The 230,686-nt window shown below is 38.6% G+C and carries 194 protein-coding genes, 3 tRNA genes and 1 rRNA gene (1 of these 198 cut by a window edge); 104 read left to right on the top strand and 94 right to left on the bottom strand.

Going from position 1 to position 230,686, the window contains the following annotated elements:
• The 5 genes from AC07VK_RS09165 to AC07VK_RS09145 form a co-directional block, all read right to left on the bottom strand.
• Nucleotides 1-124 carry the 5' portion of a F0F1 ATP synthase subunit B gene (locus AC07VK_RS09165; protein ID WP_029279570.1) on the bottom strand. Its footprint begins 371 nt before the window's first position, so the window shows 124 of its 495 coding nt (coding positions 1-124); its start codon is at nt 122-124; its stop codon lies beyond the left edge, outside the window.
• An 88-nt stretch (nt 125-212) separates the two neighbouring features.
• Nucleotides 213-425, bottom strand: coding sequence for an ATP synthase F0 subunit C (atpE, locus tag AC07VK_RS09160; protein WP_025144011.1), 213 nt, complete (start codon nt 423-425; stop codon nt 213-215).
• Nucleotides 426-467: 42 nt separating this feature from the next.
• A complete protein-coding gene (gene atpB / locus AC07VK_RS09155) occupies nt 468-1,598 on the bottom strand; it encodes a F0F1 ATP synthase subunit A (RefSeq protein ID WP_492959999.1) in 1,131 nt (376 codons plus the stop codon).
• A gap of 14 nt (nt 1,599-1,612) precedes the next feature.
• A complete protein-coding gene (locus AC07VK_RS09150) occupies nt 1,613-2,002 on the bottom strand; it encodes a hypothetical protein (protein WP_440826701.1) in 390 nt (129 codons plus the stop codon).
• A 188-nt stretch (nt 2,003-2,190) separates the two neighbouring features.
• Nucleotides 2,191-2,415, bottom strand: a complete 225-nt coding sequence (locus tag AC07VK_RS09145) for an AtpZ/AtpI family protein (RefSeq protein ID WP_492955340.1) — start codon at nt 2,413-2,415, stop codon at nt 2,191-2,193.
• A 110-nt stretch (nt 2,416-2,525) separates the two neighbouring features.
• Between AC07VK_RS09145 and porW the strand changes: the two genes are divergently transcribed.
• The 5 genes from porW (at nt 2,526) to AC07VK_RS09120 (ending at nt 11,553) form a co-directional block, all read left to right on the top strand.
• Nucleotides 2,526-5,291, top strand: coding sequence for a type IX secretion system periplasmic lipoprotein PorW/SprE (porW, locus tag AC07VK_RS09140; RefSeq protein WP_492959997.1), 2,766 nt, complete (start codon nt 2,526-2,528; stop codon nt 5,289-5,291).
• A gap of 106 nt (nt 5,292-5,397) precedes the next feature.
• Nucleotides 5,398-7,617, top strand: coding sequence for a transglycosylase domain-containing protein (locus tag AC07VK_RS09135; RefSeq protein WP_492959995.1), 2,220 nt, complete (start codon nt 5,398-5,400; stop codon nt 7,615-7,617).
• A 195-nt stretch (nt 7,618-7,812) separates the two neighbouring features.
• The gene (uvrC, locus tag AC07VK_RS09130) at nt 7,813-9,615 is read left to right on the top strand and encodes an excinuclease ABC subunit UvrC (protein ID WP_492959993.1); all 1,803 of its coding nucleotides are present in this window, start codon (nt 7,813-7,815) and stop codon (nt 9,613-9,615) included.
• Between the two features lie 133 nt (nt 9,616-9,748).
• A complete protein-coding gene (locus tag AC07VK_RS09125; RefSeq protein ID WP_492959991.1) occupies nt 9,749-10,147 on the top strand; it encodes a nuclease A inhibitor family protein in 399 nt (132 codons plus the stop codon).
• Nucleotides 10,148-10,185: 38 nt separating this feature from the next.
• Entirely contained in the window at nt 10,186-11,553 is a 1,368-nt protein-coding gene (locus tag AC07VK_RS09120) for a DNA/RNA non-specific endonuclease (RefSeq protein ID WP_492955335.1), read from the top strand.
• 198 nt (nt 11,554-11,751) lie between these two features.
• Here AC07VK_RS09120 and porN read toward each other — a convergent pair whose 3' ends face one another.
• The 6 genes from porN to AC07VK_RS09090 all read right to left on the bottom strand — a co-directional run bounded on the left by porN (nt 11,752) and on the right by AC07VK_RS09090 (nt 18,406).
• The gene (gene porN, locus AC07VK_RS09115) at nt 11,752-12,666 is read right to left on the bottom strand and encodes a type IX secretion system ring subunit PorN/GldN (RefSeq protein WP_492955334.1); all 915 of its coding nucleotides are present in this window, start codon (nt 12,664-12,666) and stop codon (nt 11,752-11,754) included.
• Between the two features lie 7 nt (nt 12,667-12,673).
• The gene (porM, locus tag AC07VK_RS09110; protein WP_492955333.1) at nt 12,674-14,206 is read right to left on the bottom strand and encodes a type IX secretion system motor protein PorM/GldM; all 1,533 of its coding nucleotides are present in this window, start codon (nt 14,204-14,206) and stop codon (nt 12,674-12,676) included.
• A gap of 42 nt (nt 14,207-14,248) precedes the next feature.
• Entirely contained in the window at nt 14,249-15,052 is an 804-nt protein-coding gene (gene porL, locus AC07VK_RS09105; protein ID WP_492955332.1) for a type IX secretion system motor protein PorL/GldL, read from the bottom strand.
• Between the two features lie 40 nt (nt 15,053-15,092).
• A complete protein-coding gene (porK, locus tag AC07VK_RS09100) occupies nt 15,093-16,418 on the bottom strand; it encodes a T9SS ring complex lipoprotein PorK/GldK (RefSeq protein ID WP_492959989.1) in 1,326 nt (441 codons plus the stop codon).
• Nucleotides 16,419-16,643: 225 nt separating this feature from the next.
• On the bottom strand, nt 16,644-17,414 hold the full coding sequence (locus tag AC07VK_RS09095) for a uroporphyrinogen-III synthase (protein ID WP_029274186.1): 771 nt from the start codon (nt 17,412-17,414) through the stop codon (nt 16,644-16,646).
• A gap of 14 nt (nt 17,415-17,428) precedes the next feature.
• Nucleotides 17,429-18,406 carry a DUF4271 domain-containing protein gene (locus tag AC07VK_RS09090; protein ID WP_492959987.1) on the bottom strand — a complete coding sequence of 326 codons (978 nt, stop codon included), beginning with the start codon at nt 18,404-18,406 and terminating at the stop codon, nt 17,429-17,431.
• Nucleotides 18,407-18,523: 117 nt separating this feature from the next.
• Here AC07VK_RS09090 and AC07VK_RS09085 point away from each other — a divergent pair, with 117 nt between their 5' ends.
• The 8 genes from AC07VK_RS09085 to AC07VK_RS09050 all read left to right on the top strand — a co-directional run bounded on the left by AC07VK_RS09085 (nt 18,524) and on the right by AC07VK_RS09050 (nt 25,604).
• Nucleotides 18,524-18,751 carry a hypothetical protein gene (locus AC07VK_RS09085; protein WP_492955329.1) on the top strand — a complete coding sequence of 76 codons (228 nt, stop codon included), beginning with the start codon at nt 18,524-18,526 and terminating at the stop codon, nt 18,749-18,751.
• A 155-nt stretch (nt 18,752-18,906) separates the two neighbouring features.
• The gene (gene hemW, locus AC07VK_RS09080) at nt 18,907-20,040 is read left to right on the top strand and encodes a radical SAM family heme chaperone HemW (RefSeq protein ID WP_492955328.1); all 1,134 of its coding nucleotides are present in this window, start codon (nt 18,907-18,909) and stop codon (nt 20,038-20,040) included.
• Between the two features lie 98 nt (nt 20,041-20,138).
• Entirely contained in the window at nt 20,139-20,921 is a 783-nt protein-coding gene (locus AC07VK_RS09075; RefSeq protein WP_492959985.1) for an SDR family oxidoreductase, read from the top strand.
• A 315-nt stretch (nt 20,922-21,236) separates the two neighbouring features.
• Nucleotides 21,237-21,788 (top strand): fasciclin domain-containing protein, encoded by a 552-nt coding sequence (locus AC07VK_RS09070; protein WP_492959983.1) that lies wholly within the window; start codon nt 21,237-21,239, stop codon nt 21,786-21,788.
• A gap of 331 nt (nt 21,789-22,119) precedes the next feature.
• Nucleotides 22,120-23,001, top strand: a complete 882-nt coding sequence (locus AC07VK_RS09065; RefSeq protein ID WP_492955325.1) for a cupin-like domain-containing protein — start codon at nt 22,120-22,122, stop codon at nt 22,999-23,001.
• Nucleotides 23,002-23,093: 92 nt separating this feature from the next.
• Nucleotides 23,094-23,879 carry a DUF3050 domain-containing protein gene (locus AC07VK_RS09060; protein ID WP_492955324.1) on the top strand — a complete coding sequence of 262 codons (786 nt, stop codon included), beginning with the start codon at nt 23,094-23,096 and terminating at the stop codon, nt 23,877-23,879.
• A 127-nt stretch (nt 23,880-24,006) separates the two neighbouring features.
• Nucleotides 24,007-24,885, top strand: coding sequence for a cupin-like domain-containing protein (locus tag AC07VK_RS09055; protein WP_029274179.1), 879 nt, complete (start codon nt 24,007-24,009; stop codon nt 24,883-24,885).
• A 104-nt stretch (nt 24,886-24,989) separates the two neighbouring features.
• Nucleotides 24,990-25,604 carry a sugar O-acetyltransferase gene (locus AC07VK_RS09050; protein WP_492955323.1) on the top strand — a complete coding sequence of 205 codons (615 nt, stop codon included), beginning with the start codon at nt 24,990-24,992 and terminating at the stop codon, nt 25,602-25,604.
• Nucleotides 25,605-25,793: 189 nt separating this feature from the next.
• Here the strand turns inward: AC07VK_RS09050 and AC07VK_RS09045 are convergent, their stop codons facing one another.
• Nucleotides 25,794-26,219, bottom strand: a complete 426-nt coding sequence (locus AC07VK_RS09045) for a YybH family protein (RefSeq protein WP_492955322.1) — start codon at nt 26,217-26,219, stop codon at nt 25,794-25,796.
• 93 nt (nt 26,220-26,312) lie between these two features.
• On the opposite strand from AC07VK_RS09045, the gene AC07VK_RS09040 reads away from it, so the two are divergent.
• From AC07VK_RS09040 to AC07VK_RS09020, 5 genes are all read left to right on the top strand, one after another.
• Nucleotides 26,313-27,194, top strand: a complete 882-nt coding sequence (locus AC07VK_RS09040; protein WP_492959981.1) for a carbohydrate kinase family protein — start codon at nt 26,313-26,315, stop codon at nt 27,192-27,194.
• Between the two features lie 355 nt (nt 27,195-27,549).
• Nucleotides 27,550-28,647: a vWA domain-containing protein gene (locus AC07VK_RS09035; protein ID WP_131030386.1), complete on the top strand. Its 1,098-nt coding sequence runs from the start codon at nt 27,550-27,552 to the stop codon at nt 28,645-28,647.
• A gap of 155 nt (nt 28,648-28,802) precedes the next feature.
• A complete protein-coding gene (locus AC07VK_RS09030) occupies nt 28,803-30,290 on the top strand; it encodes a magnesium chelatase (protein ID WP_492955320.1) in 1,488 nt (495 codons plus the stop codon).
• 5 nt (nt 30,291-30,295) lie between these two features.
• On the top strand, nt 30,296-31,057 hold the full coding sequence (locus tag AC07VK_RS09025) for an AAA family ATPase (RefSeq protein WP_492959980.1): 762 nt from the start codon (nt 30,296-30,298) through the stop codon (nt 31,055-31,057).
• A gap of 59 nt (nt 31,058-31,116) precedes the next feature.
• The gene (locus AC07VK_RS09020) at nt 31,117-32,367 is read left to right on the top strand and encodes a metallophosphoesterase (protein ID WP_492959979.1); all 1,251 of its coding nucleotides are present in this window, start codon (nt 31,117-31,119) and stop codon (nt 32,365-32,367) included.
• A 142-nt stretch (nt 32,368-32,509) separates the two neighbouring features.
• Here AC07VK_RS09020 and AC07VK_RS09015 read toward each other — a convergent pair whose 3' ends face one another.
• From AC07VK_RS09015 to AC07VK_RS09005, 3 genes are all read right to left on the bottom strand, one after another.
• The gene (locus AC07VK_RS09015; RefSeq protein ID WP_492955317.1) at nt 32,510-33,199 is read right to left on the bottom strand and encodes a response regulator transcription factor; all 690 of its coding nucleotides are present in this window, start codon (nt 33,197-33,199) and stop codon (nt 32,510-32,512) included.
• A 94-nt stretch (nt 33,200-33,293) separates the two neighbouring features.
• Complete coding sequence (locus AC07VK_RS09010) at nt 33,294-34,967, bottom strand: sensor histidine kinase (protein ID WP_492959977.1); 1,674 nt, start codon at nt 34,965-34,967, stop codon at nt 33,294-33,296.
• A 3-nt stretch (nt 34,968-34,970) separates the two neighbouring features.
• A complete protein-coding gene (locus AC07VK_RS09005) occupies nt 34,971-36,854 on the bottom strand; it encodes a S9 family peptidase (protein WP_492959975.1) in 1,884 nt (627 codons plus the stop codon).
• A 228-nt stretch (nt 36,855-37,082) separates the two neighbouring features.
• Here AC07VK_RS09005 and AC07VK_RS09000 point away from each other — a divergent pair, with 228 nt between their 5' ends.
• Complete coding sequence (locus tag AC07VK_RS09000) at nt 37,083-38,906, top strand: tetratricopeptide repeat protein (protein ID WP_492959973.1); 1,824 nt, start codon at nt 37,083-37,085, stop codon at nt 38,904-38,906.
• Nucleotides 38,907-39,010: 104 nt separating this feature from the next.
• Here AC07VK_RS09000 and AC07VK_RS08995 read toward each other — a convergent pair whose 3' ends face one another.
• Nucleotides 39,011-39,568 carry a GNAT family N-acetyltransferase gene (locus tag AC07VK_RS08995; RefSeq protein WP_492959971.1) on the bottom strand — a complete coding sequence of 186 codons (558 nt, stop codon included), beginning with the start codon at nt 39,566-39,568 and terminating at the stop codon, nt 39,011-39,013.
• A 390-nt stretch (nt 39,569-39,958) separates the two neighbouring features.
• On the opposite strand from AC07VK_RS08995, the gene AC07VK_RS08990 reads away from it, so the two are divergent.
• Nucleotides 39,959-40,270: a DUF4286 family protein gene (locus AC07VK_RS08990; protein ID WP_492959969.1), complete on the top strand. Its 312-nt coding sequence runs from the start codon at nt 39,959-39,961 to the stop codon at nt 40,268-40,270.
• A gap of 42 nt (nt 40,271-40,312) precedes the next feature.
• Here the strand turns inward: AC07VK_RS08990 and AC07VK_RS08985 are convergent, their stop codons facing one another.
• From AC07VK_RS08985 to dtd, 3 genes are read right to left on the bottom strand one after another with little or no spacing between them, the layout of a single operon-like run.
• Nucleotides 40,313-40,642: a nucleotide pyrophosphohydrolase gene (locus AC07VK_RS08985; RefSeq protein ID WP_492959967.1), complete on the bottom strand. Its 330-nt coding sequence runs from the start codon at nt 40,640-40,642 to the stop codon at nt 40,313-40,315.
• The gene (locus AC07VK_RS08980) at nt 40,632-42,182 is read right to left on the bottom strand and encodes a glycosyltransferase family 39 protein (RefSeq protein WP_492959965.1); all 1,551 of its coding nucleotides are present in this window, start codon (nt 42,180-42,182) and stop codon (nt 40,632-40,634) included. Before AC07VK_RS08980 ends, AC07VK_RS08985 begins: the two co-directional genes overlap by 11 nt.
• A 60-nt stretch (nt 42,183-42,242) precedes the next feature.
• Nucleotides 42,243-42,695, bottom strand: a complete 453-nt coding sequence (gene dtd / locus AC07VK_RS08975; RefSeq protein ID WP_492959963.1) for a D-aminoacyl-tRNA deacylase — start codon at nt 42,693-42,695, stop codon at nt 42,243-42,245.
• 30 nt (nt 42,696-42,725) lie between these two features.
• Here dtd and AC07VK_RS08970 point away from each other — a divergent pair, with 30 nt between their 5' ends.
• Complete coding sequence (locus AC07VK_RS08970) at nt 42,726-43,751, top strand: hypothetical protein (protein ID WP_492959961.1); 1,026 nt, start codon at nt 42,726-42,728, stop codon at nt 43,749-43,751.
• Nucleotides 43,717-46,170, top strand: a complete 2,454-nt coding sequence (locus tag AC07VK_RS08965; RefSeq protein WP_492959959.1) for a hypothetical protein — start codon at nt 43,717-43,719, stop codon at nt 46,168-46,170. The genes AC07VK_RS08970 and AC07VK_RS08965 overlap by 35 nt, the downstream gene beginning before the upstream one ends.
• Nucleotides 46,171-46,304: 134 nt before the next feature.
• Here the strand turns inward: AC07VK_RS08965 and AC07VK_RS08960 are convergent, their stop codons facing one another.
• A complete protein-coding gene (locus AC07VK_RS08960; RefSeq protein WP_492955305.1) occupies nt 46,305-47,351 on the bottom strand; it encodes a 3-oxoacyl-ACP synthase III family protein in 1,047 nt (348 codons plus the stop codon).
• Between the two features lie 124 nt (nt 47,352-47,475).
• On the opposite strand from AC07VK_RS08960, the gene AC07VK_RS08955 reads away from it, so the two are divergent.
• Nucleotides 47,476-47,757 (top strand): ATP-dependent Clp protease adaptor ClpS, encoded by a 282-nt coding sequence (locus tag AC07VK_RS08955; RefSeq protein WP_029274160.1) that lies wholly within the window; start codon nt 47,476-47,478, stop codon nt 47,755-47,757.
• A gap of 167 nt (nt 47,758-47,924) precedes the next feature.
• Here the strand turns inward: AC07VK_RS08955 and AC07VK_RS08950 are convergent, their stop codons facing one another.
• The gene (locus tag AC07VK_RS08950; protein ID WP_492959957.1) at nt 47,925-48,524 is read right to left on the bottom strand and encodes a thioredoxin family protein; all 600 of its coding nucleotides are present in this window, start codon (nt 48,522-48,524) and stop codon (nt 47,925-47,927) included.
• A 396-nt stretch (nt 48,525-48,920) separates the two neighbouring features.
• The gene (gene rsmA, locus AC07VK_RS08945; protein ID WP_492959955.1) at nt 48,921-49,706 is read right to left on the bottom strand and encodes a 16S rRNA (adenine(1518)-N(6)/adenine(1519)-N(6))-dimethyltransferase RsmA; all 786 of its coding nucleotides are present in this window, start codon (nt 49,704-49,706) and stop codon (nt 48,921-48,923) included.
• A gap of 154 nt (nt 49,707-49,860) precedes the next feature.
• Between rsmA and pdxA the strand changes: the two genes are divergently transcribed.
• From pdxA to ade, 19 genes are all read left to right on the top strand, one after another.
• The gene (pdxA, locus tag AC07VK_RS08940; RefSeq protein WP_477607905.1) at nt 49,861-50,940 is read left to right on the top strand and encodes a 4-hydroxythreonine-4-phosphate dehydrogenase PdxA; all 1,080 of its coding nucleotides are present in this window, start codon (nt 49,861-49,863) and stop codon (nt 50,938-50,940) included.
• A gap of 311 nt (nt 50,941-51,251) precedes the next feature.
• The gene (locus tag AC07VK_RS08935) at nt 51,252-52,433 is read left to right on the top strand and encodes an MFS transporter (RefSeq protein ID WP_492959953.1); all 1,182 of its coding nucleotides are present in this window, start codon (nt 51,252-51,254) and stop codon (nt 52,431-52,433) included.
• A 172-nt stretch (nt 52,434-52,605) separates the two neighbouring features.
• Nucleotides 52,606-53,061 (top strand): hypothetical protein, encoded by a 456-nt coding sequence (locus AC07VK_RS08930; RefSeq protein ID WP_492959951.1) that lies wholly within the window; start codon nt 52,606-52,608, stop codon nt 53,059-53,061.
• Between the two features lie 12 nt (nt 53,062-53,073).
• A complete protein-coding gene (locus AC07VK_RS08925; RefSeq protein WP_492959949.1) occupies nt 53,074-53,919 on the top strand; it encodes a sulfurtransferase in 846 nt (281 codons plus the stop codon).
• A 244-nt stretch (nt 53,920-54,163) separates the two neighbouring features.
• The gene (locus AC07VK_RS08920) at nt 54,164-54,694 is read left to right on the top strand and encodes a YceD family protein (RefSeq protein WP_492959947.1); all 531 of its coding nucleotides are present in this window, start codon (nt 54,164-54,166) and stop codon (nt 54,692-54,694) included.
• A gap of 15 nt (nt 54,695-54,709) precedes the next feature.
• Complete coding sequence (rpmF, locus tag AC07VK_RS08915; RefSeq protein WP_025143959.1) at nt 54,710-54,901, top strand: 50S ribosomal protein L32; 192 nt, start codon at nt 54,710-54,712, stop codon at nt 54,899-54,901.
• Nucleotides 54,902-55,002: 101 nt separating this feature from the next.
• Nucleotides 55,003-55,941, top strand: a complete 939-nt coding sequence (plsX, locus tag AC07VK_RS08910) for a phosphate acyltransferase PlsX (RefSeq protein ID WP_492955299.1) — start codon at nt 55,003-55,005, stop codon at nt 55,939-55,941.
• Between the two features lie 18 nt (nt 55,942-55,959).
• Complete coding sequence (locus tag AC07VK_RS08905) at nt 55,960-56,958, top strand: beta-ketoacyl-ACP synthase III (RefSeq protein ID WP_492959946.1); 999 nt, start codon at nt 55,960-55,962, stop codon at nt 56,956-56,958.
• 117 nt (nt 56,959-57,075) lie between these two features.
• On the top strand, nt 57,076-57,552 hold the full coding sequence (gene accB / locus AC07VK_RS08900; protein ID WP_492959944.1) for an acetyl-CoA carboxylase biotin carboxyl carrier protein: 477 nt from the start codon (nt 57,076-57,078) through the stop codon (nt 57,550-57,552).
• A gap of 97 nt (nt 57,553-57,649) precedes the next feature.
• Nucleotides 57,650-58,990 carry an acetyl-CoA carboxylase biotin carboxylase subunit gene (accC, locus tag AC07VK_RS08895; protein WP_057931790.1) on the top strand — a complete coding sequence of 447 codons (1,341 nt, stop codon included), beginning with the start codon at nt 57,650-57,652 and terminating at the stop codon, nt 58,988-58,990.
• A 171-nt stretch (nt 58,991-59,161) separates the two neighbouring features.
• A complete protein-coding gene (locus AC07VK_RS08890) occupies nt 59,162-60,358 on the top strand; it encodes an LVIVD repeat-containing protein (RefSeq protein ID WP_492959942.1) in 1,197 nt (398 codons plus the stop codon).
• A gap of 120 nt (nt 60,359-60,478) precedes the next feature.
• Nucleotides 60,479-61,360, top strand: coding sequence for a twin-arginine translocase subunit TatC (gene tatC / locus AC07VK_RS08885; protein ID WP_492955296.1), 882 nt, complete (start codon nt 60,479-60,481; stop codon nt 61,358-61,360).
• Between the two features lie 45 nt (nt 61,361-61,405).
• The gene (gene rpiB / locus AC07VK_RS08880) at nt 61,406-61,843 is read left to right on the top strand and encodes a ribose 5-phosphate isomerase B (protein WP_492955295.1); all 438 of its coding nucleotides are present in this window, start codon (nt 61,406-61,408) and stop codon (nt 61,841-61,843) included.
• A gap of 27 nt (nt 61,844-61,870) precedes the next feature.
• Nucleotides 61,871-63,505: a M28 family peptidase gene (locus AC07VK_RS08875; protein WP_492959940.1), complete on the top strand. Its 1,635-nt coding sequence runs from the start codon at nt 61,871-61,873 to the stop codon at nt 63,503-63,505.
• Nucleotides 63,506-63,610: 105 nt separating this feature from the next.
• Nucleotides 63,611-63,820, top strand: coding sequence for a type II toxin-antitoxin system VapB family antitoxin (vapB, locus tag AC07VK_RS08870; RefSeq protein WP_492959938.1), 210 nt, complete (start codon nt 63,611-63,613; stop codon nt 63,818-63,820).
• Nucleotides 63,820-64,206 (top strand): type II toxin-antitoxin system VapC family toxin, encoded by a 387-nt coding sequence (locus AC07VK_RS08865; RefSeq protein WP_492959936.1) that lies wholly within the window; start codon nt 63,820-63,822, stop codon nt 64,204-64,206. The genes vapB and AC07VK_RS08865 overlap by 1 nt, the downstream gene beginning before the upstream one ends.
• Nucleotides 64,207-64,348: 142 nt before the next feature.
• Entirely contained in the window at nt 64,349-65,734 is a 1,386-nt protein-coding gene (locus AC07VK_RS08860) for a LutB/LldF family L-lactate oxidation iron-sulfur protein (RefSeq protein WP_492959935.1), read from the top strand.
• 30 nt (nt 65,735-65,764) lie between these two features.
• Nucleotides 65,765-67,741: an alpha-ketoacid dehydrogenase subunit alpha/beta gene (locus AC07VK_RS08855; RefSeq protein WP_492959933.1), complete on the top strand. Its 1,977-nt coding sequence runs from the start codon at nt 65,765-65,767 to the stop codon at nt 67,739-67,741.
• Nucleotides 67,742-67,899: 158 nt separating this feature from the next.
• Complete coding sequence (ade, locus tag AC07VK_RS08850) at nt 67,900-69,537, top strand: adenine deaminase (RefSeq protein WP_492959931.1); 1,638 nt, start codon at nt 67,900-67,902, stop codon at nt 69,535-69,537.
• 132 nt (nt 69,538-69,669) lie between these two features.
• Here ade and AC07VK_RS08845 read toward each other — a convergent pair whose 3' ends face one another.
• The 3 genes from AC07VK_RS08845 to AC07VK_RS08835 all read right to left on the bottom strand — a co-directional run bounded on the left by AC07VK_RS08845 (nt 69,670) and on the right by AC07VK_RS08835 (nt 73,038).
• Nucleotides 69,670-70,278, bottom strand: coding sequence for a SprT-like domain-containing protein (locus tag AC07VK_RS08845; RefSeq protein WP_492959929.1), 609 nt, complete (start codon nt 70,276-70,278; stop codon nt 69,670-69,672).
• A 47-nt stretch (nt 70,279-70,325) separates the two neighbouring features.
• Nucleotides 70,326-70,703, bottom strand: a complete 378-nt coding sequence (locus AC07VK_RS08840) for a GxxExxY protein (RefSeq protein ID WP_492959927.1) — start codon at nt 70,701-70,703, stop codon at nt 70,326-70,328.
• Nucleotides 70,704-70,770: 67 nt separating this feature from the next.
• The gene (locus tag AC07VK_RS08835) at nt 70,771-73,038 is read right to left on the bottom strand and encodes a helix-turn-helix domain-containing protein (RefSeq protein WP_492959925.1); all 2,268 of its coding nucleotides are present in this window, start codon (nt 73,036-73,038) and stop codon (nt 70,771-70,773) included.
• An 885-nt stretch (nt 73,039-73,923) separates the two neighbouring features.
• On the opposite strand from AC07VK_RS08835, the gene AC07VK_RS08830 reads away from it, so the two are divergent.
• Nucleotides 73,924-75,507 carry a peptide chain release factor 3 gene (locus AC07VK_RS08830; RefSeq protein ID WP_492959923.1) on the top strand — a complete coding sequence of 528 codons (1,584 nt, stop codon included), beginning with the start codon at nt 73,924-73,926 and terminating at the stop codon, nt 75,505-75,507.
• 82 nt (nt 75,508-75,589) lie between these two features.
• On the opposite strand, the gene AC07VK_RS08825 is transcribed toward AC07VK_RS08830, so the two are convergent.
• Nucleotides 75,590-77,110, bottom strand: a complete 1,521-nt coding sequence (locus tag AC07VK_RS08825) for a glycoside hydrolase family 32 protein (RefSeq protein WP_492959921.1) — start codon at nt 77,108-77,110, stop codon at nt 75,590-75,592.
• Nucleotides 77,111-77,157: 47 nt separating this feature from the next.
• Nucleotides 77,158-78,210: a helix-turn-helix transcriptional regulator gene (locus AC07VK_RS08820; protein ID WP_492959919.1), complete on the bottom strand. Its 1,053-nt coding sequence runs from the start codon at nt 78,208-78,210 to the stop codon at nt 77,158-77,160.
• Nucleotides 78,211-79,237: 1,027 nt separating this feature from the next.
• Between AC07VK_RS08820 and AC07VK_RS08815 the strand changes: the two genes are divergently transcribed.
• On the top strand, nt 79,238-80,335 hold the full coding sequence (locus AC07VK_RS08815) for a slipin family protein (protein ID WP_492955283.1): 1,098 nt from the start codon (nt 79,238-79,240) through the stop codon (nt 80,333-80,335).
• A 62-nt stretch (nt 80,336-80,397) separates the two neighbouring features.
• Nucleotides 80,398-81,822 (top strand): RtcB family protein, encoded by a 1,425-nt coding sequence (locus AC07VK_RS08810; RefSeq protein ID WP_492959917.1) that lies wholly within the window; start codon nt 80,398-80,400, stop codon nt 81,820-81,822.
• A 101-nt stretch (nt 81,823-81,923) separates the two neighbouring features.
• Here AC07VK_RS08810 and AC07VK_RS08805 read toward each other — a convergent pair whose 3' ends face one another.
• The 4 genes from AC07VK_RS08805 to argH form a co-directional block, all read right to left on the bottom strand.
• Entirely contained in the window at nt 81,924-82,214 is a 291-nt protein-coding gene (locus tag AC07VK_RS08805) for a type II toxin-antitoxin system RelE/ParE family toxin (RefSeq protein WP_492955281.1), read from the bottom strand.
• Entirely contained in the window at nt 82,214-82,420 is a 207-nt protein-coding gene (locus AC07VK_RS08800; RefSeq protein WP_057931803.1) for a DUF2683 family protein, read from the bottom strand. Before AC07VK_RS08800 ends, AC07VK_RS08805 begins: the two co-directional genes overlap by 1 nt.
• Nucleotides 82,421-82,564: 144 nt before the next feature.
• Nucleotides 82,565-83,818: a pyridoxal phosphate-dependent aminotransferase gene (locus AC07VK_RS08795; RefSeq protein ID WP_492959914.1), complete on the bottom strand. Its 1,254-nt coding sequence runs from the start codon at nt 83,816-83,818 to the stop codon at nt 82,565-82,567.
• A 28-nt stretch (nt 83,819-83,846) separates the two neighbouring features.
• Nucleotides 83,847-85,178, bottom strand: coding sequence for an argininosuccinate lyase (argH, locus tag AC07VK_RS08790; RefSeq protein ID WP_492959913.1), 1,332 nt, complete (start codon nt 85,176-85,178; stop codon nt 83,847-83,849).
• A 189-nt stretch (nt 85,179-85,367) separates the two neighbouring features.
• Here argH and AC07VK_RS08785 point away from each other — a divergent pair, with 189 nt between their 5' ends.
• Entirely contained in the window at nt 85,368-88,211 is a 2,844-nt protein-coding gene (locus AC07VK_RS08785; protein WP_492959911.1) for an alpha/beta hydrolase family protein, read from the top strand.
• Between the two features lie 45 nt (nt 88,212-88,256).
• Here the strand turns inward: AC07VK_RS08785 and AC07VK_RS08780 are convergent, their stop codons facing one another.
• The 9 genes from AC07VK_RS08780 to AC07VK_RS08740 form a co-directional block, all read right to left on the bottom strand.
• The gene (locus tag AC07VK_RS08780) at nt 88,257-89,327 is read right to left on the bottom strand and encodes a M20 family metallo-hydrolase (protein ID WP_492959909.1); all 1,071 of its coding nucleotides are present in this window, start codon (nt 89,325-89,327) and stop codon (nt 88,257-88,259) included.
• 112 nt (nt 89,328-89,439) lie between these two features.
• Nucleotides 89,440-90,252 (bottom strand): pyrroline-5-carboxylate reductase, encoded by an 813-nt coding sequence (proC, locus tag AC07VK_RS08775; RefSeq protein ID WP_492959907.1) that lies wholly within the window; start codon nt 90,250-90,252, stop codon nt 89,440-89,442.
• Nucleotides 90,253-90,420: 168 nt separating this feature from the next.
• Nucleotides 90,421-91,251 (bottom strand): acetylglutamate kinase, encoded by an 831-nt coding sequence (argB, locus tag AC07VK_RS08770; RefSeq protein WP_492955274.1) that lies wholly within the window; start codon nt 91,249-91,251, stop codon nt 90,421-90,423.
• A gap of 99 nt (nt 91,252-91,350) precedes the next feature.
• The gene (locus tag AC07VK_RS08765; RefSeq protein ID WP_492959905.1) at nt 91,351-92,322 is read right to left on the bottom strand and encodes a Rossmann-fold NAD(P)-binding domain-containing protein; all 972 of its coding nucleotides are present in this window, start codon (nt 92,320-92,322) and stop codon (nt 91,351-91,353) included.
• 47 nt (nt 92,323-92,369) lie between these two features.
• Entirely contained in the window at nt 92,370-93,500 is a 1,131-nt protein-coding gene (locus AC07VK_RS08760) for an aspartate aminotransferase family protein (protein WP_492959903.1), read from the bottom strand.
• A gap of 52 nt (nt 93,501-93,552) precedes the next feature.
• Nucleotides 93,553-93,921, bottom strand: coding sequence for a four helix bundle protein (locus tag AC07VK_RS08755; protein ID WP_492955271.1), 369 nt, complete (start codon nt 93,919-93,921; stop codon nt 93,553-93,555).
• A gap of 60 nt (nt 93,922-93,981) precedes the next feature.
• Nucleotides 93,982-94,962, bottom strand: a complete 981-nt coding sequence (gene argC, locus AC07VK_RS08750) for an N-acetyl-gamma-glutamyl-phosphate reductase (RefSeq protein ID WP_492959901.1) — start codon at nt 94,960-94,962, stop codon at nt 93,982-93,984.
• An 83-nt stretch (nt 94,963-95,045) separates the two neighbouring features.
• Nucleotides 95,046-96,233 carry an argininosuccinate synthase gene (gene argG, locus AC07VK_RS08745; RefSeq protein ID WP_492959899.1) on the bottom strand — a complete coding sequence of 396 codons (1,188 nt, stop codon included), beginning with the start codon at nt 96,231-96,233 and terminating at the stop codon, nt 95,046-95,048.
• 1 nt (nt 96,234) lies between these two features.
• Nucleotides 96,235-96,933, bottom strand: coding sequence for an N-acetyltransferase (locus tag AC07VK_RS08740; RefSeq protein ID WP_057931816.1), 699 nt, complete (start codon nt 96,931-96,933; stop codon nt 96,235-96,237).
• A 580-nt stretch (nt 96,934-97,513) separates the two neighbouring features.
• On the opposite strand from AC07VK_RS08740, the gene AC07VK_RS08735 reads away from it, so the two are divergent.
• Entirely contained in the window at nt 97,514-98,215 is a 702-nt protein-coding gene (locus AC07VK_RS08735) for a DUF4397 domain-containing protein (RefSeq protein WP_492955267.1), read from the top strand.
• A gap of 60 nt (nt 98,216-98,275) precedes the next feature.
• Here the strand turns inward: AC07VK_RS08735 and AC07VK_RS08730 are convergent, their stop codons facing one another.
• On the bottom strand, nt 98,276-98,746 hold the full coding sequence (locus tag AC07VK_RS08730) for a hypothetical protein (RefSeq protein ID WP_492955266.1): 471 nt from the start codon (nt 98,744-98,746) through the stop codon (nt 98,276-98,278).
• On the bottom strand, nt 98,746-99,966 hold the full coding sequence (locus AC07VK_RS08725) for a DUF4221 family protein (protein ID WP_492959897.1): 1,221 nt from the start codon (nt 99,964-99,966) through the stop codon (nt 98,746-98,748). Before AC07VK_RS08725 ends, AC07VK_RS08730 begins: the two co-directional genes overlap by 1 nt.
• A gap of 1,046 nt (nt 99,967-101,012) precedes the next feature.
• Here AC07VK_RS08725 and AC07VK_RS08720 point away from each other — a divergent pair.
• The 8 genes from AC07VK_RS08720 (at nt 101,013) to AC07VK_RS08685 (ending at nt 114,887) form a co-directional block, all read left to right on the top strand.
• Nucleotides 101,013-103,451, top strand: a complete 2,439-nt coding sequence (locus AC07VK_RS08720; RefSeq protein WP_492959895.1) for a TonB-dependent receptor domain-containing protein — start codon at nt 101,013-101,015, stop codon at nt 103,449-103,451.
• A gap of 26 nt (nt 103,452-103,477) precedes the next feature.
• Nucleotides 103,478-105,895: a TonB-dependent siderophore receptor gene (locus tag AC07VK_RS08715; protein ID WP_492959893.1), complete on the top strand. Its 2,418-nt coding sequence runs from the start codon at nt 103,478-103,480 to the stop codon at nt 105,893-105,895.
• Between the two features lie 66 nt (nt 105,896-105,961).
• Complete coding sequence (locus tag AC07VK_RS08710) at nt 105,962-106,672, top strand: DUF4198 domain-containing protein (protein WP_492959891.1); 711 nt, start codon at nt 105,962-105,964, stop codon at nt 106,670-106,672.
• 78 nt (nt 106,673-106,750) lie between these two features.
• Nucleotides 106,751-107,956, top strand: a complete 1,206-nt coding sequence (locus AC07VK_RS08705) for a PepSY-associated TM helix domain-containing protein (protein WP_492959889.1) — start codon at nt 106,751-106,753, stop codon at nt 107,954-107,956.
• A 23-nt stretch (nt 107,957-107,979) separates the two neighbouring features.
• A complete protein-coding gene (locus AC07VK_RS08700) occupies nt 107,980-108,918 on the top strand; it encodes a DUF6607 family protein (RefSeq protein ID WP_492959887.1) in 939 nt (312 codons plus the stop codon).
• A gap of 530 nt (nt 108,919-109,448) precedes the next feature.
• The gene (locus AC07VK_RS08695) at nt 109,449-110,588 is read left to right on the top strand and encodes a M28 family metallopeptidase (RefSeq protein WP_492959885.1); all 1,140 of its coding nucleotides are present in this window, start codon (nt 109,449-109,451) and stop codon (nt 110,586-110,588) included.
• Nucleotides 110,589-110,767: 179 nt separating this feature from the next.
• Nucleotides 110,768-111,844 carry a DUF5694 domain-containing protein gene (locus AC07VK_RS08690; RefSeq protein ID WP_492959883.1) on the top strand — a complete coding sequence of 359 codons (1,077 nt, stop codon included), beginning with the start codon at nt 110,768-110,770 and terminating at the stop codon, nt 111,842-111,844.
• Nucleotides 111,845-112,112: 268 nt separating this feature from the next.
• Nucleotides 112,113-114,887 (top strand): outer membrane beta-barrel protein, encoded by a 2,775-nt coding sequence (locus AC07VK_RS08685; RefSeq protein WP_492959881.1) that lies wholly within the window; start codon nt 112,113-112,115, stop codon nt 114,885-114,887.
• Nucleotides 114,888-115,018: 131 nt separating this feature from the next.
• Here the strand turns inward: AC07VK_RS08685 and AC07VK_RS08680 are convergent, their stop codons facing one another.
• The 4 genes from AC07VK_RS08680 to AC07VK_RS08665 form a co-directional block, all read right to left on the bottom strand.
• Complete coding sequence (locus AC07VK_RS08680) at nt 115,019-116,023, bottom strand: LLM class flavin-dependent oxidoreductase (protein ID WP_492959879.1); 1,005 nt, start codon at nt 116,021-116,023, stop codon at nt 115,019-115,021.
• Nucleotides 116,024-116,096: 73 nt separating this feature from the next.
• On the bottom strand, nt 116,097-116,780 hold the full coding sequence (locus AC07VK_RS08675; RefSeq protein ID WP_492959877.1) for a class I SAM-dependent methyltransferase: 684 nt from the start codon (nt 116,778-116,780) through the stop codon (nt 116,097-116,099).
• 276 nt (nt 116,781-117,056) lie between these two features.
• Nucleotides 117,057-118,457 (bottom strand): MBL fold metallo-hydrolase RNA specificity domain-containing protein, encoded by a 1,401-nt coding sequence (locus AC07VK_RS08670; RefSeq protein ID WP_494939796.1) that lies wholly within the window; start codon nt 118,455-118,457, stop codon nt 117,057-117,059.
• A gap of 62 nt (nt 118,458-118,519) precedes the next feature.
• Entirely contained in the window at nt 118,520-118,747 is a 228-nt protein-coding gene (locus AC07VK_RS08665) for a YtxH domain-containing protein (protein ID WP_131032139.1), read from the bottom strand.
• Nucleotides 118,748-118,825: 78 nt separating this feature from the next.
• Here AC07VK_RS08665 and AC07VK_RS08660 point away from each other — a divergent pair, with 78 nt between their 5' ends.
• Nucleotides 118,826-119,449, top strand: a complete 624-nt coding sequence (locus AC07VK_RS08660) for an HAD family hydrolase (protein WP_492963760.1) — start codon at nt 118,826-118,828, stop codon at nt 119,447-119,449.
• 508 nt (nt 119,450-119,957) lie between these two features.
• On the opposite strand, the gene AC07VK_RS08655 is transcribed toward AC07VK_RS08660, so the two are convergent.
• Entirely contained in the window at nt 119,958-121,643 is a 1,686-nt protein-coding gene (locus tag AC07VK_RS08655) for a DUF6600 domain-containing protein (protein ID WP_492963758.1), read from the bottom strand.
• A 279-nt stretch (nt 121,644-121,922) separates the two neighbouring features.
• Here AC07VK_RS08655 and AC07VK_RS08650 point away from each other — a divergent pair, with 279 nt between their 5' ends.
• Nucleotides 121,923-122,624 (top strand): SAM-dependent methyltransferase, encoded by a 702-nt coding sequence (locus AC07VK_RS08650; protein ID WP_492955251.1) that lies wholly within the window; start codon nt 121,923-121,925, stop codon nt 122,622-122,624.
• A gap of 172 nt (nt 122,625-122,796) precedes the next feature.
• Entirely contained in the window at nt 122,797-122,976 is a 180-nt protein-coding gene (locus AC07VK_RS08645; protein ID WP_057931837.1) for a hypothetical protein, read from the top strand.
• Between the two features lie 91 nt (nt 122,977-123,067).
• On the opposite strand, the gene AC07VK_RS08640 is transcribed toward AC07VK_RS08645, so the two are convergent.
• Together AC07VK_RS08640 and AC07VK_RS08635 are read right to left on the bottom strand one after the other, a co-directional pair.
• Nucleotides 123,068-123,592, bottom strand: a complete 525-nt coding sequence (locus AC07VK_RS08640) for a DinB family protein (protein ID WP_492963756.1) — start codon at nt 123,590-123,592, stop codon at nt 123,068-123,070.
• 137 nt (nt 123,593-123,729) lie between these two features.
• Nucleotides 123,730-124,047: a hypothetical protein gene (locus AC07VK_RS08635; protein WP_492955249.1), complete on the bottom strand. Its 318-nt coding sequence runs from the start codon at nt 124,045-124,047 to the stop codon at nt 123,730-123,732.
• A gap of 308 nt (nt 124,048-124,355) precedes the next feature.
• Here AC07VK_RS08635 and AC07VK_RS08630 point away from each other — a divergent pair, with 308 nt between their 5' ends.
• A complete protein-coding gene (locus AC07VK_RS08630; protein ID WP_492963754.1) occupies nt 124,356-125,114 on the top strand; it encodes a M57 family metalloprotease in 759 nt (252 codons plus the stop codon).
• Between the two features lie 89 nt (nt 125,115-125,203).
• On the opposite strand, the gene AC07VK_RS08625 is transcribed toward AC07VK_RS08630, so the two are convergent.
• Nucleotides 125,204-125,875, bottom strand: coding sequence for a Rossmann-fold NAD(P)-binding domain-containing protein (locus AC07VK_RS08625; protein WP_492963752.1), 672 nt, complete (start codon nt 125,873-125,875; stop codon nt 125,204-125,206).
• A 139-nt stretch (nt 125,876-126,014) separates the two neighbouring features.
• Between AC07VK_RS08625 and treF the strand changes: the two genes are divergently transcribed.
• Complete coding sequence (gene treF / locus AC07VK_RS08620) at nt 126,015-127,592, top strand: alpha,alpha-trehalase TreF (RefSeq protein ID WP_492963750.1); 1,578 nt, start codon at nt 126,015-126,017, stop codon at nt 127,590-127,592.
• A gap of 120 nt (nt 127,593-127,712) precedes the next feature.
• On the opposite strand, the gene AC07VK_RS08615 is transcribed toward treF, so the two are convergent.
• The 4 genes from AC07VK_RS08615 to ppsA all read right to left on the bottom strand — a co-directional run bounded on the left by AC07VK_RS08615 (nt 127,713) and on the right by ppsA (nt 138,225).
• Nucleotides 127,713-129,221: a RagB/SusD family nutrient uptake outer membrane protein gene (locus AC07VK_RS08615; protein ID WP_492963748.1), complete on the bottom strand. Its 1,509-nt coding sequence runs from the start codon at nt 129,219-129,221 to the stop codon at nt 127,713-127,715.
• 18 nt (nt 129,222-129,239) lie between these two features.
• On the bottom strand, nt 129,240-132,266 hold the full coding sequence (locus tag AC07VK_RS08610) for a SusC/RagA family TonB-linked outer membrane protein (protein WP_492963746.1): 3,027 nt from the start codon (nt 132,264-132,266) through the stop codon (nt 129,240-129,242).
• Between the two features lie 872 nt (nt 132,267-133,138).
• Nucleotides 133,139-135,274 (bottom strand): S9 family peptidase, encoded by a 2,136-nt coding sequence (locus AC07VK_RS08605; protein ID WP_492963744.1) that lies wholly within the window; start codon nt 135,272-135,274, stop codon nt 133,139-133,141.
• A gap of 335 nt (nt 135,275-135,609) precedes the next feature.
• Entirely contained in the window at nt 135,610-138,225 is a 2,616-nt protein-coding gene (gene ppsA / locus AC07VK_RS08600) for a phosphoenolpyruvate synthase (RefSeq protein ID WP_492963742.1), read from the bottom strand.
• Between the two features lie 372 nt (nt 138,226-138,597).
• Here ppsA and AC07VK_RS08595 point away from each other — a divergent pair, with 372 nt between their 5' ends.
• Together AC07VK_RS08595 and AC07VK_RS08590 are read left to right on the top strand one after the other, a co-directional pair.
• Nucleotides 138,598-139,401 (top strand): SDR family oxidoreductase, encoded by an 804-nt coding sequence (locus AC07VK_RS08595; RefSeq protein WP_492955241.1) that lies wholly within the window; start codon nt 138,598-138,600, stop codon nt 139,399-139,401.
• A gap of 60 nt (nt 139,402-139,461) precedes the next feature.
• Nucleotides 139,462-140,370 carry a helix-turn-helix domain-containing protein gene (locus tag AC07VK_RS08590; protein WP_492963740.1) on the top strand — a complete coding sequence of 303 codons (909 nt, stop codon included), beginning with the start codon at nt 139,462-139,464 and terminating at the stop codon, nt 140,368-140,370.
• A 19-nt stretch (nt 140,371-140,389) separates the two neighbouring features.
• Here AC07VK_RS08590 and AC07VK_RS08585 read toward each other — a convergent pair.
• The 3 genes from AC07VK_RS08585 to AC07VK_RS08575 all read right to left on the bottom strand — a co-directional run bounded on the left by AC07VK_RS08585 (nt 140,390) and on the right by AC07VK_RS08575 (nt 142,560).
• A tRNA-Ser gene (locus AC07VK_RS08585) sits at nt 140,390-140,474 on the bottom strand.
• Between the two features lie 88 nt (nt 140,475-140,562).
• Nucleotides 140,563-141,993 (bottom strand): pyruvate kinase, encoded by a 1,431-nt coding sequence (pyk, locus tag AC07VK_RS08580; protein WP_057931851.1) that lies wholly within the window; start codon nt 141,991-141,993, stop codon nt 140,563-140,565.
• Between the two features lie 147 nt (nt 141,994-142,140).
• Complete coding sequence (locus AC07VK_RS08575) at nt 142,141-142,560, bottom strand: IPExxxVDY family protein (protein ID WP_029274996.1); 420 nt, start codon at nt 142,558-142,560, stop codon at nt 142,141-142,143.
• Between the two features lie 158 nt (nt 142,561-142,718).
• Between AC07VK_RS08575 and AC07VK_RS08570 the strand changes: the two genes are divergently transcribed.
• From AC07VK_RS08570 to rnc, 3 genes are all read left to right on the top strand, one after another.
• Nucleotides 142,719-142,955 carry an acyl carrier protein gene (locus tag AC07VK_RS08570; protein ID WP_008508386.1) on the top strand — a complete coding sequence of 79 codons (237 nt, stop codon included), beginning with the start codon at nt 142,719-142,721 and terminating at the stop codon, nt 142,953-142,955.
• Between the two features lie 21 nt (nt 142,956-142,976).
• Complete coding sequence (fabF, locus tag AC07VK_RS08565; RefSeq protein WP_029274997.1) at nt 142,977-144,230, top strand: beta-ketoacyl-ACP synthase II; 1,254 nt, start codon at nt 142,977-142,979, stop codon at nt 144,228-144,230.
• Nucleotides 144,231-144,325: 95 nt separating this feature from the next.
• Nucleotides 144,326-145,054, top strand: coding sequence for a ribonuclease III (rnc, locus tag AC07VK_RS08560; protein ID WP_025145353.1), 729 nt, complete (start codon nt 144,326-144,328; stop codon nt 145,052-145,054).
• Nucleotides 145,055-145,225: 171 nt separating this feature from the next.
• Here the strand turns inward: rnc and AC07VK_RS08555 are convergent, their stop codons facing one another.
• Nucleotides 145,226-145,936 carry a hypothetical protein gene (locus AC07VK_RS08555; RefSeq protein ID WP_492955239.1) on the bottom strand — a complete coding sequence of 237 codons (711 nt, stop codon included), beginning with the start codon at nt 145,934-145,936 and terminating at the stop codon, nt 145,226-145,228.
• Between the two features lie 6 nt (nt 145,937-145,942).
• Nucleotides 145,943-146,659 carry a hypothetical protein gene (locus AC07VK_RS08550; protein ID WP_492955238.1) on the bottom strand — a complete coding sequence of 239 codons (717 nt, stop codon included), beginning with the start codon at nt 146,657-146,659 and terminating at the stop codon, nt 145,943-145,945.
• 218 nt (nt 146,660-146,877) lie between these two features.
• Here AC07VK_RS08550 and AC07VK_RS08545 point away from each other — a divergent pair, with 218 nt between their 5' ends.
• From AC07VK_RS08545 to AC07VK_RS08520, 6 genes are all read left to right on the top strand, one after another.
• Nucleotides 146,878-147,606: a lysophospholipid acyltransferase family protein gene (locus AC07VK_RS08545; protein WP_492963737.1), complete on the top strand. Its 729-nt coding sequence runs from the start codon at nt 146,878-146,880 to the stop codon at nt 147,604-147,606.
• 362 nt (nt 147,607-147,968) lie between these two features.
• Nucleotides 147,969-148,832: a YicC/YloC family endoribonuclease gene (locus AC07VK_RS08540; RefSeq protein ID WP_492963764.1), complete on the top strand. Its 864-nt coding sequence runs from the start codon at nt 147,969-147,971 to the stop codon at nt 148,830-148,832.
• A gap of 65 nt (nt 148,833-148,897) precedes the next feature.
• The gene (gmk, locus tag AC07VK_RS08535) at nt 148,898-149,467 is read left to right on the top strand and encodes a guanylate kinase (protein ID WP_276903009.1); all 570 of its coding nucleotides are present in this window, start codon (nt 148,898-148,900) and stop codon (nt 149,465-149,467) included.
• Between the two features lie 131 nt (nt 149,468-149,598).
• Nucleotides 149,599-150,171 carry a nicotinate (nicotinamide) nucleotide adenylyltransferase gene (gene nadD / locus AC07VK_RS08530; protein ID WP_492963735.1) on the top strand — a complete coding sequence of 191 codons (573 nt, stop codon included), beginning with the start codon at nt 149,599-149,601 and terminating at the stop codon, nt 150,169-150,171.
• 140 nt (nt 150,172-150,311) lie between these two features.
• Entirely contained in the window at nt 150,312-152,012 is a 1,701-nt protein-coding gene (locus AC07VK_RS08525; RefSeq protein ID WP_492956012.1) for a glycoside hydrolase family 3 protein, read from the top strand.
• Nucleotides 152,013-152,223: 211 nt separating this feature from the next.
• On the top strand, nt 152,224-152,433 hold the full coding sequence (locus tag AC07VK_RS08520; RefSeq protein WP_492956011.1) for a hypothetical protein: 210 nt from the start codon (nt 152,224-152,226) through the stop codon (nt 152,431-152,433).
• A 97-nt stretch (nt 152,434-152,530) separates the two neighbouring features.
• Here AC07VK_RS08520 and AC07VK_RS08515 read toward each other — a convergent pair whose 3' ends face one another.
• The gene (locus AC07VK_RS08515; RefSeq protein WP_492963733.1) at nt 152,531-153,064 is read right to left on the bottom strand and encodes a thioredoxin family protein; all 534 of its coding nucleotides are present in this window, start codon (nt 153,062-153,064) and stop codon (nt 152,531-152,533) included.
• 206 nt (nt 153,065-153,270) lie between these two features.
• Here AC07VK_RS08515 and AC07VK_RS08510 point away from each other — a divergent pair, with 206 nt between their 5' ends.
• The 11 genes from AC07VK_RS08510 to AC07VK_RS08460 all read left to right on the top strand — a co-directional run bounded on the left by AC07VK_RS08510 (nt 153,271) and on the right by AC07VK_RS08460 (nt 171,087).
• A complete protein-coding gene (locus AC07VK_RS08510) occupies nt 153,271-153,924 on the top strand; it encodes a TatD family hydrolase (protein WP_492956009.1) in 654 nt (217 codons plus the stop codon).
• Between the two features lie 164 nt (nt 153,925-154,088).
• On the top strand, nt 154,089-154,883 hold the full coding sequence (locus AC07VK_RS08505) for a tRNA threonylcarbamoyladenosine dehydratase (protein ID WP_492963731.1): 795 nt from the start codon (nt 154,089-154,091) through the stop codon (nt 154,881-154,883).
• A 97-nt stretch (nt 154,884-154,980) separates the two neighbouring features.
• Nucleotides 154,981-155,496: an endonuclease domain-containing protein gene (locus AC07VK_RS08500; protein ID WP_494939795.1), complete on the top strand. Its 516-nt coding sequence runs from the start codon at nt 154,981-154,983 to the stop codon at nt 155,494-155,496.
• A gap of 77 nt (nt 155,497-155,573) precedes the next feature.
• Nucleotides 155,574-158,792 carry a UvrD-helicase domain-containing protein gene (locus tag AC07VK_RS08495; protein WP_492963727.1) on the top strand — a complete coding sequence of 1,073 codons (3,219 nt, stop codon included), beginning with the start codon at nt 155,574-155,576 and terminating at the stop codon, nt 158,790-158,792.
• 88 nt (nt 158,793-158,880) lie between these two features.
• The gene (locus tag AC07VK_RS08490) at nt 158,881-161,715 is read left to right on the top strand and encodes an outer membrane beta-barrel protein (protein ID WP_492963725.1); all 2,835 of its coding nucleotides are present in this window, start codon (nt 158,881-158,883) and stop codon (nt 161,713-161,715) included.
• A gap of 23 nt (nt 161,716-161,738) precedes the next feature.
• Entirely contained in the window at nt 161,739-164,594 is a 2,856-nt protein-coding gene (locus AC07VK_RS08485; protein ID WP_492963723.1) for a PD-(D/E)XK nuclease family protein, read from the top strand.
• A 221-nt stretch (nt 164,595-164,815) separates the two neighbouring features.
• Nucleotides 164,816-165,373, top strand: coding sequence for a GNAT family N-acetyltransferase (locus AC07VK_RS08480; protein WP_492963721.1), 558 nt, complete (start codon nt 164,816-164,818; stop codon nt 165,371-165,373).
• Between the two features lie 295 nt (nt 165,374-165,668).
• Nucleotides 165,669-166,655: a pyruvate dehydrogenase complex E1 component subunit beta gene (locus AC07VK_RS08475; protein WP_029275017.1), complete on the top strand. Its 987-nt coding sequence runs from the start codon at nt 165,669-165,671 to the stop codon at nt 166,653-166,655.
• A gap of 200 nt (nt 166,656-166,855) precedes the next feature.
• Nucleotides 166,856-167,230 (top strand): iron chaperone, encoded by a 375-nt coding sequence (locus AC07VK_RS08470; RefSeq protein WP_492963719.1) that lies wholly within the window; start codon nt 166,856-166,858, stop codon nt 167,228-167,230.
• 100 nt (nt 167,231-167,330) lie between these two features.
• The gene (locus tag AC07VK_RS08465; protein ID WP_492963717.1) at nt 167,331-168,572 is read left to right on the top strand and encodes a DUF4419 domain-containing protein; all 1,242 of its coding nucleotides are present in this window, start codon (nt 167,331-167,333) and stop codon (nt 168,570-168,572) included.
• Between the two features lie 223 nt (nt 168,573-168,795).
• Nucleotides 168,796-171,087 (top strand): Tex family protein, encoded by a 2,292-nt coding sequence (locus tag AC07VK_RS08460; RefSeq protein WP_492963715.1) that lies wholly within the window; start codon nt 168,796-168,798, stop codon nt 171,085-171,087.
• Between the two features lie 72 nt (nt 171,088-171,159).
• Here AC07VK_RS08460 and AC07VK_RS08455 read toward each other — a convergent pair whose 3' ends face one another.
• Nucleotides 171,160-172,227: a mechanosensitive ion channel family protein gene (locus AC07VK_RS08455; protein ID WP_492963713.1), complete on the bottom strand. Its 1,068-nt coding sequence runs from the start codon at nt 172,225-172,227 to the stop codon at nt 171,160-171,162.
• A gap of 147 nt (nt 172,228-172,374) precedes the next feature.
• Here AC07VK_RS08455 and pnuC point away from each other — a divergent pair, with 147 nt between their 5' ends.
• The 8 genes from pnuC (at nt 172,375) to tsf (ending at nt 178,463) form a co-directional block, all read left to right on the top strand.
• The gene (gene pnuC, locus AC07VK_RS08450; RefSeq protein ID WP_492963711.1) at nt 172,375-173,037 is read left to right on the top strand and encodes a nicotinamide riboside transporter PnuC; all 663 of its coding nucleotides are present in this window, start codon (nt 172,375-172,377) and stop codon (nt 173,035-173,037) included.
• On the top strand, nt 173,034-173,999 hold the full coding sequence (locus AC07VK_RS08445; protein ID WP_492963709.1) for an AAA family ATPase: 966 nt from the start codon (nt 173,034-173,036) through the stop codon (nt 173,997-173,999). Before pnuC ends, AC07VK_RS08445 begins: the two co-directional genes overlap by 4 nt.
• A gap of 43 nt (nt 174,000-174,042) precedes the next feature.
• The gene (locus AC07VK_RS08440; protein ID WP_492963707.1) at nt 174,043-174,582 is read left to right on the top strand and encodes an ORF6N domain-containing protein; all 540 of its coding nucleotides are present in this window, start codon (nt 174,043-174,045) and stop codon (nt 174,580-174,582) included.
• Nucleotides 174,583-174,863: 281 nt separating this feature from the next.
• Entirely contained in the window at nt 174,864-175,415 is a 552-nt protein-coding gene (locus AC07VK_RS08435; protein WP_492963705.1) for a hypothetical protein, read from the top strand.
• A gap of 386 nt (nt 175,416-175,801) precedes the next feature.
• Nucleotides 175,802-176,245: a 50S ribosomal protein L13 gene (gene rplM / locus AC07VK_RS08430; RefSeq protein WP_010602007.1), complete on the top strand. Its 444-nt coding sequence runs from the start codon at nt 175,802-175,804 to the stop codon at nt 176,243-176,245.
• A 3-nt stretch (nt 176,246-176,248) separates the two neighbouring features.
• Nucleotides 176,249-176,635, top strand: a complete 387-nt coding sequence (gene rpsI / locus AC07VK_RS08425) for a 30S ribosomal protein S9 (RefSeq protein ID WP_029279076.1) — start codon at nt 176,249-176,251, stop codon at nt 176,633-176,635.
• A gap of 18 nt (nt 176,636-176,653) precedes the next feature.
• Entirely contained in the window at nt 176,654-177,487 is an 834-nt protein-coding gene (gene rpsB / locus AC07VK_RS08420) for a 30S ribosomal protein S2 (RefSeq protein WP_057931874.1), read from the top strand.
• 130 nt (nt 177,488-177,617) lie between these two features.
• Nucleotides 177,618-178,463, top strand: a complete 846-nt coding sequence (gene tsf / locus AC07VK_RS08415; RefSeq protein WP_492955995.1) for a translation elongation factor Ts — start codon at nt 177,618-177,620, stop codon at nt 178,461-178,463.
• A gap of 221 nt (nt 178,464-178,684) precedes the next feature.
• On the opposite strand, the gene AC07VK_RS08410 is transcribed toward tsf, so the two are convergent.
• Nucleotides 178,685-179,890, bottom strand: coding sequence for a purple acid phosphatase family protein (locus tag AC07VK_RS08410; RefSeq protein ID WP_492963703.1), 1,206 nt, complete (start codon nt 179,888-179,890; stop codon nt 178,685-178,687).
• An 85-nt stretch (nt 179,891-179,975) separates the two neighbouring features.
• Here AC07VK_RS08410 and nagA point away from each other — a divergent pair, with 85 nt between their 5' ends.
• The 3 genes from nagA (at nt 179,976) to frr (ending at nt 182,535) form a co-directional block, all read left to right on the top strand.
• Nucleotides 179,976-181,067, top strand: a complete 1,092-nt coding sequence (gene nagA / locus AC07VK_RS08405) for an N-acetylglucosamine-6-phosphate deacetylase (RefSeq protein WP_492963701.1) — start codon at nt 179,976-179,978, stop codon at nt 181,065-181,067.
• Between the two features lie 160 nt (nt 181,068-181,227).
• Nucleotides 181,228-181,932, top strand: coding sequence for a UMP kinase (pyrH, locus tag AC07VK_RS08400; protein WP_086548079.1), 705 nt, complete (start codon nt 181,228-181,230; stop codon nt 181,930-181,932).
• A gap of 39 nt (nt 181,933-181,971) precedes the next feature.
• Entirely contained in the window at nt 181,972-182,535 is a 564-nt protein-coding gene (gene frr / locus AC07VK_RS08395) for a ribosome recycling factor (protein ID WP_029279059.1), read from the top strand.
• Between the two features lie 58 nt (nt 182,536-182,593).
• On the opposite strand, the gene AC07VK_RS08390 is transcribed toward frr, so the two are convergent.
• Complete coding sequence (locus AC07VK_RS08390; protein WP_492963699.1) at nt 182,594-183,610, bottom strand: LacI family DNA-binding transcriptional regulator; 1,017 nt, start codon at nt 183,608-183,610, stop codon at nt 182,594-182,596.
• 147 nt (nt 183,611-183,757) lie between these two features.
• Nucleotides 183,758-183,902: transfer RNA gene (locus AC07VK_RS08385), tRNA-Asp, on the bottom strand.
• A 346-nt stretch (nt 183,903-184,248) separates the two neighbouring features.
• Between AC07VK_RS08385 and AC07VK_RS08380 the strand changes: the two genes are divergently transcribed.
• Nucleotides 184,249-184,725, top strand: a complete 477-nt coding sequence (locus AC07VK_RS08380) for an Lrp/AsnC ligand binding domain-containing protein (protein WP_025145395.1) — start codon at nt 184,249-184,251, stop codon at nt 184,723-184,725.
• Between the two features lie 679 nt (nt 184,726-185,404).
• Here AC07VK_RS08380 and feoB read toward each other — a convergent pair.
• The 28 genes from feoB to AC07VK_RS08240 form a co-directional block, all read right to left on the bottom strand.
• A complete protein-coding gene (gene feoB / locus AC07VK_RS08375; RefSeq protein WP_492963697.1) occupies nt 185,405-187,513 on the bottom strand; it encodes a ferrous iron transport protein B in 2,109 nt (702 codons plus the stop codon).
• 11 nt (nt 187,514-187,524) lie between these two features.
• On the bottom strand, nt 187,525-187,740 hold the full coding sequence (locus AC07VK_RS08370) for a FeoA family protein (RefSeq protein ID WP_039481214.1): 216 nt from the start codon (nt 187,738-187,740) through the stop codon (nt 187,525-187,527).
• Between the two features lie 97 nt (nt 187,741-187,837).
• A complete protein-coding gene (locus AC07VK_RS08365) occupies nt 187,838-190,609 on the bottom strand; it encodes an outer membrane beta-barrel protein (protein WP_492963695.1) in 2,772 nt (923 codons plus the stop codon).
• A gap of 297 nt (nt 190,610-190,906) precedes the next feature.
• The gene (locus AC07VK_RS08360; protein WP_492955989.1) at nt 190,907-193,723 is read right to left on the bottom strand and encodes an outer membrane beta-barrel family protein; all 2,817 of its coding nucleotides are present in this window, start codon (nt 193,721-193,723) and stop codon (nt 190,907-190,909) included.
• A 155-nt stretch (nt 193,724-193,878) separates the two neighbouring features.
• On the bottom strand, nt 193,879-194,004 hold the full coding sequence (locus tag AC07VK_RS08355; RefSeq protein ID WP_492955988.1) for a hypothetical protein: 126 nt from the start codon (nt 194,002-194,004) through the stop codon (nt 193,879-193,881).
• Complete coding sequence (locus AC07VK_RS08350; protein ID WP_492963693.1) at nt 193,988-194,386, bottom strand: VanZ family protein; 399 nt, start codon at nt 194,384-194,386, stop codon at nt 193,988-193,990. The genes AC07VK_RS08355 and AC07VK_RS08350 overlap by 17 nt, the downstream gene beginning before the upstream one ends.
• Nucleotides 194,387-194,396: 10 nt before the next feature.
• Nucleotides 194,397-194,777: a glycine cleavage system protein GcvH gene (gcvH, locus tag AC07VK_RS08345; RefSeq protein WP_492955986.1), complete on the bottom strand. Its 381-nt coding sequence runs from the start codon at nt 194,775-194,777 to the stop codon at nt 194,397-194,399.
• 134 nt (nt 194,778-194,911) lie between these two features.
• Nucleotides 194,912-195,376 (bottom strand): hypothetical protein, encoded by a 465-nt coding sequence (locus AC07VK_RS08340; RefSeq protein WP_492963691.1) that lies wholly within the window; start codon nt 195,374-195,376, stop codon nt 194,912-194,914.
• Complete coding sequence (locus AC07VK_RS08335) at nt 195,363-195,491, bottom strand: hypothetical protein (RefSeq protein ID WP_492963689.1); 129 nt, start codon at nt 195,489-195,491, stop codon at nt 195,363-195,365. Before AC07VK_RS08335 ends, AC07VK_RS08340 begins: the two co-directional genes overlap by 14 nt.
• Nucleotides 195,492-195,499: 8 nt before the next feature.
• A complete protein-coding gene (locus tag AC07VK_RS08330; protein WP_492955983.1) occupies nt 195,500-195,760 on the bottom strand; it encodes a hypothetical protein in 261 nt (86 codons plus the stop codon).
• A gap of 271 nt (nt 195,761-196,031) precedes the next feature.
• Complete coding sequence (locus AC07VK_RS08325) at nt 196,032-196,580, bottom strand: hypothetical protein (protein ID WP_492963688.1); 549 nt, start codon at nt 196,578-196,580, stop codon at nt 196,032-196,034.
• Nucleotides 196,580-197,008 carry a hypothetical protein gene (locus AC07VK_RS08320; protein ID WP_494939794.1) on the bottom strand — a complete coding sequence of 143 codons (429 nt, stop codon included), beginning with the start codon at nt 197,006-197,008 and terminating at the stop codon, nt 196,580-196,582. The genes AC07VK_RS08325 and AC07VK_RS08320 overlap by 1 nt, the downstream gene beginning before the upstream one ends.
• A 397-nt stretch (nt 197,009-197,405) precedes the next feature.
• Nucleotides 197,406-204,605, bottom strand: a complete 7,200-nt coding sequence (gene sov / locus AC07VK_RS08315) for a T9SS outer membrane translocon Sov/SprA (protein WP_492955980.1) — start codon at nt 204,603-204,605, stop codon at nt 197,406-197,408.
• A gap of 11 nt (nt 204,606-204,616) precedes the next feature.
• Entirely contained in the window at nt 204,617-205,201 is a 585-nt protein-coding gene (gene ruvA / locus AC07VK_RS08310) for a Holliday junction branch migration protein RuvA (RefSeq protein WP_492963686.1), read from the bottom strand.
• 6 nt (nt 205,202-205,207) lie between these two features.
• Entirely contained in the window at nt 205,208-207,523 is a 2,316-nt protein-coding gene (locus AC07VK_RS08305; protein WP_492955979.1) for an NADP-dependent malic enzyme, read from the bottom strand.
• A 191-nt stretch (nt 207,524-207,714) separates the two neighbouring features.
• The gene (locus AC07VK_RS08300) at nt 207,715-209,118 is read right to left on the bottom strand and encodes a lytic transglycosylase domain-containing protein (RefSeq protein WP_492963684.1); all 1,404 of its coding nucleotides are present in this window, start codon (nt 209,116-209,118) and stop codon (nt 207,715-207,717) included.
• Nucleotides 209,119-209,308: 190 nt separating this feature from the next.
• The gene (gene gatA / locus AC07VK_RS08295) at nt 209,309-210,727 is read right to left on the bottom strand and encodes an Asp-tRNA(Asn)/Glu-tRNA(Gln) amidotransferase subunit GatA (protein WP_492963682.1); all 1,419 of its coding nucleotides are present in this window, start codon (nt 210,725-210,727) and stop codon (nt 209,309-209,311) included.
• Nucleotides 210,728-210,745: 18 nt separating this feature from the next.
• Nucleotides 210,746-210,946, bottom strand: a complete 201-nt coding sequence (locus AC07VK_RS08290; protein ID WP_029287719.1) for a Sec-independent protein translocase subunit TatA/TatB — start codon at nt 210,944-210,946, stop codon at nt 210,746-210,748.
• A gap of 10 nt (nt 210,947-210,956) precedes the next feature.
• Nucleotides 210,957-211,316, bottom strand: coding sequence for a Sec-independent protein translocase subunit TatA/TatB (locus AC07VK_RS08285; RefSeq protein WP_492963680.1), 360 nt, complete (start codon nt 211,314-211,316; stop codon nt 210,957-210,959).
• A 47-nt stretch (nt 211,317-211,363) separates the two neighbouring features.
• Nucleotides 211,364-212,659: a murein hydrolase activator EnvC family protein gene (locus tag AC07VK_RS08280; RefSeq protein ID WP_492963678.1), complete on the bottom strand. Its 1,296-nt coding sequence runs from the start codon at nt 212,657-212,659 to the stop codon at nt 211,364-211,366.
• Nucleotides 212,660-212,847: 188 nt separating this feature from the next.
• Nucleotides 212,848-213,639: a lipoprotein insertase outer membrane protein LolB1 gene (gene lolB1, locus AC07VK_RS08275; protein ID WP_492963676.1), complete on the bottom strand. Its 792-nt coding sequence runs from the start codon at nt 213,637-213,639 to the stop codon at nt 212,848-212,850.
• Entirely contained in the window at nt 213,617-215,314 is a 1,698-nt protein-coding gene (locus AC07VK_RS08270; RefSeq protein WP_492963674.1) for a tetratricopeptide repeat protein, read from the bottom strand. Before AC07VK_RS08270 ends, lolB1 begins: the two co-directional genes overlap by 23 nt.
• A gap of 54 nt (nt 215,315-215,368) precedes the next feature.
• On the bottom strand, nt 215,369-215,800 hold the full coding sequence (dut, locus tag AC07VK_RS08265; RefSeq protein ID WP_492955973.1) for a dUTP diphosphatase: 432 nt from the start codon (nt 215,798-215,800) through the stop codon (nt 215,369-215,371).
• A gap of 94 nt (nt 215,801-215,894) precedes the next feature.
• Complete coding sequence (locus AC07VK_RS08260) at nt 215,895-217,385, bottom strand: oligosaccharide flippase family protein (RefSeq protein ID WP_492955972.1); 1,491 nt, start codon at nt 217,383-217,385, stop codon at nt 215,895-215,897.
• A 78-nt stretch (nt 217,386-217,463) separates the two neighbouring features.
• The gene (locus AC07VK_RS08255; RefSeq protein WP_492963672.1) at nt 217,464-217,778 is read right to left on the bottom strand and encodes an acylphosphatase; all 315 of its coding nucleotides are present in this window, start codon (nt 217,776-217,778) and stop codon (nt 217,464-217,466) included.
• A 50-nt stretch (nt 217,779-217,828) separates the two neighbouring features.
• A complete protein-coding gene (locus AC07VK_RS08250; protein WP_492963670.1) occupies nt 217,829-218,785 on the bottom strand; it encodes an NAD(P)H-dependent flavin oxidoreductase in 957 nt (318 codons plus the stop codon).
• Between the two features lie 5 nt (nt 218,786-218,790).
• A complete protein-coding gene (locus tag AC07VK_RS08245) occupies nt 218,791-219,957 on the bottom strand; it encodes an amidohydrolase family protein (protein WP_492963668.1) in 1,167 nt (388 codons plus the stop codon).
• Between the two features lie 122 nt (nt 219,958-220,079).
• A tRNA-Thr gene (locus AC07VK_RS08240) sits at nt 220,080-220,152 on the bottom strand.
• Between the two features lie 355 nt (nt 220,153-220,507).
• Between AC07VK_RS08240 and AC07VK_RS08235 the strand changes: the two genes are divergently transcribed.
• From AC07VK_RS08235 to AC07VK_RS08220, 4 genes are all read left to right on the top strand, one after another.
• Nucleotides 220,508-220,822 (top strand): hypothetical protein, encoded by a 315-nt coding sequence (locus AC07VK_RS08235; RefSeq protein WP_492963666.1) that lies wholly within the window; start codon nt 220,508-220,510, stop codon nt 220,820-220,822.
• Nucleotides 220,823-220,901: 79 nt separating this feature from the next.
• Nucleotides 220,902-221,213 (top strand): hypothetical protein, encoded by a 312-nt coding sequence (locus tag AC07VK_RS08230; RefSeq protein ID WP_057931900.1) that lies wholly within the window; start codon nt 220,902-220,904, stop codon nt 221,211-221,213.
• Between the two features lie 158 nt (nt 221,214-221,371).
• Nucleotides 221,372-221,686, top strand: a complete 315-nt coding sequence (locus AC07VK_RS08225; protein ID WP_057931901.1) for a hypothetical protein — start codon at nt 221,372-221,374, stop codon at nt 221,684-221,686.
• 69 nt (nt 221,687-221,755) lie between these two features.
• Nucleotides 221,756-223,087, top strand: a complete 1,332-nt coding sequence (locus AC07VK_RS08220; RefSeq protein WP_492963664.1) for a sigma-54-dependent transcriptional regulator — start codon at nt 221,756-221,758, stop codon at nt 223,085-223,087.
• Here the strand turns inward: AC07VK_RS08220 and AC07VK_RS08215 are convergent, their stop codons facing one another.
• Nucleotides 223,088-225,565 (bottom strand): hybrid sensor histidine kinase/response regulator, encoded by a 2,478-nt coding sequence (locus tag AC07VK_RS08215; protein WP_492963662.1) that lies wholly within the window; start codon nt 225,563-225,565, stop codon nt 223,088-223,090.
• Nucleotides 225,566-225,705: 140 nt separating this feature from the next.
• Between AC07VK_RS08215 and AC07VK_RS08210 the strand changes: the two genes are divergently transcribed.
• From AC07VK_RS08210 to AC07VK_RS08185, 6 genes are all read left to right on the top strand, one after another.
• Nucleotides 225,706-226,395 (top strand): helix-turn-helix transcriptional regulator, encoded by a 690-nt coding sequence (locus AC07VK_RS08210; RefSeq protein ID WP_492955965.1) that lies wholly within the window; start codon nt 225,706-225,708, stop codon nt 226,393-226,395.
• Nucleotides 226,396-226,467: 72 nt separating this feature from the next.
• The gene (locus AC07VK_RS08205; protein ID WP_492955964.1) at nt 226,468-227,028 is read left to right on the top strand and encodes a DinB family protein; all 561 of its coding nucleotides are present in this window, start codon (nt 226,468-226,470) and stop codon (nt 227,026-227,028) included.
• A 118-nt stretch (nt 227,029-227,146) separates the two neighbouring features.
• Entirely contained in the window at nt 227,147-227,668 is a 522-nt protein-coding gene (locus AC07VK_RS08200) for an NADPH-dependent FMN reductase (protein WP_492963660.1), read from the top strand.
• 27 nt (nt 227,669-227,695) lie between these two features.
• The gene (gene rluF, locus AC07VK_RS08195; protein ID WP_492963658.1) at nt 227,696-228,667 is read left to right on the top strand and encodes a 23S rRNA pseudouridine(2604) synthase RluF; all 972 of its coding nucleotides are present in this window, start codon (nt 227,696-227,698) and stop codon (nt 228,665-228,667) included.
• 90 nt (nt 228,668-228,757) lie between these two features.
• Entirely contained in the window at nt 228,758-229,813 is a 1,056-nt protein-coding gene (gene rlmN, locus AC07VK_RS08190; RefSeq protein WP_029280032.1) for a dual-specificity RNA methyltransferase RlmN, read from the top strand.
• A gap of 380 nt (nt 229,814-230,193) precedes the next feature.
• The gene (locus AC07VK_RS08185) at nt 230,194-230,319 is read left to right on the top strand and encodes a hypothetical protein (protein ID WP_492963656.1); all 126 of its coding nucleotides are present in this window, start codon (nt 230,194-230,196) and stop codon (nt 230,317-230,319) included.
• A gap of 287 nt (nt 230,320-230,606) precedes the next feature.
• Here the strand turns inward: AC07VK_RS08185 and rrf are convergent.
• Nucleotides 230,607-230,686 (bottom strand): 5S ribosomal RNA (rrf, locus tag AC07VK_RS08180); the annotation flags it as partial.

Raw genomic sequence — 230,686 nt, 5'->3', positions numbered from 1 at the left:
GCTCACGTTCGTGAATGGCACCTAAAATAGGTTTCCATGCAAATTTTCTAAGTAATAGCAATAAAAGGATGAATGCTATCGACGTCCAAAAAACCAATCCAATGCTTGGGGTTACTAATTCCATTTTTATCTAATTTTTAAAAACAATCTTTTTAATAAGGCTGGGTAATTAACCAATCGTTAAATACCCAACCTAATTTCTTCAGTGATTATTAACCGTTTAAGCCTAATAATGCAACTACCACACCGAATAAAGCAGCACCCTCAATAAGGGCAGCAGCGATAATCATTGCAGTCTGAATTTTTGATGCAGCTTCTGGTTGACGAGCAATACCTTCCATTGCTTTACCACCTACTTGACCGATACCGATACCTGCACCGATTACTGCTAAACCGGCACCAATTGCCGCGATTGAACCTACCATAACTAATTTAATTTATATTAATTTGTAAAAAATAGTTTTCTGTTAATGATGCTCTTCTACTGCCATACCAATAAACAAGGCAGTTAATAATGTAAAAATAAAGGCCTGTAAAAATGCAACCAGTAATTCCAATACATCCATAAATAAAACGAATGCAACTGAAACCGGGGCTATAGCCAATGTTTCGAAAATAAAAATTAAGGATATTAAACTTAATACGATAATGTGCCCCGCAGTAATGTTTGCGAACAAACGAACCATTAAAGCGAACGGCTTAGAAATAATACCAATTAATTCAACAGGAATCATAATCGGATACAACCAGAAAGGAACATCTGGTTTAAAAATGTGTTTCCAGTAGTATTTATTACCATTAATATTGACGATGATTAAAGTTCCAAGTGCCATTACAAAAGTTAAGGCAATATTGCCCGTAACGTTAGCGCCACCTGGGAAAATCGGAATTAAACCAAATAAGTTGTTGAATAAAATAAAGAAAAAAGTAGTCAACAAATAAGGCATAAACTTAGCATATTTATGACCGATGTTTGGCTTAGCAATATCATCTCTCACGAAAACGATAATTGGCTCCATAAAAGACTGCAAACCTTTTGGTGCTTTACCTACACGTTTACGATAAGAAGCTGCTACAGAAATAAATATTACAAGTATTACAAAAATCGCAACAAACATTGCAGCAACGTTTTTGGTTATAGAAAAATCTAAAACAGATTTACTTGCTTCTTCATCAACCTTTCCATCAGCACCAACTACCTTTATATGATCTTCTTCTAAACGATAATTATTGTATTTACCGTTATAATCATGCTCACCATGATGGAAGTGACCAGAAGAGAAGAACTCTAAACCGTTAGCCGTATATAAAATTACCGGAAGAGGCAACGAAGTATGCCCCCAAAGGTGCCACATATGCGAATCGGCAATGTGTTCCATAATTACCTTAGTTGGCTCGAATTTTTCTTCACCATGTTTAGCAGCGCCATGCTCACCAGAAACCGCTTCGGCAGATCCGGCTACAACACTATCAACAGGAACAACAGCGCTATCAACCTGGGCGAAAGTATCAATTTTGATAGATAAAAACGCGATTAAAAGCGTAAAAACAACAATTAGTCTTTTAACTTTCGACACAAAAACTTGGTTACAATCCATTTATTGGCAGTTTTTTACTTTAAATTTTGGTGGCGCAAGTTACGTAACAAACAGTAAATTTCAAAGGCCGTAAACAATAAATATAAAGAAAAAAAATTAAGCAGAAATACAAGCCCAATTCCCTTCGCTTTTATACTGTAAATCAACACAAAAGCCATACAAAAAATCATCTTCACAGCAATTGATCCCATAATTGCCATCACACCTACTTCAGGATCGCGTTTTACACCGATATCCACAAGCATATAAGCTACATAAGTGATGCCGGCCAAAAAGCCAAACATTACCCAAAAGTTATTTACAAACAATTGTTTATCAGGAAATACGACAGGTAAAACGGCAATTACGCCTATTAAAAGGCCTACAAAAATGAAATAGATACTGGTAAATTTGGCTAGAGTCAATGTATAATTTCTTAGCAGATAAAAACTTTTGCAAAGATAAGGTTTTTAGTATCAAGTAAGTAGTGAGAAAAGAATTATTGTTAGAATGGTTAACTGTTCAAACTGGTTAATCGGTTAACCGAGGTAAATACCCCATGCTAAATTGCTAAATTGGATGGCGTAGTAGCTGAAAACTGCCAACTGAAAACTTACGGCTTAGTGGCCTGCCTAATGGCCTGGTATAACGCAATCCCTACCCCCGCTAAAGCAAAAGCAGCAGTAATTAAATTAGTTTTGCTGTTTCTATGCTCGTCAATCTTATAGCCAATAAAAGTGAGCAGGCCAATGGTAGCAATCATCTGGAAGCCAATGGCAGAATATTTGGCGGCTGCATTTACCTTTTTCTTTGTATTTTCTTCTTTCGGATTTTCCATTTGTTAATGCAATAATTAAATTAACTTTGAATAATTAAAATTTGTTGCCAAATAAAATATTTTTCTACATATATTGTTTATTGTATATCCACCTAAGAGATTTATCATACTTGAAAAATTACGCTAGCAAAAACTTAAATCCCTTCTTCATCTTTTTTAGTGTCCTCCTTATTTATGGCTGTGTCGCAAATAAAGATACAGCAGTAGATCGCAGGTTTCAAAACTTAACGGCAAGATATAACTATATCTACAACTCCAATGTTTTATTAACCGAGTACAATGAGCGCCTATTACAAAGTTATGCCGATAATTATGAGAAAACCCTGCCCGTTTACCTCGATCCAGAGCCACAGGTAAATCTGGTGCTTACACCAGGAATGGCCAATAAACAGCTTGATGAAGTAATTACAAAAGGACAAACCGTTATAAACGATAAAAGTTTTAGTAACTATATTGATGATGCCTATATGCTTTTGGGTAAAGCAAATTATTTAAAAGGCAATTATTTTATCGCATCAGAATATTTCGATTATACGGCAAAAACCTATAATAACGATTTAAAGACATTCGTTATGGCGATGAACTGGAAAGCGCGTAGCCAAATGCAATTAAACAATATGGTGCTTGCCGATAAAATTCTTGATACCATGTTGCGTGCGTCTGATGAGTTAAAAAAAGATCTGGCAGAACCCTTGGCCACTGCCGCTCAGATGCGCATTTATCAGAAACGCAATAAAGAAGCCATCCTGTTTTTAGAATCGGCAATTGCCCTTCCAGTCGAAAAACAGCTGCGTATAAGGTGGCGCTTTATCCTTGCGCAGTTGCAGGAGAAAGAAAAAAATCTTCAGGACGCTTATGCAAACTTCACCAAGGTTGAAAAAAGCAATGCACCGTTTGAGATGTATTTTCATGCCAATTTAAACCGCATTAAACTAAAGGCATTGCTCAGTGGTGTAAAACTCAATAAGGAAGAACAGCTGCTTGCTTTATTAAAAGACGATAAGAATTTCGATTATACCGATCAGATTTATTACCAGGTTGGAGAACTTTTCTCCTCCGAAGGAAACTTTGCAAAAGCTGAAGAAAACTACCACAAATCAGTTGCAAAAAGTACCAGAAACCAAACTCAAAAGGCGTTGTCTTATTTAAGAATTGCCGACTTAAACTTTAAAGAGTTTAACAACTACATTAAAGCAAAACTGTATTACGATAGTACAGTGATGATTTTACCAAAAAACTTTCCTGACTACAATAACATTGTTAAAAAGGCTGATAACCTGAAATATTTAACTGATAGGTATACTATTATTGCCAAGGAAGATACCGCCCAAGCGATAGCTAAACTTCCTACAGGCGAGCGTGAGGCTAAGGTTAAAGCCTATTTAACACCTAAAGTTGAAGTGAGCAATACCGGAGGGGTAATCAGCAATCAATATTTAAATGATCCGGATTTCCCTAATCGATCGTTAAATGCTTCGAATAATACTGCAGGGAATACCTTTTATTTTAACAATAATGCGGCAATAAGCAATGGCTTTGGCGATTTCAAAAAACGGTGGGGCAACAGGCAGCTGGAAGATAACTGGAGACAAAGCATCCGGTCTTCTGCCCAGGAAACCAATCAGGTTTTGGCAGGAGGAAATGTAGCCACCGGAATAACGCCTGCAAATGGAGAAACGAATCAAACATCTGTAGACCAAACCACATTAGAAAAACAGTTTTTGGATGGCTTGCCAACCACTCCGGCACTATTGGCTACCTCCGATCAAAAAATCATTGATGCTTATTTTGAGATTGCCAGCTTCTACCAACAAGAGCTAAACGACAAAGCAGAAGCAAATAAGATTTATCTGGAACTGATTAAAAGATATCCGGACAATAACCACTTGGTTGCCATATATTACAGTTTGCATCTAAATTACAAGGGTATTGATGAAGTAAAATCAGATCAGTACAAACAATTGGTGCTAACTAAATTCCCTGAATCTAATTTTGCCAAGAACATTTTAGATTCCTCCTATTCGGCCAAACAAACAGAGATAGAAAACATTGCCAACAACAACTACAATGTGGCCTTTGATGCCTATGCGAAAAAAGATTATGCAAATGTGGTAAAACAGGCTGATGATAACATTACCGCTTTCCCTAATAATGATTTAGCACCACAATATGCCTATTTAAAAGCAATTGCTATCGGCCGCACGGCTAAAGTTGATGCCCTGCTTACCGAATTTAATTTGATTACCACGCTTTATCCAAACGACAAAATTATTACCCCATTAGTCCGCGATCATTTAAAATATATTGAGGCAAATTTGGAAGAGTTTAAACAACGACCGCTTGCACTTATTGATTTTGATGCCAATGCGCCACGTTTTGTAAGTCAGGCTACGCCAATTGCTGTGCCAACAAAACCTTTAGTAACCGACAATGCCACTGTAAAAACAACAGCGCCTACCACGGTATCTAAACCTGCTGAGGTTAAACCGGTCGATCCTACCAAACCGGCCAGCATTTTTAGTGCAGCTAAATCAGAAGAGTATTATTATGTGATCGACGTTGCCGACGCAACTTTAACTTTAAGTTCATCGCGTTTTGGAATAGGCCAGTTTAACCGTGGCAATTATCCCGATAATGATTTGGAACATAAATTGGTAGAGTTAGATAACGACCAGTTGATTTACATTACGAGTTTTATCGATCTTGAAGACGCCAAAATTTACGAATCAAGCATTACAGGCCAGTTAAAGAACATTATGAAAGTTCCAGCTAACCTATATAAGGGCTTTATCATCAGCAAAGAAAACTTCGAAAAGCTAACAGACCGATCGCGGATTAACGAATATCTGGAGTTTTTAAAAGACACTTATAAGTAAGTGTAGAATATTTTAAGCTTGAGGCTAAAAATCGATTCTATAAAAAATTAATAAATTTGCATCCAAATCTTCTATTCTGGAGATGATTGGAAAATAACAACACAAAATGAATAAGTCCCTTTCTGCACAAGAAACAAAAAGATATAGTTTAGTCATCTGGAAAATTCTGATCGGGGGAATTGCCCTGTTTGCCATTTTCATTTCCATGATCGGGTTGGGCCTTTTTGGTGCGCTGCCCTCTTTCAGGGATATTGAACACCCAAAAAGTAATCAGGCTTCAGAAATTATTGCGGAAGACGGCCGGCCATTAGGCACCTATTTTGTTCAGAATAGGTCGAATGTTACTTATAAAGATATTTCGGAAAACGTAATCAATGGGCTAATTGCCACAGAAGATACCCGCTTTAAAGAACATTCAGGTATAGATTTCAAACGTACCTTCACCATTATCGGTTATAATTTAATCGGCAAAAAGCAGGGTGCAAGTACCATTACACAGCAATTGGCTAAAAATCTTTTCCCAAGAGAATCGAACCTGAATTTTTTCTCCCTCGTGTTAACCAAGTTTAAAGAGTGGATTGTTGCCGTTAAACTAGAGCGTAACTATACCAAGGAGGAAATTATCACAATGTACTTAAATACGGTCGATTTTGGTAACCAGGCTTATGGCATAAAATCGGCAGCAAGGGTTTATTTCAATACTACGCCCGACAAATTAACCTTAACACAGGCAGCAACCTTAGTGGGCATGCAAAAAGGGATTACCATGTATTCTCCCACCCGCCACCCTGAGCGCTCAAGAGACCGCAGAAATACTGTAATGGCCATGATGGTTAAATCAGAGCTCTTAACCCAACAGGAATTTGACGAACAAAAAGAGAAACCCTTAAACCTGCATTTTAATGCAGCAACCGTTAATGATGGTATTGCACCATATTTCCGTTCGGTATTGAAGAATGATATCAAAAACATTTTTCAGGAGCAGTCGATTACTAAACCCGATGGCACACCTTACGACTTAGACCGCGATGGTTTGAAAATTTATACCACATTGAATTATGATATGCAGGTATATGCCGAAGAAGCACAAAAAGAATACATGAAAGTATTACAGGCCCAGTTTATTGCCAGCTGGAAAGGCAGAAACCCGTTTAAGGATAAAGCTTTACAGATTGAACAGGGTATTAAACGCTCTGATCGTTACAAATCGTTAAAACTGGAAGGTAAATCAGAAGATGAAATCAAAGATGATTTCAATACTAAAACAGAAATGACCATTTTTACCTGGAAAGGCAATATTGATACAGTAATGAAACCGATCGACTCCGTTCGCTACTACAAAATGCTGTTGCGTAATGCGATGATGACCATGGACCCAACCAATGGGCATGTGAAAGCGTGGGTTGGAGGGATTAATTACGAACATTTTAAATACGATCAGGTTAAAATGGGAACCAGGCAGGTAGGCTCAACTGCGAAGCCGTTCACCTATGCCGTTGCAATTGAAAATGGTTATTCTCCTTGCTACACTGTACCAAATGTACCAGTAACGATAGATGGCTATGGAGAACCATGGACGCCAAGAAATTCGGGCAAACCACTGCCAGGCAGCATTACTTTACAAAAAGCCCTGGCTTACTCTCAAAATTATGTTACCGCCTATTTAATGAAACAGGTTGGCCCGGTTGCAGTATCAACATTGGCAACCAAAATGGGGATTCCTAATGTTCCGGCATTTCCTTCCATCTGTTTAGGTACTTTCGATTCATCTGTCTATAATATGGTAGGCGCTTATGGCGCTTTTGCAAACAAAGGAACCTATACCAAGCCGATTTATCTATTAAGGATAGAAGATAAAAATGGTGTAGTGTTATTTTCTCAAAAGGAAATACCAAAACCGATCATGAGCGAAGAGGTTGCCTATGTAATGACCAGAATGCTTAAAGGTGTAGTCACTAACGGAACCGGATCGAGGTTGAATTATAAATACAAAGTAAACGCACCTATCGGGGCTAAAACAGGTACTACCCAAAATAATTCAGATGGTTGGTTTATGGCCATTACCCCTCAATTGGTAACAGGTATATGGACTGGCTGTGAGGATAGGGCATTCCACTTTATCAGCACCAACCAGGGTGAAGGTGCCAATACCGCGTTGCCAATTTTTGCTGGTTTTATCAAAAGGGTATATGCCAATCCGGCCTTAAAAATTAGTCATGCTGATTTTGAGGCTCCAAAATCTGGCGTTTCCATCACCTACGATTGCAACCAATACCAGCAACAGGAAGAAGGCGCAACCGAATTGGATGAGAAATTAGGCTTTTAATGCTTTAGGATTTGCGTGAAGGATAGCAGTGGAAATCCTTTTGTTGTCGCCCTGAGCGCAGCCGAAAGGGAACAAAAGATTGGAGCGGATAGCCTGACCCTTTGCGCAGCTTAGGGGCACGCCCAAATTATAAATTACACTAAATCGACGTCCACTTAATCAAAAGTATCCCTTCCGAATCTTATTTTTGTAATAATGAGCAGTTTCGACCATAAAGCAGCATTAACCGCAATTCCGCATAAACCCGGTGTTTACCAATATTGGGATGCCGATGGAAAGCTCATGTATATTGGAAAGGCAAAAGACCTGCGTAACCGTGTGGGTTCTTATTTCAATAGCGACAGGAATCAGTTTAATGGCAAAACAAGGGTACTCGTTTCCAAAATCCGTAAAATTACATTCACCATTGTTGATACAGAGATTGATGCCTGGTTACTCGAAAATAGCTTAATCAAAAAGCATCAGCCAAAATTTAACATCAACCTAAAGGACGACAAAACCTATCCATGGATTATTGTTAAAAACGAGAATTATCCCCGTATTTACTGGACAAGGAAGGTGATTAAAGATGGTTCTACCTATTTCGGTCCTTATGGTTCGATAGGCATGATGCATACTATTTTGGATCTGATTAAAGAAACCTATCCCCTTCGTACCTGTAGTTTGCCTTTAACGGAGAAAAATATAGCTGAAGGGAAATTTAAAGTTTGTTTGGAATATCAAATTGGGAACTGTAAAGGTCCTTGTCAGAATTACCAGACCGAAACAGACTACGATAAAAATATAGGTGAGATTAAAGAGATCCTGAATGGCAAAATCGGAAATGTAATCCGCGAGGTTAAAGGAGTCATTAAATCGGCATCAGAAAACCTGAACTTCGAACTGGCGCATCAATATGCAAGGAGGTTAGAAGTACTGGAGAAATACCAGAGTAAATCTACCGTAGTAAATAGTGCCATTACCAATGTGGATGTTGTGAGTATTGCATCGGATGAACGTTATGCCTTTGTGAATTACCTGAAAGTGATGAACGGAACGATTATCCAAACGCAGACTATCGAGGTTAAAAAACAATTGGATGAGAGTGACGATGAGATTTTAACGCTGGCGATGTTGGAGTTCAGAACAAAATTTAACAGTACATCGAAAGAAATTATTGTTCCTTTTGAGCCGTCGTTAGAAGATGAAAGTTTAAAATTTACAGTACCTAAGCTTGGCGAAAAGAAAAAACTCCTGGAGCTTTCGCAGAAGAATGTATTGTTCTTTAAAAAAGAGAAACTTAATCAATACGAAAAATTAAATCCCGATTTACGCACCGATCGTATTTTAACGACCATGCAAAAAGATCTGCGTTTAACCCAGCTTCCAAAACATATAGAATGTTTTGATAACTCCAACTTTCAGGGCAAATACCCGGTTTCTGCGATTGTTGTTTTTAAAGATGCAAAACCATCGAAAAAAGACTACCGCCATTTTAACGTGAAAACGGTAGAGGGTCCTAACGATTTTGCAACCATGGAAGAAGCCGTTTTCCGTCGTTACAGGAGGATGTTGGATGAAAACCAGTCTTTGCCTCAGCTTATCATCATTGATGGTGGTAAAGGGCAGCTTTCGTCTGCGCTGAAGAGTTTAAAGTTATTGGGTATAGAAAACAAAGTTACCGTAATTGGTATTGCCAAACGTTTGGAAGAACTATTCTACCCTGGTGATTCCTATCCTTTGTATCTGGATAAAAAATCGGAAACCTTAAAAGTGATCCAGCAGCTTCGTGATGAGGCCCACCGCTTTGGAATTACCTTCCACCGCAAGAAACGCGATCAGGGGACACTTAAAACAGAACTGGAGCAGATTGAAGGTATAGGCAAAACTACTGCAGATAAACTGCTAACCCATTTTAAATCGGTTAAAAAAATCAAAGAAGCTACCGAGAAAGAACTGGCAGAAATATTGAATAAAAAGCAGGTAACTACCTTGCTGTCCCACTTTAAAGAAGCGTAAATCTGCGCCGTAAACGCCAACAGACCAGCGTGTAAAAATCTTAACACAATATTAATCTTTTCTTGGTATGCCTTAAATACTTTTTCTATAAATTAGGCCTGTTAATACAAGTAAACATCTATCCCTAATTTACATGAGTAACAACATCATGGTTACAATTACCAAGCTTTTACTTGGTGTATTGTATTTTACCGAATCAGAAAGCCCTTTAAAAGCGGTTGACTGGGGTAAAGTCCCTCCTGCAGAACTATTGCAAAAAATTGCAGTTCAATACCATTCAGCTCCATCCAATTTAAAACTCCTGGATCACGCTGTATTTTTCAACCACCTCGTTTCAAAGGTGGATGCAGCCGATGTACCTATGGTAGAAAATGCCCGTAAAATAACAGCGTTTTATTCTTCATTAAAGCAAAATCTTTCCAACATACAGGTCATCAGAGTAGAGGGTGCCAGCAGAATACCTGTTCTGATTACCGGCTATTTACCAGATGGCAACTGTGTAGTTATTGAAACATTTGCTGTCGAAACCTAAGCAATCAATCCCATCCATTAAATAATCCCAAACTAAACATGAAAGCATTAAAAAAATTAAGCTTACTGGCTGTCCTATGCCTTGGCCTCGCTGCCTGTAAAAAAGAAAACCAATTTCAACCTGAAACCAACTTATTTGAACAAAAATTAAACAGTAAAGCCGCAACTGCCAGCACACAGGCTATTGCTGCAGGTTTTCCTGAAGATTTCGAATCTGGTACCAAAGGAAGTTATGCCACGGCATCAGTAACCTTGGGCAGTGGAAGCTGGAGCCTTAACGATGCCTTAATTGGAAACCTTGCTGCAGATGCAAAAAACGGCAGTCAATCAGTTCGAATACGCAATACCGGTATATTGAGTATGAATTTCGACGTAAACGGAGCTGATGTGGTAAGTATTGCCCATGCCAAATACGGTACCGATGCCAATAGCACCTGGCAGCTTTGGTATTCTACCGATGGTGGCTCGAGCTGGTTACAATCAGGCAGTACCATTACCAGTAGTACCACAACATTATCAACCGTAACCTTCAATACTGCAATTGTTGGGAATGTACGTTTTCAGATCCGTAAAATCAGTGGCGGTACTGCCCGCATCAACATAGACGATTTCAGTATTTCCACTGGCGATATAACCAATCCGCCTACCACACCAGGAGATAACAGTAACCTTTTATTGGGTAACCCAAGCAATGCTGTTGCCAGTACTTCTTATCCAGAAAATTACCTGATGGAACGCACTTATTATACACTTTCTTACAGCAAAACAAGGGCAACACCTAATTGGGTAAGCTGGCACATTGGATCATCTGACCTGGGTTCAACTCCTCGCCAAGACGATTTTAGAGCCGACAATACTTTGCCTTCTGGATGGTACCAGGTATCGAGCAGCAGCTATTCAGGTTCAGGTTTTGATCGTGGCCATAACTGCCCATCAGCAGATAGAACAATCTCTGTAGCCGCAAATTCTTCTACGTTCTTAATGAGCAACATGATGCCTCAGGCACCAAATAATAACCAAGGACCATGGGCCGATCTTGAAAACTACACCCGCTCGCTGGTAACAGCAGGTAACGAAGTATATGTTATTTGCGGTTCTTATGGATCGGGCGGTACAGGAAGCAATGGCGGCATCACTTATACTATCGACAATGGTAAAGTTAATGTACCTTCTAATACCTGGAAAGTTATTGTGGTACTATCCAACGGCAATAACGACTTAAGCCGTATTACTTCATCTACGAGGGTGATTACAGTAAATATGCCAAATACAAATGGTTTGAATACCAATTGGAAAACATACCGTACAACAGTTAATGCAGTAGAATCTGCAACTGGTTACGATATTTTATCAAATGTACCTGCAGCTATCCAAAGTGTAATAGAATCAGCAACAGATAACCTATAAAACATTTTATCTTTAAAGAAAAGCGCGGCAATCCATTAATTTGGGTTGCCACGATTTTTTATTGGCATCATCAAACTGAGCCAGCTTAAGAATTAAAGATTATCTCATCTTCCCTTTCTTCTCAACTCTTTTGTTCGTAATGGGTGGATATGGTATAAACAAAAAGCTCCGATGAAAATCGGAGCTTTTTGTTTATACTTAGTATTCCCAAAGACCTTGTTCGTAATCAAGAACAGATTTTTTAATCCTTTCTGATTCGTATAACCTTTCTCTAGGATCGGTAATAATATCTCTGATCTTATTATCGCCGGGATTTGATTCTTTTACAATATAGCTACTGAATAAGCGGCGGATAAAGAAATCATCAAAGCTCAATGCTGAAGCATCGTTATTGGTATTGATTAAACGTTTCTTCGTTAAAATCTCTCTAGCCTCCGGATAGTACACCCAAAATACCGGTTGCCATTGTTTGGAAACCTCATTGTATTTTAAAGGAGCAATACCTACAATACGCGGTTCGAAAACAGAACGTTTAGTATCGAAAATCCAGTCTTCTTTAATTCTGAATTTCAGGAATAACTCCGGGTTAAAATCATTAACTACAGTGGTAACCGTTCCGGTTTTATTGTTCGAAACCTCTGCTGTTCCTAAAGCCGATTTGGCCGCAGAATCTGCAGACATTGGGTTAAGAAAAGCGTCATCTTCGTTCAATGCACTATCAATTGGTGAATACGCTGTCAGTTCGTCTTTTTTAATTGCGGCAATCAATACATCAATTAATCGAGATTTAGGCGATTTTAAGGCTGAATTAACCGTATCACGTAAGTCAATTTCTCTCCAGATCCGTTTTGCATAAAAAACATCCTCTTCTCTTACATCTGCCAAAGGAACCATTTCAGTACTGTCAATATCCTTACGGGCATAGAAACCATCTTTAGGTGGTACCTTAAGTTTCTTTTTAGCTGTTTTAACAGGGGCTTTCACTGTATCTACCACAGGAGGTGCAGCCACTACTGGCGCAGCTTTCTTCGGCGCTAACTTGGTTGGCTTTTTTTGTGCAAAAGCAAACGTGGTTAACAACACTAAAATAGCAATACTTAAAATCCTTTTCATCTTCTTTTTATTTTACGCTAAACGCTAATGAAGGCAAAATTTTCTGGCGTCCATCTGGCCCTATAGAAACAATATCTTCAAAAAACACCCTTGTACCAGGCGTAATCGAGTTTATTGCACCTTTAACCGCACCTGCAAAACTGCCACCACTACCAGGAATGGTAACTGCATCAGAACGCGGTTTGATAATTGTTAATTTATAACGCTGTATTTTAAATTTAACATCAAAAGGGAAATCATCCAGATCTGCCTCAATTTCAGTTTCGCTTTTTAATTGTACCGAAGCTACATCACCTCCAGAACGGCCACCAACCTTAGCAACCGGAGTTGGGATACCTTTAACCCTGAATTTTTGTGAGCCTAAACTAACCGTTTTACCTGCATTGTTCGCTGATACATTGATTGATACTTCCTGACCAACAAGGCTTCCAGGTACGTTTACATTAAAGTTTCCGTTACCACCAGACATTGAACCACCTGAAATAGATGCACGAACGCTTTCTAGTGGGAAACCTGCTGCCGATACCGTAAATGGATTCGGAATACCTGCATAAATTACATTCAGTTTGGTTGAAGAAACAGATGCAGATGGTTTCGCTACCTGATAAGTTTGTGGTTGCGTTTTATATTCTTTTACCTGACCATCAGTTTGGCGAACACGAACCGTACCAACCCAAGTAAACTGCCCAACGCTACTTGTACCACCGCTATAAGTTCCTTTACCATCTTTAACGGATAATTTACTTCCATTAACGGTAATATCGGGAGTTGATCTCGAATCGCTGGCTGTTAAAAATACTTCAGCAGTATATGGCTGACCTTGGATTACATAGGAAGTAGGTGCTACTGCAACTGCCGCAAACTGATCCAGATTAACCTGTGCTTTGTCCATATTTCCGAACAATTTTTTAACTACTTCTGCTTCAGCATTTTTTGTATCTGTTTGCAGTTTGGTTAAAATTGTCATTGCAGCAGTTAATGGCGTTCCCTCACCAAAGTAAGTTTCCTGCCAGTTTCCTTTCCTTTTTCTTGCAGGATCTTTAGCTTCAAGAGAGAATGAAACATTTGCTCTATCAGCCGGGTCCAACAAAGAGATTAATTTTTCGCGCGTAGCGTTAATTCTCTTTTTTAATTCATCTGCTTTCTTTTGATTGATCATGATATTCTGTGCAATATCCTGATTTGACCTATTTACCAAATCATCAGTTTCCGGATCGATTCCATCACCTGCCTGGGTAAATTCTTTTTTAATGCTTTCAATATAATTATTTAAGTCATCAGCTGCCTTCTGTGCCTGTTTTGCCTTATCGTAAATTGGCTGTGCACGGGCTGGCTCTTCTTTCAACTTCGAATTTTCGAAGGCAGAAAATAACTGATTAATACTTGTATTTACATTGTTTTTAGAAGTATCCAAACTATCGTTGATATTTTTGAATGCATCTAAAATGGTATCTGATACGTTTAAGGCGAGCATAGCCAACAATACCAAATACATGATATTGATCATCCGCTGCCTTGTTGTTTCTTTTCCGCCTGCCATGTTTGATGTAGCTTTTCCTTTAAAAATTAAAAACTAAACAAATTATACACGTGGGCCGTTCATAGCCGATAACATATTGCCATAAATTGCATTAAGCGATGATAGGTTTTTAGCCAACTTATTCACCTCTTCTTTAAACTGTTTCGAATCTTCCATCGATTCGTTAAAGTTCTGCATGGTTAGCGATAAGTTCGAATAGAATTTATTCATCGATTTTAGATGCGCACTAGAATCTTGTAATTCTAATTCATATACGGCATTTAAAGCTGATAAATTTTTAGCCAAATTGTTAACCTGATCATGGTAAGCCTGAGAATCTACCGTGCTCTCACCCATCGCTTTCAAATTAGCAGTGGCCTTATCAAAAGATGCACTTAAATTATCGAAGCCAGCTGAAGCTGTTTTAATTTTGCCTGTAAATTCGTTTGTTGCGGTAGATGCATCTGCAACATTAGAAATTGTTGCTACTTTATCACCAAAAGTACGCAAACCAGAGCCTAAACTTTCAATCAATTCAGGACCAATTTTAGCATCTGATAACATTTTATCCAAAGCTGCTGTGTTCGGTGCTGTTGCCGCAACTGGCCTGGCCGAGGCCGTTGGTAATTCTCCTTTAAAATCTGCTTTTAATTCAGGGTAAACTCTTTCCCAAGCTGGTTCTGGCTCTGGTGGAAAAAATCCTGTTAAAAAGAATAAAAATGCCTCTACACCAAGACCAAGACCGATCATATAGTTACCCATAATTCCACCAATGTGTAGAATTTTAAATAACGCTCCGATAATTACAATACTTGCTCCCCATGAAATCGCTACGTGTAACCAGCCTGGTTGTTTCTTTGCTGCCATAAAATTTTGATGTTTTTCTTTAGTTTTTAGTTTGTTTGGTTTAATGTCTTAAGTCAGTACCACGATAAGATGAAACGCATCTGAAACCAATATATGATCTTTGTGTATCCTGATATTCGTATGTTGCTACTGCATTTTGTAGAAAATAGCCTGTATCTTTCCAAGAACCGCCTTTTACTACTTTACGCTTTTTGTATTTGCTGTCTGTTGCACCAGCATCATAAGTAAAATTCGGGTTCAAATCGTGCAATAATGGGCTTGCGCCTTTATTGTACGCAGTTAATGTCCATTCAGAAACATTACCTGCCATGTTGTACAAACCATAATCATTAGGAAAATACGATCTAACACCTACAGTATAAATACCTCCGTCGCTCGAATAATCGCCACGGCCTGGTTTAAAGTTCGCCTGTAAACATCCTTTTGTATTTCTGATATAAGGACCGCCCCAAGGATATTTTGTTTTGGTGTTGCCGCCTCTTGCCGCATATTCAAATTCTGTTTCGGCCGGTAATCTATAATCTGATCTGGATCCTGCAGGCAATTTTCTTGCTGTAGCTACTCCATCGTACAATCTTGTTCTCCAATGAGAGAATGCTTTTGCCTGCTCCCAGCTTACGCCAACTACAGGATAATCATCATATGAAGGGTGGTTATAATAACCCCGCACCATTGGATCATTTTGTGAATAAGAATAATCTGTTTTCCAAACCATTGTATCAGGATAAATAGCAACATTATAACGATCGATATAATCCTGGCGTTTGCTGTTTGGGTCTTTATGCCCTAGAGCAGCTTTCTCCATATTTAATTCTGCATAAGAATATTCGAATTTACGAACATCCAGTTCTTTTTTTCCTGGAAGTGCATCTAAGCCTGAGTAATACATGCCATCTAACTGACTCACTTGAGCGGCAGCTGCACCCTTACCTTTATTACGCCAAATGTTGGCACCGTTTGGTCCAACTTTCCTCCAGTCGATGTATTTCTCTCCACCAACAGCATTTGCGGCATTTCCTTTGGGTGTAACCATAAATTGTTGAGGGTTGCCCATCATCACAATTGCAATCGAATCGCGTACCCAGTTGGTAAACTGGCGGTATTCTGCGTTTGAAATTTCGGTCTGGTCCATAAAGAACGCGCTAATGGTAACCATTTTACTTGGCCCGTTCTGAGAGAAAGTAATATCTTCATCCGATCCTCCCAGTGGCGTATGCCCTGGCGGCACATAAACCATTCCTAGTGGGATTCTATCGTTTTTGAATTTTCGGTTATAAGCACCAACCAGCTCGCCTTGGCCGCCATGACCACAGCTTGCTAGCATTACAGTTATACCTACAATAGCTAGAAGGTAGATTTTCTTCATATTTTTTATAGTGTGCAAAGCACGATTAGGAGCAATTTTATCAAAAATCACTGAAATTATCAACAAAAGCAAATATTTTACGTTAAATCATCACTTAAAGACAATTAAAGTTAGATTAACACTTCTCCAACAGCCTTATATTTTGTTCAAAAAAAAGCGTAACTTTCTTACTAGCAGTAAAGTTACGCATTTATTATGTTGACTTAAAATAAATTATTTATCGTATTATTTATTAGATATTTTAATGTAATTTTCAATAGCCATTGTCATAGACGGAACGCCTGGGGTTGGCGCAGCGATATCCACTATCAGGTCCATATCGGTACAGGCCTTACTCGTGTTAGTTCCAAAAGCAGCAATCCGGGTATTATTCTGTTTAAAATCGGGGAAATTTTTAAACAACGACTGGATACTTGACGGACTAAAAAACGCAATAACATCGTAGAATACTTCAGCTAAATCAGATAAGTCGCTCACTACTGTTCTAAACAAAACTGCAGGCGTAAAATTATATCCACTTTTTTCCAAGAACTTCATCGTGTCTTCGGTAGCCATATCAGAGCAAGGATATAAAAACTTCTCGTTTGCATGTTTTTTTAGCACTTCTGCTAAATCTGCTGCAGTTTGTTTACCGAAAAAGATTTTACGCTTCCTATACTGAATATACTTCTGCAGATACAATGCAATAGTCTCAGACAGACAAAAATATTTCAGCTCTGCTGGCACTTCATAACGCATTTCTTCGCAGATTCTAAAAAAATGATCTGCTGCATTACGGCTGGTAAAAATTACTGCCGTAAAATCGGCCAGATTAATCTTATCCTTTCTAAAGTCTCTTGCGGGTACACCTTCAACATGAATAAAGGACCTAAAGTCAACTTTTAAGTTGTGTTTTTTGGCCAAATCGTAGTAAGGAGATTTTTCTGTTTCAGGTTTTGGTAAAGTAACCAAAATACTTTTTACTTTGCGGATTCTAGAGTCGTTCTTTTCTTGCATTTTCCTTTTTCCTGCTACAGTCCTATCGTTTTAATTAGTATTAGGATAGGACATATTTCGAGGGCGCAAAAGTACAAAAATAAATGCATTCTAGAAAACTTATTATTAGAAAGTATTGTTATACCTGCCCGCAATAGCTGAAAAGCAAAAATAATACCTAACAGTAAGAATGCCAAGACGATATACACCCCACCGTATTTAAGTGGCGATAAGGCGAAAGCAACTACTAAAGGAATAAATAGTAGGGATGCATTGAAGTAACTGAGGTACAAAATTGAGATGTATTCGCCCACCGGTTTCTGCACATTGAACAGATAACCCAAAAAGCGTAAAAGGACCAGCTTAAGGGCATAAAAGACAATTATAGTAATCGATATACTAAAAAAGAATTTAAACCCATCTTTTGCCTGATACATATCATTCCACTGTGCTACAAGAAAAAAGAACATTCCAAAAACGAAACCAAACTGCACAAAAAGCAACAAAAATGGCCAGGAACTAAACAGGTTATCCTCCTTGTTAATATTATTCAAAATCCTGTTACTGAAAAACGATTGAACGATTGCCGATAGTTGTTTCGAAAAAGCATTTTTGAGAATGGCAAAGATGATGAGCATGCCGAAAATAAATCCCAGCAAACCAACGTTGCCTTTTGGGATTTTTGTGCCCAATTGATAAGGATTTACCTTTTTCTTTAAGTGCTGGTATTTCTTTTGCCAAGCCAGTAGATCGAGTTTAGGAAAAAGATATTCCTTTTCGATGGTATCGAGCAAAGCCCCTTTATTAATTAAACTATCCGGAAGCACCCAGGTATGGCGAACAAGCGAATCGGTCGAAAATTTCTGCCTGGCGAGTGTTGCCGAATCTGGCCGGTATCTTCGATATTGATATTGATTCACAGCTACGCTATCTGTTTGAACAGGAATTTCCTGTGCTGCTACAAAATTAGCAGACCATACAAACGCGAACAAAAAGAAAATAAATTTCGGCATGCAGTAAATCAAAACTTAAGGATGCAAAAGTAGTCGAATAATCATGGTTTACCTAAAGAAAATAAATGGATTAATTAATAACTTTAACAATAATGCTCAAGTCGCACACATTCAACAATGTCCAATTCAAAAAAGAAAACGCCAATATTCGGAATAACAACTGCAATTTCAGAAAAGTTAGATAAAAGGAGATGGAACAAAACCTTTAGAAGGATCGTAAAAATACAGATTATTAAACAGGAAGAGCTTCCACACAAAATTTCAGCTGTTACAAATGTTTTGGATGGAGATAAAGATGGGAAAAGATACTTAAAAAAATACAGTAGCAAAGATATTAGAAAGTAGTGTTATTCATTCAATTAGTAAAGCTATTACTTTACAAAAGCAAGAAATAAGTAAAGCTATTACTTTACTTACCCGATTTCCATTAATGGTTATGTAAACTAATTGCTTATTATTTATAACAATAAAGAAAAATTAACTTCGCTATCTTTGCAGCAATGTCCGGTATCTATATTCATATCCCTTTCTGTAAAAAGGCCTGTCACTATTGCGATTTTCACTTCAGCACTTCCTTAAAATATGCTGATGAAATGGTTGATGCGATCTGTAGGGAGATCAACATGAAAAAAGACCGGATTAGCGGACAGGTTGGAAGCATTTATTTTGGCGGTGGAACACCCTCCATTTTATCGCAGGTATCTTTGCAAAAGATTTTTGATGCCATTAACCACACCTTTTCGGTCGATGCAAATGCTGAAATTACTATCGAAACCAATCCTGATGATTTAACCGCTCAGAAGTTAAAAGAACTAAAACAACTGCCCGTTAACCGCTTTAGTGTGGGCATCCAATCTTTTTATGATGAAGATCTGATCTGGATGAACCGGGCACACCAGGCCCAAGAAGCCGAAGATTGTATCAGAAGAAGTCAGGATGCCGGTTTTGAAAACCTCACCTTAGATTTAATTTATGGTTATCCTTTGCTTACCGATCAAAAATGGCTAAATAATATCCAAAAAGCAGTTGAGCTTGAGGTTCCGCATATTTCGGCCTATGCCCTAACAGTAGAACCCCGGACAGCTTTAGCCTATGCCATTAAAAACAAAAAACAAACTCCCGTAAACGATAATCAAAGTGCCGCTCAGTTTATAATTTTGATGGATAAACTGATAGATGCAGGATTTGAACACTATGAAATTTCGAATTTTGCCAAACCGAACCATTATGCCGTGCATAACACCAATTATTGGAAAGGTGTAGATTATATTGGCATTGGTCCATCGGCGCACGGCTTTAATGGCCAGAACCGTTATATGAACCCAGCCAATAACGCTCTGTATATGGAAACGTTAGGCCATAACAAGCTTCCTGAAATTGTTGAGGAACTGAGTTTAAACGACAGATTTAACGAATACATCATGACTTCGTTAAGAACCATGTGGGGAACTGATTTACAAAAAATAAATACCGATTTCGGGAAAGACTTTTTAGCAGAAACAAAACACAACCTAAAAAATTTCGAGGATAAAGATTGGCTACTGGTTGACGGAGATAAGATTTTTTTAAATCAGAACGGAAAATTATTTGCTGATCATATTGCTTCAGAATTGTTTATAGTAGGAGATGAATGAGTGAATTGAGAAGGATTGATTTAGAGAATGACTGATTTAGCGGGTTAAACAACATTCACTCATTCAAAACTCGGTCATTCAATAATTAATTAAAATGTATGTCGAAAATTGTATGGATTACAGGCGCATCATCAGGTATTGGCGAAGCCTTGGTATATGAATATTTTAAAGCGGGCAACAAGCTGATTATTTCGGGAAGAAACCGTGATGAGCTGTTCAGGGTAAAAGGAAATTGCCAAAACTCCTTTAATGTACATGTTTTACCGTTCGATTTGAGTGAAACAACTACACTGGAAAACAAAGCTGCCGATGCCATCCGTATTTTTGGAAAAATAGATTTACTGATCAACAGCGGTGGTGTAAGCCAGCGGAGTTTAGCGCTCGAAACTAATCTGCAAACAGAACAACACATTATGGATACCAATTTCTGGGGAACAGTGGTACTGAGCAAAGCAGTTTTGCCGCTGATGATCGCCAACGGTGGTGGGCAGATCGTTGTAATTAGTAGTCTTGTTGGGAAATTCGGCACGAAATTCCGCTCTACTTATTCCGCATCAAAACATGCGCTGCATGGTTATTTCGATTCACTCCGATCGGAAGTTTACGATAAAAACATCGATATTACCATCATCTGTCCAGGTTTTATCAAAACAAATGTAACCTATAATGCGCTTACCGCAGATGGTAAGCCCCTAAATAAAATGGGTGATGCACACGAAAATGCCATGACTCCGTCCGAATGTGCCAAACAAATTGTAGTGGCTGTTAGCAACAAAAAAGAAGAAGTTTATATTGGCGGAAAAGAAACCAGAGCCGTATTATTGAAACGCTTTTTCCCTAAGCTTTTTTCTAAAAAAGTAAGAACGGTTAAGGTGAACTAGCACTGCGTTTTGAGGTTGGCGTTAAGCGTGAAACACAAAGTATAAAGGATGCGACTAAAGGAAGAACCCAATTTATCTAAACCCGGTTGAAGCGATATCCTTTTGGCATAATTCTGAGCATAGTCGAAGAACAGCCAAAAGATTAAGCGAAAAACGGGACTAGCCGCCCCGAAGAACCACTACTGTATCTTTACAAGAAAAAAAAATAAAACACTAACAATCAATACATTGCAAATTATTTTTCATTTCTAAAAACCAAGTATCTGTAAGCCATCGTAAATGGAACCAAATAACAGAAACTTAAAATTAGAAATAATGAAAAATTTAATCTTATCCGCATTTGCCGTAATTACAATGGCATTCACTACTCAAGTTTACGCTCAAAAAAATCCAATGGTTGGTGGTGCAGCCATGTATTCTACTAAGGATATTGTAGACAATGCCGTAAATTCAAAAGACCACACTACACTGGTTGCGGCAGTTAAAGCAGCAGGCTTGGTAGAAACTTTAAAAAGCAAAGGTCCTTTTACAGTTTTTGCGCCAACTAACGCTGCATTTGATAAACTTCCTGCGGGAACTGTAGACAATCTTGTTAAACCGGAAAACAAAGCAACCCTAACCACTATTTTAACTTACCATGTTGTTGCAGGGAAAATGGATAGCAAAGCGATTGCAAAAGCAATTAAAGCTGGCGGCGGCAAAGCCGAACTTACAACGGTACAGGGCGGTAAACTTTGGGCCTGGATGGAAGGCAAAAAATTAGTACTAAAAGACGAAAAAGGTGGAAAGAGCACGGTAACCATTGCAGATGTTTATCAGAAAAACGGTGTGATCCATGTAGTTGATACTGTTTTAATGCCGAAATAAATTTTAGATATCCTTATCATCAGTGTAAAACGTTCTGACTTTTGTCAGGGCGTTTTTGCGTTTATAAAAAATCATCTTTTAAAATCCGTCGTTATTTTTTCATCGTAAATATATACACAACACAAGAAGATATTCTTATTAAAAACATACGTCACGTCCCGTGTGATTATAAAACTAACGTCCTTTCTTAAACGCAGGGGCGTTTTTTATTGACCATAAATATACTTTCTGACTTTTTTTGATGAATTGTCAGTTTTTTTTCACGTTTTTGCATTTGTAATGCTTAGTGTTTTTTAACTATTTAATTTTGCTGCATTAATAGTTTTTTAACATGAAATTCAATTTATCTCCGATAGATGTAGTTGAAGACATATCTAAATCAGATTTCGAGCTGAACTACCTTAAACCGCGTAAACCATTGGTAATAAAGAATATGGCTAAAAAATGGCCTGCTTACCAAAAATGGACGATGGAATACATGAAAGAAGTTGTTGGCGATAAAACGGTTCCGCTTTACGACAGTTCTAAAGCCGATCCTGCTAAACCTATAAATGCCTCTGCTGCAGAAATGAAATTTGGCGATTATATCGACCTGATTAAAGAAACACCGACCGATCTGCGCATATTTTTGTTCGATCCGATAAAATTTGCACCAAAGCTACTCGAAGATTATATCGCACCGAAAGATTTAATGGGCGGTTTTTTAGATAGTTACCCGAATATGTTCTTTGGCGGTAAGGGATCGGTAACGTTTTTGCACTATGACATCGATTTAGCACACATTTTCCATACGCACTTTAATGGCCGAAAACATGTAATCTTATTCGATTATAAATGGAAAGAACGTTTGTATCAAATCCCCTATGCTACTTATGCCTTAGAAGATTATGACGTAGAAAATCCTGATTTTGATAAATTCCCGGCTTTAAAAGGTGTTCAGGGCGTTGAAGCCTTTTTAGAACATGGCGATACCTTATTTATGCCAACCGGGTACTGGCACTGGATGAAATACCTGGATGGTTCTTTTTCTATTAGCTTAAGGGCATGGGACAAAAGCTGGGCGGTAAAAGCAAAAAGCTTGTATAACTTAACTTTACAGCGTAAATTTGACGACTTTATGAAAGCAAACTACCGCGAAAAATACATGCAATGGAAAGAACAGCTTGCAGTTAAAAGAGCAAGTAGAGCACTAGAAAAGAATTTACCAAAGTAAAATAATGAAAGAATTATTGAATGATAAGATGAGCGCATTAATCTCGCTCAAAACATTCACTCATTCAAAACTCAATTATTCAATAATCATACATGCATCCTAACATTATAAAAATCCAGGAAAGAATAGCGCCACTTAGGCAGGAAATTATTAACCACAAAGTTTATTCGGCCATTAGTGAAATAGAAGATCTCCGGGTTTTTATGGAGCATCATATTTTTGCAGTTTGGGATTTCATGTCGCTACTTAAAGCCCTACAAATTAACTTAACCTGTACTACTTTACCCTGGTTTCCGGTGGGCGATCCGGTTACCCGGCAGCTGATCAATGAAATTGTGGCCGGTGAAGAATCGGATATAGATGCCAATGGGGCAATTAAAAGTCACTTCGAGCTGTACTTAGATGCAATGGATCAATGCGGTGCCAATACAAAACCCATTAATATCTTTTTACAGGAACTAAAAAACGGAAAAAGTTTTAATGAAGCTTTCGAGAAAGCGGATGTTCCTGCAGCGGCAAAGGATTTTGTAAATGTGACCTTCGAAACCATTAACAGCGGAAAAACACATTTACAGGCCGCAAGTTTTACTTTTGGCCGCGAGGATTTGATTCCAAACATGTTTTTTAGTATGGTAAACGACCTGAACAGTACCCAGGCAGATAAAGTTTCTATTTTTAAATATTATTTAGAGCGCCACATCGAAGTAGATGGCGATCACCACAGCCATTTGGCGCTCTCCATGACAGAGAAACTTTGTGAAAAAGATGAGGCTTTTTGGGCTGAGGCAGAGGAAACCACAAAACAGGCACTACAAAAAAGGATCGACCTGTGGGACGCTGCCTATGCCGAAATTGTTAAAAATAAAGTTGAGGCGTAATTACTAAATTGTTAAGTATTTGCTAATTTAGATTACGTGATTTTAGTCACATTTACCTGTTAACATCAATTTTGTAAAATAAAATTTACACATTTGTTGTTCGGCACAAATAACCGATTTTAAGCGCATGAGTTTCATTTTAAAACCTGTTGATATCGTTGAGAGCATCACTCCCGAAGATTTTAAGAAAAATTATCTGAAAACTAAACGTCCGTTAGTAATCAGGGGCCTAACCAAAGACTGGCCTGCCAGAGAAAAATGGACGACTGAATATTTAAAGGAAATTGGTGGCGAGCTTGAAGTTCCACTTTACGACAACTCTAAAGCAGATCCATCAAAACCAATCAATGCAGCTACGGCGCATATGAAATTTGGCGATTACCTTGACCTGATCAAACGTGAGCCAACTGAACTGCGTATATTCTTTTTTAACCTCTTTAAAAAAGTACCAAGTTTAATCAATGATGTAAAAATCCCTAAAGATTTAATGGGTGGTTTTATCGAAAGTATGCCCGCTATGTTTTTTGGCGGCTCCAACTCGGTAACCTTTTTACATTACGATATCGATTTACCGCATATTTTCCATACACACTTTGGCGGTAGAAAGCACATCGTTCTTTTCGACAACAAATGGAAAGACAGATTGTATTGCCTGCCAAATGCAACTTATGCTTTAGAAGATTATGATGTGGCCAACCCCGATTTCGAAAAATTTCCGGCATTAAATGGCGTAGAAGGTTATGAAGTTTTCTTAGAGCATGGCGATACTTTATTTATGCCAACCGGAATGTGGCACTGGATGAAATACCTGGACGGATCGTTCTCTTTAAGCTTAAGAGCCTGGGATCAATCAATTACACGCAAAGTAGCCAGCGTTTGGAGCTTATTTACCCACGGTGCGATAGACAGTTTAATCAAAATGACTTTCAAAGAAAAATACGCCCACTGGAGAGAGAAAAAAGCAGTTAAAATTGCTGAAAGAGCTTTAGCTAAAGGCAGGCCATAGAAAAAAGTATTGAAAAAGTAAAATACAACGGGGCATCGGTTACGATAGCCCCGTTTTTTATTATAATTGCGTAAACACCGAGAATTAGAAATCAGGCACCAAAGATGGAAAACAATATCCTTAGCGAAAAAGAAAAAATGCTGGCCGGCAAAGCTTATCGGGCTGGCGGCGAAGAACTCTCTAAAGAAAGATTAAAAGCACGTGAAATTGTTTTCGAGTTTAATAACCTCGCGCCAAAATTTATCAAACAACGAAAAGAATTATTAAAAAGGTTATTCGGAAAAACAGAACGGATGTTTTATGTAGAACCTCCATTTAGATGCGATTATGGCTACAACATTGAAATCGGCGATAATTTTTACGCAAATTTTAACCTTGTTATTTTAGATTGCGCCAAGGTACGCATTGGCAATAGCGTTTTCATTGCACCAAATGTGGCTATTTATACTGCAGGCCACCCTATCCATGCACATTTACGCGATCAGGAATATGAGTGGGCTCAGGAAGTGACCATTGGCAACAGTGTTTGGATCGGTGGAAACGTGGTGATTAACCCAGGGGTAAAAATCGGATCCAATGTGGTCATCGGATCAGGCAGTATTGTAACCAGAGATATTCCGGATAATGTTTTTGCAGCAGGAAACCCATGTAGGGTAATCCGCCAGTTAACAGATGCGGATAAGGATTATTATTATAAAGATTTTAAGTTGGGGGAATAAATTAACAAGTCCCCTGCTTTTACTTAATTAAACGGCGTCATCCCGACTGGAAAGCCGCGGAATGGAGAGATCCACCTAGACAGATTTATCGACTTCATTCCCCTCCGCTTGAAGTGACAACCAGGGGGAAGCTTCGTTACCAACACAACTTTAACCCCTCATCCATTTTATACCTCACCTCTTTCACACTTAGCTGCTATGATCAGCAACTACTTTCCATTCGCCCTTAATTTTTCTGATCAGGAGTGTAAAATACCCTTTAAGTTCATCCTTTTCTCGTTTAACATTCCAGCTGCCCAATACAAAAGCCAGATCAGGTTTTAAAAAATCGACTTTTTTAATTCCGAACACTAAAAACCCCATTGCTGCTTTGTCAGGATAGCCCTTTTTATAATTATCCAATGTTTTCTGCCAGCCATAAGTTGGTCCGCTTTTACCTACAAAAAGTAAACTATCCGATTTTTCATAACCCTGCATAAAGGCCTCAACATCGCCTTTGTTCCAATCTGTACGTTGCTTTTCGAGTAAATTAAGTATGGCCTGTTTATCTTTCGGATTTTGAGCAAAAGCGCTAAAGGAAGCTAAAAACAGTGCAATTACAAGTATTCTTTTCATGGTTATTTAAGTTGAAGTAAAAATTAAAGATATGAAACAAATTATTTTGTTCCATGCGTAAAAATTCTTTATTTACACTTCTATAAATCTCCTATGCAAAATAAAGTAATCACAATTGGCGAAATACTCTGGGATGTTTTTCCAGAGGGTAAAAAAGCTGGCGGCTCGAGTATGAACGTTGCGCTTAATTTACACAAACAAAGTATAGACAGCAGTTTTATTAGCGCAATTGGTGATGATGAAAATGGAAAAGAGCTATTCGGTTTTCTGGCCGGCAATCATTTTGCAACTGATTTGATCCAGGTAAACGCCGAATTACCGACCAGTACGGTGGTGGTGCAGTTGGATGAAAACCATCAGGCCACTTATACGATTAAACAACCTGTAGCTTGGGATGACATCAAAATCAGCGACGAAAACATAGCAGCCGTAAAACAGGCAGATGCCTTGGTATATTGTAGTTTAACCTGCAGGGAAGAAAAATCTAAAAAAACCATTCTTAAACTTTTAGAAAATGCTAAGACTAAAATATTCGACATTAACCTTCGTGCGCCTTTTTATACAAAAGAATTAATTGGGGAGCTTTTGGTAAAAGCAGATATTCTAAAAATAAATGAAGATGAAATTTTATGGGTAAAAGAATCTTTTGGCTTAAGTGGTAGTACAGATGAGCAACTTTTAAAACAGCTTTCCAGTCAGTTTAACATTGAAATCATCTGTCTCACACTTGGCGATAAAGGTGCCTGCGTTTTAAAAGAGGGCAAATTATTTAAACACCCTGGCTATAAGGTACAGGTGGCCGATACAGTTGGTGCCGGCGATGCCTTTTTAGCCACATTTATTGCCTGTTACCTACAGGGCTACCCTATGGAAACCACATTGGATAATGCCTGCAAAGTTGGGGCTTTTGTAGCCTCGCAAGCTGGCGCAAATCCGAATTACAATAAAAAGATTTATCATATGGCGTTGGGTTAGCTTTATTTTTTAGGCACGGAAACACAGATTGACACGGAATTTTTATTTCTAAAACGGTGGGTTTTGCGTTAGGGATTGTAAGGGTTCAGTGCCTATTAAGCATCTGTTTTTATTTAATCACGGTATGCTTGCTTGTTTCACAGGTCTTCATCGGTACCGGAGCGAAGCGCAGCCCTGTAAGGCCCGACCCTTGCGCAGCTTGGGGAACGCCCAGATCAGTTTGACAGTTTTCAGTTGGAAATTCAATCTGCTTTGGTCTTTCGACTTTTACCTTTTGCTTGTCTCAAAAATGACACCGCGCTTAAATTAATGCAAAGCGAAACTTTTATCTTCGATAAATCGTTAATACAAGCACATGAGAGGTTTTCGTTTTTCTGATTATAAGCCGGGCGATACGCCAAAGGGTGGGTTTGATGAGTTGCTGAAATTATTTAGCGAACTGCTGAATTATACAGCTGGAGATGCAGCAGAGGCTTTAAGCTGGCTGAACGAGCTCGACAAGCAATATAAACTAACCAATAACGATTATGGTATTGGTAATTTTATCGACGACCTGAAAGACAAAGGTTATCTTACGGAAGACAACCAATCTGGAGAATTTAAAATTACAGCCAAAACCGAACAAACGATCCGCAAATCGGCCCTTGATGAAATTTTCGGCAAACTAAAAAAATCAGGCCGGGGAAACCACAACAGTAACCAATCGGGTGTTGGCGAAGAGAAAAATGCCGATAGACGTGAATATAGTTTTGGGGATAGTTTAGATCAGATTGATATGACGGCCTCTATCCACAATGCGCAGATTAACCATGGCATTGGCGATTTCACCTTAACTGATCGCGATCTGGAAGTAGAGGAAAAGGATTTTAAAACTTTAACTTCTACTGTATTGATGATCGATATTTCGCACTCGATGATCCTATATGGTGAAGACCGGATTACCCCTGCAAAAAAAGTTGCGATGGCTTTGGCCGAATTGATTAAAACGAAATACCCTAAAGATACTTTAGACATTGTGGTTTTCGGAAATGATGCCTGGCCAATTAGCGTGAAAGACCTGCCTTATTTACAGGTTGGTCCTTATCATACCAACACCTATGCGGGATTAGAACTGGCTGCTGATTTACTCCGTCGAAGGAAAACGCATAATAAGCAGATTTTCATGATTACCGATGGAAAACCAACCTGCTTAAAAGAAAATGGCAAATACTATAAAAACAGTATGGGTTTGGACAGGAAGGTAATTAATAAAACCTTAAACATGGCTGCCCAATGTAAACGCCTGAAGATCCCGATTACCACATTTATGATTGCCAAAGACCCTTACCTGCAACAGTTTGTGCGCCAGTTTACCGAAATTAATGGCGGAAGGGCTTTTTATAGCTCATTGAATGGCTTGGGCGAATATATTTTTGAAGATTACATTAAAAACAGACGTAAGACAGTTAAATAAGGTAGAGGGCAAAAAGGTGGAAGGTTTAAGGCAAACCCAAAGCCGGAAACACCTACCTAACGAGTCTAAGAAAACATTTTAAACAGGCGAAGATTTAATGGTTGAATGCTGCGCGCTGCAACCCTAACCCTAAACCTTAAACCGATTTTAAAAAGATGCAAAACACCACATTAGGCGAATTAAAAACCACAGGATATAAATCGAGATCTGTAAAAGAAGAGCTTAGGGAAAATCTGATTAAAGTGCTCCGCGATAAAAAAACTGAATTTGAGGGCATTATCGGCTACGACGAAACGGTGATCCCTGAACTGCAAACAGCCATTTTATCGCGCCACAATATTTTGCTATTAGGTTTACGTGGGCAGGCAAAAACGCGTATTGCCCGTTTGATGGTAAACTTATTGGATGAATATGTACCATATGTTGCCGGAAGTGAGATTTTTGATGATCCGTTGAATCCAATTTCGTGGTATGCGAAAAACGAAATTGCCATAAAGGGCGATGATACCGAAATTGCCTGGTTACACCGCAGTGAAAGATACACTGAAAAACTGGCTACACCAGATGTTACCGTTGCCGATTTAATTGGTGATGTTGACCCTATTAAAGCTGCCACATTGAAATTAACCTATAATGACGAGCGTGTAATCCACTTTGGTTTAATTCCACGTGCACACCGCAGCATATTCGTAATTAATGAACTTCCGGATTTACAGGCACGTATCCAGGTGGCATTATTTAACATGCTACAGGAGAAAGATATCCAGATCCGTGGTTTTAAGCTGCGTTTACCGCTGGATATCCAGTTTGTATTTACCGCAAACCCTGAAGATTATACCAACCGTGGAAGCATTGTTACACCTTTGAAAGACAGGATTGAAAGTCAGATTTTGACGCACTACCCTAAAACCATCGAAATTTCGCGCAAAATTACTTTTCAGGAGGCAAAATTAACCACCGATCAAAAAGCCAATATTGAGGCAGATGGATTGGTAAAGGATTTAATCGAGCAGATTGCTTTTGAGGCACGTAAAAGTGAATATATCGATCAAAAATCTGGTGTTTCGGCCAGATTAACCATTTCAGCATATGAAAATTTAATCAGCACAGCTGAAAGAAGAATGCTGATTGCGGGCGAAAAAAATACTTTCGTACGCTTATCCGACCTTGCAGGAATTGTGCCCGCAATAACCGGTAAAATAGAACTGGTTTACGAAGGCGAACTGGAAGGACCAGCGCATGTAGCGACAACCTTAATCGGCAAAGCGGTTAAAACCTTATTTGCACGTTACTTTCCAGATCCTGAAAAAGCGAAGAAAAGCAAAACGGCAAATCCTTATACTGAAGTAACCGAATGGTTTACCGAAGGCAATAATGTGGATGTTACCGATGTTTTAACCAATGCACAGTATAAAAAAGCACTGATGCTGGTACCGGGTTTAAACAATCTGGTAAAGAAGTTTCATCCTAAATTAAGCGAAAATCAAACTTTATTGTTAATGGAGTTCGTATTACATGGTTTAGCTGAATATTCGCAATTGAGCAAAAATTATTTAAATGGCGGCTTCGGTTTCGCTGATATGTTTGGCAGTTTATTTAATGCCGAATTTGACGAAGAAGAGGATGAAGACGATTTCAGATAAAATTAATGGAGTTTAACGGATATCTTTTATCGCTGAGGTTAAAACAAGAACACTTTCCTAATGGATATCCGTTTAATATCCCATGCTTAAAATCTTTTGAAAAGTTAGACTTCCATCCCAATGTTACATTTTTTACCGGCGAAAACGGGGTTGGAAAATCGACCCTGATTGAAGCCATAGCGGTTTATCTTGGTTTTAACGCAGAAGGTGGCGGTAAGAATTTCAATTTTAAAAGCACGGCAACACATTCTGCATTGCATAACTTCCTCAGTATAACCAAAGGATTTAAACAAATTAAAGACGGTTATTTTTTAAGGGGAGAAAGTTTTTACAATGTTGCCAGCGAGATTGACAAACTTGATGAAGACGACCCGGATATACCTATATCTTCACCTAAGATAATCGCTTCTTATGGAGGCATTTCCTTACATGAACAATCGCATGGGGAATCTTTTTGGTCGCTATTTATGAACCGTTTTAGCGGCCATGGTGTTTATATACTCGATGAGCCCGAATCGGCACTTTCTGCCACGAAACAAATTGCCATGTTATCTAAAATCAATAATCTGGTAGGCAAAAATGCCCAATTCATCATCGCCACACACTCTCCGATCTTATTATCGTACCCTAATGCCTGGATATACGAAATGTCGCAAAGTAAAATAGCTAAGGTTAAATACGAGGAATCGGAAGTTTACAGGGTTTATAAAGCCTTTTTAGATCATCCTCAACGAATATTAGACAATTTATTTACTTCAAATACTTAATTTAGACAGCTCAATAGAACCTCTCTTATTTTTTAATTTAACTGGAATAACCCGATCGTATGGGAAGACTACCTTTCATCATTGCTGCCTGCATATTCATCATTGCTTTTGATATTTATTGTTATAAGGCCATTATCGCTGTTTTTAAAAAATGGAAACCGACTACTAAAAAAATATTTGGTATTGTTTACTGGACTTATAGCGCACTATTGATCATTGGTGTTTTCTGTGGAATTTACCTCAACCTTTTCCTTACGCTAAGGGCCATTATTCTAGTTGCCTTCTTTTTAACAGTTGCCTGTAAACTGGCTATGCTTCCATTTTTGATCTTGGATGATTTACGAAGGTTATTCGTTAAAATTTTCAGAAGGAACAAAAAAAGTGAAGTCTCAACAGCACAAAATACAACAGCAGAACCCATTTCACGCTCTGAGTTTCTGGTTAAAGCCGGATTGGTGGCAGCAGCAGTACCCTTAACTTCATTAAGCTGGGGCATTATTTCAGGCGCATACGATTATCAGGTACGACGGGTAAATTTAATCCTCCCTAACCTGCCCAAAGCTTTTGACGGCATTACCATGGGGCAGATTTCGGACATCCACTCTGGAAGTTTTTACAATAAAACAGCCGTAAAGGGCGGGGTAGAAATGCTATTGGGCGAGAAACCCGATTTTGTTTTTTTTACGGGAGACCTGGTGAATAACCTGACCAACGAGGTAAGAGATTATCAGGATATATTTTCGAAAGTAAAAGCACCTCTAGGTGTATATTCATCATTAGGAAACCACGATTATGGTGATTACTTTTTTGGCAAAGAATCTTCTCCTGCAAAGGTAAAAAACCTGAAAGATATGGTTGATGTGCATAAAGTAATGGGCTACGATTTACTCATGAACGAAAACCGCAGATTAAAGGTAGATGGAGAAGAAATCGGAATTTTAGGTATCGAAAACTGGGGAATGGGCCGTTTTCCTAAATACGGAAAAATGGAGCTTGCGGTTCAAAATACGGATGATTTACCCGTTAAACTTTTGCTGAGTCATGATCCTTCACACTGGCGCGGAGAGGTTTTGAAAAAATACCCGCAAATAGATGCCATGTTCAGCGGACATACCCACGGCATGCAGTTTGGCGTTCGTTTTAAAGCGGCTCAATGGAGCCCCGTGCAATACATTTACAAAGAATGGGCAGGTTTATACCAGGAGCAAAAACAACAGCTTTACGTTAATGTAGGCTATGGCTTTTTAGGTTATCCGGGCAGGGTTGGTATTTTACCTGAGATCACAATATTTACTTTGAAGAGAGCTTAGTAAATAAAACTCGTCATTTCGACTGATTGCAACGAAATGGAGAAATCTATTCTTAGTGATGTCAGATGTTACCATCTGACATCTAAAGAACCGTCAGATGGTAACATCTGACGGCACAATAACATCTGACGACGCAATATAATTATCCCGCGTTAAAGCGATAACCTACCCCCCTAACAGTCTGTAACAATTGTGGATTATCAGGATTCAATTCTATCTTTTTACGTAAGCGCACAATGTGCATATCGAGCGTTCTGGTGTTTACATCGGAGTTGTAACCCCATACCACCAACATCAATTCATCACGGTTAATTACTTTACCAGGGTTGCGCAAGAAATAAAGCAAAATACGGTTTTCCAATATCGTTAACTCAATTTTCTTTCCATCTCTAAACAATGTGTGGATGTTTGGATGATGTTCCATAGTACCAAAACGGTGAATTTCGGCTGTATCTTTATTCACGATAAATTTAACCTTGCTCTCCAACATGGCTACCAAAACATCCATATTAAATGGTTTGGTAATATAATCAGATGCCCCAAAGTTATAAGCGTCAATTTTATCTACATCCTGTGCTTTGGCAGTCATCATAATGATCAGGTTTTCGAAACCTTGCTTACGTGCATTCTCGCAAACTTCGGCGCCCTGTTTACCCGGCATCATCCAATCCAATAAAACAATATCTGGCTGATCGGCAACAATCATTCTTTCTCCAGCTTCGCCATCATTTGCTTCGAGCACAGTATAACCTTCAGCCTTTAAACGGTGGGCCACAAGAAAGCGAAGATTTTCATCATCTTCTACGATTAATATTTTTACTTCTTTTGACATTTGTATGTGTTTTATGTGGTTGTAATGTTGAAACGCTGCAAAGTTCGAATGTTGAACCTAACCTTATCACATTTCAACCTTTAACCTTCCTATTTTAACTATTATAAGGCAGTACAATTTTAAATTCAGTACCGCTTCCTACTTTGCTTTTTACAGAGATTTCTCCCTCCATAAAGTTAACCAGTTCTTTGCAGAATGCCAAACCCAGGCCTACACTGCCCATCTGGTTATATTCATTCTGAATTCTGAAAAACTTCTTAAATATATTGTTTAATTCTGATGCTGCGATACCTATTCCTTTATCGGCGAACCGGAAAACCAGCACCCCTTTGATCAGCTTTGCACTAATGTGTAATTTTTTCTGTTCTGGTTTCGAATATTTGTAGGCATTTTCTGCCAGATTATCGAATAAACTCCCCAATAATACCGGATCGGTAATAAAGGTTTTAAAGCCCACCACCTCATAGGTAATTTTGAAATCGGGATGTTTTAAGGTATGCGATTCGATTGTGCTTTCAATAAAATCTACAATATTAACTTCTTCCTGATTGAGTTTAATCGCCTTATTTTCGATCTGTGTAAAGGCCAGCAATTTGTTCATTAAACCATTCAGTTTGTCGGCTTCTTCATCCAGTATCTTGCCATAGAGCTGCTGCTCCCTCTGGCTTAATGTGGTAGCACTTTTAATATTGTTTCCCGCAATCTTAATCACGCTGACGGGCGTTTTAAACTCATGCGTAAGGTTATTCACAAAATCGTACTGCAGCTTAAACATTTTGCTGTTGATGTTGAGGTTACGGTAAATCAAAAAAGCAACCAATAAAAGCACACCATATACCAATAAAAGCACCAAGGCTATCGGCATAAAGTAAATAAAAATTTCTTTCTTGATGTAAGATCTTGATGAAATGAGGTATAATTTAAAATCAGAAAATGCGCCTGGCAGGGCAATTTCTGTATTGATATTTTCGTCAGAAGTATCAATCGGGTCATAAGTCAATGGTTCAATCCTGATGGTTTGGTACAACAATGGTCTGGTATTGATGATCTTTATTTTATGCGCATCGAGATTAAAAACCAGTACATCTTGTTGATAAACCGGCGCCGGATTTAACTTTCGCCTGATCATATCTTTGTAGGCCCTTAAATCTTCCCGGCGCGGAATATTTAAATAAGTGATTTTATTTTCATTGGAGTTAACGATAGAAAAATTGGTAAACAATTCTTCTTGTGTAGGTACCGATGTCGTATCCAGATCCTCAACAAAAGTAGCCAGTTTAATGGCTATTGCATTAAAATCGCTCCCCACATTAAAAGATCTCGTATCGTCTTCTGAATATAGTTTTACCGAATCGGGCTTAACACCTTTGCCAAACTGAAAAATAGATTTAGGGCCAATACCTAAGTGGTTTGCATTGATCCCATCCTTTACCGGAACATTCTTTACTTCTGTATCATAAAAAGTAACCTTCGAAATGAAAGGATACTTTAACATTACCGTATCTACAAACTTTGCTGCTGTAGAAGAATCTAAAAAGCCACTATAATATGAAATCTCGGGCATTTTATTCTGAAAGAAATCATTATAAGGCTTAATGCTTTGCTCTAGCACATTTACTTTCTCAGATACAAAATCGTTCTCAATCGATTTCTTGCTGTAATTAAACGCTAAAAAAAGCGATAGAATAAAAAGAATGGAAATGAGTACAATGAAGGTTATCCCGAGCGAGAAATTTTTACGATATCCACTTTTTTTATCTAAGGCCATACCCTATTTCTTACCTAGATTTTCCTGTAAAAATTCTTCTAATGCTTTGTACAGAGCCGTTCTGCTCTGTTGACGTACTATAGGGTTTGGACCTTCTTCCTTTTCGATATAGGTAACCTGAACATTCCGTTTTTTCAGCTCTTTGATAAACTGAACACCTTCTGCTACGTTAACACGAGGATCTTTAGGATTCTGTGCGATGAAAACAGGCGATTTAAACCGATCGGCATGGAAAACAGGCGATGCAAACCGCATATAATCGGTATCGGTTACCGGATTGCCAACAATTTCATAGTACATCTGCAAATTCGCTTTTAAAAACGGCGGAATGGTTTTCAGGTAACTAAACAAATTGATTACGCCTGAATTTGACCCACCACATTTATAAAGATCAGGATTTTTATACAAACAATTTAATGCGATATAACCACCAAAACCATTGCCATAAATGGCGATTTTTTTAGGGTTGGCAATTTTTTGCGCGATTAACCATTTTACACCATCATTAACGTCTTCCTGGATTTTATCGCTCCACTGCTTAAAACCAGCGGCATAAAAAGACTTACCATAGCCGGTAGATCCACGATAGTTTACCTGCAAAACAGCATAACCACGGTTAGCCAGGAACTGCACTTCTGCATTATAGCCCCAACTATTTCGCCCTGCAGGGCCATTATGCGGCAGCACCACTACAGGTAAATTAAAAGGCTTTTTATTTTTTGGCAAGGTTAAATAACCATTAATGGTTAAATTATCTGAGCTTTTAAAAGAGATTGGTTTCATGGCACTCATATCGCCCTGTTTAATAGAAGGGCTGATATCAGTTAGTTTTTTAAGTTTATTCTCACCAACGGTATAGAGGTAATAAGAACCCGGATTTTTATCCGTAAATGTTCTTACCACAAAAACCCTATCCATTTTATCTTTATCCATAATTTTCCATTCGGTACCTGGCAAAAGCCGGTCTATTTTCGAATAGGTAATTTTGGTACTGTCATCAAGGTAATATTTTTCCTTTTTCCAGGTTTCGCAGGTTACAAAAAGCATTTTCTTTTGCGGGCGCGAATATTTTGCATCTACAACGTTTAAGGTATCATTTGCAAAAAGCACCTGTTTCTCTTTACCGCTTTTTAAATCGAGTGCTACTAGTGCATTCTTATCCCTGTTTACATTAGAAATGGCATAAAGTACATTTGGTTGATCTTCTGAGAAGGCAACTGGTTGTAAAGTGGTTTCAAAATTATTGGTAATTACCGGAGCAAAGGCCTGGTTTTCGTTTTCGCGGTACATTAAGGTTTCATTCACGCCGTCGCTCGCTACAGCAATTTTTAGTACCCCCCTGTTATCCGTCATCCATTCGGTAATATTACCGGGATTTTTGGCAGCAATATCCATCTTCCCATTCCGAACATTTAAGCGGTAAACATCAAAAACGGTCGAATCGCGCTTGTTGGATGCAACAATAATGTATTTATCGTCAATTAACTGATCTTCTATTACCCTTAACCTACTTTTCTCGTTGGCACTTAGCTGAACCTGCTTGCTTCCATCTTTATTGATTACGAAAATATCCGATTTACGCTCTTTAGATTCATCTTCAGTGTAATAAATCAACTCATTATTACTGGTCCAGAAGTGGAAACTGATATTCTTTCCATTTAAATGGGTTAACTGAACACTGTTTCCGGTAGCAAGATCTTCAACAAAAAGATCAAGTTTTTTATCATGAAGTTTTAAATAAGAAAGGCTTTTCCCATCCGGGGCAATACGATAATAGGCTTTATCCTGCGTTTTAAAAAAATCATCCACAGGAATAGTATCATTGTTAGTGCCCTTACAAGCCCAAATCAATGCAACCATTAACAATAGAAAAATCCTGTTTAGCATAAATAAATCCTTTACGGGATGACAAAAATAAGTATCACAACAACTTAACCGCGATTTACACCAACAATGTTACTTATGCAATCAATAATAAGTCGTGGGTCAATTTAGTATTTATAAAATTTCTACAAAATAAAATACAGGTAACATTTAAAATACGTTTAATATGAATTGACGGTTTAGCTAAAGATGTATTAAAATGTTACATTTAAAACTTATAATTTAGGGTTTATGAACCGCTTGTTTTTCATCGTATTCTTATTTCTATCGCTTGGGGCCAATGCACAAATCTTTCGCTCCAATCAGCAGATTGCGCCTGATGAAAGTAGTCTGGCTATTCAATATTATCAGGATGGAGAATATGAAAAGGCGGTTGTACTACTGGAAAAACTCTATCCCATTCCCAATAATGAAGCCTATTTCGATATTTACTTTAATACACTCGTAAAATTGAAGCGTTATGATGTGGCAGAGAAAGTGGTTAAAAGGGAAATCAAAAAAAATCCGCAGAGCGATATTTATCCAATAGCATTGGGCAAGCTTTATCAGGAGAAAGGCGATACACAAAATTCAAATAAAATTTTCAGCGATGTGATCAGCAAACTTCCCAAGGATGAGTTCAAGATCAGAAATTTGGCCAACAGCTTTTATCGCTTCGAAAATTACGATTATGCGGTACAAACTTTTAAGCAGGGCAGAAAACTACTGGGCAACGACCAAATGTTTACCTTCGAGTTATTAAATATCTACCGTTTTAAAAAGGATAAAGCCATGCTCATGCAGGAATATCTTGATGCACTTGGAACAATGCCGCAGCTTTTACCGCAGGCTGAAGCCGTACTCGCCTCTATTTTTGAAGATAAAAACGACTATCAAACCTTTCAGGCAGCCATTTTAAGAAAAATACAGAAAGAACCAGATGCCGAAATTTATATTCAGTTGCTTACCTGGAATTATATTCAACAACAGGAATTTGACATGGCCCTGCGCCAGTTAATTGCGTACGATAAACGTACTAAGGCTGACGGTGGTACCCTGTTTAATGCCATTTATACCTTTGTTGATAATGGCGCTTACGAAACAGCAATTAAAGCCTACGACTATCTGTTAACTAAAGGAAAGGATAACCAGTACTATCTTCCTTCAAAAATAGAAATGCTGAATACCAAGTATAACCTGCGTACCAATGGGAAATATGCAGTTGCCGACCTTGATCTGCTGGCCAAAGATTATCAGGCTTTATTAGACGAAAACGGCAAGAACAGGAACACACTTTTTGCCATAAAAAAACTGGCAAACCTGCAGGCTTATTATTTAAATCAACCCGGCAGTGCAGAAAAAGAACTGGAAGAAGCGATAAAAATGCCTGGCATTAACGATCAGGACTTAGGCCAGCTAAAACTCGATTTAGGCGATATTTACATTTTAACCAACCAACCCTGGGAAGCTTTTTTAGTGTACGAGCAGGTGAGTAAACAGTTTGAAGGACAACCCGTAGGAAATGAGGCACGTTTCAGGAGCGCCAAACTTTCCTTTTATCAGGGTAATTTCGAATACAGCAATGGTCAGTGTTTGGTTTTAAAGGCGGCAACTTCGCAGCTTATTGCAAACGATGCCTTGAACCTGAGTTTGCTGATTAACGATAACATTCAAACCCCCGCAGACAGTAATGCTTTAAAAATGTATGCTGACGCAGAGATGCTTTTATTTAGAAACCTGCCCGAACGTGCTGTTAAGAAAATGGACAGCATTGCGATAGCCTTTCCGCAAAATAGCTTAACTGATGCGATAATGATGAGTAAAGCAAGGATTTTCATCAAGGCTAACGATTTTCAAAAAGCGGCCGATATTCTGAAAAAAGTAACGGAAGATTTTAAAGATGGTATCTGGACAGATGATGCCCTTTTTACCTTAGGCGATCTTTATGAAAAGAAATTGAACGACATTGCGCAAGCCAAAATTTATTTTCAGAAACTGATTACGGATTACCCGGGGAGTATGTTTAGTGCCGAGGCCAGAAAAAGATTTAGGAATTTACGCGGAGATGGAGTTTGATTGGTTCATTAGCCATTAGTTCATTCGTAATGGTTAATCGGTTAACTGAAAACTGGCAACTGGTTAATTGATGCCAAACGCCTATCGCTAAACGCCAAACCAATCTACCGTTTCCAGTCCCAAATCACAACATTCCATTCTACAGCACTGCCATCGGTATAAGTATGAATAACCTCGAAGCCAATACGTTTATGTGCATTCATCGACCGTAAATTAATGGTTGCAATTTCGGTGATTGCAAAATCGTATTTAGATTTAAAATACTCTTTATAAGCATGATAACATTGATCGAATAAACCTTTTCCTCTATAATTCTGACTAACACAAACCTGTCCTACAACAACATAAGAGAAAGAAGAAACGGGTTTACCCTGGTATTGAATCTGATCGAAACTTTCGTACATTTCAACCAGTCTTGGGATGTCATTTTTAGACTGTTCGGTCATGGCCAACACATAAGCCACAACCAGCTCTCCATCTTTTGCAATAATATTGGGTTCATGCTGATGCATCTTTTCCAGATCATCAAGCGAATGTGAAACCGTAACAAAACCCTGTTCCTTTATTTGTTCGGGGCTTAAATCTTTTTTTAGGTTTTGTTTTTGGAGTTCAAGAACCCCTTCAAGTTCTTTAGTGGTAGATGAATTGACAATGGTAATCATTTCTGAATGGCAGATAATTTAGGCATCTAATGCAATGATAGTTAACGTTAGCAACAAAATGAAGCAAATGCTTGCTAATATTAAGATCCTCGCACCGTGCTGCCGATCAGTTAATGAATAAGAAAAAACTTTCTCACCCGTACTCAGTGTTCTTTTTTTCTTCATTAAATCCCAGCCAATAACCAGTCCTAAAATCCCTCCGAAAATTGCCGTCAGGTAACCAGTATAAATGTAATTGCGGGTCGAGTTATCTATTTTTTGAGAGTCGTTAGTTCGTATCATGCTTAAAAACAATGGGAATTGACAAATTTAAATGATTCATATCACTTTAAAGAATAAAATCCTTTATCATCAATTTTTTAACATTTATATATTATTTACCTTTGTGCCATGTTTTTATATAATGTTACGCTTATCTTAGATGATGCAGCTGCCGAAGAATGGTTACAATGGATGCAAGATGTTCATATCCCTGAAGTGATGGCTACGGGTATGTTTATTTCCAACCGTTTATTAAAGGTTGTAGATTCACCGAACGAAGGGGTAACCTATTGCGCCCAGTATGTTGCCGAAACATTAGATCATTACCATAAATACCAGGATATATTTGCTCCAACCCTACAGGCAAAGTTAAACGAAAGGTATAAAAACCGTTTTGTAGCTTATAGAAGTTTAATGGAGTTTATACCCCCAACGCCCTAAAGGGGGCTTAAGCGCTAAAGATATAAGTCCCCTTCAGGAGATTTAGGGGTTCAGCTTCTCATTATTCTTATGCCTATCGGCGTCGCGGACGCTCTTTTTTTCCAGGTTCTTTTCTAAAGCATCGGTAAGGTTTATGCCTGTTTGATTAGCCAGACAGATTAAAACGAACATCACATCGGCCATTTCATCGGCGAGGTTTACCGCTTCATCGCTTTTTTTAAACGACTGCTCGCCATATTTGCGGGCCATAATACGGGCTACCTCTCCAACTTCTTCCATCAAGATGGCCGTATTGGTGAGTTCGTTAAAATAACGGATGCCTGTAGTTTTAATCCAACGGTCTACGGTTTCCTGTGCTTCGTTAATGGTCATGTTTTTCTTCTTCTATTTCTGAATTGATTCTACTATTAATATCAATATTGGCGTCTTCGAGTAAAAAAACGCTTGCTCCTTTTTCTCTGGCATATGGCGTTCTTACCTCACCAATTTTGGTAATCTTCCCAAAAAACGGCCGTTCTTTTTTACGCTGGGGATCCTCTTCATTTGGCTCCCTTATTAAGATTACATGTTTAATCGGTTTATCAATTTTAAACCAGTACAAGTAATCGGCATTATAGGCAACAGCATTGATATTTTTAAATTTCGAGTAATAATTGATGGCCCCAGCCTCTCCGTAATTATCAGCACGGACCAGCAAAGCTGATTTATCTTTAACCCTGGCATAGGCAATATCGGTTAAGGCAGCCATTTCTTTCCAGCCCTGCATATCGGCAAAATCCTGAGGCAGGTCGTGCTGTAAACCATCTTCCCAACGCAACATGCCAATTTTAGCAAATTTCTCATGTTTGGCTATAATCTGCTCTGGACTTAAAACCGGATAAGCAAATTTCAGGGTAAGTCTAAACAGTGCGATGGGTAAAATGACCATCAATACTTTCAAATATTTTTTCCAGCCATTATTAAATACGAAGCTGAAATAAGTACAGCCAGCAGCGATAATTACAGGATACAAACCTGAAGCATAATATCCTTTTGCCCTAAACCAAGTGAACAAGATAATGGAAATGATAAAGCCGAAAATTATCCAACGGAAAGCCGTAAATGGCTTATAAAACAGCAAGGCAATAATCCCCGCCAAAACAATAAAAATAATATTGAAGTAGTAGAGCAACTGATCTTTCAGAAAATCGACCCTGTTAATTTTATCCAATTGCGTTGCGGCTAATTCTTTCATATGACCAACAACCGGAAAATGATGTGTATACTGCCAGATGAGGTTAGGCAATATCATTAATAAAGCCAGCAATGCAGCTAAATAGAGATGTTTATTCCTGAAAACCTGTCGTTGGTTTGAGATCAGCAAAGCGGGGATTACACCTGCTGCCAAAAACACAATGCTGTATTTATTTAAAAAGCCCAAGCCAAGAGCAATGCCTGTAAAATAGAGGAATCTATTTTCTTTCGTATCAACAAACCTGATGAGAAAGAAATAAACAGCCGTCCAGCTTAAAATATCGAAGGCGTTAGGTTGAAAAAGTAGATCTAAACGTCCGACAGCACAGCAGATCAAAGCAATTGCCGACAAGACTTTCGCGTATAAATTACCTTTTAGGGCACCTACAATTTTCCAGGTAAAAACCAGGGTTGCTGCACCAATGCTGGCTGACACCAGACGAACTGCTGCCTCGCCACTACCCAGTAATTTAATAATCAGCGCAAATATGGAGGTTACCGGCGGTACAGATTGAAAACCCCAGGCCAAATGATTTGCTTGGTCTAAGTGTAAAAACTCATCGCGGTGTAAACTATATGCTGCATTGACCAGGAAGAAAGGTAAAATCAGTTTCAAAATAACGAAGAAAACAAGAACACCTAAATCCACCGGAGTGGCATTTGACTTTTTAAGATTCATATCATTTTCCATACTTGTGCTACTTTCAGGTAATCTGGCCGTTAAACTGCTCCTATACGCTTATTCTTTATCCTTCGTATCAATCAAAATCGTAACTGGTCCATCATTTAAAAGTGCGATTTTCATATCAGCCCCAAAAATTCCGGTTTTTACTCTTTTACCCAATAAAGCAGATAGCTTTTCGATCATTTTCTCGTAAAGAGGAATCGCCACATCTGGTCGCGCTGCCCTTGTAAAACCCGGACGGTTTCCTTTTTTGGTAGATGCAAACAAGGTAAACTGGCTAATCAATAAAATATCTCCACCCACATCGGCAAGTGCTTTATTCATCATCCCGTTTTCATCTCCAAAAACACGCATCCCGATAATTTTCTGTGCCAGCCAGTCCAAATCCGTCAAAGCATCGGCATCTTCTATGCCTAATAAGACTAAAAATCCGTTTTCAATTGCTCCCGTAACCTCACCATCAACCGTGCAACTCGCCTGTGTAACTCTTTGTAAAACTGCTCGCATTTTATACTACTTTTGCTCAATAAAATTGATATGCGCAAGATAAGTATTTTAGTGATTTTTGTATTTCTCTTCTTTGGCTGCAAACAAAAAACAGTTGTTCACCCTACTTTTTATTATTGGAAAACGGATTATCAGAACAAAAAGGAAGAAACCAGTTACCTAGATCAATTTAAATCTAACTCTTTGTACGTGCGTATTATGGATGTAGATTTTAATCCAGATCTGCAGCTGCCTGTACCTGTTTCGCCGATTAAATTTTCAGACCCACTACCTAAACAGATCGATATTATCCCTGTTGTGTTTATCGTTAACGAGGTTTTTAACAAGATTGACACCATGCAAACAGCCGTTATGGCTGATCGCATTGCCAAATTTGTAGCCGCAAAGGTAAAACAGGCAGGAAAGCAAAACTATGCAGAATTACAGATTGATTGTGATTGGACCAAAGGCACCAGAAACAGGTATTTTAAATTTCTCGAACAATTAAAGGGAAATGCGCTTTTAAAAGGAAAAACCGTTTCGGTAACCCTGCGTCTGCATCAGGTTAAAAACATTGTATCAAGCGGCGTACCTCCCGTAGAGAAAGCCATTTTAATGTGTTACAATATGGGTAACCTACGTAAGTATGGCGAACAAAACTCTATATTGGATCAGTACGAAATGGATATCTACTTAAAAGATTTCCTGGAACAATATCCCTTACCACTTGATGTGGCCTTACCCATTTTCGAATGGGCAGTGGTATTCAGAAACGGGCAATATGCGGGTATTTCCAAACGGATAGGCAAAACACAAATCGAAGATAAAAAACTTTTTAAACAGAGAGGAAATTCCATTCTCTATGATCTTTTGGTTGATTATCCTGCAGCCGGGTTAAAAAAAGGAGATGTGGTGAGGTGGGAACAGATTTCTGCTAAAGATTTACTTTCGACCTCTAAATTTTTATCCCGACATTTAAGCCCTAGGACTCGAAACCTTGTTTTTTACCATTTAGACACCGACCTATTAAAACATTTTACCAATGAAGACGTTCAAAAAGTTATCGCTAATTTTTAGTGTATTCCTGATTACTTTTTTCGGCGAAATTGCCGTAAATCTTGCCTGTGGTGGCGAGATAGATCCTTATGATTATTATGTTTCTTACTTTCACAACAATGTTGAAGGAGATGAATATTCGCCTTTTGCCTACAACCAGATGGTTTACCTCAACAGCGAAACGGATATAGAAAGCGAGCCCGATATTAACAGTCGAGAATGGGCGAAATACCTTAATATTAAAAAAGAGGATGTGCTAAAAGTAATGTACAAAACTGATAGCGCAACTGATGCAAAACTCATTAATTTTAATGGTAACGTTTCACAATTACCCGATAGCTTACAACAGAATAGTTTTATCCAGGGGTTAAGCAAACGCAAAGAATCACTAAAGTATTACCAATTTGCCAAAAGCTGCGAACCATTGGCCAATGTAGATTTTAGTCTTTGGGATCCAAAGCCTCGCGATACGACCGCCATGGGTTCAAAAGCCCAAGAAGGCCTAAAATTGACAGAAGCAGAAAAAGATGATTTTCTGAAACTGCGTTACGCTTACCAAGCTGAACGGATGTTCCATTTTGCAGGTTATCATGCCGAGAGTAAATCAACTTACGAGAAATACATTAAAACCAGTAAGGTAAACAGTGCGGTTAAGGGCTGGGCATTGGCATTGTATGCAGGTTCTACCCGCAGGCTGGGCAATCCCGAAGAATCTGCCTTTTTGTTCTCGAAAGTTTTTGCAAGCAACCCTGAACGGAGAGTACAGGCTTATAAAAATTATTATTACACCAGCTCGCCTGTTAATGGGGCGCTAAAATACGCCAAAACCAATAACGAGAAAGCCAATATCTGGGCGATAAACGGGTTTGGTGATGCTGATTCAGGAATAGAAAGCTTGAATAAAGTTTATCAATACGAACCAAAAAGCCAGCTTAACGGCGCGCTGTTGGTGCGCGAAGTAAATAAATTAGAACAAGATCTTATTGAGGCGAATGACATAGCCAAAATTGGTTATAATTATTATTTCTCGGATAACGGCAATTCTAAATATAAAGACAGCCTAAAAAACATCAATTTAAAACACCTGAATGAAATCAGGAACTTTGCAGTAAAACTGGCTACCGAAAAAAAATATCCACAGCCAGAGCTGGGTACATTAACCGCAGCTTATTTATCGTGGATGGAGAACAAAGATTTTCTGGCGACAAATTACCTTGCCATACTAAAGCCAGATAAATTACCAGAAAGATTACGCGACCAATACCGCATTACCGATTTATTGATCAAGGCAAAAAACATCAAAAAAGGCAATCCTTTTAATGAGAACGATTTATTGCCGACCTTAAAATGGCTTGACGAAAAGCGTTTTGCAGAAAACAGCGAACAGCCAAAAGGGCAATATTACTATGATACCGATCGTGCCAGTAAACGCTTTAGCAGAACCACGAGGAATTTCTACCAGCAAATATTGGCGCCAGCTTATTTGAATATGGGCGATACTGCAAAAGCAGCATTGGCAATGGTTAAAGGCGATCTGGAATATAAAACATTAAAGGAGAATTCACTTTTCCAGAACATGAGTTATCAGAGTATTACTTTTTGGCAGAAAAACTTAAGTCCGAAAAGCATGCAGGGCTTAGCTGTTTATAAAACCAGGGCGGCAGGCAATGATGTTACCGCTTTGTTGGCTTCGGCTTTAAACCAGCTTAAAAATGATGATTTTTATGAACTTTTTGGCACAACTTACTTGCGCACACATCAATATGATAAGGCTGTGCAAATGTTTGCAAAGGTTTCGCCAAGTTATAAATACTTCAATCCAGAGAACTGGTATGGAGATGAATCCAACGCAAAACTTTATGCTAATCCTTTCATCGAAACGATAAATGATTATCCTAAAAAATATGTAACGGCTAAAACTTCGGTTACCAAAAAGGCTTTTGCTGCAGAAATGCTCCGCTTACAGAAATTAACCATTAGTGATAAAAAGAATGCCGCACTTTACTATTATAAAATGGCTAACGCCGTTTACCAAACTGGTTATTTTGGTAACAGTTGGTTCCTGATCAGTTACGATTGGTCATCATACGACAATAGTAACCCGGCAAAATATGTATACGATGGCGATTACAAAAAAGCACAGACCGCAAAAGCCTGGTATTTAAAGGCCAGGGCACTAAGTACCAATGCTGATTTTAAAGCAAAATGTACTTTTATGTTGGCAAAATGTTTGCAGAAACAGATCATCATGAATGCGAACCCACTATCATTTTATTATTACGATAAAAAAGATGTGAAATGGAGAAACTTCATCAAGGCAAATTACAACAATCCTTATCTTAAAGAATTAAGGTTTAGCTATGCAAAAACACCTTTTTATGCTGTGGCGGCAGGCGAGTGTAGTTATTTAGGAGATTTTATCAGGCCTAAAACGCAATAGCCCAATCGACTACGCCACTATTAACAGCTTCAAATGAACGGTCGTCATCTCGACCGAAGCAACGCGGAGTGGAGAGATCTTTAGAGATAGATTTCTCGACTTCGTTGCAATCGATCGAAATGACGAACCTATGGTTACCACCTAATCAATGCACTGGCCCAGGTAAAGCCCGATCCGAATGCGGCAAGGCATACCAGATCGCCATCTTTAATTTTTCCCGCTTCCCATGCTTCGCATAAGGCAATGGGAACAGAAGCTGCTGTGGTATTGCCATATTTTTGGATATTATTAAAAACCTGATCATCATTTAAACCCAACAACTGCTGCACATACTGGCTGATACGCAGATTTGCCTGATGTGGCACCAACATATCAATATCTTTCTCTGTTAAATTATTGGCAGCCAAGGCCTCTTTAATTACTTCTGGGAACTTCACTACTGCTTTTTTAAAAACCGATGGTCCATCCATATAAGGTAAAGCGGCACCACTGTCTAAAATTTCCTGTGTCATAAATAGTCCCCCCAACTCTTGTTCCGGATAGGCAGGTTTATCTTTTAACCATTTATTGGCATGAGAACCTGGATAATACATGGCCAGGATTTCGGCATCGGCACCATCGCTATGTAAATGTGTACTTAAAATCCCTTTTCCAGGCTCGTCTGTAGGTTGCAGTACCACAGCGCCAGCGCCATCGCCAAAAATTACAGATACGTTGCGGCTACGGGTCTCGAAATCCATCGCGAACGAATGTTTTTCGCTCCCCACTACCAGCACATTTTTATACATACCTGTTTTTACAAACTGATCGGCCACAGAAAGTGCATAAACAAAGCCCGAACATTGGTTTCGGATATCTAAGGCACCAATTTCACCCATGCCCATTTCGCGTTGCAATAACACGCCACAACCTGGAAAATAATAATCGGGGCTTAATGTGGCAAAAACGATAAAATCGACATCCTTAGCGGTAATCCCAGCCCTGTCGATCGCAATTTTGGCTGCTTCAATACCCATTGTAGTAGTGGTTTCCTCATTTCGATCGGCAAAACGGCGTTCTTTAATGCCGGTACGCTCCTGGATCCATGCATCATTGGTATCCATAAAACGGCTTAAATCATCGTTGGTATATATATTTTTCGGAACGTAGTAACCTATTCCCGCAATTTTAGACTGGTGCATGCTATTATTTATATTTTGGTTAAACAAAGTTAATCATTTATTGCCTAAGCCATTATTATTAACAAAGGAACAAAATCTTGTTACTCGATACTAAATACTTGATACTAATGTTTATTTTTGCACCATGTCTACAGAAACCAAAGAAGAGACCTTTACGCTCGAAGAAATTTTAACTTCCCTAAAAACCGTACATCGCCTTATTTTGTGGAATGATGATATCAATACTTTCGATCATGTGATTTACTGCATGATGAAATATCTCGATTATAACGAATCGCAGGCTGAAAAAATTGCCTGGAAAGTGCATAATGACGGAAAATGTCCAGTTTTGGAAGGATCATTTACCGAGATGGAAGTTTACCGTAAAATTTTACAGCAAGAAGGATTAACTGTTTCTGTTGATTAGCATTACTTGTTTCTAGAACTACCCGCGCAATAACGCCATTTCGAGCGAAGTGCAACGAAGTCGAGAACCGTGTAGTGCTCAGCGAAGCTAAATCTATTTAGGCAGATCTCTCTCCCGAACATTCGGGACTTCGCTACAGTCGAGATGGCGACTATTCTATATAAAGATTAACCCTCCAGCCCTTTCAAAAGTTCTAATAATCCGGCCTGTGTGGTTTGTGTTTTATCTTTAGCATACCAGCCATGAAGTTTTTCTGCCAAAACCGACATTTCAGTATTTTCTTTTCTCCACTCCTTTAAAAGCTCCTGCAAAATTTGTGGTCTTGGGCCCCAGGTTCCTAAAACCTGGTCTGCTGATTCATTTAACACAATTAAAACCGGAATAGCTCTTCCACCATTGGTTAAATGCGCATCAATTAATGGCAAATTTTTATCTCTAAGCACAAATTTCAGATCAATTTTACCTAATGACGCAGTTGCGATTTTATTGAATATCGGAACAATCTGTGCAGCATCGCCACACCAGCCTTCAGTAATCACCAAAAACTTATAATTTTCTTTAAGATGATCAATGGTCGAAATCAACTCATCATTTAAGCTGATCGTCTTATCCACGCGGCTCATCCTTTGCACATTCATTTTAGTATAATGCAAATCGTAGGTTACATCACCGGTTGCCTTTCCCTCTAACAGAAGTTGATCAATCAATGCACGGTAAGTTAAATAGTCAATACCTTGTTCCTCAAAAATTTCGCGATAATTTATCATAAGATTTCCTAAAAATACAGCGCAAAGGAAAGGAGAAATTCAATGAAAATAATCACGGATTTGCAAGAAAATGCAAGCGATTGATTGCACAGATTTTGGGATTACACAAATGTTTCAGCTGGCAAGAAAAGCAATTCTATGATCGTATAAATGCTGATTTTTGTAGTGTCCCATTTTGATTAAACCCGATAGGAGCGAAAAACACGAAGGTGAGGAACGAACCAAGGCTTTGAAGCGGATAGCGGGACCGCTGCAACCCAAAAGTACAGAAACCTGCTTTTCATATTATAAAAATTGCGCTTCAAAAAGATCCTGAAATAAATTACCTTCGGTGAGCTCGCTTAAGGCTCGGTTTACTTCGTAGCTGCGCTACAGGTCAGGATGACGATTGCATCACTAAACCGCCATCAACTTACTCACATGCTGCGTTAGGGCAACAAAATCAGCTACCGTTAGCTGCTCGGCACGTTTCTCAAAATAAATATGATCGTCCATTTTATCCTTAGGCATCACTGCAGAAACAGCATTACGCAAAGTTTTTCTCCGTTGGTTAAAACCCGCTTTAACCACCCGCCAGAATAATTTTTCATCGCAGTCTAAAGTCTCCACTTCATTTCTGGTTAAACGGATTACTGCAGAGTGCACCTTTGGTGGTGGATTAAATGTACCCGGTTTAACCGTAAACAGATATTCAATTTTATAGTAGGCCTGAAGAAACACACTTAAAATCCCGTACTCTTTGTTACCTGCTGGCGCTGCACAACGTTGGGCAACTTCTTTCTGGAACATCCCAACCATTTCTACAACCTTGTTGCGGTTATCTAAAATCTTAAATAAAATCTGTGACGATATATTGTATGGAAAATTACCGATTATGGCAAACTGACCTGGAAAAATGGCATCGAAATCAAGTTTCAAAAAATCGCCATTAATCAACCGATCGCCAAGCTGAGGATATTTTTCATTTAAAAAATGGAAAGATTCGGTATCGATATCGATCAGATAAGTTTCCAAATCTTTGCGCTGCAGCAAAAAATCAGATAGGATTCCCATACCTGGCCCAACCTCTAAAACCTGATTGTATTTATCAGTATTCACCAAAGCCTCTACAATGCGGTTGGCAATGCCTTTATCGGTTAAAAAATGTTGCCCTAAATGTTTTTTCGCTTTTACTAAACTCATACCCCAAACCCCTGAAGGGGCTTTAAAAATTAAAATTCTTTGCAAAGATAGGCTTATTATTTCTTTGCAAATCACTTTGCGTACTTTGCGGTTTCATTTTTTTTAAAGGGTTTAAACGAAAATCAGTAATTTGCGCTAAAATTTTCCAGTAATTATGAGCGATAAACTTAAAATTGGCATTAGTATAGGCGACGTAAACGGCATAGGTTTAGAGGTAATCATTAAAACATTATCTAATCCTGCTATTTTAAATTATTGCACTCCAATTGTTTATGGCCATACTAAGGTTTCATCTTTTCACAGAAAAGCGAATAATTTAGGCGATTTCAGTTTTAATGTAGTTAGCCATGCCAACCAGGCACAACCAAAAAAGGCAAACATGATTAATTGCTGGGAAGAAGATGTAAAAATCGAATTAGGGCAGGTAACGCCAACAGGTGGGAAATATGCACTTTTATCATTAGAGCGTGCAACAGCCGATCTGGTAAACGGCGATATCGATGCACTGGTTACTGCGCCGATCAACAAACATAATATTCAATCAGAAACTTTTGCTTTCCCCGGCCATACCGAATACCTGCAAGAAAAAAGTGGCAGTAAAGATGTGCTGATGTTTTTGATCAGCGAAAATTTACGCGTGGGTGTGGTTACTGGCCACATTCCCGTGAAAGATGTTCCAACCTCGATTACAAAAGAGAAAATTATCAGTAAATTAAAGCTGATTAATGAAAGCCTGAAAAAAGATTTCTGGATTGAAAAACCAAAAATTGCTGTTCTGGGCTTAAATCCACATGCCAGCGACAATGGTTTATTGGGCACTGAAGAGGCTGAAATTATTACACCAGCCATTCAGGAAGCTTACGACAAAGGTATCGTTTGTTTTGGCCCGTATCCTGCCGATGGTTTTTTCGGCAATGGTAGCTACAAACAGTTCGATGCCGTTTTGGCCATGTACCACGATCAGGGCTTAATTCCTTTCAAAACATTAGCTTTCCATAATGGTGTAAACTATACCGCTGGTTTAAACTTCGTTCGTACCTCTCCCGATCATGGAACAGGTTACGACATTGCAGGTAAAGATTTAGCGGATTCGACTTCATTTACCGAAGCTTTATTCTCGGCCATCCATATTGTAAAAAACCGTAGGGAGCAAGAGGAGATGTTGGGCAATCAATTGCGTACAGGCGGTAAAGTGGTTGAAACACAGTTTGATATTAAAGATGATGCTTCTTAAGGTAGAAGGCTGAGGGTAGAAAGGCTGAAGGTTGTAAGAGCAGAAAGACGAAAGCTGAAAAACCAAAGTAATAATCGGTAGCTATGGCACTCTTGCCTCCGACTTCGGACGTCTGACCTCGTACTTCCAGAAACTAAAGTGATCCATTACTTATTTGTAAAGCAATTGCTGTGTTTCATCGGTTCCGAAAGTCCTGCTATGCGTTCCAATCTTTTTGTGATTATCATGCTGAGCTTGTCGAAGCACCATAACAAAAAGTATTTCCACTACTATCAGGTTTATTTTTGGTAAAATTGTGCATCAAATTCAAAATGAGCGGCACTAAAAAACCCAATTACATTCTCCCCACAATTGTTATTGCACAGTTTCTCTGTACATCGTTGTGGTTTGCTGGCAATGCTGTATTACACGATATTGTTAAAAGTTTCCCAACTGAGACAAATCTACTGGCCAACCTCACCAGCATGGTACAGTTTGGTTTCATCAGCGGAACATTAGTTTTCGCTTTTTTTGCCATTTCCGATATTTTTTCACCCTCGAAAGTATTCTTTATCTGTGGAATTGCAGCTGCGTTGTTTAACCTCGGCATCTGTTTAGAACTAGCCGATGTTCATTTACTGCTGCTTTTTCGCTTTTTAACTGGTTTTATGTTGGCTGGAATTTACCCTGTTGGCATGAAAATAGCATCCGATTACTTTAAAGACGGGCTAGGAAAATCATTAGGTTTTTTAGTTGGTGCTTTGGTTTTGGGTACTGCCTTCCCTCATTTATTAAAAACATTTACTGCAAATTTTCCTTGGCAGTATGTAATCTTCGCTACTTCCGGTTTATCTCTAATTGGTGCAATTGCTATTTTATGGTTTGTACCAAATGGCCCATTTAGAACTGCCGGACAAAAATTCGATTTTCGATCTTGTTTTAATGGCTTTAAAAACCCTGATTTTCGATCTGCTGCTTTCGGCTATTTCGGGCACATGTGGGAGCTTTATACTTTCTGGGCTTTTTTACCCGGTATGCTGCTGCTTTACAACACTAAACATGCACATGCAACTTTAAATATCCCGTTATATTCGTTCTTAATTATCGCATCAGGTGGCCTCTCCTGCATGATCGGCGGTTTGCTCTCACAAAAATTCGGTGCGAAACGGATTGCGGCTATTGCGCTGTCCATTTCTGGATCATGTTGCCTGCTCTCCCCAATTTTCCTATTCAGCGGCTCAGTATATCCTTTTCTTATATTTTTATTTTGCTGGGGCTTGTCCGGCACAGCCGATTCACCCTTGTTTTCTTCTTTAATTGCCAAACATGCACCAGAAAGCCAGAGAGGAACTTCGTTAACACTGGTAAACTGTATCGGCTTTGCCATTACGATTATTAGCATTCAGGTGATTAATCTTTTGGCTAAAGAAATGAATTCGCATTATCTTTATATGGTCTTGGCTGTTGGACCGGTTTTGGGATTATGGGCACTAATCAGCAATAAATCGCATTAGGCCTGATTTCCAAAATCTCTTATATTGCAAAAAATTGAATCACAAAATATACTATGGGGCTCGACATTCATCTCATTACCGATAATTCAGAAGAAATATCCCGTTTAAAAAACACAGATAACCATGTAGATTTTTTTAACCAACATAGTTTAAGCAGAACCTTTGCAACCTGATGTCGCGGAGGGATGTGATTGAAAAAGAAACCGAACTCGACCAGATAAGTAGGCTGACAGAAACAGATATTTCAATTTTATATGAAATGGAGCAATACTGGAACGAAATGGAGATTGATTTCCGTTTGTCTTTTGCAGAAACCGAAAACGATAAGAAAAAAGTTCGTGAGCAGATCGCAAATAATAGAAAAAAAATAGATAACAATATAAATAAGGTACTGGAAACGATCGAAACTTTGATCCAAAAGCTTTCAAAGCTAGGCGCACTAAATGATAAATTGGATAGCCATGAGATAGACACCCTTGACAATGATTACTATTTTACTGATTTTAATCTCGATAAAGGTGAAGGCTATATTGGCAATAATTTCGGACAGGACCTTAGAAATTTCAGAAGATTTTTAGAATATGCAAAAGCCAATGGCGCAAATGCAGTATGGTTTGATTACGGATAAATAGAATGAAATATGAAGAATAATATATCACCCATCATAAAACCAGCAGAATTAACCTGGTTAAACCAAGACGAGGAGATCGTAATTATCGATGCCAGCGCTGGTTCGAAAGCCAGATACGATGAACAACATTTGGCAGGCGCACTTTTTGCAGATGTAAATAGCGATTTAGCTAATATTGGCGATTTTGCTATCGGTGGAAGGCATCCCTTGCCAACATTCGACCAGTTTTCTGCCGTTTTACAGGGGCTCGGTATCACAAAAGACAGCCATGTGATTGTTTACGATGATAAAAACGGCGGTAACGCCGCTGCAAGGCTCTGGTGGATGCTAAAAGCAATTGGTCATGAAAAAGTACAGGTAATTGATGGGGGCTTTCAGGCGGCCGTTAAAGCAGGTTTCCCAACAACAGATAAAGTCGAAATCCCAAAATCTGTGGGAAAATACGAAATCACAACATGGAACCTACCGTTATCGGATATCAATGAAGTAGAAAAAGTTGCTAAAACCGACGATTACATTGTGATTGATGTGCGCGATGCCAACCGTTTTGCAGGCCTGACTGAACCGATCGATTTGATTGCAGGGCACATACCTGGCGCGGCAAACATTCCCTATACCGAAAATTTAGATACTGATGGTGCTTTCCTGGCCCCTGAAATATTGAAAGAAAAATATGCTGAAGCTTTAGCTCAGGTTAAACCAGAAAATGTAATTGTACACTGCGGCTCGGGCATTACTGCCTGCCATACGCTATTAGCTATGGATTATGCAGGTCTACCCATCCCTAAGCTATATGTAGGCTCATGGAGCGAGTGGAGCAGGAATAACAAAGAAATGGTATTGGCTGATCAGTAATTTTTGTTGGTCGATATTTGCAATCTCGGCTCAATAGACTGTGGATTTACAATCCACTTAATAAATAAAAATCCTTTATTCTAAGTCGGGATTACAAATCCCGACTAACAAGAAACGTGTAAGGTCTTACAGTATTTCAATTAACATTCTGAAAACCTGTCCGATTAACATCAACAATTTTTAAAAAACATTTTTAATCTAATTATTTTATCCCTACATTTGCAGGCTAAAATTTTACAGTACTTTGAACCCACTAAAACAATTTTCATTACCGTTTACCGGATTAAAATTGGGAACTCATCAGTTTGATTATGAGCTTGATGACCGCTTTTTTAATGCATTTGAGTATTCGTTAATAAAAAGCGGAAATTTAAAAGTAGACCTGGAACTTGAGAAACAAGAGACCATGTTGCTTCTAAAATTCAAAGTTATTGGTACAGTAAATTTAGATTGCGATAAATGTTTATCTGAGTTTTCGTTGCCTATAAATCTTTACGAAAGGCAGATTGTAAAGTTTGCTGAAGATGAACTGGAGAGCGATGATGAAGAAATTATTTCGCTAAGCCGTAAAGATACCGAGATTGATATATCTGGTCCTTTATACGAAATGATTAACGTAGCGGTACCTTATATCAAAAACTGCGAGCAGGCAGATAAAGATTGCGATCAGGAGATGATTGACCGTTTAAATCAATTATCGATCGAAAAGCAGGCTAAAGAAAATGAACAAACAAGCGACCCACGTTGGGAAGCCCTTAATAAGTTAAAAAAATAATTAGATTATACACCAATGGCACATCCAAAACGGAAAATCTCGAAACAGAGAAAAAATAAAAGAAGAACACACTATAAAGCGGTTACTCCTTCTTTAGCAACATGCTCGGCAACAGGTGCTATTCACGTACCTCACCGTGCTTACAACGTTGATGGTAACTTATACTACAACGGCAAACTGGTTATCGAAAATACTCAGATAGGGTAATTTTCTTAAAAAATTGTTTGTGTTTTCAGCGGCTTTAGTCATACCTTAGTCAACTGAAAAATTCAGGATTACACCTGACTTAACACAAACAGATTTTTTCTATGAAAATAGGCCTCGACATAATGGGCGGAGACTATGCTCCCAAAGCAATTGTTTTGGGAGCAATAGCTGCTCATCAATCGCTTAACGCTGGAGAGCATTTAGTTCTTATTGGCGATACCGAACAGATTAAACCCATTCTTGCAGAAGAAGGTTTTAATCCAGATCATTTTGAATACGTTCATACTGATGAAGTAATTGGTATGGGCGAACATCCCACCAAAGCAATCGTTCAGAAACCAAATTCGAGCATAGCAGTTGGTTTTAACCTTTTAAAAGAAGGCAAAATCGATTCTTTCGCTAGTGCTGGTAACTCTGGAGCCATGTTGGTTGGCGCAGTTTTTAGCGTTAAAACCATTCCGGGCATTATCCGCCCTTGTTTATGTACAATTCTTCCAAAAATTAAAGGTGGCACAGGCTTACTGTTAGATGTAGGTGCTAATGCCGACTGTAAACCCGATATTTTACTACAATTTGGTGTTTTAGGCAGTTTATATGCAGAAAATCTTTTGCACATAAATGATCCGAAAGTTGCCCTGATAAATATTGGCGAAGAAGATGAGAAAGGGAATATGCTAAGCATGGCTACTTTCCCGTTAATGAAAGAAACAAAACTCTTCAACTTTGTTGGCAATGTGGAAGGGAGAGATTTATTTAACGATAAGGCCGATGTAATCGTATGCGATGGTTTTACCGGAAATGTGATGCTAAAATTAGCAGAATCGTTTTACGTGCTTACCATCAAAAAGGGGCTTAAAGATGAGTTCTTCGATCGTTTTAATTATGAACAATACGGTGGAAGTCCGGTTCTAGGCGTTAACGCTCCCGTTGTTATCGGACATGGAATTTCTAGTCCGCTAGCTGTTAAAAATATGGTTCTACAGTCCAGAGAAATGATCACTACAGGATTGGTAGAAAAAATTAGAATGGCATTTAAATAATTTATTAAAATTCTTAAAATGAGTAAAATTCACGCTGCTATTACAGCAGTAAATGGTTACGTTCCCGACTATGTGCTTACAAACGCAGAGTTAGAGACCATTGTTGACACTTCGGATGAATGGATTACCAGCAGAACGGGAATTAAAGAACGTAGAATTTTAAAGGGAGAAGGTTTAGGTACTTCCGATATGGCTGTTCATGCTGTAAATGGTTTACTTAAAAAGAGGGGAATTGATGCAAAAGAAATTGAACTGATTATCTTTTGCACCACTACTCCAGATTTTACTTTCCCTGCAACAGCAAACGTTTTAGCTGATAAAATCGGCGCTACAAATGCCTGGGGTTATGATTTACAGGCCGCTTGCTCTGGTTTTATTTTCGGGCTTTCTACTGGCGCATCGTTTATAGAATCAGGAAGACACAAGAAAGTTTTAGTTGTTGGCGGCGATAAAATGTCGTCAATCATCAACTATGAAGACCGTACAACCTGTATCATTTTTGGTGATGGTTGTGGCTGTGCTTTATTAGAGCCAAATGAAGAAGGTTTTGGCATTCAGGATTCTATCTTGAGAACAGATGGTTCTGGAAGAGATTTCCTGGGGATGAAAGCAGGTGGCTCTGTTATGCCGGCATCACACGAAACTGTTGACGCAAGATTACATTTTGCACACCAGGAAGGCCCAACAGTATTTAAATTTGCCGTAACCAATATGGCCGATGTTGCTGCCGAAATTATGGAACGCAACAGCCTAACTGCTGATGATGTTGCATGGTTAGTGCCTCACCAGGCCAACAAACGCATTATCGATGCCACTGCAAACCGCATGGGCGTTACAACCGATAAAGTAATGATTAACATTGAACGTTACGGAAATACAACCAACGGAACAATTCCTTTATGTTTATGGGAATGGGAAAGCAGACTAAAAAAAGGCGATAACATCGTTTTAGCTGCATTTGGTGGTGGTTTTACCTGGGGTTCGGTATACCTTAAATGGGCTTACGATACTAACTAGTCAGAAGTCCTTAGTCCGGAGTCCGATTAATGGCCCTCAGCAATAAAAAAATAAAACAAAAAAAGTATAACTTAGTTAATTCAATAAACACTATTTTTTACATAACTAGCCTAAAAAATGGATATCAAACAAATACAGGAACTGATTAAATTTGTTTCTCGTTCTGGAGTAAATGAAGTTGCTATTGAGCAGGAAAACTTCAAAATCACGATCAAAACAAACCAAGCACCAACAGTTGTGCATGCTACCGTACCACAGGCTCCGCTTGTACAGGCTGCTGCCCCTGTTGCCACAGCTCCTACTGCTCCGGTTGCAGCAACACCTGCTGTACCAGGTGCAGAAGACACTTCAAAATACTTAACCATTAAATCTCCGATGATCGGTACTTTCTACCGTTCAGCTAGCCCAGACAAGCCAATGTTTGTTAATGTTGGCGATGAAATTAGCACTGGTAAAGTAGTTTGTATTATCGAGGCAATGAAACTTTTCAACGAGATTGAAAGCGAAATTTCTGGCCGTATCGTTAAAATCCTGGTTGATAATGCATCGCCAGTAGAATACGATCAACCGTTATTTTTAGTAGAACCTATTTAGAAGCTGATTTCACAGATTAATTTGATTTCACAGATTGATGATGACGCCAAAATAATCGGTGTAATCACAATATCGGTGTAATCCTAAATTAAAAATTATGTTTAAAAAAATACTAATTGCCAACAGGGGTGAAATCGCTTTGCGTATTATCCGTACCTGTAAGGAAATGGGCATCAAAACGGTTGCTGTTTACTCTACCGCAGATCGCGAAAGTTTACACGTACGTTTTGCTGATGAGGCTGTTTGTATTGGGCCCCCTCCTAGTAAAGATTCTTATTTAAATATTCCAAATATTATCTCGGCTGCAGAATTAACTAACGCCGATGCCATACACCCCGGTTATGGTTTCCTATCAGAAAATGCTAAGTTTTCTAACATCTGCCGCGAGTACAACATCAAATTTATTGGTGCTACCCCAGAGCAGATCAATGGCATGGGCGATAAAGCCTCTGCAAAAGAAACCATGAAAATTGCCGGTGTACCAACCATTCCAGGATCAGAAGGTTTACTTACCAGCGTTAAAGAAGGTATTGCAATAGCAAATGAAATGGGCTACCCTGTCATCTTAAAAGCAACTGCCGGTGGTGGTGGCCGTGGTATGCGGGTTGTTTGGAAAGACGAAGATTTCGAAAATGCATGGGATAGTGCCCGTCAGGAATCTGGTGCAGCTTTTGGTAACGATGGTTTGTATTTAGAAAAATATATCGAAGATCCACGTCACATCGAAATCCAGATTATCGGAGATCAGTTTGGCAAAGCCTGTCACTTATCAGAACGCGATTGTTCTATTCAACGCCGTCACCAGAAACTGGTAGAGGAATCTCCCTCTCCTTTTATGACAGATGAACTCCGTGTAAGAATGGGCGAAGCAGCTATTAAAGGTGCAATGGCCGTAAATTATGAAGGTGCCGGTACAATCGAATTCCTGGTTGATAAACACCGTAACTTCTACTTTATGGAAATGAACACCCGTATCCAGGTAGAACATCCGGTTACCGAAGAAGTAATCAACTTCGATTTAATTAAAGAACAGATTAAAGTTGCTGCCGGAATTCCAATTTCGGGTAAAAACTACTTCCCTGATATGCACGCAATCGAGTGCCGTATCAATGCCGAAGACCCAGCAAATAACTTCCGTCCTTCACCAGGAAAAATCACCAACTTCCACTCTCCGGGCGGCCATGGTGTTCGCGTTGATACACACGTTTACGCAGGATATTCAATCCCTTCTAACTATGACTCGATGATTGCCAAATTAATCTGCGTGGCACAAACACGCGAAGAAGCAATCTGTACAATGGAGCGTGCTTTAGGCGAATTTGTAATTGAGGGTGTAAAAACAACCATTCCTTTCCATCTGCAGTTGATGAAAGATCCGAACTTCAGAGCAGGAAATTTCACTACGAAATTTATGGAAACGTTCGAGTTTTCAGAATAATAAAGTATTTCTATACTTAATAATACAAGAAGGCTATTCAAATAATTTGGATAGCCTTTTTTATTGTTTTAGATTTCAGCTAATGTCACATAACTAACTGATAATTAATATTTATCGAACACTGTAGCGTTTAATTAATCTCATACGTTTAATATTAAAAACACTCCAATTATGAAAAAAAATCTAATTAACGTACTACTCCTCCTACTTGTTTGCGCCGTATTTACAGGCTGTAAAAAAGATGAGTATGAAATGATACAGATTGTAAAAATGATTTCTGTTCAGCAAATGAGGGCTTTACCGGTGGGGATGACAAAAGCTATTCCTGCTAAAAAAACCGGAAAAATATACATTTACAACGATTATCTTTTCATTAATGAACCCAATGAAGGTATCCACATCTATAACAATGCCAACCCTAGTGCTCCTGTAAATATAGGTTTTCTGCAAATTCCGGGAAATGTAGATCTAGCGGTTCGCGATAATATCCTTTACGCCGACAATTTTATTGATTTGCTTGCTTTTGATCTCTCCAATATGAGCAATATCAAACAAGTTAAAAGAGTAACCGATGTTTTCAATCAGTTCTATTTGCCAGGTGCACAGAAGTACCTTTACACCTATAAAGATACCCTCGTAAAGAAACAAACTTATAAAACTTACAAAGGAGTAGTTAACGATCTCGCTTATACCAGCAACTCTTCTTCCGGGCAAGGTGGTTCGATGGCCAGATTTACCTTGATGAATGACTATTTATATACTATTGGAATAAATAACTTAAGCCTGTTTGACGTTAAGACTGCATCGAACCCAACTTTTTTAAAGGCTATTACTTTAGGTTGGGGTGTCGAAACCATCTTCCCTTATGAGAATAAATTATTTATCGGTACCAATAGCGGTATGCACATTTTTAGTGCTACCGATCCGGCTAATCCCGTAAAACTATCTACTTACAGCCATATTTTTGCCTGCGACCCTGTTGTTGTACAGGGCAAATACGCTTACGTTACCTTACGCACAGGCAATATGTGCAGGCAAGCAACTAATCAATTGGAAGTTGTAGATATAGAAGATCCCACCAAGCCGAAACAGATTGCAGTTTATCCTATGCAAAACCCACACGGCCTAAGCACCAGTGGTAATAATTTGTTTCTTTGCGAAGGCAATTATGGAATAAAGAGCTTCAATATTACCGATAAAACCAAAATAGGCGACAACATGTTGCAGCATTTAAATAACATCAAAAGCTTTGATGTTATTGCTGGTCCTAAATCCTTAATCGTTACCGGAGAAGATGGTGTATATCAATTTAATTATAGCAACGCCGCAAATTTAAAGCAACTGAGTATAATTAAAGGGCAACGTTAAAAACTACTGTTATAGCTTCTTTCTATTTTTGCAGTCATTTCTCATAATAATATAAACTATTTCTATATTTAACACGTAAATACCATTCTATTCAAATAGAATGGTATTTTTGTTTTCAACATGAGCGACACTAAAAAAACTTCACTAACAAAAGCTATCGGACAAAAGAGCACCACATTAGAGGCAGAAATGTCTTTTTTTGATCACCTGGATGTTCTCCGTAAACATTTAATCAGGGCCGTAATTGCCATTGCCGTTTTTACCGGTATTGCTTTTTACTTTAACGAATTCATTTTAGATAAAATCATATTTGGTCCAAAAAAGCCCGATTTCTGGACTTATAGGATGATGTGCAAACTGGTAGAAAAATTTCCTTCACTTGGTGCAGATATGTGTATCACCAAAATTAATGGAGAGATTATTAACACCGAAATGGCTGGCCAGTTTAACCTTCAGTTAAATGTTTGCGTAATGTGTGGTATTGTAGTTGGTTTCCCGTATTTATTGTGGGAAATCTGGCGTTTCATTAAACCCGCATTACATGAAAATGAGCGTAAATCTGCAAGTGGATTTGTATTCTTCGCCTCTGTACTTTTCATTATCGGTATCTTTTTTGGTTATTTTATAGTTTGTCCGTTATCAGTTAATTTTTTAACAGGTTATACCGTTAGTGCCGAAATCAAAAATACATTCACAGTTGATTCGTATCTATCATCTGTTGCAACTTTAACTTTAGGCACAGGGATTATCTTCGAACTTCCAGTTATTATTTTCGTGCTGTCGAAACTTGGGTTGATGACACCAAAGCTGATGAGATCGAGCAGAAGGTATGCCGCGGTTATTATTTTAATCATTTCAGCTATTGTTACGCCAACACCTGATATTATGACGATGCTAATTGTAGCTACGCCATTGTTCTTGCTTTATGAGCTCAGTATTTTTGTATCAGCTTACATAGAAAAAAAGAAGAAAAAGGCTGAGGCTGCTTTCTACGCTAACTAACAAAAACATTACGAATAGATTTTATAATTCTCTATAAATTTGACAATGTCTGATACAAAAATTAAAATTGCTATTGGAGCGGATCACGCTGGGTTTGAATATAAAGAAATATTAAAAGATTTTTTACAGGATTACGAGGTAAAAGATTTTGGCACTTACTCAGAAAATTCTGTTGATTATCCAGATTTCGCTCATCCGGTAGCTGCTGCTGTAGAAAATGGAGCATTTACTTACGGGATTTTACTTTGTGGGTCGGCAAACGGTGTAGCCATCACCGCGAACAAACATCAGCACATCAGAGCAGGTTTATGCTGGGAGAATGAAGTTGCTTCTTTAGTCCGCAAGCACAATAACGCAAACGTTTTGTGTATACCTGCCAGATTTGTTTCGGAGGAACTGGCTAAAGAGATTACCACAACCTTTTTAACAACTGAATTTGAGGGCGGTCGCCACCAAAACAGGGTTGAAAAGATTTCATGCTAACAAGAAACTTAACTAACTATTATCATAATGAACAAAAAGTTTTTAACCCTTGGTTTGGTATCATTTGTTACCGCAAGTTGCTTTAGCCAGGTAAAGCCCCTTATACCGAATAAGGATGCGATAAAATTCAGCAAGGCCATTAGCCCTGAAAATGCCTACAAACACCTTTCAATACTGGCTTCTGATGAATACGAAGGCCGTGAAACTGGAACAAAAGGTGCCTGGATGGCTGCTGATTATATCCGCGATTATTTTAAATCTTTGGGTTTAAAAGCGCCTGTAAATGGCAGTTATTTCCAAAAAATCGATTTGGTTAACGTTACCTTAAAAGAAAGCCATTTAACGGTTAACGGTCAGCCTAAAGAATATCAGAAAGATTATTTAGTATCTCCTAGTCTAATCAGCGATCAAGGTTTTACTTTTTCAGCTAATGAACTTGTATTTATTGGTTATGGTTTAAAGAAAGACAACTATAACGATTTTACAGGTACCGATATCAAAGGGAAAGTGGTTATCATGTTCAATGGTGGCGATCCAACCGTAAAACCGGGTACAAGAATTGATAGAGCAGCTTATCGTGCTACGCTTGAAGCTAGGGCAAAATATTTTGCAGAAAACAATGTGAAAGCCATTGTACTGATCGACCCCGCGGTTGATAGAATAACCGAAAACACGAAACAAACCCTTAAAAATGGAAGGGTAATGGTGAAAACCAATGCCGCTATCGAAGCGCAAAAGCAAAACGATATTCCACGTATCTCGATATCGGTTGCTTTAGCCAACGAATTGTTAAAGGCATCGAATACTACGGTGGCTGATCTGCAAAAAAAAATAGTAGATAGTCAGGCTCCTGCCTCGCAGGTATTAAACGTACCTTTCTCTGCTAGTGCTGCAAAAACAGAGACACCAGTTAGATGCGAAAACGTTCTGGGTTATTTAGAAGGTTCAGATCCGGTACTTAAAAAAGAAGTGTTAATCTTAACTGGCCATTACGACCACATTGGATTAGAAACAGATCCAAATGCAAAAGATAAAGTGAACAATGGAGCGGATGATGACGGATCGGGAACTACCGGCGTTTTATTAATGGCAAAAGCATTTACAGATGCCAAAAAAGCTGGAAAAGGTTCTAAACGCAGTATCCTTTTCATGACTGTTGTTGGTGAAGAAAAAGGACTTTGGGGTTCTGAATGGTATTCGGAGCATCCGGTTTTCCCTGTCGAAAACACCATTGCTGATTTAAATACCGATATGATTGGCCGTACAGGTGAAGAATATTTAGGCAAAGCAGATTCAGCAAACTACATTTATTCGGTAGGCTCGAAAATGTTGAGCAGCGATTTAGCTAACTTAAGCGAGCAGGTAAATGCAACCTATACCAAAATGAAACTGGATTATAAATATGATGATCCAAAAGATCCTGAGCAGATTTATTACCGTTCAGATCATTATAACTTTGCTAAATTAGGCATTCCGATCATCTTCTATTACGATGGGATGTTACAACAAGACTACCACAAGCCTGGTGATGAAGTAAGCAAAATCAATTTCCCGCTTCTGGCCAAAAGAGCAAAACTAACTTACTTTACCGCATGGGAATTGGCCAACAGAGCAAAACGCCCGGCAGTAGATATGGATGGAAAAGGTAATCCAAAGAAATAATCATTCAAAATATTTAGCCTCGACAAAATGTCGGGGCTTTTTTATGCTTAATGGTGTAGCTTTATATTTCAAGATTAAAATGTTATTTTTGATAAAAGCGAGTTTATGGATCAGTTGCACATTTTAGAAAAAATTAAAATGATCCCTGTTGCCTACCAGCAAGAGGTGGAAGACTTCATTGATTTTATTTTACAAAAAAAAGTAAATAAAAAAAATGAAGAAAAAACACAGCGAAAACTCGGTTTACTAAAAGGAAGAATGAAAATGAGCGATGATTTTAATGCACCAATAGATGATTTCAAAGATTATATGTAGTGAAAAAATATCTGCTTGATACACACGTTTTACTTTGGATGCAAGATGATAATATTGCATTGTCTAAAACAGCAAGAAAAATTTTAGAAGATTCTACTACTCAACTTTATTTAAGCATAGTTAGTTTATGGGAGATTACCATAAAACAATCACTAGGCAAATTACAATTAGAATATTCCTTAGATGAACTCATAGATTCTTGCAATACAAGTAACATCACCATTCTTCCTATAGATTATGGAACGCTGAAAACACTTAAAGTGCTGCCATTTTTACATCGCGATCCTTTCGATAGAATCATCATAGCAACAAGTATAGAACTGGATCTAGATCTTATTTCGAATGATGAAACAACAAAAAAATACATGTCAAAAGTCGTCTGGTAATATTCTTTTAAAAAAGCAACCTTCTTCTTTGTTTAATTTCTAAAAATAAACTCAACAGGGTTTCCTATCTTTGATGTTATAACGAAATAGCTAAAAACTAAAATCAGTTAATATTCGTTACCCTATTACAAAATAACTATTGATGAATATTGCCGAGGAATTTTTAGAGAAATCTGACGAGAAAGCTTTCGATCTACCGCATCGTAAAACCATAAATTATAATATTGGGAAATACAATGCAGCTGTTGAACGGGGCTTATCAAAATTCGAAAATTTAGAGGCATCCAAAAAAAAGGCACACGTAATTAAATGGCGCGTGATGGAAAACCTCGATAAGTTCTTACCAGAGTTCGAATCAAATTTCCAACGTCGTGGCGGTAAGGTAATCTGGGCCAATGATGCCGAAGAAGCCCAACAGGAAATCCTCAATATCATTAAAAGAAACAACGGCAAAACGGTCATCAAATCAAAATCGATGACTACTGAGGAAATCCACTTAAACGATTTTCTGGAAAAGAACAACATCGAATCTTTAGAAAGTGATCTGGGCGAATACATTGTTCAATTACTTGGTCAGGCGCCGTACCATATTGTTACCCCAGCCATGCACCTAAGTGCAACAGATATAGCGCAGTTATTTCACGATAAATTTGGCACACCTATCGATGCCACTCCTCCGCAGCTGGTACAAAAAGCAAGAGAATTACTCCGCGATAAATACCTGAATGCCGATATTGGCATTAGTGGCGGAAATTTTTTAATTGCCGATACCGGAAGTATTGCACTAACAGAAAACGAAGGCAATGCACGTTTAAGTACCACTTTCCCTAAAATTCATATTGCTGTTGTGGGTATTGAAAAAGTAATTCCTTCGATGGCAGATCTTGATCTGTTCTGGCCTCTACTGGCATCGCATGGAACGGGGCAAAACTTAACAGTTTATAATACCATTTTAAGTGGTCCACGCCAGCCTAATGAAACAGATGGGCCAGAGGAAATGTATGTGATTTTGCTGGATAATGGCCGCACCAATTTATTGGCACAAAAAGACCAGCGACAGGGTTTGTACTGCATCCGTTGTGGTGCGTGTTTAAATGCTTGTCCGGTTTATAAAAATATCGGCGGCCATACTTACAATACAACCTATAGCGGCCCAATCGGCTCAGTAATTACGCCTCATTTAAAGGGCATGGAAGAGTTTAAACACTTAAGCTATGCTTCTAGTCTTTGCGGTAAATGTTCAGAAGTGTGCCCTGTAAAAATCGATATCCATAAAATGCTCTTACTTAACCGTAGAGATGCCGCCGCAGGGCATGAAAACGGCAAAAAAGAGGAAATTGGCTGGAGCATGTTCAGCAGAATGATGCAAAAACGCAAATGGATGGATTTCTTTGGTGGAAAGTTTAAAAATTTTATGCTTAAAAGATTTTTCAAAAAAAGCTGGGGCAAATACAGGGAGATGCCTAAGGTTGCTGATAAATCTTTTGCAAAACAATGGGAGGAATTAAAAAAAAATAAGGAGTCATAAATCAGGTCTCATTAGTCAAAATAACCAGATATGCAATTTAAGAGAGGTGATAAAGACGACAAGTTCTTATTGAACTTATACAGAAGATTGCTTTACCCTCGGATGGTTGAAGACAAAATGCTCAAGCTGCTGCGTCAGGGTAGAATTGGCAAATGGTTCTCGGGCATTGGCCAGGAAGCAATAGCTGTTGGTAGCACTTTAGCCATGCAAAGTGATGAGTATATTTTGCCCATGCACCGTAATTTGGGCGTTTTTACCGCTCGAGATATTCCTTTAAAAAAATTAATGGCCCAATGGCAGGGCAAAATTACCGGCTTCACCAAAGGCCGCGACCGCTCTTTCCATTTCGGCACACAAGAATATAAAATAATTGGGATGATATCCCACTTGGGGCCACAAATGGCTTTAGCCGATGGTATTGCGCTGGCGGATATTTTAGCCAATAAACAGCACGCCACATTAGTTTACACCGGAGAAGGGGCAACCAGTGAAGGCGATTTCCACGAAGCCGTAAATGTTGCTGCAGTTTGGAACCTTCCTGTTATTTTTCTGATCGAAAATAATGGATATGGACTTTCCACTCCAAAATCAGAGCAGTTCAGGTGCAAAAACCTGGTTGATAAGGCCATTGGTTACGGCGTTGAGGGCATTCAGATAGATGGGAATAATATTTTAGAAGTTTATGATACCATCAATCAACTGGCTATGGAAATCCGAAAAGATCCAAGACCGGTTTTGGTAGAATGCCTTACTTTCCGCATGCGGGGGCATGAAGAAGCATCAGGCACTAAATACGTTCCGCAAGAATTGTTGGATGAGTGGGGAAAGAAAGATCCTTTGAGTAATTACGAAGCGTATTTAATTGAGCAGGGTATTTTAACCTCAGATTCAATTATCGACATCAAAATCCAGGTTAAGAGAGATATAGAGCTGGAAGTTGAAGAAGCTTTTAATGAAGATGAGCCGATTGCTAATGCCGATCAGGAAGAGGCCGATATGTATTTTCCTTATCAGCAAGATGTTCTCCAACCAAGTCAAACTTCTACAGAAAAAAGATATTTAGATGCAATAACCGATGGATTAGACTTGGCCATGCAAAAATATCCTAACCTGGTTTTAATGGGTCAGGATATTGCCGATTATGGTGGGGCTTTTAAAATTACAGATGGTTTTACTGCTAAATATGGCAAAAGCAGGGTCCGCAATACCCCTATATGCGAATCGGCCATTGTAGGGGCAGGTTTAGGCCTATCCATAAATGGTTATAAAGCTGTTGTGGAAATGCAATTTGCAGATTTTGTAACCGTCGGCTTTAATCAGATCGTGAATAATCTGGCAAAAACACATTACCGTTGGGGCGAAAAAGCCGATGTGGTAGTGCGCATGCCCACGGGAGCCGGAACAGGTGCCGGGCCATTTCACTCACAAAGTAATGAGGCCTGGTTTACCAAAACACCGGGTTTAAAAATTGTTTATCCGGCTTTCCCTGAAGATGCAAAAGGCTTGTTATTGGCGGCCATTGAAGATCCAAACCCAGTACTTTATTTCGAGCATAAATACCTCTACAGAAGTTTAAGCGCCCCTGTTCCAGATGGCTATTATACTACAGAGATCGGTAAAGCAGTTAGGCTTGCCGAAGGAAGTAAATTCGCGATCATTACTTATGGCCTTGGCGTACACTGGGCTTTAGATTACCTGAAGTTATATCCGGAAAGTGGCGCAACCTTAATTGATCTGCGCACATTGCAGCCCTGGGATAAAGAAGCAGTAAGGGCAGCTGTTAAAGCAACCGGAAGGGTTTTAATTTTGCATGAGGATACCTTAACAAACGGTTTTGGTGCCGAACTATCTGCCTGGATTGGAGAGCACTGTTTCTCTGATCTCGATGCACCAGTAATGCGTTGTGCGAGCCTGGATACCGCCATTCCAATGAGCAAAGTATTAGAAGAAGATTTTTTAGCTAAAGCAAGATTGGCAGAAACGATTGATAAATTATTGAAATATTAAGAGCGGTTCAGAACGCAATCGTCATGCTGAATTTATTTCAGCATCTTTAAAGACCCTGAAATAAATTACCTTTGGTGAGCTCGCTTAAGGCTCGGTTTACTTCGTAGCTTTCCGCTGCTACAGGTCAGGGTGACGACATTAAAAAACATAAAGAATACATGAGCAATTTTAAAGTCCAAGGAAATATCATCAACATCACAAAGCGGAATATTTTCTTTGGCGAAGTAGCCGTTGAAGATGGAAAAATAAAATCAATCTCTAAAATTTCTGAACAGAAAGAAGGAGCACATTTTATCTCACCAGGTTTTATAGATAGCCATGTGCATATCGAAAGCAGTATGCTAATTCCGAGTGAATTTGCTCGGTTAGCCGTAGTTCATGGAACCGTTTCCACAATTAGCGATCCACACGAAATTGCCAACGTTTGTGGAATGGAAGGTGTAGAATTTATGATTGATAATGGCAATACCGTCCCTTTTAAATTTAATTTTGGTGCCCCTAGCTGTGTTCCGGCTACCATTTTTGAGACAGCTGGAGCTGAATTGGATCATGATGATGTAAAATCACTTTTAGAACGTCCCGAAATAAAATACCTCAGCGAAATGATGAATTTCCCAGGTGTACTTTATAAAGATGAAGAGGTTTTAAAAAAGATTGCTGCTGCGCACCATTTGGGTAAACCTGTTGATGGACATGCCCCAGGCTTACGTGGCGATGCAGTTCAACAATACATCAATGCCGGAATTTCTACCGACCACGAATGTTTTACTGCCGAAGAAGCATTGGATAAATTACAGCGTGGTATGAAAATCCTCATCCGAGAAGGAAGCGCGGCGAAAAATTTCGAAGCCTTAATCGATCTATTGAACGATTGGCCGGAAATGATGATGTTCTGCAGCGACGATAAACATCCTGATAGTTTAGTCGAAAACCATATTAATCAGCTTTGTGCAAGAGCAGTAAAAAAGGGAGTTGATATTTTTAATGTATTACAGGCAGCCTGCATCAACCCTATTCTTCACTATAAATTAGACGTTGGCTCACTTCAAACCAATGATGATGCAGATTTTATCGTGCTTGAAGATTTAAAAACATTTAAAGTTAAACAGACCTATATCGATGGCTTGTTGCTTGCCGAAAATGGAAAAACAGTGGGCAATTGGGTAAAATATGTCGAAGATCGCGAATCGGTAAACCATTTCGATTGCAGTTTGAAAAAGGAAGCAGATTTTATTTATCCATTCAAAGGACAAAAAGAGATTCCGGTTATCGAAGCATTGGATGGGCAATTGATTACGAATAGAATATCTGCCGAACCGAAAGTTTTAAATCAAAATGTCATTAGTGATCTGGAAAACGATGTTTTGAAAATGGTGGTGGTAAACCGTTATCATGATGCCCCGATTGCCATATCCTTCGTAAAAAACTTCGGTCTAAAAGAAGGCGCCATTGCCTCGAGTGTTGCCCATGATAGTCATAACATTATTGCCCTTGGTGCCGACGATAAAAGTATCTGTGAAGCCGTAAATCTGGTAATTGCAGCCACCGGGGGTGTAGTAGCTTTGGGCAATGAAAAAAAAGAAGTTCTGGCCTTACCGGTAGCAGGCTTGATGAGCAATCATAACGGTTATCAAGTTGCCCAAAGTTATACCTCCATAGATCGATTTGCGAAAGATTTAGGTTCTACTTTGCTTGCTCCATTTATGACGCTTTCTTTTATGGCTTTATTGGTGATACCACACTTAAAATTGAGTGATAAGGGTTTATTTGATGGGGATGAATTTAAGTTTGTATAGATATACTATTAAAAATCGTCATCTCGACTGAAGCGCAGCGAAATGGAGAGATCTATCTCAAGACAGATTTCGCTTCGCAGAGCCTTCGGGTTCTCGGCTTCGTTACACTTCGCTCGAAATGACGATTTTTCGTTATTCCACCACAAAAACCTCTGCCAAAGGATTAAACAGATACAATCGCTTATCATCTAAACAGATACAGCGGTACCGCTTCCTAATGCGTTCGCCTTTGGTAAAACGCCGGCCATCTTTAATTTTAAAGGTGGTATTAATGGGCAATTGCTCTAAATGTAAAGTCTCGGTTTTATTGTTGTCGTATTTTTTTAAGGCACGCGATAAATGCAGATCAGAACAGCTGGATGCCGCTGGATTGGACATATAATTATCAATCGCTTTGTGTATATCGGCAGGAAAGATATTCATATCAAAAAAGGGAATCATCATCCGCTGAAAGTTCTTCTTCCACTCTGTGCCATGCGGTTTCACTTTATTCTTGAAATCGTTCCAGGTGAGCAAATGTGCAAACTCATGTACTGTGGTAACCAGAAAAGCGTAATGATTGAGGTTAAAATTCACCGAAATGCGATGGCCTTTGCCTTGATAAGGATGGCGATAATCGCCCAGTTTTGTAGAGCGGGTTTTAGAAATCTTAAATTCACATTGAAAATAATCAATCCACTTTGCAATTAGCGGTGCCGCTGGTTCGGGCATGTACTGCGCTAAAACTTTAACCTTTTCCATTTAACCGCAAAGTTCGCAAAGTTTTTCGCAAAGAAACAAAAGAAAAGTTATAAGCCATTCACTACACGTTTTAATCCATCCTTTAACCTAATTACGTTAAAATTCATCAAAAGACCTAATTTGTAATTACCTAACTTCATATAAGTTAATGTTTGTGCCAAATGAATCTCATTAAATGCTTCTATACTTTTCAATTCTAAAACCAATTTGCGCTCAACCAAAATATCAATTCGATATCCACAGTCTAGTTTTACCTCTTCGAAAACTAAAGGCATTATCCTTTCCTTTTCAGCAAATAATCCTGCCTTGAGAATTTTATAATATAGACATTCTTTATAAGCGCTTTCCAACAGACCAGGACCTAAAGCACTATGAACTTCTATTGCCAATCCGATTACAATTTTTGATAATTCATTCTCATCCATATCTTTGAATTTGCTCTTGCGCCCTTTGCGTTTTTGTCCTTAGCGATCTTTGCGGTTAAATTTCGATCTATTCCTCTGATGGGAACAACGATGCCAGTACCAGTTTGATCTCGCCAAAAGAATATTCTTTACCCAAAAACTCCCTTATCGTAGCCATCGATTTTGTTTTCTGGCTCTCTACCGCATCACTGATATTTCTGATCTTATTGGCTTTTACCAGTTTGGTTACATCCAATTGTTGTGTAGAAACATAATAAGCCAGATGCCCTTCAATGGTACCGGCAGAAAAGCCACGCTCTTTTGCAATTTCATCAATAGTTTTGCCCTGTTCATAAAGCTCGAAGCTCACTAATTTGGTGTCAATCTTTGGCTCTTTTTTCTTTTTCTCTGCTGCAGATTTTACCTTAAGCGTTTCTCCTTTTAATTGAATGGCTTTTTGGAGCTGATTGTTTCTTTCGACCGTATTCAACAGCGCATCGGTATCCACTTTGCTAAACTCTTTTCCTGCAATGAGTGCTTGCAACAATGCTTTGCTTTTATGCATTTTTTTCAATTGCTCATACACCAAAATTTCGAGTTCTAACAGTTCTGTAACATAGGTTTTAATCTGTTTTTCTTCTTTTATCACTTCGATTTGGGCCAAGAAACGATCTGAAATTTCCTTAACAAGCGGATTAAAATATTTTAGGGCAGCCTCTACCCTTTTCGATACATTAAATAAAGTATGTTCGGTTTGCTGTGCGAACAGGTTTTTGAGCTGATTAACAAATGTATCGGCTGTGGCTGTTATTTTTTGAAAGTCGGTATAAATGGTATCGGTCCAATCTTCGTGCCTTTGCTTGGCCGATTTTTCACTTTTATCAAAAGTCTGACGGTGTTCTTTTAAGTAATAGCGGATCAGGTTCAGATCAAATGCAGCAAGCAGATAACTGCGGATAAAAGTATAACTCTCTATACTGATCTGCTCGTTCAGTACCGCTGACGGTTGTTTCGTTTTAGAAAAGTAATGTACATTCTGATCCTGTTGCAAGCCACTCTCGCGCAGGTGAGAAGTTAAAACCAAACCTTTTAACGAGCGTAAACGTGATAAGGCCACATAGGCCTGGCCAGGTGCAAATGCATCACCTACATCAATAATGGCTTTATCAAAGGTTAAACCTTGACTTTTATGCACGGTGATAGCCCAGGCCAGTTTAATAGGATATTGAATAAACGAACCAGCTACATTTTCCTTAATCTCGTTGGTTGCCTCATCCAGCTTATATTTTACGTTCTCCCAGGTATAGGGTGAAATCTGGATCACCACTTTGTCTTCAGGCAGTTCAATTTCAACTACATCCTTTTCGATATGATGTACCACACCGATCTTACCATTGTAATACCGCTTTTCGGCTGTCATGTCATTTTTAATAAACATTACCTGTGCACCAACCTTTAATTCTAAACTTTTATCATTCGGGTAAGCATATTCATTAAATTCACCCTGAATTTTTGCTTCAAAAAAGTAAGATTTGGTTTTCAATTGGGTTAATCTTTCACGGTTAATGCTATCAGCTTTATTGTTATGCGTGGTCAAAGTGATATAATTTTCATCTGCCGAGGGTTTGAAATCCTGCTTAAAATGCTGTCTTAGTAATGCAGTATCTTCAGCAGTAATTTTGTTGTTCCGTAGGTTGTTGAGCAAATCGATAAAAACAGCATCATCCTGGCGATAAATTTTATCCAGTTCGATATAAACCGGTGGATTATCCTGCAGGGCCAGCGCATCGAAGAAATAAATGCTCTTATAAAACTTAGCCATGATGCGCCACTCGTCATTTTTTACCACTGGAGGTAACTGGTGCAGGTCGCCTATAAACAATAACTGTACCCCGCCGAATGGAAGGTTTCTATTCCTCCGTACATAACGCAAGGCGAAATCTATGGCATCGAGCATATCGGCCCGCAACATACTTACCTCATCGATAACAAGTAATTCCAGTTCCTGCAACATGCGGCGCTTATTGCCCTGCATGTTTAAGTGTTTTACTAAAGTTTTGGGCGTATTGAAGTTAAAATTGATATTTTCATTGATCAAGGCGCCGGCAGCATCAGGAAAAAAAGCCCCAAAAGGAAGTTGAAAAAGCGAATGGATAGTTACCCCAGCTGCATTGATTGCAGCAATACCCGTTGGTGCCACAATTAAGGCTTTTTTATGCGTAAGCTGGATGAGTTTCCGTAGAAAAGTTGTTTTACCTGTTCCCGCTTTTCCGGTCAAGAAAACGTGTTTTGAGGTATAATTAACAAATTTAGCCGCAATTTCTGCGGGCATAGAAGTCTCTTCCAAAGTAGGCATCGGCAGTAAAATTTTGGTCAACAATAAACGGAGGGATGAATAAAGCTAAACATTTTAGCACAAAACTAAACAATGATTGGTGAGAAATTTTAAATTTTATTGGATAATTTCGGTTTAAGCCACTGTTTAGCCGATTAAGTATTTAATTAGTGGAAATAAAACCCTCAATAGAATTACTGCAGAAGCAACCTAAACCTAAGGGACAGGAACGGCAACTCCCGATGTAAAATTCTATCGTGTGGATACAAGTAATTAATATTTTTCTGCCGCTCTATGCCGCGGAGGCATGGTACTTTGGAGCGCCAAAGTACCCAAAGCGCTTTGTCAATCCAGCAATGAGCCTTTTGCTCAATCCCATGCACATCAAAAAAACAGTGGCACTTCGTTTAATCAGTTTTGTTTGTGTTTTCTTTGGTCTGATTGAGCCCTTCGGGGTTTGTGTTCAATATTTTTTTTGAAAAAATTAAATCATAGTTTATGAACACAAAACCACTGCGCTTCAGGTTTGTTAGTGCCAATTTACCTGAACTGCAACTGTTTTTTTGATTTCCCGGCTCTTGGGATTGACGGGCGTTCTTCGGTAAAACCTGTTTACTTTCAAAGCAAGCTAGCGTAACGCCTTAAAAAGATGGTCCACAAAGAAGGAAGAAAGGTCGGGAATTTGGTGTATAGCAGGACTGCAATAACAAAAGAACCACTGTCCTTAGTTTTCCAAATCATTTTCTAAATCTATTCATCCCAACAATAAAACAATATAACAACCTAACTATTAATAATAAAGCTTTTTATTATCTTTGCGGCCTGATGAAACAACAATATTCAAATCTTATCGCTGTTAAATTCCTTTAACAAGGTTTCATCACTCTTTACACCCAAAATTTTATTATGCTTAACCCTGAAATAGAAAAACGTAAAACCTTTGCCATTATTAGTCACCCCGATGCGGGCAAAACCACACTGACAGAAAAATTTCTGCTTTTTGGTGGTGCTATTAATACTGCTGGTGCGGTAAAAAGGAACAAAGCGAACCAAAGTAATACCTCCGATTTTATGGAGATTGAAAAGCAGCGTGGTATCTCGGTTGCGACTTCGGTAATGGGTTTCGAATACAGTGGTAAACGTATCAATATTCTCGATACTCCTGGTCACAAGGATTTCGCAGAAGATACCTACAGAACCTTATCGGCGGTAGATAGTGTGATTTTGGTGGTAGACTGTGTAAAGGGTGTGGAGGAACAGACGGAGAAACTAATGTCGGTTTGCCGTATGCGTAATACACCTGTAATCATTTTCATCAACAAAATGGACCGTGAAGGTAAAGAGGCTTACGATTTACTGGATGAAATTGAAGAAAAATTAAACATCAGCCTTTGCCCGCTTTCATGGCCTATAGGTCAGGGACATACCTTTAAAGGCGTTTACAGCATTTATAACAAACATTTAAATCTATTTAATTCGGATAAAACCAAAGTAACCGATTCGGTTGTGGCGGCAAGTGATTTAAATGACCCATCTTTATTAAATTATCTAAAAGAAAACGAAATCAATACATTGAAAGATGATGTTGAATTGGTTGACGGTATTTATGGTAAAATTGATAAGGATTTATATACAGACGGTTTAGTTGCACCTGTATTTTTTGGTAGTGCGATCAATAATTTCGGGATAAAAGAGCTTTTAGATACGTTTATCGATATCGCCCCAAGTCCTCGTCACCGTGAAGCCGAAGAACGTGACGTATTGGTTGAAGAGAAAAATTTCAGTGGCTTTGTATTTAAAATCCACGCCAACTTAGACCCTAAACACCGCGACAGGATTGCCTTTTTAAGAATTTGTTCAGGTAAATTTGAACGCAATAAATTTTATTATCATACCCGTCAGGATAAGAAGCTAAAATTCTCTAACCCGATGGATTTTATGGCGAACGAAAAAAGTATTGTAGAAGAGGCCTGGCCGGGCGACGTGGTGGGTTTATACGATAGCGGCAACTTTAAAATAGGCGATACTTTGACCGAAGGTGAAAAACTGCAGTTTAAAGGAATTCCTAGTTTCTCTCCATCTATTTTTAAAGAAGTAGAAAATATGGACCCAATGCGCACCAAACAATTGGAAAAAGGTATTGAACAGTTAACGGACGAAGGTGTTGCACAGTTATTCGTAATGCAGCCCGGAAACAGGAAAGTAATCGGTGCAGTTGGTGAACTTCAGTTTGAGGTAATCAACTTTAGGTTAGAGCATGAATACGGCGCAAAATGTCGTTTCCGAACCTTGAGTTATACCCGTTCTAGCTGGGTAACTTCTACCGACAGAAAGAAACTGGATGAATTTGTAAAACGTAAACAACAGCACATCGGTTTCGATAAAGAAGCGAATCCGGTATATCTGGCTGATAGTGAATACATGATCAATTTAACGAAACAGGATTATCCTGATATTGAGTTCCATAAAACCAGCGAGTTTAAGGGTTAATTTTTGAATAACTGAGTGATTGAATGAGAGAATACTGGCTACAGTGCTAATAAATTCATTGATTCAATCACTCAAAATTCAATCATTTTCGTTTATTCATATCCCAAACTTTAAGGCTATTTAAAACCGCTTTTCCTGCCGTAGAAAATACAGCTAAGTCTCTTGCTTTTTCATCAGGAAAAATCATGGTGCTAATTACCTTTTCGCCTCCATTTCCGAAAACTTCAAGCGAAGATTTATCAAACAGCACCTGGAGTTTAATTTTACCATTTACCGGATTTACCCTTGCAGTTTGAATGATGTTCTTATCGTTTTTAATCCCTGTCTCTGAAAGCGTACAATCTACATAAAGTTGTTTTTTAATAGCATCATAGCCAACTTCAACTTCCTTAACAACATTTCCTTTCTCATCTTTTAGTTGTGCAAGTTTAAAACCTACGTTTTTTGCCTCCTTAACAGAAAATTCGGCATCAATCCAATACGAATTTTGGCTGGTTCCCAAGCCCATATACTGATCGATAACAACATTTTGCCTCGTTATAACCTTACTACCCGCATGTTTTTTAATATTACCGGCAATCAAGCCAGCTGGCTGCTGAAACAACCTAATTCCTTCAGGCGTAGTTTTTAAGGATAAATCTCTTGGGATAGACATCTGCCCTTTCCATGGGAATGTTTCCTTACCCCCAGGCTGTAACCATCCCAATAAAATCCGCTGTTTTTTTGGCGCATCGTTCCATGGAATAGCGGCATAAAAAGAATCGCCATCATCAACCAACAAGGTTAATTTTCCATCATTGTCGTTTTTAAAAGTCTTGCCATCAAAATCGCCAACAAAATATTGCATTGTTGGCCCCTTTGGCCCAAATAAAGATATTGCCAAAACCCATTTTGTATTGTTCTGGTTTCCGTCAACAGCTAGGGGAATAATAAACGGGCATTCCCAGCCACTACCTTGATTGCCTTGTTTACCGAAATCACTCAACATGGTCCAATCTTTTAAGTTTTTTGAGCCATAAAACCTTGCCTGATGCTCATCAACCATCGCAACAGTCATAATCCATTGCTGAGATGCCTCATGCCACCAGACATTAGGGTCTCTGAAATCTTTTTTATTTAAATCAATAATAGGATTTTTGGCATAATTGGTAAAGGTTAGCCCACCATCATTGCTATAGGCCATGTACTGCGATTCATTACGCTGTTTAGGTAGATCTGCCGTATAAAAAGCAACAACTGGCGCTTTTCCCTTTCCCAATCCGCTTACATTGTGCTTATCCAGCACGGCCGAACCTGAAAAAATCATGGTAGTGGTATCTTTTGTTATTTTTTCTGGAATGGCAACCGGGAGGTGTTTCCAGTTGACCAGATCCTTACTGGTGGCATGGCCCCAACTCATGTGCCCCCATTTATTTTCGAATGGATTATACTGGTAATAAAGGTGAAATTCGCCATTCAGGTAAATTAATCCGTTTGGATCGTTTAACCAATTGGATGGTGCAGTAAAATGATAATCCGGCCTCCACTGAGGCGTAGGCTGTTGAGCGAAAGTACTTATCGAACAGCACATTAGAAAAGCTAGAATATATTTGGTCTTGAACATAATTAAATTCAAATTACACATAAGAATTCAATTACTAAAACGTTTAACTAGTTTCTTAAGGCCTTTATAAAAATTTTTTCTTCATCAACGCTTTCGTACTGCTTATACGTTTGTGCTAAACGCCTTTTAATTTTTGAGATTAGCAATCGTGGGGAAAGCACTTTAACACACTCTCCAAAGCCTAAAATTTCGCGCTCCAGTTCATAATTCAATACCACATCGATCCTAAAGGTTGTTGTTTTCTCATTCTTACTTAATACCACCTGCGATTGATGCATCGGCTTTGTTACCACGTAAGGGGCATGCTCGTTTGAAAATTCGAGAATCACTTTCTGCGCACGGTCACGTTCGTTTTTAGTTACACCGATCAGATCTTCATAATACCGATCGAAATCTACTCCTTGATAACTTACAAATTCTTCGTTAGGCAATTCCTGAAATTCTACTATCCTATCCAATGCCAAATTTAAGATGCCAGGCCGCTTTTTTGCCTTACAGATCAAAAACCACCTGTTTCTGTATTCCTTTAACAGGTACGGATAATAAATTCCCTGTTGAGATTGTTGCGCCTTGAAAGATTTATATTCTATTAATAAAGATTGTTTGTTTAAAACAGCTTGATACAAGGACGGAATACATTCTAAGCCTTTAACCAGCTTATTACTCTCCAATTGGATATTATTGCCACTCTGTTTGGTCGATTTGTAGAGGTTATTTTCCAAACGGGCAATCATATCACTCATTTCGTCGAAATAATTAAAGGCGTTAAACTGCTTGAGTACACCAACAATTTCCTTCATTTTATCTACATCGGCATTATTGATCGGGGCTTTGGTAATACTGAAAGCTGGGTCTTCATAAGCATAAAAGCGTTTATCCTTTACCACAATCGGCGCATTGTAGCCCAGTTTGTCACTCCGCATCAGTTGGATATCCGCCTGGATGGTACGTTTGCTAACCCCGGTGGTAATTCCTTCCAATTCGTAAAGGGTTGCCGACACCTTTTCGATGATGTCTTCTAATGTCCATTTACGGTAACGGTTCTTCAAACAATCATCAATGGTTTTATACCTGATAAGCGCTAATTTATTTACTGCCATTTTAATCAATTTGGTCTTCAAGCTAAAAAGCTGATGATAAAGCTTATTTAAATATAGCAAAGTGTTCTTCATCTACGCAATACAATTGCGCAATTGAGTGTTAAAAGAATAAATTTAATCGAAAAATAAATTTTATTAATCTAATTATCAGATACTTATTTCTTTTATCACAAAATAAATTTTACTGCGCAAATTGGTCGCGTAGTGGTGGTGGCATCTTTGTAATGTCGCCAGTCGATACAGTTCTTTGAGAAATATTAATAATAACAATCTGATTGATAAGAAACAGTTTACTGTTCTAAATGATACGCGCTCTCGCGTTTATGCTGTTCCAGTTTTAACTGGATCAGCATTCACTAAAATGAAGCCCCTGTTCGGGATACGCCGGACAGGGTTACGTTAGTAAAGGTTATCACAATTAGATTAATATAAAGAAATCCCGAAAGGGATGGCAACACTAAATAAAATCTATCCAATGTTGTGGGTTTCGGAATAGCCCCAAAGTATTCGGGCAAATTGCTTGGAATATACTGATAAGGATTATGATAGACTGTCTAAACACGTTGTGTGTCGTGGGTTCGAATCCCACTTCCGAGCAATCGGAATAATTCAGGGGTAGAATAACAACAAACCATGCAGGTTCGAATCCTGCTTCCAAACATCACTTGGAATAGCTAATTGGTAAGCGTTTAGGACTCAAACTCCAAAACAAAAAGATGAGCAACTTTTCAAATCGCTCTAAAGATCAGCATTGTAAAACCGCACTCAGCTTTAAGATTTATCATAAAATCTCAAAAGCGAATTTGCCTTTTGCTTTGTAAGCAAAACAGATGAACGAAACGGTTTAAAAATCAAATTCAGCAATTAGCGGCTAACAGAATCTTCGGATGCGAAAACTGCTAAAGTTCAATTTCATTCTTAAAAACATCAGGATTCTTTTTACTTCCGCAAGAAACGAATGAATGCGCTTTTGCAATGCTTTGTAAAACAAGAAATTAAATAATTATAAATCTCAACATCAGAAAACATGAAAAGAGTAACCATTAACACCAATTATGTTGGATTGGTGTTCAAAAGAGGAAAATTAAAAAACGTTTTAACCGCAGGAACTTACTGGTTAGGTTTCGGTGAAAACATCACTTTGTACGATATGGCCAAAGAGTATTATTATTCGGTAGCTGAATTGGATATCTTATTGGAAAATACAGATTTTGTGAATTTGATTCACCTGGTAGGTGTTGCTGACAATGAATTGGCTTTGGTTTATCAAAACAAAAACTTTAAAAATGTTTTAACCGCTGGCAGACATGCCATTTGGAAAGGTTTGTCGACATATAACTTTGTTAAGGTAGATATCAGTAACATCAAGATTGATGAAACCATTGACAAAAACTTGTTGGAGAAAGCGCCATTATTGAATTACATCAGGGCTTACAAAGTAGAGTCATTCGAAAAAGCCTTGTTATTTATCGATGGTAAATTTGAAAACGTATTGGAAGCCGGAAACTATGTTTACTGGAAAAACAGTACTACTGTTCAGGTGTTAAAAACCGATATGAGGCAATTGAATATGGAAATTATCGGACAAGAAATCTTAACCAAAGATAAAGCACAATTAAGGGTAAATTTCAGCATTCAATATAAAGTTGATGACATCATAAAAGCCTTATTGGAGAACAAAGAATTTGAAAAACAATTGTACATCACCATGCAGTTAGCATTAAGAGAATGTATTGGTTTAATGACTTTTGACGAATTGATGGAAAGCAAAGAAAAAATTGCCGAAATGGTAATGGCCATCACCTTGGATAAGGTTGAAAACCTGGGTGTAAAATTAACCAACTGCGGTGTTAAAGACATCGTTTTACCAGGGGATGTTAAAGAAATTATGAACCAGGTTTTAGTTGCCGAAAAAAGGGCCCAAGCCAATATCATTACCCGAAGAGAAGAAACGGCCTCAACCAGAAGTTTGTTGAATACCGCCAAATTGATGGAAGACAACGCTATGTTGTATAAGTTAAAAGAGATGGAATACGTAGAGAAAATCGCTGAGAAAATCAACAACATCAGCTTATCGGGCAGTGGACAAATTGTAGATCAATTGAAGCAGATCTTCGTAAAATAAATTAAATTTAGAAACCCCTCGGTTAGGTGAGTGTTACCTGCCGAGGATTAATTAGAAATAAAATGAACAACAACATAACAGGAAAAGACCTGATCGAAATAGGTTATTCCGAAGGAAAAATAGTAGGCCTGGCTTTAGCTATCTTGAATGAAAATTTCGCGGATATTGAAGAAAAAAAATTATTAGCCTTATTTAAAAAAGTAAAAGACTATCCTGAAAGCTTTTTGGATGATGAAGTATTAAGTGTACTGGCAACCACTGTGATTGAGGAAGCCAATCCAAAGTCAGATGGAACCATTGAACTGATCAACAATGCTAAGGATTATTCAATTTTCGGTGCCAATTATATAGAAGATGGTGCCAGAAATCAAATGGATATCGCTATGAAGCTCCCTGTTTCGGTAGCTGGGGCGTTAATGCCGGATGCTCACCAAGGTTATGGTTTGCCTATTGGTGGTGTATTAGCGACCAGAAATGCAATTATCCCTTACGGTGTAGGCGTAGATATCGGTTGCCGAATGGCTTTAAGTATTTTCGATATTCCAGAGAAACATTATTTCGGAAAAGATGCAATGTACAAACGCGAGTTAATTGCTTTTACCAAATTTGGTGCGGGTCAAAATTTTAAAGGTAATGAAAGAGCTGATCATGATGTTTTAGAAAATGACGCATTTAATGCTACTCCTTTTCTTAAAAATTTACACGGAAAGGCTTGGGCACAACTGGGTACTTCAGGTGGTGGAAATCATTTTGTAGAGTGGGGGATTATTGATTTTGCAGAACGCGATGAAATTTTAAATATCGATAAAGGGCGTTATGTGGCCTTGCTTACACACTCAGGATCACGTGGATTGGGCGCAACCATTGCTGGTCATTATACCAAACTGGCGAAAGACATTTGTAAACTCCCTAAAGAGGCTGTAAACCTGGCTTACTTGGATCTAAATTCTGCCGAAGGACAAGAGTATTGGATTGCCATGAATTTAGCCGGAGATTATGCTTCAGCCTGTCATGAGGTGATCCATAAAAGATTAACCAAGGCGATTGGCGCTAAAGTTTTGGCCAAGGTAGAAAACCACCATAATTTCGCATGGAAAGAAATGCTTGATGGAGAAGAAGTGATTGTGCACCGAAAAGGTGCTACACCGGCAGGTAAAGGTGTGATGGGGATTATTCCGGGAAGTATGACCGCCCCAGGATTTTTGGTTAGGGGTAAAGGTGAAATGAGCGCGATCAATTCAGCTTCGCATGGAGCGGGTAGACAAATGAGCCGAACAAAAGCCATTCAATCCATTACCAAATCAGATATGAAAGCGATTTTGAAAGATCACAACGTCACTTTAATTGGTGCAGGTTTGGATGAGGCGCCAATGGCTTATAAAGACATTAACAAAGTGATGGCAGCACAAACCGAACTAGTTGATGTAGTGGCCAAATTTGAGCCTAAAATGGTGAGAATGGCCGATGATGGAAGTAGGGAAGACTAGTTTGATGGTGGGAGTCTGAAATTGAATGTCCATAGTTGCAAATACATCAACCTCGCAGGTTTCAGAAACCTGCGAGGTTTAATATTATTTCAAATAAAAAACTAGAAGAACATTGGTTCCTGTCTATTATCCCAAAAGAAAAGAATTTCTATCCGATCAGACTTAACCTCATAAAATACAGAAGAAAGCTTTTTGATTAATCCTTGTCGGATATTAGGATCAAATTCAGTTTCTTTATAAAGGAATGGAGAATTACTAATTAATTCTAAAGTTTTAATCGTATTCTTTTTAAAATCACTTAATGCTTTAACCCCTAATCTTTCATGTATTTGAGTACAAATGTATTCGAAAGTTATATATGCTGTTTCTGATATGATTACAGGCAAACTCATCAAATAGTTGAGATTTTTTCTTTAAATTCTTCTAAAGAAAAGCTTTTGCCTGCTTTGATATCATCCTGTCCTTTTTTTATCCCAGACACAACATGTGCTGGTAAAGAACTATCCTTTTTTATTTCGTAAGGAACTTCTAAAGCTTTAAGAAATGCCTTTAAAGCTTTTTCTTGCATTTTATCAGGATGTACAAGGTAAGTTTCCATATAAACGTGATTTTAAACTAATATACAAATTTAAAGATTATTAAATAAAACCTTCAAACTTAAATAGTGTCCATCAAAAGATTAAAAACAAAAAACCTCTTCAAAATTAATTGAAGAGGTTTTCTTATTTATTTACTTATAATCTTATTTCAACTTGCTCAAAGCAGTTTTAATCCTAGGTAACATATCTTTAATATCCTGCAGGGTACAAGCACCAACCGAAGCCCTGAACCAAGGCATACTGTCTTCATTTCCAAATGCAGAGAATGGAACCAAAGCTGCTCCGGCTTCTTTAATCAGGTAGAAATTCACATCTGCACTGTCTTTTAAAACTTGACCATCTTCTGTAGTTTTCCCGATATAATCGATTTTAATAGTCAAATAAATCGCGCCCATCGGCTCAACAGCATCAACATTAAAGCCTTCGTTCTTTAATTCGTTAAAACCATTATAAAGTGCATTTAAACTATCCTGGATCTGGCCTTTAAAACTGGTCAAAAAAGTATCTACCTGTGTTTTATCATTAAAATAGTTAGACATAGCCACTTGCTCAGCTTTCGGTGCCCATGCGCCCATATGCCCAACCAATGCTTTCATTCTATTGATGATATCCTCCGGACCAAAACCCCAGCCTACACGTACACCTGTTGCAGCCAAACATTTCGAGCTACCATCAACAAAAATGGTAAAAGGACGCATTGCAGGACGCAAAGAAACTGGGTTTACATGCTCTTTTCCGAAAGTTAAAAGCGAATAAATCTGATCGTACATCATGTACAACGGTTTTTCGTCGGCACTACGTGATGCATTTTCTTCTAAAACAGCATCACAGATTTCAGCTAGTGAATCTGCATCGAACATGGTTCCCGTTGGGTTTAACGGCGAACACAAGGCCAATAAAGTTGCTCCTTTTAAATGCGGTTTTAATTGCGCTGCTGTTGGCATAAAATTATGCGCCGCATCGGTTTCTACGGCAATAGTTTTTGCCGAAGTCAAGTGAGAGTAGTGGTTGTTGTTCCAAGATGGTGCCGGAAAAACCACGGTATCTCCCGGATCAATCAAAGCCAGATAAGTTGCATAAATTAACGGACGTGAACCACCAGAAACTAAAATACTATTGGTGTTGTATTCCAATCCAAATCTATCCTTTAATAATTCCGAAACCGTTTCTCTTAAAGGCAAAACGCCATCAGCAGGCGGATAATTGGTTTGGTTGGCATTGTACGCCTCCACAATTCCGGCCTTTAGTTCGGTCGGGATTGGGTAAATGTTTGCATCAAAATCGCCTATGGTTAAATTAGCGATCGAAGCACCTTTGCGCTTCATTTCGTTAACTTCGTTACCGATTTTTATAATTTCTGAGCCGATTAATGAACTGGCCAATACTGAAACTTTCATATATTATTATTTATTATCGCCTTTATAATTAGCGAATTAAATCTTCTATTGCTTTATTCACTTTTCCGAAACCAAATTGCGACAACACACCCTGCATAGCTGCTGCAATCTGCTCGTTACATAGGTTACCGATGCTTCCTTCGTGTGTATGATGTATTTGGCCAGATGGTGCAAAACTACCATTTTCTATCTGTTCGCCAACAATTTTATACGCCTCTCTAAATGGAACACCTTGTAACGCCAGATCATTCACGACTTCAACGCTAAACAGGTAATCATATTTTTTATCCTTCAAAATATCATCCTTTATCGTGATGTTCTGGAACATAAAAGTAGCGATCTCCAAACATTCGTTTAAAGAAGTGATTGCCGGGAAAAGGTTTTCTTTTAGCAATTGTAAGTCGCGGTGATAACCTGATGGCAAATTGGTAATCATCATGGCAATTTCATTCGGCAAAGCCTGGATTTTATTGCAACGCGAACGGATCAACTCAAAAACATCAGGGTTTTTCTTGTGTGGCATAATGCTCGAACCTGTGGTAAGCTCTGCCGGAAAACTAATGAATCCGAAATTCTGATTGATGAACAAACACACATCCATAGCCATTTTAGCTAAAGTTGCCGCAACGGCGCTCATTGCCTGTGCTAAAATTCTTTCTGTTTTGCCACGCCCCATCTGTGCATAAACCACGTTATAGTTCAAACTTTCAAAACCCAATAAATGGGTTGTTAAAGTTCTGTTTAAAGGGAATGAAGAGCCATAACCAGCAGCTGACCCTAGTGGATTCTTATTGCAGATTTTCCATGCAGCCAACATCAATTCCATATCATCTGCCAAGCTTTCGGCATAAGCACCAAACCATAGGCCAAAAGACGATGGCATGGCAATCTGCAAATGCGTATAACCTGGCATCAATTTATCTTTGTGCGTATTGCTTAGCTTAATTAGCTCATTAAACAAGGTTGAGGTTTGGCCAACCATATCTTCAATACAAGCCCTAAAGAACAGTTTCAAATCAACCAGCACCTGATCGTTACGCGACCGGCCACTATGGATTTTCTTACCTGCTTCGCCAATACGCTGAGTAAGTAACCACTCTACCTGTGAGTGTACATCTTCCACACTCTCTTCAATGGTGAAATTTCCAGCTTCAATTTCAGCGTAAATATTTTTCAATTCTTGTTGAACCGTTTTAAGTTCTTCAGCTGTTAGCAAATTAATGGTTTCTAACATTTGGGTATGCGCCAAAGAACCCAATACATCAAACTTTGCCATTTGCAGATCCAGTTCACGGTCTTTACCAACCGTAAAACGCTCTACAAACTGATTTACATCTATATTTTTTTGCCAGATTTTCATTCTTGTGATTGCTCTATTATATACCTGCACAAAGGCAGTCGAAATACCCGCAAAAGTACAATAAATACATTAGAAATCAGGAATGAGATTGATTTGTAATGCACATTAAAACGCCAATAAACTCAATTTTATATGGCTACTCATAATTCTTGGTTTAAAAGCTTATTTTCGTATAAACTTAAACTTATTATGAAATCCCTAAAACTGTTCTCCACCGTTTTTTTCATGCTTGTTATACACCAGCTACAAGCACAGGAAAAACCAGCATTAGGCTGGAAAGAAGTTTCTAAATGGACCTTTAACAGACCTGCTACTTTATCGCCCAACGGCGAATGGATTGCGCTGGCCAGTGGACCAGTTGAGGGAGATCTAAAGATGACGATCAGAAAAACCAATGATACTTTAAGCCGCAATTACCCAATTGGAGCAATGGCCAATAGCATCTCATTTTCAAACGATTCAAAATTTGCTGCTTTTAAAGTTGCACTTAAGGATAGCGAAGCCAAAGCAGCAAAGAAAACAAACAAACCAGTTTATGATAAACTCTTGCTGGTTTCGTTAAGTGATAATAAACAGACGACTTTCGAAAAGGTAAAAAGTTTTAGCTTTTCTGAAAAATCACCTGAATGGATTGCCATCCAATTTGCTCCGGCAGAAAATGCTTCTAAAGAGAAAGATGCACCAAAAGGTACCGACGTACTGCTTTACAGCCTTATCACCAAAAAAAGTTACAACCTCGGTAATGTTTCAGAGTTTGCATTTAACAAAACAGGAAGCCAGTTTGCTTATGTTATCGATGCAGCAGGGCAAAATGGAAATGGTATTTTTTTACGTGATATGAAAACAGGCATTACCACGGCGCTTGATAATGATAAAGCTGTTTATCAGAAACTGGGCTGGAATGAACAGGGAACTGCATTTGCTTTGCTTAAGGCCAATAAAAACGATAAATATAAAGATGATGTTTACAGTATGCTTGGTTTTAACAAAATCAATGGAGATTTAACAAACAAAGTAATATACAATGGTATTGACGACAAAATATTCCCGGCCAATATGGGCATCAACACCAATGCCGCCCCATTCTGGTCTGACGATCAAAGCGTGTTGTTCCTTGGCGTTAATACATTAACTAAAAAGGAAGATAAGAAAGAAGAAAAAAAGGAGGATAAGAAATCAGACACTTTAGCCAAGGCAAAACCCGAAGTTAAAAAAGATGATATTGAGAAACCTGATATGATTATCTGGAATTGGCAGGATAAGAGACTACAATCGGCCCAACAAACGCAAGAAATGCGCGATAAAAATTTTAGTTATTTAAGTGCTTATCGCATTGCGGATAAAAAATTCATTCAACTTGCAGACAGCAACATGCGCTCAGTTAGTGTAAACCCGAAAAGTTTATATGCGATTGGGTACGATAATTCGAAATATGAGCTGATGGGAAATTTAGATGGGCAAAGTTATGTGGATGTTTATCTGATCAACCTTAAAACCTTTGGCAAGAAATTACTATTTGAGAAAATGTATGCCTCTAATGGTGGAAGACTTGTGGTTGCACCAAATGGAACTTTAGCCAGCTATTATTTAGACGGTGTATTTTATAGCATTAATTTAGAAAGCGGAAAAACGGCTAACCTTACCGGTAAGATTAAATCTTCTTTTGTTGATGAATTAGATGACCATAACGTAATAAAACCAGCCACGCAAAACCTGGGCTGGTCAGCTGATTCTAAATATGCATTGATTAAGGATAATTACGATTTATGGAAAATCTCTGCTGACGGAAACAGTATTACTCCATTATCTGATAATTGGAAAAGCAAAAAAACCGAAGTGGCAACCCGTTTTCGCGTTGACACTGATGAGAAAGGTGTTGATTTAAGCAAAGACCAGTATTTTGCGGTATTTAATACCAAAAACAAGAAAAACGGCATTGGCATTTTACCTGCAGGTAAATCTAAGATCAATATTTTGTTTCTAGATGACAATGCTTACCAAAGTTTTTCAAAAGCCGAACAAGCTAAAGTTTTTACTTATACCAAAAGTAATTTTCAGCAATCGCCAGATTATTATGTAAGTACAACGGGCGATTTAAGTACTGCCAAAAAAGTAACCACAAATACTCCAGATCAGGCCAAATATGCATGGTCTTCGGGTGTAAAACTAATTGACTATGTGAGTGCAAATGGCGATAGCTTGCAGGCGGCCATTTATTTACCTGCCAATTATGTTCCCGGAAAGGCTTATCCTACCATCACATACATTTATGAAAGGTTAACTGATGACCTGAATACTTATACCATGCCTACATTTCCTGGTGGAGGTTTCAACAAAGCGATGTATACCAGCAATGGATACGCAGTTTTAATGCCCGATATTAAATATAAGCTAAATGATCCGGGCATGTCGGCCGTTGCCTGCGTAGTACCTGCAGTAAAGGCAGCCATTGCTACCGGAATTGTTGAAGAAAAAAATGTGGCTATCCATGGTCACTCATGGGGTGGTTATCAAACTTCATTTTTAATTACCCAAACCAATATTTTTAAAGCGGCCGCAGCAGGAGCACCTTTAACCAACATGATCAGCATGTACAGCTTAATTTACTGGAATAGCGGCGGCACAAACCAAGCCATTTTCGAAGCCAGTCAAGGCAGGTTAACCCCTGGTTATTGGGATAATTGGGATGCTTTCGCACGCAACTCTCCAGTGTATCACATCAAAAAAGTACAAACCCCATTATTGCTTTTACACAATGATAAAGATGGGGCTGTAGATTTTACCCAGGGCATTGAATATTACAATGGTTTAAGAAGGTTAAACAAACCTGTTGTGATGATTACCTATCGTGGCGAAAATCACGGAATTGCAAAATTACCAAACCGTAAAGATTATGCTGTACGGATGATGGAATACTTTGACTATATGCTTAAAGGAAAACCCGCTCCTGAATGGTGGAGCAAGGGGGTAAATCGATTAGATATGGAAAAACACTTAGAGGCAAGAGCTTTTGATGGTGGCGAAGAGAATTGATTATTTTGAGAAAGCCTCAGATCTATTAGACCTGAGGCTTTCTTTTTACTTACCGTTTATTACCGGTTTCAGCATGTTTACATATCCCTCAACTCCTTGGGCTACTTCTCTAACATATAAAAACTCATCAGCCATGTGCGAGCGGCCAGAAAAACCCGGACCACATTTTACAGATGGAATATCTAATAATGCCTGATCGGAAGTAGTTGGCGAACCATAAGTAGTTTTTCCAAGGGCAACACCAGCCTGAACAACCGGATGGTTTTTATCAATCGATGATGGTTTTAAGCGGATAGACCGTGGGGTAACATCACAATCAACATTTGCCCTGATAATCTCTAAAACTTCTTCATTCGTGTAAGCATCGGTTACACGAACATCAACCGTAAAAGTACAATTTGCCGGAACCACATTATGTTGCGAACCTGCATTGATAATCGTAACTGTCATTTTTAATGGCCCGAAAACCTCCGATACTTTTTGAAACTGATAGTTTCTAAACCATTCGATATCTTTTAATGCTTTGTAAATGGCATTCTCTCCCTCTTCGCGGGCAGCATGACCGGCTTTACCATGCGATACACAATCTAATACCAACAAACCGCGCTCTGCAATAGCTAAATTCATTTCGGTCGGCTCGCCTACGATCCCAAATTCAAGCGCTCCTAAATCTGGCAGAACAAGCTCTAAACCATTATTACCAGAAATTTCTTCTTCGGCTGTTGCCGCTAAACAGATATTATATTTTAAATCTTCCTGTTGGTAGTAGTATAAAAATGTACCAATTAGTGAAACTAAACAACCACCTGCATCGTTACTGCCCAAGCCAAACAGTTTATCATCTTCAATTGCAGCATCATAAGGATCGCGGGTATAACCAGAATTAGGCTTTACCGTATCATGATGTGAATTTAACAAAAGTGTTGGCTTAGCAGGATCAAAATGTTTGTTGTAAGCCCAAACGTTATTCATTTTACGCTGGGTCTTAACCCCTCTCTCCTCCAAAAACTGCGCAATTAAATTCGCCGTCCGATCTTCTTCTTTACTAAAAGACTGGATACGGATCAACTGTCGCAATAAATCCAGACTTTCTTTTTGTATATTTTCTAATAACATAGTATCAAGTAATTAGTATTAAGTATCAAGACTAAACCCGCCTTTAAACTTTCTACCTTTTATTTTGGCTTTCAGTTTTATGTTTACGATTAAGACTTTATGCTCTATACCGCTAACCCTCTTTAGTATACAGATTTCCTGCTTTTAAAGCCGAAAGTTTGATACCTTTTATCAATGATGAGCTAAAACCGTTATGTTCCATTTCATTTAAACCTGCGATGGTACAACCTTTCGGCGAAGTTACCTTATCTATTTCTGATTCTGGGTGTGTTCCGTGTAATAAAAGCAAATCGGCAGCTCCTTTAGCCGTTTGAACAGCCATTTTTAAAGCTTCATCAGCATGAAAACCAATTTCTACCCCACCTTGACTTGCTGCCCTAATTGCCCTCAAAAAAAATGCAATACCACAGGCACAAAGCGCTGTTGCTGAAGTCATTAAATCTTCATTAATTTTCACAACGGAACCAACCGTTTCGAACATTTTGGTCACCTCTGCAATGTTTGCTGCTGAGGCATTATCACTGGCCATACAGGTCATCGATTGACCAATAGCAATTGCTGTGTTAGGCATTACCCTGATCACCTCCACATCATCGCCTAATTTCTCCCTAACAGCAGCACAGCTCACGCCAGAAATTACCGAAATAACCAAATGTTTGGCCGGAACAATTGAAGTTTGAATTTCATCTAAAACCGTATTTAATTGTTGCGGCAGAACAGCCAAAATCACAACATTAGCATCAACCACAGCCTGTTTATTGTTATTGCTTACATTAAAACCGGCTTCGGCGAAAGATTTTAAATAGTCAGTATTTCTACGGGTAAGCGTAATGTCGCCTGCTTGAGCAAAGTCGGCCTTTACCAAACCTTTCGCTAAAGATAAACCGATATTTCCGCTACCAATTATGGTTATTTTTTTTGTCATGATTATTTTCCCTTTAGTTTGCTTACACAGATTTTATTTCTTTTTCTCCTTCGGTTTGATTGCACCGATTATTTGATTGCACCGATTTTTTTGTGTTTGAAAAGCAAACGATAAGTTTAGGCACCTCGACTAAAAACCTTACACCCTCAACCTACTTACCTTCTACCTTTACTTCAGCATTTTTGTGCCAAAAGTTCCCTCAGCAAGTTCAGCGAGCTCATCGGCTTTGCCGATATAAACCGCAGAAACTCCTTTTTTAATCGCTTCAAAGGCATTGTGCAGTTTAGGGATCATTCCACCTTGCACAGTTCCATCGGCTTTTAAATCTTCAAACTCATCAGCTTTGATTTCTCTTACAACAGAAGCATCATCATTAACGTCCCGAAGTACTCCCTTTTTCTCAAAGCAATATACCAAACGTGTTTCATATAAGTTCGACATCGCTACTGCAACAGAAGAAGCAATGGTATCAGCATTGGTATTTAGAAGCTGAGTGTCACCATCATGTGTAATGGCACATAAAACTGGAACCAATCCGGCTTTCAGCAAATTATCTAAAGTTGTTGAAGACACCGAATTTTCATCCAAATCGCCCACAAAGCCATAATCGATTACGGCTCCAGCCATAGGACCAGCTTCCGGCCCATAGGTTTTGGTACTAACCGGTCGTTTTTTTGCTTTGATCACATTACCATCAGCACCACTTAAACCAATGGCATTACTACCTTTGGCCTGTAGTTGGGCAACCATGTTTTTATTGATCAAACCCGCATAAACCATCGTCACAATCCGCAGCGTTTCGATATCGGTTATTCTTCTCCCCTCAACCATTTTGGCTTCAATGCCCAACGATTCGCCCAGTTCAGTTGCAATTTTACCCCCGCCGTGCACCAGGATTTTATCTCCTGGCAATGCAGTAAAATCCAATAAAAACTGGTGTAGGTTTTCTGAATTATCGATTACGTTTCCGCCGATTTTTATGATAGTGAGTTGTTTCATAATTTATTCTTACCGTGGTTCGTGTCTCCACGAACCACATTAATAGTTTTGTTTCACCAATAATTTCGGTTCGTGAAGACACGAGCCGAGGCATATGATTTACAATTCCTCCAACATTGCTTTTATCACCGCCTGTGCTGCCCATAAACGGTTACCTGCTTCGTGGATAACCAATGAATTTGGTCCATCCAAAATCTCTGATGATAATTCCAGATCACGACGAACTGGCAAACAGTGCATCACTTTCGCATCGTTTGTGAACTTTAACTTCTCATTATTCATCATCCAGCCATCGGGATAAGTTAACACTTTTCCATACTCTTTATAACTGCTCCAGTTCTTCACATACACATAATCAGCACCTGCTAAAGCTTCTTCTAAATTATATTGAATATTGGCATTTGGTGTAAAATCTTCCGAAAGCTCGTAACCTTCAGGCTGAGCGATGGTAAAATCGATCATACCTTCTGCCTGAGCTTTGCACATCCATTCTGCAAAAGAATTCGGCACCGCCTGAGGCAACGCTTTAACATGAGGTGCCCAGGCTAAAACTACTTTGGGTTTACGGCCATCAGGTTTCTTTGTCCAGGTTTCGTGAATGGTAATGATATCGGCAAAGCTTTGTAAAGGGTGACGTGTTGCACTCTCTAAACTCACTACTGGCACAGCACAATATTTCACAAATTTATTGAAGAAATCTTCGCTATAATCTTCCTCGCGGTTATTCAGTTTTGGAAAAGAACGTAAACCTAGGATATCGCAGTATTGTCCCATCACCGCAGCAGCTTCGCGGATATGTTCAACTGTAGAGCCATTCATCACCACGCCATCCTGTGTTTCTAAAGCCCAGCCTTCTTTATCCAGATTCATCACCATTACATTCATACCTAAGTTTAAGGCCGCTTTTTGGGTACTTAACCGGGTACGTAAACTTGGATTCATAAAAACTAAACCTAAGGTTTTGTTCTTACCTAAATCTTGGTGCGCATAAGGATTCGCCTTTAACGCTAGCGCATCATTTACAAACTGTTTGATGCTTGGAACATCGTGTACGGAAGTGAAAAGTTTCATTTTTTAAAGCTTAAAAGGGTGCTTCGACAGGCTCAGCATGACAATATCTATTTTACTAATTCTCTAAAAGCTGCCAAAAACTCGTCAGCATGTGCTTTTGTTAAATTTAAGGCTGGCAATAAACGAATCACGTTCGGTTTTGCCTCTCCAGTAAAAATATGGTGTGTAAACAATAATTCTTTTTTAACATGCGCCAGTTCGGCAGGTAGCTCGATACCGATCATTAATCCACGGCCACGTACTTCTACCACCTGCTCAAATTTCTTCAATTCGCTAATTAAGTAACTTCCCACTTCTTCAGCATTTTTCATCAGGTTTTCCTGTTGCATTACCTCTAAAACAGCTAAAGCCGCAGCGCAAGCTAAATGGTTACCACCGAAAGTTGTACCCAATTCTCCATGCCAAGGTTTAAATTTAGGCGCAATAGAGATCCCTGCCACTGGAAAGCCATTACCCATTCCCTTTGCCATGGTATAAACATCTGCTTCAACCCCAGAATAATCGTGCGAGTAAAACGTTCCTGTACGTCCGTAGCCGCATTGTACGCTATCGGCAATGTAAACCGCATTATATTCATCACAAAGTGAACGGATTTTCTGTAAGAAACTCTTCGAAGCTTCTTTGATGCCGCCAACACCTTGAATGCCCTCAATAATAACGGCCGAAATTTCATTGCCTTGTGCTTTAAAAGTTTCCTCTAACGCAATCTCATTATTTAAAGGTAAAAAAATTACATTTTCGGTCTGGTTAACCGGTGCCACAATTTTAGGATTATCGGTTACGGCAACTGCCAAAGATGTACGTCCGTGAAAAGCACCTGTAAAAGCGATCACCTTTTTTCTTCCGTTGTAAAATGAAGCTAATTTTAAAGCATTTTCATTTGCCTCAGCTCCAGAATTACATAAAAAAAGCTGAAAGTCTTTCTTACCAGAAACGGTTCCCAATAATTCTGCAAGCTGAACCTGCAAAGGGATTTTTACTGAATTTGAATAAAAACCAACTTTATTTAACTGATCGGTTAAACGGTTTACATAATGTGGGTTGGTATGCCCGATTGAAATTACAGCATGGCCGCCATATAAATCTAAATATTGTTGATCATTAGCATCCCAAACATTGCTGCCTGCCGCTTTTGTTATTTCTATATCGTTAAGTGGGTAAACGTCGAATAAGTTCATTTTTTAATAAGGTTTGAAGGTCGAGGGTTGGAAGGTAGAAGGCTGATACTGCCTAACCTTTTCCACCGCCTCTCAAAAATTTAATAAATGCGATTAACATCGCCTTAATTTCATTAACACTTTTATTCACAGCTTCGTAAACTTCTAAACTGATATAAGCTAAATCACGTATGAGAATAAAAGTATATTCTATTTCTTTTGTAGAGCCAAGTGCGTTATCAAGATAATGAACAAAATCCTTATCTGTGTTTTTACCGCTTCCTTCTACAATATTTAAAGGGATAGAATAGGTGGCCCGCCGAATTTGTTGGGTTAAAGCAAATTTTTCTTCAATAGGCATGATAGGTAGGATTTCCTTATAAACTTGTAAAGTAAATAAGTGAGCCTTTTTCCAAACATCTAGTTTTTGATAGTCTCTCATACATTTAAAATTTTAGATCTGAATCCAGACCTTTTTGCCTTCCACCTTCCAGCCTTCCGCCTAAAAGTTGGCTGCTTTTAATTTGAGTCCCACTGTTTCATCCAAGCCGAACATTAAATTCATATTCTGAACCGCTTGTCCGCTGGCACCTTTTAACAGGTTATCAATGATACTGATGATAAATAATTTACCACCGTGTTTTTCTATATGTACCAATGCCTTGTTGGTGTTCACAACCTGTTTTAGATCGATGTTTTTCCGGCTTACATGCGTAAAAGGATGAGTACTGTAGTACGCTTCGTAAATGTTTTGCGCTTCTTCTAAACTTAAATCACTTTCCAGGTACATCGCAGCTAAAATACCTCTGGTAAATGCACCACGCTGTGGGATAAAGCTTAAAGCTTCAGAAAGTGATGGTTGCAACTGTAACAAACTCTCACTAATCTCATTCAAATGCTGGTGCTCAAATGCTTTATAGACAGAAAGGTTATTGTTTCTCCAACTGAAGTGCGACGTGGTAGATAAACCCTGCCCCGCTCCTGTTGATCCCGTAGTTGCATTAATATGAACCTCATTTTTAATCAGCCCTTTAGCAGCCAACGGTAACAAACCCAATTGGATACAAGTTGCAAAACAACCAGGATTAGCAATATTTTTAGCTGCTTTAATTTTATCGCGGTTTAACTCGGGTAATCCGTAAACAAAGTCTTTGGTCGAAAAACTGGCATTTGCATGCAACCTGAAATCTTGCGACAAATCGATGATTTTAATGCTGTCGTTAATTGGATTAGCGGTTAAAAACGTCTTCGCATCCCCATGGCCAACACAAAGAAAAAGCACATCGATATCCTGTGAAATATCGCTTACAAACTTTAAATCTGTATCGCCAATTAAGTCAGTATGTACATCAGAAATTAAGTTTCCGGCATTACTTGTGCTGTTTACAAAAGCAATTTCAACATTTGGGTGGTTAACCAAAATGCGTAACATTTCGCCTCCGGTATAGCCCGCACCACCAATTATTCCTGCTTTAATTTTCATATTTAAAAGGGTTTAGGGTTTGAGGCTTAAGGTTCGGGCGCTTTAACCTTACGCCTTCAACCTTATACCTTAAACCTCCGAGGTTATGCCTCGTTGTTTACTTTATGCCAGATCATTACCTGGTTACCAAATATTTTAGAGAAACCTTTAACGTCTTCTCCGCTCCAGGCGTTATTCATTTCGCCATAGCTACCAAATTTATTGCTCATTAAATCATGGTTAGATTCAATTCCGATAACCTGGAAACGGTACGGCAACAATTCTACAAATACTTTACCGCTCACAAATTTTTGTGTATCGGCTAAAAAAGCCTCAATATTCCGCATAATTGGATCGTGGAACTGACCTTCGTGCAGCCAATTGCCATAGAAAGACGATAGCTGTTCTTTCCAGCTTAACTGCCATTTGGTTAAGGTGTGTTTTTCTAAAGTATGGTGTGCTTTGATAATAATAATGGGGCCAGCAGCCTCAAAACCTACGCGACCTTTAATACCAATGATGGTATCACCAACGTGGATATCTCTACCGATGCCAAAAGGCTGAGCGATTGCCTGTAATTTTTGGATTGCCCTAACAGGTGCTAATTTTTCACCATCAATAGCAACAAGTTCACCTTTTTCGAAGGTTAATTCTATCCTGCGCGATTCGGTTTCTGAAACCTGGGTTGGCCAGGCGCTTTCTGGTAAGGTTTCGTGAGAAGTTAAGGTTTCCTTTCCTCCTACCGAAGTTCCCCATAAACCTTTGTTTATCGAGTATCTTGCTTTTTCTGCACTATATTCTACACCATGTTGTGCTAAATATTCTATTTCCGCTTCGCGGGATAATTTTAAATCTCTAATTGGGGTAATGATTTCAACCTCTGGAATAAGGATATTGAAGATCATATCGAAACGCACCTGATCGTTACCTGCACCGGTACTTCCATGAGCTACATAATCTGCACCAATTTTTTTCACGTAATTGGCAATAGCTGTTGCCTGACTAACACGCTCTGCACTTACGGATAATGGATAAGTAGCATTTTTTAATACGTTACCAAAAACCAGGTACTTAATGCATCCTTCATAGTAACTTTCAGTTTCATCTACAACAGCATGCGATTTTACGCCTAAAGCATATGCTCTTTTCTCAATTTCCTGTAACTCTTCATCAGAAAAACCACCAGTATTTACAATTACCGAGTGAACTTCCAATCCACGGTCTTGTGCCAGGTAAATACAACAAAATGAGGTATCTAAGCCTCCGCTAAATGCTAAAACAACTTTTTTCATGCTATTTAAATAAAAAGGTAAATAAAAATAAAAGGGCTTTTAAGCCATTTTTTGGCTTAGGTTTAACAACTAAACGCTGCTTAATGCGCATAAAGCGCTCGTATAATTTGGGTTTCTTCTGCAGTTCTTCGGCAAATTGCTTGGCTACCTCATGTTTCTTCTCGGCAGGATCGTAAAGCATAGCTGTACACATACAGTTTTTGCGTTCCTTCATTTTTAAAATTTCGAAGTTTACGCAGCTTTGGCAACCTTTCCAAAACTCTTCATCCTGGGTAAGTTCGCTGTAGGTTACAGGCTCATAGCCTAAATCTGAATTGATTTTCATTACGGCCAAGCCTGTTGTTAAACCAAATATTTTTGCCTTTGGGTACAACTTTCTCGATAAACCGAAAATTTCATTTTTGATTGCTTTTGCTAATCCAGCTTTGCGGTACTTAGGACTTACCACTAAACCACTATTGGCCACAAACTGTCCGTGGCTCCAGGTTTCTATATAGCAAAATCCTGCCCAAGAGCCATCTTTATGGAAAGCAATAACCGATTTGCCTTCTTGCATTTTATTAGAAATATATTCCGGCGAACGCTTAGCAATCCCTGTTCCACGAGCTTTTGCCGATTCTGCCATTTCGGTTACTATTTCTTCTGCAAATACACGATGTTCAGGAAGTGCAACCTGCACTATAAATTCGTTAATATCCATTCGTTTTCTAACGAAAAATTATAAGTATTCTTGTTAATTGGGTTTTTAGAGAGGATCAATTCCTCGTTACGTTTAGTGTAGGTACTAAATACGCGGAGTGAAATTTTGCCGGCTTGTGGGATAATAAAATACAGGCTGAAAATGATTAATAAACACACCTTTTCCAGACACATTTTGTGCTGTGGAAACAGAAAGTTTATGTAAAATTTGTTTAATCATTTCTTGCGTATTAAAACGGCTTTAACTCTATTGAGGTGCAAAGGTTTAAATAAAAATCGAGTTACACAATAATATCATCATTTTTTTATGTTAAGCTTTCCATTTTATGGGACTAATCTGACTTAAACAAGTATTGAGGCTATTTATAAATTTAAAAAAATTCGTGTATCGTACATTTAAGCTACAGGTTCTATTGCCAATTTTAACATTGTTAAAAAAATGCGACGAACTTTAACATCTGCTTAACATCATTTAACATCCTGGAATATGGTTTAAACTCAATATTTGTATGTCTGTAGCGAATGCAATCCGGCTATCGTTTTATGGATACTCTTTAAATATTAAATCAAATTTTAACCGTATGAAGAATTTTACTCCATTCCATTTCAAATCGATCCCTTTATTTGTTCTAATTGCTTTTACAGCATTAACTTCATGTAAAAAAACTGAAACTGCCGATCCTACAATATCTTATCTAAGGGTAATTAATGCATCACCTTCTCTGGCTACCTACAATGCTTACTTTAATGGCAGCATGGTTAATTCGGCAGCTTTACCATTTGGAGGCTCTGCTGCTTATCTTTCTTATGCCGCAGGCGCTTACAGTTTAAAATTTACGACGGCCAGTAGCGCAGAGAGCTTGTTAACCAAAACCGTTACTTTAAATGCAAGCACTTATTACTCTGCTTACTTAATTAATAAACCGGCTGCGCTAGATGTTTATACCATTAGTGATGATCTTTCCATTCCATCAACGGATAAAGCTTACATCCGTTTTATCAATTTATCGCCTGATGCACCGGCTTTAGACCTGGCCAAAACCAGCGCAACTACCATGTTGGTTACGAATAAAGCCTATAAAAGTGCGAGTGGTTTTATTGCTGTAGATGCAGGAACTTATACATTGGATGCAAAAGAAACTTCATCGGGAACAGTTAAAGCTACTTCCGCCAGCACCAGTTTTACAGCGGGTTATCACTATGACATTATTTGTGGTGGTTTGGTAACACCTGCAAATGAAACTGAACGCCCTTTAAGTTTACAGGTGATATTGATCAAATAATAGATAAAAATATTTTATGATCGCTTTATATTATTGGGGTTCAATATATAAAGCGATTTTTTATTTGAGCATGAAACTGTATTTTTTTGCCACCGTATCAACGTTATCCAGATACAACCAATCTTTATAAACCAGTTTGGCATTCTTAAATTCAAAAAAAGCATTTCGTTGAAAGTTGACTCCATATTTTTCCAATTCAAATCCTTCATCAACGATGAATTGTATGTTGGAATTTTTTATCGAATCTAAAACCTCAGCATTATTGCTGGGGATTACAACTATTTTTTTATAATCCCTAAATTTATTTTCCTTCTTGTCTCCAAGCTGCTTGAGAAATTTAATAGTCTTTTCTGTACAGGAACCACAGTTTCCTGAAATTACAACTATGAAAAAATTATTTAATTTAAGTAGATCTGTGTTTTGCTTTTCTTTAAAATACATATTAAGATGTTCCTCGTCTCCCGACATCTTGCGCTTGTTGCATGCGGTAATTATTAATAAGACGACTAAAATAAAGCAGTACTTTTTCATTATGGTTTACTTTTTATAACCTTTATAATATCGAATCTCAAATGTGATGGATCCACAAATTTACTTTTTCTATGCGTTGGTGAAATGAATAAGCCCTCTTTTGTAATAAACCATGTATTTGGCGAATATTTATACATGGGCAATTCTATTTCCTTAATTACTTCGAACTTTTCATTAAAAATCATTAACACCAAAGGCTTATCCAAAATGGAATTAAAATATTTACCATTCTCCTGTAATATATTTCTTAAGCTAAACCTATAATAGACATGCCTGTATTTATCATACATTACATTGAAGAACTGGCTGTTTTCTATATTATGGGTTACCCATTTTTTAGGATCTTCACCTTTAATATAAGATACTGAATCAGCCAGATACTTGCCTTTTGAAGGTGTTCCACCATAACTAGTGATGGTTGAATTTCTAGGGTTATACTGATAGATATTAGATTCATAGAGATAGCTATACGTCAGAACGCCCTGTTTTTGATGTTCACTCGTAACAATAGATGTTAAAAAACCTGCGCTCCCCTTAATTTTGTATAGATAATCAGAATAAGAAATTGGAAGAAATGTGAGTTTCCCAGTATTCATATTTAAAGAAACAAAAGCGGGCATTTTTTTATTCCAATTAAAATCGTAATATACCTGATTCAAAACAAGCCTATTATTATAAAGAAACATTTTAAAATCATGACTGTATGAAATAGGTTTCCCAGGCATATTATTTTTAATTGATATGCTGTCCATTGAAATCTCTTGCTTCTTGTGCAGATTCGTATCAATTATAACCAGTTTTTCATTGCCATAATTAAGTATAATAGAATTAAAATTTATTATAGAAATATCCGCTATACTTCTACTTTTATCTAAATCCTTCTTATCCAGGTTTTTGAATGACCAGCTTTTACCAACTAAATTTAATTGTTTAACTAAAGTTCGGTGCGTCAAATCAAAAATATCAATACTTGATAAGGCAGGATTATATCCAATGAGATAATCTACATTATGCTCGCTATATTGTGTATAAGTAAAATATGGGCCACTATACTCTTGTTCAACTGGGATCTGAATTGAATCTGTGTTAACTTCATATTTCCAGGTATCTTTAGCTGATTTCGAACTTATTATGTATTTATCTTGATCAGTGTTTTTACAAGAAATAACACAAGTACAAATAAAACTAAATAGGCAAAAAACAAATAGGTATTTAAACATAAAAACTATTTAGTCTGGTGGAGTTTGGCAATTCACCAAAGGACTACAACTAGGTCCACCGATTGGTGACCCAGAAAAACATCCAAATGCTATACTTCCAAAATTGCATGGAGATGGATGATTTTCCCCAGGACATATTATTGCAGACGGACAAGTAGGACCGCTTTGGAGGCCAGCTTTGCAACCAATTAAACCTGAGCCCGAACAAGGATATTGACGGAGTATAGGTTTTGGTGGAGTGGTACAAGGTTGTTGAGAGATTTCGCACACTATCCCGGATGTAGCACCACAGCCACTAAATCCATCTGGACATGCCTTTACATAATTTCCAGTATCACCACTAGTGATATTATTTGACGAACTTATACTTTGTTCAAGTGACATTGCCTTTGTTACTTTGTAATTCATTTCATCTTCCTTGCTACAGGAGAACAAACAAATAGTTGCAAAAAAGAGCGAGATAATAAATACTGTTTTCATAAGGTCATAGTTTGTGAGTGTTATTTAAATTATAATATGTTCCCAATATCTGTTTTACAGATATTGATTTTTACATTTCCCTCTTTCAACATATTCACTAATACAGCTTTTCAGTTGATTTAGAATTAGTTACCCTTAATTAATACATAAATATATATGCATTTCACATCGTATTCTAATTTTATTTTAACCATAAATCCCCACATTTTAACACAAAAAATACAACTCTTCATATTTAATTCTACATTACAATGCTGTTATCATAGATAAAAAATAATATTAATCATACTTATACTCACATTCTCAGCTCACGAATTGGCATGTACCTGCTTTTAGCAACACTAATTCATTGGTTTACTTCAAACCCAAATTTCAAAAAACCTAGACAATCATATCCAATAGCTCATTAGTAGAAAAATCAAGGTTTGTTAATTGGATTATGTTATCAAACCACATCTTCTTATTATCGAAACATTACTATTTAGAATAATTCAAAATAATTTGGATAATAAGATTTTCTACCGTTATTTTGCAGCAGTTTAGAATTAATCCAAATAAATATTATAATGCTTAAAATCAGACTTTTCTGTATATCATTTTTTTTAACTCTTACCAGCCTACTCTCCTTTGCCCAGCAGTTTTCGACCATTAGCGGCACAGTTACCACTTCAGATGGTAAACCAGCCGCTTATATTTCGGTTGGTTTAAAAGGCAAAGGACTAGGAAATGTGACCAATGAAAAAGGCATTTTCGAAATCCAAAGGGTTAAACCTGGCTCTTATACCTTAAGGGTATCGGCTGTTGGTATCCAAAATATAGAAAAACCGGTAGTGATTGCCGCCGGAGAGCACAAAACTGTTGATTTTGTAATCAACCAAAATTCAAATCAGCTTAATGAAGTAAATATTAACCAGGGCGTAAATAAGTACATCGCAAAGAAAAGTGAATTTATTTCGAAAATGCCGTTAAATAATTTAGAAAACCCTCAGGTATATACCACGATTACGAAAGAAACAATGGCCGATCAGCTTGTGTTTTCGGTTGATGATGCAGCCCGTAATGCAACTGGTGTTCAAAAAATGTGGGAAGCAACCTCCCGTGGTGGCGATGGTGGTGCTTATTATGCATCAAGGGGTTTTATTGTACAGGCAAAATTAAGAAACGGAATTGCTGGAAATGTAACCGGCCGTAATGATGCTGCTAACTTAGAAAATGTAGAGTTTATTAAAGGCCCATCTGCTACCTTATTCGGTAGTACATTAACCTCATATGGTGGCTTAATTAACCGCATAACCAAAAAACCTTTCGAAGGAATAGGAGGTGCGGTAAGCTTTTCGACAGGTAGTTACGATTTTAACCGGGTTAGTACCGATTTCAATTTTCCTGTTGATAAAGATAACCACATTTATGCCCGGTTAAACACTTCTTACAATTACAAAGGTTCTTTCCAGGAGAATGTTTATGATAAAGGTTTCTTTATTGCACCTAGCTTGTCATATAAAGTAAACGATAAATTAGACTTTCTTTTCGATGCCGAAATTGCGAACGGTACAAGTACCTTAAAACCTTTCGTTTTCTTCTATTTTCCCGTAAAAGACCTCGGTTTTGATAGGGCAGATCAATCTGGAATAGCTTACGACAAATCCTTCACTGCTGATGCGATGAAGCAAAAATACAATAGCTCAAACTTCTTCGGGCAGGCCAACTATAAGTTTAACGAAAACTGGTCTTCACACACCAGCTTTTCAAGCAATTATAGTTTCTCTAACGGCCGTGGTACGTATTTGTTCTTAGTCCCGAACAACTATCCTCCATTGGGCAACCCAACGGCTGCACCAGGTGCCGATTTGATATCAAGAGCAGATCAGTCAACTGATAACAGTAAGGTTTTTACTTATGAGGTACAACAAAATTTTAATGGCACTTTTAACTTAGGTTCGGTAAAAAACAGAATGGTTTTAGGCCTTGATTATTTACGCCAAAACTCCGATCAATTGTTTTATTCGATCGACACTTTTGATCTGACCAATAAAGATGGAAGTGGCGCTAACTACAATAATTTTACTGAACACAATCTAGCGGCATTTTATGCAGCACTCCCTAGTGTTCCTAAATATCCGTATAACTTCAAAACCAATACATACAGTGCTTATGTTTCTGATGTGATTAATGTAACAGATAGGTTAATTGCCTTAGCTGCATTAAGAGTAGACCGGTTCGACAATAAAGGTAATTCTGATCGGGCAGGTTCGGCTCCAAAAGGTGCCTACAAACAAACTGTTTTTTCTCCAAAATTCGGTTTGGTATTTCAGCCGATTAAAGATCAGCTATCATTATTTGCCAATTACCAGAACGGCTTTAACAACTTAAACGGTATAGATTATCAAGGTAATGCTTTTAAACCAGAGCAAGCAAACCAAATTGAAGGTGGGGTTAAAACAAACATATTTAATGGCAAGTTAACAGGCGCTGTATCTTACTATTATATTAAAGTTAAAGATATTGTTAGGGGCTATAACGGAGATCCATCAAATCCAAATGCACAAATCCAGGATGGCAATAAAATTAGCAAGGGTATCGAAGCTGAAATTATTGCAAACCCCGTTGACGGTTTAAATATTATTGCAGGTTTTGCATATAATGATAATCATTTAGAAAATGCATCGCCGGATGTAGAAGGCAGAAGAGATGCTTATTCTGCAGCACCCTACTCAGCAAACTTATGGATCAGTTATAAATTCAATGCAGGCTCGCTAAAAGGTTTTGGATTGGGCGCCGGTGGTAACTATGCCAGCGATAATAAAATTGTAAATAGTGTAAGCCAGGGCGTATTTATATTACCTGCTTATGAGGTTTTCAATGCCTCTGTATTTTACGATCATTCAAGATTCAGAATCGGAGTAAAAGCAGACAACTTTACCAACCAAAAATACTGGACAGGTTACAGCACCATGAACCCTCAGGACCTGAGAACCTTTACCGGAAGTGTTACTTATAAATTTTAGTTAAAAACAACAATAAATATTAAAAAATGAATAAAATTAAACCCATTAGTTTAACGTTCTTACTCGCTCTTTTTAGCTTATTCTCATTTGCGCAACAATTTGGAACAATAAAGGGAAAGATTAGCACTTCTAATGGAAAACCAGCGGCCTTTATTTCAATTGGCTTAAAGGGCAAGGGTCAAGGAACTACATCAGATGATAATGGTTTATACACCATAAACCGTGTTAAAGCCGGTACTTATACAATTAAAGCTTCTGCAGTTGGTATCAACGCCTCAGAAAAAAGCATTACAATCGCTGCAGGTGAGACTAAAATTATCGATTTCATATTGAAAGAAAATGATCAGGCGCTTGAGGAAATTACCATAGCAGGAATTAATCAGAAATACAAAGTAAGCTTACCTTCTGCTACACTTAGATTAAACGAACCATTATTAGAGGCACCACAAAACATTCAAATCGTAAGCAATGGAATCCTTAAAGACCAGCAGATCATTAGCATGAGCGATGGGTTGATTAGAAATGTAAGTGGTGCAGTTCGCCTTGAACACTGGGGAGACATGTACACCAATATTTTAATGCGCGGATCGCAAATTCAGGCCATGCGTAATGGTTTCAATGTAGTTTCATCTTACTGGGGACCATTAACCGAAGACATGAGCTTTGTTGACCATATTGAGTTTGTTAAAGGTCCTGCAGGATTTATGCTGGGCAATGGCGATCCAAGCGGGATGTATAACGTGGTGACCAAAAAACCTACTGGTTTAAACCAGGGCGAGGTTTCGTTTACTGCTGGAAGCTTCGATTTATACCGTACAACAATTGATCTTGACCACAAACTAACAGCTGATGGTAAATTCTTATTCAGGTTAAACGCAGCTGCACAAAATAAGGGATCGTTTAGACCATTCGAACAAAATGATCGCTACAGCTTTGCACCCGTGTTAAGTTATCAAATAACGCCCGGCACTAAGCTAACAGCAGAGTATACTTTACAAAATGCAAAAATGACCGAAGTAGGTTCCTATTACATTTTTAATACCACTGGGTATGCCAGCTTACCAAGAGAGTTTACCTTAACACAACCTGGTGTACAGCCTACCCGAATCAACGACCATAGTTTAACATTGAACCTAACCCAACAACTAGGTCAGAATTGGAAATTAACTGCACAAGCAGCTTATTATAAATATTTACAAAATGGCACAAGCTCATGGCCATCGGCAGTATATCCAAATGGCACCATTATTCGTAATGTTGGTATATGGGATGCTGAAAGCAGCATGAAATTAGCGCAGTTATTTGTGAACGGAACGGTTAAAACAGGCGGTATTGTACACCGCATTTTAGCTGGTTTTGATGGTGGTAAGAAAAATTATATGGCCGATTGGGGTCAGTCTCACGATTTAGATCTCGCCAGTTCTCCATTTAATTTATACAACCCTAATTATGGCTTCCCATCAAATGGTTATCCAAACTTTGACCGTGTTACTCCATTAGAACAAAGGGCTATTGCAGCTGGAGGTTTAATGGATCAAAAATACCTAAGCGGTTATGTTCAGGATGAATTAGGGTTTTTCGATAATATTGTTCGTTTAACCCTTGCAGGTCGTTATACTTATGTAAGTCAATCGGCCTGGGGTGGTTCTCCTGATAAAGCAAAACACGTTACCCCAAGGGTTGGCTTAAGTGTATCCGTTGATAAAAACACTTCTGTATATGCTGTTTATGACGAGGCCTTTACACCACAAACCGGTTTTTTCCGTGATGGTTCTACTGCAAAACCAATTACCGGGAATAACAAAGAATTTGGCATAAAGAAAGATTGGTTTGACGGCCGTTGGAATACCACTTTATCTGTATACAGAATTACCAAACAAAACGAACTTACCGCAGATCCACTTAACAAGGCTGGAGAAACTTTCAGTATTGTAATTGGCGAAAAAAGAGCACAAGGCATAGAGTTCGATTTACGCGGTGAATTGGCAAAAGGCTTAAACCTAATTGCAAATTACGCATATACCGATGGTAAAGTAACAAAAGTTGCTGATGGAGTTTCAGGTGTTTTTGTTGGCCAGGTAGTACCAGGTTTTTCAAAACATACCACTAATGCATGGTTAACCTACTCATTACAAAATGGCCCGCTTAAAGGTGCAGGAATTTCCGGAGGCTTTACCTATTTAGCCGACAGGGCAGTAGGCACCTACAGTGGTGAAAATGCTAACGAAAATCTTCCTGACTATTTCAAACTCGATGGAGGTTTATTCTGGTCACATAAAAAAATAAAAGTGACCGCAAATGTATTTAACATTTTGGATAAGTATTTATACAGCGGTGCGTATTACACCAACTATTGGAATGCTCCAACCTACGATCAACCAGCTTACTCATGGCAAGCAGAAGCCCCAAGAAACTACAGAGTAAGCATAGCATATAAATTTTAATTAAATCAATCGCGGGAGGCTGAATCAGATCAGTCTCTCCCGAGTTTAAAACCCAACCCAGAAAACATGAAAACTAAAATCTCATTACTATTTTTCTTCCTAGCCTTTAGCATTTCGAGTGCATTTGCACATGCTTTATGGATAGAAACAGCCTCAACAGGCAAAAAAGGACAAGCACAGGAAGTAAAAGTTTTCTTCGGAGAATACGAAAGCAACGAACCAGATTCTGCCGCAAAATGGTTCAGCAACTTAAAAGAATTTAAGCTGGTTTTAACTGCTCCAAACGGAACAACGAAGGTTTTAGCCACTGCTCCTGATGTACGTTTCTTTAAAGCAAGCTTCACTCCAGATCAAGAAGGCACCTATAGACTTTCTGTAGTGCATGAAGTTGCTGACGTTTATGAAAAAGCTAAAATTGAATATTATGCTTTTGCTGATGTTGCTGTTGGAAATTCAAAAATAAACATTGCTTTCCCAGCAACTGCAGCATTAACCATCAGACCAGATAAACATGCTTTAAAAGTGGGTGAAACCTCGGTTCACCAGGTAATCTACAACAAAGCTCCTTTTGCAAAACAAAAGTTAACTGTTGTAAATGCAGCGCGAAAAGCACAGCCTATTGAAACCGATGCCGATGGTAAATTTACTTTCAAACCAGAACAAAAAGGAAATTATTTTCTTGAAGCATTTACAGAAGATAAAACACCTGGAAAATTAAATGGAAAAGATTACGATAAAGTTTGGCATTTAGTAACCTATACTACTGAAGTTAAATAATCGAAATTTTTATAAAAATTTAAAGCCAATTAGCCTTAAAAAAGGTTAATTGGTTCTTTTATTCATATAGCTTTGCTAATGGCACTAACAAAAACATCAACCAAATCAAAAAATAAGAAATCGCGTTTAAGGCGGATAAGCGACTGGCTGCACCTATGGCTGGGTATCGCATCTGGTTTAATCGTACTGATGTTGGGCGTTACCGGGTGTATTTATGTTTTTCAAAAAGAAATTACCGAACTCATTCACCGCAAGGAGATTTTTGTAGAGGTTCCATCAAATCCTAAAACCCTACCATTAAGTGTGCTACAGGCCAACGCCGAAAAAGCTTTGGGGAATAAAAAGAAAATCACCTTTGTTTCTGCTTATAAAGCACCAGGAAGGGCATGGGAGCTTGGCGTTTATAAACCTGGCAACCCTAATGCATTCTGGTATTTCGATTCTATAGATTATTACGATGTTGTGCTGATTAACCCTTATACCGGAAAAGTAACTTTAGTTTCCGATTATAAATATGAGTTTTTTGGAGTAGTTAAAATGATCCATTGGAGTTTGTTGATCAATCACCCCATTGGCCAGCAGATTATTGGATGGTCTACCTTCATATTTGTATTTCTTCTCATTTCTGGAATGGTGATGTGGTGGCCTAAAAACCTCAAAAAATCAAACTTCGATAAAAGCTTTAAAGTAAAGTGGAAAGCCAAGTTTAAACGCATTAATTACGACATGCACAATGTGTTGGGTTTTTATGTAATGCTGATCTGCCTAATGCTGGCCTTAACCGGCCTGGTTTGGGCATTTCAATGGTTCCAGACCACGGTTTACGTAGTAGCATCGGGAAGTACCGCGCCCCCAAAAGTAGTAGAAGTTAAATCAGATTCAACCAAAACCATTACTGCAGTTCCTTTCGATATTGCTTTTGAGCAAGCCAAAAAAATATTTAAAAATGAAGATCGCATTGCCATGTCGCCTGCCAATGGCGGTTCGGCAACCATTTACGCCACGGGATACCGGGGCAAGGAAACGTATTGGAATTACGACATACTTCAGTTCGATCAGTACTCGGGCAAGTTATTGCATAGAACAAACCAATCAGAAAAAAATGCTGGAGAAACGGTAATTGGCATGAACTACGATATCCACGTAGGGGCGATTTTAGGATTAACCGGAAAAATAATGGCATTTTTTGCCAGTTTAATTGCAGCAAGTTTACCCATAACCGGATTCATCATCTGGTGGGGGAAAGGAAAAAAGAAAAAAAATACCGCAGTGGCGGAAAGCTAAGTACACCCTAATTAATAATAAAAATGAAATTTTTAAACCTAATTTTAGTATTAACTGGTTTGATTACCCTTAATACTAATGCACAAACAAAAGTCGACTCTCCTGAAGAAAAACTAGAAAAGGATAGAAAAGCAATAAAATCGTTGGCTGGTTTTTATGAAGTGAATTTCAACTACGGTGAAGTTACCGCCCCAGATCCAAACTACAAATTCAGTAAGCCTTACGAAAGCCATGGCAACGAATGGGCAGAGATTATTGTTGATGAACCTAAAAGAATTGTAATCCAGCACATGCTGGCCATTAACGATACCACGGTTATTAAACACTGGCGCCAGGATTGGACGTATGAAGACACCAACATTATGCTTTATACCGAAGGTAATGCATGGAAAAAAGGCAATTTAACGCCAGCTGATGTAAAAGGAAAATGGACACAAAAAGTTTATCAGGTTGATGATAGTCCACGTTACCAGGGTTATGGAACATGGAGTCATGTTGGCGGTCACGATTCTTGGTCGAGCGAAACCGATTCTCCACTACCAAGAAGAGAATCTACTGTGCGTAAAGATTACAATGTATTAAACCGTGGCAGCAGAATTACCATCACTAAAAATGGTTGGATGTTTGAGCAGGACAATAAAAAAATAGTACGTTCTGCTGATGGCGATAAACTTTTAGTTGTTGAAAAAGGTTACGAGGAATTTACGAAAATAGATCCTAAAACTTTTGCATATGCACAAAAATGGTGGGCCAGCCAGCAAACTTATTGGGCAGATGTTCGTGGCGTTTGGGCTGATATTATTAGCTCGCAAAATACATTCAAAGTGCAAACTATGGCAAATGGCAAATTGCTTTACGAAACACTTTTTAACCTGGGCGACCAATCTATTAAAGAAAAATGGACAGCAAGCCAGAACAAAGAAAAAATTAAAACTGCTTTACAGCCTTATCTGGTAAAGTAAAACAGTTGTTTTTATAGTGAATGGTTGGTGGTTAATGGGCAATGGCCGGTTAACTGTCAACCATTTTTTGCATAAACCTTACAAGCGATAAGCCATTTAAACTTCAAATTATTAACCGCCAATTGATAAGGGCGTTTCCCAAGCTACGCAAGGGCCAGGCTTTTCAGGGCTGCGCTCCGGCACCGGTGAAAACCGGCACAGAACCCTTACAATCCCTAACGCAGATTTACAATATTAAAAGACCCCACAGGGTTCAAAATACCCTGTGGGGCTTTGATTAGCTTCGTCTTTAGGCTTAAGAACTACAGGCCCAAGTTAAATAAACCTGATAGAACGGAAAGCCCGGAACGAGACACGAGTGAGGACTTGAAGTGATAGCAGGACTTTCGTAACCGAAGCACACCGAACCTTGATTTCCAAAAAAAATATCGCGCCCCTAAGACACCTTAGCACAGTTATTATAGGGTTTAAGATTCCGCCGTTTAAAAAAACACGAGGTTTGATAACAATTTAATTCACTAAATTTCGGGATGAAAAAATTTGGCTTTATTATCTTCCTGTTTTTAGCAATCAACACTTTCGCACAAGATTCTACTTATACCAGAAATATAATAAACACCCTTACATCAAAAGAATTTTGGGGCAGAGGTTATACCAAAGACGGAATGAAAAAATCTGCCGATTACCTTGCTGCAGCGTATCAGAAAATTGGCCTGTTGCCAATGGGTCTATCTTATAAGCAGCCTTTTAATTTCCCTGTAAATACATTCCCAGGAAAAATGATGGTGGCAATAAATGGTCAAAAACTTATCCCCGGTAAAGATTTCATTGTGAGTAACGAAAGCCCTGGTGCTAAACAAAAGGCAATTTTAAACAAGATGGATAGTCTTAATTATCAGGCTTCTCCATCATTAAAAATTTTATTAAAAGATAAATTAACCTGGTCTGTAGCTACAGAAGTTGGCGATATAACAACGATCCAGCTCAATAAAAAGAACTTTACAGCAGTACCAAAAGAAATTAATGTTGATATTGAAAATAAATTCATTCCAGAATTTCAGGCTGCCAATGTTTGCGGTTTAGTTAAAGGCACTAAATTTCCCGATTCCCTTTTAATCATTACCGCGCATTACGATCATTTGGGCGGAATGGGTGCAGAAACCTATTTCCCTGGCGCAAACGATAACGCTGCCGGTGTAGCCACTTTATTGAGTCTTGCCAAATATTATGCCGCCAATCCCCAACCCTATTCTATTGGTTTTATCTGTTTTGCGGGCGAAGAAGCTGGGCTGTTGGGATCGAGATATTTCGTAGAAAACCCTTTAATTCCTTTAAGCAAGATTAAATTCCTAATCAACTTAGATTTGGTTGGAACCGGCGAAGCCGGCATGACGGTGGTTAATGCATCCGTTTATCCTAAAGCATTTGCGCTGCTAAACGCCATCAACAATCAAAATCATTATCTCTCAAAAATGAACTCCAGAGGTAAAGCAGCCAACAGCGATCACTATTTCTTTACCGAAAAAGGTGTTCCGGCATTCTTCATTTATACTCAGGGTGGTCCTTCAGCCTACCACGACGTATTCGATAAACCTGAAACATTGCCGCTTACGGAGTATAAAGATCTGTTTAAACTGATCGTTGGATTTAACCAGAAACTGATGGAATAGTCTCATTTTTAGGATCAAAGCCTTAAATTGCTATTCGAACGCTTAATGCTAGGCACTCAACGTCTCCAGCTTCCTTTTTACCGGTTGGGATAATATAATAAGCCATTGGGATAATTAAATATAGCAGCCAAGTGTGTATGCTCATCTTTGAATCAACAAAAACCAAAACAAGATTCATTATGAAAACTATACAAAAACTCAGCTTAGCATTTTTATTGTTAATCGCAGTTGCGGTTAAATCGAATGCCCAGAACCAAATCGAAATTGTTATAGTAGGCTCCGCCCACGACAATTCTAAATCGACACAAAACTTTCAGGCAATAATTGATAAGCTTAAAAACTTTAAACCCGATATGGTTTTTGGCGAATACCTGCCTCAGGGCGATTACGCTAAACTCGAAGAAAACAACTGGGCCAAAAAAGCATTTAGAAAAGGGCATGATTATATAGAAAAATTAAATCCGGTATCTCCCAAAAATATTGGTGCACAAATTAAAAATGACCAGAAAGCGCTCGCTAAATTTGCCTACTACCATAAAACCAGAATGGATTTAGCCGTTAATTATGCTAAAAACTGGGACAGGGGCAATGCCGATTATCAAATCTTTGTACTCGAAAATTACATGAAACAAAGCTTTGGCAAAGAAGAACAGGTTGAATATGCAAAAATGTTCGGAAATACCGATTCATTAAAGAAAAAAGGGTTCAGCAGACCTGGAAGTGAGTATAGCAAAATCTATTTCCCTCTTATTTACCAATTAAAACAAGATCGGATTTACAACATGGATTGCCAAACCTATGATAAACCATGGAGTGAAGCCTGGGGCAAAACAGATTCTTTATACAAAATTTTAATCAACAAAGCGAAAGCCGATAGCACCTCGCAGGAAGCCGCTACCATTAAAGCCATAGAAAAATATTGGGCTTACAATGAAGCTGAAGCGAAGGTTTTCAATGCGGATCCATATGCGGGAATGAATACCGTGAAATACGGCATGTTGGATGAGGCCTGGAACTTTTATGGTGGCCGTCATTTTTATGGTTATGCAGGTTTTCCGACCGAGACAGTAAAAGAGATGATTGCACAATGGACTTTAAGAAACGAAGGCATGTGCAAAAACATCATCGATCAGGCAAAGGCAAAAAAAGCAAAAAGGGTTGTAGTTGGTGTGGGTGCCTCGCACCGCAAATGGATGGAAGAAATTTTAGCCAAAAACCCGGATGTTAAAATCATCAATTATAACGATTTGCACTAAACTAATAATATTTGCTTTCTCAGCCCCATTGCATTAGCTTGGGGCTTTTTCTTTTTAGCGTTATGTAATTTTTTCGTTTAGTATTTGCAAAAACACCTTAAGGCAATTACTTTTACCTAAAAGATTAGTTGTTTTAATTAAGTGCAACGTTCAGTCAGCCAGTACGTCTATTAGATTTTTAGTCTGTCACATTTTTTATATCGTTCATCACATTTATCTGTACCATAAAAGCATAGCGCCTAATTTTAGCTTGTTATTTAATATATATATGAAGAAACTCTTACTTTCAATCGCCCTTACCTTAGCAATTTTTAATTTATTTGCACAAAAAAACGGAAGCATTACCGGAATTTTAGCCGATAGCGCCAATCACAAGACCACCTTAAATTACTCAACAATCTCAGTATATAAAGTTGGCGATAGTATATTAAGCACTTATAAATTATCGGATGATAAAGGCGTTTTCAAAATCAATGGTTTAACCATAGGTGTAAAATACCGTTTAGTGGTAACCGCGTGGCAATATGGAACTTACCGAAAAGAGGTCGAACTAACTGCGGCCAATCCCGCATTAAATTTGGGCACCCTCTATCTTTCCGTTAAGGCAAATGACTTAAACGAGGTTGTAATTTCGGGAGAAAGGCCACCCGTAGTTGTACGTAAAGATACCATTGAATTTAATGCAGAATCATTTAAAACCCTGCCATCAGCAGTGGTAGAAGATCTGTTAAAAAAGCTTCCTGGCGTTGCCATTGCAGCCGATGGTTCTATACAGGTTAACGGTAAAACAGTTAGTAAAATTTTAGTGGATGGAAAAGAATTTTTTGGTGGCGACCAGCAGATTGCCACCAAAAATTTGCCCGCTAATATCATCGATAAGGTACAGGTGGTTGATGATAAACAGGCCAAAAGACGTGATCCGGATTTAACGGCAGCAGAAATCCCACAGATTATCAATTTAAAATTGAAAAAAGCAATTAAAAAAGGAGCTTTCGGCAAATTATATGCTGGTGGAGGTTTAAAAGACCTGTATCAGGCCGGTGGATTAATGAACTTCTTTAGAGATACCACACAGGTAAGTATTTTGGCTTATGGCAACAACATCAATCAACCAGGCTTTAATCCCAACGATGTACAGCGAATAGGTGGTTTTAACCGAAGTGGCATTAATTCCATGATGATGAATTCTACAGGTTATTTCGAGTTTAATGGCATTAATTTCGGCGGCAGTTATAATGGTGTTCAAACCTCTTCGGGTGGTGGTTTTAATTTTAACACTTTAACCAAAAAAGGAATCAAAATTAATACCCAATATTTCTTTGGCCGATCGGATAATCTTCTGGAGAAACTCACCAATACCAACCAAACATTAGGTACCGACAGGTTGATTACCAATGCCAGCGAAAACACCAATACACTGATATTGAAACATAATATAGGTGGAAAATTAGACTGGCAAATCGATTCTTTAACACAACTCACTATCGAGCCGGCAATTGTACTAAGTTCTAACAATTCGGTAAGCAAGGTCTCTTCTCGTAACAACAATGCGAATAGTCAGCTCATTAATGCCCTCGATAATCTGAATGACCTGAATACTTCAAACAACAAATATCAGTTAAGGGCCGATTTTAGTAAGGATTTTAAAAAGGCTGGAAGAGCTTTCAATATGGGAGCCGATATTTCTGCAACCCCAAATCCCGTTATCAATTACAACAGAAGCACCAGTGTTTTTTACCTCAGCCCGTCCACTTCAGAGATCGATCAGTTGAGAAATAATACCATCGATAACTTCAGGTCTTACCTCTATAGCAACTATACCGAACCAATCAGCAAAAAACTGAATTTTAAAGCAGATGTAAGCGGAAATATCATCAATAACGAAAATGCATTAAGCACTTTTTACCGCAATCCGGCTAACCAGCTATACGATATTGCCATTCCCAATTTATCTCAAACCGTTAAACAGGACGGCTTTAAAACCAACACGAACATCAGTCTTGGGTATAAAGTAACTAAAGATCTCTACCTTCAACCGGGATTGGTACACAACTATATTTCGTTAAACAACCGCTTTACCAATACTGCAAATATTAATCAGCGTTATAATTTTATATGGCCAACATTTCAATTGAAGTACAAAATATTCCGTCTTAACTATTCTGCCCGGTTTGCGGAGCCGAACGTAAGTTACCTTCAACCCGTTGCAGATAATACCAATGCATTTTACATCAGAAACGGCAATCCGAACCTTTTGCCTGCCCGCACACAGAATTTAAGCATGAATATGTACAAATACGACCCTAAAAGCCTCATCAACTATAATTTATACGGTTATGGTAGTTTCACAAAAAATGGCGTGGTTAATACCATTACCATAAATAACGGCGTTCAAACGATTAATCCCGTTAACAAAAATGGTATCTATAATTTTAGTGGAGGGGCTAATATTTCCAAAGATTTCAAAAAAGATAAAACAAGTTTAAAAATAGGTTTAGGTTTCTGGGCCAATTTTGATCATACACCGGTTATTGTAAACAATATCCAAAGTGATGCAAATGTGTTTTATGTAGGTCCTAATGGAAGTATAAGGTTAAACCTCAATGACAATGTAGAAATTAACCAGTCGTATTCGATAAACCTGAATCGCAGTAGGTACGATGATAGCTATTACACCAACATTAGCTACAATACCCACCAAAGTACATCAGAACTGATTATCCGTTATCCCAAAAAACTGGTTTTCGAAACCAGCTATTCTTTAACCATCAATGACCAAAAAATCGCCGGATATAACAATAACATCAAATTCTGGAATGCCGCGCTTACTTACCTATTCATGAAAAACGACAGGGCGCAGTTAAAATTCTCAGTGAATGATATTTTGCAGAGCAATGTACGCAGGAACATCCAGATTACCGGCAACAGTGTTATCGATACGCAGAGTAATAACCTGGGTAGATATGGCATGCTTACCCTTACTTATAATATCCAAAACTTTGGCCAAAAAGTTGGCGGCAGACAGACGTTTTTTAATTTTTAATCCCGTGGTCTGTGTCTCCACAGACCACATTAAAAACTCTTCTTTTCAAACCCTCATAATCGTCTGTGGAGACATAAACCATGGAAATAGATTTCTCCACTACGTTGCACTGCGGTCGAAATGACGATTTATTAAAAAAATATCTCCGCAAGCAACCCGTACGATCTTATACGGTCTTCAAAATGCTCGGTAATGGTAACAGCCATCAGTTCATCTACATCATAATCTGCAGCCAGTTTGGTCAATCGCTCTTTAATTACCGCAGGGGTACCGTAAATCATCCGTGGTTTATTGGCGTTAATCCGTTCCTGCTCCGCAGCACTATAACTGATATCTTTAATATCGTTCCAACCTACAGCAGTTAAGCCTCCACCCTTTTCTAGCTGGAGAAAACGGTAAGCCATTAAAGCCTCCTGTTGTTTTACCTTTTCTTCGTCTTCTGAGCAGAAAACAAAAAGCGCCACGTTTTCGACTGGTTTTGCCAGATCAACCGAAGGTTTAAAATGTTCCCGGTAGTATTGAACAGCCTGTGGTCCTCCATGTGGGTTAATAAAATGTGCAAAAGAAAAGCCCATTCCAAAATGTGCCGAAAATAAAGCACTTTGTCCGCTGCTGCTTAAAAGCCACTGTTGCGGAACGGTCTCAGCAATCGGAATAGCTTTTATTTTTGCCTGGATACCACCATCAGAAGTATCATGCAGGTAATGCTGCAGCTCACGCAGTTGTTCTACAAAATCCTGCTCGCTCCAATTGTTTGAGGGGTTAAGCATCGAAGCCGTAATGCGGTCGGTACCCGGTGCACGCCCCATACCCAGATCGATCCGGTTAGGGTGCATCGCTTCCAGCAAACGAAAACTTTCTGCAACCTTTAACGCACTATGGTTAGGCAGCATAATGCCTCCAGAGCCTATTCTTAAAGTTTTGGTATGATTGGCCAGGTGCGCAATTAAGATTTCGGGTGTTGAACCCGCTAAACTGGTGGTATTGTGATGTTCTGAAACCCAGAAACGGTGGTATCCCAATCTTTCGGCTTCCTGTGCTAGTATAGTGGTTTCTTCAATGGCACGGCGGGCTGTAACACCCTTGCGCACCGGCGATTGATCTAACACACTTAGTTTAATTTTCGTATTGCTCATATTCGTATCTAACAAATTTATGAGCATACTCATTTAAAATAGACGTGCAAAAAGCTTTATGACTTTTAGATTATTACGCCAAAGTCAATTTGACCAAATACTGATCTTCACCATCATCAAAAATCAATTCAGCATCCCATCCTGTTTCATGGGCCATACGCTTAATGGTTTCTTCATCTATATAAATCCAGTTAAACCAATTGCCTTTTTCGCCTTTATATTCGTACTGATAAGATACCTCTCCATAATACTGGTTTTGCGGCTTCGGCATATCTTCGTATAAATAAGCAATATCAGAAGAATCGAAAATCACCTGCCCATCGGGGTTGATGAGGTCTTTTAATTTGATCAGGAAATCCTTAAAACCGGGCAAAGTTCCGGTTAAACCGATACCGTTCATGAGCATGATAATGGTATCGAATTTCTCCTGATAGGTAAAAATATCCTGTATGAATGCTTTTTTTACCCCACGCGCTTTCATAATATCCACAGCTGCTTCCGAAATATCAATAGCAGTTACATCGATATTAAAAGCCTGTAAAAGTAAAGCATGACTGCCTACACCGGCACCAATATCCAATACCTTTCCCCTGCACATGTGTAACGCCTGAAGTTCTAGAACGGGCATATCTTCATCATCACGGAAGAAGAATTCTAAAGGCATTTCTTCCGGCTCTCCATACGAATTGTGCAACCAAAGCGTATCGGCCTCGCCTGTTCTATAAATATCTGTTAACGCTTTACCAAAAACATCCATGCGGGCAAAGATAGGGAAATTGAATACGATGTAAGAGGGAAAATGAAAGACGTATGGAAAGGGAGCCGATGAAACAAAACTTCTTAACTACCTTTGAGGATGTTAAAAGAAAAATCGTCATCTCGACTGAAGCATAGTCCCGAACCTTCGGGAGAGAGATCTATATTTTAGATTTAGCGTCGCTGAGCCTTCGGGTTCTCGGCTACGTTGCACCCGATAGCTATCGGGTCCGCTCGAAATGACGGCACCCTACAAATCCAGACCAGCACCTCAATATTATTCAATCTCAAATACCTGATGATATTCGGGGATAGCCACATGTTTAAAGCCTGCATCTTTCAGTTTGCCGGCAAAATGTTGCTGTACTTCATATTCTCCATGTACCAAAAACAGCTGTTTTACTTTAGCCGGATCCTGACCTGATAAAAATTGCAGTAAATCTTCATAATCGCCATGTGCGCTCATCGATTTTATCGATTGTACTTCTGCCTTAACCTCATATTCATCGCGGAAAATTTCTACTACCTTTTGTCCGGCAATTAACCTACCGCCAAGCGATTTAGGTTCGCAATATCCTACCATCAAAATGGTATTTTTCTGATTTCCGATATTATTCCTGATGTGGTGTTTTACACGACCAGCCTCAGCCATTCCCGATGCCGAAATAATTACACATGGCCTGGGATCGGCATTTAAAGCTTTAGATTCTTCTACACTTTCGATAAAACGCAAGCCTTTAAAACCAAATATATCATGATCTATCTTTAAAGTTTCTTTAACGCCATTATTGTATACTTCAGGATGGTTTTTAAGAATTTCAGTAGCTTTTGAGGATAAAGGACTATCTACATAATAAGGTACATCAGGTAATTTACCTTTTAATTCTAAACCATTTAAGGCATAAAGCAGCTCCTGTGTACGGCCCACAGCAAAAGCTGGGATAATAACTTTCCCCTTTTTAATTTTACAGGTATGGTTAATAATCTCTAAGAGCATGTTTTCGATCGGATCGAGATCTTTGTGTAACGAATCGCCGTAGGTAGATTCCATTAAGATATAATCGGCCTGATCAAACTGCTGCGGGCTTTTTAAAAGCAGATCACCGTAACGCCCAACATCGCCAGAAAAGGTAATCCGTGTAGGTTTTCCTTCTTCTGTAATGGTAAGATGTACCGCAGCACTGCCTAAAATATGCCCTGCATCAGTAAACTTTAACCGAATGCCCGCCTCAATTTCGAAATCTTCTTCATACTCCACTATCTTCATCAGACTAAGCGTTTTGGTCACGTCATCATCGGTGTAAAGTGGCTCTTCCATTTCTTCGCCTTCGCGTAGGTGGCGGTTAGAAAACTCTGCATCCTGCATCTGGATTTTGGCCGAATCCATCATTAAAATGCGGGCCAGGTCCATCGTTGCCGAAGTACAGAAAATCTTACCTTCAAATCCTTCTGCAACCAGTTTGGGCAATAAGCCGCAATGGTCTATATGTGCATGTGATAAAACCAGATAATTAACCTTTTTGGCATCGAAACCAAAAAAGTCGTTTAATTTATCGGTAACACGGCCCATCCCCTGGAATAAGCCACAATCTAATAAAATCTGGGTACTATTTTTTAAGGTAATAAGGTGCTTACTCCCCGTAACCGTACGGGCGGCACCATGAAAAGCAATGTTCATCAAGATGGTGGTTAGAAATATGTAGCATAAAAATGCCGGATATTTCCGGCACTTCCAATTCTTTATGCATTTATTTCTGCTATTTTATCTTTCACCTTATCGGCTACGCCAGTCGCTTTATCTGCTAAACCAGCTAATTTATCTTTTGAAGCGTCTAATAGATCAGCAAAAAAATCTGATACTTTACCTTTTAAATCGCTTGTCGAATCTGAAGATAATGCCAATGCGATTGTTGCACCAAGTGCTGCTCCAGCTAATACGCCTACAATAATTTTTGTTTCCTTTGTCATAACTTTATTCTTTAATAATTAAACATTAATTGGCACTGGTTGTTTTGCTTTTATTCTAACATAAATCATTCCATTTACATGAAGCATATTTTTTTTATCGATTTAGACAATACCATCTATTTTACCAAACCGAATGAAGAACAGTTGATGGGTGAACTTTATCGTTACTTAGAAAGCCTGGATTTAGGAATCAGCGATGAAAAATTTCAGTTGGCCAAAGGGGAAATGTTGAGAACGCCTTTTGTAAAAGTGGCTAAAAAATATGGTTTTAATGAAGAGATAATGCCTGAGGTGATTTCATATCTGCACAGCAGAGAAGTAACCAAGCCCTTAAAGCCAAGCGATGACTATCATTACATTAAAAGCCTTAATGGCCGAAAATTTATTGTAACGGCGGGTTTTCCGAAACAGCAAACCTCAAAAGTGAAGATGCTGGGTATCGCTGATGATTTTGAAGCCGTACATGTTGTGGATGTTTCGACAACCAACAAAAAAGAAGCTTTTAAACTGCTGATTGAAAAATATGGTCTAAAAAAGGATGATATTTTAATTATAGGAGATGATGCAGAATCGGAAATTAAATTCGGACTGGAACTGGGAATAGCTACTTTTTTACTCGATCCCGAAAACCTGCACCCAAATGCCGAAAGCACTTTTAGGGGAACTGATTTAAGTAACCTACATACAGCGGCTGGGCAGTAAACCAATCTTTTTCTTGGGTTGTTGCCTGGCGTAGTTGAAGGGTAAACAGATTCAGATGAAGTGCATTAACCAACACTTACTTTCATCATAAAATAAACCATTAATGTTTTGGAGAGCCGCTTTCTGCAACTATTTCAGTTTCTCCCCGCTTTCCGTTTTACTTATCCCAGTTGGAAAACTGGGATTGCGTGTTCACTCCAATCGGGTCTAGATAGGCCTGATTATGCTACTATTAATGACTGGGCGTTAAATTAATACCTCATCCAGGTGGAGAGCTGCCATTTTTTGCACAAACCTTTGTTTCTAAACCCGGTAGCAGCGGCAGCCTCCTCCCGATTTTACATCGGGATTCATCGGAGCTATAGCGAATAACGGGACTGTTGTTCCCGAAGCAATGCTGAATGTTCATTCCCAAAACAATAGAGTGAACAAAATCCTTACTTTCTTATTTTAAGATTACAAAGTCTTTAAAATAAAAAAGTCCCGATTTTCATCGGGACTTACCAATCTATCCTCTACCACCTCTTGATGGTCTTCCTCCTTCAGAGCCGCTTCTTTCACCACCTCTTTGTTGCTGTTGTTGTGGTGCTTCTGTTCTTCTTTGTTCTTGTCTTTGTTGCATTTGCTGCTGCTGTTGCTGTGCCCTTTGTTGTTGAGCCTGGGCATCACGCTGTGCACGTTCCTGCTGCTGTTGTTGAGCTTGTTGTGCACGTTGCTGTTGCATCTGTTCATTACGCTGTGCTCTTTCTTGTTGCTGAGCCTGAGCCTGCTGCGCTCGTTGTTGCTGCATTTGCTCGTTTCTTTGCTGTTGCATCTGCGCATCGCGTTGAGTCCTTTCCTGTTGCTGGGCCTGGGCTTGTTGCGCACGTTGCTGTTGCATCTGTTCATTACGTTGTTGCTGTACCTGAGCATCACGTTGCGTACGCTGTTGTTGAAACTGCTCGTTACGCTGTGCCCTTTGTTGCTCCATTTGAGCTGCACGTTGTTGTTGATCTGCCTGACCACGCTGCTGTGTTTGCACATCGCGTTGTGTACGTTGCTGATCCTGGCTCATACGGTCTTGCTGTGTACGCTGTTGTCTCATCTGCTCCAAACGTTGCTGATCCTGACCACGGTTTACATTTTCCTGTCCGTTTCTGCCATCTACACCATTGGCATTACCGCGGCTAAAACGGCCATTAGCATCCCTATTATAAACTTCACCTCTGTTATTAGGCTGATTATTATTGTCTCTGCTTATGTTACCGTTGTTCCTATCAGGTTGCCCGGTACGGTTATCTCCTCTCGATCCAAAACGGTTATCGTTATTATTGCTATTACCACCTCTTTGATCGCGGTTGGTATAACCTTCATTCCTTCCGCCTCTGCTAATGCCGGCATTGCCTTGTTCAAATTTTCTTGGCGCTGCACTACGATTATCAGCATTACGCTCTGGTCTAGGTCTGTAGATAGAAACCTCTCTACCACCAACCCTACTCGCACCGGGTCTTGAACTCTGTGCATACCTGTAAACGGTTACATCCCTGTTGGTTGCACGTCTGATATCTTCAACCCTCGGGCCTCCATAATAGGTCCTTCTGTTATAAACATAAGTATTATTGATAATGGTGGTGTTTCGGATATATACATTGTTGCGTCCGTAATCATATCTTGGAAACACATTGATATAGATATTGCGTTGTGGAATAAAGTTCCAGCAAAATTCTGGTACTACGTAACGGCGGCCAAAACTTAGGTTAATACTAATACTTGGTGCCATTGGAGCCCATCCGTAATAACCATCACCACTTCTCCAATCTACCCAGGCTGGTCCCCAATTGGTATCAGGTAACCAGATCCATTGTCTGTAACTGTTAATTACCCAGCGGCCATAGTGGAAAGGTGCCCAGCCCCAATCGTAATTGGAAACCCAGGTATTGCCATATTCAGTCATCGCCCAACGTCCGTTGGTATAATATGGACGAAATTCGCTTTGATCTACATCCGGACGCCAAACGTAGCCATATTGAGGGTCTTGTATCCAAGTGCCATAAGGCGAAAGTTCATCGTAAAAAGTCTGTAAAGAAACATTGCCAGTGCTGTAACCATCGTCCTGGTAATCGTTTTGATAGTCTTGTGCCCTGACAAGGGTTGTGGTTCCGGCAAGGAGCGCAAATAGCCCCAGCACAAGTGCCGTAGATTTCAGTGTTTTCATTTGTGTGTTTTATTTTAATAACCTAATGTGTGTGTATCAATTAGAGAACCAAAAATGTAGAAGGTTTAATATGCATGCATAGTTTCTGCATTTTCCTTCAAATATTGCCTTATGAGGCATATTTAACTAATATTTAACGTTTTAAGCACATTTTAATTGTGCAGAAAATAAGTCAGTTAGAAATAAAATTTGCTACACCTTTGTTCACAAAAGAGATTATATTGTCAGTACCCTCAATTTTAGAACTTAAATTCTATTTATTGTGAGTATTTTTGCAGCATGCAAAAAGGCACTTTATACCTTATTCCCGTACCATTGGCTGAAGAGGTAGCACATAAAACTTTTACCCCTTATTTGGTTGATACCATTAACCAGATTGATACCTACATTGTAGAAAACAGTAAGACAGCCCGTCGCTTTTTAAAAGAGGCTGGTTTAAAGACTCCACAAAAAGATTTGATTGTACACGATTATGGCAAACATAACCGGACAGATTTAGGTCAGTTTTTTGTTGAACTTGCTGCCGGAAAAGACGTAGGCTTAATGAGCGAAGCTGGTTGCCCCGGCATTGCCGATCCTGGAGCAGATATTGTTGCCGAAGCACATAAACGCGGCATTAAAGTGGTGCCCTTGGTAGGCCCAAGTTCAATTTTACTGGCTTTAATGGCCTCAGGTTTTAACGGACAGAGTTTCGCCTTTTGGGGTTATTTACCTATTGATAAAGAGCAACGTACCAAAAGGATTAAAGATTTAGATTTATCGGCAAGCCGTTACAAACAAACACAGATATTCATCGAAACACCTTTCCGCAATAACCAGCTTTTTGAAGAGGTGCTGAAAAGCTGCAAACCCAATACGCAGGTTTGTGTAGCCAGCAATCTTACTGCAGAAAATGAATTTATTAAAACTCAAAGTGTTTATAACTGGCGCAAAGAGGAAATAGATCTTCATAAACAGCCTACTATATTTTTGTTATACTAGGAATTGGTTCATTAGTTCATTGGCCATTGGTTCATAACAGTATTCGTCATTGCCTCGTCGGCTGAAAAGGCTTCTCTAGCAATGACGAACAATTTCAAAAAATCAAAACATATCCGAGAATAGATTGGTTGTTATCATAGCGCTTTGCAATTATTCGCTAAATTTTACAGTTATGAAAAATACAAGCACACCAAAAAACAATCCAACGGTTCAGGGCAGTTCAATAGCTGATCGGGCTAACCATGATGTTAAAACGGACAAAAAAATCCAGGGAATAACCAATGGCGGTGGCCAACGGTCAGATCAAACTTCCAACAAGGACAATCAACGGAAGTACGACAATAAAAAATAATTGAAGTTTTTTTTAATATGCAAAAAAAGGCTTGTCAGAAATCTTTATTGAATGAGATTTTCTGACAAGCCATTGTCTAAAAAATGGCCATCTATTTCGCCATTACATTATAGAAATTATAATCCGTCATAGGGGCCCCTGTTATGCCTAAATTGTGGCAAATGGTAATGATCTGGCCACGGTGATAAGTACTGTGATTGAAAACATGTAGCACATATTCAAAATTCTGAAAGTCGGAAGTAAACCAAGGACTTTGAATCTCCGTTTTCTGATTAAATCTATCTTCACTTATTGCAGTAATATAAACGGCTAAGTTTTCTGACTGTTTCAACAGTGCATTAAAAATATCATTCAAACTTCCATATTCGCGGAATTCGAATTCGGTTTTAGTTAGAATTGAATACCAATACTCCTGTGCCTGTAAGATATGGGCGAGTGTTAACTTTACACTCTTGAAACTCGATAATACTTCCTGCTCCAATAATTCTTCCGGATGATTTTTTAACCAATTTACCAAGGTTAAATTTGCCCAGAAATTATAGTTTGCATAATTTTTCATTAAATAAACAAGGGAAGTTTCTTCCATTGTTTCTGCGAATAATTGTTCCTGTACCATGTCTTTTTTGTTTTAGTCACACAAAGAAAATACAGGCCACTGACAACCCTATGGCAGTGTAAAAATCAACATAAAAATATTTTTAAATGAAGTGTTTTTATCAATTCAGGCCACATTCCCATCATTCATTTTCCATCTTACCTGATCATCCTGTCAGGAGAAAAAGCAATAAAATATTCCGATCCGGTTTGGATACTAACATTAAGATCTGGCACGTTAATTTTAGGTTGTTCTTTAAGCTGCAATAATACGCTTGCTGCAAAATCATGTATCTTTTTTGGGTCTACCTGAACAGAAACCGTAGGAAAGAAATCGTGTTCTATTTCGGCCTTTCCCTGCTCACTTACCTGGCTAAACTTCCACGATTCTTTGACCCGAAAACCATTTTCGTTGTTGGCATTGTTTAAATGGTATAAAAACACTTTCGCCTGTAAGGCTATACTCTCATTTTGCATATTATAAAATTTGGGCTTTTTTGGCCATAATTTGGCAAGGTAAGAAGAATTAACTGGTAGTACTCTTTTTTTGATTGGTAAGCGATATGGAATTAATCTTGTTTTCTTTAGCAACGCTCATTTAACTAAAATATTATCGATAAAACAGACTATTCATGTAAATTTTTAAATACAAATACAGCTTTAAAACGTTACAAACCGTGTTAATTAAGTTTTCGTGTAAAATTATCCTACGGTCAAAAATTAATGTAACAAGTTCCGTTACATTTGTTTATCAGCTCCGAAAGGACTTAACTAACTTAAACTTCATGAAAAATAATCTAAAAAAGATTACCATCGTTGCCATGGTGGCAGTAGTAATTGCAGCCTGTAAAAAAAATCAGGAATCAATCGCTGAGCCTCAAGAAACGGTAAAAAATTCGGACAAAGTTTTGCAGTACATTAAAGACTTGGGCTTCCCCGCAACAAGTATTGTTGATAATGGAAATGAATTTATCGTAGAAGAAGATATTACATTCCCTAAAAACATGGAAATCCCTGCTAATGGCGCTGGGGCTAAAACTGAGCAGTATTATACCGGAAGCATTGTAAACAGCACTAAAAAGCTAAACATTAGAATTTTTGTAGATCCGTCTATGACTTCTATGAGCAGCGAGATCAATAGTGCAATTGCGCAATGGAATGGTGTTCCAAATTCGACCTTACGTTTTAGCGTTGTAACCACAGCACCTTACGACATCCTGATCAAAGATGAAAATTTAGGAAATGGTGTTTGTGGGCAAGGACAGTTCCCTTCGGGAGGAAGTGCGGGTGCTTTGGTTAAAATCAATAAAAATTATATAGCCGGTAATTCGTTTGCACAACGCGCAAGAACAATATGCCATGAATTCGGTCACTGTATTTCTTTCAGACATACCAATTGGGCAGCCCAGGGCGAATCGACTGCTACAAATGTTCCTGGTGTTACCGGAACTGATGCCCTATCACTTATGAATGGTGGCCAATGTGGATCAGGTGCAACGGTATTATCGCAAAAAGATAAAGATGCTATCGCTGTATTATATTAAAATTTGCTAAAAAACAACTAAACAAACCTAAACTGGTCTATAAGGAGCTGATAATTAATAAGCCTGGGAGCTCGTTGCAGCACCCGGGCTTATTCTTTTGATAAGGCAATAATATCTTTTCCTTTTAAAATACGCCGCTCGCCATTATGGCTTAAAGTATTAATCATGGCATTGCCGAGCTCGGCCATGGTGCAAAACCCACCTGGATAAACGGCCCTTCCAATAGGAAATAACCAGTTGATATATTTATAAAATTTATGGGCATATTTTTGTCCTGGCAGCGGTTTAATAAAACCCGGGCGAAAATTAAACACCTGCGCAAAAGGCAATCTCATTAAATCGTTCTCCGTTTTACCCTTTACCTGCGCCCATTTCAACCGTCCATTTTCATTGGTTCCGCCACCGGAAACATAACAAAAAGTCATCGCCTCATTTAGCTTACTTAACGTTTCGGCAACATGCATGGTTAGTGTATAGGTCATTTTATAATAAGTATCGCTATCAACGCCTACCGAAGTAATTCCTAAACAAAAGAAACAGGCATTATAACCCGAGAGCTGATTTTCAATCTGCGAAAAATCAAAAAAATCGGGATGGATGATCTCCTTAAGCTTTGGATGGCTATAACCACATGGCTTGCGGTTAATCACTAAAACAGCATCAATTTCCGGACTGTTTAAGCATTGCATCAATACGCCTTCGCCCACCATTCCAGTAGCACCGGTGATGATTACATTATTCTGATTTCTGGTTTTTCCCATCGGAAGTTTATTTAATAATCAAAACGAAGATAAGTTAATCTTTGTTTGCTAAATAAGCCAGTTGGGTTTCTTTTGGCTTCGTCAAGGTTAAAGAAGGTAAATTTTATGATAAATTAATTATATTTAATAAAACAGCAATATGATGAATCAAAATTTGTTAAGCATTAAAATGATGGTGCTTACCTGCTTATTATTTATCTCTAGCCAGTTAATTGCACAAAACGAATTAAGTCCGAGGCAAACCTATCCCGATTTATTTGAGAAAGTTCAAATGGCAAGAATTTATCCTGATAGTAAATCTTTTGCAGATGCCATCCCAAAAAAGAGTGCTTCAGAAATCATGAAGGCTTATAACACACTAAAAAACAACCAAAATTTTGACTTAACGGCATTCGTAAATGAATATTTTAATATGTCAGAAAGCCATCATGCGACTTACCAATCAGATATTAGTGCGGGTATAGAAAAACACCTGGATACCTTGTGGACGGTGTTAAAAAGAGATCCTGATACGGCTTCCACCTACCAAACATCACTGCTGCCATTACCGAAGCCTTACATTGTTCCCGGTGGCCGGTTCAGGGAAATTTATTATTGGGATTCTTATTTTACAATGCTCGGTCTGCAAAAGGCCGGCAGATCAAAAACCATAAAAGATATGGTTGACAATTTCGCTTACCTCATTAATAAATATGGTTTTATCCCCAATGGAAACCGTACTTATTATTTAACACGTTCGCAGCCCCCGTTTTTTGCTGCTATGGTTCAGTTGCTTACCCAGCATAATAAAAATGTAAAACTTGCAGATTATAAGGACGTTCTGGAAAAAGAATATAATTTTTGGATGAAAGGGGCTAGCCAGTTAAGCAATGGCAAAGCGATAAACCATGTGGTAAAACTTGCTGACGGCACTATTTTAAACCGTTATTATGATGCCGGCGATCAGCCCCGCGAAGAATCGTACAGGGAGGATTTTGAAGCCGCTAAATTAACCAAACAGGTTCCGTCCACGTTTCTTAGAAATGTACGCTCTGCTGCAGAATCGGGTTGGGATTTTAGCAGCAGGTGGTTTGCTGATGGTAAAAGTTACAACCAGATTATTACCACGGATTTGCTTCCGGTTGATTTAAATACTTTATTATACAATCTCGAAACTGCCATTGCCACGGCAAACAACGAGGCCGGCAACAAAACAAAGGCTGCTCTATTTAATAAAAAAGCTAATCTGCGTAAAATAGCTATCCTAAAATACTTCTGGAATAAAAAACAGGGCTTTTTTACTGATTATAATTGGAAAAACCGGTCACTTTCTAACCAGCTTACCCTTGCAGCAGCATTTCCATTGTATTTTAAATTGGCAACATTGGCACAGGCCAAAGCTGTTAAAGAAAAACTGGAAAGGAATTTTCTTAAAACAGGTGGCTTAATTACCACATTAACCACCACAAAAGAGCAATGGGATTCGCCAAATGCATGGGCACCGCTTCAATACATTAGCATTGCGGGATTGCGCAATTATGGATACGATAAACTGGCCGACACCATTAGTATGCGATGGATAAACCTTAATATTTCTGTATTTAAAGGCACCGGCAAATTAATGGAGAAGTATAATGTGGTAGAAACGGACAGTAAAGGTGGAGGCGGTGAATATCCACTTCAGGATGGCTTCGGTTGGACAAACGGAGTACTCTTAAAGCTGATGAAAAATAATTAAGTAGCATTTCTTTTTTCATGTTTTTTTTTAATCGATTTTTATAAAAATAAAGAAGCCGTAACGTTAACAGTATATAATCAGCCTGTTAACCGTTACGGTCCCTGGTGTAGATATTAAATTTTAATAACCCGGATTTTGGATCAGGTTGGGGTTACCAAGTTGATTATCAGGAATAGGGAAAAGCAGGTATTTAGCCTCACTTGCCGGTTTTTCCTGCCATGCAGCAAGAAATTTACCAAAACGGATTAAATCCTGTCTCCTAAAGCTTTCCCAGTATAACTCACGTCCACGTTCGTCCAATAAAATATCCAATGTTAAATTTGGTAAAATTGAAGCGCCCCTAACGGTTCTGATGGAATTTACAATGATTAAGGCAGGAGCTGGTTGCGATGTTCTTAACTGGGCCTCGGCTTTCATCAATAATACATCGGCGTAACGGAAATAAACCCAGTCGTTATCTGGTTTTTTAGACCCTGAGTTGGCATAGTCAATCGGATACTTGATAACACGGATACCTGCCACTTCCAAATGGTTGGGGTCTCTTTCTATAATGCTTACTTCTGGAGTAAAGGCCAATGGGTTACCTTTTCTATCCTTTAGTGCTACACCATTCTGGTTTACCTGTTGACCAACCAAAAACCCTACCCTAACACCTGAAACGTTGGTTTGGCCAGCATAAGTTCCACCTCTTCGTTTATCAGCAGCCTCAAATTTTGCATAAAAGTTTGATAGGGTCGAAAAACCATTATAACCGCTTGGGTCCTGATTATAGTGTGTGGTACATTTCCATTGTCCATCTAAATCACTACCATTTACCCCCCCTAAGTTTTGTGCAGTAAAAATGTTTTCGGTTGAAAGCACATTATTTGTTGGGGCAAAATTATCGAAATAGTTTGGCGTGAGTATATAACCGCCAGCTGCTATTTCATCTGCCAGCGAAATTACCTTGGCCATATCCGCAGCATCGAAAGTTGGCGTACTGCGGTTTAAAAAAGCTCCTTTGTTAAGGTAAAGTTTCATTAAAAGTGTCCTTGCTGCATTTTTATTGGCAACATTTGCTGGCCCGGCAGGCAGATCGGGGATGATCGCCGTTAACTCGCTAATTAGGTAGGTAATTTCATCGGCAGCATTCCGAACACGCGATGGTTTGGTAACACCCTCTCCCGGATCCCTGTATGGCACCTGTCCCCAGCCATCCAAAACCGAAAATTGGGCAAATGCACGTAAAAAGCGTGCCTGTGCAGCCTGCTCCGCATTCGGACTCGCATTTAGAACACTCGTAGCCACATAAGAAATGCTATTTAAATCCCTAAAAACATCCGAAATCCGAGTATGATCCGGTGACCATTTATGTAGGTGCAGTGCCCGCCAGGCACCGTTATCGTCCCAGTCGCCAGCACGTGTAGGCACGATAATCTCATCTGATGTAACCTCCTGCAAAGCAGCCCAGTTCCATGGGGCCTGGTAAGGGCCGATCATTGCGGCATAAGTGGCACCCAATACCCCTGCAACATTATTTGATGATACTGCTCCACTGCCAACCTGTCCATTCAGGTTTTCATCTAGCTTGGTACAGCCAGAAAAACTCAAGGCAACCACAGCAAAAGTGAAAATATATTTATTTTTCATGTTATTATAGTTAAAAGATTAAAGTGAAAAATTAACACCAAAATTGATGGTTCTTGCCGTAGGGTAAGCCGTATAATCTATACCTGCAGATGGAACCCCGCTTACACCTTTATTCACATTCACCTCTGGATCAAAACCAGTATATTTTGTAATTACGAATAGGTTTTGGCCGTTAACATAAACATTAAGCGATTTGATTGATTTACCGATATTGCCAATGTTATAGTTAAGCGTAGCATTGGCCAATTTTAAGTAATCGCCTTTTTCGATATACCTTGATGAAGCAGCGATTGGATTGGCAAGCGACTCCTGTATAGGCGAATCAATTAAAGCGGCTGAAATATTGCGCTGGGCACCCAGGTTAGATATCGCCAATACCGAATTTGCGGTGTTGTTGTAAATATCCTGACCAAATGCACCGTTAAAGTTTGCCGTTAATGAGAACTTCTTATACCTTAAATTTGTGCTTAAACCCAAAATTACTTTTGGATTGGGATTACCTACATAATAAGCAGTAAAACCATCATCGGTATATTTCGAAAATCCATTGGCATCCAAACCATTATATTGGCGTGTAACCATAGCAAAAAGCGGCAGCCCATTTTGGATCACCTCGGTGGTTACACCACTCAAACCCTGCCCGTTTAACGAACCTGTTTTGATAATGCCATTAATATTCTGTACTTTATTGTTGATAAAAGTAGCATTACCTCCTAAAGACCATGTAAAGTCATCCTGATCGATAATCGTACCGTTTAAGGTCAGCTCCAGCCCTTTATTGATAATCTGGCCAGGTAAATTTACCCAGGTAGGTACATTGCCCCCAACTGCCGGAGAAAATGCAATCTGTGGAAATAATAGATCTTTTGTTGTTTTATTGAAATAATCAATCGATCCGGTTAACCTGTTTTTAAACAAACCGAAATCGATACCCACATTGGCCTGTTTGTCTGATTGCCATTTTAAATCGACATTTTCATTGTTGATCGGTGTTAAAATTGGCGAACCGTTCGCATTTCCAAAATCGTAGCGGAGCTGCGCAGAACCTGAAGGAAAATCCTGGTTACCTGTTTTACCATAACCAACGCGTAATTTAAATAGATCCAACCATTGGATATCAGACATGAAACTTTCTTTTCTGATATCCCAGGCAGCTGCAAAAGAAGGAAAATAACCATAACGATTTGATTTACCAAATTTGGTAGAACCATCAGCCCTAAATGTAGCGGTTAAGATATATCTATTATCGTAATTAAAAATTGCCCTAGCAAAATACGACTGTAATTGGGTTGTAGGATTGTTGAAGGTAGAAAATGTACGGTTAGCCGGGGCCGTGGTTTGAAAGGCATCGGTATAGTCGGCGGCTATATCCCCAAAACCAGTTGCTGTATTGGTTGCTCCTTTATTGATAAAGTTAGAATACTCGTACCCTAAAATGGCGTTCAGATTCAACTTACCCACAATTTCCTTGTTAAAATTTAAGGTATTGGTAAACTGTTGCGTAATTAACTCGTTGTTGGAGTAGCTCGCATAACCGCCAAGAAAAGTTCCTGATGGCTGGATGCCTTGCAGGTTTAGGGTACTTCTTGTAGAAGCCCTTCTGATACCCGTGCTATAATTTACACTAGCCAGCATGCGGTACTCTAACCAGGGCGTAATTTTATAATATGGAGAAACACTCCCCAGAATGGTAGTAACTTTCGATTTATCGTTATTTGCTGCCAAGGCAGCCAAAGGATTAATCGTGGTGGAACCATAATCTATAAATAAGCTGCCATCAGGATTATAAAAAGATTGGGTAGGGTTCCATGATAGTGCCTGCGAAATCAAACTTCCCGTAAAACCTGCATCAGTGGTAATGGGTGCTACACTTTCAAGGTATTGATTACTGATAACGTTAACGTCTAAACCTAGCTTTTTGCTTTCTAGGAATTTGAAATTTCCATTAAAACCAGCACTATATTTTTTAAAATCGGTAGTTTTGATAATCCCCTGCTGGTCCTGATAACCGAGTGAAGCGCGGAAGGTATTGCCGTTGGTACCACCGCTTATGCCCACCGAGTAATTTTGGTTATATGCAGTTCTGGTAATCGCATCCAATGCATCAACACTGGTTCCGAAGTTACCAGTGTTAAGATTATATTTCGATAATGCGGCACGGTACTCATCGCCCGTTAAAACATCAACTTTTTTAGCAATATTGCTTATACCTGCCGAGGCGCTTACATCAATTTTGGTCTCACCTGATTTTCCTCTTTTAGTGGTAATTAAAACCACACCATAAGCAGCACGCGAACCATAAATTGCTGTAGCCGATGCATCTTTTAATATCTCCATCGATTCGATATCGGCCGGATTGATAAAGTTTAGCGGGTTACCATCGGGCGCGGTACCGATACCTGCACTGCTTGATGGTCGTGCCGATCGTCCATCAAGTGCCACCCCATCTACGACATAAAGAGGCTGTCCGGTTCCGGTAATGGCTGAGTTACCCCTTATCCGAACGGTAGAGGCACCACCCGGTTGCCCACTGTTATTGATCATTTGTACACCTGCAACTTTACCCTGTATTAACTGATCGGGTGCATTTAGAGGGCCTTTGTTAAAATCTTTGGCCGATACTGTTGTTGCAGCTCCTGTTAAATCATTTTTTCTTACAGATGCATAACCGATAACTACAACGGCCTCTAAATTATTCAGCGAACTTAAGGTAATGTTTAGCAGGGTTTGATTATTGATATTTACAGTTTGTGATTCATAACCCACAAAACTTACTGTAAGCCGGGCTGTTCCAGTTGGAGCAGTAATCTGATATTTACCTTCAGCATCGCTTTGGGTTCTTGTACTAGTACCGGTTAACTGTACAGTTGCGCCCGCTAAAGGCGTTTTATCACTATCGTATATTATACCTTTTACGGTGATTTGGGCAAAAGCCGCTGTGCTCAATAGTAGCATCAGGAGACTTAAGCCTATCAGTTTCTTTAATGAATACAATTTCTGTTTTAGGGATAAAACAGACCGATTGCCTGTTAAAGTAATGTTCATAATTGATTTAATTAATTGGTTAGAAAATAGGTGTAGTTAAGGATTCAGAATTTCCTGTTTTAAGGTGGAGTATGTTTCATAGTTTCTATTTTTATGTTCGTATTAGTCGATTATACCTTTAATATTTGTGCAGTGGGACAATTCAAAATTTACGGGATCGTTCCCGACATTTATGATGTCAATATGATTGAGCATTTTTAACTCATATTTATTCTTATCTACAAGCGAAAGACATTTTGTAGGCGTATTTTGATAATTGTAAAGATCATTTCCTTTATTTTCAAAACTGCTGGCAATAGGCAGCGGCTGGCCGGTAATGAAAGAAAGCAGGAGGGATAAAATGATAAACAGTTTCAATTGTCTCATAATTTTCGGTACAATAAATCGGATCCCTACGAATAGGAACCTGAGCTATTGTGATTTAGTTTAGTATTTGGTTAATGTAATGATTAAGTGTCTGTGCTGAACGATTAAGTTTACACATCTTATCCATTTTATAATATGAAGATAGCTTATAAATTATGTAAAACCATAAAAAGGATAATAATTTATCGGGGCAACTTACTATCGGAGAACTGCTGCGATTTATAAGATATTGACAAAGAGGGTTTGGCCAGGCAGCAATTTAGCATTAATAACACCGACAAAGCCTTAAAAGGCTACAAATTGACTTTTTGGTAGTATGAATTTAAAATTGATTTCCGTTGTCTTTACACATAGATTTGCTTTGAGAAAAGTTATTTGAAGATATATTTAGTCATGGAGACTCGGAAAACATAACAAAAATTGTGGTCAATTTTGATATAAATAGTGAACCCCAAAAGTTTTATACAACTTTTGGGGTTCAATCAAAAAAATACTGTCTTTAAAAATTATCTTGCTGTGGGGCCTTTCATCTGGTAATCTTTAGGTGGTTCTGCTCCTAAAAGATGTTGTACAAAGTAGTCCCAGCGGCGGCGGGTCATATAAGGTGAGTAATCACCATAACCGTGTGCACTATTTGGAAAAATAACCAGATCGAAAGATTTATTTGCTTTTTCCAATGCCTCTACAACTAATAGTGTATTGTAAGGCGGTACATTATCATCCATCATACCATGCACCAGCATCAGTTTTCCTTTCAGGTTTTTAGCATAGTTCTGGTTAGCCTGCGCTTCGTAATCAGAATTTTCTACCAGACCATTGTAACGTTCGCCCCAATCGTCCTCGTAGTTTCTGTTGTCGTGGTTACCTGATTCTGAAATTCCTACTTTAAAGAAATCCGGATAACGGAACATGGCTGCAGCAGTAGCAAAACCTCCACCGGAATGTCCCCAGATACCTACCTTAGCCGTATCAATAGGGTATTTGGCAGAGAGCTGTCTGATGGCTGCAATCTGATCAGGCAAAGTATTCTCAGCCATATTGCCATAACTCATATCATGAAAACTTTTAGAACGGTCTGGATTACTGGTTCCTTCTATTACCACAACGATAAAGCCCAGTTCGGCCAAAGCCTGATTATCGCCACGTGAAGCCGCAAACGACCAACTGCCTACGCTACCTCCCTGAGGACCCGGATAAATATAATCGATAACCGGATATTTCTGCCCTGCATCCATTTTTGTTGGTGTGAAAACCAATCCGTAGATATCGGTTTTACCATCTTTGGCTTTAACAGAAACTGGGGTAGGTGCTTTCCACCCTATAGCAGCTAATCTAGATACATCTGTTTTCTCTAAAGTGTTGATCAGTTTGCCACTGATACTTCTTAAAACCGTAACGGCTGGTACATCTGGTTGCGAATAAGTATCTACAAAATATTCGAATGATGGAGAAAATACCACCTGATGGTTACCTTCTTCAGGGGTTAGCAATGCCAGGTTTTTTCCGTCGAAACCGATTTTGTATAAGTGGCTAAAATAAGGATTGCCTTTTTCGCGGCCGTTAGCCATGAAGTAAAGCGTGCGTGTTTTTTCGTCAACTTTAATTAAACGGGTCACTACGAAATCGCCTTTGGTAATCTGGTTCTTCAATTTTCCGCTAGTCGCATCGTACAAGTACAAGTGACCCCAGTTATCTCTTTCCGAATACCAGATAATTTCTTTTGATGCCGGAAGGTAACGCCAGTTGATGGCTCCCTGACCAGATTCGTACTGTGTTTTTACGGTTTCTTCGAAAACTTCGCGAACAGCACCTGTTGTGGTATTGGCAATGCGGAATTTTTCATTTTTATGGTCGCGGGAGGTAGACAGAAAGGCCACTTCAGTGCCATCTGCTTTCCAATCGATATCATCAAAAGTACCACTGCTCGAAATATCATCGCTTAAGGTAGCACGGTGTTGATCTGCAGGGATATTTAGCGAAACCATCTTTGCGTTTTCTACATCAATTACCACTCTTCTAATAGTGGCAATCTGCTTATCGCCAGGTAAAGGATATTTCCAGGCTTTTAATACCGGCGCGCCCACATTTGTGGTTACCAGGTACATATCTTTCGAATTTCTTTGATCTTGCTGAAAAGTGGCTATCTTTTTCGAATCGGGCGACCAGCGCAAAATTGGCGCATCGCTATGTTTCCATCCTGCATTATCGGTAGCATAACCATAATCTTTAATGCCATCAGTGGTTAATTGTGTTAATTTTCCTGTAGCTACATCTTTAACAAAGAGGTTATAATCTTTAATTAAAATGGCTTTTTTTCCATCGGGAGATAAAATTTCATTCCGGCTGCCCCCACGACGTGATGGCGTTGCACTGCCTTTATAATCGGTAGTTAAAGTTTTTGTTTTCTTTACCGGATCTACCAAAAAAGTCTGTTCAGTGCCATTGGTTTTAGTGGTATACCAGAATTTATCGCCGTCCACCCAGTTAGGTTGCACGCTGGCATGGTCGATATACTTTGCAGTATTATAACCCATAAAACTTTCCGCCCTTTCGTAATCTTTAACGGTTAAGGCCTTCTGCTGCGCATTTGCTGTAATGGCCAAAGTACAAGCCGTTACGGTAAGCCAATATTTATTCATCATGTTAGTTAATCTTGCGCTAAAAATAAGACTGTTTTAGGAAATGATTGGTATTAATCGTGATACAAATTTTGGGTATATGATCTGTTTAACCGTAAAGGGGAAAAGCAAATGCCACCAAGTTAGATTTTTCTTTTTTGCATAAACACCTCGTACTAACATCATCATTCATCTTTTTAAAGATCCTTCACTGCGTTCAGAATGACAAATCGCGAGTTCGGCTGTGAACGCTGGACTTTGGACTAATTGATTGGTTGATCTGCTCCAAACCCTCTACGCTAAACGCCCAGCTCAAGATAAATTGACTCATGACTCCAGGCTAAAGACTTCAGACTTATTTATAAAATCTCCACATACCCATCCGTTCCGTTTAACCGAATGCGCTGCCTGTCTTTGATCAGTTTGGTGGCATTTTCTACGCCAACCACCGCCGGCAGGCCATATTCTCTTGCAATCACCGCACCATGTGTCATTAATCCACCAACTTCTGTAACCAGGCCTTTTATAGAAACGAACAATGGGGTCCAACTCGGGTCGGTAAATGGGGTAACCAGTATATCTCCATCTTCCAGATCAGCATCTTCCATGTTTAGGATTACGCGTGCCCGTCCTTCAATCATTCCTGAAGAAACCGCTAAACCTACAATGGCCTCTGTCGGAAGGTGCTCGCGATTGTACTTACCTGTGATCACTTCGCCATCAGAGGTAATTACCCGTGGCGGTGTAAGTTTCTCGTATTTGCTATACTCTTCTTTTCTTTCAACAATAAGCTGGTAATCAATTTGATGTGTGCGAACCACGTCATGAAGTTCTTCAAAAGTGAGGTAATAGCTATCTTCTTTTTCATGAAAAACACGAGCATTTACAAGTTTTTCGATTTCTTTTAACAAGGCCTGCTTATAAACGAAAAAGCGGTTAACAATGCCGTATTTTGGATATTCACGATAACCGGCAAAACTTCGGAGCAAACTGATCATTTGTTTTGTTTCCAGGGCTTTTTGTTCACTATCTGGTAAATGAGCCAATCTGCTCAGTAGTTCATTTTCCTTTTTTAAAGCTTCCTGTTTCCCTTGCTCAAATTTTCGCTTACCAGCATTGGGCTCAAAGTTTTTGATATTGCTAAGGATTAAGGGAATTAATATCGATGGTTTTTCGCTCCAGCGTGTATTCGTAATATCAATTTCTCCCGCACACCGCATGCCGTATTTTTCGAGATATGCGTAGATTGCATTCCGGGTTTCCTTGCCGCCATCAAATTGAAGCAGGTCATCTAAAAAATTACCCTTCTTTGTCTCCTGTAAATAATTAATTAGCGCTGGATAAGGACGGATTACATCTGCAACATCCAATAATGCCAAGCCCATTTCTGAAGTAATATTGTTGGGCGCCGACTGAGACAGTGCATCTGCCGGATTTTTTTCACCCAACCATTCTCCCATTTTTTCATTGAGCCAGGATGAAGCATTCATCGCGGCGATGATCACCCCCATGTGCTGCGAATCAAATACCATCTTCTTTGATTGCTCGATGTCTTCCAGGATAAAATCAAAAAGATCAGGTCCTGATTTCGTTTGGATATTTTGTTTTAGTGTTTCTACTGATGCCTCATTAGTTTTGATCAGATCAGCAATTATAGCAGGGTTATTTCCTACTTGTGCTAAAATATCGGCAGCTGACATGCCTTTAGTACTTTTGGCCAGCACGGGTACCTTTCCGTCATCTGGTAGTTGTTTTATAAAATCGCCTCTTTCTGTGATGGTGATCAATGCATCTTTGATGAGCGGATCATGTTGTCCCATCGCATCTAATAAATTCGTCCTCCCAGCTGCGGTAGCCAGACTATCTGTTACATCAACAAACAATCTTCCCCCGGCTTTAAACATAGGCCTGGCTGCCCTTAACTGCCATAACGATAACCCTAATGGCTTCATGGCATCAGTCATCATTTGTTGATGGCCAACAGATATATATACATGATTTTCGGCGTCGTTTGTTTCTGGAATGGGGTATAAAGTGGTAATTGGCCTACTCTGCACCATATAAAAGATATCATCAACCAAACACCATTCGATGTCTTGCGGATGGCCAAAATGTGTTTCGATCTTCCTGCCCAATTGCTCAAGCTGTAAAATCTGTCCATCTGTAAGCACTTGCCTATTTTGCTCTTCCGCTGAAAGCGCTTGGGATTTTGTACCGCCATCCTTTAAGGCATAAATGGCCAGTTTCTTAATTGATATTTTTTTATTGATAATCCTGCCACTGCAAACCTGATAATTATCGGCATTTACCAGACCCGAAACCAATGCTTCACCCAGCCCAAAACTGGCATCAATAGATAACATTTTCCGATTCCCGGAAACCGGATCTGCTGTAAATAAGATTCCTGCTGCCTGTGGAAAAATCATTTTCTGCACAATGACAGCTAATTGCACCTTCCGGTGGTCAAAACCGTTCTGGATGCGATAAATTACCGCCCTATCGGTAAACAATGAAGCCCAGCACTTGCTGATATGTTTTAAGATTGCTGTTTTTCCGATAACATTCAGGTAGGTATCTTGCTGACCTGCAAACGATGCTGTTGGCAAATCTTCAGCGGTAGCACTAGACCGCACAGCAAAAGCCTCATATTTGTCAAAACCAGCAAGATACTTTCCGATCTCTTCGGCAATATCTTCCGGAATGGATATGTTTTCAATAAGTGTCCTGATTTTGGCGCTGGTTTTACTAACCGCCTGCAGATCTCCTCTTTTGAGCTGGCTCAACCCATCCAATAAACGATTAAGTACCTTATTGTTTCCTGTTATTTCTTGATAGGCTCCGGTGCTTATGCAAAAGCCCCGTGGCACTTGCATCCCGTCAATTTTGGATAGCTCGCCAAGATTGGCGCCCTTGCCCCCAACTTCTAAAACATCAGACCTGTCGATTTCCTGAAAATCAATTACATATTTACCCATATTTTTCCTGTTTTTATCTGGTAGATATTTAGTTCTTCCTTAGTCGCTCGAAACCAATTTAGCCTTGTTTATCAACACCTTAAGCTCAATTTTAAAGGAAGTAAAAAGCCAAAAATATAAGCTATAAAGTACCCAAACAACGTTTTTTAACTATATTTTTCAAAGCGCAATAATGGTAGAAGTATTGGCGTTATCCTTACAACAAAGCAGCAATAATTAAGGTAAAATTATCTCGGATTTTCTCCCAAGCAAGGTGCTTTAGCTTCCCTCATTAAAAAAAACCGTCATTTAGACTACAAGCAAACTCAATTTGGCTACATCAGCATCTGCGCTTTGCTGCAACTTTGTATTGTTAATTTAAAACAATCAAAAATGCAAAAGACAATTTTTATTACAGGAGCTTCTACAGGTTTGGGAAATGCTGCTGCCAAATTATTTCAGCGCAAAGGTTGGAATGTAATTGCCACCATGCGCAACCCTGAAAAAGATACAGAATTAGGTGCATTAAGCAATGTTACCGTACTTCCTTTGGATGTGACCGACCTTGCTCAGATCCAATCGACTGCAAAAAAAGCAATTGAACAGGGTGTAGATGTCGTATTTAACAATGCTGGTTATGGTTTAATTGGGCCATTAGAAGCACTGAGCGATGAACAGATCGTAAAACAACTTAACACAAATCTGTTGGGTGTAATCCGTGTTACGCAAGCATTCATTCCTTATTTCAGAGCAAAGAAAGAAGGTTTGTTTATCTCTACAACTTCTATCGGCGGATTAATCGCTTTCCCACTAGGCTCAACCTATCATGCTACAAAATGGGCATTGGAAGGCTGGAGCGAAAGCATGGCTTTTGAGCTAAACACTTTTGGTGTAAACATCAAAACCGTATCGCCAGGTGGAATTGCAACAGATTTTTCAGGCCGTTCTTTAGAACTGGCAAGCAACGAAGATTATGATCCGATGGTACAATCAATGATGGCGGGTTTTGGTTCAATGATGGAAACGGCCTCTTCTCCTGAGCAAATTGCTGAAGTTGTGTATGAAGCGGCCACAGATGGCAAAAACAAACTGCGTTATGTAGCTGGTGAAGATGCCAAGGCCTTATATGCACAGCGACTGGCACAGGGTGATGAAGCTTTTAGGGCAGATTTTGCCAAGCTATTTTTAGGTAATTAATTACCGAGGGCAATGCAGACCCAATGATTTGTGTTGCCCTAATATTTGTACTTTTATATTATGGAAAAGAAAACTCCTTTACGCATTTCAACAATCTCTGAAATACACGCGTTGCTTCAGGTTCCCAAACCTGTCCATCCATTGATCAGTTTAGTCGATAATTCGCTGATGGTCACCGACACAGAAATGTTGGATCGCCCGTTTTTTTTCAACTTTTACAAGATTTCCTATAAATATTCAACAACAGGCCGAATGGGCTACGGACAGGGTTATTACGACTTTAACGAGGGTGGTATGATGTTTACTTCACCAAACCAGGTGATTTCTGCAGATAGTGAAGCTAAATATTACGGGGCTACACTTCTGTTCCACCCCGACCTCATCCGGAACTATCCGCTAGGATCGACCATAAAGAAATATGGTTTTTTCTCGTACGAAACCAATGAAGCGTTATTTCTGTCAGACAAGGAGAAGAAAATAATTTTAGGACTATTCGATAATATTAATGATGAGTTAAACACTTCAATTGATGAAATTAGCCAGGATGTGTTGGTGTCATACATCGAAGTGTTGCTCAATTATAGCAACCGCTTTTACAAACGTCAGTTTATTACCCGAAAAGTGGTTAACAATGATGTGCTGACTAAAATAGAACACTTATTGGAGGATTATTTTACTGATGAAAAATCTTTGATTAATGGATTGCCAACCGTTGAATATCTGGCCGCAGAAGCAAACCTTTCGCCACGTTATTTAAGCGATATGCTCAGGGCTTTGACCGGGCAAAATACCCAACAACTTATCCACGAAAAGTTAGTTGAAAAAGCAAAAGAAAAACTTTCGACGACTGAATTGTCAGTGAGTGAAATTGCCTACCAACTGGGTTTTGAGCATCCACAATCATTCAGTAAGTTCTTTAAAACAAAAACGCATTTATCTCCCCTGGAGTTTAGGCATTCTTTTAATTAGAACGGGGATAGATCTAAAGCGGAGAGGGCGGGATTCGAACCCGCGGTACCTTGCAGTACACACGCTTTCCAAGCGTGCTCGATCGACCACTCTGACACCTCTCCGTGCTGGATTGCAAAAGTATATTTTTTATTGATAAAAAAAATGCTCCCGATTAAAATCAGGAGCATTTTATAAATATGATATTAGAAATTAATCTATAACCGTAATTTTTAACATATTGGTTTTACCTTTTGCTTCCATTGGGATAGCGGCAGTATTGATGATGATATCACCTTGTTTAACCAACTTTTTGCTTTTTAAGAATTCGTTCACCTCAATAATGGTGTTATCGGTACTTTCCCATTTATCGTAATAGAAACCTCTTACCCCCCAAAGTAAACTTACTGCATTTAATAATGCCCTGTTGCTGGTAAAAATAAAGGTTAAAGCTTCCGGACGGTGACTTGAGATTTCGAAAGCAGTGTAACCGCTTAAAGTCATTGATACAATACCCACTGCGTTGGTTTGTTTCGCTAAGAAACAAGCTGAATCGCAAATGGCATCGCTTAAGAAAGATGGCGATTTTGGTTTTAAAAATTTATCAGGATTGAAAGGATAGTTGTTCTGCTCAATGTTCTGGATAATTTTTTGCATGGTTTCGATCACGATCAACGGAAATTCTCCAACTGAAGTTTCGCCGCTTAACATCACTGCATCAGCACCATCTAAAACAGAATTCGCCACATCATTCACCTCTGCACGTGTTGGGCGAGGTGTGGTGATCATACTCTCTAACATTTGTGTAGCCACAATTACAGGTTTAGAAGCTGCTCTACATTTAGCAACGATCATTTTTTGTAATAATGGAACTTCTTCCATCGGACACTCAACACCTAAATCGCCACGGGCAACCATAATACCATCTGTTACTGCAATAATCTCGTCGATATTGGCAATGGCTTCTGGTTTTTCGATTTTGGCAATTACACGTGCAGTTTTACCACGTTCTGCTATAATTTTTTTAAGTTCGATAATATCTTCTGCCTTACGCACGAAAGATAAACCAATCCATTCTACATCATTTTCTAAAACAAATTCTAAGTTTTCGCGGTCTTCTGGCGTTAATGAAGGAATAGAAACTTTAGTATTTGGAAGGTTTACACCTTTTCTTGAAGTTAAAATACCACCGTGAACAATCTCGCAAACTACTTCATCCTTTAAGTTGGTAGAAATCACTTTCATTTGAAGCTTTCCATCATCCAAAAGGATAATTTCGCCTGCCTGAACATCCTGAGGGAAGTTTTGGTAGGTGATGTAAATACGTTCTTCGTTACCAATACATTCGTTAGTAGTAATTACGGTAGTTTTACCATTGATGAGGTTAATGCCACCTTCTTTTACTAAACCGATACGGATTTTAGGTCCTTGTAAATCGGCAAGGATACCTACATTATAGTCGTATTTTTTGTTTAAATCGCGGATGGTATCCAAAACCGCTTGGTGATCTGCTTGTGATCCGTGCGAAAAGTTTAAGCGGCAAACATCTAAACCAGCGTTAAACATACTATATAATACATCTGGTTTTGCTGATGCAGGCCCAAGCGTGGCAACAATTTTAGTTCTCGAATGAAAAGGTTTCATTTAATTAATTGATTTTAGCAATGCAGTTTAAAGCATTAATTATTATCTAAAATAATCAAACTGCATCAAATTTTATATATTTTGTTCTTTTGTTCTTTGTTTGTAACCGTCAAATATAGTGTATTTAATACACCAAGTATATAATTTTTATATTACCAAATTCTCACGGCTCTTTAACTTGGCCGGATCTATCTTTGCAGCCACCTGTATATCAGGCAGTTTATTTAAACCGTTGATTAAATAATCCAAATCTTCCTTATCGATAAATTCTTTAATAATAATAAAAAAATCTACCTTGTTCATCTCCGGAATTAGAAAGCCATCGCTGCTTTTATTGCAAATTAAGTAGTATTCTACCTCACCTTGCTCTACAAAAAAGTAATATTTCGAGAAAGACCAGGCTGGTTCGTCGATATTAAAAAATATTTCATGATCTTCTATTTTTTCAAATTGAGTATTTAACCGGGTATTAATTTTGTGGCAAAGCACATAGTCTTTTAGGGGTGCTGTGATCGCAATTAGTATAAAATCAAGGTCTAAGGTAAGTTTTAGGTAAGTCTTATTCAAAGCGAAATAAATTATTTACAGAACGAAATTAAAAAACTAATTCTATATTCGCTGTGTTATTGAGATACCAAAATTACGTATCGAAATAAAAACATTTGAAAATTGTAAGAATTTATTTTTCTTTGCACAGAATTATTTAACCATTAAATTATAAAATTATGTCTGATATTGCTTCAAGAGTTAAGGCTATTATCGTAGAAAAACTAGGTGTTGACGAAAGCGAAGTTACGCCAGAGGCTTCATTCACCAACGATTTAGGTGCAGATTCTTTAGATACCGTAGAGTTGATTATGGAATTTGAAAAAGAATTCAATGTAGCTATTCCTGATGATCAGGCTGAAACCATCGGTACAGTTGGTCAAGCGATTGCTTATTTGGAAAAAAACGTTAAATAGAATTACGCTTTTTCAGTATAAATGGAATTAAAAAGAGTAGTAGTAACAGGGTTGGGTGCGCTCACTCCTATAGGCAATAATGTTCCCGATTTTTGGGAAGGATTGACTAATGGGGTGAGTGGCGCTGCTCCTATTAAGGGTTTTGATACTGAAAAGTTCAAGACCAAATTCGCATGTGAGGTTAAAAATTTTAATCCGGAAGACTTTTTGGAGAAAAAAGAAGCCCGCAAGCTAGATCCGTTTGTACAATATGCTCTTGTGGCAACAGATGAGGCTGTGAAGGATGGTGGTTTTGATTTCGAAAAATTAGATACCAACCGGATCGGTGTAATCTGGGGTGCTGGCATAGGTGGATTGAAAACTTTCCTGGATGAAATTTCGAATTTCGCCAAGGGGGATGGTACGCCAAGATACAATCCATTTTTTATTCCTAAAATGATTATTGATATTGCTCCAGGGCATATCTCGATCAAATACGGCTTACGTGGGCCAAATTTTGCAACTGTTTCGGCATGTGCTTCTTCAACAAACGCAATGATTGATGCATTTAACTATATCCGCTTGGGTATGGCTGATGTAATTATCAGTGGCGGTTCTGAAGCAATCATTAACGAAGCGGGTATGGGTGGTTTTAATGCCATGCATGCATTATCAACACGTAACGAAGATCCGGCAACAGCATCACGTCCTTTTGATAAAGACCGTGACGGTTTCGTAGCCGGTGAAGGTGCTGGGACGATTATTTTAGAAGAACTTGAACATGCAAAAGCAAGAGGTGCAAAAATTTATGCAGAGCTTGTTGGCGGTGGAATGAGTGCCGATGCTAATCACATCACTGCACCACATCCTGAAGGTTTAGGTGCTAGAATGGTAATGACCAATGCACTAAAAGATGCTGGTTTAACAACTGCGGATATAGATTATATCAATGTACACGGTACTTCTACACCTCTGGGTGATATTAGTGAAACCAAAGCCATTGGTACATTATTTGGCGAAGATGCTTATCGTTTAAACATCAGCTCAACCAAATCGATGACTGGCCACCTTTTGGGTGCAGCTGGAGCTATTGAGGCTATTGCAGCAATTCTTTCTGTTAAAAATGATATTGTTCCTCCAACAATTAATCACTTTACAGATGATCCTGCATTTGACCCTAAATTGAATTTTACTTTTAACAAAGCGCAAAAACGTACCGTTAGAGCTGCTCTAAGTAATACATTCGGTTTTGGCGGCCATAACGCTTCTGTTATTTTTAAGAAATACGAAGATTAATTTAAAACTGCCCTGCTATATAATTTTGTATGCTAGTTAAAAATAGATAACTTAGTTAAATATGCTAATTAGCCGTTAATTGTGTTATTTATTTAATGCCGATATTAAAATTATATAAACTTTACCTCTCTCCCGAAAAGGAGTTTGTTAAAAAGCTGAAAAACATTTTAGGCTTTGTTCCAGGCAATGTTACGCTCTATAAAATGGCGTTCAGGCATCGTTCTGTAGCAAAAGTTTTAAAAAATGGAAGCAGGAGCAGTAACGAACGCTTAGAATTTTTAGGTGATGCTGTTTTAGGTTCAGTGATTGCAGAACTGCTGTTTAAGCATTACCCCTACAAAGAAGAAGGTTTTTTAACCGAAATGCGTTCTAAAATTGTAAACCGGGCTAATTTAAATCAACTTGCAAAGAAAATTGGTTTTGATAAGCTTATTCAGTTCGATCAACGTTCCGTGAGCATACAAACCAAGCACAATTCGATGCTGGGCGATGCTTTTGAAGCCATAGTGGGCGCCATTTACATGGATAAGGGCTACAACTTTACCAAAGAATTTTTATTGCGTAGAATTGTAAAACCTCATATCGATATCCACACCTTAGAACTTACAGAAACAAATTTCAAAAGTAAACTGATCGAATGGTGCCAACGCCATGGTAAGGATGTTATGTTCGAACTGGCAGAGAATGGCGAAGGCGAAAGCGCTAAATTATTTACCATTAGTGCTGTAGTAGAAGGCGAAAAAGTGGGTACCGGACGGGATTACAACAAGAAAAATGCTGAAAAATTAGCTGCAGAGAAGGCTTGCGAAGCATTGAGTATATAAGTTCATGGTTCAGTAGTCATTGGTTTATTTGGTTAATTGTATAAACTGGTTAATCGGTTAACTGAAATAGGAAAGCCTCAAAACTTTCGATTTTGGCTAAAGACACGCTCAACCCGAACACTAAACTGACTAAAGACTTCGGACTAAGGACTCTCAACTGAGAACTAAAACCTACTTACCCTTCCCTAATGTATCGGTAAATTTCTTCGACGACTCTTTAATGTATTTAATGTAATCGTAGCTGTTCCAGTGTTGTGCCTTATCAAATTCCGGGCGACAGTTTAACATGTATTTCTCTAGGGTATCACCTCTTAGTTCGGTGTTGTTTTTAATGATACTCTGATTGAAGTATACGTCAATCTGCGATTGTTTGATTTCATTGTCGGCATACCTGCCAAATCTTCGTGCATTTTTAGGATCGGAGCCAATTAAGTTGTATAGCGCATTTAACGGACTGAATATAGCAGACAAAAGCGTTGTTTTCCCACCGTTATATACGCCCTTGTTTTTAAACTCCTGCTTAATTTCGTCTAGATCCTGTTTTTTGGTATTTCCCCTAATGGTAACATCGGCCAGCGTAGTACTTCCTCTAACCAAATAAATTACCAGATCTTTTTCGCTGTTTACCACCACGCGCTGATCGATCAGATCCCTTTTAATTACCAGCAGCGTATCGCCGATTCTGGCTTTTAACTGGAACATACCGATATCATTACTGCCCACGCCTATTCCCGTACGCAGGTTGGTGATTTCTGATAATGCAATTCTGATATTCGAACCTTTTTCGATCACTACACCTTTCACAATAAAATCCTGTGCCTTTGCGAAGATGCTTATTGAGGTAAAAACGAAGAGTATAACGGCAAATTTAAAGTATTTCATGATGTGTTAATTTGTATGTTGCAAAGTATCGGTATATTTCTTAGCCGATTCTTTGATGTATTTCACCGCATCGTAATTGTTCCAATTAATGGTCATACTGCGCGTTGGATAGTAATCTAGCAGAAATTTGTCCAGATCTTTTCCGGTTAAGGAAGTATTATTCGAGACTAGATTTTTATTAAAAAATTTATCTACCTCGATTAAACTTAGCTCCTTTTTATAATAACGGCTAAAATTACGTGCTCTTGCCGGTGTTTTTCCAAAAAGCTCATAAAAAAATGTTATCGGACTCCCACCAAAAGGGTTTAACAAAATTAATGGAGGTTTACCTGCATAAAATGAGCCATTTCGTTTCAGGTCTCTTTTTATACTTTCCATTTCCTGCTTTTTGGTTTGTCCTTTAACCGTAACTTCCTCTAGCATGGTACTTCCCCTGATCAGATAAACAACCAGATCATCATCTGTTTTAACGACTACTTTTTGCTCATTCAAGTTTCTTTTTTGAATCAATAATGTATCACCAGTGCGGGCACTTAACTGAAATAGGCCAATATCGTTACTTGTGGCGCCCATTTTACTACGCATGTTGGTAATTCCTGCTAAAGCAATCCGTACATTCGAGCCTTTTTCAATTACTACACCTTTTAGCACAAAATCCTGCGCTTTTACTTTTAAGCCCTGCATTAAGATAATTGATAGAAGAATAATTTTTAAATGCTTCATCGCGTTAAATGGCAAGTTAAATTATCTGGTAGCGCAAATTGGCTTTCTATTTTAACAGCAGATCGGTTCTGTTGTTTGTTTCCTGCTTTAATTGTTACATCTTGAACAGAAAACTAATTTATCTTTCTTAATGAAGGGAAATACTTTCCCATCTACCAATATTTTTGTAAAATTAACATTTGTTAACCTTGCAAACTGTTAAATAAACGTTAATAAATATGAGAAAACTAATGGGTGGATTTTATTTGCTCTATTCGGCAATTATATTTTTCTTGCTTATGCTTGTCGTTTGCCCATTTATTCTGATCAGCACAGGTATTTTTAAGGAAAAAACAGGAAGAAAAATTTCATTCTATTTTTTAAAATTCTGGGCATGGAGCTTTAGCGTTTTTACTTTTTTATGGTTTACCGCCGGTGGAGAAAAAATTGACACTTCGCGGGCTTATATCTACGTAGGTAATCACAGTTCATTTTTAGATGCTGTTGCCATTGTAATCTGCATTCCACAGGCCTTCAGTCCGCTAGGAAAGATCGAAATGCTTAAAATCCCTGTGTTTGGCTGGATTTACAAACGTTTGGTCGTGATGATTGATCGAAGTAGCAGAGAAAGCCGCGACCATTCTGTAGCTGAACTGAGAAAAGACCTGGCCGATGGACAATCAATTTTGATTTTCCCCGAAGGAACAATGAACAAATCAAACAAGCCTTTAAATCCATTTTATGATGGCGCCTTTCGCTTAGCCATAGAAACCCAAACACCGATTTTACCTTTTGCGATATTAAACAGTAAAGCACATTTACCAAGGACAAATCCACTTTTACTTAACCCCGGGATGATTAGAACAGTATTTGGAGAAGCCATTGAGGCGAAGGGATTGGTTGCCGAAGATATTGAAGAACTGAAGCGAAAAACATTTAATGCCATTTTGAGCTTGTTGGAAAAGTAGCGTAATGTTGCATTTTATTAGAAAATGAAGGCTCTGGTACTTTTGGCTAAACCAGCCCTGCTGTCCGTTTTATCCCGATGGAAGAATCGGGATGCTCACTTCCATCAGGTTTAGGAATAGCGGTTCTGCACCCTGTAGGTAACAGGCTCCTGCCAAAAACTACTCCACGTTGTACATAGACCCGATTGCAGCGAACACGTAGTGTAACGGAGTAAAGCGTAAAGCGGGGCTGCAATCACCGAAGAAATACTGGACGCTGGTTTTCTAAATGTTAAGGTATTTTATACTGGTATGCTACAACCCTTACCTATTATTATTTCTCCTTTCAGCTTAAAACCCTATCTTTGCGCATGATAAAATCCATGACAGGATACGGCTTAGCAACAGCCGATTATGCAAATGCGAAGTATAGTGTCGAAATCAAATCGCTCAACAGTAAATTCCTGGAGCTGAATTTAAAATATCCTAAAGCTTTTTCTGATAAAGAGCTGATTCTGCGCAATATCTGCAGTAAAGACATCGAAAGAGGAAAAGTAAGTTTAAGCATCAATGTAGAGCGTAGCAATGGTGAAGTTACGGGTGCTACCATCAATACAGCGTTATTAAGCCACTACTACAAACAGCTTATTGCCGTTAACAACGAATTAGGTGCTGATAGCAGTAATTTATTGCAAACCGCATTAACCTTTCCTGATGTAATTAGTTACAAGGAAGAAAGTGTGAGTGAGGATGAGTGGAACCAATTATTTCAGATTTTCACCTCGGCTCTGGCCAATTTCAATAAATTCAGAGAAGACGAAGGTGCTGTTTTAAAGGCCGATTTAGAGCTGAGAATTAAAAACATCCTTTCTTATTTTAAATCTGTAGAAGAATTGGAGCCTAAAAGGATTACCGCTATCCGCGATAAATTTACCCAGTTTTTGGATGATGCGGTAGGCAAAGTAAATATCGATCAGAACCGTTTCGAACAGGAATTGATCTATTACATCGATAAAATAGACATTACGGAAGAAAAAACACGTTTAAAAAGCCACTGCGATTATTTCTTGCAAACTTTAGCAAGCAAAGAAGCAAATGGAAAGAAAATGGGCTTCATTTCTCAGGAAATAGGAAGAGAAATTAATACCATGGGCGCCAAAGCAAATGATGCCCAGATGCAACAATTTGTTGTAGGTATGAAAGAAGAATTAGAAAAGATAAAAGAACAATTATTAAACGTATTATAAGGAGAAAGACTAAAGACTAAAGCATAAATCTTTGGTCTTTTAGCTTTTTGCTTTCAGCTTACAAAATGAAACAAGGCAAATTAATCATATTTTCGGCACCATCAGGAGCAGGTAAAACCACTATAGTACATCATTTATTAACAAAATTTCCTGAGCTGAGCTTTTCTATTTCTGCAACCACGCGCGAATTGAGAGGTGCTGAAACACATGAAAATGATTACTATTTTATTAGTAAGGAAGAGTTTTTACACAAAGTTGCCCGCCAGGAGTTTGTGGAATTTGAAGAAGTTTATAACGGAACTTTTTATGGCACATTACGCTCCGAGATCGAGCGGATCTGGAATGATGGTAAACATGTTATTTTCGATATTGACGTAGAAGGCGGTATCCGTTTGAAAAGAAAATATGAAGAGGATGCTTTGGCCATTTTTGTTCAGCCACCATCATTAGATGTTTTAAAAGAACGTTTAAGCGGTCGTGGAACAGATAGTCCGGAAAAATTACAGGAACGTTTTATCAAAGCTGAAAAAGAATTGCTCTATGCAGATAAGTTTGATGTGATTTTAAAAAATTACGATCTGGCTACAGCCTGTGCTGAAGCAGAGCAATTGGTAGGAGACTTCTTGAAGAAATAAATCCGTCATTGCGAACCGAAGCGATAGGAAAAGAGCAAATGGGTGAAGCAATCTGTTTTGCCTAATAGATTGCTTCGGCTCCCTCAACCCAGCCTCGCAATGACGGATCATAAATACTGAAAACCGCAAACATGAAAACTGGTCTTTTCTTCGGTTCATATAACCCCATCCACACAGGGCATTTAATTATTGCCAATTACATGGCTAACCATACTGAGCTTGATGAAGTGTGGTTGGTGGTTTCTCCACATAATCCCTTAAAAGACAAAAGTGGTTTAACCAACATGTACGACCGTTTGGAAATGGCCAAGTTGGCTACCGAAAATGCAGAACACATCCGTGTGAGCGATATCGAATTTGCATTGCCTCAGCCATCTTACACCATCGATACCTTAGCCTATCTTCATGAGAAATACCCTGAAAAGGAATTTGTGTTGATTATGGGTGCAGATAATCTGGTATCATTCAAAAAATGGAAAAACTACGAGGTGCTTTTAAAAAATTATCAGATTTACGTTTACCCACGCCCTGAGGCGAATGTAAGTGAATGGGAAAATCATCCTTCCATCACTTTTACCAAAACCCCTTTAATGGAAATTTCATCAACATTTATCCGCAAAGCCATTAAAGAGAAAAAGAATGTACAGTTTTTTCTGCCCGATAAAGTGATCGATTTTATTGAAGGCAAGGGCATGTATAAATAGCAGAGATCAATATTTCTCACCTTTACAGCATTAAAAAGCAACAGGCTTACAAAACATTGTATTAAATCGATTAATGGATTGGTTTTTGTTTAATTCGCCTTTTGATTACTAATTTAGCGGCAGCAGATACAACAAAACACGTGAAAAAAAACTTATTTATACTCATTGCGCTTTGTGGCGCTGCATTTTCGGCAAGCGCACAACAGAAAACCTATTTAGAATTACTGGCCAATCAACCTAAATGGGTCGATTCGGTTTTTAACAAACTTAACCGTAGAGAACGTATTGCACAGATGTTCTTTGTTCGGGCACACACCAATTTGGGTAAAAAATATACCGATTCTGTTGGCCAGGTAATTAAAAAAGAACAGTTAGGCGGGGTTATCTTTTTTCAAGGAGGCCCCGGCCGGCAGGTTTTAGCCACCAATGCCTATCAAAAATTAAGTAGGGTACCATTAATTGTGGCCAATGATGGCGAATGGGGCCTGGGCATGCGTTTGGATAGTACCATTTCTTATCCTTATCAAATGACTTTGGGAGCCATCCAAAACAAGGAGCTATTGTATAAAATGGGCCTTGAAGTGGCCAAAGATTATAAACGCATGGGGATGCAGATGAATTTAGCCCCCGATGCCGACATCAACAACAATCCCAAAAACCCGGTAATCAACTACCGCTCTTTCGGCGAAAACAAATACAACGTAACCACTAAGGTTGCCGCTTATATGAAAGGCATGCAGGATGGCGGTTTATTAACTACATTGAAACACTTTCCGGGCCATGGCGATACCGATGTAGATTCACACTACGATCTGCCTCAGCTTACTTTCTCTGCTACACGTTTGGATACCTTGGAGATATATCCTTTTAAAGAGCTGATTAAACAAGGTGCATCTGGTGTGATGATTGCCCACATGAACATCCCATCGTTAGATGCTACACCAAACCTACCTTCTACCCTGTCTAAACCGATTGTTACAGGCATTTTAAAACAGAAACTGGGCTTTAAAGGTTTGATTATCTCTGACGCGATGGATATGAAAGGCGTGGTAAAATATTTCAAAGATGGTGAAGCTGATTTAATGGGTATCATTGCCGGAAACGATATTATTGAGCTATCTGAAAACAGCGACAGGGCCATTAAATTGGTGCGTAAAGCCGTAAGGCAGGATCGTGTAAGCATGGCCGAAATAGACCAGAGTGTGCGTAAAATATTGACCGCAAAATACTGGGCAGGCCTGGCCAAACGCGATACGATTGTAACCCAAGGTGTTGTTGCAGGTGTAAACCGCAAGTCGAGCAATGCTTTGGTACAGGAACTTGCCAATGCATCGGTAACACTGTTAAAAGGTAAAGATTATATCAAGCGCCTCATCCCAATCAGAAGAACCGCCATTATCAGCATCGGTGTACCTTCGGTTACCACTTTCCAAAAAGAGGTTTCGAAAGGTTATTATAATTCTGTTTATTATGTACTGGATAAAGATGCCAGTGCTACACAGATTTCGAACATTGCCCGCGAAATCGGCGCTTTTGACCAGGTGATTGTGGGTATCCACGATAGTCGTGCAAGGCCAGCCAATAATATCCCGCTAAATGCAGGCGTAAAGAATTTTATTAAAGAATTATCGGCAAAGAATGCTGTTTTTGCGCTCTTTGCAAATCCATATAATCTGGCTGGTTTATCAGGCTTAGAAAACAGTAAAGGTTTAGTTGTTGCCTATCAAAAAGAAGATTATATGCAGATTTCTGCTGCTGCCGTAATTAATAACAGATTGGTACCAACAGGAAAGTTGCCTGTAGGAGTGGCGCCATTCTATAAATTTGGAGATGGCCTTTAACCCTCCCCTAAAGGGATGGCTTTAATTCGAAAAAGAATTGCATGCCGGATGAGTAAATCATCCGGCATTTTTTATTTATATATTTTAGCTCCGGAAATACAGCGTTTACGGATAATCAATCTATTGCTTTGCGCTTTCAGCTTTAGTCTTTTAGCTTTCCCTAAAACAATTTTACTTTCAAAACGATTATCTAATATAAAACCTTAATATTATGATAGATCCGGAAAACGACAATTATTCAAACGATCCAAACGATGCTTTACGCAGAGAGGATGATGTAGAAAATATCAACGAAATTAATGGTGACGATACCAGCATTGAACATGATAAAGATCTGCTGGAGCAAGCCGATGAAGCATCGAGGGCTTCTTATGAGTTAAACCTTGATGATGAAGTGGAAGAAGATGATCTAGATGATTAAAAAAGAAAGCCGTTCTGATTTTACATCAGAACGGCTTTTTTATTTTTTAAGTTGTACAGTTTTCTCCCTAAACCTTACACCTTTCTACCCTAAACCTCTATTTAGCCTTCGGCTTATAAGTTTCGGGATTAACCGCAGCGGTTGTCCATCCTTTTAAAAAGGAAGTGATTTTCTTTACATCATGCCCAACCCTCTTTTTACCATTAGCGCCAATTTCTTCGGTTTCTAAGTAAGAAGAATTTTCGATGTGAAGTACTTTGCCTTTCCCATCCAGAATTAAAAATACCGGAAAACCAAAACGTTGAGGGTAGCCTAAGCTCGCTAAAACATTTTCGTTTTTATTTTCAGGGCTGTAATTAACCAGAACGGTTTCAAAATTATCGTTAATGTATTTTTTTAGCGTTGCTGTGCTGTCAACCAGATTATGAAAGGCAATACACCAACTGCACCAGTTACCACCAACCTGCAACAAAACATGTTTATTTTCTTTGGCAGCTTTTGCAACCGCTGCAGCAATTTCACCTTTAGCGTCTGCTTGAGGGTTATAGATATGAACACCTTCTTTTTTCGTCTGACTAAACGCCGCGGTCGAAATTAACACAGCAGTTAATAAAATGATTAATTTTTTCATGATTTTCAATGAATAATAATAGCAAATGTAATAAAGTCTAGGGTTACAATGGATTATTCGCGAATTCTTTACAGAGCAGAAACAGTCCATAGTCCATAGTCCATAGTCCATAGTCCATAGAATGGAACTGCATTGATATGGAAGGTTTAGTTTAATCAATATCTTTACTTTATCCACCTTCCATTTTTATCTATCTTTGTTTTCCAATGGATTTTTTAGACATACACACCCATAAAGTTGCTACCCAACCTGGGGTAATCAGCATTCAAAGTTTGTCGTTAACCAGCGATATCTTTTTAGCGATGCCTAAAACCAAGCCAATTTCTGTGGGACTACATCCCTGGTTTGCTAAAATTGATCAGCTCGAACTCCAGATGAAATATCTAAGCGTTGTGGCTAATCAAACAAACGTTAAACAGATTGGGGAGTGTGGTTTAGACCGGCTGAGGGGTGAAAACCTGGAAAATCAGACCATAATCCTAGAAAATCAGATCGAATTGGCAGAAAAAATTAACAAGCCATTGATTTTACATTGTGTTAAATGCTTTTCAGAGTTAATTTCAATTAAAGAGCGATTAAAAGTTAAAGTACCGATGATTATCCATGGTTTTAACAAAAATGAACAGCTTGGCCAACAGCTACTGGATAAAGGTTTCCTTCTTTCCTTTGGAATAACTGCTTTAAAAGAAAATTCGGGTGCAGCTAAACTGATTCAAAGTACCGATCAATTTTTCCTGGAAACTGATGATTCGGATATCTCAATTGAAGAAATTTACCAAGCCGCAGCCATTTTAAAAAAATGTAGCATTGATGAGCTTAAAGCTCGTATTTTTGCTGACTGGAACAACTTAAAAAGTTAACCACGGAGACAGAAACCAGGGGAGAAAATATTTCCGTGTTAATCCGTGTCTCCGTGGCAAAAATATAATAAAAAACTGACCACAGATTAGCACAGATACACACAGGTAAAAGGCCAAAATCTGTGTTCGTCCTTTTCATCTGTGGTTAAATATAAAAAATTAATATGTCTGATGTTAGCTGGCTTTCGCGCTCTGCCCTCCTTGTTGGAAATGATGGAATAGATAAACTCCAATCGAAACATGTTTTAGTAATCGGCTTGGGTGGAGTAGGTTCTTTTGCTGCCGAATTTATCTGCCGTTCAGGCGTTGGCGAAATGACCATTGTTGATGGTGATGTAGTTGACCCAACCAACCGGAACAGGCAGCTGCCTGCTTTGGCAACCAATCATGGTGTGAGCAAAGCCGCAATCATGCAAGAGCGTTTATTAGCCATTAACCCTGAATTAAAACTCCATGTGGTAAACACTTTTCTTACCCCTGAGAAATGCAGGGAAATTTTAGAATCTGGCTTTGATTACATTATGGATTGCATTGATAGTGTAATGCCTAAAATCACTTTGTTAGGAACTGCGTTAGAAAAGAACATTCCTATCGTAAGCTCAATGGGTGCAGGCGGTAAAATGGACCCTACCAGAATAAGAATTACTTTGCTTCCAGACACCTATCAATGTGTTTTTGCCAGTTATGTGCGTAAAAGATTGAACAAACTTGAAAATGCCAGCAAAATAAAGGCTGTTTTTTCAACAGAAGAAATGGATAAAAACTCTATGATCATGACTGATGGAAGTAATTTTAAACGCTCGGCTTACGGCACAGTTTCTTATCTGCCTGCAGCATTTGGCGGTGCCTGCGCCTCGGTTGTAATCCGCGATCTGCTTGGTCTGCCAATCGAAATGGCCGAGCGCCCTGCAAGAATCAGCCATAAAACACTCAATAAACGGAAGAGTAAAAAAGCCTGATCATGATGGATTGTTGATATCATGATTTCGGGAAAATTTTAAATTGTTGTAAGTTAGGGTAAGATTAAACCACCCCGGGAATAACCCATCTTAAAAAATGCAACAGAAAACTAACCCTCATGCCGGCTTAGGCGCCCAGCATTCCCCTCTCGCAGAGGGGTGTCCGAAGGACGGGGTGTTAAAAAACATTTTGCAAAAAGATATCATAATTAACGGAACAACTTTAAAGCTAACACCAATTACAAATTTGCCTTATCAACCCCGGTTAAAAGAAAGGGCAAAAGCACTTCGCCAAGCTGGAAATTTACCAGAAGTATTATTTTGGATGCAAGTAATCAAAAAACGCTTTCATAAAATAGATTTTGATAGGCAGCGCATAATTGGAAATTACAACGTTGATTTCTACGTCAAACAACTTGGCTTAGTAATCGAAATAGATGGCTGTAGTCATGATGATAAGCAGATTTACGATAAACTAAGAGAAGATTATTTAATCTCTTTGGGATTAAAAGTGTATAGGATTACTGTTGATGATGTAATGAAACAAATGGATTTTGTAATCATGGGTTTAGAAGAATATATTATTGCAGAATATGGAACTCAATCAATCTAGATATTTAGTTAAAGAAAATAATTAAACCACCCCGCCCTACGGCACCCCCTCCAAAGGAGGGGAATTAAGAAAACAATATGCCCCAGTCCCTCAAAATTCTTCAGGCCTCCGCAGGTTCCGGTAAAACCTTCAGTCTTACGGCACATTACCTTACACTGCTTTTCAGTGGAGATAACAAGTATCGCGAAATTTTAGCGGTAACCTTTACGAATAAGGCGACCGAAGAAATGAAAACGAGAATCCTGGAAGTATTACTTGGGCTGGCAAAGGGTAATCCATCAAAAAAAATTGAAGATTATAGAAAATTGATCTTGTTAGCCTACCCGGCAATAAGCCCGCAGGAATTACAGTTTAGGGCGGACAAGATCTACCGGAAAATTTTGCACGATTACAGCCGTTTTTCGGTGAGTACGATTGATGGCTTTGTGCAAAAAGTAATCCGTGGTTTTGCTTTCGAGTTAGGGTTAAATGCCGACTATAATTTAGAAATGAATTATGACAAGGTTAAAGATGACCTTGTAAACAAACTGGACGAGGCTTTAGACCATAATAAACAGCTCTTACAATGGATCATCGATCTGGCTATCGAACGCATCAGCGACAATAAAAGCTGGAACTATAAATTCGAACTTTATAACCTCATTGGAGAAATATTTTCTGAACGTTTCCAGATTTTCGAAGATGCAGTAAGTACCCTCGGTTTGGAAAACATCGATGAATTATTTAAAAAATATATCAGTGTTACCAAGGCAGAAATTAAAAATTTTGAAGAAGAGCTGGTTGCATTAGCAACCGAAGCGAATGAAGCCCTGAACGTAATCGGCGTAGAAACCGAGCACCTCAAAGGAAAATCGAGAAGTCCGCTGGCTAAAATTATTTTGGTGGCCAGGGGCGATTTTTCTAAAATAGAGCCACTTTTCAATTTAATCGACGAACCTGATGAGTGGTTTCAAAAAAATGTAAACTTTCCAGAGGCTTATGATACGGTAAATCCGATCCTCCAGAAATTAAAAACGCATTATTTAGCACATTTACCAAATTACAGTCTCGCCATCGCTTTTAATAAAAATCTTTACTATTTGCGGTTGATGCAGGAAATTGCCGTATTATTAAAACAGTACCGGGCAGAAAATGATAACCTGCTCATCAGCGATGCACAAAAACTGATCTCAGGTATTACCGAAGATGCAGGCGATAACCCTTCTTTTATCTGGGAAAAAGTGGGCAACCGCTACCGTAATTTTCTATTCGACGAATTTCAGGATACCTCTACCAGCCAATGGGGAAGTTTTAAATCGCTCTTAACAAATGCGATGGCTACGCCTAGTCAGGATCTGATCGATCACCTGATTGTTGGCGATACCAAACAATCTATTTACCGCTGGCGCAATGGTGATTGGAACATCCTGCATAAACACGCCAAGTTAGATGTTGGTGCAGAAAATGTATTGGAAGAAAGCTTGGAAGAAAATTATAGAAGTGCCGAGAACATCATCACTTTTAACAATTTCCTTTACAAGGCTATCCCTTTAACGCTGCAGAACGAACTGAACGAAAATCTGGAAAGCAAACCTGAAAGCATTGCTAAATGGTGGCAGGAACAGCATTACCAACAGATTATTACCGATATTTATAGTGGCTCAACCCAAAATTTCGCCACTAATACCTTAAAAGGTGGAACCATTAAAATTAAGAAGTTCGGCAAAGATCATGCGCCTAACGAAGCGCGTTTTACTGAAACCGTTTTCAGGGATATTGCTTTAGATGATATTGTTGAAGAAATAAAGCACCTCAAAAACGAACAACAGTATGCACTAAAAGATATTGCCATTTTGGTTCGTTCGAACAGCGAAGCCTTACTGACGGTTAAAAAATTAATGGGGCATAACTTACCGGTTTTATCTGGTGATGCTTTATTGATTTCGAACAACTCGGCGATACAGCTCATCATCAATACCTTGAAAGTGCTCATCGGTCTAGAATCGCAAACAGCATTATATAAAGCCAATTGTATAGCACTATATCACTCTTTACACGAGAAAGAGATCAATGCCAATTATTATTTAAACCTTAACAATAAGCCTTTAAACACACTCACCGAAATTTTACCTCTAGCTTTGTGCGAGAACTGGCAAAGCTGGTTACAACTTCCCCTACCTGAGCTGGTTGAGATATTAATTGAAAGTTATGGGCTAAAAAACCTGACCGCTAATTTACCCTATCTCTTGGCTTTTAGAGATTTAACCGCTTCTGCCGGCAAGCTTGGCGAAAAAGGTATTATTTCCTTTTTAACCTGGTGGGAAGAAGACGGCATCAAAAAATCACTACCCTCTCCGGAGGGAGCTGATGCCATACAGATTATTACCATACATAAAGCTAAAGGCCTTGCTTTTAGGGCTGTTTTTGTTCCTTTTTGTAATTGGGAAATCAAAGGAAAACCGAATGGTACTTTTTGGGTTTCTTCTGAAGAAACGGTTTATAAAGAGTTAAAAGGCATTCCGTTAAAATATAATGAAGCCCTGGCCGATTCGGCAATCGCGAAAGCATATTATGAGGAATTACTTTATAATAATATGGATGCGTTGAATATGCTTTATGTGGCTACCACACGTTCAAAAGATTATTTGTACATCGCTACGATGGCAAAAAAAGAGCTAAAGTTGTCTAATATCGGCGATGTGATCAATTTTACTTTCGATGAGCAGTTTGATGAAAATGGCGTGTACGAAATTGTTGATTATGTAACCCTTGAAAGTAAATCTAAGGATTCTAATTTTATCAATTTAAAAAGTTACCCTACTACAACCCGCCTATCAGCGCTTTATATCCCATCAGAAGACAAACATTTAAAGCATTTGGTCAATATTGAGAAATCAGGAAGAAAAGGTTCCTTGTTACATGATATCCTGGCCAGTGCCAGTACTTCAAAAGAGGTAAATGATTATATAGGCAATCTGGTTTTGCAGGGCATTATTAAGGAAGAAGAAAGACAGAAATTAATCGATTCAGCGCTTGAAGTATTGAACAATCCTGAACTTCAGGCTATTTTAGGTAAAGCCAGTGAAAGTATCGTAGAAAAAAATATTATTGATGCCCACGGTAAGCTTCATCGGCCAGACCGGGTGCTGATCAATGCCGATGAAGTAATTATTCTGGATTATAAATTTACTTTAGAAGAAAGCGACAAACACATCGAACAGGTAAATAGTTACAGAATATTGCTTTCAGAGATGGGCTATCAAAATATCAAAACCTATCTTTTCTACGCAGTTAACGGCAAGTTGAAGTTGGTATAATAGGTAATTATAAAATAAAAAGCTTATGGAAAATCATTAAATCATCCATCTTAAAACTAAAAACCCGTTTTAACAAATTAACATCTCATTGAAAACCTTTCTGCTCTCACTCTCATCAATCATACTGGTTTACTGCAAGCCAGTTAGTGCACAAATCAATTGCAACATCAATGGTATTGTTGCCGATTCTGCGAAAAAAACGATCAGCAATATTACCGTCAGGCTCTATTTTGGTAACGATTCATTAAATACCAGCACTAATGATAAGGGGTATTTTTCTTTTTCAAACATAAAGGTTGAAGAATTCACTCTAAAGGTAAGTGGCATAGGGTTTAAAACGTACCTGGCAAATTATAATATTAAGGCCGATATGAAAGAAATAGATTTGGGCACCATTATTTTGAAAGGTGGAGAAATCGCACTGGCCGATGTTATCATTAAAGCGAAGCCCGTTGCTATAAAATACAAGCAAGATACTGTTGAATACGATGCAAATGCTTTTCATGTACAGGAAGATGACCGGGTTACTGATCTTTTAAAACAGCTGCCAGGTGTAGAGGTAGATGAAGACGAGCATGTTACGGCTATGGGAAAAAGCATGACGAAACTCCGGGTTAACGGGCAGGACTTTTTCACCAATGATGTTAAGGACTTTATCTCAAAACTACCTGCTGGCATTGTGGCAAAAATACAGGTAATAGATGATTTTGGCGATCAGGCAAACTTTACAGGGATAAAAATTGGAGAATCGCAAAAAATGCTAAACATTGTAACCAAGCCCGGCATGGATAATGGTCAATTTGGAGGCCTATCCATTAATGGGGGTACAAATAAACAAATTGGAAGCCATGGCAATGCTAACTTATGGAATGGCTCGAAACAATCGAGCGCAGGCTTAGGTTATAATATTGGAGACAACGGTGCTGGGCTTTCTCAAAGCAGGAATATCGGAATAAGCCACAGCAATAAAATTGGAACTAATGCCCACTTTGGCCTGAATTATAATTACAATGGAAGCAACAACAATTCTAAAACCTTACAAGCGGTAGAAACCGTTAATACTTTAGGGAAATTAAATAGCCAGATAGAAAACACCAATTACGCGGCAAACAATGGACAGGCTTTGGGTTTAAATTTTAATCAAAGAACAAAAAAGATCTATTTATCAAGTTCGGTTAACTTCAGTTATAACAACAATGATTCGCGTACAGGTTCACTAAATTATCAAACGGGTTTTAGCAGGCAGGACTTTAAAAACAATGCCAATAACAATAATAATTCTCCATCATTGCGTGCCGGTGTAAATTTTTCAAGGAAGCTCAAGAAAAATACTTTATCAGGAAATTTTTCCTTATCAACATCATCAAACCGGTCTGATCAAAATATCATAACCAATACTTCATATTATGATGCAAATGGCACTTTAGAAAAAGACTCTTTACTTAACCGAAGTGTGTACAATAGCAACAACAGTAAACAATTTGGCTTTGGGTTAAGTTATGGCCTCATGCTTAAACAAGATTCGTTAGCAACAAAAAGTATTTCTTTCGATTATAATGGTAGCGTGAATATCATACAGAGCGATCTTCAAACTTATGTGCTCAATCCATTATCAATGGCCTCAGTTAAAGTAGACTCCTTAAGTGTATTTACCAATAATTCAACCATCAATCAGTCGCTTAATCTTTCGTACTATCAATCAGGGAAGAAAAACAGGATAACGGGTGGATTAAATATCAGGCCAAATCTGGTCCGGAATAATTACCCGGAGCTTAATAGCAATTTTAGCAACACCTATATCAACTTTTCTCCAATATTTCACTATTCCAGAAGTATAACCCAATCAAAATCAATATCTGTTAATTATAACGGACAAAACAGTAACCCATCCATTTCACAAATGCAACCGGTTAGGAATACTCAAAACTTACAGAACATTGTGATTGGAAATCCTAATCTGAAATCATCTTTTAGCCATTCTATTTCTTCTAATTTTAATTACTTCGGCAAAAAATCGAATTTTTCTTTTCAAAGCGGGCTAGGTTTCAGCACAACCAGTAATGAAGTTGTTAACAATATCATCATCATCCCCGATACTTTGGGCGCATTTAAACAAGAAACCCGTTTTGAAAATGCAAATGGGAACTATAATGCAAACCTTAACTATAACTTAAATATTCCTTTTAAATCACGTAAATATGTAATCAGTTTCAATGGAACTGCAGGCAATTCAAAAAAAACGGCCATAATCAATAATAATAGAACCTTTAATAAAGGCTTTAATTTTTCACAGAATATCTCAGGCTCGTTTACCGTTAGGAAGTTCAACGCAAATATGGGCATGGGCTATTCGACGAGCACGAACAATGATAATAGTTTAGGAGAATTTTCCACTAATGGCCAAACCCCTTATAACTTACTGCTCAACACAGGCCAGTCTTTTTTTAAGACCAAAAATTTTAACAGTCGCTTTTCGACTTCCTTGAGACTAAAAAACTTAAACCTGAACTTTAACGCCAGCTATAATAATAGTAAGAACGATAACAACAACAATACAGCGCTCAATGTAAATACAAGAATACAATCGTTTAACTTTGGAGCATCGGGTAATGCAACAATATTTAAATCATACCATTTTACTATCAATGCAAATAAGAGAATTACAAAAGGGTATAGCCTAACCAACATTAACCCGCTCATGATCAATATTGGAGCCGAAAAATCTTTCTTAAAGAGCAGAGCGTTAAATTGCAACCTTAGCGTTAGCGATCTACTTAACCAAGGGAACAACATTTCCCAGCGGGTACTAGGGAATTCCATAATAGAGAGTAGAACCAATCAGGTTATGCGCGTTATGACTTTTGGATTGAATTATAATTTATCGACTTTTGGAGGTAAATCGTTCAGATTAAGAAAAGAATAAGTAAAAACAAAATATTTAGAAGGATGATCGCATTTTTACAGGAAGTTGCCGAAGATTTAGTGACCAGATTTGGAAATCAGCTGGAAAACTGTGCCATTGTTTTTAACAATAAACGACCATCGGCCTATTTGCAGAAACACTTCGCCGATATCATTGGCAAGCCTTTTTTCAGTCCCTCTTTTTTTACCATACAAGAATTTTTCGCCAGTTCTACCAGTTATAAAATAGCTGATTTTTATCTCCAGTTCTTTACTTTACACCGTATTTATAACCAGCTGCTTGCCGAAGAAAAACTGGAAAGCATTTCGAGCCATAAGTTTTTTCCCTTGGCCAAAATTATCCTAAGTGATTTTAACCAGATTGATGCCGATCTGGTTGATGCAGAAAAATTGTATCGCGATCTGGAAGATATTTCGGTCATCAATAAAGATTTCGATTATTTAAGCCCTGAGCAATATGAGTTCCTAGCCCAGTTCTGGACATCCTATTCTGAAGGAAAACACAAAAAACAACAGGAACTGTTCATCAAGATGTGGCGCAGGATGCCCAAGCTTTACCATAAATTTCACGCAACGCTTAAAGAGCAGGGATATTTAACCAACGGCTCTGTTTATCGCCACCTGGCCGATGACATTACCAATCACCAGCAGTTTATTTCGAATTTTGATAAGGGTAAAATCATTTTTGTAGGTTTTAATGCTTTGAGCAGCGCCGAAGCTAAAATATTTACCCAGCTACAAGAAGCCGACAAAGCATTGTTTTATTTTGATGCTGATACTTATTATTTGGATGATATATCGCAGGAAGCAGGTTTGTTCTTACGCAAAAACATTAACCAACTGGCTTTAAAAAATGTATTTGCCAACCATGAAAGTTTAATGAAATCTGCAGAACATCATGTGAAGGTTTTCAAGGTTCAGGGGCAATCGGCACAGGCCAAAATCCTGAATAATATTTTAGAGGAAGATTATACAGATAATGAGACTGTTGGTAAAACAGTGGTGGTTTTGGCAGATGAGAGCCTGTTGATTCCTACTTTACAGACTATTCCAACCACCTATAACGGAAAAGAAATCGACCTCAACGTAACTATGGGTTTTGCGCTGTCAACCTCAAGTATTTTTGGTTTGGTAGATTTATGGTTGGGCAGTCAGTTGGAGATTTTACAGCGGGATAAAGTAACCTATAAAAATGTAGAAGCATTTTTAACCCATCCCTTAACAGGACTTACCCAAAAAATGCGGGATAAAATTTTAACCGCATTATTGGAAGAAAACCAGGTGGAGATCGACCATAAACGCTTATTACGCCAAAGCGGACTATTTGAAACTTTCTATAAAAAAATCGATGATCCGCAGCATGTTGTAACTAATTTATTGGATGTGCTCGATTATGTGTTAACACGCTTATCGAATGCGAAAACGCTAAAAAAAATAGACGCCGAACTATTTGTAAAAACCATACAGGAATTAAACAGGCTACACGATACTTTTAGCAACCACATCGGTAAAGAGGAAATCCCCTTTGTTATTTATCTTGTTCAAAAATCACTGCAGGCCATTGCGGTACCGCTTTCTGGCGATCCGTTAAACGGGATACAGGTAATGGGATTACTCGAAACCCGGAACTTAAATTTCGACAAAGTGGTGATTTTAGGCTTCAATGAAGGTCTCATTCCAAAATCATCCATCGGTAATAGTTTTATTCCCGATTCTATACGCCGCGTTTACGGCCTTCCGGTTCTTGAAAATCTTGATGCCATTTCCTCCTATATGGTGTACCGTCTATTACAGAGGGCAAAGAATATCAATTTTGTCTATAATAGCTTAACAGACGAGTCTACTTCAGGTGAAGCCAGCAGGATCTTAAAGCAGCTCGAGTACGAAAGCGGTTTCGATTTCACCTATAATGAGCTTAATCTGGAGGTCAAAACCGAGCCTTTTAAAGAAGTAAAGATCGAGAAAACCAATAATGCCTTTATCCAGGAAACACTTCAGAAATACCTCGATAAAAAGAAAGTGCTTTCCCCATCAGCACTTACGCAGTATATCTCCAACCCAATAGATTTCTTTTTCAATTACATTGCTGGTATTAAAGAACCTAAGGAAGTAAGTGCTGTGGTTGAAGCCAATGAAATCGGGTCGATTTTACACAAAGTGATGGAGTATTTTTACGAGGATTTAAGGTCGGCTGAAATTACTGCAGAGCGGATTAAAGAAAAGCGGAAACAGATTCCCACTTTGATACAAAAAGGGTTTAATGCCGTGATGTTTAAAAATCCCGATACGGTGATGGAATATAAGGGCATGCAAAAGGTAATTTTATCAATTGTTGATGCCTATGTAAACATCATTTTAAATCAGGATGAAGCACAAACGCCATTTACGATCATTAGCCTAGAGCAAAAAGTAGAAGCTGAAATCAGTTTCCCGCTTAAAGGAAGCGAAGCCAGCGTTAAAATATTTGGTTTTATAGACCGTGTTGATGTAAAAGATGGGGTAACTAAAATTATTGATTACAAAACCGGAAATGATAAGTTAACCTTTAAAGACGTTCCTGAATTGTTCAATTCTGATGGTAAACATATCAATAAAGCTTTAATCCAAACTTTATTGTACACCTTTGCTTACGAACAATTCTCGGGCAGAACTTTTGTAGAGCCCAACCTATATGTAGTAAAAACCATGAGCGTAGATGGCGTTTGGTTTAAATCAGGCAGGCAAAGTCTATCAGGAGCTTATTTAGAAGAAATTAAGCCTGAATTTCTTGCTGAGTTAAGAAAAAAGCTAACCGAACTTTTTGAAGCACCTTATTTCGTTGCCAGCACTGTTGAGGATAATTACAAATATTCTATTTATAAAACCTTGTTTGGGAAATAGTTTCAACCGCAAAGAAATAAAGTAAATCGCAAAGCGCGCCAAGTGCTTCGTAAAATAACCATAGCGCACACAAAGTAAGCCGCAGCGTACTCGGAGCTGGATTGAAAAACATCAACTTCGTGCCCTCCGTGAAAATCTCCTTGTGCGTTGTGGTAAAACAAAACTTAGTGTTCTTTGCGAAAAACTTTGCGCGCTTTGCGGTTAATCTCTTAAATTTAAAAATGCTAACCTTAAATTTCACAAAATTCCCGGTTCTTGAAACCGAGCGTTTAATTCTTCGAGAACATGATCTTGCCGATGCCGAAACCCTTTTTGCCATGCGCACCAATGAAACGGTAATGAAATACATTGATAGGGAAAGGCCCAAAGATATTTTTGAGATCAAAGATTTTATCTCACGTTTTAGAAATGGTTACGAAAACGGCGATAACCTCGCTTGGGTAATCGCCTTAAAAGAAAATCCTAAACAAATGATCGGATCCGTAGGTTATTGGCGCACTGATTTTGCTAACCACAGGGCTGAAATTGGTTACATGCTCCATCCTGATTATTGGAGAAAAGGAATTATTTCCGAAGCACTGAAAAAATCAATCGCTTTTGGTTTCGAAGAAGTCAATTTGCATACCATCAGTGCCAATATTAACGTAGAAAATGATGCTTCAAGACAGATGCTAATCAAACATGGCTTTGTAAAAGAAGCGCATTTTAAACAAGATTATTATTTCAAAGGTCAGTTTCTTGATAGTGAGATTTATGGTTTATTAAATCCAAATCATTAAGCCTTAAATATTATCCAGTAAAGATGAACCCTACCTTATTTTTTAAGTATGAAGATGGATATTATTCATTTTCAAGAAGATATTTCGGAAAAAGCATAAGCTTTGATACATTAAGCTAATCAAAAACACAATTGCCCAATATTATTTCTTCTTTTAACAGATAAACAAAAAATACAGCCTCAAAAAGCCTGAATAATTAGGCAGATTGCCTATAATTATTACAAAACATACGCATTTTAGCCTTTGGTTTCAAAGCGATTAATAATTATATTTGCCACCGTTATTAAAATTTACAATGAGAGAAATCCAATTTAGAGAAGCACTACGCGAAGCCATGAGCGAAGAAATGCGTAAAGATGACCGCGTTTTTTTATTAGGTGAAGAAGTAGCAGAATATAACGGTGCGTACAAAGTAAGTCAGGGTATGCTTGATGAGTTTGGTGCGAAACGCATTATCGATACCCCGATTGCCGAACTAGGTTTCGCAGGTATTGCAACTGGTGCAGCAACAGCAGGCCTTATTCCAATTGTGGAATTTATGACCTTTAACTTCTCATTAGTAGCTATCGATCAGATTATCAACGGTGCTGCTAAAATTTTATCAATGAGCGGTGGTCAGTTCTCATGCCCTATGGTTTTTCGTGGCCCAACAGGTAACGCAGGTCAATTAGGCGCACAACACTCTCAAAACTTCGAAAACTGGTTTGCAAACACACCAGGATTAAAAGTGGTAGTTCCGGCTACTCCTTACGATGCAAAAGGATTATTAAAGCAATCAATCATAGATCAGGATCCGGTTATTTTCATGGAATCTGAAGTAATGTACGGCGATAAAGGCGATGTTCCTGCAGAAGAATACTATATCGAATTAGGAAAAGCAAATGTAACCAAACAAGGTACCGATGTAACCATCGTAACTTTTGGTAAAATGTTAACCCGCGTTGTAAACCCGGCTGTAGAAGAATTAACTAAAGAAGGAATCAATGTTGAAGTGATCGATTTACGTACTGTACGTCCTATCGATTATGATACCATTATCGCTTCTGTTAAGAAAACAAACCGTTTGGTTGTTGTAGAAGAGGCATGGCCTTTGGCATCTCTTTCTGGAGAGATTGCTTTCATGGTACAAAAACATGCATTCGATTATTTAGATGCACCGGTTTTACGTATCACCTGTGCCGACGTTCCGCTTCCATATTCACCAACTTTAATCGCAGCAAGCTTACCAAACGCTGAGCGTGTTGTTAAAGCGGTAAAAGAAGTAATGTACGTTAAAAAGTAATTACAAATTATAGTCTGAGTTTAGGCGACGACCAAAACATATAAATCCTCCAAAGCAATTTGGGGGATTTTTTTTATTCCCTCTTTCAGGGCAGAGTCCAAATGTGCTTTACATTGTCAACTATTACACAAATGCGATATCCAGATCAGCGAATAGGTTTTTAAGAAATTTTGTAAATTCAGCTTACAAAACCATCGACTATGGAACAGCCAAAACCAGAAAACATTGACCAATACATTGCTAATTTTCCGGCAGCAACACAAAAGTTGCTACAGCAAATCCGCGAAACTATCCACCAGGCCGTACCAGAAGCCAAAGAAGTAATCAGTTATGGGATGCCCGCCTTCAAACGAAACACCGTATTGGTTTATTTTGCAGGCTATGCTAAACACATTGGCTTTTATCCAACTGGCTCAGGAATCGAGGCATTTAAAGAAGAGTTTGCCCAGTACAAATGGAGTAAGGGAGCTGTACAGTTTCCTTTAGATAAACCTTTGCCGCTAGATCTGATTACCAGAATAACCAGGTTTAAAGCAGAAAAAGATTTAGGGAAAGTTAAAAAGAAGAAATCATAGCGCTTCTGGCATTTTCATCCGGGTAGATGAAGTGTGGATTATGGAAAGCAGCTCAAAAAAGCATCAGTCTAGGAAACCATTTTAAAAAAACGTTAGCCTGATGAAAAAAATACTTTTACTCCTACTCCTCTTTATTTCTACCAAATCATTTTGCCAGAAAGCAACAGTTGTAGAAATTGAAACACTTTCGAAACCAGCAAAACTTATTCCTGTTGTTCCTACTTCGGAAATACTCAAAGTGTTGAAAGCAGATGTAGAAAGAAATATTGAAAATCTACCCGACAGTTTGGTTTATTATGGTGAGCACCCTTTCCTAACGGGCATTTTAAATTCATATATAGATCACAGGCCGTTTGTGATCTCTCCCGATATTTTCTGGTTATTGATCAGCCAGGGTTTTGCCCGGCATATCACTCAAAATGCAGAAGAACTTAGCTCGCAGATGGTAAACTTTGAGGGAAGGAAGACTTTAACCGTTGTTTCAGATAAAATCTGGCTTGGTAACCCCAAATCAGATTGGGCTTCAATTTTTCAGCAATTTAACGCGCAGATTAACGATTATACAGGCAAAAAACTGGTGGGTGTTTTGACCTCCGATTTTAGCACTACCACCCCTACCTCGAAAATTGTAAGCCAGGTTACGATTATGGAAACCGTAAAATCTTATTTCGAATTTAAGGTGATTATTATTGGTTGCGGCATCCCAAAAATTACCATCGAAGGCACCACGCAAGACTGGAAAAAATTACTGGAGAAAACAAAATATCTCTCGCAGTATAAATTAGAGTGGTGGACAAATGAACTCATCCCGGTTATCGAAGAAATAATAGCTGCGAAAAAAGGAAAAGTAAATAAAGATTTCTGGATGAATATGGTAAAATACCATACCGAAAAGAAATATGGAACGGTAAATACAATCGACGGCTGGATTGTAAAGTTCTTTCCTTATACCAAAGAAGGAAACAAAACAGGTTTAAGACCAATTACCAGTGTAAACAATCTGGCTTCGGAAATTGTAAAAGTTCCTTTTATTCTGGAAGATGCAGCACACCACACGAAGCACAATATGGAAATTTGGGCAGGGTTTATCGGTTTATCCCAAAATAACAAAGATTTCACTATGAAACCGGAAATGAGCTGGGCTATTGTAAATAAAGACCATGCACCATCCGAAACTTCCGTTTTTGGCAATAAAACCAGCGCTGATGATCTTTCGATGAGTAACATTAGCGAAATTCCAAAAGAGCTGTATGCTTTAAAAAGCATAGGCACATTGCGGATCAAATTCTTAAAAAACATGCTATTCCTGACGAACTGGGTAAAATTCAAATTGGAAGATTAGAACTTACTGGGCAGGTTACCGAGGCTGAAAAGCAAAGACTTGTAAAATTGTTTCCCAACAACTGGCTGATTATAAATGGGAAAATGATCGAACGCCGGTGAATATAACCCTGGCATTTTCCAAAAACTTACTCACAAATTTCGGTGGAAAACTTCATTCTAAAAATCATTAAATCCCGCAAATCCTGATTAGCTTTGCTTCCTTTAATTTTTACCTTTAGGATATGTTAACCCACCATAAAATAATTGCAGCCGAATTAAAAGTTGCAGAAAAACAAGTAACGGCAACCATAAATCTGTTAGATGAAGGTGCAACGGTACCCTTTATATCGCGTTACCGTAAAGAGGCCACAGGCAGTTTAGATGAGGTTGAAGTAGCTGCAATCCGCGATCGGGTTTTGCAGTTGCGCGATTTAGACAAGCGCCGGGAAGCAATTTTGAAATCGATGACCGAGCTTGGCAAGTTAACACCAGAACTGGAAAAAAAGATCAACGAAGCAGAAACCATTTCGCTTTTAGAAGACATTTACCTGCCATTTAAACCTAAGCGTAAAACACGTGCATCGGTAGCAAAAGAGAAAGGCTTAGAGCCTTTGGCCTTGCAGATATTTGAGCAAAATGCTTTTGATTTAGAGGCATCAGCAGATAAATTCATCGATGCTGAGAAAGGTGTAAACTCACTTGACGAAGCTTTAGCAGGCGCAAGAGATATTATTGCCGAAATGATTTCTGAAAATGTGGAAGCGCGGACCAAAATGCGCACTTATTTTCAGGAAAAAGCTGTTTTTAAATCAGAAGTGATCAAAGGAAAAGAAGAAGAAGGCATTAAATATAAAGATTACTTTGAATGGAGTGAGCCGGTTAAAACAGCAGCTTCACATCGCGTTTTGGCTATGCGCCGTGGCGAAAAGGAATTAATTTTAAGATTAGATGCACTTCCACCAGCAGAAGATGCCATTGCCATTTTAGAGAACCAGTTTATTTTAGGCAATAATACCGCTTCAAAACAAGTTCAGCAGGCTTTAGAAGATGGCTATAAACGTTTATTGGAACCAGCTATGGAAACCGAACTTCGTGTATTTACCAAACAAAAAGCGGACGAAGAGGCTATCAGGGTTTTTGCCGAAAATGCACGCCAATTATTATTGGCAGCCCCAATGGGACAAAAAAATGTACTGGCTATCGACCCCGGTTTCCGTACGGGCTGTAAGGTGGTTTGTTTAGATAAACAAGGTCAGTTATTAGAAAACACAGCAATTTATCCCCATACGGGACAAGGGAATGTAAAAAATGCCGAATTTACCCTCCAACAGCTCTGTGAAAAACATAATGTTGAAGCCATTGCCATTGGTAACGGTACCGCAGGGCGAGAGACCGAGGCTTTTGTTCGTGCGTTGAATTTACCGCACATCACAATTGTAATGGTTAACGAAAGTGGCGCTTCGATTTATTCAGCATCAGAAGTGGCCAGAGAAGAGTTCCCTACACAGGATATTACCGTACGGGGAGCAGTTTCAATCGGTCGCCGTTTAATGGATCCATTGGCAGAACTGGTAAAAATCGACCCAAAATCTATCGGCGTTGGTCAGTACCAACACGATGTTGATCAGAATAAATTACAGGCAAGTTTGGATGATACGGTAATAAGTGCGGTAAACGCTGTGGGTGTAGAATTAAACACCGCCTCAAAACAAATTTTAGCCTATGTTTCTGGCTTAGGGCCAACTTTAGCACAGAATATTGTAGACTATAGAAATACGCATGGTGCTTTTAAAAACCGTGAAAGTTTGAAAAAAGTACCTCGTTTGGGCGACAAAGCTTACGAGCAGGCAGCAGGTTTCTTACGCATACGCAATGCGGAAAATGTTCTGGATACAAGCGGCGTTCACCCTGAACGTTATGCTGTAGTAGATAAAATGGCGAAGGATCTGGGTACTACCGTTTCTGCTTTGATGAAAGATACGCAACTGCAAAAACAGATTAAACCACAGCAATACGTAACCGATGAAATCGGATTACCAACATTAACGGATATTTTAAAAGAACTTGCAAAACCCGGCCGCGATCCACGTGAGCAGTTTGAAGCTTTTAGCTTTACCGATGGCGTAAATGAGGTTTCAGATTTAAGGATAGGCATGAAACTGCCTGGAATTGTAACCAACATCACCAATTTCGGCGCCTTTGTTGATATCGGCGTACACCAGGATGGCTTGGTTCACACTAGTCAGCTGGCTAACCGTTTTGTGGCTAACCCAAATGATGTGGTAAAAGTGCATCAAAAGGTAGAAGTTACGGTGATGGAAGTTGATGCAGCACGTAAAAGGATTTCGCTATCGATGAAAACTGAAGTTAGTCCGAAGTCTGAAGTCCGCAGTCGGGAGTCTAAAGAACATAAGCCTAAGCAAGAATACAAACCCAATAACAACAAGCCTAATTCCAAACCCCGTAATGAACCAAAAGATGCTGATGGCGATTTACAGGAAAAATTAGCAAAGCTGAAAGGCATGTTTAAATAATTTAGGGCAATTGTCATACTGAGCCTGTCGAAGTATTTAGGGAGTCTTCGACAGGCTCAGTATGACATGTAATTACTGTTTCTCAAACTCCAATCTCTTCTTCGGTAAACTTTCAGGATAATTTGTTTGAATAAACGAAATCATAGCTTCCCTTACATGGCAACGTAAATCGAAAGCCCTTGAAGAATTAGAAGCACTCATCAGAAATCGGACTTCGATGGCGCCATCTTTTGTACTATCGGTAACCTGTACCACATTTACACGTTTGTCCCAAAGTGGATTAGCATTCAATAACCTGGATAATTCTTGTCGCATCGGTTCAATAGGTATCGTATAATCCAGGTATAAAAAAACCGTTCCAAGCAGATCGGCGGAAACACGGGTCCAGTTTTGAAATGGTTTTTCAATAAAATAGGTAATCGGCAAAATTAACCGCCGCTGATCCCAGATATTAACCACCACATAGGTTAAAGTAATTTCCTCAACCTTACCCCATTCGCCTTCCACAATCAAAACATCGTCAATCCTGATCGGTTGGGTAAAGGCAATCTGAAAACCGGCCAATAAATTGCCGAGCGACTTCTGCGCTGCAAAGCCTATAATAATTCCGCCGATACCAACCCCGGTAAGCAGCCCTGCTCCGATTTTACGCATACTTTCAAAACTCAATAAAATAATAGCAGCAGTAATTAAAACAATAAGCGAAACCATAAACTTTCGAACAAACTGCAACTGCGTTCTGATCTTACGTTCTTTTAGGTTATTTTCTTTGTTAAGATCATATTTCAGGTAGAAATAATCTTCCAAAACGTTAATTGTCCTCACCAAAATAAGTGCAAAAGTAATCGTCAGGGCAATTTCTAATATTTTCGTTATTGGAAGACGATATGTTGGCGCCATCTCCATCAGCGTTAACGAAAAATTAAGGAGCAACAGGGGAATAAAAATAGCTACAGGTCTCCTCAAATGCTTTACTGTCGATTTTATAATGATAAAATCCCACCAACGCGAAAGCAGGATGAAAGTTTTGTGAATGATAAACTTGATTAAAATACCAAGAGATACTGCTATTACCCCTATAATGAGGTTCTTAAAAAACAAAGGGATTGGATAACCGAAAATCTGGTCGATATACTGCATAAACGAAATTTGTGGTTAATAAATACGGCGATTAGCCAATGGATATTCTTATAACAGCTATATTTTTGGATTGTTTGCCAACAGAAAACCAAGAGCCGCAAATAAATTATTTACATTAGCTTTTTGTAGATCTTCAAAAAAGAAAAGATGGATTTTTTCGATGCCAAAAGTATATTTTTCACGGTTCTTGAATATAAAATGAGCTATCTGGAATTCTTCGCGGTAATTACGGGGATTATTTCAGTTATTCTTTCAGCAAAAGCCAGCGTTTGGAGCTGGCCCGCTGGCATTGTTAATGTATTCTTATCGGCCTTTTTATATTACCAAAACCAGCTTTACCCTGATATGTTTTTGATGGCTTTCTTTTTTATAACCAACATTATGGGCTGGTGGCGATGGACAAATCCAAAACCAGAAGAAGAAGACAAAAACAAAGAACTTAAAATTAGTTTTATGCCTGTAAGGCAGTTTTTAACCTTATTGGCTATAGGTATTGTTGGCACATTGCTGATGGGAACCCTGGCCAGTCAGCTACACAACTGGCTGCCACTATTATTTAATTTACCTAGCGCTTATCCTTTTGTCGATTCATTTATTTTTGTAATGAGTGTAATTACCACTTTTTTAATGATCCAGAAAAGAGTAGAATGTTGGATTATCTGGCTGATCATTGATGTAGTAGCTACTTATTTATACTTTTTAAAAGGCATCAAGTTTATGGGGGTAGAGTATTTAATTTTTACCATCATTGCTGCTTTTGCTTTATGGCATTGGATAAAAGAATACAGAAACTATTCAAAAACCGCATGAAAAGGGGATTAGTGATTGGCAAGTTTATGCCTATTCATAATGGGCATATTGCGCTTATTGATTTTGCTGCATCACATTGCGATGAGCTGATTGTATCAATGAGTTTTACTCCTGCAGACAGGATTGATCCGGTTTTACGTTTTGAATGGATCAAGGAAATTTTTAAAGATCAAATCAACATCAAACCGGCCATTATTGCTGATGATTTTGATGATGAAACCCTGCTATTGGATGAAAGGACAAATACCTGGGCGATCAGGATGCGGGAGGTTTATCCAAAAATTGATATTCTTTTTAGCTCCGAGTTTTATGGAGCACCATTTGCATTTAACTTACAAGCCGAACACATCTTATTTGACGAGCCGAGAAAATCCATTCCCGTTTCAGCAACACTAATCAGAAACCATCCGTTTCAATATTGGGAATTTATCCCAAAACAAGTCCGGCCATATTTTGTAAAGAAGATTTGTTTCTACGGACCAGAAAGCACAGGAAAATCGACCATGGCCGAAAAAATGGCTATGCATTATCAAACTACCTTCGTTCCGGAAGTTGCGCGCGAATTAATTACCTCGAACGATATTACTGTTGATGACATTATCAAAATCGGGACAGCACAAACGGAAAGGGTAAAAGAAAAAACCAAAGTTGCGAATAAAATCATTTTTTGTGATACTGATTTAATTACGACAAAAATATACTCGCGATACTATTTAAATGAGATTCCGGATATCCTAAACGACCTTGAAAATGAAATCAGGTACGATTTATATTTTCTATTGGATATTGATGTAGAATGGGTAGCCGATCATCTCCGCGATTTTGGAGATAGGCGCCTGGAAATGTTTAATCTCTTTAAGGATGAGCTTGAAAAACGTGGAATAAACTATATTCAGATCAGTGGAAATTATGCAGAAAGGGAAGAAAAGATCAAAAAAATTATAGATTCAATTTTGGTTTAAAGCATCTATTTTTTGTATCTTCAATTCAAATCCAAAAAATGATATGACAGCGAAACAAGTGCTTCCTATCATCCCTGACAATATTGTATTTAATAAAATTTACGAGCTAAGAGGTCTTAAAGTGATGCTCGATAGCGATTTGGCCGAGCTTTATGGAGTAGAAACCAAGGTTTTAAATCAAAGTATCCGCCGAAACATAGAACGTTTCCCCAAAGATTTCATGTTCCAGCTAACCGGTGAAGAATGGGAATCTTTGAGGTCACAAATTGTGACCTCAAAAGGTAAAAGAGGTGGAAGAACCTATTTACCCAATGTTTTTACCGAACATGGTATACTCATGCTTTCGAGTATATTAAACAGCAAACAAGCTATTCAAGTGAATATCCAGATTGTTAGAATTTTTTCTCGCATCCGTCAATTTATTGTTGATAATGGCGAGCTCAAACTTGAAATCGAAGAGATTAAAAAGACGCTGAATAGTCATGATAAAAACATCGAATTGGTTTTTACCTACTTGGATAGACTCATCGATAAGAAAATTGGACCGAGAAAAAGGATTGGCTATATGCCTGATGATTTGTGATTTTTTAAGAAAATACTATTTTAGACTTTAATCAGATAATATGAAAGGATACATTTCCCCTACTCACAACCTTAAGTGTATTATTTTTTGCGTACTCAAAAACCAATAAAAAGATCTGAAAATGCTGATAACGATTTGCAGGAAAAACTGGCCAAGCTAAAGGGTCTCTAATTAAATAACTTTTCAAAACCTCTAACACTAAATTTATTATTGAATTTTCAATTAACCCCTCACAATAACATCGTAACTAAACAAATACTAAGCCTTGAACTTCAATTAAAATGAAAAAAATCTTTATTATCATCTTCCTAACTTTAGCATTCAGCAAAATAATATATGCTCAAGACGATTACATTATTAAGCTAAATGGCGATACCATAAAAGGAAAAATTCGCGAACAGGCCCTTTTAGGGAAAGAAATCATAAAAATAAGAGCAACAGGTGAAAAATCGTTTGTTAAGATTGATAATAGTGAGATAAGGGAATACTACAAAGAAAAAATTAAATCCACCTTTACAAGGAAAGCTTTACCAAATACTACAGATACTGTTTATTTAAAAATATGGGAAAAAGGTAAGGTAGATTTTTTTAGTTATTACAGGTCTTCGGGTCAGTTTACTCATGTTGACTATTATGTTTCAAAAGGTAACTCTCCATTATTAAGAGTAAAAACTAATGGAGTTTTCACTTCATCAAGAAATGAAAGACAACAAAGTTTATTTGACCTAATTAGCGATAGACCCGATTTAATTGAATCCTTTAAATCTATTAATGATTATAGTTTTCAATCAATACAGAAATTGATCAAGGCTTACAATGATTCTTTTAAATAGAAAACAAAACAGAGGATATTCGTTTACTTTCATAGTAAAACGTTCATGAAGATTTAATATGGTGTACCTTCTTTCATAATCTCACGCTGGGGTACGAAGAATCTGCAACCGATGAAACAGATTCTTTGTACCTCATAACGACAAAATTTATTTAAAAGATTTATCGTAAAGCCCGACTGAAACCAACCAAAGAATTTCTGGCTTTGCTTTTCACAACCTTAAAAAGATACAGCCTATTAGATGCTGAAATAAATTCAGCATGATCGCCAGGTAAAAACGCAAAACTTTTTTCAACCAACTATTTGATAATAAAAGTATTCTATCTATCTTTGCAGTCCCAAATTTAATGGGAATAATAAATTGTTTAATAAATTAAATACAAGCAAGTGAATACGTTAAGTTACAAAACTGTCTCGGCCAATGCGAAAACTGTTAACAAACAGTGGATTGTTGTTGATGCGCAAGGCGAGATTTTGGGGCGCTTGTCATCGAAGATCGCTATGATCATCCGTGGTAAAAACAAGCCTGAGTACACCCCACACGTAGACTGCGGAGATAACGTTATCGTTATTAATGCGGACAAGGTTAAATTGACAGGAAACAAATTCAGCGAAAAGCAATATGTTTCTTATACTGGTTATCCAGGTGGTCAACGTTTTATTTCTCCTAAGGAGTTAATGGCGAAACACCCTCAACGTGTAATCGAGAAAGCGGTACGCGGTATGCTACCGAAAACTAAATTGGGTAAAAAATTATACACCAATCTTTTTGTGTATGCTGGTGAAACTCACCCTCATGCAGCTCAATCTCCAAAAACCATTAAACTTTAAGAAATGTCAGTTACTAACACTTCAGGAAGAAGAAAAACAGCTGTTGCACGTATCTACTTAAAAGATGGTGCTGGCGCAATTACCGTTAACGGTAAAGATCACAAAGTATATTTCCCAACTTTACCATTGCAATATATCGTAAACCAAAGTTTAGAAGTTTCTGAACTTGTAGGTCGTTATGATATCACTGTAAATGTTCAAGGTGGTGGAGTAAAAGGACAAGCAGAAGCTGTTCGTTTAGCTATTGCTAAAGCGATTGTTGAACTAGATGCGGAGAAAAAACCTGCATTACGTGCTAAAGGCCTAATGACGCGTGATATGCGTATGGTTGAGCGTAAAAAACCAGGACGTGCTAAAGCTCGTAAGAAATTCCAATTCAGTAAACGTTAATCACAGGAGGCAAAGACAATGGCAAGAACAACTTATCAAGACTTATTGGATGCAGGTGTACACTTTGGTCACCTTACCCGTAAATGGAATCCAAAAATGGCTCCTTACATTTTCATGGAGCGTAATGGAATTCACATTATAGATTTAAATAAAACTTTAACTAAAACTGAAGAAGCTGCGGCTGCGATTAAACAAATCGTAAAATCAGGACGTAAAGTATTATTTGTTTCAACAAAAAAACAAGCAAAAGGAATCGTAGCTGAACAAGCTAAAAAAGTAAACATGCCTTTCGTAACCGAGCGTTGGTTAGGTGGTATGTTAACTAACTTTGCTACTGTTCGCAAGTCAATCAAAAAGATGTCTAACATCGATAAAATGACTAAAGACGGTACTTATTCGATCTTATCTAAAAAAGAGCGTTTAATGATTCAACGTGAGCGTATTAAATTAGAATCACTTTTAGGTGGTATTGCTGATTTAAACCGTTTACCTGCAGCTTTGTTCTTAATTGATGTTAAGAAAGAGCACATCGCAGTTACTGAAGCGTTAAAATTAAACATCCCTACTTTTGCGATGGTTGATACTAACTCTGATCCTTCTAACATCGATTTCCCTATCCCGGCGAATGATGATGCTACAAAATCGATCTCTTTAATTACTGATGTAATTATCAAAGCTATTGAAGAAGGTTTAGATGAGCGTAAACGCGAAAAAGATGATGAGGCTGAAAAAGAAGCAGTAGCTGCTAAAGCTGCCGCTGATGCTCCAGAAGCAAAAGAGCCAAGACGTAAAAAAGCTGCTGAGGCAGAAGTTGAAGCGTCAGCATCAGAAGAAACTAAAACAGAAGAATAGTAATATTTTTTTAATTGCAGGTTACTGGTTTCAGGTTTTAAGTTGGCTTAACATGAGTTTAACTTGGCGCTTGTAACTTGTAACCTGTAATTGTTATAACAAGATTGTAAAATTTAAAAAAGGAAATAAAATGTCTACAGTACAAATTACTGCCGCTGATGTAAATAAACTACGCCAACAAACTGGTGCTGGTATGATGGATTGCAAAAAAGCTTTAGTAGAAGCTAATGGCGATTTCGAAGCTGCTGTTGATTTATTGCGCAAAAAAGGTCAAAAAGTATCTGCCGCTCGTTCTGGTAATGCTACTTCTGAAGGTCTGGTATCAATCAATGTTTCAGCGGATGGCACAAATGGTAAATTACTTGCTTTAGCTTGCGAAACTGAACCTGTTTCTAAAGTTGAAGATTTCCGTAATCTAGCTCAGGCCGTTTTAGCTGCAGCAGTTGCCAACAATCCTGCTACTGCTGAAGAATTATCAGCGATTACTTTGGAAGATGGACGTACAGTTGCCGAAACCATAACTGAACTAACCGGTAAAATCGGAGAGAAAATCGTTATTCAAGAGTACGCAAATATATCTGGCGAAAAAATCGTTTCTTATATCCACTCTAATGGTAAAATGGGTGTTTTAGTGGTATTTGAAGGCGCTAATGGCGTAGATATTACTGAAGCTGGTAAAGATGTTGCCATGCAAATTGCTGCAATGAACCCAGTTGCTGTTGATAAAGACGGTGTTGATCCTGCTACTATCGAACGTGAAATTGAGATCGCTAAAGACGTTATCCGTCAAGAAGGCAAACCAGAAGAAATGGTTGAGAAAATTGCTGCTGGTAAATTGAATAAATTCTACAAAGACAGTACTTTATTAAACCAGGAGTTTGTTAAAGATAGCGCTATGGATGTGCGTAAATATTTAGATAACACTTCTAAAGGTTTAACAGTATCTGCTTTCAAACGTGTACAATTAGGTGCATAAGCACTTCTAGAATAATAAAAAGCTCCCAAAAAATTTTGGGAGCTTTTTTTATGCGTGGTATTCCTACAATTCCCTTCCTCTCTCCATTCCAATACCATTACGCATTTCAATAGAAGAAGACATCGTCATCTCGACTGAAACGCTCTCTAGATAGATTTCTCGACTCCGTTGCACCCGATAGCTATCGGGGCCGCTCGAAATGACGATCGCTTAAGTTTTACCTATTTCCTCAAAGCAGTATAAGCACCAACTTCCTTACCCGAATCATCGAGCATACTCGCCACAAGTTTATTTCTATCAGCTTTTATCTTGGTAATTGTTCTTGTCCCTGTCCTCGGGCCACCACCAATAATTAAAGGGTAATGGTTTAATGCTTTATCAGGTTGGTGCACCATGTACTTATGAGTATGGCCACTTAAAACCAAGTCTACTTTACCCTGATTTAACAATGGCTCAAATAGCTCAGTGCAATGTTTTGGTCCATGCGCATCGCCGGAAAAGCGTGGTGGAATATGCATCATCACAACTCTAAACGGTGCTTTTTTAAATTCTCTTGAATTTATTTCTGTTTTCAGCCATTCAGCCTGTTGAAATCTATAATCATCAAAATCTACAATACCCGCGTATACTGGATGCGCATCTTCTTTATCTTCACCAGTATCTAAAATTACAAAACGAACAGGCCCTAAGGTAAAAGCTGCGTGGCCAACATGCATATAATACTGCGGAAATTCGCGTGCAAATTTACCTCTTGTTTCGTGATTGCCCCTTACGTAAATAAAAGGGATACGTTTTGCAAAACTATCTACACAAGGCTGGAGCATATGTTCGATAATCTGTTTCTCATCAGTTTGATAATCGAATATATCTCCGTTAAAGAAAATAAAGTCTTGCTTCTTGTCCTGAACCAGCCCTAACAATTGAGGGATTGATTCTGGGCGATCGTGCGTATCATTCATCATTAAGAATGAAACCTCCTCTTTCGCTCGGTCGGCATTCACAAATTCCTCTACAGCACTGCTTACCGTTACACCATAGGTTAATTTGTAGGGCTGGAAGTCTTTAATTTCTTTCGAAACAATTTTATAATAATATTTTGTTCCTGGTTTTAAATTTTTGAGCGTTACAGCATTTAACTTACTATTAGCCTGCATCAAGCCCAACTCGGCCTTTCCATATGCTTTTTGACTTAGCTGGTCAGCCTGCTCCCCAAATTCTACCCAACCTGCAGCATTTTTATTGGTTAACCAAAGAATGGTCATTTCATTATTGAAATTGGTTTGGAGATAAGGACCTACTGCAATTTTAAAACCTTCTTCCTCAGCGGGTACAGCTGCAATCGCCATTGTTGGAGCTACCAAAGCAGCAGCACCTAAAGTGAGTCCGGCCTTTAAAAAACCTCTTCTATTAGACTGATTTTCATTCATTTGGTTATTTTATCTTATTACCCAAATATATACCTACAATATTTAACTTTGACCGTGTAAGATTAAATTTACTCAAACGTTTGATATGCCTAAAGTAATTTCCAATATCTCCTATTTCCAGGGCAACGATTTAAAAAAAAATCAGGACATCATAATTAATGGTGCTCTAATTTCCAATATTAATGAAAGCAGCAACAAAGAAACCAGCCCTTCGCTTGTTATACCAGGTTTTATAGATTTACAGATTTATGGTGCCGGCGATAGGTTATTTTCAGCCGAGCCAAGCACCGAATCATTAAGTATCATGGAAAATGACCTGCTTAAAAAAGGCACTACAGGCTTTTTAGCTTGCATGGCAACAAATTCTCCTGAAGTTTTTGATGAATGTATCAAAGCAGCTAAAGAACACCGTACATCTGCAAAAAACTTTATGGGCTTACATTTAGAAGGACCGTTTTTAAATCCGAAACGCTTAGGTGCCCATGTTCCTGCCTTTGTACGTAAAGCCTCACTGGATGAAATTAAGAAACTGATTGATTTTGGTGATGGTGTAATTAAAATGATGACGATAGCGCCGGAAATCCAGGATGATGAAGTCATCCAACACTTACTAGACCATGGTGTTGTGGTTTCATTAGGGCATAGTAATGCAACTTTTGATGAGGCAACTAGTGCTTATAACAAAGGCATCCAAACCACTACTCACCTTTTTAATGCCATGAGTCCAATCCATCACCGTGAACCGGGTATTCCGACCGCTGTTTTTAGCCACGACAAAGCTATGGCCAGTATTATTGCCGATGGGCAACATGTAGATTTTGCAGTAGTAAAGTTTGCTCAAAAACTATTAAGAGAACGTTTGTTCCTCATCACCGATGCGGTTACTGCTTGTTCAATAGGGCCATATCAGCATGTTCAAAAGGGCAATAAATATGTGATGCCCGATGGTACGCTTTCCGGCTCATCGCTCACCATGTTAGAAGCGGTCAGAAATTGTGCATTACATTGTGATATCAGCTTAAATGATGCAGTTAAAATGGGAACGCTCTACCCTGCCCAATTGATCGGAATAGAAAATCTTACTGCCACGATAGAAACCGGGCATCAGGCAAACTTATTGGTACTTGATGATGATCTGAATTTAAAAGAAGTCATATTTAAAGGCGAAACGATATAAGTCCAAAGACCTGCCAAACACCATAAAAACGATATCACAAAAGGAACAATATTTTATTTATTGTTCCTTTTTCTTTAAATGAGCATTTCTATTTAAATATTTACATCAATTATTAAAAAGCATAGCTTGGTATTAAAAAAATGTTAATATTTTTGAGGTCATGAAATACAAACGCATCCTATTAAAGCTTAGCGGAGAATCGCTAATGGGCGACAAACAATATGGAATTGATAATGAACGCGTTAAACAATACGCAGAAGATATCAAAGCCGTGCACGATAAAGGTTTAGAAATCGCAATCGTAATTGGAGGAGGAAATATTTTTAGAGGTTTAAGCGCCGAAAAAAGTGGGATGGACAGGGCACAGGCCGATTATATGGGCATGTTGGCAACCGTTATCAACTCTATGGCCCTGCAAGATGCGTTAGAAAAAGTGGGTATTAAAACACGTTTACTTACCGCCATTAAAATGGAGCAGATCTGTGAGCCATTTATCCGCAGAAGAGCTGTTCGCCATTTAGAAAAAGGCCGTGTGGTTATTTTTGGTGCAGGAACGGGAAATCCATACTTCACAACCGATTCTGCAGCAGCTTTGCGCGCTATCGAAATCAAAGCTGATGTTGTTTTAAAAGGAACACGTGTTGATGGGATTTATACAGCCGACCCTGAGAAAGATCCATTGGCCACTAAATATGAAGAAATTTCTTTCAGGGAAGTTTACGATAAGGGGCTTAATGTAATGGATATGACCGCATTTACCCTTTGCGAAGAAAACCAAGTGCCGATTATTGTGTTTGATATGAACAAACATGGCAATTTCATGAAAATCGCCAATGGCGAACCTATTGGAACCTTGGTTAAATAAGGAATAAAAATTATTATTTTTGTAGAAATACACACAATTATGAACGACCTCATACAATTACAATTAATGGATGCTCAATCTGCAATGGACAGAGCTATCGATCATTGTGAATCTGAATTAACTAAAATCAGAGCTGGCAAAGCATCAGCTGGAATGTTGGATGGTATTTTCGTGGATTATTATGGCGCCGCTACAGCATTATCACAAGTAGCTAGTATTAATACGCCAGATGCCAGAACAATCGTAATCCAACCTTGGGAAAAATCACTTTTAACTGCAATTGAAAAAGCTATTCAAGTAGCCAATATTGGTATCAATCCACAAAATGATGGTATTGTTATCCGTCTGGTTGTGCCGCCTTTAACAGAAGAACGTAGAAAAGACTTAGTGAAAAAAGTGAAGGAAGAAGCCGAAAGAGGCCGCATTACTGTCCGCAACATCCGTAAAGATGCCAATACCAAAATTCAAAAACTGAAAGGCGAAGGTGTTTCTGATGATGAGATTAAAACAGGTGAAGGCGAAGTGCAAAAGTTAACCGATGCTTATATCATTAAGGTTGACAAACATGCAGAGGCCAAAGAAAAAGATGTAATGACAGTTTAATCTGTGTAAAATATAAACCGAACGGGAATGGATTTAAATCTATTCCCTTTTTTATTGCTTATTTTTTTGCGCTTGAGCCCCTAACGTTTAAGATGGTAGGTAACGATACCTGCGTATTTTCGACAGACTTTCCGGCTTTTTTGAGCTTATTCAATAAAATTTTCATCACGTTTTCTGCAATGGCCTCGAGAGGCTGTGCAATAGCCGTAACCGGAGGCTCGCAAAACTCCAGGATTTCGAAATCATCGAAAGAAACAACTGCCATATCCTTGTGGATCTGAATCCCTAGTTTCCTAAAAGTTCTTAAGCCATCTAAACAAATATAGTTGGCTGCAAAAACTACCGCATCTAGCTGTTTCTCCGCTTTAAAAAACTTGATCATCTCCTCAATTGAGTCGGCAGAATTTACATATTTGATCTTCTTTACAATTGCCGGCAAGTTATATTTTTCTACAGCGCTTTCATAGCCGGCCAAACGGTCTACCATCTGTTGCTGTAAGGTATCGATGGTTACAAAACCTATTTTTTTATAATTATTTTTAATGAGGTGCGCTGTGGCTTCGTAGGTGCTGCTTAGGTTATCGATTATTACATAATCTGTTTTAACATCCTGTACATACCGATCAAATAGTACTACTGGAGCCTCTGTTTGAATCAATTTTTTAACTTCTTCTTCCAAACCCTCAGGCAAGGCCATAATATAGCCATCAACATGCCTGTCTTTAAAAATCTGTAGCAGTTCTATTGCCTTTTCGGTATCGTTCCTGGTACTGCTAAAAAGTATCTTATAACCAAGGCTCGAAGCAATTTCATCAATTCGGCGCGCTATACCTGAGAAAAAAGGTTCAGAAATATCATCAACCAAGAATCCGATAATTTTTGTTTTGCCTGTTCTTAAACTTGTTGCAAGGGTATTGGGCTGATAATTTAATTCAGCAACCAGTTCTAAAACCTTTTTGGTAAGCGATTCGCTAATATTTTTTTCTCTTGCTTTCCCATTAATTACAAACGATACAGTTGTAATGGAAATATTTAATTGTTTAGCGATATCTTTAATCGAAACGCGTTTCTTCATCACAGGCATTTAACGGATAAAATTTGATGGGTAATATAACAATATATCTATAAATATAGGAGGGTTATGAAAAAAACTAGTTTAAAAAGAAAAAGAGCAACCTATCCAGGATTGCTCGATTAACTAACTTATTATTCATAAAAAATGCTGTTGGGGAAGGAGTCGAACCTTCAAGGGGTAGTTAGCTACAGTTCAAAAAATTAATTTGTGGTCAACCCAATAAACTGCGTTTGTCCCATTATTCCCCACCACCGAGACAAGGAGGCGTGTCTGCCAATTTCACCACCCAACAATTTTAGTCATTAGTCCAAAGCCTGCAGTCGTAAGTCTACTAAAGACTATGGACTCTTGACTTAGGACTAAAGCCGCTGTAGGGGAAGGAATCGAACCTTCAAGGAGTGGTTAGTACCGAAACCGGTATATTCCCATTATTCTCCGCCACCGAGACAAGGAGGTGTGTCTGCCTGTTTCACCACCCTACATTATGTTATGCAATTTTGAAAGAACGTTTCCTTTTTGTTAATTGCTTGATACAAATGTAAAGGAACAACCAATACCTTGCAAATATTTTAAACATTTAATTTTATTTTTATAATATTGATAAATATTCGTAAATTCGCTTATCATAATTCAAAAATATGCTTAAAAAAGACAATTCCAATTTAGAAATTGACAACCTCGACATCGATATATTGAAGCAATTGATGCAGGATGCCACTAAACCTTATACAGAAATCGCTAAAGATCTGATTGTTTCGGGCGGAACGATACATGTTAGGATGAAGAAACTGCAGGAAATGGGCATTATCAAGGGCTCCCACTTAATCATTGATCCGCAAAAGGCTGGATATGATATTTGCGCCTTTTTGGGTATTTACCTGGAGAAAGGAATCCAGTACAAAGATGCCGTTGCACAATTGAGCAAAATTAAGGAAGTGGTAGAATTGCATTATACTACCGGTGCCTACAGCATGTTTGCCAAAATTATCTGCAGGGATACCAATCATTTACGCCATGTTTTAAACGAAGAAATACAGGCCGTGAACGGTATTCAGCGTACGGAGACTTTAATCTCGTTAGAAGAGAGCATTAAGCGTCAGATTGAACTGGGGTAAAAGCAGAAAGACTAAAGCGGAAAGACTAAAGCAAAAGGATGTTATTAGAGCACCAAGCTTAAATGGCCTTAATGCCTTATATGGTAAAATGCTTTTAATTACGCTTAATAATTATTGGGAAATGAACGTTTAGTGGGGTTTCGGGAACGGCAGTCCCGTTATCCGCTATAGCTCCGATAAATCCCGATGTAAAATCGGGAGGAGGCTGCCGCTACTACCGGGTTTAGAAACAAAGGTCTGTGCAATAAATAGCAATTTGCTTATCGACCCTTCGACTACGCTCAGGGTGACAAACGCAACAACCTGTTCAAGATAAGGACTCGGAGAAGGGCACATATACTCCTAGACAAAAATAGTACTACCTAACGGGCCACCTAGACCCGATTGGAGTGAACACGCAATCCCGAATTTCATCGGGATAAGTAAAACGGAAAGCGGGAGCAAACCCAGATCATTTGTACAGGCCCTGCTCTTCCAACCTTTAATATTATAATTTGTAGCGAATGCCTTTCGACTACGCTCAGGGTGACAAAACGCTATAATAGGCTGTTGTAAAACTATTATTTTAGCTTAATCGAGATATTAAGTCTGGAGCAAGGTTTCTTGAGATAGATTTAGCGTCGCTGAGCAGTACCTGGTTCTCGGCTGCGTTGTACTCCGCTCGAAATGACGGATCTATTTATTTCAACAACTGATAAGCAACAAGCGCGGCAACATAGGCCATAGCCGTCATGTAAGCCAATTGGATAACCGGCCATTTCCATCCTTTGGTTTCACGGTAAACAATCGCAACTGTACTCATGCACTGCATAGCAAAAGCGTAAAAAAGCATTAACGAAATACCTGTAGCAAAACTGTACACAGGTAAGCCAGTGCGGCTATTCACCGAGGCCGACATACGTTCTCTAATGGTTGCTGTATCTTCGTCACCACCATCAACACTATAAATGGTGGCCATTGTACCCACAAAGGCTTCGCGGGCAGCAAAAGAAGTAATTAAACCGATACCGATCTTCCAATCGTATCCCAGCGGGCGGATGGCAGGCTCGATCCAATGCCCAAGGATACCTACATAAGAGTTTTCCAACTTCTCTGTAGCCACTATGGTTTTGATGTGATCTGTATTTTTTGTGGTATCGGCCAAAGCGGTTTCGTATTTTTTATCGATACTTTCGAAACGGTTTCCTGGCCCGAAAGAGGCCATTACCCAAAGGATGATGGAAATGGCAATGATTACCTTACCCGCTTCAAAAACAAAGGTTTTCGATTTCTCATACATGGTGTAGAATACATTTTTCCACCTTGGCATGCGGTAAACAGGCAGCTCCATGATAAAATATGACCTTTCTTTGGTTTTGATGATGAATTTCATTACCCATGCCACCAATACCGCAGCGATAATACCTACCAGGTACATCACCATCAGCGCCAATCCCTGCAGGTTAAAAATACCTAGAACGGTTTGAGAAGGAATGATTAAGGAAATGATTAAAATATACACCGGAAGCCTCGCCGAACAGCTTACCAATGGGGTAACCATGATCGTAATCATCCTGTCTTTCCAGTTTTCGATATTTCTTGCAGCCATAATAGACGGAACTGCACAGGCCAAACCACCGATCATTGGCACTACCGATTTACCGTTAAGGCCAACCTTGCTCATAATTTTATCCATCATAAAGGTAACACGGGCCATGTAGCCGGTATCTTCTAAAATGGATATAAAGGCAAAAAGGATTGCAATCTGTGGGATAAATACGAATATGCCGCCCAGTCCGGCAACAATACCATCCAATAACAGATCGGTAAGCATACCCCCCGGCAGATATTCGTGACCGATACTCGTTATAAAACCAAAACCAGTCTCAATCCAGTCCATCGGATAGGATGACCAGGCAAATATAGCATTGAAAATAACAAAAAGAATGAGCAGGAAAATGGCAAATCCCCATATTTTATGGGTTAAAATAGCATCCAATTTATCACTAAGAGAAAACTTCTTTTCAGTACCCTTGTCAACAACCACATCAGATAAAATAGTACTGAGGTGTTTGTACCTGGCAATGGTTTCTGCAGCCTGAATTTTTGAAGATTCGAAATGGTGCGACTGCTCTATATTTTCAATTTCTTCTTGTTCCTTTTCGGTAAAGAAAGTTAAATGCTCATGCTGGTGCAAAACCTGCAGCGCGTAATAATCGTTATCAGAATTAAGTTTCGATTTTATGGCATTAATCGCTTCAGGAGCTAGAAAATTCACATCTACATCCTGCAGCTGTGTGGCAATTTTATTGGTATTGGCAATGGCCTGTTTTAGTTTGTCAATCCCAATGTTGTTTCGTGCTGAAATGGGAACCACCTGGACGCCCAGTTTCTCTGCAAGTTTATCCAGATTAATCTCGATCCCCTGTTTAGCCGAAAGATCGATCATATTCAGGGCTAAAATCATAGGAATGCCTAAATCTGCTACTTGCGAATACAAAAGCATATTGCGCTTTAAATTGGAAGCATCGGCAATGAGGACAATAACATCAGGATGGCTATTGTTTTTTTTATCGGCAAGTACTTGAAAAACGATACTTTCGTCAGCACTTTTCGGATATAAGCTATACGTTCCAGGTAAATCAATGATCTCGGCTTCTTTACCATCAGCAAGTTTGGTAAAACCTGTTTTCTTATCTACAGTGATGCCTGGAAAATTTCCGATTTTTTGATTTAACCCTGTTAAACGGTTAAATAAAGTAGATTTACCTGTATTGGGATTACCAACTAACGCAACTTTAATATCCAAACCCAGCTTTTTTATTGAATAATGACAACATCGGCTTCGCTTTTACGCAAGCAAAGCTGATAACCAGCAACACGGATCGCCATTGGATCGCCCAGAGGAGCAAAACGCTCTACCTCTACCACCTCACCAGGCAAGCAGCCCATCTCCATTAACTTTACAGACATATCTAAATCTGTAAAAGCTACAATTGTTCCTTTTTCTCCAACTTTAAGGTGCGACAGTTTCATGTGCTAAATTTGGCGCAAGTTAACCTTTCTTTAGATTTATTCCAAATAAGATAGTGGTGTGTGGGATATAAATTACACAGCTTTACCCTAAAATGATCTAGTTCCGCTGTCTGCCGCCACCAAAGCCGCCACCGCCATTACCACCACGGCCCCTGCCACCTTCTTCACCTCCCCTGATGCGGTTTTTACCACCCATACGGTTTAAGGAATAGGTAAACGAAACCATAAAATAACGCTGCAATACATTATAACTTACATCCTGAATGGTGTTGTTATTGGCCGTACGGCTTACGCCCTGGTTTTCGTTCAGTAAGTCGTTTACCGCCGCTTTAAAGGTTCCCCTGTTTTTGAAAAACTGTTTGCTGATGTAAGAATTTACGAGTGTAAAATGTGTATCAAAACCCTCTCCCCTTCCGGTATTCTGGTTATAATCGGCATCTATTGCCCAGCGGATATTTCCAGGGAATAAATAACTTACACTCACATTCGGACTAAAGGTATAATAACGTGTATTAGAATTAGGCTGAACCGAGTATGTTGCACGGTTAATTGAGCCACTTACGCCTGCTGTTAAATCGAGCTTATCTAAATTAGAGACCAGACGATAGCCATTGGTAACAGACCAGCTATTGGTGATATTTTTTAAGGCGTTGGTAAAGTTTACATCCCTATCATAACTACCACTAACGTTGATATGGAAATTCAGCTTATTCTCGGCCATAATCGGCAAACTTAATGAAGAGGAAACAGACCCTGAGTAAACACCACTTACATTAACCGGAGTAATGGCCAGTTTCCCCTGGTCTTCGCCACTTTGAATCAGGCTGCTGCTATTCGCAATCCGGTTTGACGTTTGGGTAAGGTTTACATTCACGAATAGGGACCTGTTTTTTCCGACAGTAAATGTATTGTAGGCTACACGAAGGGTATTATTGAATTCGGGTTTCAGATCGGGGTTACCAACGGGAATACTTTGCGTGTTGGTATTGTTCCTGATCGGCTGTAACTGCTGAATGGTTGGCTGGTTTGTACTACCCCTATAGTTAAATACCAGGCGTTTGCTATTGCTAAAATTATACCTGAACATAGCCGAAGGTGTATAATTGAAAACGTTCTGCTTGAGTACAAAGCCCCTGCTGATATTGTTATTTGTGCGATCTGTGTTCTGAACCGCCATGCCCACATTCCAGTTGTATTTTTTTGCCATTTTGTTAAAGCTAAAACCCGCCGAGTTGGTTAAAATGGTATTTTCGTAGGCATTGCTAAAGGTTTCATCCAACAGATCATATTGTAAAGTGGCCGGATTGAAATTATAGGTAAAACGATCGGATGTATTGTGGTTATAACCATTCTGATAATTAAACTCCAGGCTCAAGGTTTTATCCAGGGGTTCGGTATATACCAATCTTGTATTCTGACTGATGGACTCACTCTCCTGTTCGTTAAACTGATCGGTTGTTTTTTGAGTAGTGGTCCCGTTTTCTTTTCTGGTTTCAGGGTTGGTATTGTAATTATCAGCATCGTTATTGTTGATGTTGGTACTGAAGTTTAATGAAAGCGTTCTTCCTCTGCGCATAAATTTTTTACGCAATAAAATGTTGTTGCTAATGGATGGTGCAGTATTGTGATTTCTTAATGTCTGCGTTCCAGTAATCATGTACCTGTTAAAATCTCGGGTATAGGTGCTGTTGTTCAAGCTCTCGTTATCGGTATAACTTAAATTTGGCTGTATCCGAAGCGAGGTCAACGAATCAATCTTGGTATCGACCATAAAGTTTAAGCGGTGATTTAACCGATCGGAATTATTGACCTGGTTGTTATTAAAAACTGTAGTCTCATTACCCAATAAATTTTGCCTTACACTGTTCGACAGAATAAGGTTATCAGATTTATTAACGAAATAACTCAGACTAACTTCGGTTTGATCGGCATATTCATCCGAAAAATTAAAACCGCCGGCTTTGGTATCGGTAATTCCGCCCCGGCCACCATTACTGCCGCCATTCCCTCCACCCAAGCCACCGCCAAAGTTTTGTTTGTTTACATTGTTGAACTGCGCAATTATGCTCAATCGCTTATCTTGGTTAAAATGGTTAATGTTCGCATTTACATCGTAACGGTCATTAGAACCATAGCCCCCTGTGCTATTTCCGAAATAACCGTTTTTCTTATCTTTTCTGGTGGTGATGTTAATGATCTTGGTTCTCGAGCCATCATCGATTCCGGTAAACTGTGCCTGATCTGACAGTTCATCAATAATCTGAATTTTATCGATCATATCGGCCGGAAGGTTTTTAGTGGCCAATAAAGGATCGTTTCCAAAAAACTCTTTACCATCTACTTTAACTTTTGTAATGGTTTCGCCCTGGGCTTTTACTGTTCCAGCCTTATCTACCTCTACTCCTGGCAGTTTCTTTAACAGGTCTTCTACTACTGCATTCTCTACCACTTTAAACGAGCTTGCATTAAACTCGAGTGTATCCTTTTTCACCACAATCGGCGGAATTTCTGCTTTAATATCAACCGTTTGAAGGTCTATTGCGCCGCCTTCTAAAACAATATCGCCCAGAATGATATCAAGTTTATCTGTTGAGATGGTAAAATCTTTAGTGGTATTTTTTAAGCCTAAAAATGCGGCATATAACTTGTAAGTACCAGGTTTTAACCCCTTGAAAACAAATTTTCCATCTTCGGTGGTGCTCACTGCACCAACCATACTGGAATCGGTTAAGTTTTTAACCGCTATAGAAGCATAATCAATTGGTTTTTTATCTTTTGATTGGATAACCCTTCCGCTAACTGAACCCGTTTTCTGGGCGTAAACATAAAAAGATGATAAAATAAGTAGGAGCGTAAAAATTTGTTTCATTCGGTTAGTTTGGTTTATAGCATAAAGACTATCGACTTTTATAAAGGTTTATTTTTACTTAGGTAACATTTGAAATACATAAATGTCAACAATACATTTAATCATAAAACTCCGCGGCTATAAAACAGGAAAGTCCCGGTTAAAACCGAGACTTTTCTAAAGTAAAATCGTCATTTCGACTGGAGTGTAATCCCGAACTTTCGGGAGAGAAATCTTTAAGCATTATTTTAGATTTCTCCTCCAAAGGAGCTCCTTTGGAACACTACGGTCGAAATGACGTATAGTGAAGAAGACAGATTACATTCTCATACGACGACCGCCATCGCCTCCCTGAGCAGGCATCTGCATATCTCCGCTCATATTTCTTCCGCCGATACGGGTTAAAGAATAGGTGAATGAGAACATGTAATAACGTTTTAACACGTTATAGTTTAAATCTGTAATGGTATTATTGGTTGCTGTCCTGCTAATGCCCTGGTTTTGGTTAAATGCATCGTTAACAGCAATTTTAAATGTACCTCTGTTTTTAAAGAACTGGCGGCTGATATAAGAATTTACCAAAGTATATTCGGTATTATATCCTTCACCTCTACCTGTATTTTTAATATAATCTAAATCTACCGCTAAACGGATGTTTCCTGGAAATAAATAACTGATATCAAAACTGGGATTTAAGGTATAATAGTTTGTGGTGGAGTTTGGCTGGGCAGAATAAGTTGCCCTGTTGTATGTGCCAGAAATACCGCCAGTAAGATCAAATTTATCAAAGTTGGTTACAAAATTATATTTGTTGGTAACTGACCAGGAATTCGTGATATTTTTTACCAGATCAGCAGTGTTATTATTACCCGAGGTAAAATTCACATTCCTGTTGTAGTTTCCGTTTAACGATGCATTCAGTGTCAATTTACGTTCAGGTAAAATTGGGACCCCCATATTGATACTTGCATTACCCGAATAAACTCCATCAACATTAACGTAGGTCGTTCTGATTTTACCGAAATCCTTATCATTTTGGTCAGTCACCAATTGACTACTGTTACCAATTGCATTAAAAGTTTGACTCAGACTTAAAAAAGCGAAAAACATCCTGCTCTTGGCGAAATCAAAATTATTATAGTTAATATTTAAATTATTGTTAAACTGAGGCTTTAAACCTGGATTACCGACAAAAACACTTTGTGTATTGGTATTATCAGGTATTGGCTGTATCTGGTTGATTGTTGGCTGTTGGGTTGTTCCTCTATAACGGATATTCAATCTTCTGGAGTTGCTGAAATTATACCTGAAATTAGCCGAGGGTGTTAAATTGATAAAATTCTGCGTTCTTACCAAACCCGTTGTTAGGTTGGTATTTTCGCGATTGGTTTGTTGTGCAGCTAAACCAATATTCCAGTTATATTTCTTTTCGTTGGTGGTAAAACTTACACCCGCAGCATTTGTTAACGTTTGATTCTCATAAATATTGGTAAAATCCAGATTAACAAGATCATATTGTCCGCTTGCTGAGTTGAAATCCAATACCTGGCGGCCCTGGTTATCATGGCTATATCCATTTTGATAGTTAAACTCTAAACTTGTTGTTTTAGATAAGGGCTCGGTATATACCAATCTGGAGGTATTGTTAATAGAGTTTGTGTTCACTTTGTTCAACTGATCGATCAAACTAGCCGTTGGCGTACTGTTAATGGTATTCGTTTCAGATATGTAATTATAATTATCGGCATCATTATTATTAATACTGGTGTTAACATTAAGCGATAATGTTCTCCCGCGTCTTTTAAACTTTTTACGGACCAAAAGATTATTGCTGATGTTTGGAGCAGTACTGTTACTGATATAGCGCTGATTTCCGACAGTTGTAGACTGGATCAGATTTCGGGTATAATCGCTCAAGTTTGTAGCATCACTTTCGGTATAGGATACGTTTGGCTGGATCTTAATTGTTGTAGAAGAATCCAGCTTGGTATCGATCATAAAATTAAACCTATGGTTGATCCGGTCCGTATTATTATCCGCATTGTTCGAAACGGTAGTAATCCTGTCTCCCAATAAATTTTGAGTGAAACTTGTCTGCTGGTTTGAAACAGCCGATTTGTTAAAAAAGTAACTTCCCTGAATTTGGGTACCATCTTTATAGGTATCAGCAAAGTTTAAACCAGCTGCATTTGTGGTTGTAATGCCTCCACTACCGGCACCACTGCCGCCACCGCCAAAATTACCCCGGCCACCGCCGCCAAAACCGTTACCAACGCCATTGCCCTGTCCGAAGTTTTGTTTATTTACGTTGTTAAACTGGCCGATAAAACTAAACTGCTGGTCATTATCGAACTTGTTCACATTTAAACTTGCATCATAACGATCTTGTGTACCATATCCAACGGTGCTATTTCCAAAATACCCCTTTTTCATTCCGGCTTTAGTGGTGATATTTAAGATTTTATTCCTCGTACCATCATCAACGCCTGAAAATTGAGATTGCTCAGACATCTCATCAATTACCTGGATCTTATCTACCATATCGGCAGGTAAGTTTTTGGTCGCCAATAAGGGATCTGTTCCAAAAAACTCTTTACCATCTACTTTAACCTTTGTAACGGTTTCGCCCTGCGCTTTAATACTTCCGTCTTTTGCCACCTCTACTCCAGGTAGTTTCTTCAGCATATCTTCTACAACAGCGTTCTCTCTAACCTTGATCGATTTCCCATCAAACTCTATGGTATCGGTTTTTACAACCACCGGAATGCTTGCAGTAACATTAACATCTTTTAAATCTACACCATCATCACTCATGCTAATTTCGCCCGCATTTACTGCTGCTTTAGCCACTTCTATATCTTTAGTAGCTGTTTTTAAACCTAAAAAGGCGGAGTAGATTCTATATTTACCTGGAGCAATACTCTTAAAACTGAAAGATCCGTCAGGATTGGTTTGACCTGAGGCCACAACACTCGAATCTTTTAAGCTTTTAACCGCTATGGTAGCAAAGTCAACCGGCTTTTTATCTTTTGCGTTAATTACTTTACCGCTTATTGAGCCAGTATTTTGAGCCTGGGCAATATATCCACAAAATAGGAGCACAATGAATATTGCCCGCTGAACGTTTCTTTTCATTAAAAAAAATTAGATATTATAATACAAAACTAAGCTATCAGACTAGGGAAAGGCGCAAAGGTTTGTTAAGGTGTGTTAAAAGCTTGGTAACATTTTAAATACAGCCTTTTTAGGAAGGTGATCAGATCTAAAAGGGAGGTCGATCGGAGAGGGGATTATTTTTGTGGCGAAGGATAAGTTTTGTAGTACACTTTTGGGCAGTTACAGTTCTTTTTAAAGATACTGCATCCACTTAAACCTATAGCCACAATTACACAGATGATACTAATTTTTGTTTTCATTGAAATTTAATTTATGGAGCAATACATAACTAAAAACTGCCATAGTTGCGCCTAACATATCGCAGCCAAAATCCCACCATTCTGCAGATCGGTAGGTAAAAACTTTCCATTGTAACAGTTCAATTGCGCCACCAATGATCGCATTGATAAGCAATATTTTAAAAATGGTTAATGTTCTGAAAGCGAAGGTATGCTGATATCTTATTTTCCCGTAGAAGAGTAATACCGATAAGACAAAGAAAAAACCCATATGGGTCATTTTATCAAAGCCTTCGAAAAAAAAGCCATGCCCAGGTGAATCGGGCATCTTAATATTACAAAGCACTAAAACGACAATAGTCCAGAAAATGGCCCATTTTTGTTGTTTCAGTGCTTTGTACAAAATATAATAATTAAGCGCCTACCAATTCCTGGTATGCTGCTGCAGTTAATAAACTTTCTACTTCAGCTAAATCAGCTAAAGATACTTTTACCATCCAGCCTTTTCCGTAAGGATCAGAATTTACCAATTCAGGATTGTCGTTCAGTTCAGCATTAACTTCTAACACCGTACCCGTAACTGGCATATATAAGTCAGACACCGTTTTAACAGCTTCTACAGTACCAAAAACTTCTTCTTTTGCTACTTCGCTGCCTACCGTATTGATATCAACATAAACAATATCACCTAATTCGCGCTGAGCGAAATCAGTAACACCGATAATAGCTTCGTTACCTTCAACTTTAACCCACTCGTGGTCTTTAGTGTATTTTAATTCTGATGGAAAATTCATGGTTTTAAAATTAGTTTTCGCAAAGTTAAATATTATGTTGGAATGTCGAAGTGTTAATCGATCATTCTGTTATCCAAAATTAAATCAATCAAAATTAGTCTACATACTGCCGCTAAAGAATGAAATAAGATTTGTTATGCTCCTTTCAAGCACATAACACAACCATTAGCAAACCAGCTTTCATTATCATTTAGAAAAGAGATACTCACATTAGAATATTCACCCTTGTAACAAATTAAAGTTTCTTTATTAATACCGGCATTTTTATACACCTCATCTAAATTTATAGTGATCTTATTGAGCACATTATAAACCGCTACTAAAACTAAACCTCGAAGATCATCGTTAGGTTCAAGAAACTTAACTAAACCCAGTTCTTGATATACAGATATTTGTTCGATATCCGAATCTTCTGTTTCATCAACATCTATTGGCATCTTTGGTAAATTGTATGTCTTGCATAATCTATGAAATGCGACTTCAGCCTGTTCTTCAATTGATTTGTTTAAACCCTGTATCTCAACTAAAATAGAAGCCAAAGCACTATCACTATCAATCCAGTTTTTTATGGGGTTAATTTCTTTATTACGCTTTGCCATAAATTTTTTCTCTTATACCACCTTGTAACCACTCTACAAGCCTTAAGTTGCTTGGCATAAATTCGATACCTGTTAATTTTTGATCTTCAACCGTTTTCTTGAATTTTTCTAACACACGGTCATTTATATCCCACCCAAAAAAATATATTCATTATTTCCCTGATAATCAGAATCAAATGTAATATCATTAAGATTTAAGTTATCTACATTGTAATTCAAAATCAAAGTCATTATTTCATTGTCAAATTTCTTTTCCCCTACTGGAGTAATTTCAAATTCATTTATACATCGTTCAACAAAACTCATTGAAATATCTGTATTTTTGAAATCCTTTTTTCTTGGCTTTAATTTTTGAATTCTATCAACGAAATTGCTTGCTTTCATATTTTTAAATGTTATTATGATGATGCTTTCATTAATCATTATCTATTTCCGATAATAATGCATCTGATTCGCTTGTCCAGAACGAATTGTATGCAAAACAGGCATTATCTATATTTTCAAAATCATTTTTTAGCTCTTCGAAAAACTGATCTGTAAACTTTAATCTATGATAATCAGTATTTGAATAATCTAATAATGAGGATATAAACTAATGATGTTTAAAGTGAGGTTTTTGACAGAAAGTTGCCATTAAACACATTTTCATTCTTTGTTAAATATAATGATCTGTGAAAAGTATGTCCGAAATTTTTATCTCATATCGGAATAAGGGATCATCGTCTAGAATTGAAAACTCATCAACAACTTCATTTAAAATATCTCTGCTTAACCAAATTGCCCTAATTGCGTTTACTTTACTACATCTATAAATTTCATCGCAGATTTCTGATTCATTGGTGTTAACAAAATGAGGTTTTTCATATTCGTATCTTCCATCAATAAATTTTACACTATGTTGGTAGACCGAAAAATAATTAAAAACACTTAATTGACATATAAATCTTTTTTCTTCACTTATTTGTATAAGGAACCTTATGCATCGATCTTGATTAAAAAAATGTGTAAAGTTTTCAATTTTAATATTTGGGAAGCTATTATTCAGGTTATTTAAAAAAATAGTTGTAGCATTTGGATTTTCTTTCTCAAATTTTTTGATTTGCACATTGATATTTTCAGTAGTAGTGGCAGAACCCTGATCATAAAAAAAATCTCTTCGAAACAGATTTTTAATTATTTGGTAAATTTTTTCTTTTATATTCATTATTGACAATTTATTCCAGTTACCGGTGTATGAGGTGGAGTGCTTCCAGTTAATTTAGCACTAACTCTTGCTCCAGGTACTGCAGTTCCTAATTGTATCTGCATTAGTTTGGCAACAGTTCTGCCCAATGTACCAGATTTTATAAGAATTGTTAACCCTTTTGTTCCATAGCTTTTTTCCAATTGAACCATCGTCGTATTTGCAGCAATTGCTGCCTCCTTTGCAACAATTGAATTAGGCAGATCTCCAGGCACTCCAACTGTTAAATTAAAAATTCCTTTAGCAAATATGCTCCCTGTTGTAACAATATCCCAAATATTCTCCAAATAACTTTCAGGTAATACATTAATTGTTACATCTTTAATGGCTGCTTCTTTCCAGCCTCTAGAGTTTTGACTAGGATCTGGAATAACAACAGTTGAAAACACAAAACTTGATGAACACAATTTATTTTGTGGTTGAATTACTAAGGTTGGATCAACAGCTATATACTCTGGCCCAGTAAGTATTTTCTTAAAGGTTTCATCATATTCATTTGGATTTGTTATTAAATAACCAACTGCCCAACTAACAAATGCCTTGTTCTCTGGCGTTCGCCAATAGGCATTAATTTTTCCGTTCTATCGAAATTCACGAAATTTGGCTTCAAGAATCCTAATGATGTATTGGATAAATCTAGATTGATTTAGCTTAAACAAGAAACCAAGCAATTCGCCTCAGAAAACATCATATGTTCAGGTTCAACAGCGAAAATTTTATCAAGACGCTGAATAGCTCTACTGTAATCAAGTTCAGTTTTTAGGATTCTCCACTATTGCGCGTTTCCTAATTCAATGTAAACCTTAAACTAAACCCGAAATTACTGAATGAAGTATTAAAAGTCTGCGAAGTATAAGGTTTGGTAATATTCGAATCGTAAAACAATTTGATATTAAATTTCTGATTCAACACATAATCTACACTTGGCCTTAATGTAATGTTCTTTGCGCCTGAAGAAACTTCGGCTTCGGTAACATCGGCACGATAAATAACGGTTTTATTATCGCGGATAGCTACATCCAGTTTGAAATCCATGTTGTTATCCATTTTCAGGCTTTTAAACCATCCGAATGGGAAGCGGAATTTATTGGTACGGTAGCCTAATCCTAAAACCATATTATTTTCTGATAGCTGTGCCAGCTGGCTGTTTGATAAACTTAATCCCAATAAACGTGAACGGTTTAATTCGAAAGAAGCGGTCAGGTTATTTTTAAACCTGGTATCAACACCAACTAATGGAGAAAAATATTCTGAAATGGTTACCTGGGCAAACTGGTATTCCGGTAAAAAGTTATTGTTAACATCTCTACTGCTAACTGCACCATTGGTTTCCTGATAGCGCAATAAGGAGTTAAAGCCATTAATATTATAGGCAGAGCGGTAGCCGTGTCTGATATCGACAGACGAAAACTTATCGGCGATAAAAGGAATACGTGTTAAACCGCTATAGGTTAAACTCCAGTTTGGAAGGGGAATTTTAGGGAAGGCATTCATTTTCGTTTTTCCGGCATCTTTGCCCGAATAAGCGGCCATAAAAGCAGAAATAATTACATCCTGACTTTCTTTACCGTAACCATCGGCATAACTGCCGTTTACACCCCCTGAATTTGGATTCTGAGCACCCAATCTTCGAGAGATGATGATCCGATTGGCCATAAACTGATTAAACAGACCCGAAATTACTGTTGAGTTATTTTCCTTGAAAGCCGTACCCAAAGCAATGTACGACACGCTATAATCGCCCGTAGTGATGGCACTTAAGTTTTCGAACGATGATACACTGGCTACATACCTGAAATTGGTAGAAAAGTTTCTTGTTTGCGCCTTATTGGCTTTTAGCGTAATCCGTAAATCTTTAAATGGCTCTACCTGCCCGGTAAGCTGAAAATCTTCTCTGAGTGTGTTTACATACAGTTGGTTCTGCAAGGTATCGGTGGTTAACCATCCGTTGTTTAAGGCCATATCGCGAATATCGCGCTGACTTCCGAAAGCAAAACCCAAGCCTGGTGCACCAGTTGCATTATCGATACCAAAATACTTGGTGGTTGGCAGATAGCCCGGCAAGAAAATACCTTTGGTTTGTACAAAGCTGGCATTAACGTTTTTTACACTCGTTAATAGATTAATAAAAAATGTCTTGGCACCACTTCCTTCCTGATCGTTGCCTGCCTTTCTGATAAAACCAAACTTGTTGTACAAAGTAGTTAGGTTTAGTGTTGGATTTACCTGTACCGTTCTGCTGTTCTGTACCGTATTACCCAAATTAATATTCGGATCGCGTAAAGTAGAAAGCGGCTCGGTCTGCCAGTTAAAGTTGGTCCCATAACGGGTTTTTACGGTAATCCAGTTTAGTCCTGGTATTTTATCAATTGGCAGGTTATAGGTAACGTTTAAATTATGGTTATAATCGGTTGTACGCCCTAAACGTTTTAAGTTTTGCCAAACGGTATCGCGTTTTAAACCGTCAAGCCTTCCATCCGGTTCATCAATGATCGAATAATTGGTGGCATTAAAATCTAACTGTAACGAACGGGTAAGGTTCCAGGCGATACCATAAATCCGGCTCATGGTAAAGTTTTTGTTAAAGGTAGTGCCATAACCACTCTGGTAAACCCCGATGGTATTATTCGGATCGTTATTCCTTAAGGTATTTTCTGAATATAAACGGTCTACATCAATCCTGAAATTAATGGCACTTGGAAAAATACTGAAGTTAAAATCCTTCAGTAAAGCCAGCATGTTCGATTTAATAATCTTTTCAAACGGCGCTATTGTTTTGGCTTCTCTAGAATAACTGTACTGCAGCGATGCCCTATAGGTATTCTGAATACTACTCTGATTAATAAAATCTCGATGATTATATTGGGTGTAAGCATAACTTGCAGCAAAATTTTCAATATCCCATAGGCGGACAGGCTTACTGTTATTGGTGCGTTCTTTTCTAACGTTGGTAAAGTTTATGCCTCTTCTAACGGTATAATCCTGTGCGAAGTTTAAAATCGAATCTTTTTGTTCTTTCGTTGATTGGTTTAATGCATTTTTAAGCTCGATATCCGGTGTTCTAGGATTGTACTGAGGAGTAGAAACCTGTTTAGAGTAACTTACAAACATCGGGATTTTCACACCCGATTTTTGCGGCAGGAACTTACCTAATTCCATGGCAGAAGAAACATCAAGCAATACATTATCTGCACGGTTCCGCTCGCTCACTTTCGAATCGATAGATCCGAAACCGATGGTAGATTTACTTCCGGAAATATTTACATCTGCAAAATCAGCCAATTTTAAGTTCAATCTTCCGGTAGCTGCCCAACCGCCTTTTTCGTCAAATTCAGTTAACCTCAATTCGTTAAACCAAACCAGTGCATTTTTATCAAGGCCATCATCGTTCCGTTCATCACTGGCGGCACGGAGCGGATTTTTAATCCCCACCATGTACACCCTAACCTTGCTCATATCAGGTTGCCCTTTAACTACAATGGTTCTATTTCCGTCGGTATAGGTAAATGGAACATTTGTAGGCCATGGTTGTCCGTTGGCTTGTTTAGCTACGTTACGGGCGAGCTTGGCATTTTGGAAAAGTGTTAAATCAATATCCATTCTATTGGCTTCAGGCCAAATGGCATCAGGATCGCTTGTACCCGGATTGGTCACCTTTAACGGGATTACATATTCATAATAGTTATCCTGGTTATCGGTTCCGATTCTTAAGAATGCGGCAACATCATTATCATTTAAAATTTGGTTATTAACAGCCTCGGCATGAATAAACATTTCCAAATGTTTGTAAGATCTGAAATCGCTGTAGGCTGTTTTAAATGCCGCTCTACCATAGCCATCTCTTAACGATTTTACAATAACCGATAGCGATTGCTCATTTAAACGTGTATCGCCACGATAGTTGCTATAATCGCGCTCGCGAAGAATGCCCGGAGGGGTAACGTATGGAATCGGTGAACGTTTTCCATTTTCTTCGATGTTTACTGTCGAAACTTCAATAGTAGAATTATCAGGGGTAAGTGCAGGCAACGATGGATCGACGATTACCTGTGCAGCTTGGTTGGAAGCATTATATTCTCTCCACTCTCCACGGATTAACTGCAACTTGGCAAAACGCATCACAGCAGTATCAGCGAAATTGGTCATAAACATCCTGAAGAAACGGATCGATTTAAAATCCTGGATACCGCCTACTTTGTCCTGGTACTGACCGATCGGGATTCTGAATTGATACCATGAAACAGCCTGGGTATTTCCATTAGCCAATTTTACCTGCGAGGTAACCTTATCGGTAATAAAGTTCTGCCCAACATTTAAATCTCCCGGGCGGATCGAAACTTTATACTGAAAATACTCATCACTTTGCGTCATGTTATTATCGCGGTTGATGTCTTCCCCATCGGGTAAAGAAGTAGATGCAGAGTTTTCAAGTCCTAGTTCTTCTTGCGACTGTTGCGAAGTTTTAGAGTTTCCTTCAGTCCCGTTATATTTTTCGTAGCGTTTAAGAATCCCCGCATTGATCTGATCTAATGCCGGACCTCTGAAATAAGTATAATTATCTGATGATGGATCGGCATCAAGTGCGGCAGAAGCGGTGGCATTTAACTGCGATTTAATCTGCGTAATTGCCGCTGCAAATTTTACTTTTTCATCAGCATCTGATAGTCCATCCAAACCTACATCCTGTGCTCTACGCGAACTGGCATTGTTATCGAAAGCCTGTACAACGGGTTGCAGTTTTGGTACACGGCCCCAAGCTGTTTCTTCATATTTGCTTGGGTCGTTTGTGGCTGGCAAACCGTTTTCTAACGATTTCCGGCCATCTTTAAGAATATCTTCCGAGATATTTCCCAAGTTAAAATACATGTCGCCACCGGCAGAATTTGGTTTATAGATGAATGGATCCATTACCCAAAACTCAATAAAGCCTACATTTAAGGCTTCAAAATCGTTGGTTTCGATTTTTCTTTGGAAACCTCCCCAGTTATTTTTAGGCTGCAATAATGTCCCATCAGGCCTAAAGTCGGTAGTACGGAAATTATAAGGCCCTCTAACGGTTGGGTAATATGCCACATCGAAAGTGGTAATGTTTAAGGCCTGCCCAGTTGCCGTTTCTTTAAACGGAAAAACCTCTTGCTCAATTACCTCTCTCACATAGTGATTGGAAAGTTCTCCGCGGTTGCCCCTGATATTGGCCGGAGTGGTAGAAGCCGCAGAATTATAAAAAGTTGGGTCGATGTTATAAAATGCAATTCTTGCCCGATTGTAACCATAAGATAAATCGTTGGATTTATCAAATTCTGAGAAAAGCTGTGGCGTACCCGACAGCTGCCAGGCAATGGCACTCTTTAAATCGATTACCGATCTGGATGCTTCGAAATCATCTAAGTAACTTACCCCGTTTTTACTGCCGGCAAAATTCAATGCCCTTGGGTGGCCAGGAATCAATTGCGCAAATTCCCCATAAAACGTTACACTCGAAGGTGCTTTGGTTGAAATGAACGGAAGTTTATCAACCAGTTTTGTTAAAAATCTTGATGGTGAGCTATAGTTGATATCTGCTCCCCAAATGGTATTCGAAATGGGTTCTTCGCCGATGTTTACCTTTTGGGTTAAAGGTTTCTCGGTCAGGTTCATGATGGTACCGCCAAGGTTTAGTTTATTGTTTACACGGTAATCTAACCGGGTTCCAAAAAGTGATCGTTGCTGCAGGCCAAAGGTTTCACTGTTTTCAGTCGTAATCCGAATCGGCTGACCAGATACCAAAAGTGCCTGATTGATGATGCTCACCCGGCCACCCTGATAATCGACAGTAAAATCTATCCCCTCGGTTAATGGCATTGTTCCGGCAAAAACCTTTACCGATCCTTCCGGAACGTTAATGGCATTTAAACTGAATTCAGAAGAAATATCAGATTGGTAATTTACCTTAATGGTATACCTGTTCTGGTTTTGAAACAACTGCTTAGCAATGGTTTGTGTTGAATCGTAAAGCGCAGTAAAAGTATATTTATTGATCAGAGCCTGCTCACTCGGTAAAAACTTCGAAGCTAAATCTTTACCAAATGGCTCAATAACAGGGAAAATAATCCTTCCATTTGCCGGATCGATGGTGATATAACCCGAATTGGTATTGGTAACCAACGAAGTTTGCCCATTGCTGCCTACACCGAACATACTGGCTTGATTGGCATTGCTTGCAGTAGAATAAGCGCCAAAAGCATTATTTGCGGCCACGAAATCGAAAACCCCATCTGGCCTGCGTTCATTTTGCTGGTTCAAACGATCAAATTCGGTTAAGGCAATCCACTGCTTATTCGCAGTATTTTGTCCTTCAGTCATTACCGGGTTATCCACACCGGTTTCATTATCGATACGGTAAATATCAAGTTTAAAATTCTGACTGCTGATCTGGTACCCTCCGATAGAATAAATATTTTTCATCATCAGATCCCATGTTGGCAGTTGGATCTTGGTGGTTTCGTTCTTTAACAATTTGGCATAAAGCACCTTGGGATTAGCCGCATCGAAAGAAACATCGGTAGAAAACTCACCAACCTGATATTCAACACCGTTATAGGTATAGCGGTAGGCAACAGCTAAAACCTCATCGGCATTTAGCGGGTTGTTCAGCGATAAATAACCCAGTTGCGGCTGAAAGGTAAACTCACGCTCGGTTAACTTTCTGGCGTAAACCAGTTTAGCAAAGTTATCGGTATTGCTACTGTTAGCTGGCGTTGTCTGGAAGAAAGAAAGGACGGCATTTGAATTTGTCTGCCTTACAGCACCGCCCTGATAAGCATTTAACTGCGAGATCAGGTTGTTTGACTGTTGTGGGAAACCCGTAGCGGTAGTTCCTGCCGGCAAACCAGAAGTTCCTCCGGTAATTAAATTATTGTTAAAAGGAACATTTTCTCCCAAGTCCATCAAGCCCAATACATCTCTGGAATCAGTAGTATTACCTGCCTTATTGGTAATCCATACCTCAATTTTGGTAATCTGGATCGGAGAGGTGATAATAGGTGCGTTGGCCAGGTTTTTATTGTAGTTATTCCTAAAATATTGTGAGAGGAAATAGTGTTTGTTGGCCTCGTAGCTATCAATATTTACCGTGGTGGTATTTTGTTGCGCGCCATTGGTAATTTTAATTTCCCGTGATTGTGATTTTTGTTGCGTGTAAACACTTGTTACGTTTAAACGCCCGAATTTTAATTGTGTTTTAATACCGAAGAGGGCCTGGGTTCCGGTAATTAAAGAGGTATTTAAAGGCAGGCTTACGTTACCCGCTTCAATTTTCTGGATAATATCATCAGGTCCGCCGGTATAATCGAGCTTAATCTGATTTTCGAAATCAAACTGGGCCTCGGTATTGTAATTGCTTTTGATTTTTAGCTTGGTTCCGATATTACCAACCAGATCCATCTGGATTCTTTGGTTAAAATCGAAATTGGTCTGCACCCGCTGTCTTTCGTTAAAAAGCGGGTTTTCATTTTTATTTACCCGGCCTAAAAAGGTGAGTTCTGCCTCTCCACGGGGCTGAATATCAATGGTTGTTCCACCGAATAATTTTTCGAAAGCTTTGCTGTTTACCTGGATCTGTGGAATAATACCAGTGCTTCTGTAATCACTTACCTCTGCATTTGAAATGCTACGCCAGTTACCGCGTTTTATCTCACTGTTAACCAATCGCTGGTATTCATCAATGGTTAAGTATTGTGTGTTTAAAACAAATTTTTCGCCAATTAATTCCTTTACCACATAACGTTTATTCTTGGCATCGTATTCTACAACACGCTTTAAATTGCTAGGTGCCGGATAAAACGGATTAACTGCCGGACTAAGTCCTAAATGTTCTTTTTCTCGTAAACTAAAATTATTTTTTGGGGTAATAGTATCCGTTTTGCTTGGAACAACTTGAGAGAAGACGTTTTGAGAAGCAATTAAGAAAAGAGGGATGAGAAACAGAAATGTAGATATTCTCTTCAAAGGCAGTAGATCTATAAAGTTTTTAAAGCTTGTTTAATTAGTTGCTCTACCGAAAGTGTCCCCTCTGTCACTTTTAAAATCTGGTCAATAGTTTTTTCGGCGGTTTGTTTGGCGAATCCGAGCATTACCAATGCTGATAACGCTTCATCTTTAACAGTATTGTGTTGAGGCATAGAAATTAATGAATCTGCCCCTTCTTTTTTTAGTTTATCCTGCAGTTCTAAAACCAGGCGTTGTGCGGTTTTAGCTCCTAAGCCCTTAATCCTCTGAATTAGAGGCAAATCTGCTTTAACAATTGCGGTCTGGATTTCTATAGGTGTAATCGATGATAAAATCATTCTACCTGTATTTGGTCCAATTCCCGATACCGATATTAAGTGTAAAAATAAACGGCGTTCGCCTTCATCGGCGAAGCCGTATAATGTATGTGCATCTTCTTTTACATGCAGCCAGGTGTAGAGTTTACACCTTTCTGCATCAGCTAAAGCGCTGTATGTATTTAAAGAAATGTTTATATGATAGCCTATACCTCCGGCTTCAACCACAACATATGCTGGGTTCTTGAATGTCAATTTACCATCAATATAGGCGTACATGTAATTCTACTTTTTAGTTGTTTTTCCAAATATACCTTTTCGTTTGGATGTTGCAATTTCTTCTTTTGCTTGCACATCTACAACAGCAATGGTAACCATATTGACGATTTCGCGTACAGAACTACCTAATTGAACAATATGAACAGGTTTATTGAGTCCTAACAAGATCGGACCAACCGCTTCGGCACCGCCTAACTCTTGTAACAATTTGTATGCAATGTTTCCAGACTCCAGATTTGGGAACACCAAAGTATTCGCCGGAGCATCGGCCAAAGTGCTAAATGGAAAATTATCTTTCAGTAGTTCGTTGTTGATGGCAAAGTTTCCTTGCATCTCTCCATCCACAATTACCTCTGGGTGATTTTTATGCAGGAGGTTAACCGTTTCTCTTACTTTATTTGGTGTTACCCCATCATTTGAACCAAAGTTCGAATATGATAATAAAGCAATACGGGGTTTGATGTTAAACTGCTTAACAGATTTATCAAGCAATAACGTAATATCTACCAGCTCTTCTGCCGTTGGATCTACGTTCACAGTAGTATCGCCAAAGAAAACAGGTCCTTTTTTGGTCATCATCATGTACATACCAGCAACGCGTTTTACACTCGGATCAACACCGATTACGTGTAAAGCAGGTTTAATGGTAGATCCATAATTTTTGGTCAGACCAGAAATCATCGCATCTGCTTCGCCAAACTCAACCATCGATGCACCATAGTAATTACGGTCTCTCAATAATTTAGTCGCATCAGTTAATGAAACCCCTTTACGCTGACGTTTTTGATAAAGCGCCTCGGCATATTGTTTGGTTTTATCAGGATTTTGCATCTGATCGATGATCTCAACACCTTCTAACTCTAAACCGTGCTCATCAATAATCGCCTGTATTTTATCTTTATTTCCTAAAAGGATCGGAATAGCGATGTTCTCATCGTTAACAATCTGTGCGGCCTTTAAAATCTTGTAATTATCGGCTTCAGCAAATACAACTCTTTTTGGATCTGTTTTAGCTTTGGTCGTAATGGCACGCATAATGGCATCATCCAGGCCTAAACGTTTTCTCAGTTCTTCGCTATAGGCATCCCAATCGGTAATAATTTTACGGGCTACGCCACTTTCAATTGCTGCTTTAGCAACTGCGATAGAAACTTCGGTAATTAACCTGAAATCAACAGGTTTTGGGATAATATATTCTTTACCAAATTTAAGGTTACGCGCATTGTAAGCTAAGTTTACAGCCTCTGGAACAGATTTTTTAGCTAATTCTGCAATGGCTTTAACAGCAGCGATTTTCATCGGCTCGTTAATACCTGTTGCACGAACATCAAGCGCCCCACGGAAAATATAAGGGAAACCTAAAACGTTGTTCACCTGGTTCGGATAATCAGAACGGCCGGTAGCCATAATAATATCTTTACGGGTTTTAATCGCCAGTTCGTAGGCAATCTCCGGATTAGGATTAGCCATTGCAAAAACGATAGGGTTTTTGGCCATCGAAGTCAACATTTCTGCTGTAACACAATCTGCTGATGAAAGGCCGATAAATACATCTGAATCTTTCATGGCTTCTGCCAAAGTGTTGATTTTTCTATCGGTAGCAAATTCAGCTTTAATATCATCAAGCACTTCGCGGTCTTTACGGATCACACCAGAACGGTCGCACATCACGATGTTCTCTTTTTTAGCGCCCAAAGAAACGTAAAGTTTGGTACAAGAAATTGCAGCGGCACCAGCACCATTAACTACAATTTTGATCTTATCCATTTTTTTCTTGAAGATTTCGCAAGCATTCAATAATGCCGCAGCTGAAATAATCGCTGTACCATGTTGATCATCATGCATTACCGGAATGTTCATTTCTTCCTTTAAGCGACGCTCAATCTCGAAACATTCCGGAGCTTTGATATCTTCTAAGTTAACACCACCAAATGTTGGCTCTAATGCCTTAACAATTTTCACAAAATCATCAACATTTTTGGTATCCAACTCTAAATCGAATACATCGATATCAGCGAATATCTTGAAAAGTAAACCTTTTCCTTCCATTACAGGTTTACCTGCTTCGGGGCCGATATCGCCTAAGCCTAAAACGGCTGTACCATTACTAATTACCGCAACCAGGTTACCCTTCGCGGTATATTTATAAACATCTTCTTTATTTTCTGCAATCTTCAAACACGGCTCTGCAACGCCAGGGGAATACGCTAAAGTTAAATCTCTCTGCGATGTTGTAGGTTTTGTGGGTACTACTTGTATCTTTCCTGGACGGCCTTGCGAGTGGTAATCAAGCGCATCTTGCTTTCTAGTGGTCTTACTCATTACGTAACTTATTAGTGACGGGGGCAAAGGTACAATTCTTTTTATGAGGCATAAAATAAAAAGCCCTTCAAAAAAGTTAAATAAGACGTTACATTAAGCTGCCGTTACACTAATTGGGTTAAACCAAGCATTGTTGATAGAATTTCAGATTATTTGATCAAAAAATGAATGCCATTGTCAGATTTACCCTGTTATCCTCTACTGATTTTCAGGATCATTCCTACTTGCAAACCGGCCTTTGATAAACGGTTATCTCTTCTGATGCTCTGAACGGTTGCACCGTCAAATTTTTCTGCAATTTCAGACAGGGTATCTCCAGTTTTAACCTTGTAACTTAAAAACGACAATGGCGCTTTTAATGGCATCCAGTTTTTGGCATAAATCTTTAGTTTTTGTCCAGGCACCAGCGTTTTGCTTTTTAAACCGTTCCAAACCCTTAAATCCTGTACCTCTACACCATATTTATCGGCAACAGTTGTTAAGCTCTGTCCTGAGCTAACTTTATGATAAACCACGGAGGATGTAGCTATACTTTTAGTTTTTTTCTTTCTTAAATCTCTTACATCATCGGTACTGGCGGCTACTACTTTCATGTTCACATCCACCTCCTGATTGTTGAGCACATCATAAATACCTGCGTAGTCGATATCCCTTAACTTGGGCATTACAATACGCTTCGGCTCATCATCGGTACCGTTTACAATCTTTTTCTTGTACGACGGGTTTAAGGCCATAATTGCCGCTTCATCAATATTTAACACTTTTGCAAGCGTAGACAGCGACACGAAACGGGTAGTTTGAACGGTATCGGTTTTTAAGAACATGCTCGAGGCTTGTGCGGTAATCTGATGTTTGGCAGAATAATTCATTACATAAACTGCGGCGATAAATGCCGGCACATAATTTCTGGTCTCTTTAGGTAAAAACTGTCTGATTACCCAAAAATCCCTCGATCCTGCTTTATCAATAGCCCGGTTAACATTCCCCTTTCCGCAGTTATAAGCGGCGATGGCCAACAGCCAATCGCCAAGCTCTTCAAAAGCATCTCTAAAATAAGCTGCCGCTGCATAACTGGCCTGGATGGGATCTTTACGTTCGTCCACAAAGTTATCCATCTTTAGGCCATAGGCCTTACCAGTGCCGAACATAAACTGCCAGATACCTGTTGCCCCTACTCTGGAAATGGCATGCGGATTCATCTGTGATTCGACAATGGTTAAATATTTTATTTCCTGCGGAATATTATAATCCTTTAATGCTTTATCAAAAATAGGGAAGTAATAGCTCGATAAACCGATCATTTTCCCGAACATATCTTTACGCTTGGCATAAATATCGATATACTGCTGCACGTACTCGTTGTAAGGAAGAGGTACTGTTTTAGCGATAGAATCGAGCCTGAGTTTATAGATAAAGTTCTGCCCCATGGTTAATGGGTTTTCTGAAACAACCGGTACAGCTACGGTATCGGTATTGATAAAAATGTTGTTGTGAATCTTCGGAAGACTATCCAGTTTGAGCGTTTGTTGCGCGGAAGAGGAAGAAATGTATCCTAAACAAGCACAAATTGAAGCAAAAAGTAATTTTTTAATCATGGGCTATTGGTTCAAATTTTCATTAACCGTGGCCTGTGTCCTCACAAACCTTTATACATATTCCTTCTTCTTTCCATAATTAGGAAAAGAGTAAGAATCTGCGAACCTTCTAGACAACGCCTAGAAAAACAGTTAATAAAATGCCATTGCCATACTTAACTATGCGCCGTAACTCGCAATGACGATAAAACTATGATAAAAATGCCTGAGAAAAAGCCAGAAGCTTATCTTCCTCAAAATGTTTGGCTGTAAACTGTATACTTAACGGCAATCCTGCTGCATTATTGCCTAGTGGTAAAGCAATAGCTGGATTTCCGCTTAAAGAAGGTAATACGGTAAAAATATCGGCCATATACATCACAATTGCATCCTGAACATTATCGCCAATTTTAAAAGCAGCTGTTGGTGCCACAGGAGAAAGAATTAAATCATAATCCTGAAACAAAACATCCATTTTTTCTCTGATCAACCGGCGAACCTGCTGTGCTTTTTGATAGTAAGCATCGTAATATCCCGCACTTAAAACGAAAGTACCTAAAAGGATGCGGCGTTTTACTTCCTCGCCAAAACCTTCGGCGCGGGATAATTTATAAAGCTCATTTAACGATTTCGCCTCCAGGTTACGATGCCCGTAATGAACGCCATCATAACGCGAAAGATTTGAAGAGGCTTCGGCCGTTGTTAAGATATAATAGGCCGGAACCAGATAATCCAACAGATCAAAAGAAACATACTCAACAGTATGTCCATCTGATTTGAGCTGCTCGATTGATTTTAAAATAGCCGATTTGATTTCGGGATCGAGGGCTTCGCTCTCAATAGTTTCTTTTAATACCGCTATTTTTTGTTTTTTACGCTCGTTTAAATGAGCAGGGTAATTGGGCACTGCACTTGAAGAAACAGTAGAATCGTAATCATCAGCGCCGGCTAAAACCTGTAAAAGCAAGGCAGTATCTTCAACTGAAGAGGTAATTGGCCCAACCTGGTCAAAAGAAGAAGCATAGGCAATAACACCATACCTTGATATACGCCCATAAGTAGGTTTAAGCCCAATCTGGCCGCAAAATGCAGCCGGCTGTCTTACCGAACCACCGGTATCAGTACCCAGGGCAGACAAACACATATCAGCCTGAACGGCTACAGCTGAGCCACCTGAAGATCCACCGGGAACAAGGTCGGGATTTGCAGCATTTTTAGCAACCCCATAGTACGAAGTTTCATTAGAGCCGCCCATAGCAAACTCATCACAGTTTAAGCGACCGATAATAACGGCATCTTCCTGTAACAATCGCTGCACAACGGTAGAAGAATATGGAGATACAAAACCTTCGAGCATTTTTGACGATGCAGTAACGATATGGTCTTTATAACAGATATTATCTTTAATACCAATTACCATTCCTGCAAGTTTACCTGCAGTACCTTCTTCTATTTTTTGCTGTATCGCTTTAGCCTGAACTTCGGCCGATAAAAAAAACACCTCATTAAATGCATTGAGGTGTTCATTATTTTCAATTTGCTTAAAATAATAAGCCAATAAATCGGGTAAAGTTAATTGCTTTTGCGCAATGAGTGTTTGAATCTCTTTAAGAGAGCTGTATTTCTTCAAAACTAAAAATTATTGCAATTAAACGGTTTTATCACGGTTAGACGGATCTACCTGTTCCCCATCAACGCCATCTTTACCATCTTTAAATTCTTTAACACCTTTACCTAAACCTCTCATTAGTTCAGGAATTTTTTTACCACCAAATAATAACAATACCACTACCGCAATAATGATAATTTCTGGTGTTCCAAGCATTGCTGCTATTGTTGTATTTAACATAACTTTTTGTTTAAACTTTTTCTTTGTCAGTTATAATTTTTTCGTCAACTGGTGTGCTGGTTTCAGTATGCCCTGCACTGGCCTCTACCTTTTCATCAACAGATGGTTCTTCTGTTGGATGATGGCGCTGACTATGGTTTACCGCTGTTTCTTCTGCTTCTTCTTTATCTAAATCCATTGCATTGATATTTCTATGGATTTCACGCTTAACACCATCAGAGGCATCTTTGAATTCTCTGATCCCCTTCCCTAGTCCTCTTGCAAGTTCAGGTAATTTTTTACCTCCGAACAACAATAGAACCACCACTAAAATGAGCACGATCTCTGATCCACCCATATTTAAAAACTCTAATAACGTGCCTTGATACATCACTAATATAATTTATACAAATATAGACATTTTAACTTGTCTTAAGTTTATTTACTAATCCAGGCTTCGGGATTTAAAGTTCCCTGGCCTCTTCTAATCTGGAATTTTAAAATGGCGTCGTCACCAGTATTTGCCACAATCCCGATAGCCTGTTTGGTTTCAACCAAATTACCTACACTCACACTAACCGATCTTAAGTTTTGGTACACTGTAAAGTACTCACCGTGGTTAATTACTACGGCAGTTCTACCCATAATATTTTGCACCATAACAACCTTACCTGCAAATATACTTCTAACAGTTGCCCCATCAGTTGTGGTGATATCTACTCCATCGTTGGTATAACTTGCCTGGTCGATCTTATGTAAACCAAACCTTTCGGTTATTGTTCCTGTTGCTACCGGCCAAGGTAATCTTCCTCTGTTATTTTCAAAACCTGCCGATAATCTGGCTGCCTCAGGTGTTGCAGTAAGCAACTCTCCTGTCGATTTTGCTTTAGCAGTTGGTGTAGCTGGTGCAGTAGGTGCAGGTCTATTTTCCGCCTTGGCTTTTGCAGCCGCAATCCGTGCTTCTTCAGCCGCTTTTCTTCTTGCCTCTTCCGCGGCCTTCCTTCTCGCTTCTTCAATTGCCCGCTGTATTGCAGCACTAATGGCCCTGTCTATCTGGGCCTGTTGTTTTTTACGGCTGGTAATATCCTGTTTAAACTGTTTTTCGTCCTTGCTCAGTTTGTTTAATTCTACTGATTGTTTACTTTTATCTTTACTTAAACGCTCACGCTCTCTTTCCTGTTCCTTCAACAGATCACTTTTTTCCCTGAGTGTTTTATCCAGGACTTTGATTTTGCCATTCAGGTCTTGCTGTGTATTTTCAATGTATCCGGCCTGTTTTTTACGGTATTGACTAAACTGCTGTAAATACTTTATTCTTTTATATGCCTGGTTAAAATCTTTCGCCGCAAAAATGAACATCATTTTATCGTACGAATTTCTGTTGCGCTGTGCAAAACGGATCATTCCCGCATACTCTTTTTTAAGATCGCCCAACTGACCTTGTAACGTATGTACGGTATTTGTGTTCTGAGAGATTTGGTTATCCAGATTTTTTATTTCAGAGTTGATTGTGCCGATTTTATCCTGGCGCAACCTAATCTGGGCATTTATCGTATTAATCTGCTGTATAGTAAGCTTTTTACCACTGGCAGTTTTATTCAAATTCTTTTGAAGCTGTTCAATTTCGCGTTGTATAGCTTCTTTTTTCCTTCTGAGCTGGCTTTCAGTTTGTGCAACCGCCGAAAGGGTTAACACGCTTAAAAAAAGGATAAATAGGAGTTTTTGTAGCTTCATTAAGCCAAAAGTATAAAAATTTTGTAGTAAAAAATATTAAAATCGAGATACTAAAGTCATAATTGCTTATTACAGAACTGTCTTCACTCAATCTTCATACATAACAAAGATTGCCAGAGCAGCTGTACTAATGCAGTACTTACCTGCCGGCAAATCATTGATAGAATATTTGAATGGAGTTTTTAAGCCTACTTTACAACCGTAAATCTCTTTGGTACATTAAACGGAAAATCGACAGGAACATTGCCATCAATTTTCACAAACTGTAGGTCGATGTTTATCCGCTTTGCTTTAGATAGTGTTTTGATCTGCAATGCGCTAGGAAATAATGACTCGTTTAATTTTTGATAGTCGGTATAGGTAACTTTTAGCGCCTGGCCGTTTTTAGCATCATTTAAATTGGTTTCAGCCACTTTGAAAAGTGTGTTAAAAAGCAATTTGTAATCTAATTCCGATTTGCTTCCAGAAACCACCCAAACACCATTTTCCTGTTTAACATCCGATTCTGCTGTTAAAAACTCGCCCATGGCATTGCCCGTTAAAATGGATTGTAGGGTGTTAAAGTTAACCTGTTTGTTGGTGAAATTATAAATATAACTAAACGGTTTTTTCAGGTATTCGCTTTTCATGCGGTTCATGATCTTGATGCTATCGGGCGTAATCAAAGCCCTTGCCACCTCTGCCATTCCACCTAAGGCCGTAATGCTTACCCAAATGGTTTCCTTGTCTTTCATCTTGAAATTCATGGTTACGTCGTTTGCATCGCCGGCAATATCTAAAGTTGCTTTTGCTTTTAAAGAAAGTGTATTAAATTTAAGTTGTTTGCTATTTAGTAGTGTTAAAGCTTCTGCTTTCGAATTATCAGTTTTGGTTTCTGTTTTGGTAGGAGGAGCCACTACAATTTCTTTTTTAGGTTTACATGCTGAAACAAAAATTACAGCTCCTAATAGGAATGCGCTATTTAAAATACTTCTTTTCATTTATCTTTTTAATTAATACTTCTGATCCGTTTCCGGCCTCTTTTGCTTTTTGCCATTGAATTAACGCTGCATCCTTTTCACCTTTCATAAAAAGTATATCGCCATATCGCTCCAAGTAAACACCGTTTTTACTGCTATTGTTTTGCAAAGCCTTTTCGATCCATGTTTTCGCCAGATCGTATTTTTGCTGTTTAAACAGAATAAAGGCGTAAGTATCTACAATTGAAGGATTATTAGGCATTGCATTGGCCGCTGTTTCTGCATATTTCGCCGCTTTGGTTAAGTCGTCATTTCTTAACGCCAAATAATAGGCATAATTATTTATGATGAGGTAATTATCGGGCTCTGTTGAAATGGCTTTTTCGAAAGCTGTTTTAGCTAAGGCAAAATTATTCTGGTTGATGTAGATATCGCCCTGTAGCGCATAAATCTGCGCCTGCAGGCTCTTATTCTCCACATCCAGCTGTAAGGAGGTTTTTAAATTGCTTTGAGCAGGATCGTACTTACCTGTTTTAAACAGGGCATAAGCCATATAATAATATAAGCTGGCCTGATTGGGATAAATGCTTAAAGCCTCATCGCCAACCTTTATGGCTTCCTCATAATGCCCGAGCAGTGTTTGGATATTAATGACCTGCTCCCAAACTACATAAACCTGTTCATTAAGTTTTAAAGCAGCCTGATATTGGGCCAATGCATCTTTTAAATGATTCTGCTGATAAAGTACATCGCCATAAAGTGCCAATGCTTTTGCATCAGCCGGATTTTTTTCTGCAACCAGCTTACTTAGTTCAGTTACATGTTTGGCAACAATGGGTTGGTTAAGTTTCGGAAAAAGTGCGGCGATAATCTTCACCTTTTCCGTAAGGGGCATTTCATTGCTTTCGAAAGCCAATTTTAAGGAGGAAAATGCGGCTTCGTCATTTTTCTGCTTGCGGTAAATATCGGCCAAAGCCAGGTTTACCTCAAAATTATTGGGCTCGAGCTGCTGTGCTTTGGTTAACACCTTTAATGCTTCCGGATCATTTCCCTTCTGCAAAAGCAAACCTGCAGCATATAAATAGTTCTTTACATCAGCCTGGTTACCTTCCAATAACTTTACAATATCACTTTCGGTGGCATTGCCGTTAGATTGCAGACGCTTTCTGGCGTTTACCAAATCTCTCGATTCGCCAAATTTAGCCTGGATTTCCTCATAGGTCTTTTTTGCGGCATCTAGCTGATTGCCTAAGAACTGCGCATTGGCCTTATCAAAATAATAGGCATCGTTTTCAGGATCGAGGCGAATCAACTGATTAAAAACCTCAATAAGTTCGGGCATTTTATTGGTGCGCTTGTATACCTCACCGAGTAAACGCCAGTACCATAAATTGCCGGCGTTTAATTTAATTGCCTGTTTTATGTTCTGTTCAGCTTCCGGGAGTTTATCTAAACGCAGGTTTGCATTGGCCAGCTCGAAATAGGCCGCGTGGTTATTCGGATCTAAACCAACAATTTTATTGAAATTGGTTGAGGCAACAACATAATTTTCAGACATTTTCTCCCGTAGGCCCGCAAAAAACAGTTGTTTTACCATATTGCTATCGCGATTGGTACTTGGCGCAACCGTTCCCTGCCCAAAAGCCTGGAAGCTCACTAAAGTAGCTCCAACAAGAAAATGTACTTTGTATTTCATGTTATTTTATCCATCCAAAAATTAACTTCAAACTGAAAACCGTGAACTCCAAACTTATTTCCCCGTATGTCCGTAGCCACCTTCGCCCCGTGCAGTTTCCCCTAATTGTTCAACGGTTTGCCAGCTAACGGTTTCGTGTTTTGCCACAACCATTTGTGCAATTCTATCGCCATTAACGATTTTAAAATCTGTATCTGATAAATTTACCAATAAAACTTTTATTTCACCACGGTAATCAGCATCAATTGTACCAGGCGCATTTACAATGCTAATACCATGTTTATAGGCCAGTCCGCTTCTCGGTCTGATCTGTGCTTCGTAGCCAACCGGCAATTCAATAAACAAACCTGTTGGCACCAGTAATCTTTGTAAAGGTTTCAATATCATTTCTTCTGTTATTGATGCCCTCAGATCCATACCAGCTGCATGCGCAGTTTCATATTGTGGAAGTGGGTGTTCGGATGCATTGATAATTTTTATTTCCATTTTTTTATTGTTGGGTACTTTAGGGTAATGGCTTATAGATCATGGTTTGATGGCCATTGACCATTAACTATGAACCTAACGCAAAAGTCTCTAATTAACCTCTTTTTAATATTTTCATTAAATCATTCTTTTCGAAATAAGCAATGCCTGCAACAAAAACAATTAACATGGCATTGCCAATATAAATGTTTCTATTGAATACGAAAAACGAAGAGAATACCAGTATGATAGAAATGATTAAATAAGCTAAAATCTTTTTAAGGTTATAGGGGATTGGATAATATTTCTGCCCGAGGATGTACGAAATAATCATCATTGTTCCATAGGTTGCCATCGAAACCCAGGCAGAACCCATGTAACTAAACTTTGGAATCAATATAATATTGAACACAATGGTAATAAAAGCTCCAATTAAAGAGATATACAATCCAAACCTGGTTTGATCAGATAACCTATACCAAATAGAAAGGTTCATATAAATGCCTAAACACACATATCCTACCAGTAAATAAGGAACTGCGGGCAAACCGACCCAATACTCGGCCAGGTGTTTTGCATCCCGGCTGATAAAGTATTTGAGGATTTCGATATTTGCAGTAAGCGCCACAAAAAGAATGGAAAGTGCAATTACAAAATACTCCAGAATTTTTGCGTAAGTAATTTTTGCGTTTTCATTTTTGGCATAGCTGAAGAAAAATGGCTCTGCTCCCAATCTAAAAGCCATATTAAAAATACTCAGGAATATAGCCAGCTTACAAACAGCACCATAAATACCAACTTCTGCTTCAGTTGTGTATCGATCCAAAAGTATTTTATCCAGATTTTCATTAACGATGAAAGATAAATTTGCGATCAAGACAGGCCAGCTGTAAGAAAGCATTTTTTTAAATAAATCGCGGTCAAATTTAAACTGAACCTTTAAAAATTCTGGCACTAAAAGCAAAAAGGTAAGGGCACTTGCTACCAGATTGGCGATAAACACATATCCAACCCATTTATCGCGAAACCAACTTTGAAAGAAAGCTGCACCAGGTAAATCGTGTTTAATGATCAGTGGAATACCATAGATGAAAAACAGGCTTAAGAGCACATAACTTAAGATATTCACAAATTTAATGATGCTATATCTAAAAGGCTTTCCGTCAGCCCTGATCCTGGCAAAAGGAATTACACAGATTGCATCCGAAAACAAGAGCCAAAGAAAATACTGCACATATCTTTTTTGATCCTGATAGTGCGACATATTACTGTTTAACAACCATTTGGTAATCGGTTCGGTAAGAACAAGGCCAGTAATTAAAAACAATGTGGATATAAAGGCAACGATCAGGAAAGAATTGTTATAAACCTGCTGTTTTTTATCTTCATGTTTATTGAGATATCTAAAAAAAGTAGTTTCCATTCCAAAGGCCAGTATGGCATTTATCATAGATGCATAAGCATACATTTTGGTAAAAACACCTAATGCACTTGCGCCGTAACTTCTGGTAAATATTGGGGTTAAGATGAAATTGAGTAACCGCGAGGCAATGGTACTGATACCATAAACCATGGTTTGCCCAAGAAACTTTTTATATACAGACATTTATGATTGAGATTTGAGTATTGCGTATTGAGATAAGTTCCTTAGCAGAACAATATAGCAATCCAACAATTCAGCAATTTATTTTCTTAAGATTTCAAAATTACGATAGTTTTTTACTTCACCATCGCTTACCGCCACATTTTCTACACGCGAGCGATCAGGCCCTTCGTGGCACCAGTTTACAAATTCTTCCAGAAAAATGTCTTCGCCTTCTGCTTCGATATAAACCGATCCGTCTTTTTCGTTCTTTACAAAACCCGTTACCATCATTTGGTTGGCAATAATTTTTGTGGTTTCCCTAAAGCCAACGCCCTGCACTTTACCGGTTATAACTATATTGAGGTGTTTCATCCCTAAATCCCCTTGAGGGGACTTTATATTTTTTTCGCTCATGCTAAAATTTATTGTTGCAAAGTTAGTAAAGCAATTTTGTATCCCTATGTTTATAAGCCCAATTCATTTTGTAAACTGTTAAATCTTTGCAGTTCGGACCTAAAACCTAACCATATTTCTTCGAGGATTTCTTTTGCAGGTTTAATTTCATTCAGCATAGCTGAAATCTGACCGATTTCGAGTTCTCCATTTTCCATGTCGCCCTCAAACATGCCCGCTTTTGCCCTTGCTCTGCCCAAAAGCTCTATTAAGCGGCCTCGATCTGCTCCTTCAGCTTCTGCTACCGATATCGCTTCAGCAAATTCATTTTTCAGCAGCCGCACTGGAACCACTTTTTTCATGGCCAGCTTAGTATCCCCTTCAGCAGCAGCAATAATTTTATTTTTAAATGCCGGATGGGCTGATGATTCTTCGGCAACGGCAAAAGCCGAACCGATCTGAACGGCATCAGCGCCTAAAGCAAACGCCGCCAACATGGCTTTTCCACTCCCAATGCCGCCAGCTGCAATGACAGGAATTTTAACAGCGCCCCTTATCATCGGAATTAAACACATGGTGGTGGTTTCTTCTCTCCCGTTATGTCCACCTGCTTCAAAGCCTTCGGCAACGATGGCATCAACGCCAGCTTCCTGCGCTTTTATGGCAAATTTTGTATTGGCAATTACATGAACAACAGTAATACCCTTTTCTTTTAAAAAACTGGTCCATGTGGTAGGATTACCAGCAGAAGAGAATACAATTTTTACTTTTTCCTCAATCACCACATCTATAATTTCCTGAATATTAGGATAGAGCAATGGAATATTAACACCAAACGGAAGATGAGTTGCTAATTTGCACTTTTGAATATGTATTCTTAAAACATCAGGATACATTGAACCGGCTCCAATAATGCCAAGACCTCCTGCATTAGAAACTGCCGATGCCAATCTCCACCCACTGCACCAAACCATCCCGGCCTGAATAATAGGGTATTTAATATTGAAAAGTTTACAAATTGGATTCATATATTCTAAATTAGCCTTTCTACCTGATCATTTTCAATCTTAAAATCAGCAGACAGCTGGATTAAATTCAATCCTGGTTTTTTACCAACCTCTATTGTTCCAATTTGTTGATCAAGCGCTAAAAATTCGGCTCCATTTATAGTTGCCCAACTCAAAAGTTTTTCAAAAGTAACCTGTTTGTGTTTCTGCAAGGTGATCATTTCTGATAGGATATTAAGCTGATGGTTGCTTGCTAAGCTATCTGTTCCCAAGGTAATCTTTACGTTTTCTTCAATTAACAGATCAACATCGGGTAGCGCATTTTCAATATATAAATTGGCCTGTGGACAAAGGCACCAGTACAGATTTTTGTTGTTTTGTTTTGCAAAGGTGATATCAGCTCTATTGGAAACGGTGTTATGCACCAACAAAGTTTTCTGCTCCTTAATATAAGGCAACCAGGTTTGTAAAGATGTTTTTTTGGAGGGGGTAAAGAAAGATATATCGAGCCCCAGAAATTCGTATAGTGCTAAAAATCCACCGGCTTTATTTTCGAAGAAAGCATTTTCATCTTCTGTTTCCTGATTGTGAACACTAATAATGGCATTATCTTTTTCAGCTTCCTCCTTTATTAATCCGAATAATTCAGGTGATACCGAATACGGTGCATGTGGTACAATTGAGGTGGGCAAAGCGCCAAAAGCCTGCTTAATTTCCTTTACATAATCCATTATCGCATTTGCCCGTTCAGGATTAAAGCCCATGGCTTCGATAAAAGTATGGTAGTATATTTTGCTATGCGCTTTTACTTCTTTTGATGAAGTTTGGTTGGAAATGTCGCCAACGGCTACAATCCCATTTTCGAACATTTTCTGATCAGCAGCATACATAGCCGTTTTAATCTCTTCAATATCGCCCTGCCTGCTTTTAATAATACTTTGTACAAATTCTACCAAACCCGTTTGCTCGGGAATTTGCCCCAACAGGTGCGATAGTTCTAAATGGCAGTGGGTATTGATAAAACCCGGAACGATTGATCCTTTATACTTTATGATATCCAAATCAAGATTCAAGGCCTCTTTTTCGGTCAACACTTTTTCAATTTCGCCATCTGTATTTACGGCTACCACTCCATTTTTAATCGGCGGGGATGAAACAGGAAATATCCAATCGGCTGAAAAGTATTTTAACATATCGCAAATTAGTGGAATAACCGGAGCAAATAAAAATATTTTTCTACACCTGACCTATTTTGATGATAAAATGATTTTTGACTTAGTTTCTAAAGAAATTAGAAAACGGGGAAAGAAAAAAGAGCCTCCTATCGGAATCGAACCAATGACCTACTGATTACAAGTCAGTTGCTCTACCAGCTGAGCTAAGGAGGCTTTTAATCGGGCTGCAATGATAGAAAAAAATCTTCTTTTTTGAAAATTGAAAATTATTTTTTTGAAAATATTTAGTGTGCTGTCAGATGGTAACATCTGACAGCTAATTAACTCCAAGGAATTTTTAAAATCCGTCAGATGTTACCATCTGACGGCACAAGAATTTGTTATTCATCATAAATAACGGCAAAACTTGTAGTCATTCGCCCCAAAGTGTGGAGAAGCTCCACAGCGCCAAAATCCTGGCACGCACACAAATACCTAAAAAACAATAACTTAAATAAAAAAAGTGGTTTGGCATCATTGTGAAACATTAGCAAGTATTGTTACACAAATTAAATTTTAAATATATACTATGAAAAAGTTCGTTTTATCAGCAACAGTATTAGCATTAGCAGGATTCTCAGCAGTACAGGCAAGTGAAGTAAATACAATCAAAAATGCTGCGATTGTTGCAGTTCAAGATAGCGCAGTGAAAACTCCAGTTAAATTGGAAGAACTTCCTGAGCCAGTTACAACAGCATTAAAATCTGATGCTTACAAAGGATGGACCGCTACTGAAGCTTTCTCTGTTAAAGAGGGTACTAAAGAATATTATTTAATCAACGTTAAAAAAGAAGCCGAAACTGGTTCAGTTAAAATTGATAAAGACGGTAAGCCAGTTCAATAAATAAGATCGGTTAGCGCTCCATAATTAACGAGTATTTAACGTAACATGAGTTACAAAACCATATTTAAAACACAATATCATGAAAAAGATCATTTTAGCCGCTACTTTAGCATTCGCAGGATTCACAGCAGTTCAAGCAAGTGAAGTTAATACAATCAAAAACGCTGCAATTGTTGCAGTTCAAGATAGTGCCGTAAAAACTCCAGTTAAACTGGAAGAACTTCCTGCACCAGTAACCACCGCATTAAAATCGGATGCATATAAAGGTTGGACCGCTACTGAAGCTTTCTCTGTTAAAGAAGGTACTAAAGAATATTATTTAATTAATGTTAAAAAAGAAGCAGAAACTGGTTCGGTTAAAATCGACAAAGACGGTAAGCCAGTACAATAATCTCAAATAAATACGCCACACAGGCATAATCAATATAAGCGTGGCCTTCGGGCTGCGCATAAACTAAAAATACATACCACGAAACCGTCATGATTTTCAGCACCACAAGGTAAATTGATTAATCATGGCAGCTTCCTCACAAATAAAATTGTAAACAGATGAAAAAATTAATTTTATCAGCTGCGTTCTTGGCTTTTGCAGGATTCTCAGCAGTACAGGCAAGTGAAGTAAATACAATCAAAAATGCTGCAATTGTTGCAGTTCAAGATAGCGCAGTAAAAACTCCCGTTAAATTGGAAGAACTTCCTGCTCCAGTTACAACAGCATTAAAATCTGATGCTTACAAAGGATGGACAGCTACTGAAGCTTGGTCTGTTAAAGAAGGAACAAAGGAGTACTACTTAATCAATGTTAAAAAAGAAGCCGAAACTGGTTCAGTTAAAATTGATAAAGACGGTAAGCCAGTACAATAAAACCCAAATAATTACATCTACCTATTATAAGAAAGCCGGATTATGTCCGGCTTTTCTTATTTTTGTTACATGGCGAGAATCCTGATTTTAGAAGACGACACTACATTTGCTCAATTACTTGAAGGTTTTTTAACAAAAAACGGTCATGAGATTACCCTTGTAACCCAGGTTAAGCAATCATTTAAACAAGTTGAAAACAATGAATTCGACTTACTTTTAATCGATTACCGTCTTCCGGATGGGACAGGTCTTGAAGTGCTTAGCCACATCCGTGATCTGGGACTATCCATACCTGCAATCATCATGACCAGTTTTAATGATGTTCGGACTGCGGTCAGGTCCATTCAATTGGGTGCTTTTGATTATATTACCAAGCCGGTTAACCCAGATGAGTTACTAATGGTGATCAAAAATTCTTTAGCTAAAAAGGATTTAAAAAGTGTTGAACCAAAAGAAACAAACAGTGATTTTATAAAAGGGAAAAGTGCAGTTGCAGATAAACTGTATGAACACATCAGTTTGGTAGCCCCAACCGACATGTCGGTAATTATACAGGGCGAAAGCGGTACAGGAAAAGAATTTGCTGCCAGAACCCTGCACCAACAGAGCAAGCGTGCCGATAAACCTTTCGTTGCAATAGATTGCGGTGCATTATCGAAAGATTTAGCTGCCAGCGAATTATTCGGACACGTAAAAGGTGCTTTTACAGGTGCTTTAAACGACAAAAAAGGTCAGTTTGAGGCAGCAAATGGCGGAACATTGTTTTTAGATGAAGTAGGTAACCTAAGTTACGAAGTGCAGATTAAATTACTTAGAGCACTACAAGAAAGGGTAATTCAGCCTTTGGGCAGTACCAAACAAATCCCTGTTAATGTTCGCATCATTACGGCTACCAATGATGATCTGGCCAATAGTATGCAACAAGGTGAGTTTAGAGAAGATTTATATCATCGTTTAAATGAGTTCAAAATCCAGCTTCCACCATTGCGAGATCGGGGCGGAGATTTAGAACTGTTTATCAACCACTTTATACAGCTATCAAACCGCGATTTAGAACGGAATGTGAAAAGTATTTCTAATGAGGCAAAAACACTTTTGCTTAGTTACGATTGGCCGGGAAATTTGCGCGAGCTTAGCAATGTGATTAAACGTATGGTTTTATTAAGCCCAGGCGATGTTGCCCAAATTGGTGCACTACCTGACGAAATGATGATTTCTGTCCGTCACCAGTCAGCTCCAGGCAATTCATCCGACCTTAAAGCGGTAAACGAACAGAATGAAAAAGCGTTGATTACTGAAACATTGATCAAGGTGAGGCATAATAAATCAAAAGCCGCGAAGATTTTAAACATCGACCGTAAAACCCTTTACGCTAAGATGGAGCGTTACGGCATAGAATAACTATCCGGCATTGGAGTAATCCATCTCTTCCATAATTGCGATTAAGCCATCCAGTTTTCTGATCTGCAATAAAACTTCAGATTTAATATTGTTGGTTAAGCCTTTTTCGGCGATTTCTAATTCCAGGATGCGGAATGCACTTGCCAAGGTCTTCGAACCCATCTGCGCCGTACGTCCTGCCAGGCGGTGAACCAGCAACCTGGCCTGATCTGGGTCATTATCGGTTAAATGTTTTTTCAATTCTACAGCATCAACTATAGAATCCTGTTTAAAACGGTTCAGTATTTTCTCTAACATTTGCTGATCGCCAAAGGTCATTTTCTCAATGGAAGAGAAATCGAATTCGGGCTGTTCAGTCAAAATTTCAGTTCTATCAAATATAGATAGAATATCTACGGCCCTAAACGGCTTCATAATTAGCCCATCAAAGCCTTCACTTAAAACCATTTCACGCTCTTCAGGTAGAACCTGTGCGGTAATGGCGTAAAATTTAATGTGCGCGGGGAGTTTCTTCTTCAATAAATGGCAAAGTTCAAATCCTGTCATTTCGGGCATACGCATATCAACCAGCACATATTTTAAATCAGGCTCAGGCGCTGCGTGCAGGATATCGGCAACATGGGTAAAACTTCTAAACGGGATTTGGTTTTTCTGAAAAATCATTCCGCATAAATCCAGAATGAGTTTATCATCATCAATTACCCAAACTGTACATGGGTTTACAATTGCATAATGTTCTAAATCTAAAATATCGTTTACACGCTCAGTGGTATTTTCATATTTCATATAAATATTAAATGTGGTACCAATGCCCGGTTTACTTTTTACGTAAATTCTTCCTCCTTGTGTTTCGATCAAAGATTTAACGATTGGCAGTCCCAAACCTGTGCCAGCCTGGTTGATGATGTATTTTTCAGGAGATTCTATCTGCTCAAATTCATTAAATATTTTTGGAATATCTTTTTCTTCAAAACCGATACCTGTATCTTTTATTGTAAAATGGAAATGTAGATCATCACCCTGCTTTTTATACGATACTGAAAGTACAATCTCACCTTTCAGGGTAAATTTTACAGCATTGCCCAATAGGTTAAATAGGATCTGTTTTAATCTGAAAACATCTCCTTTTACAAATTCAAGATCGGCAAGATCAAGCTTAGTATTTAATTGAAGTGATTTTTGCTCTGCCAAAGGCCGCATTACCGAAACTACCTCATCTAAAGCTTTTCTGATGTTGAACACCTGGTTATTGAAACTAAATTCGCCCGAAATAATCCGGTTATAATCTAATACCTCGTTCACAATCTGAAGTAAATGAATGGAAGATTGATAAATGGCATCCACATCTTTTTTATTCGGTACTTCCTGCTGGGTAATCATCTCGGCATAGCCCAAAATAGACTGCAGCGGCGTTCTAATCTCATGGCTCATGTTTGATAGGAACCGCTGCTTGGCCTTACCATGGTATTCTGCTTCATCCTTAGCAAGCTCCAATGCCCTTCTATACCTGTTGCTTTTTGTAATATCAGCCAAAATTAAATACAGCAGAATAACTGTTAGCAGGAAAAAGATAATGATAATGGTTGTGATCTGTGTAATTCCATCGTTAACCACTTCTTTAGCCTGAATACCATTTAAATCTACCTGGGCTACTGCCTCCCCCTCAACCTCTCTTAAAATCTGTAACATCTGCGCAGTTAATGCATTACTGGCGTTTGATAAATCTGCTTCGCGTTTTAAAAATTTCTGACTTTTCTGGCGTTGCTCGAGTTCGATGTTTTTTAAGGCCCCTGTCATACTCTTCATAATGCTATCTTCAGCCTTTGCATTCAGCGTATCGCGCTTTACCTTAAACTCCTCATTAATGATTTTATATACATCAGATTTCTTCTTACCAAACAGTTTACTCAAAAAACCCCTCGATTTCTCTTTTTCTTCAGGCGCAACCGTAGTAGTTGAGGTAGTTGTCTCGGTGGTCAGTACCGCACTGTCCGTCTGCCGGGTACGTGTAGCAACCAATTCATTTAATTTCTGAACCTCATTAGAGAACGATTTGGTATTCACCAACGTTTCTCTCACCTTTAAATAATTGATAAATTGTTTATCGCGGTCGGTCAGTAGATTCTTGATCGATTTTATTCTCGCCAACTGGGCAGAATCGCCCCTGTACAATTTACCCAAGGTATCCAGGCTAGCCCTTAGCTTACGCGACTCTTTAAGAAAACTATAATTCCCCTGTTTATTGAAAGCCTCGTCCCTTTGCAGCTGATCTAACCTGGCAATCTTATGTGAAAGATCATTTACGATCCTTAAACGGTCGTTCGGGGCCGAAATTTCTTCAACGGTATCCAGCATCCTTGTAAAAGCAAATTTACTGATACCCCAGGCCAATAGCAATGCAAAACAGGCAAACAGGAAACCTATAATTACTTTACTTTTTATTGCCCGGAAGAAACGCTTTTGGATAACAGCAGCCATTTAATTCAGATTATGTATGATTAACCCTAGTTATAACGGTTTAACCTATAGAATTGATATGTATTTATCTTTTACAAATAACGTACCACAAGAAAAATTGATTAAAAAACTTTAATTTTAATCGCCTAACAAAACATACTATGAACCGTATCGACCGACTTTTCGGAATCTTAACCCTGCTTCAATCCAGAAAATATATTACCGCAGAAAAAATTGCGGAAAGGTTTGATATGAGCATACGCACTGTATATCGCGATATTAAAGCATTAGGCGAGCAAGGCATACCGGTAAGTTTTGAGCAGCACAAAGGCTATTACCTGGTTCAGGGTTATTTCCTGCCGCCAGTTTCTTTTAATATGGACGAGGCCAATGCACTGCTATTGGTTGAAAGTTTGGTGAACGGCTTTGCGGATAATTCTATCCGCACCCATTACGCTACAGCACTGACAAAAGTAAAGGCGGTATTAAAATCGGGACAAAAAGAAAAGCTCGAAACCTTAAACCAGCATATTAAATTGCAGATTCCGGAAAGGTTAAATTTTAACTTCGAATACCTATCACTTATTCAACACGCCATTACCGAAAAAAACCTGATCGAACTCAATTATAAAAACAATAAGGAGGAAGTGAGCAAAAGAGAAGTAGAACCAATTGGCTTAATTTTCTATGCTTTTAGCTGGCATTTAATTGCCTGGTGCCATTACAGGAATGAATACCGTGATTTTAACCTCACCCGGCTTATCTGCCTTAAAAATCTAGGTATTCCTTTCAAAAAAACGCAGCACATGCCACTAAGTGAATACATGCACTTACTTCCAGTAAATTATTAAAAAAATATTTTTCACACTGCCATAGGGTTGTCAGTGGGCTGTATTTTCTTTGTGTAACTAAACATCAAAATCATGAGTATTGCCGATTTACTACTAATGGATTTAAGCACCGCAGAAAAAATAAAACAGAAAAATATGGACATTATTAAATTATTATTGAAAGAGCTAGAAGCTGAATTTAATACGACAAAAAAATTCCTGGCTATTGTACCTGTAGAAAAATTTGACTGGGCACCACATGAAAAAAGCATGAAAATGAAGTCGCTTGCGGTTCATATTGCTGATCTACCGAGTTGGGTTTCACTCGCTTTAACTACTGATGGACTGGATTTTGAAACAGCTCCTTATGTTGAACAACCTGCAGAAAATGCCGATGATCTGGTTAAAATTCTAGAGAAAAATTATGCCCTGGGAAAAGCAGAATTGGAAAAAGCTACAGAAGAAGAACTAAATGGCCGTTGGGTATTGAGCATGGGCAAACAGGTTTTGGCAGATTATTCTAAATACGAAACCATCCGCCATTCACTTAGTCAAACCACTCACCACAGGGCACAGTTAGGGGTTTACTTAAGATTACTCGATATCCCGATCCCAGGCAGCTATGGCCCAAGTGCAGACGATCAAAACTTTTAGTTCTTAATAGTTTAGAATAAGCTGTCGGAACCTGGTGCGTTTCGATGGCCTGTTTTGAAATGACACCACAATTACCAGACTACCTTGATATTCCATTTCCGCTTTACTACTTTTAGTAATGAAAAAAATATTGGCAATCTCTGGAAGCACGAAAGCAGTATCAACCAATGCACTTTACATTACTGCCATCTCCAGGCTTTTGGGTGGAGACTTCGAGGTATTAAACTTTTCATCCATTTCAGATATTCCACACTTCAATCCTGATTTAGACCAGGGAAATCCACCACAGGCCGTCGAAGAGCTTCGCTCAACCATCCAAAAAGCAGATGGAATCATCATCTCCACACCAGAATATGCGATGGGCTTACCAGGCTCACTAAAGAACCTACTCGATTGGACGGTAAGTTCAGCATCATTTTCGGGGAAACCCGTTTTAGCACTTGTTGCTTCAACCCAAGGCGAGAAAGCTTATCAGTCCATCATCGATATTTTAACAGTAATTGAAGCAAGGGTATCGCCCCAGCTTATCTCATTCGCAAAAGCGAAGATCGATAGTGAGGGAGCAATTACCGATAACGAAACCTTAACCGCACTCAAAAGCACCGCCGATTTATTTGTTGCCAGTATGGAGAATGGATAACACAATTTATTTCCGTAAAATTGCAGTATGAACAATAACTCTGCAACCCGTTTAAATAAATTCATCAGCGAAAGTGGATTATGTTCACGCCGTGAAGCAGACCGTTATATCGAAAAGGGCACAGTTTTCATTAATGGGAAAAGGGCTAAAGTAGGCGACCAGGTTTTTCCGGGCGATAAAGTTATGGTAAACGGGCATAATATCGAACCTAAAGAAGAAAGTAATTTCATCCTATTGGCTTTTAACAAGCCTGTAGGCATTACCAGCACTACAGAAGGCAGCGTACGCGATAATATTGTTGATTACGTTAACCATAGCGAAAGGATATTTCCAATCGGCCGATTGGATAAAGATTCATCAGGCCTGATCTTCCTGACCAACAACGGCGACATCGTTAACAAAATTTTAAGGGCAGGGAATAAACACGAAAAGGAATACATAGTAACGGTAAACAAACCGATTACGGAAGATTTTATTTTCGAGATGAGCAATGGTGTTCCTATCTTGGGGGTAAACACGCGCAAATGTAAGGTTCGTCAGATCAGCACATTTGTTTTCAACATTATCCTAATCCAGGGCTTAAACAGGCAGATCCGCAGAATGTGCGAGCATTTTGGTTATGAGGTTACCAAGCTGGAGCGTACGCGCATTATGAATATCAATCTAAAAGGTATTCCTACCGGAGAATTTAGAGAACTTACCGAAGACGAGATGAAAGCCATCACTAAAAGTGTTGAAAATTCATCATCCGAGGCCAAAATAAAACCCAAAGGCACTAAGAAAAAAACAAATGCATGGGAAGAAATCCCCGAACTTAAAGAAGAGCAAACAAAAAAACCGTTTAAACCAAAGCTGTCTGGCCCAAAATCAACAGGAAAAAAGAGCGCAGGTCATTCCGGAGCAAAACCAACAGGTAAAAGCAATGCGGGAAACAGAAATTCCAGACCTGCCAAAGGTAAGGCTATCAGCAAGTCAAACTCAAGAGGCAGAGGAAGATAAAGCTAATTAATTGTAAAATTCGGCATCTTGCAGGCGCCCTCTACCGTCTACCTTTCTGCCTTACACCTTTTTTAAGTACCTTTGCAATAAATGGTAACAGCAAAAAAAACCGATATCCGTGCATTAGATCTACCTCAATTGCAACAACACCTTGTAGCAATGCAACAACCTGCATTCAGGGCTAAGCAGATTTACCAATGGCTTTGGGAGAAATCGGCTACGAGTTTCGAGCAGATGAGCAATCTTTCTAAAGATCTTCGTAAGGCATTGGATGAAACTTTTGCCATTAATGCTGTTCAGGTTAACAATTCACAGTTCAGTAACGACCATACCATTAAAAACACTTTCAGGTTAGCAGACGGCAATATTGTAGAGGGGGTTTTAATTCCTTTAGAAGACCGTATGACTGCTTGCGTAAGCTCTCAGGTAGGCTGCAGTTTAACCTGTAAGTTCTGTGCAACCGGCTACATGGACCGTAAGCGTAATTTAAACGCCGATGAAATTTATGACCAGGTAGTATTGATCGATAAGCAGGCTAAACAGAATTATAACAATCCCCTTACCAATATCGTGTATATGGGCATGGGAGAGCCGTTGTTAAATTATGCCAATGTCTTGAAGTCGATTGAGCGCATTACTGCTCCAGATGGCTTAAACATGAGTTATAAGCGTATTACAGTTTCTACAGCAGGTATTGCTAAAATGATCAAGAAATTGGGCGATGACGGTGCAAAATTTAACCTGGCACTTTCGCTCCATGCCGCTGATGATAAAAAGCGAAATGAGATCATGCCGATCAATGAGGCCAACTCGTTAAAAGCATTGGCCGATGCACTTAAATACTACTTCGCTAAAACCAAAAATCCGGTAACTTACGAATACATTGTTTTCAATCATTTTAACGATGAAATTTCAGATGCAATGGATTTAGCTAAATTTTGCAAACATATCCCCTGTAAGGTAAACCTCATTGAATATAACCCCATTTCTTTTGCTGATTTCACCAATGCAGAAGGCGATAAGATCGATGCTTTTTCCAATTATTTAAAAAGCCAGGGCATCAATACCAACATCCGACGTAGCCGTGGTAAAGATATCGATGCTGCTTGCGGGCAGTTAGCAGTTAAAGAAGAAGCTAACGCTTAATCCTATTATTTTAAAAATTCTAATTTAGTCAAGAGTTTTTTTAGGTAACGCATTTTTTTCGGAGCGCAATAGCAGTAAAATGTAGGTCGGGTTCCGTCCTGCTGTAAGCTACAATCCTTTTTGGAAACCCCTTATGATAAACAAGCTACCTATGCCCAAAAACGATTTCGCTGCCATCAGGGCTATTGAACCTGGGCCAGTAGTGTAAAACTCAGCGGAGATCAGCGTAATCTGCGGGAACAAACCCTTTACTCCTCCTTACTATCAGATGATTGATATTTTAACGATCTGGAGCGCAATAGCAGTAAAATGTAGGTTGGGTTCCGTCCTGCTGTACGCTGCAATCCTTTTGGGAAACCCCTGGGATAAACAATCTACCTATGCCCAAAAGTGATTTCGCTGCCATCAGGGCTATTGAACTTAAGACTGAAGATGTAAACGGAAAATGGATCAGGTTCTGCGGAGATCAGCGTAATCTGCGGGAACAAACCCTCAACTTGCCTTAACTCTTTTTAATAATCAGAAAACTAATATAAATTCATTTACTATTAAGAAGTTAACGGATTAAGAAAATCATACCGGAACAGTGCCTAATTTTTTTTCATTCCTTAACGATAGTAATAAGCCCCGTTACAGTTTTTCACCATTAAGGAATTAAGGCCATTAAGAAAACCAGGGCGAAGCTATAGCCCGACTTTTCTCAACTGCTTAATGGTAATTGAGAGTAGGAGGTTTACAAAAGGCTATAAACGAAGAAACCCTTCAACATTGCTGTTAAAGGGTTTCTTTTAAGATTTGGCACCGACCTACTCTCCCACGTGTTACCGCAGTACCATCGGCTCTGGTGGGCTTAACTTCTCTGTTCGGAATGGG

Source organism: Pedobacter sp. GW821-FHT01D05 (assembly GCF_059422505.1).
This window is presented reverse-complemented; position numbering and strand designations above follow the sequence as displayed.

Excerpts from the sequence above, each read along its gene's own strand:
- porL (WP_492955332.1), bottom strand. The coding sequence starts at position 15,052 with ATGGCAGCAAAGAAACAACCAGGCTGGTTACACGTAGCGATTTCATGG.
- AC07VK_RS08715 (WP_492959893.1), top strand. The coding sequence starts at position 103,478 with ATGAATAAAATTAAACCCATTAGTTTAACGTTCTTACTCGCTCTTTTT.
- AC07VK_RS08570 (WP_008508386.1), top strand. The coding sequence starts at position 142,719 with ATGTCTGATATTGCTTCAAGAGTTAAGGCTATTATCGTAGAAAAACTA.
- AC07VK_RS08705 (WP_492959889.1), top strand. The coding sequence starts at position 106,751 with ATGGCACTAACAAAAACATCAACCAAATCAAAAAATAAGAAATCGCGT.
- AC07VK_RS08610 (WP_492963746.1), bottom strand. The coding sequence starts at position 132,266 with ATGAACATTACTTTAACAGGCAATCGGTCTGTTTTATCCCTAAAACAG.
- AC07VK_RS08785 (WP_492959911.1), top strand. The coding sequence starts at position 85,368 with ATGAAATCCCTAAAACTGTTCTCCACCGTTTTTTTCATGCTTGTTATA.
- AC07VK_RS08795 (WP_492959914.1), bottom strand. The coding sequence starts at position 83,818 with ATGAAAGTTTCAGTATTGGCCAGTTCATTAATCGGCTCAGAAATTATA.
- nadD (WP_492963735.1), top strand. The coding sequence starts at position 149,599 with ATGAAAACTGGTCTTTTCTTCGGTTCATATAACCCCATCCACACAGGG.
- AC07VK_RS08700 (WP_492959887.1), top strand. The coding sequence starts at position 107,980 with ATGAAATTTTTAAACCTAATTTTAGTATTAACTGGTTTGATTACCCTT.
- AC07VK_RS08590 (WP_492963740.1), top strand. The coding sequence starts at position 139,462 with ATGGAAAAGAAAACTCCTTTACGCATTTCAACAATCTCTGAAATACAC.
- AC07VK_RS08255 (WP_492963672.1), bottom strand. The coding sequence starts at position 217,778 with ATGAGCGAAAAAAATATAAAGTCCCCTCAAGGGGATTTAGGGATGAAA.
- rlmN (WP_029280032.1), top strand. The coding sequence starts at position 228,758 with ATGGTAACAGCAAAAAAAACCGATATCCGTGCATTAGATCTACCTCAA.
- AC07VK_RS08925 (WP_492959949.1), top strand. The coding sequence starts at position 53,074 with ATGAAGAATAATATATCACCCATCATAAAACCAGCAGAATTAACCTGG.
- AC07VK_RS08220 (WP_492963664.1), top strand. The coding sequence starts at position 221,756 with ATGGCGAGAATCCTGATTTTAGAAGACGACACTACATTTGCTCAATTA.
- AC07VK_RS08995 (WP_492959971.1), bottom strand. The coding sequence starts at position 39,568 with ATGATTACCATTGTCAATTCATCTACCACTAAAGAACTTGAAGGGGTT.
- AC07VK_RS08815 (WP_492955283.1), top strand. The coding sequence starts at position 79,238 with ATGAAAAGAGTAACCATTAACACCAATTATGTTGGATTGGTGTTCAAA.
- AC07VK_RS08645 (WP_057931837.1), top strand. The coding sequence starts at position 122,797 with ATGAAAAATACAAGCACACCAAAAAACAATCCAACGGTTCAGGGCAGT.
- AC07VK_RS08495 (WP_492963727.1), top strand. The coding sequence starts at position 155,574 with ATGCCCCAGTCCCTCAAAATTCTTCAGGCCTCCGCAGGTTCCGGTAAA.
- AC07VK_RS08685 (WP_492959881.1), top strand. The coding sequence starts at position 112,113 with ATGAAGAAACTCTTACTTTCAATCGCCCTTACCTTAGCAATTTTTAAT.
- AC07VK_RS08510 (WP_492956009.1), top strand. The coding sequence starts at position 153,271 with ATGGATTTTTTAGACATACACACCCATAAAGTTGCTACCCAACCTGGG.
- rsmA (WP_492959955.1), bottom strand. The coding sequence starts at position 49,706 with ATGAGTTTAGTAAAAGCGAAAAAACATTTAGGGCAACATTTTTTAACC.
- rpsI (WP_029279076.1), top strand. The coding sequence starts at position 176,249 with ATGTCAGTTACTAACACTTCAGGAAGAAGAAAAACAGCTGTTGCACGT.
- AC07VK_RS08460 (WP_492963715.1), top strand. The coding sequence starts at position 168,796 with ATGTTAACCCACCATAAAATAATTGCAGCCGAATTAAAAGTTGCAGAA.
- AC07VK_RS08545 (WP_492963737.1), top strand. The coding sequence starts at position 146,878 with ATGAGAAAACTAATGGGTGGATTTTATTTGCTCTATTCGGCAATTATA.
- AC07VK_RS08650 (WP_492955251.1), top strand. The coding sequence starts at position 121,923 with ATGCAAAAAGGCACTTTATACCTTATTCCCGTACCATTGGCTGAAGAG.
- AC07VK_RS08630 (WP_492963754.1), top strand. The coding sequence starts at position 124,356 with ATGAAAAATAATCTAAAAAAGATTACCATCGTTGCCATGGTGGCAGTA.
- AC07VK_RS09090 (WP_492959987.1), bottom strand. The coding sequence starts at position 18,406 with ATGCCGAAATTTATTTTCTTTTTGTTCGCGTTTGTATGGTCTGCTAAT.
- AC07VK_RS08890 (WP_492959942.1), top strand. The coding sequence starts at position 59,162 with ATGAAAAAAAATCTAATTAACGTACTACTCCTCCTACTTGTTTGCGCC.
- AC07VK_RS08370 (WP_039481214.1), bottom strand. The coding sequence starts at position 187,740 with ATGAAACTGTCGCACCTTAAAGTTGGAGAAAAAGGAACAATTGTAGCT.
- AC07VK_RS08200 (WP_492963660.1), top strand. The coding sequence starts at position 227,147 with ATGAAAAAAATATTGGCAATCTCTGGAAGCACGAAAGCAGTATCAACC.
- AC07VK_RS08820 (WP_492959919.1), bottom strand. The coding sequence starts at position 78,210 with ATGGCAGTAAATAAATTAGCGCTTATCAGGTATAAAACCATTGATGAT.
- AC07VK_RS08680 (WP_492959879.1), bottom strand. The coding sequence starts at position 116,023 with ATGAGCAATACGAAAATTAAACTAAGTGTGTTAGATCAATCGCCGGTG.
- argG (WP_492959899.1), bottom strand. The coding sequence starts at position 96,233 with ATGAAAAAAGTTGTTTTAGCATTTAGCGGAGGCTTAGATACCTCATTT.
- AC07VK_RS08615 (WP_492963748.1), bottom strand. The coding sequence starts at position 129,221 with ATGAAAAATAAATATATTTTCACTTTTGCTGTGGTTGCCTTGAGTTTT.
- AC07VK_RS08520 (WP_492956011.1), top strand. The coding sequence starts at position 152,224 with ATGATAGATCCGGAAAACGACAATTATTCAAACGATCCAAACGATGCT.
- atpB (WP_492959999.1), bottom strand. The coding sequence starts at position 1,598 with ATGGATTGTAACCAAGTTTTTGTGTCGAAAGTTAAAAGACTAATTGTT.
- AC07VK_RS08435 (WP_492963705.1), top strand. The coding sequence starts at position 174,864 with ATGAAAAAAATCTTTATTATCATCTTCCTAACTTTAGCATTCAGCAAA.
- AC07VK_RS08740 (WP_057931816.1), bottom strand. The coding sequence starts at position 96,933 with ATGGATATTAACGAATTTATAGTGCAGGTTGCACTTCCTGAACATCGT.
- AC07VK_RS08710 (WP_492959891.1), top strand. The coding sequence starts at position 105,962 with ATGAAAACTAAAATCTCATTACTATTTTTCTTCCTAGCCTTTAGCATT.
- AC07VK_RS08845 (WP_492959929.1), bottom strand. The coding sequence starts at position 70,278 with ATGGAAAAGGTTAAAGTTTTAGCGCAGTACATGCCCGAACCAGCGGCA.
- pdxA (WP_477607905.1), top strand. The coding sequence starts at position 49,861 with ATGAGCGATAAACTTAAAATTGGCATTAGTATAGGCGACGTAAACGGC.
- AC07VK_RS09050 (WP_492955323.1), top strand. The coding sequence starts at position 24,990 with ATGGAAAACAATATCCTTAGCGAAAAAGAAAAAATGCTGGCCGGCAAA.
- AC07VK_RS09145 (WP_492955340.1), bottom strand. The coding sequence starts at position 2,415 with ATGGAAAATCCGAAAGAAGAAAATACAAAGAAAAAGGTAAATGCAGCC.
- AC07VK_RS08605 (WP_492963744.1), bottom strand. The coding sequence starts at position 135,274 with ATGATGAATAAATATTGGCTTACCGTAACGGCTTGTACTTTGGCCATT.
- fabF (WP_029274997.1), top strand. The coding sequence starts at position 142,977 with ATGGAATTAAAAAGAGTAGTAGTAACAGGGTTGGGTGCGCTCACTCCT.
- accC (WP_057931790.1), top strand. The coding sequence starts at position 57,650 with ATGTTTAAAAAAATACTAATTGCCAACAGGGGTGAAATCGCTTTGCGT.
- AC07VK_RS08830 (WP_492959923.1), top strand. The coding sequence starts at position 73,924 with ATGCTTAACCCTGAAATAGAAAAACGTAAAACCTTTGCCATTATTAGT.
- AC07VK_RS09005 (WP_492959975.1), bottom strand. The coding sequence starts at position 36,854 with ATGCTAAACAGGATTTTTCTATTGTTAATGGTTGCATTGATTTGGGCT.
- AC07VK_RS08860 (WP_492959935.1), top strand. The coding sequence starts at position 64,349 with ATGAATATTGCCGAGGAATTTTTAGAGAAATCTGACGAGAAAGCTTTC.
- AC07VK_RS08625 (WP_492963752.1), bottom strand. The coding sequence starts at position 125,875 with ATGGGAAAAACCAGAAATCAGAATAATGTAATCATCACCGGTGCTACT.
- AC07VK_RS08725 (WP_492959897.1), bottom strand. The coding sequence starts at position 99,966 with ATGTTTAAATACCTATTTGTTTTTTGCCTATTTAGTTTTATTTGTACT.
- tatC (WP_492955296.1), top strand. The coding sequence starts at position 60,479 with ATGAGCGACACTAAAAAAACTTCACTAACAAAAGCTATCGGACAAAAG.
- AC07VK_RS08965 (WP_492959959.1), top strand. The coding sequence starts at position 43,717 with ATGAAGACGTTCAAAAAGTTATCGCTAATTTTTAGTGTATTCCTGATT.
- AC07VK_RS08245 (WP_492963668.1), bottom strand. The coding sequence starts at position 219,957 with ATGTTAAAATACTTTTCAGCCGATTGGATATTTCCTGTTTCATCCCCG.
- AC07VK_RS09030 (WP_492955320.1), top strand. The coding sequence starts at position 28,803 with ATGCAAAACACCACATTAGGCGAATTAAAAACCACAGGATATAAATCG.
- AC07VK_RS08280 (WP_492963678.1), bottom strand. The coding sequence starts at position 212,659 with ATGAAGCTACAAAAACTCCTATTTATCCTTTTTTTAAGCGTGTTAACC.
- AC07VK_RS08765 (WP_492959905.1), bottom strand. The coding sequence starts at position 92,322 with ATGAAACTTTTCACTTCCGTACACGATGTTCCAAGCATCAAACAGTTT.
- AC07VK_RS09095 (WP_029274186.1), bottom strand. The coding sequence starts at position 17,414 with ATGCAAGAAAAGAACGACTCTAGAATCCGCAAAGTAAAAAGTATTTTG.
- AC07VK_RS08185 (WP_492963656.1), top strand. The coding sequence starts at position 230,194 with ATGCCCAAAAGTGATTTCGCTGCCATCAGGGCTATTGAACTTAAGACT.
- AC07VK_RS08285 (WP_492963680.1), bottom strand. The coding sequence starts at position 211,316 with ATGTATCAAGGCACGTTATTAGAGTTTTTAAATATGGGTGGATCAGAG.
- dtd (WP_492959963.1), bottom strand. The coding sequence starts at position 42,695 with ATGCGAGCAGTTTTACAAAGAGTTACACAGGCGAGTTGCACGGTTGAT.
- argB (WP_492955274.1), bottom strand. The coding sequence starts at position 91,251 with ATGAAACAACTCACTATCATAAAAATCGGCGGAAACGTAATCGATAAT.
- AC07VK_RS08640 (WP_492963756.1), bottom strand. The coding sequence starts at position 123,592 with ATGGTACAGGAACAATTATTCGCAGAAACAATGGAAGAAACTTCCCTT.
- ade (WP_492959931.1), top strand. The coding sequence starts at position 67,900 with ATGAGCAATTTTAAAGTCCAAGGAAATATCATCAACATCACAAAGCGG.
- AC07VK_RS08330 (WP_492955983.1), bottom strand. The coding sequence starts at position 195,760 with ATGAAAGCAAGCAATTTCGTTGATAGAATTCAAAAATTAAAGCCAAGA.
- AC07VK_RS08360 (WP_492955989.1), bottom strand. The coding sequence starts at position 193,723 with ATGAAAAGAAACGTTCAGCGGGCAATATTCATTGTGCTCCTATTTTGT.
- AC07VK_RS09000 (WP_492959973.1), top strand. The coding sequence starts at position 37,083 with ATGAACCGCTTGTTTTTCATCGTATTCTTATTTCTATCGCTTGGGGCC.
- AC07VK_RS08270 (WP_492963674.1), bottom strand. The coding sequence starts at position 215,314 with ATGAAATACAAAGTACATTTTCTTGTTGGAGCTACTTTAGTGAGCTTC.
- treF (WP_492963750.1), top strand. The coding sequence starts at position 126,015 with ATGATGAATCAAAATTTGTTAAGCATTAAAATGATGGTGCTTACCTGC.
- AC07VK_RS08780 (WP_492959909.1), bottom strand. The coding sequence starts at position 89,327 with ATGTTATTAGAAAATATACAAAAAGAAAGTCTGGATTTATTGCGACAG.
- AC07VK_RS08355 (WP_492955988.1), bottom strand. The coding sequence starts at position 194,004 with ATGAAAACAAAAATTAGTATCATCTGTGTAATTGTGGCTATAGGTTTA.
- argC (WP_492959901.1), bottom strand. The coding sequence starts at position 94,962 with ATGAAAATTAAAGCAGGAATAATTGGTGGTGCGGGCTATACCGGAGGC.
- AC07VK_RS09055 (WP_029274179.1), top strand. The coding sequence starts at position 24,007 with ATGAGTTTCATTTTAAAACCTGTTGATATCGTTGAGAGCATCACTCCC.
- AC07VK_RS08985 (WP_492959967.1), bottom strand. The coding sequence starts at position 40,642 with ATGACCATTAACGAAGCACAGGAAACCGTAGACCGTTGGATTAAAACT.
- AC07VK_RS08935 (WP_492959953.1), top strand. The coding sequence starts at position 51,252 with ATGAGCGGCACTAAAAAACCCAATTACATTCTCCCCACAATTGTTATT.
- AC07VK_RS08980 (WP_492959965.1), bottom strand. The coding sequence starts at position 42,182 with ATGAATCTTAAAAAGTCAAATGCCACTCCGGTGGATTTAGGTGTTCTT.
- AC07VK_RS09045 (WP_492955322.1), bottom strand. The coding sequence starts at position 26,219 with ATGAAAAGAATACTTGTAATTGCACTGTTTTTAGCTTCCTTTAGCGCT.
- AC07VK_RS08485 (WP_492963723.1), top strand. The coding sequence starts at position 161,739 with ATGATCGCATTTTTACAGGAAGTTGCCGAAGATTTAGTGACCAGATTT.
- AC07VK_RS08905 (WP_492959946.1), top strand. The coding sequence starts at position 55,960 with ATGAGTAAAATTCACGCTGCTATTACAGCAGTAAATGGTTACGTTCCC.
- AC07VK_RS08225 (WP_057931901.1), top strand. The coding sequence starts at position 221,372 with ATGAAAAAATTAATTTTATCAGCTGCGTTCTTGGCTTTTGCAGGATTC.
- nagA (WP_492963701.1), top strand. The coding sequence starts at position 179,976 with ATGCCTAAAGTAATTTCCAATATCTCCTATTTCCAGGGCAACGATTTA.
- porK (WP_492959989.1), bottom strand. The coding sequence starts at position 16,418 with ATGAAGAAAATCTACCTTCTAGCTATTGTAGGTATAACTGTAATGCTA.
- AC07VK_RS08465 (WP_492963717.1), top strand. The coding sequence starts at position 167,331 with ATGAAAAAAATACTTTTACTCCTACTCCTCTTTATTTCTACCAAATCA.
- ruvA (WP_492963686.1), bottom strand. The coding sequence starts at position 205,201 with ATGTACGCCTATATTGATGGTAAATTGACATTCAAGAACCCAGCATAT.
- frr (WP_029279059.1), top strand. The coding sequence starts at position 181,972 with ATGAACGACCTCATACAATTACAATTAATGGATGCTCAATCTGCAATG.
- AC07VK_RS08635 (WP_492955249.1), bottom strand. The coding sequence starts at position 124,047 with ATGCAAAATGAGAGTATAGCCTTACAGGCGAAAGTGTTTTTATACCAT.
- AC07VK_RS08300 (WP_492963684.1), bottom strand. The coding sequence starts at position 209,118 with ATGATTAAAAAATTACTTTTTGCTTCAATTTGTGCTTGTTTAGGATAC.
- AC07VK_RS08960 (WP_492955305.1), bottom strand. The coding sequence starts at position 47,351 with ATGCACCAGTCTAAAATTGCGGGAATAGGTTACTACGTTCCGAAAAAT.
- AC07VK_RS08835 (WP_492959925.1), bottom strand. The coding sequence starts at position 73,038 with ATGCCTACTTTGGAAGAGACTTCTATGCCCGCAGAAATTGCGGCTAAA.
- AC07VK_RS08305 (WP_492955979.1), bottom strand. The coding sequence starts at position 207,523 with ATGAGTAAGACCACTAGAAAGCAAGATGCGCTTGATTACCACTCGCAA.
- porN (WP_492955334.1), bottom strand. The coding sequence starts at position 12,666 with ATGAAAAGGATTTTAAGTATTGCTATTTTAGTGTTGTTAACCACGTTT.
- AC07VK_RS08810 (WP_492959917.1), top strand. The coding sequence starts at position 80,398 with ATGAACAACAACATAACAGGAAAAGACCTGATCGAAATAGGTTATTCC.
- AC07VK_RS08555 (WP_492955239.1), bottom strand. The coding sequence starts at position 145,936 with ATGAAATACTTTAAATTTGCCGTTATACTCTTCGTTTTTACCTCAATA.
- vapB (WP_492959938.1), top strand. The coding sequence starts at position 63,611 with ATGGATCAGTTGCACATTTTAGAAAAAATTAAAATGATCCCTGTTGCC.
- AC07VK_RS08730 (WP_492955266.1), bottom strand. The coding sequence starts at position 98,746 with ATGAAAAAGTACTGCTTTATTTTAGTCGTCTTATTAATAATTACCGCA.
- AC07VK_RS08390 (WP_492963699.1), bottom strand. The coding sequence starts at position 183,610 with ATGAAGAAACGCGTTTCGATTAAAGATATCGCTAAACAATTAAATATT.
- gcvH (WP_492955986.1), bottom strand. The coding sequence starts at position 194,777 with ATGAATTTTCCATCAGAATTAAAATACACTAAAGACCACGAGTGGGTT.
- AC07VK_RS08970 (WP_492959961.1), top strand. The coding sequence starts at position 42,726 with ATGCGCAAGATAAGTATTTTAGTGATTTTTGTATTTCTCTTCTTTGGC.
- AC07VK_RS08440 (WP_492963707.1), top strand. The coding sequence starts at position 174,043 with ATGACAGCGAAACAAGTGCTTCCTATCATCCCTGACAATATTGTATTT.
- AC07VK_RS08550 (WP_492955238.1), bottom strand. The coding sequence starts at position 146,659 with ATGAAGCATTTAAAAATTATTCTTCTATCAATTATCTTAATGCAGGGC.
- rpmF (WP_025143959.1), top strand. The coding sequence starts at position 54,710 with ATGGCACATCCAAAACGGAAAATCTCGAAACAGAGAAAAAATAAAAGA.
- AC07VK_RS09065 (WP_492955325.1), top strand. The coding sequence starts at position 22,120 with ATGAAATTCAATTTATCTCCGATAGATGTAGTTGAAGACATATCTAAA.
- dut (WP_492955973.1), bottom strand. The coding sequence starts at position 215,800 with ATGGAAATAAAAATTATCAATGCATCCGAACACCCACTTCCACAATAT.
- atpE (WP_025144011.1), bottom strand. The coding sequence starts at position 425 with ATGGTAGGTTCAATCGCGGCAATTGGTGCCGGTTTAGCAGTAATCGGT.
- tsf (WP_492955995.1), top strand. The coding sequence starts at position 177,618 with ATGTCTACAGTACAAATTACTGCCGCTGATGTAAATAAACTACGCCAA.
- AC07VK_RS09010 (WP_492959977.1), bottom strand. The coding sequence starts at position 34,967 with ATGGCCTTAGATAAAAAAAGTGGATATCGTAAAAATTTCTCGCTCGGG.
- accB (WP_492959944.1), top strand. The coding sequence starts at position 57,076 with ATGGATATCAAACAAATACAGGAACTGATTAAATTTGTTTCTCGTTCT.
- pnuC (WP_492963711.1), top strand. The coding sequence starts at position 172,375 with ATGGATTTTTTCGATGCCAAAAGTATATTTTTCACGGTTCTTGAATAT.
- AC07VK_RS08500 (WP_494939795.1), top strand. The coding sequence starts at position 154,981 with ATGCAACAGAAAACTAACCCTCATGCCGGCTTAGGCGCCCAGCATTCC.
- pyk (WP_057931851.1), bottom strand. The coding sequence starts at position 141,993 with ATGAAACCTTTTCATTCGAGAACTAAAATTGTTGCCACGCTTGGGCCT.
- AC07VK_RS08210 (WP_492955965.1), top strand. The coding sequence starts at position 225,706 with ATGAACCGTATCGACCGACTTTTCGGAATCTTAACCCTGCTTCAATCC.
- AC07VK_RS08595 (WP_492955241.1), top strand. The coding sequence starts at position 138,598 with ATGCAAAAGACAATTTTTATTACAGGAGCTTCTACAGGTTTGGGAAAT.
- AC07VK_RS08205 (WP_492955964.1), top strand. The coding sequence starts at position 226,468 with ATGAGTATTGCCGATTTACTACTAATGGATTTAAGCACCGCAGAAAAA.
- AC07VK_RS09020 (WP_492959979.1), top strand. The coding sequence starts at position 31,117 with ATGGGAAGACTACCTTTCATCATTGCTGCCTGCATATTCATCATTGCT.
- AC07VK_RS08670 (WP_494939796.1), bottom strand. The coding sequence starts at position 118,457 with ATGAACATTGCTTTTCATGGTGCCGCCCGTACGGTTACGGGGAGTAAG.
- porM (WP_492955333.1), bottom strand. The coding sequence starts at position 14,206 with ATGGCAGGCGGAAAAGAAACAACAAGGCAGCGGATGATCAATATCATG.
- gmk (WP_276903009.1), top strand. The coding sequence starts at position 148,898 with ATGAAACAAGGCAAATTAATCATATTTTCGGCACCATCAGGAGCAGGT.
- AC07VK_RS09035 (WP_131030386.1), top strand. The coding sequence starts at position 27,550 with ATGAGAGGTTTTCGTTTTTCTGATTATAAGCCGGGCGATACGCCAAAG.
- AC07VK_RS08930 (WP_492959951.1), top strand. The coding sequence starts at position 52,606 with ATGTCGCGGAGGGATGTGATTGAAAAAGAAACCGAACTCGACCAGATA.
- AC07VK_RS08505 (WP_492963731.1), top strand. The coding sequence starts at position 154,089 with ATGTCTGATGTTAGCTGGCTTTCGCGCTCTGCCCTCCTTGTTGGAAAT.
- AC07VK_RS08950 (WP_492959957.1), bottom strand. The coding sequence starts at position 48,524 with ATGATAAATTATCGCGAAATTTTTGAGGAACAAGGTATTGACTATTTA.
- rluF (WP_492963658.1), top strand. The coding sequence starts at position 227,696 with ATGAACAATAACTCTGCAACCCGTTTAAATAAATTCATCAGCGAAAGT.
- rpsB (WP_057931874.1), top strand. The coding sequence starts at position 176,654 with ATGGCAAGAACAACTTATCAAGACTTATTGGATGCAGGTGTACACTTT.
- AC07VK_RS08515 (WP_492963733.1), bottom strand. The coding sequence starts at position 153,064 with ATGAAAAAATTAATCATTTTATTAACTGCTGTGTTAATTTCGACCGCG.
- AC07VK_RS08990 (WP_492959969.1), top strand. The coding sequence starts at position 39,959 with ATGTTTTTATATAATGTTACGCTTATCTTAGATGATGCAGCTGCCGAA.
- AC07VK_RS09085 (WP_492955329.1), top strand. The coding sequence starts at position 18,524 with ATGTCCAATTCAAAAAAGAAAACGCCAATATTCGGAATAACAACTGCA.
- AC07VK_RS08660 (WP_492963760.1), top strand. The coding sequence starts at position 118,826 with ATGAAGCATATTTTTTTTATCGATTTAGACAATACCATCTATTTTACC.
- AC07VK_RS09135 (WP_492959995.1), top strand. The coding sequence starts at position 5,398 with ATGAATAAGTCCCTTTCTGCACAAGAAACAAAAAGATATAGTTTAGTC.
- AC07VK_RS09040 (WP_492959981.1), top strand. The coding sequence starts at position 26,313 with ATGCAAAATAAAGTAATCACAATTGGCGAAATACTCTGGGATGTTTTT.
- AC07VK_RS08695 (WP_492959885.1), top strand. The coding sequence starts at position 109,449 with ATGAAAAAATTTGGCTTTATTATCTTCCTGTTTTTAGCAATCAACACT.
- AC07VK_RS09070 (WP_492959983.1), top strand. The coding sequence starts at position 21,237 with ATGAAAAATTTAATCTTATCCGCATTTGCCGTAATTACAATGGCATTC.
- AC07VK_RS08445 (WP_492963709.1), top strand. The coding sequence starts at position 173,034 with ATGAAAAGGGGATTAGTGATTGGCAAGTTTATGCCTATTCATAATGGG.
- AC07VK_RS08325 (WP_492963688.1), bottom strand. The coding sequence starts at position 196,580 with ATGAATATAAAAGAAAAAATTTACCAAATAATTAAAAATCTGTTTCGA.
- AC07VK_RS08470 (WP_492963719.1), top strand. The coding sequence starts at position 166,856 with ATGGAACAGCCAAAACCAGAAAACATTGACCAATACATTGCTAATTTT.
- AC07VK_RS08290 (WP_029287719.1), bottom strand. The coding sequence starts at position 210,946 with ATGTTAAATACAACAATAGCAGCAATGCTTGGAACACCAGAAATTATC.
- AC07VK_RS09015 (WP_492955317.1), bottom strand. The coding sequence starts at position 33,199 with ATGTCAAAAGAAGTAAAAATATTAATCGTAGAAGATGATGAAAATCTT.
- AC07VK_RS08675 (WP_492959877.1), bottom strand. The coding sequence starts at position 116,780 with ATGGATGTTTTTGGTAAAGCGTTAACAGATATTTATAGAACAGGCGAG.
- AC07VK_RS08455 (WP_492963713.1), bottom strand. The coding sequence starts at position 172,227 with ATGCAGTATATCGACCAGATTTTCGGTTATCCAATCCCTTTGTTTTTT.
- hemW (WP_492955328.1), top strand. The coding sequence starts at position 18,907 with ATGTCCGGTATCTATATTCATATCCCTTTCTGTAAAAAGGCCTGTCAC.
- AC07VK_RS08805 (WP_492955281.1), bottom strand. The coding sequence starts at position 82,214 with ATGAGTTTGCCTGTAATCATATCAGAAACAGCATATATAACTTTCGAA.
- pyrH (WP_086548079.1), top strand. The coding sequence starts at position 181,228 with ATGAAATACAAACGCATCCTATTAAAGCTTAGCGGAGAATCGCTAATG.
- AC07VK_RS08250 (WP_492963670.1), bottom strand. The coding sequence starts at position 218,785 with ATGAATCCAATTTGTAAACTTTTCAATATTAAATACCCTATTATTCAG.
- AC07VK_RS08760 (WP_492959903.1), bottom strand. The coding sequence starts at position 93,500 with ATGAACTTATTCGACGTTTACCCACTTAACGATATAGAAATAACAAAA.
- rpiB (WP_492955295.1), top strand. The coding sequence starts at position 61,406 with ATGTCTGATACAAAAATTAAAATTGCTATTGGAGCGGATCACGCTGGG.
- AC07VK_RS08755 (WP_492955271.1), bottom strand. The coding sequence starts at position 93,921 with ATGAGAGACTATCAAAAACTAGATGTTTGGAAAAAGGCTCACTTATTT.
- ppsA (WP_492963742.1), bottom strand. The coding sequence starts at position 138,225 with ATGGGTAAATATGTAATTGATTTTCAGGAAATCGACAGGTCTGATGTT.
- AC07VK_RS08665 (WP_131032139.1), bottom strand. The coding sequence starts at position 118,747 with ATGACAAAGGAAACAAAAATTATTGTAGGCGTATTAGCTGGAGCAGCA.
- AC07VK_RS08540 (WP_492963764.1), top strand. The coding sequence starts at position 147,969 with ATGACAGGATACGGCTTAGCAACAGCCGATTATGCAAATGCGAAGTAT.
- AC07VK_RS08235 (WP_492963666.1), top strand. The coding sequence starts at position 220,508 with ATGAAAAAGTTCGTTTTATCAGCAACAGTATTAGCATTAGCAGGATTC.
- argH (WP_492959913.1), bottom strand. The coding sequence starts at position 85,178 with ATGAAAATCTGGCAAAAAAATATAGATGTAAATCAGTTTGTAGAGCGT.
- AC07VK_RS08690 (WP_492959883.1), top strand. The coding sequence starts at position 110,768 with ATGAAAACTATACAAAAACTCAGCTTAGCATTTTTATTGTTAATCGCA.
- AC07VK_RS08365 (WP_492963695.1), bottom strand. The coding sequence starts at position 190,609 with ATGAAACAAATTTTTACGCTCCTACTTATTTTATCATCTTTTTATGTT.
- AC07VK_RS08825 (WP_492959921.1), bottom strand. The coding sequence starts at position 77,110 with ATGTTCAAGACCAAATATATTCTAGCTTTTCTAATGTGCTGTTCGATA.
- AC07VK_RS08230 (WP_057931900.1), top strand. The coding sequence starts at position 220,902 with ATGAAAAAGATCATTTTAGCCGCTACTTTAGCATTCGCAGGATTCACA.
- AC07VK_RS09075 (WP_492959985.1), top strand. The coding sequence starts at position 20,139 with ATGTCGAAAATTGTATGGATTACAGGCGCATCATCAGGTATTGGCGAA.
- AC07VK_RS08215 (WP_492963662.1), bottom strand. The coding sequence starts at position 225,565 with ATGGCTGCTGTTATCCAAAAGCGTTTCTTCCGGGCAATAAAAAGTAAA.
- AC07VK_RS08655 (WP_492963758.1), bottom strand. The coding sequence starts at position 121,643 with ATGAAAACACTGAAATCTACGGCACTTGTGCTGGGGCTATTTGCGCTC.
- uvrC (WP_492959993.1), top strand. The coding sequence starts at position 7,813 with ATGAGCAGTTTCGACCATAAAGCAGCATTAACCGCAATTCCGCATAAA.
- rnc (WP_025145353.1), top strand. The coding sequence starts at position 144,326 with ATGCCGATATTAAAATTATATAAACTTTACCTCTCTCCCGAAAAGGAG.
- AC07VK_RS08875 (WP_492959940.1), top strand. The coding sequence starts at position 61,871 with ATGAACAAAAAGTTTTTAACCCTTGGTTTGGTATCATTTGTTACCGCA.
- AC07VK_RS08475 (WP_029275017.1), top strand. The coding sequence starts at position 165,669 with ATGAGAGAAATCCAATTTAGAGAAGCACTACGCGAAGCCATGAGCGAA.
- AC07VK_RS08840 (WP_492959927.1), bottom strand. The coding sequence starts at position 70,703 with ATGGATGAGAATGAATTATCAAAAATTGTAATCGGATTGGCAATAGAA.
- AC07VK_RS08955 (WP_029274160.1), top strand. The coding sequence starts at position 47,476 with ATGTCTACAGAAACCAAAGAAGAGACCTTTACGCTCGAAGAAATTTTA.
- AC07VK_RS09025 (WP_492959980.1), top strand. The coding sequence starts at position 30,296 with ATGGAGTTTAACGGATATCTTTTATCGCTGAGGTTAAAACAAGAACAC.
- AC07VK_RS09060 (WP_492955324.1), top strand. The coding sequence starts at position 23,094 with ATGCATCCTAACATTATAAAAATCCAGGAAAGAATAGCGCCACTTAGG.
- AC07VK_RS08480 (WP_492963721.1), top strand. The coding sequence starts at position 164,816 with ATGCTAACCTTAAATTTCACAAAATTCCCGGTTCTTGAAACCGAGCGT.
- AC07VK_RS08260 (WP_492955972.1), bottom strand. The coding sequence starts at position 217,385 with ATGTCTGTATATAAAAAGTTTCTTGGGCAAACCATGGTTTATGGTATC.
- AC07VK_RS09125 (WP_492959991.1), top strand. The coding sequence starts at position 9,749 with ATGAGTAACAACATCATGGTTACAATTACCAAGCTTTTACTTGGTGTA.
- AC07VK_RS08735 (WP_492955267.1), top strand. The coding sequence starts at position 97,514 with ATGAAGAATTTTACTCCATTCCATTTCAAATCGATCCCTTTATTTGTT.
- lolB1 (WP_492963676.1), bottom strand. The coding sequence starts at position 213,639 with ATGAAAAGAAGTATTTTAAATAGCGCATTCCTATTAGGAGCTGTAATT.
- proC (WP_492959907.1), bottom strand. The coding sequence starts at position 90,252 with ATGACAAAAAAAATAACCATAATTGGTAGCGGAAATATCGGTTTATCT.
- AC07VK_RS08800 (WP_057931803.1), bottom strand. The coding sequence starts at position 82,420 with ATGGAAACTTACCTTGTACATCCTGATAAAATGCAAGAAAAAGCTTTA.
- AC07VK_RS09120 (WP_492955335.1), top strand. The coding sequence starts at position 10,186 with ATGAAAGCATTAAAAAAATTAAGCTTACTGGCTGTCCTATGCCTTGGC.
- AC07VK_RS08720 (WP_492959895.1), top strand. The coding sequence starts at position 101,013 with ATGCTTAAAATCAGACTTTTCTGTATATCATTTTTTTTAACTCTTACC.
- AC07VK_RS08410 (WP_492963703.1), bottom strand. The coding sequence starts at position 179,890 with ATGAATGAAAATCAGTCTAATAGAAGAGGTTTTTTAAAGGCCGGACTC.
- AC07VK_RS08340 (WP_492963691.1), bottom strand. The coding sequence starts at position 195,376 with ATGGCAAAGCGTAATAAAGAAATTAACCCCATAAAAAACTGGATTGAT.
- plsX (WP_492955299.1), top strand. The coding sequence starts at position 55,003 with ATGAAAATAGGCCTCGACATAATGGGCGGAGACTATGCTCCCAAAGCA.
- AC07VK_RS08855 (WP_492959933.1), top strand. The coding sequence starts at position 65,765 with ATGCAATTTAAGAGAGGTGATAAAGACGACAAGTTCTTATTGAACTTA.
- AC07VK_RS08380 (WP_025145395.1), top strand. The coding sequence starts at position 184,249 with ATGCTTAAAAAAGACAATTCCAATTTAGAAATTGACAACCTCGACATC.